General features: G+C 65.0%; 148 protein-coding genes, 3 pseudogenes and 1 riboswitch. Of the genes and pseudogenes, 76 read left to right on the forward strand and 75 right to left on the reverse strand.

Translation table 11 applies throughout. The annotated features are described in order from the left end of the window. Positions 1-276: pseudogene (locus tag M2320_RS08705) on the forward strand (transposase); the annotation flags it as partial. Between the two features lie 201 nt (positions 277-477). On the opposite strand, the gene M2320_RS08710 reads toward M2320_RS08705, so the two are convergent. The 12 genes and pseudogenes from M2320_RS08710 to M2320_RS23370 form a co-directional block, all read right to left on the reverse strand. Beyond that, positions 478-1,299 carry a hypothetical protein gene (locus M2320_RS08710; RefSeq protein ID WP_264596935.1) on the reverse strand — a complete coding sequence of 274 codons (822 nt, stop codon included), beginning with the start codon at positions 1,297-1,299 and terminating at the stop codon, positions 478-480. 107 nt (positions 1,300-1,406) lie between these two features. Continuing rightward, positions 1,407-1,694: a GcrA family cell cycle regulator gene (locus tag M2320_RS08715; protein WP_264596936.1), complete on the reverse strand. Its 288-nt coding sequence runs from the start codon at positions 1,692-1,694 to the stop codon at positions 1,407-1,409. A 604-nt stretch (positions 1,695-2,298) separates the two neighbouring features. After that, positions 2,299-2,523 carry a hypothetical protein gene (locus M2320_RS08720; RefSeq protein WP_264596937.1) on the reverse strand — a complete coding sequence of 75 codons (225 nt, stop codon included), beginning with the start codon at positions 2,521-2,523 and terminating at the stop codon, positions 2,299-2,301. Further along, positions 2,520-4,454: a hypothetical protein gene (locus M2320_RS08725; protein WP_264596938.1), complete on the reverse strand. Its 1,935-nt coding sequence runs from the start codon at positions 4,452-4,454 to the stop codon at positions 2,520-2,522. The genes M2320_RS08720 and M2320_RS08725 overlap by 4 nt, the downstream gene beginning before the upstream one ends. 83 nt (positions 4,455-4,537) lie before the next feature. Then, complete coding sequence (locus M2320_RS08730) at positions 4,538-4,864, reverse strand: hypothetical protein (protein ID WP_264596939.1); 327 nt, start codon at positions 4,862-4,864, stop codon at positions 4,538-4,540. A gap of 786 nt (positions 4,865-5,650) precedes the next feature. Continuing rightward, positions 5,651-7,459, reverse strand: coding sequence for a type IA DNA topoisomerase (locus M2320_RS08735; RefSeq protein WP_319801425.1), 1,809 nt, complete (start codon positions 7,457-7,459; stop codon positions 5,651-5,653). Further along, positions 7,437-7,865, reverse strand: a pseudogene (locus M2320_RS08740) (cbb3-type cytochrome c oxidase subunit I); the annotation flags it as partial. The pseudogene M2320_RS08740 and the gene M2320_RS08735, both read right to left, overlap by 23 nt. A gap of 7 nt (positions 7,866-7,872) precedes the next feature. Further along, positions 7,873-8,871 (reverse strand): cytochrome c oxidase subunit II, encoded by a 999-nt coding sequence (gene coxB / locus M2320_RS08745; RefSeq protein ID WP_264596940.1) that lies wholly within the window; start codon positions 8,869-8,871, stop codon positions 7,873-7,875. Continuing rightward, complete coding sequence (locus tag M2320_RS08750; RefSeq protein WP_264596941.1) at positions 8,861-9,454, reverse strand: c-type cytochrome; 594 nt, start codon at positions 9,452-9,454, stop codon at positions 8,861-8,863. The genes coxB and M2320_RS08750 overlap by 11 nt, the downstream gene beginning before the upstream one ends. Beyond that, entirely contained in the window at positions 9,454-11,271 is a 1,818-nt protein-coding gene (locus M2320_RS08755) for a PQQ-dependent dehydrogenase, methanol/ethanol family (RefSeq protein WP_264596942.1), read from the reverse strand. The genes M2320_RS08750 and M2320_RS08755 overlap by 1 nt, the downstream gene beginning before the upstream one ends. Then, positions 11,268-11,960 (reverse strand): cytochrome c oxidase assembly protein, encoded by a 693-nt coding sequence (locus tag M2320_RS08760; protein WP_264596943.1) that lies wholly within the window; start codon positions 11,958-11,960, stop codon positions 11,268-11,270. The genes M2320_RS08755 and M2320_RS08760 overlap by 4 nt, the downstream gene beginning before the upstream one ends. 372 nt (positions 11,961-12,332) lie before the next feature. Further along, the gene (locus tag M2320_RS23370) at positions 12,333-12,683 is read right to left on the reverse strand and encodes a glycogen debranching N-terminal domain-containing protein (RefSeq protein WP_425540663.1); all 351 of its coding nucleotides are present in this window, start codon (positions 12,681-12,683) and stop codon (positions 12,333-12,335) included. 244 nt (positions 12,684-12,927) lie between these two features. Between M2320_RS23370 and M2320_RS08770 the strand changes: the two genes are divergently transcribed. Then, positions 12,928-13,611, forward strand: a complete 684-nt coding sequence (locus tag M2320_RS08770; RefSeq protein ID WP_264596945.1) for a DsbA family oxidoreductase — start codon at positions 12,928-12,930, stop codon at positions 13,609-13,611. Positions 13,612-13,637: 26 nt separating this feature from the next. On the opposite strand, the gene M2320_RS08775 is transcribed toward M2320_RS08770, so the two are convergent. The 8 genes from M2320_RS08775 to M2320_RS08810 all read right to left on the reverse strand — a co-directional run bounded on the left by M2320_RS08775 (position 13,638) and on the right by M2320_RS08810 (position 18,203). After that, positions 13,638-14,210: an SCO family protein gene (locus M2320_RS08775; protein ID WP_264596946.1), complete on the reverse strand. Its 573-nt coding sequence runs from the start codon at positions 14,208-14,210 to the stop codon at positions 13,638-13,640. Positions 14,211-14,254: 44 nt separating this feature from the next. Continuing rightward, positions 14,255-14,698, reverse strand: a complete 444-nt coding sequence (locus tag M2320_RS08780; RefSeq protein WP_264596947.1) for a copper chaperone PCu(A)C — start codon at positions 14,696-14,698, stop codon at positions 14,255-14,257. An 80-nt stretch (positions 14,699-14,778) separates the two neighbouring features. Then, positions 14,779-15,213: a DUF2946 family protein gene (locus M2320_RS08785; RefSeq protein WP_264596948.1), complete on the reverse strand. Its 435-nt coding sequence runs from the start codon at positions 15,211-15,213 to the stop codon at positions 14,779-14,781. A 65-nt stretch (positions 15,214-15,278) separates the two neighbouring features. After that, positions 15,279-16,004 carry an MBL fold metallo-hydrolase gene (locus tag M2320_RS08790; protein WP_264596949.1) on the reverse strand — a complete coding sequence of 242 codons (726 nt, stop codon included), beginning with the start codon at positions 16,002-16,004 and terminating at the stop codon, positions 15,279-15,281. A gap of 83 nt (positions 16,005-16,087) precedes the next feature. Beyond that, positions 16,088-17,047: an MBL fold metallo-hydrolase gene (locus M2320_RS08795; RefSeq protein ID WP_264596950.1), complete on the reverse strand. Its 960-nt coding sequence runs from the start codon at positions 17,045-17,047 to the stop codon at positions 16,088-16,090. A gap of 13 nt (positions 17,048-17,060) precedes the next feature. After that, positions 17,061-17,267 (reverse strand): hypothetical protein, encoded by a 207-nt coding sequence (locus M2320_RS08800; RefSeq protein WP_264596951.1) that lies wholly within the window; start codon positions 17,265-17,267, stop codon positions 17,061-17,063. 92 nt (positions 17,268-17,359) lie between these two features. Further along, positions 17,360-17,533 (reverse strand): hypothetical protein, encoded by a 174-nt coding sequence (locus tag M2320_RS08805; RefSeq protein ID WP_264596952.1) that lies wholly within the window; start codon positions 17,531-17,533, stop codon positions 17,360-17,362. 31 nt (positions 17,534-17,564) lie between these two features. Then, a complete protein-coding gene (locus M2320_RS08810) occupies positions 17,565-18,203 on the reverse strand; it encodes a DsbA family protein (RefSeq protein WP_425540664.1) in 639 nt (212 codons plus the stop codon). Positions 18,204-18,389: 186 nt separating this feature from the next. On the opposite strand from M2320_RS08810, the gene trxA reads away from it, so the two are divergent. The 6 genes and pseudogenes from trxA to M2320_RS23300 all read left to right on the forward strand — a co-directional run. Next, a complete protein-coding gene (gene trxA / locus M2320_RS08815) occupies positions 18,390-18,836 on the forward strand; it encodes a thioredoxin (RefSeq protein ID WP_264596954.1) in 447 nt (148 codons plus the stop codon). Between the two features lie 102 nt (positions 18,837-18,938). Next, entirely contained in the window at positions 18,939-20,354 is a 1,416-nt protein-coding gene (gene pyk / locus M2320_RS08820) for a pyruvate kinase (protein WP_264596955.1), read from the forward strand. A gap of 154 nt (positions 20,355-20,508) precedes the next feature. Next, the gene (locus M2320_RS08825) at positions 20,509-20,742 is read left to right on the forward strand and encodes a hypothetical protein (protein ID WP_264596956.1); all 234 of its coding nucleotides are present in this window, start codon (positions 20,509-20,511) and stop codon (positions 20,740-20,742) included. After that, the gene (locus M2320_RS08830; protein WP_264596957.1) at positions 20,742-21,044 is read left to right on the forward strand and encodes a monooxygenase; all 303 of its coding nucleotides are present in this window, start codon (positions 20,742-20,744) and stop codon (positions 21,042-21,044) included. Before M2320_RS08825 ends, M2320_RS08830 begins: the two co-directional genes overlap by 1 nt. 44 nt (positions 21,045-21,088) lie before the next feature. Further along, positions 21,089-21,376 carry a hypothetical protein gene (locus M2320_RS08835; protein WP_264596958.1) on the forward strand — a complete coding sequence of 96 codons (288 nt, stop codon included), beginning with the start codon at positions 21,089-21,091 and terminating at the stop codon, positions 21,374-21,376. 9 nt (positions 21,377-21,385) lie between these two features. Next, positions 21,386-21,706: pseudogene (locus M2320_RS23300) on the forward strand (oxidoreductase); the annotation flags it as partial. Here the strand turns inward: M2320_RS23300 and M2320_RS23305 are convergent. Continuing rightward, on the reverse strand, positions 21,640-21,789 hold the full coding sequence (locus M2320_RS23305; RefSeq protein ID WP_342395049.1) for a hypothetical protein: 150 nt from the start codon (positions 21,787-21,789) through the stop codon (positions 21,640-21,642). The pseudogene M2320_RS23300 and the gene M2320_RS23305 sit on opposite strands and share 67 nt — an antisense overlap. A gap of 36 nt (positions 21,790-21,825) precedes the next feature. On the opposite strand from M2320_RS23305, the gene M2320_RS23310 reads away from it, so the two are divergent. Then, positions 21,826-22,632 (forward strand): hypothetical protein, encoded by an 807-nt coding sequence (locus tag M2320_RS23310; RefSeq protein ID WP_342395048.1) that lies wholly within the window; start codon positions 21,826-21,828, stop codon positions 22,630-22,632. Beyond that, entirely contained in the window at positions 22,632-22,988 is a 357-nt protein-coding gene (locus M2320_RS08855) for a cytochrome b5-like heme/steroid binding domain-containing protein (protein WP_319801423.1), read from the forward strand. Before M2320_RS23310 ends, M2320_RS08855 begins: the two co-directional genes overlap by 1 nt. Positions 22,989-23,416: 428 nt before the next feature. On the opposite strand, the gene M2320_RS08860 is transcribed toward M2320_RS08855, so the two are convergent. Both M2320_RS08860 and M2320_RS08865 read right to left on the reverse strand, forming a co-directional pair. Beyond that, positions 23,417-24,334, reverse strand: coding sequence for a flagellin (locus M2320_RS08860; protein WP_264596960.1), 918 nt, complete (start codon positions 24,332-24,334; stop codon positions 23,417-23,419). 176 nt (positions 24,335-24,510) lie between these two features. Beyond that, entirely contained in the window at positions 24,511-25,074 is a 564-nt protein-coding gene (locus M2320_RS08865; protein WP_264596961.1) for a hypothetical protein, read from the reverse strand. 338 nt (positions 25,075-25,412) lie between these two features. Between M2320_RS08865 and M2320_RS08870 the strand changes: the two genes are divergently transcribed. From M2320_RS08870 to M2320_RS08890, 5 genes are all read left to right on the forward strand, one after another. Beyond that, positions 25,413-25,886 carry a hypothetical protein gene (locus M2320_RS08870; protein WP_264596962.1) on the forward strand — a complete coding sequence of 158 codons (474 nt, stop codon included), beginning with the start codon at positions 25,413-25,415 and terminating at the stop codon, positions 25,884-25,886. A 665-nt stretch (positions 25,887-26,551) separates the two neighbouring features. Then, a complete protein-coding gene (locus M2320_RS08875) occupies positions 26,552-32,290 on the forward strand; it encodes a hypothetical protein (RefSeq protein ID WP_264596963.1) in 5,739 nt (1,912 codons plus the stop codon). Between the two features lie 213 nt (positions 32,291-32,503). Next, positions 32,504-33,544: an HlyD family secretion protein gene (locus tag M2320_RS08880; protein ID WP_264596964.1), complete on the forward strand. Its 1,041-nt coding sequence runs from the start codon at positions 32,504-32,506 to the stop codon at positions 33,542-33,544. Positions 33,545-33,549: 5 nt separating this feature from the next. Next, complete coding sequence (locus tag M2320_RS08885) at positions 33,550-34,641, forward strand: FUSC family protein (RefSeq protein WP_264596965.1); 1,092 nt, start codon at positions 33,550-33,552, stop codon at positions 34,639-34,641. 233 nt (positions 34,642-34,874) lie between these two features. After that, positions 34,875-35,123 (forward strand): hypothetical protein, encoded by a 249-nt coding sequence (locus M2320_RS08890; RefSeq protein WP_184427809.1) that lies wholly within the window; start codon positions 34,875-34,877, stop codon positions 35,121-35,123. A 68-nt stretch (positions 35,124-35,191) separates the two neighbouring features. Here M2320_RS08890 and M2320_RS08895 read toward each other — a convergent pair whose 3' ends face one another. The 7 genes from M2320_RS08895 to M2320_RS08925 form a co-directional block, all read right to left on the reverse strand. Then, positions 35,192-35,779 carry a gamma-glutamylcyclotransferase family protein gene (locus M2320_RS08895; protein WP_264596966.1) on the reverse strand — a complete coding sequence of 196 codons (588 nt, stop codon included), beginning with the start codon at positions 35,777-35,779 and terminating at the stop codon, positions 35,192-35,194. A 5-nt stretch (positions 35,780-35,784) separates the two neighbouring features. Then, entirely contained in the window at positions 35,785-36,501 is a 717-nt protein-coding gene (anfO, locus tag M2320_RS08900; protein ID WP_264596967.1) for a Fe-only nitrogenase accessory protein AnfO, read from the reverse strand. 116 nt (positions 36,502-36,617) lie between these two features. After that, the gene (gene anfK / locus M2320_RS08905) at positions 36,618-38,006 is read right to left on the reverse strand and encodes a Fe-only nitrogenase subunit beta (protein ID WP_264596968.1); all 1,389 of its coding nucleotides are present in this window, start codon (positions 38,004-38,006) and stop codon (positions 36,618-36,620) included. A 10-nt stretch (positions 38,007-38,016) separates the two neighbouring features. Beyond that, positions 38,017-38,445, reverse strand: a complete 429-nt coding sequence (anfG, locus tag M2320_RS08910) for a Fe-only nitrogenase subunit delta (RefSeq protein ID WP_184427805.1) — start codon at positions 38,443-38,445, stop codon at positions 38,017-38,019. A 9-nt stretch (positions 38,446-38,454) separates the two neighbouring features. Next, positions 38,455-40,029: a nitrogenase iron-iron protein, alpha chain gene (anfD, locus tag M2320_RS08915; RefSeq protein ID WP_264596969.1), complete on the reverse strand. Its 1,575-nt coding sequence runs from the start codon at positions 40,027-40,029 to the stop codon at positions 38,455-38,457. Positions 40,030-40,126: 97 nt separating this feature from the next. Continuing rightward, positions 40,127-40,954 (reverse strand): nitrogenase iron protein, encoded by an 828-nt coding sequence (gene nifH, locus M2320_RS08920; protein WP_264596970.1) that lies wholly within the window; start codon positions 40,952-40,954, stop codon positions 40,127-40,129. Positions 40,955-41,340: 386 nt separating this feature from the next. Next, positions 41,341-42,963 carry a sigma-54-dependent Fis family transcriptional regulator gene (locus tag M2320_RS08925; protein ID WP_184427802.1) on the reverse strand — a complete coding sequence of 541 codons (1,623 nt, stop codon included), beginning with the start codon at positions 42,961-42,963 and terminating at the stop codon, positions 41,341-41,343. A gap of 364 nt (positions 42,964-43,327) precedes the next feature. Between M2320_RS08925 and M2320_RS08930 the strand changes: the two genes are divergently transcribed. Continuing rightward, positions 43,328-43,612: a NifU family protein gene (locus tag M2320_RS08930; RefSeq protein WP_264596971.1), complete on the forward strand. Its 285-nt coding sequence runs from the start codon at positions 43,328-43,330 to the stop codon at positions 43,610-43,612. A 41-nt stretch (positions 43,613-43,653) separates the two neighbouring features. Here the strand turns inward: M2320_RS08930 and M2320_RS08935 are convergent, their stop codons facing one another. Beyond that, entirely contained in the window at positions 43,654-44,313 is a 660-nt protein-coding gene (locus tag M2320_RS08935; protein WP_264596972.1) for a pyridoxamine 5'-phosphate oxidase family protein, read from the reverse strand. A 214-nt stretch (positions 44,314-44,527) separates the two neighbouring features. Here M2320_RS08935 and M2320_RS08940 point away from each other — a divergent pair, with 214 nt between their 5' ends. The 13 genes from M2320_RS08940 (at position 44,528) to cobO (ending at position 59,242) form a co-directional block, all read left to right on the forward strand. Continuing rightward, positions 44,528-45,325: an NAD(+)--dinitrogen-reductase ADP-D-ribosyltransferase gene (locus M2320_RS08940; protein ID WP_264596973.1), complete on the forward strand. Its 798-nt coding sequence runs from the start codon at positions 44,528-44,530 to the stop codon at positions 45,323-45,325. A gap of 150 nt (positions 45,326-45,475) precedes the next feature. Next, positions 45,476-46,258 carry a Crp/Fnr family transcriptional regulator gene (locus tag M2320_RS08945; RefSeq protein WP_264596974.1) on the forward strand — a complete coding sequence of 261 codons (783 nt, stop codon included), beginning with the start codon at positions 45,476-45,478 and terminating at the stop codon, positions 46,256-46,258. 316 nt (positions 46,259-46,574) lie between these two features. Then, positions 46,575-47,024, forward strand: coding sequence for a DUF2231 domain-containing protein (locus M2320_RS08950; RefSeq protein WP_264596975.1), 450 nt, complete (start codon positions 46,575-46,577; stop codon positions 47,022-47,024). Continuing rightward, positions 47,021-48,349 (forward strand): PQQ-dependent sugar dehydrogenase, encoded by a 1,329-nt coding sequence (locus M2320_RS08955; RefSeq protein WP_264596976.1) that lies wholly within the window; start codon positions 47,021-47,023, stop codon positions 48,347-48,349. Before M2320_RS08950 ends, M2320_RS08955 begins: the two co-directional genes overlap by 4 nt. Positions 48,350-48,542: 193 nt before the next feature. Continuing rightward, a complete protein-coding gene (locus M2320_RS08960; protein WP_264596977.1) occupies positions 48,543-51,125 on the forward strand; it encodes a C2 family cysteine protease in 2,583 nt (860 codons plus the stop codon). Between the two features lie 45 nt (positions 51,126-51,170). Beyond that, positions 51,171-51,350, forward strand: a riboswitch (cobalamin riboswitch). A gap of 73 nt (positions 51,351-51,423) precedes the next feature. After that, positions 51,424-51,837, forward strand: a complete 414-nt coding sequence (locus M2320_RS08965; RefSeq protein WP_264596978.1) for a DUF1636 domain-containing protein — start codon at positions 51,424-51,426, stop codon at positions 51,835-51,837. Next, complete coding sequence (gene cobW, locus M2320_RS08970) at positions 51,824-52,855, forward strand: cobalamin biosynthesis protein CobW (RefSeq protein WP_264597061.1); 1,032 nt, start codon at positions 51,824-51,826, stop codon at positions 52,853-52,855. Before M2320_RS08965 ends, cobW begins: the two co-directional genes overlap by 14 nt. Before the next feature lie 3 nt (positions 52,856-52,858). Then, entirely contained in the window at positions 52,859-56,233 is a 3,375-nt protein-coding gene (gene cobN, locus M2320_RS08975; RefSeq protein WP_264596979.1) for a cobaltochelatase subunit CobN, read from the forward strand. Between the two features lie 175 nt (positions 56,234-56,408). Continuing rightward, positions 56,409-56,591 (forward strand): CbtB domain-containing protein, encoded by a 183-nt coding sequence (locus M2320_RS08980; protein WP_184427793.1) that lies wholly within the window; start codon positions 56,409-56,411, stop codon positions 56,589-56,591. An 88-nt stretch (positions 56,592-56,679) separates the two neighbouring features. After that, a complete protein-coding gene (locus M2320_RS08985) occupies positions 56,680-57,465 on the forward strand; it encodes a CbtA family protein (RefSeq protein WP_264596980.1) in 786 nt (261 codons plus the stop codon). A gap of 3 nt (positions 57,466-57,468) precedes the next feature. Next, a complete protein-coding gene (locus M2320_RS08990; RefSeq protein ID WP_264596981.1) occupies positions 57,469-58,032 on the forward strand; it encodes a histidine phosphatase family protein in 564 nt (187 codons plus the stop codon). Beyond that, entirely contained in the window at positions 58,029-58,649 is a 621-nt protein-coding gene (locus M2320_RS08995; RefSeq protein WP_264596982.1) for a hypothetical protein, read from the forward strand. The genes M2320_RS08990 and M2320_RS08995 overlap by 4 nt, the downstream gene beginning before the upstream one ends. Continuing rightward, positions 58,646-59,242: a cob(I)yrinic acid a,c-diamide adenosyltransferase gene (gene cobO, locus M2320_RS09000; protein WP_264596983.1), complete on the forward strand. Its 597-nt coding sequence runs from the start codon at positions 58,646-58,648 to the stop codon at positions 59,240-59,242. The genes M2320_RS08995 and cobO overlap by 4 nt, the downstream gene beginning before the upstream one ends. Positions 59,243-59,265: 23 nt before the next feature. Here cobO and M2320_RS09005 read toward each other — a convergent pair whose 3' ends face one another. Continuing rightward, on the reverse strand, positions 59,266-59,700 hold the full coding sequence (locus M2320_RS09005; RefSeq protein WP_264596984.1) for an antitoxin Xre/MbcA/ParS toxin-binding domain-containing protein: 435 nt from the start codon (positions 59,698-59,700) through the stop codon (positions 59,266-59,268). 164 nt (positions 59,701-59,864) lie between these two features. Here M2320_RS09005 and M2320_RS09010 point away from each other — a divergent pair, with 164 nt between their 5' ends. Next, entirely contained in the window at positions 59,865-61,472 is a 1,608-nt protein-coding gene (locus M2320_RS09010) for an inorganic phosphate transporter (protein WP_184427787.1), read from the forward strand. A gap of 66 nt (positions 61,473-61,538) precedes the next feature. Here M2320_RS09010 and M2320_RS09015 read toward each other — a convergent pair whose 3' ends face one another. After that, positions 61,539-61,718, reverse strand: coding sequence for a hypothetical protein (locus M2320_RS09015; RefSeq protein WP_264596985.1), 180 nt, complete (start codon positions 61,716-61,718; stop codon positions 61,539-61,541). 138 nt (positions 61,719-61,856) lie between these two features. On the opposite strand from M2320_RS09015, the gene M2320_RS09020 reads away from it, so the two are divergent. Continuing rightward, positions 61,857-62,279 (forward strand): DUF4399 domain-containing protein, encoded by a 423-nt coding sequence (locus tag M2320_RS09020; RefSeq protein ID WP_264596986.1) that lies wholly within the window; start codon positions 61,857-61,859, stop codon positions 62,277-62,279. Positions 62,280-62,438: 159 nt separating this feature from the next. Here the strand turns inward: M2320_RS09020 and M2320_RS09025 are convergent, their stop codons facing one another. Then, a complete protein-coding gene (locus M2320_RS09025; RefSeq protein ID WP_264596987.1) occupies positions 62,439-63,614 on the reverse strand; it encodes a trans-sulfuration enzyme family protein in 1,176 nt (391 codons plus the stop codon). A gap of 2 nt (positions 63,615-63,616) precedes the next feature. Beyond that, positions 63,617-64,990: a cystathionine beta-synthase gene (locus M2320_RS09030; RefSeq protein WP_264596988.1), complete on the reverse strand. Its 1,374-nt coding sequence runs from the start codon at positions 64,988-64,990 to the stop codon at positions 63,617-63,619. Positions 64,991-65,466: 476 nt separating this feature from the next. Between M2320_RS09030 and M2320_RS09035 the strand changes: the two genes are divergently transcribed. From M2320_RS09035 to M2320_RS09050, 4 genes are read left to right on the forward strand one after another with little or no spacing between them, the layout of a single operon-like run. Next, the gene (locus tag M2320_RS09035) at positions 65,467-66,441 is read left to right on the forward strand and encodes a hypothetical protein (protein ID WP_264596989.1); all 975 of its coding nucleotides are present in this window, start codon (positions 65,467-65,469) and stop codon (positions 66,439-66,441) included. Beyond that, positions 66,438-67,031, forward strand: a complete 594-nt coding sequence (locus M2320_RS09040; protein WP_264596990.1) for a dimethylsulfonioproprionate lyase family protein — start codon at positions 66,438-66,440, stop codon at positions 67,029-67,031. Before M2320_RS09035 ends, M2320_RS09040 begins: the two co-directional genes overlap by 4 nt. Beyond that, positions 67,028-68,191, forward strand: a complete 1,164-nt coding sequence (locus M2320_RS09045) for a PLP-dependent transferase (protein WP_264596991.1) — start codon at positions 67,028-67,030, stop codon at positions 68,189-68,191. The genes M2320_RS09040 and M2320_RS09045 overlap by 4 nt, the downstream gene beginning before the upstream one ends. Positions 68,192-68,201: 10 nt before the next feature. Continuing rightward, a complete protein-coding gene (locus M2320_RS09050) occupies positions 68,202-69,485 on the forward strand; it encodes an O-acetylhomoserine aminocarboxypropyltransferase/cysteine synthase family protein (protein ID WP_264596992.1) in 1,284 nt (427 codons plus the stop codon). A gap of 80 nt (positions 69,486-69,565) precedes the next feature. On the opposite strand, the gene M2320_RS09055 is transcribed toward M2320_RS09050, so the two are convergent. The 13 genes from M2320_RS09055 to M2320_RS09115 all read right to left on the reverse strand — a co-directional run bounded on the left by M2320_RS09055 (position 69,566) and on the right by M2320_RS09115 (position 79,886). Next, the gene (locus tag M2320_RS09055; RefSeq protein WP_264596993.1) at positions 69,566-70,156 is read right to left on the reverse strand and encodes a beta-class carbonic anhydrase; all 591 of its coding nucleotides are present in this window, start codon (positions 70,154-70,156) and stop codon (positions 69,566-69,568) included. 22 nt (positions 70,157-70,178) lie between these two features. Then, the gene (locus tag M2320_RS09060; RefSeq protein ID WP_184427776.1) at positions 70,179-70,526 is read right to left on the reverse strand and encodes a hypothetical protein; all 348 of its coding nucleotides are present in this window, start codon (positions 70,524-70,526) and stop codon (positions 70,179-70,181) included. A gap of 20 nt (positions 70,527-70,546) precedes the next feature. Further along, positions 70,547-71,425 carry a serine O-acetyltransferase gene (cysE, locus tag M2320_RS09065; protein ID WP_264596994.1) on the reverse strand — a complete coding sequence of 293 codons (879 nt, stop codon included), beginning with the start codon at positions 71,423-71,425 and terminating at the stop codon, positions 70,547-70,549. A gap of 133 nt (positions 71,426-71,558) precedes the next feature. Then, on the reverse strand, positions 71,559-71,768 hold the full coding sequence (locus M2320_RS09070; protein ID WP_184427774.1) for a hypothetical protein: 210 nt from the start codon (positions 71,766-71,768) through the stop codon (positions 71,559-71,561). Between the two features lie 80 nt (positions 71,769-71,848). Continuing rightward, positions 71,849-72,412, reverse strand: coding sequence for a hypothetical protein (locus M2320_RS09075; protein WP_264596995.1), 564 nt, complete (start codon positions 72,410-72,412; stop codon positions 71,849-71,851). Between the two features lie 126 nt (positions 72,413-72,538). Then, a complete protein-coding gene (locus tag M2320_RS09080) occupies positions 72,539-74,785 on the reverse strand; it encodes a TonB-dependent receptor (RefSeq protein WP_264596996.1) in 2,247 nt (748 codons plus the stop codon). Positions 74,786-74,863: 78 nt separating this feature from the next. Further along, positions 74,864-75,229, reverse strand: coding sequence for a DUF2946 family protein (locus M2320_RS09085; RefSeq protein WP_264596997.1), 366 nt, complete (start codon positions 75,227-75,229; stop codon positions 74,864-74,866). 126 nt (positions 75,230-75,355) lie between these two features. Next, positions 75,356-76,096 (reverse strand): M15 family metallopeptidase, encoded by a 741-nt coding sequence (locus tag M2320_RS09090; RefSeq protein WP_264596998.1) that lies wholly within the window; start codon positions 76,094-76,096, stop codon positions 75,356-75,358. Between the two features lie 55 nt (positions 76,097-76,151). Beyond that, entirely contained in the window at positions 76,152-76,685 is a 534-nt protein-coding gene (locus M2320_RS09095; protein WP_264596999.1) for a cytochrome b, read from the reverse strand. A gap of 28 nt (positions 76,686-76,713) precedes the next feature. After that, entirely contained in the window at positions 76,714-77,166 is a 453-nt protein-coding gene (locus tag M2320_RS09100; protein ID WP_264597000.1) for a hypothetical protein, read from the reverse strand. After that, positions 77,163-77,627, reverse strand: coding sequence for a MarR family winged helix-turn-helix transcriptional regulator (locus M2320_RS09105; protein WP_264597001.1), 465 nt, complete (start codon positions 77,625-77,627; stop codon positions 77,163-77,165). The genes M2320_RS09100 and M2320_RS09105 overlap by 4 nt, the downstream gene beginning before the upstream one ends. Before the next feature lie 31 nt (positions 77,628-77,658). Next, positions 77,659-79,398 carry a gamma-glutamyltransferase gene (ggt, locus tag M2320_RS09110; RefSeq protein ID WP_264597062.1) on the reverse strand — a complete coding sequence of 580 codons (1,740 nt, stop codon included), beginning with the start codon at positions 79,396-79,398 and terminating at the stop codon, positions 77,659-77,661. A 47-nt stretch (positions 79,399-79,445) separates the two neighbouring features. Beyond that, positions 79,446-79,886, reverse strand: coding sequence for a hypothetical protein (locus M2320_RS09115; protein ID WP_264597002.1), 441 nt, complete (start codon positions 79,884-79,886; stop codon positions 79,446-79,448). Positions 79,887-80,037: 151 nt separating this feature from the next. Between M2320_RS09115 and greA the strand changes: the two genes are divergently transcribed. Then, positions 80,038-80,520, forward strand: a complete 483-nt coding sequence (gene greA / locus M2320_RS09120; RefSeq protein WP_184427764.1) for a transcription elongation factor GreA — start codon at positions 80,038-80,040, stop codon at positions 80,518-80,520. A gap of 291 nt (positions 80,521-80,811) precedes the next feature. Continuing rightward, a complete protein-coding gene (locus tag M2320_RS09125; protein WP_264597003.1) occupies positions 80,812-85,623 on the forward strand; it encodes a PAS domain-containing protein in 4,812 nt (1,603 codons plus the stop codon). 16 nt (positions 85,624-85,639) lie between these two features. On the opposite strand, the gene M2320_RS09130 is transcribed toward M2320_RS09125, so the two are convergent. From M2320_RS09130 to M2320_RS09145, 4 genes are all read right to left on the reverse strand, one after another. Then, positions 85,640-86,119, reverse strand: coding sequence for a pyridoxamine 5'-phosphate oxidase family protein (locus M2320_RS09130; protein ID WP_264597004.1), 480 nt, complete (start codon positions 86,117-86,119; stop codon positions 85,640-85,642). A gap of 73 nt (positions 86,120-86,192) precedes the next feature. Then, positions 86,193-86,723: an inorganic diphosphatase gene (locus M2320_RS09135; RefSeq protein WP_184427761.1), complete on the reverse strand. Its 531-nt coding sequence runs from the start codon at positions 86,721-86,723 to the stop codon at positions 86,193-86,195. A 49-nt stretch (positions 86,724-86,772) separates the two neighbouring features. Further along, entirely contained in the window at positions 86,773-87,522 is a 750-nt protein-coding gene (locus M2320_RS09140) for an SDR family NAD(P)-dependent oxidoreductase (RefSeq protein WP_264597005.1), read from the reverse strand. Positions 87,523-87,596: 74 nt separating this feature from the next. Beyond that, a complete protein-coding gene (locus tag M2320_RS09145) occupies positions 87,597-88,814 on the reverse strand; it encodes an esterase/lipase family protein (protein ID WP_264597006.1) in 1,218 nt (405 codons plus the stop codon). Positions 88,815-89,056: 242 nt separating this feature from the next. Here M2320_RS09145 and panE point away from each other — a divergent pair, with 242 nt between their 5' ends. Then, entirely contained in the window at positions 89,057-89,977 is a 921-nt protein-coding gene (gene panE, locus M2320_RS09150) for a 2-dehydropantoate 2-reductase (RefSeq protein ID WP_264597007.1), read from the forward strand. A 4-nt stretch (positions 89,978-89,981) separates the two neighbouring features. Here panE and M2320_RS09155 read toward each other — a convergent pair whose 3' ends face one another. The 4 genes from M2320_RS09155 to M2320_RS09170 form a co-directional block, all read right to left on the reverse strand. Next, entirely contained in the window at positions 89,982-90,251 is a 270-nt protein-coding gene (locus M2320_RS09155) for an usg protein (RefSeq protein ID WP_184427757.1), read from the reverse strand. Positions 90,252-90,467: 216 nt separating this feature from the next. Next, a complete protein-coding gene (locus M2320_RS09160) occupies positions 90,468-90,758 on the reverse strand; it encodes a hypothetical protein (protein WP_264597008.1) in 291 nt (96 codons plus the stop codon). 139 nt (positions 90,759-90,897) lie between these two features. Continuing rightward, positions 90,898-91,215: a hypothetical protein gene (locus M2320_RS09165; RefSeq protein ID WP_264597009.1), complete on the reverse strand. Its 318-nt coding sequence runs from the start codon at positions 91,213-91,215 to the stop codon at positions 90,898-90,900. A gap of 68 nt (positions 91,216-91,283) precedes the next feature. Further along, positions 91,284-92,309: a YeiH family protein gene (locus M2320_RS09170; protein WP_264597010.1), complete on the reverse strand. Its 1,026-nt coding sequence runs from the start codon at positions 92,307-92,309 to the stop codon at positions 91,284-91,286. A gap of 153 nt (positions 92,310-92,462) precedes the next feature. Here M2320_RS09170 and M2320_RS09175 point away from each other — a divergent pair, with 153 nt between their 5' ends. Continuing rightward, a complete protein-coding gene (locus tag M2320_RS09175) occupies positions 92,463-92,960 on the forward strand; it encodes a GNAT family N-acetyltransferase (protein ID WP_264597011.1) in 498 nt (165 codons plus the stop codon). Here the strand turns inward: M2320_RS09175 and M2320_RS09180 are convergent. Then, positions 92,947-94,230 (reverse strand): NAD(P)/FAD-dependent oxidoreductase, encoded by a 1,284-nt coding sequence (locus M2320_RS09180; protein ID WP_264597012.1) that lies wholly within the window; start codon positions 94,228-94,230, stop codon positions 92,947-92,949. The genes M2320_RS09175 and M2320_RS09180 overlap by 14 nt on opposite strands. Positions 94,231-94,552: 322 nt before the next feature. On the opposite strand from M2320_RS09180, the gene M2320_RS09185 reads away from it, so the two are divergent. After that, positions 94,553-94,750, forward strand: coding sequence for a hypothetical protein (locus M2320_RS09185; RefSeq protein WP_184427748.1), 198 nt, complete (start codon positions 94,553-94,555; stop codon positions 94,748-94,750). Between the two features lie 60 nt (positions 94,751-94,810). Next, positions 94,811-95,719: a LysR substrate-binding domain-containing protein gene (locus M2320_RS09190; RefSeq protein WP_264597013.1), complete on the forward strand. Its 909-nt coding sequence runs from the start codon at positions 94,811-94,813 to the stop codon at positions 95,717-95,719. An 85-nt stretch (positions 95,720-95,804) separates the two neighbouring features. On the opposite strand, the gene M2320_RS09195 is transcribed toward M2320_RS09190, so the two are convergent. The 3 genes from M2320_RS09195 to M2320_RS09205 form a co-directional block, all read right to left on the reverse strand. Next, entirely contained in the window at positions 95,805-96,818 is a 1,014-nt protein-coding gene (locus M2320_RS09195; protein ID WP_264597014.1) for a DUF2497 domain-containing protein, read from the reverse strand. 179 nt (positions 96,819-96,997) lie between these two features. Next, a complete protein-coding gene (locus tag M2320_RS09200; protein ID WP_264597015.1) occupies positions 96,998-98,389 on the reverse strand; it encodes a TolC family outer membrane protein in 1,392 nt (463 codons plus the stop codon). A 192-nt stretch (positions 98,390-98,581) separates the two neighbouring features. Continuing rightward, entirely contained in the window at positions 98,582-99,265 is a 684-nt protein-coding gene (locus tag M2320_RS09205; protein ID WP_264597016.1) for a protein-L-isoaspartate O-methyltransferase family protein, read from the reverse strand. A 224-nt stretch (positions 99,266-99,489) separates the two neighbouring features. On the opposite strand from M2320_RS09205, the gene M2320_RS09210 reads away from it, so the two are divergent. Both M2320_RS09210 and M2320_RS09215 read left to right on the forward strand, forming a co-directional pair. Then, positions 99,490-100,047, forward strand: a complete 558-nt coding sequence (locus M2320_RS09210) for a DUF4337 family protein (protein ID WP_184427744.1) — start codon at positions 99,490-99,492, stop codon at positions 100,045-100,047. Between the two features lie 133 nt (positions 100,048-100,180). Next, a complete protein-coding gene (locus M2320_RS09215; RefSeq protein WP_264597017.1) occupies positions 100,181-101,935 on the forward strand; it encodes a B12-binding domain-containing radical SAM protein in 1,755 nt (584 codons plus the stop codon). 89 nt (positions 101,936-102,024) lie between these two features. Here the strand turns inward: M2320_RS09215 and M2320_RS09220 are convergent, their stop codons facing one another. Both M2320_RS09220 and M2320_RS09225 read right to left on the reverse strand, forming a co-directional pair. Further along, positions 102,025-103,053: a methyl-accepting chemotaxis protein gene (locus M2320_RS09220; protein WP_319801424.1), complete on the reverse strand. Its 1,029-nt coding sequence runs from the start codon at positions 103,051-103,053 to the stop codon at positions 102,025-102,027. 394 nt (positions 103,054-103,447) lie between these two features. Further along, on the reverse strand, positions 103,448-104,404 hold the full coding sequence (locus tag M2320_RS09225; RefSeq protein WP_264597018.1) for a Tim44 domain-containing protein: 957 nt from the start codon (positions 104,402-104,404) through the stop codon (positions 103,448-103,450). A 646-nt stretch (positions 104,405-105,050) separates the two neighbouring features. Here M2320_RS09225 and M2320_RS09230 point away from each other — a divergent pair. Beyond that, positions 105,051-105,887, forward strand: a complete 837-nt coding sequence (locus tag M2320_RS09230; RefSeq protein WP_264597019.1) for a hypothetical protein — start codon at positions 105,051-105,053, stop codon at positions 105,885-105,887. Between the two features lie 375 nt (positions 105,888-106,262). On the opposite strand, the gene M2320_RS09235 is transcribed toward M2320_RS09230, so the two are convergent. The 5 genes from M2320_RS09235 to coaD form a co-directional block, all read right to left on the reverse strand. After that, complete coding sequence (locus tag M2320_RS09235; protein WP_264597020.1) at positions 106,263-108,626, reverse strand: HWE histidine kinase domain-containing protein; 2,364 nt, start codon at positions 108,624-108,626, stop codon at positions 106,263-106,265. A 169-nt stretch (positions 108,627-108,795) separates the two neighbouring features. Next, positions 108,796-109,359, reverse strand: coding sequence for a hypothetical protein (locus M2320_RS09240; RefSeq protein ID WP_264597021.1), 564 nt, complete (start codon positions 109,357-109,359; stop codon positions 108,796-108,798). Positions 109,360-109,550: 191 nt separating this feature from the next. Beyond that, on the reverse strand, positions 109,551-110,006 hold the full coding sequence (locus tag M2320_RS09245) for a peptidylprolyl isomerase (protein ID WP_264597022.1): 456 nt from the start codon (positions 110,004-110,006) through the stop codon (positions 109,551-109,553). 27 nt (positions 110,007-110,033) lie between these two features. Further along, positions 110,034-110,528 carry a peptidylprolyl isomerase gene (locus tag M2320_RS09250; protein WP_264597063.1) on the reverse strand — a complete coding sequence of 165 codons (495 nt, stop codon included), beginning with the start codon at positions 110,526-110,528 and terminating at the stop codon, positions 110,034-110,036. 65 nt (positions 110,529-110,593) lie between these two features. Further along, positions 110,594-111,112, reverse strand: coding sequence for a pantetheine-phosphate adenylyltransferase (gene coaD / locus M2320_RS09255; RefSeq protein WP_264597023.1), 519 nt, complete (start codon positions 111,110-111,112; stop codon positions 110,594-110,596). A gap of 387 nt (positions 111,113-111,499) precedes the next feature. Between coaD and M2320_RS09260 the strand changes: the two genes are divergently transcribed. From M2320_RS09260 to M2320_RS09320, 13 genes are all read left to right on the forward strand, one after another. Further along, positions 111,500-113,389 (forward strand): methyl-accepting chemotaxis protein, encoded by a 1,890-nt coding sequence (locus M2320_RS09260; protein WP_264597024.1) that lies wholly within the window; start codon positions 111,500-111,502, stop codon positions 113,387-113,389. A 27-nt stretch (positions 113,390-113,416) separates the two neighbouring features. Further along, positions 113,417-114,997 carry a chemotaxis protein CheW gene (locus tag M2320_RS09265; RefSeq protein ID WP_264597025.1) on the forward strand — a complete coding sequence of 527 codons (1,581 nt, stop codon included), beginning with the start codon at positions 113,417-113,419 and terminating at the stop codon, positions 114,995-114,997. A 116-nt stretch (positions 114,998-115,113) separates the two neighbouring features. Next, on the forward strand, positions 115,114-116,211 hold the full coding sequence (gene cheB, locus M2320_RS09270; RefSeq protein WP_264597026.1) for a chemotaxis-specific protein-glutamate methyltransferase CheB: 1,098 nt from the start codon (positions 115,114-115,116) through the stop codon (positions 116,209-116,211). Next, entirely contained in the window at positions 116,201-116,803 is a 603-nt protein-coding gene (locus M2320_RS09275) for a HEAT repeat domain-containing protein (protein ID WP_264597027.1), read from the forward strand. Before cheB ends, M2320_RS09275 begins: the two co-directional genes overlap by 11 nt. A 4-nt stretch (positions 116,804-116,807) precedes the next feature. Then, on the forward strand, positions 116,808-117,677 hold the full coding sequence (locus M2320_RS09280; RefSeq protein ID WP_264597028.1) for a CheR family methyltransferase: 870 nt from the start codon (positions 116,808-116,810) through the stop codon (positions 117,675-117,677). Then, a complete protein-coding gene (locus tag M2320_RS09285; protein WP_264597029.1) occupies positions 117,674-118,045 on the forward strand; it encodes a response regulator in 372 nt (123 codons plus the stop codon). Before M2320_RS09280 ends, M2320_RS09285 begins: the two co-directional genes overlap by 4 nt. Then, positions 118,042-120,606 (forward strand): chemotaxis protein CheA, encoded by a 2,565-nt coding sequence (locus tag M2320_RS09290; RefSeq protein ID WP_264597030.1) that lies wholly within the window; start codon positions 118,042-118,044, stop codon positions 120,604-120,606. The genes M2320_RS09285 and M2320_RS09290 overlap by 4 nt, the downstream gene beginning before the upstream one ends. 288 nt (positions 120,607-120,894) lie before the next feature. Then, the gene (locus tag M2320_RS09295; protein WP_264597031.1) at positions 120,895-121,668 is read left to right on the forward strand and encodes a ParA family protein; all 774 of its coding nucleotides are present in this window, start codon (positions 120,895-120,897) and stop codon (positions 121,666-121,668) included. Between the two features lie 28 nt (positions 121,669-121,696). Continuing rightward, entirely contained in the window at positions 121,697-122,071 is a 375-nt protein-coding gene (locus M2320_RS09300) for a response regulator (protein ID WP_184427729.1), read from the forward strand. A 3-nt stretch (positions 122,072-122,074) separates the two neighbouring features. Beyond that, positions 122,075-123,274 carry a methyl-accepting chemotaxis protein gene (locus tag M2320_RS09305; RefSeq protein WP_264597032.1) on the forward strand — a complete coding sequence of 400 codons (1,200 nt, stop codon included), beginning with the start codon at positions 122,075-122,077 and terminating at the stop codon, positions 123,272-123,274. Positions 123,275-123,549: 275 nt separating this feature from the next. Continuing rightward, the gene (locus M2320_RS09310; protein ID WP_264597064.1) at positions 123,550-123,930 is read left to right on the forward strand and encodes a response regulator; all 381 of its coding nucleotides are present in this window, start codon (positions 123,550-123,552) and stop codon (positions 123,928-123,930) included. Between the two features lie 10 nt (positions 123,931-123,940). Further along, on the forward strand, positions 123,941-124,363 hold the full coding sequence (locus tag M2320_RS09315) for an ATP-binding protein (protein ID WP_264597033.1): 423 nt from the start codon (positions 123,941-123,943) through the stop codon (positions 124,361-124,363). Further along, positions 124,360-125,403 (forward strand): sensor histidine kinase, encoded by a 1,044-nt coding sequence (locus M2320_RS09320; protein WP_264597034.1) that lies wholly within the window; start codon positions 124,360-124,362, stop codon positions 125,401-125,403. Before M2320_RS09315 ends, M2320_RS09320 begins: the two co-directional genes overlap by 4 nt. An 18-nt stretch (positions 125,404-125,421) precedes the next feature. Here M2320_RS09320 and M2320_RS09325 read toward each other — a convergent pair whose 3' ends face one another. Then, the gene (locus tag M2320_RS09325; protein ID WP_264597035.1) at positions 125,422-128,550 is read right to left on the reverse strand and encodes a multidrug efflux RND transporter permease subunit; all 3,129 of its coding nucleotides are present in this window, start codon (positions 128,548-128,550) and stop codon (positions 125,422-125,424) included. Between the two features lie 50 nt (positions 128,551-128,600). Further along, a complete protein-coding gene (locus M2320_RS09330; protein ID WP_184427723.1) occupies positions 128,601-129,749 on the reverse strand; it encodes an efflux RND transporter periplasmic adaptor subunit in 1,149 nt (382 codons plus the stop codon). Between the two features lie 296 nt (positions 129,750-130,045). On the opposite strand from M2320_RS09330, the gene M2320_RS09335 reads away from it, so the two are divergent. The 13 genes from M2320_RS09335 to M2320_RS09395 all read left to right on the forward strand — a co-directional run bounded on the left by M2320_RS09335 (position 130,046) and on the right by M2320_RS09395 (position 144,759). Then, complete coding sequence (locus tag M2320_RS09335; RefSeq protein WP_264597036.1) at positions 130,046-131,362, forward strand: sensor histidine kinase; 1,317 nt, start codon at positions 130,046-130,048, stop codon at positions 131,360-131,362. Between the two features lie 133 nt (positions 131,363-131,495). After that, positions 131,496-132,959 (forward strand): aminotransferase class I/II-fold pyridoxal phosphate-dependent enzyme, encoded by a 1,464-nt coding sequence (locus M2320_RS09340; protein ID WP_264597037.1) that lies wholly within the window; start codon positions 131,496-131,498, stop codon positions 132,957-132,959. Continuing rightward, positions 132,956-133,930, forward strand: coding sequence for a LysR family transcriptional regulator (locus M2320_RS09345; protein WP_264597038.1), 975 nt, complete (start codon positions 132,956-132,958; stop codon positions 133,928-133,930). The genes M2320_RS09340 and M2320_RS09345 overlap by 4 nt, the downstream gene beginning before the upstream one ends. A 139-nt stretch (positions 133,931-134,069) precedes the next feature. After that, positions 134,070-135,077 carry a peptidase U32 family protein gene (locus M2320_RS09350; protein WP_264597039.1) on the forward strand — a complete coding sequence of 336 codons (1,008 nt, stop codon included), beginning with the start codon at positions 134,070-134,072 and terminating at the stop codon, positions 135,075-135,077. A 10-nt stretch (positions 135,078-135,087) separates the two neighbouring features. Further along, positions 135,088-136,002, forward strand: coding sequence for a peptidase U32 family protein (locus M2320_RS09355; RefSeq protein ID WP_264597040.1), 915 nt, complete (start codon positions 135,088-135,090; stop codon positions 136,000-136,002). Beyond that, the gene (locus M2320_RS09360; protein WP_264597041.1) at positions 135,999-136,985 is read left to right on the forward strand and encodes a peptidase U32 family protein; all 987 of its coding nucleotides are present in this window, start codon (positions 135,999-136,001) and stop codon (positions 136,983-136,985) included. Before M2320_RS09355 ends, M2320_RS09360 begins: the two co-directional genes overlap by 4 nt. 53 nt (positions 136,986-137,038) lie before the next feature. Further along, on the forward strand, positions 137,039-137,857 hold the full coding sequence (locus M2320_RS09365) for an ABC transporter substrate-binding protein (RefSeq protein WP_264597042.1): 819 nt from the start codon (positions 137,039-137,041) through the stop codon (positions 137,855-137,857). A gap of 24 nt (positions 137,858-137,881) precedes the next feature. Then, positions 137,882-138,832, forward strand: a complete 951-nt coding sequence (locus tag M2320_RS09370; RefSeq protein WP_264597043.1) for a peptidase U32 family protein — start codon at positions 137,882-137,884, stop codon at positions 138,830-138,832. A 22-nt stretch (positions 138,833-138,854) separates the two neighbouring features. Further along, positions 138,855-141,464, forward strand: a complete 2,610-nt coding sequence (locus tag M2320_RS09375; protein WP_264597044.1) for a PEP/pyruvate-binding domain-containing protein — start codon at positions 138,855-138,857, stop codon at positions 141,462-141,464. After that, entirely contained in the window at positions 141,461-142,255 is a 795-nt protein-coding gene (locus M2320_RS09380; RefSeq protein ID WP_264597045.1) for an SDR family NAD(P)-dependent oxidoreductase, read from the forward strand. The genes M2320_RS09375 and M2320_RS09380 overlap by 4 nt, the downstream gene beginning before the upstream one ends. After that, complete coding sequence (locus M2320_RS09385) at positions 142,252-143,091, forward strand: fumarylacetoacetate hydrolase family protein (protein ID WP_264597046.1); 840 nt, start codon at positions 142,252-142,254, stop codon at positions 143,089-143,091. Before M2320_RS09380 ends, M2320_RS09385 begins: the two co-directional genes overlap by 4 nt. 183 nt (positions 143,092-143,274) lie before the next feature. Continuing rightward, on the forward strand, positions 143,275-143,808 hold the full coding sequence (locus tag M2320_RS09390; protein ID WP_264597047.1) for a DUF2087 domain-containing protein: 534 nt from the start codon (positions 143,275-143,277) through the stop codon (positions 143,806-143,808). Between the two features lie 33 nt (positions 143,809-143,841). Beyond that, positions 143,842-144,759 carry an alpha/beta fold hydrolase gene (locus M2320_RS09395; RefSeq protein ID WP_264597048.1) on the forward strand — a complete coding sequence of 306 codons (918 nt, stop codon included), beginning with the start codon at positions 143,842-143,844 and terminating at the stop codon, positions 144,757-144,759. 3 nt (positions 144,760-144,762) lie between these two features. Here M2320_RS09395 and M2320_RS09400 read toward each other — a convergent pair whose 3' ends face one another. Together M2320_RS09400 and M2320_RS09405 are read right to left on the reverse strand one after the other, a co-directional pair. Next, entirely contained in the window at positions 144,763-146,346 is a 1,584-nt protein-coding gene (locus M2320_RS09400; RefSeq protein WP_264597049.1) for a hybrid sensor histidine kinase/response regulator, read from the reverse strand. A gap of 86 nt (positions 146,347-146,432) precedes the next feature. Beyond that, positions 146,433-148,124, reverse strand: a complete 1,692-nt coding sequence (locus M2320_RS09405) for a methyl-accepting chemotaxis protein (RefSeq protein WP_264597050.1) — start codon at positions 148,122-148,124, stop codon at positions 146,433-146,435. 212 nt (positions 148,125-148,336) lie between these two features. On the opposite strand from M2320_RS09405, the gene M2320_RS09410 reads away from it, so the two are divergent. Next, positions 148,337-149,794 carry a S10 family peptidase gene (locus M2320_RS09410; RefSeq protein WP_264597051.1) on the forward strand — a complete coding sequence of 486 codons (1,458 nt, stop codon included), beginning with the start codon at positions 148,337-148,339 and terminating at the stop codon, positions 149,792-149,794. Positions 149,795-150,278: 484 nt separating this feature from the next. Here the strand turns inward: M2320_RS09410 and M2320_RS09415 are convergent, their stop codons facing one another. Next, positions 150,279-151,202, reverse strand: a complete 924-nt coding sequence (locus M2320_RS09415) for an NADP-dependent oxidoreductase (RefSeq protein ID WP_264597052.1) — start codon at positions 151,200-151,202, stop codon at positions 150,279-150,281. A 103-nt stretch (positions 151,203-151,305) separates the two neighbouring features. Between M2320_RS09415 and M2320_RS09420 the strand changes: the two genes are divergently transcribed. Continuing rightward, positions 151,306-151,656: a DUF1428 domain-containing protein gene (locus M2320_RS09420; protein WP_264597053.1), complete on the forward strand. Its 351-nt coding sequence runs from the start codon at positions 151,306-151,308 to the stop codon at positions 151,654-151,656. Here the strand turns inward: M2320_RS09420 and M2320_RS09425 are convergent. The 3 genes from M2320_RS09425 to M2320_RS09435 form a co-directional block, all read right to left on the reverse strand. Beyond that, positions 151,634-154,996: a sensor domain-containing protein gene (locus M2320_RS09425; RefSeq protein WP_264597054.1), complete on the reverse strand. Its 3,363-nt coding sequence runs from the start codon at positions 154,994-154,996 to the stop codon at positions 151,634-151,636. The two genes, M2320_RS09420 and M2320_RS09425, sit on opposite strands and share 23 nt — an antisense overlap. A gap of 130 nt (positions 154,997-155,126) precedes the next feature. After that, positions 155,127-155,615 (reverse strand): glutathione peroxidase, encoded by a 489-nt coding sequence (locus M2320_RS09430; protein WP_184430614.1) that lies wholly within the window; start codon positions 155,613-155,615, stop codon positions 155,127-155,129. A gap of 31 nt (positions 155,616-155,646) precedes the next feature. Next, the gene (locus M2320_RS09435) at positions 155,647-158,262 is read right to left on the reverse strand and encodes an exopolysaccharide transport family protein (RefSeq protein WP_264597055.1); all 2,616 of its coding nucleotides are present in this window, start codon (positions 158,260-158,262) and stop codon (positions 155,647-155,649) included. A 135-nt stretch (positions 158,263-158,397) separates the two neighbouring features. On the opposite strand from M2320_RS09435, the gene M2320_RS09440 reads away from it, so the two are divergent. From M2320_RS09440 to M2320_RS09455, 4 genes are all read left to right on the forward strand, one after another. After that, the gene (locus M2320_RS09440; RefSeq protein ID WP_184430616.1) at positions 158,398-158,955 is read left to right on the forward strand and encodes a polysaccharide biosynthesis/export family protein; all 558 of its coding nucleotides are present in this window, start codon (positions 158,398-158,400) and stop codon (positions 158,953-158,955) included. 110 nt (positions 158,956-159,065) lie between these two features. Continuing rightward, positions 159,066-160,517, forward strand: a complete 1,452-nt coding sequence (locus M2320_RS09445) for an undecaprenyl-phosphate glucose phosphotransferase (RefSeq protein WP_264597056.1) — start codon at positions 159,066-159,068, stop codon at positions 160,515-160,517. A gap of 66 nt (positions 160,518-160,583) precedes the next feature. Further along, on the forward strand, positions 160,584-161,768 hold the full coding sequence (locus M2320_RS09450; RefSeq protein ID WP_264597057.1) for a glycosyltransferase family 4 protein: 1,185 nt from the start codon (positions 160,584-160,586) through the stop codon (positions 161,766-161,768). A gap of 183 nt (positions 161,769-161,951) precedes the next feature. Then, positions 161,952-162,042: GTP-binding protein (locus M2320_RS09455; protein ID WP_264596103.1), on the forward strand; the 91-nt coding region annotated here is incomplete at its 3' end.

The following is a 162,042-nucleotide window of genomic DNA, read 5'->3' on the forward strand; positions in this document are numbered from 1 at the left end:
CGGCGACATCGTCATCATGGACAATCTCGGCAGCCACAAGCGACCGGGCGTCCGCGCCGCCATCGAAGCGGCGGGCGCACATCTGCTCTATCTCCGCCCTACAGTCCCGACTTCAACCCGATCGAGAACGCATTCTCAAAGCTCAAGGCGCTCCTGCGAAAAGCGGCGGAGAGAACGATCGAAGGACTTTGGGACGCGATAGGCGCCCTCCTGTCAGCGTTCACTCCGCAAGAGTGCGCCAACTTCTTCGCCGCCGCAGGATATGACCCGGATTAAGCCGAATCCGCTCTAGACAGCGTCGCTCGCTGGATTGATCGGCGCTTTATCCCTGCGCAAGCCGCCTGAATGACCGCGCCGCGCCGCGCCAGCCTTGCTAATGGCGCGAGTCATCCCCATTTCTGGACCCAGCGGAGGCACTGAGCCGATGCTGACAAAAAATGCCCGCCACGGATGCGCTGGCGGGCGTTTGATTTAGCATCAGTCTGCTTTTTGGCTGGCCTCGCCAGTTTGATCTGGTGATATGACGTTGGCGTTCAACCGAGTGATGATCATAGTTTGAAGCGGCGTTAAGCGCGCTCTGCTACTGTCGGTGAATGAACGAACGAGCTCATAGTGACGTTTTATGGGCTCCGCACCGACCTCCCGCTTATCTTCCATCTCAACATAAACCATTATTTCATTGATTTCCGCTGTCAATTCATCGACTGCATCGCGTATTTCTTTTTGCCAGAATATTCCATTCTTCGCATTGTACCTCCGTAATTTCCAAACCGCTGCATTTGCCGAATTATTTCGCCGGAATCGGCTAATTTGACTTATGGCCTTTATCTTGTCTTGCGCATCAATCAAGAACTCAGTTTCAGCTTCGCTGTAGTTGCATCTTTCTGCATATTTTTTGAGCTTAGCTTCATCATTGTCTAGAATTGGAATTTTCTCAAAACTGACAATGGCATGAGCAGTCTTGATGAACGCTTTATCAATCAGTTGCCACAGGCGTGGCAGCGTTTCAAATTCGTATTGGTGTAAACGAAGCCGTCGATCAGCTTGCGCGTTTATGCGTCCTTTTAGGTGCTCAACCTCTTGGTTGATCTGCCCTTTCAGTCGTTCTGTTTCTTTTGATTGCTCGAATTGGAGGCTTTGCAACCGTTCCTTGAACTTGGTCGAGAGCCAGTTCTCGACGAATTGTTTTCCCACCCACACAAGGAAACCGGCAACAGTCGTTCCTACCAGGGCGTACCGGATTACGAGCAAAATGGGATCGGTCCAGGGGCCGAGCCAATTGAAAACAGCATCAATCATTTGTCCGTTTCTTCCGTTGGCGCACCAGTTGACACCTTCATAGCAGTTGTCGTGCGGTCGGCGCTGCCGTGCGGCCCGAAAATCAAAAGCTTATTTCAAGCAAATAATCAGCCCGCGCGGGCAAGCTCAAGCTTGGGGACCTTCTTCGCCCCCTCCTCAAGATAGGCGTTCCAGCGTCGTGCGCGTTCGGCTGATGGAGCATTTGGACGCGCCGCCGCCCACTCAATCGCCCGCCGGCGTCGCGTCGCCTCACTCTCGTAGGCCAACGCGCAGTGGCAGAGGCAATAGGGCTTCGTCCGAAAGGTTGGCTCGCCGCAGAACAGGAAGACGCGCGGCTCCGCTTCGTCGAGCGGCCATTTGCAGCGGCGATATTCCAGTTCTTCGATGGTCAGCATGGCGCGGGCTCCAAATCACCTATGCGGTATCATAATACCGCATAGGGAGTGGAAAGCCACGGCAACCGCAGGCTCGCCGCGCATCTTCGGATACGCCTCTCAGGCTGCGCACGGCTCGCGCTATGCGAGCGATCAACTGCGATTTGGACCCGAACTCTTAGGATTGTTCTCAGCTAGCATCGTTTTGAACCACGGGTAGATCAACATCGCCAAGCCCATCGAGATTCCTGGAAGCGCCCAGAACGCCACAACTCCGGCTATGAAGGATGGGATAAAGCTAAACGAGGTTCCAAACCAAGCAACATATATTATCGTCACGCCACCATACCGCAAAACCCACTCAGATGTAATATATAGCCATCGATTGAATGATCTATTGAAAACTCGTGGCCTATTATCGAAATCTAAACACGCACTGTATTCTGCTGGGTAGAAGAAAGCGTGGAGAAATATATCTAACACTATGAATGAAAGTCCTAACAAGACCATGACAAATCTCCTATTATTGATACGAATTCTTTAGCTAAAAGTCTCCTCCGTGTAGCTGCGCCGAGGCTGACAACCAGAAAGGCAGGAGACGTTTGCTGTTTAACTGGATTTCGCCTCATCGCTCAGGCGGCAGGAGAATCAGATCGGGCAGAACCATTTCTTCCGCCTCGTGCTTTTGAAAGCCCCTCGCCATCAGGTCCGCGACCTGTTCCGCCGCTCCCCGGCTCGCCTTCTGCGCCCTCTCGTTCAGCGTCCCGGCTTCCCTCAGTTCCTTGGTCATCTTGGGAAGCCACTTCTTCCAGTGGGCAAGCGCCGTCGCGACATATTGATGACCGATCATCTTCTTGCCCTTGCCTTGAATCGCGACCGCAGCTTTTCGAGGCATTCAAAAAGGGTTGCGTCATCACGAACGTAATCAATTGGCCTCGCGTTGCCAGGAAGGCCCCAGCCGCCAGTCTTAAGCGCAAGGCTAGCCTGAAAGTCATCTGGAAACAAAATCTTCGACTCTGCATTCAGGCGGTCTATGCGTGCTTGCTGCGCCTGTGCCTCGCTAATTTTCTCTCCTGCCAGTGCCTCGGCACGACGCAGGTGCTCGGGCGCTCTCTCTGCGGCCTGAAGAGGTGAAAGCCCGTCGAGCGCAACGTTGGGTTCTTCTGTCCAGGCAGAAAAATCATTCAAATAAAGACCCAGGAAGCGTCGCAGTTCGGCGACGCGCAGTTCCGCGGCGATCCGCTCAGCCTCTTCTCTGGCTTGTCGCTGCTCATCAAGCTTGGCGACGTGTGCCTGATGGATCGCGGCAAGTTGCTCCTCGACCGGAAGGCCAAGGCAATCGCACGGCGGATCGCGCCTGCCTTCCAAGACGGCCAGCGTCTTTTTCAGTTCGGCCCGAAGAACGTCCCAATCCATGCCGCCAGCGTCTGCCAATGTGGCTGGCGCGCCCAAGTTCGCGACGGACGTGTCGCGCCAGGATGCGTGGCTGAAGGCAATGCGATCTGACGCGGACGCGGACCGCAAAATCGCCTGAACCAGATCGGCCAGTTCGGTGTGGCGCTGCTGACAGGCCTCCTGCTCCTGCTTGGCTCTTTCGCGCTCCAGCTTACGTTCTCGGATGATGATGATCTGCTTTTCCGTGAACCGCCATTGGCCGTCGCGATCTTCCGCAATATTCAGGGCGGCCAAGTGTCGAAGAAAATCGGTGATTGCGGCTGCGGCTCCAGATTTGGGCAATCCTGCCTCTGCGAGCAAGGCACCACCATCGGTCCTCGCGGGCGTGAAGGCTACGTTGATCCATCGCCGATTGTGAAAATCCGCTGTCACGCCGGCCACGGTTGTTCCATTTCGGAGTAGCAAGACAACCTGGGTCTTCCAGACTTGGGGATGCACGGCGAAGAAACCCTCGCCGCCTGTCGATTGGTCAATGACCGGGTCCGGCTGCGAAAGCTCGCCTTTGTTGTCGGCTCCTGCCGTCTTGGCTCCAACCGCGCGTATCGCCGCTCGCTCATATTCCCGTCGCAGCTCGTCGGCGGCTTGCTGGCGGCGTTCCAGTGCGGCCTTTGCTTCTGCTTCGATTTCGGCCTGAAGCTCGTCGAGCGCATCCCGCTCATGCCGATTGTGCAGCCATTCACGCGGCTCTTCGCGCAAGATCGCATTGCTCAAGGCCTCCACGTCGAGCGCGCGCGAGTCTTGCCGTTGCCGCAGACCAGATAGATTGATCTCGATGGCGGAAATGTTTATCTTCTTGAGCTTTGCAATTTTCACATCATCGCACTTGTGGGTGACTAATATTTCTACGTGAAGGCGTTGATCGCCGCTGTAAAGAATCACGTCAGGTATCGTTTCGCCGTCCATTTTTTCGAGAACGGCCCGGTCAAATACGTAGTCGATTTTGGGAGTGCGTTGCTTTTCTCTGTCGCCGATCCGAACGCCGAAGGGCGGAATGACCAAACGCTTTTCGCGGTCGAGAAGCTCCTGCGCGAAAATATGGAGGCCCGTCTTCCCGCCATTCGTGCAGACGGGGATCACGCCACGCCGTTTTTCGTCAGCAGACAAAGGCGCGTGCGCGAAATGATGGATAAGTTCGTCGCCCTTCTTCGCCCACAGTGGACGCGCGCACGCCGGGTCAGGGCAGTAGCAACCGCATGTTGCTCCGGATTCGACCTCGGCAATTGATACGAGATGGCCATCCCATCGTTTGCCGAACGCGAGTTTCGCACCGTCGCCAGCAAAAAGCGGGTGTTGGTCGGCAATGCGCTTTGATCGAAACTTCGTCATGAAAATGGCCTGCGCTGGTGGCGAGCCGCCGATTCAGCGCCGCAGTATGGCGATAATTCCGCGCCTGATCCATCCGCTTCAGCTTAATAGTGCTCATCAGGGAAGGGGCGAAGCACGCCGTCTATTACTCGGCGTCCGTTCGCGACGTCGCTCCCCATCTCGGTCAGCGTGGCGAGCAGAAGTCCTTCGACTTTTTCAAGGCGTATGACTCCGAATCGCGCCAGATCGTCCAACTGTTGGCGGATTTCATCCGCGAGGCCACCCAGCGCTAAATGTTCGAGCCACGCTCCAATGATTCGTTCGTTTGACCGATAGGAGGGCTCCCTATTAAGCATCCGCAGGATCGCAAGGGCACGATGTTCCGCTTTGAGGCTTTGCAAGAAGGGCGTCGTGTTAGCGGAATGATCCATTCGGAATAGCTCGCATGGGGTCCTGGGCGATGCTACCGCAGCGCGAGAATGTTCGCCAACATTCGCCGACGTGCAGCGCCAGCCGAAAAAATCGTTGGTAACTTTGTTGGCACAAAAATATTTTTTTTAGAAAAAACACATATATTACATTAGCTTAATGCTAATTTGCGAGTCCCTCCTCCGCTACCACTTCCCTTCGGGGAGAGTTTTTCGTTTAGATCCAAAGACTTGCCTGTCCGCTGGTAGTCGTGCTGGCGTGGGACATCCGAGACGATGTGCCACGTTCATGTGCGACGCCGAATGCGAGGCGAAAAGCTGTGGGCGCGGGCGAGCTATTTGATGCGGCGGGATGGCCGCTGCTGGTTCCAAATCCGAATTGACCCTTTCAGGCACCCGACCGATCCTATTCGACATCTTCGATTCGCGCTGCGGACCGCCAACTACCAGGTGGCCGTCAGAAGGATGTTGAACGCTATGACGCTGGTTACCGAATTCAAGCTGATCCCGGAGCATCGCGCAGCTGTGGTCTCGCTTGGCGAGCGCGTGGTTCGCGCACTTTCAGTCACCGGTCCGTATACCGAGGATCAGCGCGTCGAGTGGGAAGCTCTGGAGCGTCTAGGCGATCGCATCATCACGGCGGCAAGATGTGACCGTCATCTGATCGCCGCACATGCCCCCGATTTCTGGCCTACCTGGAAGCGCTTCATCGACCGCAACATCGCCATGGACAAGGCGCGCGGACGCCGTGGCGCCCGCGATTTTATTCCTGCTGCGGCTGCGGCGCCGTCAACAAAGCAAACTGTGTTGCTGGATATGCCAGCAGACATTAGGGCGCAGCTTGGACTTTCTGACGTGCCGCTCGCGGCGCTTCCTTCCCTTACCGGACTTCGACGGCAGCCTTCGATCGATAACGGCAGCACCCTTCGCCTTGTCCGCACCGAGTGGGGCGCCAAACGCGTCCATGTAGAATATGAAGACGACGATGAAACGCTTCCTTCTGCCGCGCCGCCCTCCAGCGTGCCCCCGCAAGCCGTGCCCTCGCAAGTCGCGCCTCAGGGTGCGATTGCCGGCGCGGGACTTCATCGAGGATGCCTGCGGACGCGTTCCAGAACCCCCGCGCCCGCTGAGCAAGGGTAGGCCGCCGCGGGGACTTTCCGTGAGCTTGCCGATGATCCGCTGGGCGACTTCGCACACGGCGTCGATCGCGCCGACCATCTCCTGCTTTCCGAGGACCACGTCGTCGAGCAGGTATTCCATGCGCGCCGTCACGCCGGGATCGACGAGGTCCGGATCGGCCCGCCGCAGCACGTCGAACAAGGAAAGACCGGCTTCGGTGGGGACGATGTTCTTGCCCTGCGCAGTGAGAAAACCCTGGCGCTTGAGGCCGCCGATGATTTCCGCGCGGGTCGCCGGCGTGCCGATGCCCTTGGCCTCCTTCAGGCGCTCGCGCAATGCCTCGTCGTCGACGAAGCGCCACGCATTCTGCATCGCTTCAATGAGGCCACCTTCATTGTAGCGCGGCGGCGGGCGGGTCTCCTTGGCCTCGATCTTTGGCTCCGACAGCTTGGCGGACTCGCCGTCGCGCAGCGCCGGCAGCAGCTGCGCCTCGTCGCCCTTCTCCTCCGCCGGGGTCCATTCCGGAAACGCCGCGCGCCAGCCCATATCGATCGGCTGGCACCCTGCGGCGCGGAAGGGAAAGCCGCGAACGTCGAGCGTCACGCTGGTCTGGCGATACCGGAAGTCGGGCATGAGCGAAGCGAGATAGGCCCGCGCGATCACGTCGAACAGCTTCTTTTCGTCCAGCGACAGCCGCGGCCAGACATCGCGCAGGGCGCCGATCGTGTTGACGTTCGGGATGACGGCGTGATGGCTCGCGCCCTCAAGCCCCTTGTCGTGAAAACTGCCCGCCGCACCGTTCCGGATGTGCAGCGGCTCGGGCATCGGGATCGCCCGGAAGGTTTGCCCCTCGCGCAGTCCGGCGACAATCTTCGGCGCGTCGTCGATCGCGTTCTCCGGCAGGTAGCGCACCTCCGCGCGGGGATAGGTGATGATCTTCTTGCCTTGGCCGTCGTAGAGTTCCTGCGCCAACTCAAGCGTCTTGGCCGCCGACCAGCCGAACCGCGATCCGCACAGTTTTTGCAGCGACGGCAGGTCGTGGAGCTTGGGCGGCTTCTGCCGTTTCTCCTCGACCCGCACCGCGAGCGGGCCCGCAAACCCGTCGGCGGAGTCGACGACCTCCTGCGCCTTCGCCCGCTGAAGGATTCGCTCCTGCGGCGCATGGCGCATCAGGAATTCACCGCTCGGGACCTTCGCCTTCGCCACGACCTCGAAATAGGCGACGGGGACGAAGTTTCGGATTTCCAGTTCGCGGCGGCACACGATCGCGAGGGTCGGCGTCTTCACCCGACCGATTCCGATCACCCCGGGAGCGCCCTTGCCCAGACTGACCGTCGCGGTGCGGGTCAGAGACAGATTGTAGATCTGATCCGCCTGCCGGCGCGCGACCGCCGCCGCGTAGATCCGGGAATATTCGGAATTTATTGGGCGCGGCGCCGAGCAGCAGACTGGCGTAAATGAACAGGCCCGAGGCGAGATAAATCCAGTAGGACAGCGCGTTCATGCGCGGAAACGCCATGTCGCGCGCGCCGAGCGTCAGCGGGAACAGATAATTGGAAAAGCCCGAGAGCACCGGCGACGCGTAGAGCAGCATCATTGTCAGCTCGTGAAGCGAGAATAGCTGATTGTACTGTTCCGGCGTCAGCAGGCGCTGTCCCGGCGCGGCGAGTTGCACGCGCATAATGAGCGCCTCGATCCCGCCGACGGCCAGAAAGGCGAAGGCGGTCACGAGATAGCGCAGGCCGATTTCCTTGTGATCGACGCTCGACAGCCAGCCGATCAGTCCCTGAGGCCGCTCCCAGGTTTCGTGGAGCTTGTCGGCCAGTTCCGGGTCCTGCTGGATCGGCTCAAGACCCGGCGCGCGTTCATAGGGGGTGCTCGTCATGCGCGCCTCATTCGAGCGTGGTGAGATAGGAACGGATTTCCGACAGTTCCTGCCCGGACAATCCAAGATCGGGCATGTAGGCGCCGGGCTTGAAATGCTGCGGGCTGGCGATCCAGGCGGAGAGATGTGCGGGATCGTTGGGCAGCGTCGCGGCGGCGATGGTTTGGCGGGACGTCACATGGGTCAGGTCGGGTCCGAGGCGTCCCTGGGCGAGCCCGCCACGCACGCGGTGGCAAATCCCGCAACGCATGCCGAAGACCTGCGCGCCTTGAGCCGCTTCACCGGAGGTGGCGGGAGCCGGCCTCAACTGCCGTGCGCGCCACCGCTCGAACAACTCCGGCGGATCGGCGACGATGGCGAAAGCCATATGGGCGTGCTGTTTCCCGCAGTATTCGGAACATTGCCCGCGATATGTTCCAGGACGCTCGGCCTGGAGCCAGGCGACATTGTTCTGGCCGGGAATGACGTCGGTCTTGCCGCTCAGGGTCGGAACCCAGCAGGAGTGGATCACGTCGTCGCTTTTCAGCAGGAAGCGCACGGGCCTTCCGACCGGCAGGTGCATCTCGTTGGCGGTGGTGAAGACTTTTTGCGGGTTGTCGTTCAGATAGGTGAATTCCCACCACCATTGATGGGCGCGCACCTCCACGGTGAAGGCGGAGGGCGTCGGGGGCGTCGCAATCCGCGCGGTGATCGCGGTGGACCAGCCCACGAGGCCGAACAGGACGACGGTCGAGACGCCCACGCCGATGCCAATCCACCGCGAGGCGTGCGTTTCGATCAAGCCGGCGCCCGCGGCTTCGCCCCGGCGGCGCAGCGCGCCCACGAGCACCAGAGCGGAGATGAGGACGACGACCACAATCCCGACGCCGAGAAGTCCCCAAAGCAGCGGCCAGATCTCGCGCGCGATCAGCCCCCCGCCGGGCTTGAGATAGTCGAGCGGACGGTTTGCGGCCTGAGCCGAACCGCTGAGGGCGAGGAGAGCCGGAATGGCCGCTCTACTTCGCATCGGGTTTCTTCCCGTTTCCAAAGGGCTCGGTAAAGGCCCATGGGTTCGCGGTCTGCACGAATTCGGCGGGCGTCTGCTGCTTTTGCGGGCTCGCCGGCGTGCGCGAGATGGTTTGGCCGAAATTGCCGTCCGGCTTCTGGCCGATGCTGCGCACGTAGGCGACCAAGTCCCAGATCACCGACTCCGGCAGCGACCCGCCCCAGGCCGGCATGCCATTCGGGCGGCCCTGGTAGATGCTGAGGAACAGATTTGCGGGTTCCGCGCCGTAGATCGACTTGACGTCGCTGAGCGACGGCCCCATGCCGCCGCCGCCGTTCGGCGCATGGCAGCCGACGCAGTTGAACGAGATGAAATAGCGCATGCCGCGCTGCGCCGCCTGTGGATCGTCCCCGGCGGGATTGGTTACCTGTGGCGGGGGCGGCGGCTGTCCTGGCCGAAGGTGCGACACCGGAACCGACAGGATAGGATAAGCGCCGGCGCGGGTCGGGGTCAGGGCGTTCTCCGCCGCATTGCGCCGCGCCTGCTGCGCCAGCGCGCCGCCCGCGCCAAGCAGGACGAGGAGAAGCAGCAAGCCGCGTTTCATCAGCGCTTCTCCGGTTGCGGCTGGGTTGGGGCCGCCTGGGCGGAGGAGCTTTTTGGCAGGGCGAACACCACGAGTTCGCCGCCGCCTTGCGTATAGGTGGGGAGGTCCTGCATGGCGCCGGTGAACCCCAGCGCGCCATTGCGCACGCGCGGATCGACGGCCGCGTTGGCCACCACGCCCGGCCAGCCGCCGACGCCTGTGGCGATGGCGATATATTGCCGCCCATCCGAACCGCGATAGGTTACGGGCTGGCCGATCGATCCCGAGCCGAGGTGGAACGACCAAAGGACTTTGCCGGACTTCGCGTCCACCGCCTTCATCCAGCGGTCCATGGTGGCGTAGACGGCCACGTCGCCACCGGTGACCAACGCGCCGGACCAGACCGGAAAATTCTCGTGAATTTCCCAGACCTTTTTCCGCTGGACGGGGTCCCAGGCCATGAACTCGCCGCGATAGCCTCCGGGGCCGGCGAACATGTCGACGGTTGCGCCGACGTAGGGCGTGCCGGCGATATAGCTTGCCTCGGATGCCTTGAAATTCATGCACAGGTGCTGGTGCGGCACGTAGAGGAGTTTGGTCCGCGGCGACCATGCGGTCGGCTGCCAATCCTTGGCGCCGGGCGGCGCGGGGCAGACGTCCTGCACCGTGCGATTCAGGCTCGGGTTCAAATCCATGTTGGGCTCGATCCGGCCCGTTTCCAGATTGACCCCCTTGTAGGCGTTGACCGTGTCATAGGTGTCGGCGGACAGAACTTTTCCGGTCTCGCGGTCAATCACATACATGTAACCGTTCCGTCCGGGATGCAGCAGGACCTTGCGGTTCGCACCCCCGATCTGAAGATCGACCAGCACGTTCCTCTGGATTTCGTCGTGGTCCCAGACGTCGTGAGGGTTGAACTGATAGGCCCATTTCGCTTGGCCGTTTTCGGGATTGCGCGCGAACAGGGTGGATGACCACAGATTGTCGCCGGGACGCTGCTCGGCGTTCCACGGGCCGGGGTTGCCGGTGCCGTAATAGAGCGTGTTCAGGTCGGGATCGTAGGAGAACCAGCCCCACATCGTGGCGCCGCCGATCTTCCAGGCGCCCTGCGGCCACGAATTCACGCCGAGGTCCTTGCCCTTCATCCAGTCGTAAGGCGGCTTGAAGTCCGAGCCGATCAGCACGTCCTGATCAGGACCGGCCCCATAGGCCACATAGGCGATCTTGCCGGTGTTTTCGTCCAGCGCCGTGATGCGGCCGCGCACGCCCATTTCGCCGCCGCTGATGCCGACGAACACCTTGCCTTTCACCGCCAGCGGCGCGGCGGTGGTGGTCTCGCCGAGATTGATGTCGCCGGTCTTGGTCGCCCAAAGCTCCTTGCCGGTGGCGGCGTCGAGCGCGATGACATGATTGTCGAGCGTGACCTGGAAAATCTTGCCGTCGTCATAGGCGAGGCCGCGCGTTACGACATCGCAGCAGGCCACGCCCTGCGCCGCGCGGTCGGTGTGGGGGATGTAGGTCCATTTCAGTTCGCCGGTGACGGGATCGAGCGCGAACACCTTGTTGGGCCAGGAGCTGACGATGTACATCGTGTCACCGATGACCAGCGGCGCCGCCTCCTGTCCGCGTGTTTCTCCCAGAGAGAAGGTCCAGGCCATTTGCAGACCCGCGACATTGCCGGCGTTGATCTGGTCGAGCGGGCTGAAGCGGGTCGAGGAATAATCGCGCGCGGGCATCACCCATTGTGCAGGGTCCTGGCTCAGCTTGTTCAGGTCTTCCGCGCGCGCCGAACAGGATAGGAGCACGAGCGGCAGGAGCGACCATCTTGTGAGCTTCATGGACGCGCCTCCAGCGGATTGGTGACCCGTTCTCGCACGCGCAAGAACATTGTGAGCGCAAAGGCCGACCAGGTCGTGATCAGCAGTCCGGCGGGAACCCACATCAGCAGCGCGCCGAGTTGCTGATCCTGCAACGGAGTCAGGCCCCAGGGCGCGGTGGTGTCGCGGTAAACGGAATAGAGCGGCGAACGGGCGAAGACGAGCAGAGCCCCGAGCGCGCTCATGTGCAGGCCGGCGAAGGTGACCGCGAGAAAAGCCGGAAAGCCGCCTTCGCCGAGAATCGCGCTCCACAGCCAGAGCGCCGATCCGAGAATCGAAAGGTGCATCGCCCAATAAACGATGTTGTTCGCGAGCGTCGCGTCCAAGGGCGCCGGGGCGTGCCAGAACCACAGCACCAGCGTAAAGGCCGCGGAAGGCGGGGCGACCCTCCAGGCACCCATTCGCTGGAGCGTAAAAGCCGCCGCGAGCAGCGGCGCCGCGAATAGAGCCACGATCACATGCTGAGTGGCGCGGGCGGAAAAAAGGGCGACGCCGAGATTGCGTAGCGGCGACGCGAAAGCGGCGGCGAGGAGGACCCAGCCGCCGAGAAAGAGAAGTTGGCGGCGCGGGTCAGTCCGGAACGCGCGCCAGGAAGCCAAGACCGAGACGGTGAGAACGGCAAGCAAAACCGGGTCGGCGTTCCATCGCACGGCTCCGGGAACAGGCGCCAGACCGCAATAGCGAATGAAGGACAAAGATTGCGCCTCCAAGCGTTACACGCGGCACGAAACGTAGAGACGCGCCTTCGGGCGCCACTTCTCCACCTCCGTAATGCGTGCAGCGGCGCCGGAGCGGGGTTCGCCGCACCTCTGGTTTTGCGGGGATGTCCGCTCGGACGCAACCACCCTCAAATCGGCGTGAGCGCCGCGAAAGCGCGCTTCAGCCCAGCCACAAAAAAGCGCGGCGCAGGAACTCCTGGCCGTTGCGGTCCGCGCAAGCGCCGTGGGCGATAATGACCTTCTCGCAATCCCAGTTCAGGATTTTTTCGCGCGCGCAGCGGGCGGCTGTGCGGTCAAGGAAGCTCAGACGCAAGTCGATCGCAGGCCGCGTCTGAAATCGGCGTTCGTGTAAATCACGCTCAGCTCTTGGCGCGCCGCGTCCCAGTCCGAGCTGATCTCGCCACGTTGGACGAGCTTTCCACTCTTGACGTTGAATATGTCGGCGAAGTCGCAGCACAGCGCCAGTTCAAGATCGAAGCAGGCCCGGCCGGCGCCATGATTGGCGACGCGCAAGTCTTCATGCAGGCCGCCGTCGAGATGGCGCCCAAGAGCGATCGTGATTGTGCGTTCGCGCAGTCCGCCTAAAATCGTCGGCAGCGCTTGATTGGTCCAGTAGAACTTGCTGACAAATGGCGAAAGCGCGCCGCCGCTCAGGAACTCTACGCTTCGGTGAGGCCGAGATGGCGCGTCATTTCGGGCATGGTCAGCAGCCTGTCCGGGCGACAGAACATGAGGATGCGCAGGGCGCCATTGGTCGCGGCGTTCAATCGCATGACGCTCTCCGAAGCTACATGGGCGACACAACTTTTGGACTTGTCTGGTGTAGGAAGTCCGCGCGAAAGTCCATGCGCAAATTGTTCCGCGACGGGGCGGACCGCAGCATGAAAGGGTGGCAGACGTGAGCGCAGCGCAACGCATTCCGATCCTCTATTTTTCCGACGTGCTCTGCGTCTGGGCCTTTTTCGCGGAGCTTCGCCTCGCGGAGGTCGAGCGCAATTTCGGCGATCAGGTCGAACTCGACTTCCGCTTCTGCTCGGTGTTCGGCGACACGCCGCGCAAGATCGAAACGGCCTGGAGCACAAAAGGCGGCTATGACGGTTTCGCCGACCACGTTCAGCATGCAGCGCGACAATTCCCGGAGATACGACTGCATCCCGATCTCTGGCGCAAGGTTCGACCGGCCTCGTCGCTGTCCCCGCATCTCTTTCTCAAGGCGGTCCAACTCACCGAGCGGGAGGGCGCGGTCGCGCCCAAAACCTCCGAAACTGCGCTGCGAAACATGCGCGAGGCCTTTTTCGTCCACGGCCTCGACATCGCGCGGCGGGAGGTCCAGGATGAGGTCGGCCGGCAGGCGAACGTCGACGTCGAACGGGCGGCGTGGCACATCGCCGAGGGCCGCGCCCACGCCCTGCTGGACTCCGACGCCAAGGACGCCGAAAGCCTGGGCGTGAAGGGCAGCCCGACCATGATCCTGAACCATGGCCGTCAAAAGCTTTACGGCAATGTCGGCTATCGGATCATCGAAGCCAACATTTTGGAATTGCTGCGTGAACCCAACGCCGACCAGGCGAGCTGGTGCTGACGCGGAACGCCGCCACGCCCCAGCCGTTACGAAGGACCAGGCGTCGCGGCGAGCAGCGCGCGCAATTTTTCCAGAGCGACGCTTCGGCTGAGGTTGTAATCGAGCACGCCTCGCCAGCGGCCTTGCGCGTCGATCAAAAAGATCAGCGCGGTATGATCCAGCGTGTAGCCCCCGGAAGTCGGAACCTTTTTGTAATAGACCGAGAAATTCTTGGCGGCAGCGGCGATCTCCTCCGGCGTTCCCGTCAGGCCGACCAGCCGTGGCGAGAAATTTTCGAGATAATCCTTGAGTTTTTGCGGCGTGTCGCGCTCGGGATCGAGCGTGACGAAGTAGAATTTCAGTTCCTTGCCGGCCTCGCCGAGCTCGGCGAGCCAGCCCGAAAGCTCGGTCATGGTCGTCGGGCAGACCACGGGGCAATTTGTGAAGCCGAAGAACACCCCGAACGGCTTTCCCGTGAGACGCGCGGACTCGACGGTCGATCCGTCGAGCCCTTTCAGCACGAAGGTCGGTGCGCGGGGCGCGGTCGCCGGCGGCGCGGCCGACAGCCACAGCATGGCGACAAGCCGCAAGGCGATGACCAGGGTGAAAACCCCGGCCACCGTGGCCCACCTTTGGCGCGAGGGAGACACTTTAGCGGGACTGCTCACTTGGCGGCCGCCGCAGGCGTGACGAAATCGACCGCGACTTTGCCCGCGCGCTCAAAAGTCAGCGTTCCCTTGATGGTCGCGCCGGCGGCGATCGGCTGTTTCAGCCCCATCAGCATCAGATGATAGGAGCCGGGCTTCAACTCGACTTTGCCGCTCGCGGGAATGTTGAGGCCGGCGGGCATTTCGCGCATCTTCATCACGCCGTCTGTCATCGACATTTCGTGGATTTCGACATGATCGGCGTTCTCCGCCGTCGCCGCGACCAGGCGGTCGGCGGCCCCCTTGTTTTCGATGACCATGAAGGCCGCGCCGACATCGGCGCCTTTCGGCGATTGCTTGGCGCTGGGGTCATGGATTGTGAGACCGCCGATCTGGACATCGGCCGCCGACGCGCCTCCTGCGAGGGCAAAAGCGAAGAAGAGGGGGATCATGCGTTTCATGTAAAAATTCCCTAATAATCGCCGCGCGCGGTTTCGCGCCTGAAGCGGCGTTCGAGTCTGAGGAAAGCGAGTGTCTTGGGTCAGGCGAAGGGTGGCGCGCGCGCAGGCGCGGCCCGTACGGCGCGCGCAGGCGCCGGCGGAACCCGTTCCCAGGGCGACTTGGCAACAACAGCGACGGCCACCGGCGCGGCGGGAGCCGCCACGGCGACGGGGACGTCGAGCTGACCCTGCATGATCGGCAGGCAGAAGGGGCAAATTGCGCGAGGCGCGCCCGGATCGGTGGGCTTGCCGTCGCGGTCGAGCGTCACCATGCCGAGCCCGGTGCACACGACGATTTCTTCGCCGTCGGAGCCGCCAGCTACGGAGGTTTCGGCTTTAGCGACCGCGCCGAACAGCGTTGCGGCCAGGATGTTGAACAGCACGATCCACAGGCCGAAAACACCGGCAAACCCGCGACGCCGGCGTCCACGCGCCGGGTTAAGCGAGAGGTCGTATCTGCGGTTCGTCTGGGTCATCGGCTCCCGATCGCGGCGACGAATATGCGGACATGCTAACGAGCGCATCGCGCGGCTGTAAAGGTCTACACCACCTTGTCGAGTTCGGGCGCGAGTTTTAGGGGGATGCGCAGGAAGCGCGCGCCGTTCAGTTCAGCGCGAGGAAACCGGCCCGCTCGAATGTTGACCTGGATCGACGGCAGCAGCAGTTCGGGCGCCGCGAGCTGGGCGTCGCGCTTTTCCCGAGCCGCGACGAACGCGTCTTCGCTCACGCCGTCGTGGACCTGCACGTTTCCGGCACGCTGCTCGGCCACGGTGGTCTCCCAGGCGAAATAGTCGCGGCCCGGCGCTTTGTAGTCGTGGCACAGAAACATGCGTGTATCCCGCGGCAGCGCAAGCAAACGGCGGATCGAGCGATACAGTGCGCGGGCGCTCCCTCCGGGGAAATCGGCGCGGGCGCAGCCGTAATCCGGCATGAACATGGTGTCGCCGACGAACACGGCGTCTCCGATCCGATAGGAAACGCAGGCGGGCGTGTGTCCCGGCGTGTGCAGAACCTCGACATCGAGATTGCCGATGGCGAAATGCCCGCCGTCGGCGAACAGCCGGTCGAACTCTGCGCCTTTCAGCGAGACTTCGCAGAGATCGAAGACCGGCCGAAAGATCGACTGAACTTGGGTGACATGCTCGCCGATGCCCACCTTGGCGCCTGTCTTCGCCTTGAGCCAGGGCGCGGCGGTCAAATGGTCGGCGTGGACATGCGTTTCAAGCACCCACTCGATCCTGGCGCCGAGCTTGTCCGCTTCGCCCATCGTTTGTGTCTTTCCTGAAGCCGGCCCGCGGGGACGCGCTTATCTCCGTCCAGCGCGCTCCGACGGGCGGTTGGAGACGCGCCTCAGTCGAAGGTCACGGTGTCGCCGTTGCCGACATAGAGATCGCTGATCGAGCCGTCGCGTCCGCTGCCGCGCACGACAGGATAACCCAGTTCGATCATCCGTTCGACCGCCGGCAGCCCGGTGCAGTGGTTGCATGCGATGCGCTGAAGCCGGTATTTGCCCATTTCGCGAACGGTCGCCTCCTTCTCGGGCGACAGCGGCCCGAAGGGCGCAAGATGGAGCCCGCCGTAGAGGCCGTAAACCTGTGTTCCCTCGGCCAGGTGTTCGCGGGCGAAGTCCATGATCCGTTCGACGCCCTGGTGGCCACAGCCGGTGACCGCGACAAGCCCCTTGTGTTCAATCCTGGCGTAAAGCGATTGCTCGCCGGCAACGCCGAGAATGATCGGCAGGTCGAAGCCGACGGCGGCCAGTCCTGGCGCCAGCGCATGGACGCGGCCGGGTTCGAGTCGGATCAACGCGCCCCGGTGGGGCGCGGCGTTGCCGGCATGGGCGTCGGGAACGTCGGCGCCGGCGATGAAGCGACAGGCGTCGTCGGTGAAAGTCGACGGAACATAGATCGTGATGTCCGGCTTCAGCTCCAGCACGGCCTGCAGGCCGAACAGATGATCCATGTGCTCATGGGTGAGGAACACGGCCTCGATCTCGCCGGCGCGGAGCATCTGGTCCACGCCGGTGGCGGCGAAACGCGCGCGCATGTAATCGCGGCTCCAGCCTGAATCGATCAGAAAACGCCGGCGCGCGCCGTCGAGACCGTCGATTTCGAGCAGACTGCAACTGCCGCGCGCGTTCTCCTCGCGCCAGGGCATATGCCATTGACTCGCCGCCATGCCGCCGCCCGCGGCGATGTCCCGCATCAATCCGTCGTTGCTGGCCCAGCCGATTTCGGAGACGCAGGTCACCGTTATCGCGCGGCAGGCGCCGAAGTCGATCTTTTCGGAAGGCGTGGCGCCAGTGGACATGTTATCGGCCTCCTCATGCGGGTTCCCCCGGTGTGCTCCCGGCGTTAGCCTCCCCGACTTTTTCGCCTTCCGCAAGTTGGCGTTCGCCGCGTTTGCGAGCGACGACATAGGGGGCGTGCGGGTTGCTCCCGAACACGCGCTCGTCCGCGATCTCGAAACCGGCCTCGCAGATGGCGCGACGCAACGTCGTCTTGCTCAGCGCCTTGGCGTCCGCGAACAATTTTAGCGCGCGCAAAATGAGGAACAGGCCACGCAGATGCAGGCCCATGTCGGCAAAGCACCACGTTTTGGCGATGAACAGTCTCCCGGGATTCAAATGTGCGTGGATGGCGGAGAGCAGGCCGGGAAGATCGTCCCGCAGATCGAGGCCGCCCTCGAACGGCCGGCGGCGTCCGCGAGCATGGCGTCGTAGGCCGCCACATCCTTGATGGGCCGCGCGGCGTAGCGCTCGGCGAGCTTGTCCCAGAATCTGGAGGGGCTGGCCATGGCGACACCTTCATCTGACGGTTGCAGCGGCTCACTTTTCCCGTCCAGGCGCGCGCGCTTGGGCCACCGCCGACTTGAGTTCGTCATAGTCGAGATAGCCGCTCGCTTTGTACCGGCCGATCAGGAAATCGGGAACGCCTTGAAAGCCGAGCGCGCGCGCCTGGGCGACATTCCTGCGGATCAACGCGTCGATCTCCGATCCGTGCGCTTCGAGATCGGCGTTCAACCGTGCGACGTCGACGCTGGACGAAGCTACGGCCTCTTCCATATAGGACTGGGGATTTCGTCGGCCAGGAACGCTCATCAGCTTGGCGTGAACCCGCTCGTAGGCGCCCTGATACCTTGCCGCCAACGCCATGCGCGCGCCGTAGAACGACGCCTCGGTCAGGATCGGGCAGTCCTTGTAGACAAGTTTGATCGCGCCGTCGGTCTTGACGAGCCTGTCGAGATCGGGCGCCGATTTCTTGCAGAACGGGCAGTTGTAATCGAAGAAGGCGGCGATCACGACGTCGCCCTTGAGGTTTCCCGTGACGGGAGCTTCAGGGTCGTTGACGATCGCTTCGAACGTGATCTCCTCCGCCAACGCCGTCCGAGCCCCTGCCAGGCCGAAAAGCAGGACCGATCCAACAGAAAATGCGGACTTCAGGATGGATCGGCGGTTCGTAAGCATGAATGTCGCTCGCTGACGCTGAACTTTACGCCCCGGGAATGCGCCCTTTGAGCTTGGAAGCCGAGCGAAGGTGCATTTCTCATCCATGTTGAATCATAAATCAAGGAATTCGAATATATTTTTTGCAAACCTCTTGCGCGTGCCGGCCGACGCGCTCAAGTTTGCCGAGAGATGCGGAGGCAAGCGATGCAGGCGGGTATCCACGTAGTCTGCCCCGGTTGTGGCGGGGTCAATCGCGCCGACGAGGAGAAGTTGCAACGGGGCGGCAGACCCGATTGCGGCGCCTGTGGCGCCCCGCTGTTCGCAGGTCCGATCGAAATGCGCGACGATGCTGACTTCGATCGGCATATATCCCGCACCACGCTTCCGGCGTTGGTCGATTTCTGGGCCGACTGGTGCGGTCCATGCAAGATGATGGCGCCGCAATTCGCCGCGGCTGCGGGAACGCTGCAAACCCGTGTGCGCTTCCTCAAAGCAGACACCGAAAAATTGCGCGAAACCGCCACGCGTTTCGCCATCAGGTCGATTCCCACGCTGGTCCTTTTTCGCGACGGTCGCGAGATCGCCCGGCAGGCTGGAGCCATGGACGCCAAATCCATTCTTCGCTGGGCGGCGGACCACGGCGCCGCATGACGCGTTGACGCGGCGCTAAGGTTCTCAAGGTCACACCACCACCACGGTCCGACGCGCATATATTCGCGCCATTCTGGTAAACTGAGCCAAGGAGTTGAACTCATGCGCCGACAACGCAGAGCCAAGATCGTCGCGACGGTTGGGCCCGCGAGCGCGTCTCCGGAGATGCTCGAAGCTCTGTTCATCGCCGGTGTGGACACGTTCCGCCTGAACTTCAGCCACGGCGCGCATGAAGATCACGCCCGTGTCCACGCGGCAATCCGTGATCTTGAGGCGCGCATGCGCCGGCCGATCGGGATCCTGCAAGACCTGCAAGGGCCAAAAATTCGCGTCGGCGCCATCGCCGGCGGCAAGATCATGGTCACGACGGGCGACAAGCTCCGTTTCGTCCTTTCGAAGGAGCAGGGCGGCGCCGACGCGCTTCCGCTGCCGCATCCCGAGATTTTCGATGCGGTCATGCCGGGACAGGACTTGCTGATCGACGACGGGCGCGTCCGCGTGCGCGTCCTTACGCCTGCGAGAGAGGAAATCCTGGCGGAGGTTTTGGTCGGAGGGGCGATATCCGACCGCAAGGGCGTCAACATGCCAGGCACATTGCTCGATCTCTCGCCGCTGACGGCGAAGGATCGCGCCGACCTGGCCTTCGGCCTCGAACTCGGCGTGGACTGGGTGGCGCTATCCTTCGTGCAGAAGCCCGGCGATCTGATCGAGGCGCGCGGGCTGATCGACGACCGCGCCGGCCTCGTCGCCAAGATCGAAAAGCCCTCGGCGGTCGAGAGGTTTGACGAGATCGTCCGACTCGCGGATGCGGTGATGGTGGCGCGCGGCGACCTTGGCGTCGAAATTCCGCATGAGGATGTTCCCGGACGTCAGAAGGAAATCGTGCGCGCCTGCCGCCTTGCCGCCAAGCCCGTGATCGTCGCCACGCAGATGCTGGAGTCGATGACCAGCGCGCCGACCCCGACCCGCGCCGAGGCCTCGGACGTCGCCACTGCGATCTATGACGGCGCCGACGCCGTCATGCTTTCGGCGGAATCCGCCAGCGGCGCCTATCCGCGCGAGGCGGTCGCCATGATGGATCGCATCATTTCGAGCACGGAGCGGCACAAGCTCTACCGTTCCATCGTCAACGCGGCGGATCCCGGCGAAGAGCACTCCCCGCCCCACGCGGTCGCCGCCGCGGCCGCCGACCTCGCCGAAGCGATCGGCGCCCCGGCCATCATCGCCTTCACCTCGGGCGGCACGACGGCGGCCCGCATCGCGCGCAAGCGTCCGGCGCTGCCCATCCTGGCGATCACGCCCGAACAGGCCATCGCGCGCCGCCTCAGCCTCGCCTGGGGCGTCCATGCCTGCCGCTCGGAGGACGTCAACAGCTACGAGGAGATGGTGGAGCGCGCGACCGCCATGGCCTTGAGCGAGGATTTCGCTGGGAAGGGCGACACGATCGTCGTCGTGGCGGGCGTGCCGTTCGGACAGTCCGGCACGACCAACAATCTGCGCGTCGTGCAGATCAACTAGGGTGGCGCAAGGGGGTGATCGATGTCCACGGCGCACTCGGGAAGATGAATGAAAGCCATTCAAGACTCCTACGCGGCGGAATTCGCGCATTGTTTCGGCTGCGGGTCGGCCAATGCGCAGGGACTGCGTCTGAAGAGCGATATGGACGGCGAAGGTGGACTACAAGCAGCCGAGGCCCATGGGCGTCGAACTGATCATAAGGGGACGGCTGGTTGCGATTTCCGGGCGCAAGGCGACCATCGCCCTGTCCTTGCACGCGGACGACGAGGTTTGCGCCGTAGGTGAGATGGTGGCCGTGGAGTATCGGCCAAAGATCAAGTGTGTCGGCGACGAAGAAACTGGAATTGCTGCTGAGGCATTCATCCGATCGCGTGAGGAGCCTGAATAATGCCATATCTGCTACAGGTCGATTTTCCATATCAGGGCCCCTGGGGCGACGAAATGACGTCTGCTTTGCGAGGCTTGGCCGAGTCAATCGCCAATGAACCCGGTTTGATTTGGAAATTCTGGACTGAGAATCCGGCGGCGGGAGAGGCTGGCGGCGTCTACCTGTTTCAGGATTTGCCGAGCGCAGAAGCCTATCTGAGGATGCACACCAAACGCTTGACGGAATTCGGCGCGCCGGTGGTGAATGGAAAGGTTTTTCTGGTCAATGAGGCGCTGTCGCTGATTGACCGTGCGCCGCTGTAAGAGGGCTGCGGAGGCCGACGCAAATGCGAGCTAGAGCGCATGTATTGGCGATCATTCTCATGGTTTCCGGCTGCGGCGGTCTGGCGCAGGCCGGCGGCCCGTGGCGGGCCAATGAGGGCAATACGCGCGGCTGGATGCTGATGACGCCAAAGGAGCGAATCGAGCATCAGGCGAAAATGCGGTCCTTTGACAATTACGAGGACTGTCACGCTTACCAACAGGCTCATCACAGACTGATGCAGGAAAGAGCTGAGCAGGCGGGGTTGGCGCTGCCCGAGAATGGCCGGGACATTTGCGCGCATTTGCGACCGCCCGCCGCCACCCGGGAGTGATTTGCGACCATGTTAGCCAAAATCTCGGTTCCAGTTCTGGCGTTCGCTTTCGTCCTGGGGCTCGTGATCTGGGCCTATCCCGCAGGGGGACAGCCGGCCCGGCAAATTGGCATCGTGCTGGGGTGGGTCGGTTGCGGCGCGCTCCTCGCCAGCCTTTTCCTGGTCCTGCGCGAGCCGCGTTTGGCGGCCATGCTCGGCGGCCTGGAGAACATGTATCAATGGCATCACCGGCTCGGCATGGCGGCCTATGCGGCGCTGCTGGCTCACCCGCTGTTGCTCGCCGCCGCCTCGTTGCCGAAGGCTCCACGCGAGGCTTGGGAGCTTCTGTCTCCGATGAGCGAGGGCTGGCCGGTCTGGATGGGATGGCTGGCGTTGATCGCGCTCATGGTGGGGCTCGGCGCGACTTTCGCCAAGCGGCCCCCTATAGAATCCGCCGCCCCGTGCACGCCATGCTCGGAGTGGCCGTTCTGCTCGGGCTGGCCCACCTCATCTTGCTGGGCATCGACGAACCGGTTGCGCCGCTCCTTCTCGCCAGCCTGGCGCTGCTGGCGTGGCGCTTCGTTCGCGAGGACTGGGGCGTTGGCGCTCTTCCCTATGTCGTCCAATCGGTGGAGCGCGTCTCCGCCAACGCCGTCGAAGTCGCGCTCGCGCCGCTTGGCGACCCGATTCCGGCGCAGCCTGGGCAGTTCGCTTGCGTCGCCTTCCAATCGGCGCGGGAGTTCAAAGGTTGTGGCGAGTTTCACCCATACAGCGTCAGTTCGGTTGACGGCGTTTCGGGCTTCCGCATTGCAGTGAAGGCGTTGGGCGATTGTACGCGCAACATCCAGTCGATCGTGCCGGGCGTTCCCGCCCGCGTTCAGGGCGGCTTCGGCGACTTTCTCGGCAAGCCCGCCCAGGCGCCGCAGTACTGGATCGCTGGTGGCGTCGGCATTACGCCGTTCATGGCTTTGCTGCGCTCCGGACCACTGAAGCGCCCAACCACTCTGATCTACCTTTACCGCTCGCATGCCGATGCTCTGTTTGTCGACGAACTGAACGGAATGGCGGCGAGCCAGCCGCTGTTGACGTCGCGGCTCGTTACGACCGGCGACGACCCCATCGATCCTCGATGCGTCATCCCCGCCGGCGAGGATGTCAGCAAGGCGGAATTCTGGCTCTGTGGGCCGCCGCCGATGATCGACGCGTTCGCGCCCTTCCTTCACCGGCGCGGAATCGCCAACCGACGTATGCACTTCGAAGATTTTGGACCGTTGTGATGCGCAAGTTCTATATCGCCTCGACGGCGGCGTTCTGGATTCTCGTGGGCGGCCTGTGGCTGATCGGCTTTTCGCAGCCGAGGACCATGGCCGAGGACATCAAGGTCAAGAAAAGTTACACGCTGGCCGATGTCGCGGCGCATGCCTCGCCTCGCGACTGTTGGATGGCCATCGGCGGCAAAGTCTACGACGTCACCACCTATCTGCCTGACCATCCATCCCGACCCGAGGTGATCGAAGTCTGGTGCGGCAAGGAGGCGACGACCGCTTACGAAACAAAGATGAAGGGCCGTCGCCACTCCGGGACCGCCGATCAGATGTTGCAAGGCTATTTCATCGGCGAAGTGGAAAATTAGAGCGTGTTCGGCGGGTTCCGATTCGAGAGGGGATTTCCAATTGGCTTGGGCGCGGCGTCCGTCATCTTGTGAGGCGATCCAGAGCGGGCCCGCTTGTTTGGACAGCGCCCCGCGGAGTTGAGTCCTGCAGGGTTATGCTGAACGCGTGGCTTGAGCGATGTTGCTGCTGTGTCGGGAGGGCGTAGCCCGACCAGAGCTGCGGCAAAATCGTGGGCGGCGATCATGCGCCCGCCGCCAAAGCTGGCCGGTCGAAATAGCCACTTTCGCCTTGAAGGCCGGTGGATGGATTTGGCGGATGGCCTATATCTTCGCCGCCGTCAGGCAGAAAATCCCCTAAGCGACTGTCGATTTTTCGGCGCCGGCTCTCGACCGGAAAGCAAAGGAGCCGCGCTGGGGCGCGGCTCCAGGTTTTGCGAGGCTGTCGAAAATTACTGGAACAGTTTCAGGATCATCTGGGTCGACTGGTTGGCGATCGACAGCGACTGCACGCCGAGCTGCTGCTGGGTCTGCAGGGCCTGCAGGCGGGTGGAGACCTTGTTCATGTCGGCGTCGACCAGAGACGCGATGCCGTTGTCCAAATTCGTCTGCATGGTGGAGATGTAGCTTTGCTGCGTCTCGATCATGTTGGTTGCCGAACCAAAGGTTGAACCGGCTTTTTCCAACGCAGTGTAAGCCGTGTCGAGGTCCTGCAGAAGGTTCGCGATGGTCTTGCCGGTTGGCAGGTTTGTCACGTCGTAATCTTTGATGGCGGCGCCGGACGCCGTCCCTTGCTTGTCCAAAATGCCCGTTTTCGAAGCTGCAGTCGTGTTGGCGTCATAAAGTATTGTGTTCTTGGTGTCGACGCTGATGGTGATGACGCCAGTGGAACCGTTGACGTAGCCGCCGACCAATTTTTGAACGGCGTACCCGCCCGGCGTGGTCGAACTGGCGGTCGAGTCTCCCTTCAGCCAATTCTGGCCATTGAAGACCGTCGAATCCGCGATGGCTTGCAAGGCCGACTGCTGCGCCGCAATATCGGTCTGAATTTGCTTGAGGTCGGCGCCCGGGTTCTGGGCGGAGGTCAGGTCGGCCTTGATCTTGGTGAGAACGCCCATCGCTTGTTTGAGCGCCGAGTTGAAAGTCGAAACCATCTGCTCCGAGACCTTGAGCGAATCGGAAACGGCGCCGAGCGCTTTGTTGTCGGACGTCATGGTCTGCGCAATCGACCAATAAGAGGCGTTGTCGGAGGCGTTTTCAACCGCGAGACCGGTCGACAGCTGTTGCTGCGTCATCGACAGGTTTTTTTGGGTCATGGTCAGGTTGAGCAGGGCCGTATTGGCGGCGGCATTGTTGAGAAGATAGGTCATGGTTTAGATCTCTCGGTTACGGCGCCCTTTCTCGGGTTGCCCAAGGAGAGACATTCTGGTCTTTCGCCAGAGACAAACAGATCGGCATCATGCCTGCGCGTTTAGCGCTCTATTTGAATTCATCAGCGCGGTGTGCGCGTTGTTCGATCGCCTTTGGTAGAAAATCTTGAGTGGACCTATCCACTCAGGCAAAAATCCTTTCTGAACGCCAAAACATTGGCCATGGCCGCGCGCGCCGGCATGCCGCGCAACGGCTTCCCCAAAAGGGTTTCGTCGACGTCATCGAGCGTCGGCAGCCCACAAATCCGCGCCAGACCCTGCAGAAGGTCCGACTTCGCCATATAGGCGCGGCCGGGCCGCAGCAGATTGAAAGTTCCGTCGGGGAAGTAACGCGATTTCGCCACCGGCGACCGTCCGGGCGTCAGCATCTGCACGCTCACGCCAAATTTTTGGGCGATTCGCGCGCTGTCGTCCGCGTAAATCATGGCGGTGGTCGGGGTCGTCCCGCCGTTGCGGCGACAGACAAAACCCGCGTGGCGCACCGGCACGTCGTCGTCGGTGACGGGACGCACGACCAGCGCGCCGAGCCCGCCATCCCGGGCGCGGCGATGATGGGTGATCATGGCTTCGACGCTCTCACCCACGGCGGGTTGCGGCGCGTCGCGATCAAACAAAAACAGAACGTCATCGCGGCTGGCGATCAGCGATCCGTTTTTTCCTGGTCTTGCGACGAGTTGCATTCCACTGCCTCCCCTGTACCGAGGGTTGTACAGTCTAATTTGCTAAAAATTAGCTAATAACATGAAGAACTACTTGCATTTACTTAATGTTGCCGATGCGCTTCACGCCGCTCATGAAGTACGTGTTCTGCGTGCAGAAGTTGGATTTGATCATCGTGTTGACTTCGCAACCAAAACGGGATTAGCGAATACATCGACGCCTCTGGCGGAACGTTCATTGCGCTCATGTTCTTCATGTTGTTCATGAGGGAAGTTTGATGTTGAAGATTGTCACCTCGGCCGAGCAGGCCTATGAAAACATCCTCAAATTTGAGAGCGAGCTGAAAAGCAGCGCCAAAATGCAATCGCGGCTGTCCTATGCGCGCGCTTGGTATGGCTGCCGCAACCAAAAGGGCGCCTGGTGTTTCGCGCCGGCAAAATTCGCCGGCTACCAGGACATCGACGCCCAATGCTTTCTCGACGAGGCCGAGGCGGCGGACGGACGGCGGACGGAAGCCCAACTGAACATGTTCTTCAGCGCGATCAATCCGGCGACCCCGCTGCACGCAGAAGCCAATGCCGCGCTGTTTGCGTTTCTCGCGAGGTACGGCAAGATTCCGAGCATGAAGGCTCGGATCAACGTCATGAGAAATGACCCAAATCTTCCGGCGGGCGCGTCATCGCCGGTCGAGGCTCAGGATGCGGTTGTCGCCCTTATGCTCGCGGTTTCAAAGACACTGCCGCCAGCGCAACTTCAGAGTCTTGTTGCGGAGCTTACGAAAAACCCTTGTTCGCCGACACCTGGCGTCGGCCCCATTGAATTGACCGCTTGAACCGAGAGGATTTGCTCGCCGTTTGAGCTTTGCCGCATTGGGCGGCGGAGTTTGCAGCCGCTTTCGCCGCGTTTCGACGAAGCGGACGGGCGATAGCGCGGGCCGAGATCGCGTTCGCCTTGTTTGAACCCGCAAGGGCGTCAGCGCCATCGAGCGAGACCCTCAGGGTGGCGCATCGGCGAATGATGGGGCTTGCGTTAGCCGTTGAACGCCGGGTTCGCTTTGTCGCCGATCTTCCGCCGCTCCTTCCGCCCGTCGGAGCGAGCTTTGAGCCTATGTCCGCCAACGCGCGAGATCCGGTCGCGCCTGCAAACCGCGCGAGTCGGCTAGAAGTTCGACGAAAAGGTGGATGGAGCCGCCACAGGTCAGCGGGGTCGCGAGTTCGCTGTCGGCGACTGAGCGTTCGCATCTATAGCAGGTGTCATCCCTACGTAATTTTCTCGAGAGAGTTCAGTCTTGACTTGGGTACTACTGTATTGTGTATTAAGGCAACTCAGAGTAAACCAGGTTGGTTGTTTCTATTTTATATCAGAATGTTTTATGGGTATCGTCGTTAATAAAATTTTGCATGCAAAATATTTAATTTGTTTTTTTAAAACCGAGTAAAACTCAGAATGAGAAGGAAAAAATTTTCGGACATGCGGACCTGTATTCAGCGGCTTTAAATGTTTGAAGGCCGCCGGAGCGCGGCAGGAGAAGCGACTATGGCCACCAACTCTTGGACAAGCCCCGCCATCGCGAATTGGAACACGGCCGCGTATTGGAGCGCTGGCGTTCCGATCACGACCTCGGATTGCGTGATTTTGCAAGGCGAGGCCGTGGTGACCTCGGCGATCGCGGTGGCGTCGCTCCGCAATGCCGCTCAGCTCGATTTCATCAATGCGGGATCGGGCGCCGTGACAACCGGGGTGATCAACAATGGCGTGCTGAGGCTCGACGCAGGCGCCGGCAACGGCGGCTCGAACCTGACCATTGGCGGCCTGCTGACCAATACGGGCGTCGCGTTGTTGGGCGCCTACAATAATTCATTGTCGAAATCGGACACCGTGACCGTCGCAGGGCTGGTCAATATCAACGGCGACCTGGAGGTCTCGGGTGGAACGGCCGCGACCTCCACCATGCTTGTCAATGTGACCGGAGCTGCGGGCTTCGGTGCGGCGGGCCTGGTGGAAGGCATGGTGCGCCTCTCCGGCTACTCGACCGTCGCATTCGCCAGCGGCGGGATCACCGGCCTCGATGCGAATTCGATGCTCGCCTTGAATGGTGCGAACGCCCACATCGCCCTCGCCGGATCCTTGACGTCGAATAGCGCTCTGACGGGCCTGAACCTGAACGCCGGCACGCTCATGCTGGATAATGGCGCGAATCTGACGACCAGCGCCGGACTCACCAATCTTGGAGTCTTGGAGGTCAGCTCCGCAAATATCAACGCGCCAGGCTCCGCAGTGGTCATTGGCGGCAATCTCGTCAACACGGGTCATATCAACGTGGAGAACGGTTCCGGCGGCGGATCCACTCTCCGGATCAATGGTGTTTTGACCAATACGGGCGGCTTGAGCTTTGGCTCCGGTTCGCTCAGCCGGACGACGGTGGTCACGGTGAATGGACTTTCCAACGCCAGTTCGGGATATATTTCGCTGACGTCGGGCCCGACCAGCGCATATCTGATGAACCTGAGCGTCCTGGGCGCGGCCGGCTTCGGCGCGGCGGGGGTGGAAACCGGCTCCGTGTCAATTTCGGGCTACGCCGGCGTCACGTTCGCGAGCGGCCAGATTTCGACAATCCAGGGATGGCTCTCGCTGAGCGGCGCCTACGCGTTTGTCAATACCGCCAACGCCTCGCCGGGCGCCAATAGCGCGTTGGCGGGTTTGCGCACGGTCACCGGATCGTTTTCGCTGAGCAAGGGGACGACAGTCACGACGACAGGCTCCCTCGCCATCCTGGGGTCTGTCTATCTCGACACTGGCGACGCGAATGGCTACGGCGGCCAATATGGCGGCAAATCGCAACTGACCATCGGCGGCGTCCTCACCAATTCGGGCTATCTCTCAATCGGGAGTTCGGCGCTGACCGGGACCGACACCGTGACCGCGACCGGCCTCGTCAACAACGCCACAATCTCCCTCACAGGCAGCGCGTCCCCGACGGCGCAGGCCGTGCTTAACATCACGGGCGTCGCCGGCTTCGGGACGGCTGGCGTGCTGAGCGGACAGGTGAACCTGACCGCAAATGCATTGGTTGAGTTCGCCAGCGGGCAGATCGCCAGCATCGCGAGCGGGGCCTCGCTGACACTCAACGGGCCGAGCGCCTTCGTCGCCGACGTGGGCGCGCTGACGTCGAACAGCGCGCTCAAGGGATTGGCCACGAACAACGGATATCTCTCTCTCAACAACGGCGCCGTCGTTGCGACAGCCGCCGGTCTGACCAACACGAGCAGGGGCTCGATCTCCCTCGACGCCAATGCTCCCGCGTACGGGGGGCTTCTCCTCAACGGGGGGACGCGCCTGACGCTTGGCGGAGCCCTGACCAATGCCGGCAGTTTGTCCGTCGGCTCCGCAAGCCTGGCGCAATCGGATATCGTGACCGCGACCGGCCTCGCCAACACCGGGAGCATCATCCTTACAGGCGGCGCGTCCTCGTCGGCGCAGGCCTTGCTCAATGTCACCGGCGCCGCCGGCTTCGGAACCGCTGGGGTGTTGAGCGGTTCGGTGACCCTTTCCGGAAATTCCTTGCTGGAATTCGCCAGCGGTCAGATCGCCGCCATCGCGAGCGGGGCGTCGCTGACGCTCAATGGGCCGAGCGCCTTCGTCGCCGATGCGGGCGCGCTGACCTCGAACAGCGCGCTCAAGGGATTGGCTGCGAACAGCGGATATCTCACGCTCAACACAGGCGCAATTGTCACGACCGCCGCGGGCCTGACCAACAACGCCTCCGGTTCCATCAACCTTGATCGCAGTCAATATTCGTCCGGGCAGATTGGCGGGACGCGCCTGACGATTACGGGCGTCCTGACCAACAGAGGCAGTTTGTCTGTCGGCACTGCGAGCCTGACGAACTCCGACATCGTGACCGCGACCGGAGTCGCCAATACGGGTTATATCACCCTCGCAGGCGGCGCGTCCTCGTCGGCGCAGGCCTTGCTCAACATCACCGGCGCCGCGGGCCTTGGGACCGTTGGCGCGGTGAGCGGCCAGGTGAACCTTTCCGGAAATGCGTTGGTGGAGTTCGCCAGCGGGCAGATCACCACCATCGCAGGCGGGGCGACGCTGTCGCTTGATGGCGCGAACGCCTTCATCGCCGACGCCGGCGCGCTGACGTCGAACAGCGCGCTCAAGGGATTGGCGACCAATAGCGGCTATTTCCTCCTCCAAAACGGCGCTACCGTCACGACAGCCGCGGGTCTGACCAACAATAACTCAAGTTATATCTATGTCGATTGCACACCACAAAATTCTTATGGATATCCATATTACACGTACTACTTCGGCAACGGCGGTTCGAAATTGGCGGTTGGTGGAGTTCTTACGAATAGAGGTGTTTTGAATATCGGCAACAGCAACATCACGAATTCGGATACAGTGACCGCGACCGGCCTCGCCAACACCGGGAGCCTCCTCCTCCAAGGCGGCGCTTCATCGTCGGCGACGGCCTTGCTGAACGTCGCCGGCGCCGCCGGCTTCGGGACCACCGGCGTGTTGAGCGGCCAGGTGACCCTCATCGGAAATGCGGTGCTGGAGTTCGCCAGCGGGCAGATCGCCACCATCGCGAGCGGAGCGTCGCTGACTCTCAACGGGTCCAGCGCCTTCATCGCGGACGCGAGCGCTCTGACGTCGAACAGCGCGCTCCAGGGATTGACCAATAATGGCGGGAATCTTTACCTCTACAATGGCGTCGCCGTCACCACGACCGCGGGCCTGACCAATGCCGGCCGTATCCAACTCGACAATTATTCCGGCGGCTCCGGCGGGACGAGGCTGGGGCTTGGCGGAGTCCTGACCAACAACGGCAGCCTGTCTATCGACACCAGGACTCTGACGAACGCGGATTCCGTCACCGCGACCGGCCTCGCCAACACCGGGACCATCACCCTCACAGGCGACGCTTCCCCGTCGGCGCAGGCCTTGCTCAATATCACCGGCGCCGCCGGCTTCGGGACGGCTGGCGTTTTGAGCGGCCAGGTGAGCCTGACCGGAAACGCCATGGTCGAGTTCGCCAGCGGGCAGATCACCACAATTGCGAGCGGGGCCTCGCTGACGCTCGACGGGCCGAGCGCGCGTATCGCCGACGCCGCCGCGCTGACGTCAAACAGCGCGCTCGCGGGCTTGGCCACGAACAACGGAAGTCTCTACTTAAACAACGGTGTCGCCGTCACGACGACCGGGGGCCTGTCCAACGCGAGCAACGGTTATCTCTCTCTTGATGGCGGCTCATATTCCTACGGGACGCCCGTCGTTGGGGGAACGCGCCTGACGCTCGGCGGCGTCCTGACCAATATCGGCAATCTGTCCGTCGGCTCTGCAGGCTTGGCGCAATCGGACGTGCTGACCGCAACCGGCCTCTCGAACACCGGCTATATCACCCTCACAGGTGGCTCTTCGGCGTCGGCGCAGGCCGTGCTCAACGTCACCGGCGCCGCCGGCTTTGGAACCGCCGGCGTGTTGAAGGGTCAGGTGAACCTTTCTGGAAATGCGTTGGTGGAGTTCGGCAGCGGGCAGATCACCACTCTCGCGAACGGAGCGTCGCTGACGCTCAACGGCCCAAGCGCCTTCGTCGCCGACCTGGGCGCGCTGACGTCGAACAGCGCGCTCAAGGGATTGGCGTCAAATAGCGGAAATCTCAATCTCAATACCGGCGCGGTCGTCACGACAACCGCCGGTCTGACCAATACCAGCGCCGGTTACGTCAACCTCGATAATGGATACTCCTCCGGCCTGATCGGCGGGACGCGCCTCACGGTCGGCGGAGTTCTGACCAACAACGGCGGTTTGCGCGTCGGCGCTGGAAGCCTCATGAGCTCGGACATCGTGACCGCGACCGGCCTCGCCAACACCGGAACGATCACCCTCCAGGGCGGCGCTTCCTCTTCGGCGCAGGCCTTGCTGAATGTCACCGGCGCCGCCGGATTCGGGACCGCCGGCGTGTTGAGCGGCCAGGTGAGCCTTTCCGGAAATTCCTTGGTGGAGTTCGCCAGCGGGCAGATCACCACCCTCGCAAGCGGCGCGACGCTGACGCTGAACGGCCCGAGCGCGTTGATCGCCGACGCGGGCGCGCTGACGTCGAACAGCGCCCTCAAGGGGCTGGCGACGAACAGCGGAAGTCTCTATCTCAACAACGGCTCCATCGCGACAAGCGCAGGCCTGGTCAACAACAGCAATATCTATCTTGACTACAACCAATACGGGACCAGCGTCGGGGGAACGAGCTTGACGATTGGCGGAGTCCTGACCAATAAAAACAATTTGTCGATTGGTTACTATTCAAGCCTCACGAAATCGGACACGGTGACGGCGACCGGCCTCGCCAATACCGGAACGATCACCCTCACAGGCGGCTCTTCGTCGGCGGCGAGGGCCCTGCTCAACATCACCGGCGCCGCCGGATTTGGCAGCGCCGGCGTCCTGAGCGGCCAGGTGAACCTTTCCGGCAATGCGCTGGTGGAGTTCGCCAGCGGTCAGGTCACCACCATCGCGGCCGGGGCGTCGCTGTCGCTCGACGGATCCAACGCCTTCGTCGCCGACGCGGGCGCGCTGACATCGAACAGCGCGCTCAAGGGACTGGCCACGAACAGCGGAAGTCTCTATTTCAACAATGGGGTCGCTGTGGCCACGGCCGGCGCCTTCACCAACTCCGGCTACATCTCTTTGGATAGCAGCAGCGGTCCGACGACGGCGGGTTCGAGCCTCAGCGTCGGCGGGACCCTCACCAATGGCTCTGGCGACACCATCAGCATCGGGTCATCCTATTCTCCTTCGCCGACGACAATTTCCGCCTCGAGCGGCATCGTCAACAACGGATATTTCCAAAATTACGGCGACGCGATCATCAGCAGCGCCGTTACTGGAAATGGTTATTTCAGCCTGTACGGATACGGCGCAGCCGGCGCGATCACCGAGTTCGATTCAAGCGTCGGTTCCGGGCAGACGCTTTATCTGAGTGGAACGAACGAACTTGTCTTCGGCGCGGCTGCGGCGACGACCTTTGCCGGCACGATCAGTGGCTGGGCGATCAACGATCTCATCGACGTCAAGGGCTTCGGGACAGGAACCACTTCGAGCTTCTCGAGCAATGTCTTGACGCTGACCAATGGTTCGAACGTCGCCCACTTCTCGTTCTTCGGAGTTTCGGACGCGAGCCACTTCTCGCTGACCTCCAGCGCAACGGAAACGCTGATTGGTTACGTCTGAGCAACGGGCGAGGCCTCGTTGAAACAAGGGAGGAGGCCTTCGTTATGTGCGCCTCCTCCGCTCTCACATCCCTTTGCTGACTTCCCCTTAAGGTTGCAAAGCGATCGCTCTGCGTGCGAAATTTGCGGGCGACCGGTGACAGGTCTGGCGCCGCCGGGATAGACTCTTCTTTTGAGCGCATCCTCCGGCGGCAGGCCCGTCTTCCGCGCGCAAATGTTCGATCTTTTGAGCCGCAGCCCTGTGACCTCCGACGCCGCACCCGACGCGCAAGATCAACCGAAGCCGCCCGGCGTTCGACGCCGGCGCTGGGTCGCCGCTGGCGTCGCGGCCGTGATCGCCTTTCTGTATTTCGCCCCCGGCCAGTTCGTCGCCTATACCGAAGACGCCTATGTGCGTTCGGATTTCGTCGAAGTGGCGCCGGAAGTGGCCGGGGTCGTCGTTCGCGTCGATGTCGCCAACGATCAGAAAGTCGCGGCTGGCGCGCCGCTCGCCGCGATCGACCCGCAACCCTTTGAATTGGCCGCCGAGCTCACCCAGAAACGCATCGATGAGGCCGCCAGCGTGGCCAAGGCCAAGCAGGAGAAGGCGCGGGTGCTTGCGGCCGACCTCGACGCCGCCCGCGCCGGCATCACGCTGGCGAAAAAAGATTATGAGCGATCCTCGGCTTTGGTGAATGATCGCGTCGTCGCCCAGGTGTCGCTCGACCGCGCCGTGACCGCGCGGCAAAAGTCGCTCGACGCCGTCGCGGAGATCGAGGCGAGGCTGCAGGTCAACGCCGGCGAAGTCGCCGCGGCGCTGGCGGCGGTGGAGATCGCGCGGGCCGAACTGGCGCTCGACCGCTATCGCTTGTCCCGGACCCGTCTCACCGCGCCGGTCCCCGGCTACGTCACCAATCTGTCTTTGCGGCCGGGCGACTTCGCCAAGGTCGGCGTTCCCCTGATCGGCATTGTCGATGACACGCGCTGGCGGGTGGTGGCGAATTTCAAGGAATATGTGGCCTCCCGCCTTCAGCCCGGCATGCGCGCCTGGATCTGGCTCGACAGCCACCCCTGGCGGCTGTTTCCGGCGCGCGTCGCCAGCGTCGGGCGCGGCGTCTCGCGCAATCCGGAGGCCGGACGCCTGCTGCCCTATGTCGCGCCCACCACCGACTGGATTCGGCTGTCGCGCCGCATTCCGGTGACGCTGTCCTTCGATCCCGCGTCCGAGGTCCCGCTGTTCATGGGCGCGGACGCGCGCATCCTGATTTTTCCGTAAGCGCGATGGCTGGAGCTGACGCCGCCTCACGCCTGGCCAAAGCGATCGGTGACGAGTTGGCCGCGCTCTCGGTGTCCGGTCCGACGGCGAATCTCGCCTTCCGCACCGCGCTGGCGACCGTCGCGGCCGTGCTCGCCGCCATGATGCTCCATCTGGAAAGCCCGTATTGGGCGGGGATCACGGCGGTCGCCATCGTCCAGGCCGATCTGTCCGCGACTTTTGCGCGCAGCGTCGATCGTTCCCTCGGCACCATGGTCGGCGCCGCCGTCGGCTATTTCGGCGCCGGTTTTGTCGGCGATCACCTGATCTTCCTGTCGATCGTCGCCGGCGCCGTCGCCTTCGGCATTTATGGGGCGGAGCGCAGCCGGCGCGCCTATGCGGCGCTGCTCGGCGCGATCACGGTCATTCTGGTGATGTTCGGCGCGCTCGAGACGCCGCACGCCGCATTCGACATCGCGGTCAACCGCGCCCTCGAAGTGATCACCGGGGTGAGCGTCACCTATCTGGTCGAACTGATCGCCGCGCCGGACGACGCGCCCGCTCCCGTTCAGGACAAGCCGGGGATCTTCGCCGCGCCCGTCGATGCGGAACTGCTGGCGACGGCGGTGACGGGCGGGCTCGCCGCCGCCAGCATTCCCATCATCTGGGAGACGCTGCAGCTCCCCGGCCTGAGCCAGACGCCGATCACCGCTTTCATCATTCTCGCAGCGATGCGGCGCCAACCCTTGATGAAGGCGCTCAACCGGCTCGCCGGCTGCTTTTTAGGTGGGCTCTACGGCCTCTGGTGCATGCATTTCGTCGACGACGAACTGGCGTTGTGGCTCGTCCTGCTGTTCGTCGGCCTCTATCTGGCCTGCCATGTGAAGCACGCCATGGGGGAGGCGTCCGAAAGCGGACAGCAGGCCGGAATCGCCATCCTCCTGGCGATGGTCCAGGGCCAGGCGCCGTCCGAGACCCTGCTGCCCGCCATCGACCGGCTGGTCGGCATTATCGGTGGAATCATCGTCGCGGCGGCGGCGCAGGCGGTGCTTGCGCCCTTGGTCGCCCCGGCGGTGATCGCCCTTCTGGGGCGCCCAAAAATGAGGCCGCGGGATTGAAATGTCCCTCCCAGGTAAATTTACGTGTGACAAGGTTCGCAAAAGAACGCGCCGCCGTCGCCGCCATCGACCGGTGGGGCTTTTTCCTCGATTTTTTCAGCTTGCGTTTCTGGCCCGGCTCTTGCTCTATTCAAAGCGGCGCCTCTTTTTCGCCTGACGCTGCGGCGTCCGACACGGCATGAGCCGTTTCCCCCGAAAAGATCAATCTCGATCCCTTCACACAGGAGACTGTCATGCGTGCAGAAACCCTTCTCAACACCTGCGTCGCCGCCATGCGCCTTGAAGGCTGCGGCTCCGAGGCCATCGCCTTCATGCTGGTGGAAAGCGCCGTCGATGCGCTGACCGCGACAGGCCTGCGTCCGGATTCGCTGGAGCGCGGCGTCGACCATCTGGTCAGCGCCATGCAGGACCGCGTCGCCGATCTGCGCGCGGTGCGCAACACGCCGAACCTGATGCTGGTGGCCGTTCAGGAAAGCGCCTGAGACGCGCTGACGAAAACGCCGCGCGAAAGGCGCGGCGTTTTTTTCCTGTGGGCGTCGGCGTTTGCGCTTCAGCAGGCGCAGGAGTAACCGAGGTCCGACGCATTGGTGAGAAAACGGTCGGCGCGGGCGGCGCGCGGCACCGGACCGCTGGCCGCGACGCTCGGCCGCGCCTCCAATTGGGCGAGATAAGGCGCGGGCAGGCCATGCCGGCGCGCCGCCGTGGCGATACGGGCGAGATTGGGCGCGCTCGGCGGGGTCTCGGCGCCGAGATCGGTCTTGCGATAGGCGAGCGCCAAAATCTCGTCGCCGTCGGGCGTCGTCACCGTGACCGGCGAATGGAAATAGGCGCCGGTTCCGTCGAGCCGCACCCCCTGCCAGGCGTCGAGCCGGTCGAACGCCTTGGCGGGAATTTTCCACACCACGCCCCAGACCTCCGCGCCGGGATGGCGCAGCAGCGTCTCCTCGCCGCCGTCCCAGCGTTCGTCGCGCCCGTTGAAGGCCAGCGCGTAATCGGCGAGGCGCGCCACCGCGATCCATTCCGGCAGGGCGCCGCAGCGCCCGGAGATTTGCGCTTCGTCCATGGCGCCGCCATAGGCGAAGAAAATGACGTCTTCGCGGCTCGAAAGGTCGACGCCGATGTCCTTGATGTCAGCCATGAGATCTATCCCTTTGCGACGGGTGTGACGAGGGCGCGCACGCCGGCGCCGCGCGGCGCGATCTCCGCCGCCAGCCCCAGCGCCGCGATTTTGGCCGCAAACCAGCGCGGCAGGTGATCGCAGAAAATTTCCAGCGTTTTAAAACGGCGGGCCTCCAGGATCGGCTCCAGCACGTCCACCGAATTGGCGTCGCGATAGCGAGCGAATACGGCTTCGAGGTCGATGCGCAGACGTCCCTCGGGCAGGCTTTCGGCCAGCGTATGCACGGCGTCGACGGCTTCCGGCGTGCGGCGCTTGCGGGTCGGGCTGCCCTCATTGGCGCTGCAGCCGCCGGGCGTGGAGAATAGTGCGACAAAGGCGCGGTCGCGCGCTTCGATTTCGCGCACGCGCGCCAGCTCCGCGTCGCGTTCTGCAAAGGCGTCGAGATCGAGCGCGGCGAGCGGGCCGCGCGCCTTCCAGACGCGAAAGCCCGCTTCTTGCAGAAGCGAGTAAACCAGGCCGCGATTGGCGCCGGAGACGAAGGCGTGGCCGGCGCCAAACCGCGCGACAATGCCGCGCAAAAGGCTCTGGATTGCGGCGAGGTCGGCGCTTTCGGAAAGGGCGAAGGCGGTCTCGTCGCTCACGCGCCAGCCGTCCGCGGTTTTTTCGTGGAGGCGCAGGGTTCCCGGCGTCTGGACGTCGGCGATCTCGTCGCGCGCATCGACATGGACGATGATTTTCATGACGGCTCTCCCGGAATAGGCTCCCGTGGACCGCCCTCGTGGTTCGAGACGCCCGCTCAAGCGGGCTCCTCACCATGAGGGCGACCGAAAAAGCGGGCGCAGCGCGCCCGCCATTGTCACCACACGTTGAGCAGCCATTCCTTGCGCTTCTTGTGCTCCATGTCGGTGAACAGCGCATTGGCCATCTGCTCGGCGAGCCAGGTGGCGCCGCCGTAGCCGACCACGGGATAGCGATAGAGCCCGGCGCGGTCGTAAGTGGGGAAGCCGACGCGCACCATGGGGATGTCGTAGTCGATCGAGACGAAGCGGCCCTTGGAATGGCCGAGGATCAGATCGAGCTCGAGGCCCTTGTTCTTGATGCGATCCTCGAGGTCCCAGAAATCGGCGTTGGTGACGATCTCCATGGGATAGTCGACATGCTCCTGCAAGGCCTTGACGCGCGGGTCGTCGACGTAACCGGAATTGTCGTCGCCGAGCAGCAGCAATTGCGGCTTCATCTCCAGGTCGAGGCAGAATTCGGCGAGGCCGATCACCAGATCGGCATTGCCGTAGATCGCCACTTTCTTGTCGGCGAGGAACATGTGGGCGAGATCGGTGATGGCGTCGAGCGCGACGCCGCGCTTGCGCACCAAAGATTCCGGGATCGGCTTGCCCGTCGCCTCCGAGAGTTTTTTCAGCAGCGTGTCGGTGTTGCGGATGCCGATCGGCGTCGGGCCGACAATTGCCGGGATTTTGAATTTCTTCTCCAGGAATTGCCCGGCCTTGCCGCCCTCGTAGCGGTTGAGCACGAATGTGTGGGTCGCCGAACCCGTGGAGACAAGGTCCTCGATGGTGGTGTTGCCGTGCGAGGCCTCATCGCCATTGGGCATGATCGGGCTGTCAAAGCTCTCGATCTCGAACAGCACGGTGGCGTCGATGTCCATCTCCTTGAGCAGCGACTTCAGCTCGGTGACGTCGCCGGGATTGACCCAGCCGGTGATGAAATTGATCTTGCCGTTTGACGGCCCTTTCCGCGCAAATTTTTTGACGAAATCGCGCACGGCGACATCATAGCCCGTGACCATCGAGCCGACGAAGGACGGCGTGTGGATCGGCAGCAGATGCACTTCGCGGTCGGGATATTTTTCCGCGAGCAAACCTTCTTCGAGCTTGGTGATGACGCCGTCGATGTCGTCGCCGATCACTTCCGTCGAACAGGTGGAGATGATCGGGATCACCTTGAGATGCGGATAGCGCGACAGCAGCACGTCCACGCCTTCCTCGACGCGGCCGCAGGCGCCGAACACCGCGCCGTCCTCGTGCAGCGAGGACGAGGCGATCTCGAAATTCTCCTTGAGATGCTGGGAGATCAGCAGGCGGACGAACATCACGCAGCCCTGGCCGCCGTGGACCAGGCCAATGCAGTCCTTGACGCCGATCGAGACATATTGCGCGCCGGCGGGTTGGCAGGTGAAGATGGGATTGATCGTGCCAATCCGGTCCTTGACTTTGACTTCGCAGTTCATGGCGTGATCCTCAATAATTCTGGACGGTCAGCTCTTCGTTCAAAGAGCCGTCGATGGTGAGCCAGTCGATGCGCGCGTGCAGGATTTTCATGAGCGCCTGGACCTCGTCCTTGCCCATGCCGGCGAGCCAGGCGCAGCGCGCGCGGAAGGCGCGCGACAGCAGGACCGCGTCGACCCAGTAGCATTTCTCCAGCGGCGTCTCGTTCTCGACCTCCTCGCCGACCAGCAGTTTTGTTGTCTTGCCCAGAATGCCTTCGTTCTGCTTGCGGCGGTCCCAGCCGCGCGAGTTGAATTGCCACAGGCAGTTCTTCATGATGTAGTCCTCCATGGCGGAGACTTTTTCGCGCGTCGCCTCGTCGAAACCGGCGAGCGGATCGGAGGCGTAGAGCTTGGGATAATTGGCGCGCGAAGCGGGCTTTTCCTTCTTGAAACCGGCCATATCAAATCCTCACTCGGCGGCTTGGGTGGAGGTCTTGCGCTCGAACTGCGGATAGTCCGCATCCGTCTTGGCGCGCAGGGCGGCGATGGGGTCGAATGGGCCGGTGTAGCCGGTCAGCGGCGAGGCGCGGTCGGCTTCGGGCAGGTTGGCGTCGGACAGCATGCGGCGCGTCACAAAACCCTTGTCGGTCGCGTAATCGTCCTTGGAAATGTCGATCCCCGACAGCTGGTGCATCGGCGAATAGACGGCGTTGTAGATGTCGCGGGCGAAGCGCACCCAGCCTTCAAAACCCTTGTAGGGGCCGTTGTGGTAGGCGTGGGCGTTCAGGTAGGGCACGCGCTTTTTCTTGGCGACTTCGCCGGGACGTTTTCCGGTGAAGATCACGTCGGGCTTCAGAGTCTCCAGCGCTTCATGGCCTTCGAGCTCATTGGGATCGTCGATCGCCAGAGTGCCGACGCCGGCGCGGGCAATGCCCTTTTCCATGTCGCCCTGGTGGCCGAATTTGGTGTAGACCGACACGACCTTGACGCCCATTTCCTCCTGGATGGCGTTGGCCCAGTGCCACAGTTTGGAGCCGCCCGGCCACAGGCAGACTTTCTTGCCTTTCAGGCGCGCGGCGTACCAGTCGAGTTCGGGTTTCCAGCGCGCGGTTTCCTCGGCGATAATGGCTTCGGCGCGCTCCTCGATGCCGAAGAACAGGCCGATTTTGCGCAAGCTGTCGCCGAGCGCCTGAAAACCGAAACCGTCAATGTCGAGGCGCGGAATGCCGTAGCGGGCGCGCAGCTCGTCGCAGATATATTCGGCGGAACGGGCGCATTCCAGCACGTTGAGATGGGCGCGGTGCATGGCGCGCAGGTCGTCGTAGGAGCCGTTGCCCGTAAACGTCGACAGCACCTGGATGCCCATGCGCTTGAAATAGTCCTGCATCACCTCCTGGTCGCCCTGGATGTTGTATTCGCCGACATAGTTGATGACGTAGTCGGAGGTGATCTCCGGCTCAAGCGTGCCGACCTTCTGGTTGATCCAGGCGATATTGATCTTGTGGTGGCCGCCCGATTGCGAGGGGCCGGCAAAACCCGGCGAGTTGCAGACGAAAATGTCGACGTCGGGGCGCTCGGCCATGACTTCATCGGCGATGGCGTTGATGTCGTCGCCGATCAGCGCCGTGGCGCAGGTCTGGTAGATGGTCATGCGCTTGATTTCGGGGAAGGCGTCGAAGGCCTCGAGGATGTTTTGCTTGAGCAGGCTCTCCGCGCCGAACACGATGTGCTTTTCCTTCACATCGGTGGCGAATGTGTATTTGAGCTGGAAATTGTTGTTGTCGGAGATGTAGCGCTTGGTCTGCCAGGTGTCGTAGGTGCAGCCGACGGGGCCGTGGCTGATGTGGATCACGTCCTTCATCGGCGTGCCGATCACGTGCTTGGCGCCGCAATAGGCGCAGCCGCGTTCGGAGATCGAGCCGGGGATGGTGTTGAGATAGCCTTTCGGCAGGCAGGAGGTGAGATCTTCGCCCTCGCCCTTGACGACGGCGTGCTGCTTGCGTTCCGGGATCACCTTGGAACAGTCGAATTCATGATAAGGCATGACGCCTCCTTTTTTCCTTTTCGCGCGCGACGTTCGTCGCTAGGTCACGGGTCGGTGGGAGAGGGGGAAAGGGAAGCCGAAGCTTCCCTGTGCGAGGTCAGTCGCAGATGCCGTATTTGACGACCATGGCTTCGAGTTCGTGCATGGCGAGCGGAGTCGGGATGACGAAATCCTCGTTCTCGAGAATCTTGCGGCCGAGCTCCTTGTACTCCTGCGCCTGGTTGACGTTCGGATCGAATTCCGTGACCGTCTTCTTGTTGAATTCGGCCTTTTGCACGATGTTGTCGCGTGGCACGAAGTGGATCATCTTGGTGCCGATCGCCGAGGTGAACTCCTCCAAAAATTCCTTTTCGCCATCGACATTGCGGCTGTTGCAGATGATCCCGCCCAGGCGCACGCCGGACTGTTTGGCGTATTTGACCAGGCCCTTGCAGATGTTGTTGGCGGCGTAGATCGCCATCATCTCGCCGGAGGCGACGATATAGACTTCCTGCGCCTTGCCGTCGCGGATCGGCATGGCGAAGCCGCCGCAGACCACGTCGCCGAGCACGTCGAAGAAAATGAAGTCGAGGTCTTCGGAATAGGCCTCATTCTCCTCCATCAGGTCGATGGCGGTGATGACGCCGCGGCCGGCGCAGCCGACGCCCGGCTCGGGGCCGCCGGATTCGACGCAGCGGATGTCCTTGAAGCCGGTCTTGACCACCTTGTCGACCGTGACCTTTTCCGCGCCGTGAATGCGCAAAGTGTCCATCACGGTTTCCTGCATCTGGCCGCCGAGAATGAGGCGGGTGGAATCGGCCTTGGGGTCGCAGCCGTGAATGAAAATATGCTGGTTGTGGAAATGGGCGAGCGCCGCCGCCGTGTTCTGGGTGGTGGTGGATTTGCCGATGCCACCCTTGCCGTAAATCGCAACCTTGCGGGTCATGAGGGAACTCCTTTCGCGCCTGGCGATCGTCGCCATCGCATGACCCTGTATCGCAACCGGTGTGCCAGTATTGGCGAAATAATCGTTCCGGGATGTGAGATTTTTTTGTGGGACGGTCATGTGTGAATAAAACATTGTTTTCTAAAGACAAGTGTCAGATATTTGGCGTCTTTTGAGCCGCCGCGATGGACCGCGAATGTGAATTGGACTGCAGATTTACATAGGGGTAAAAACCGGCGGAAACTGCGGAGCGGGAGGCGGATTTGCCTTCGGGTAAATTCGGCAAGAATTTACCTCGCGGTCTATTTTGCGCGCGAGGTCGAGGCAAAGAAAAACCGCCGGCGCGAGGCCGGCGGTTGAGGCAGGGCGAAACTGGATTTTTTTGCTCAGCCCGGGGCGTCGTCGCCGCTCGCGCTCGCCGCGCGAAACGTCTTGTAGTTGAGGTTGTAGCGCTCCAGCCGCTTGCCGAGCATGCGCCGCGTCAGACCGAGTTCGCGCGCGGCGTCGCCGATATGGCCGGACGAATTTTTCAAGGCCTCGACGATCATCTCATATTCGACCGAATGCAGTTTGGATTCGAGGCTGACGCCGAACGTCGTGCCGCTCTCCTTCGATGTCTGCAGCGACGGCGGCAATTCGTAGGCGTGGATCACCTCGTCCTGGCACAGGATCACCGCGCGCTCCATGATGTTTTCGAGTTCGCGCACATTGCCGGGCCAATGGTAGCTCATCAGCATGTTGAGCGCCGGCGTCGAAATGCGCTTCACCGGCTTGTTGTTCTCGGCGGCGTAAGTGGTGACGAAATGATCGGCGAGCGTGATCACGTCGCTGCCGCGTTCGCGCAGCGGCGGCACGGTGATCGGGAACACGTTGAGCCGGTAATAGAGGTCTTCGCGAAACAGGCCTTTCTCGACCATTTCGGCGAGGTTTCGGTTGGTGGCGGCGATGATGCGCACATCGATCTTGATCGACTTGGAGCCGCCCACGCGCTCGAACGTGCGCTCCTGCAGGATGCGCAACAGTTTCGCCTGGATCGGCAGGCTCAATTCCCCGACCTCGTCGAGAAAAATCGTGCCGCCGTCGGCAAGCTCGAAACTTCCTTTTCGCAGGCTTAGCGCGCCAGTAAAAGCGCCGCGCTCGTGGCCGAACAATTCGCTTTCGGCGAGGCTCTCGGGCAAAGCCGCGCAATTCGATTTGATGAACGGGCCCTCGGCCGCCGCGCTGTTGAAATGGATGGCGTTGGCGACCAGCTCCTTGCCGACGCCGCTCTCGCCCAGGATCAGAACGGTCGCCTTGGTGGCCGCGACTTTCTCGACGAGGTCGTAAACGTCCTGCATCGATTTTGAGGCGCCGATCATATTGTCCGGCCGGAAGCGTTCGCCGAGCGTGTTGCGCAGCCGGCGGTTCTCCTGCTCCAGCCGCGCCTTCTCCAGGGTTTCCAGCAGATAGAGTTCGGCCGCCGGCGCGATCATCGCGGCGATCATGGTGAGGATCTCCACGTCCTGGTCGCGCAGGCGCGGGTTGAAATAACTGCGTTCCGCCGCGAGCGCGCCCAAGACTTTTTGCGCGTGGATGATCGGAATGCAGATGAAGGCGGTTTCCGCGCGACTTTTCTTTTCCGTGTCGAAGCGCGTGCGCGCGCCGCGCCGGCTGCGCGCGATCAGGGTTTTGCCCGAGGCGATCGCCTTGTCGATGACGCCCTCGCCGGGCAGCACGCCGCCGCGCGCCTTTTCCTCCTCGGACAGGCCAAAGCTGTCGTGGACGAAAATGCTCTCGCTGGCGCGGTCGCGCAGTGTGAGCAGGCCGCGCTTCATTTTCAGCTGCTGGCGCATCACCGCGAGGATCAGCGGCAGCGAGGCCGCGAGATCGGCGCTGGCGGTGATGATCCGGCTGATCTGCGAGAGCGTTTGCAGCACGCCGACGCGGCATTCGCCGGTGAAACAATGGCTGAATTCGTCGACGAAGGTTTTGATATCGATGTCCGCGGTTTCGCGGTCTTCAAGGCGCATGGGACTGTCTCGCCTCGGCCGGGTGAGTCCGGCCGCAGCTTCAGTTGAGCAAGTGTGAGGCCACGCGCGCGTGCGTTTGGCGCGGCGCGGTTTTTCGTGGGTTTTGCCAGGGTTTTGTGAGCCGCAATGGGGTGCGCGAATTTACCCGGAAGGCGCAATGTACCTTTTTGTAAATTTCGCCGGTGCGGGTGCACGGAGCGCGTACGAATGGACCGCGCGCGCACATTTGGTGTGAAATTGACCGTCTGGGTCCATCGGGCGCGCGCGCCGCGCCCGGCTTTCCGGACCCCGCCGCCATGGCGCGGCTCTTGCGATGATCGGGGCAAGGCGCGTCGGCGGTCGGCGCGGATCGATGGAGTTTTTCATGTCCCAGGACCACGCCAGAACCGAGCCCGTCAGCGACGGCGAACGCGCGCGCATCATCACCGAAACGCTCGAAGGTTTGCGGAAAAAGTTTCGCGCCGATGGCGGCGATATCACGCTGGTCGCGATCGACGGACCGCGCGTAAAAGTGCGGCTGTCCGGGGCTTGCGTCGGCTGCGGCGCGGCGAACGAGACTTTGGGCTGGGTGCGCAAGCAACTGGCGAATGCGCTCGGCGGCGGGCCGGTTTCGGTGATTCCTGCTCTGGATCAAGCCGGACCCGTTTGAATGTGATGTGAGGCGGCGAACCAGAGTTCGCCGCCAAGAGTTCAGCCGATCTTGTAGCCGGAGAGATCGGGCGCGGCGACGCCGGGAAGATTGCGCGGATCGGGTTCGGGCGCGCCGAGCGTCAGATTGATCGGCAGCACGCCGGCCCAGACCGGATGGGCGTAATCGTCTTCATTGTCCTCGGGCGGGCCGCTGCGGACCTTGGCCGAAGCCTCGTCGATCCGAAGCGACAGGATCGCGGTCACGTTGAGTTCGGCGTCGGTCGCCGGGCGCAGCTTGTCCCATTGGTCCGGCGCGAAACTGTTGATCAGGCGGGTCAGCAGCCGCACTTTTTCTTGCGGGTCGGTCACCGCCTCGGCCTTGCCGAACAGCATCACCGAGCGGTGGTTGACGTTGAAATTGAAGGCGGAGCGGGCGAGCACCAGGCCGTCGAGAATGGAGACGGTGAGGCAGACATCGGCGCCTTCGGTCGCCTGCATCATCCGGCCGTGCCGGGCGCCGTGCCAATAGACGCGATCGCCTTCGCGCCATTGCAGCGTCGGGGTGACGATCGGCTGGCCCTCGTGCAGATAGGCGATATGGGCGACCGGCATGGCGTCAAGAATCGCATCAATGGTCGGGCGGTCGTAATGGGCGAGATGGCGATAGCGATTGACACGGGTGCGCGCGCTCGGAGCGCCGGCGTCATGGGGCGAAGTCATGGAAAGCATCCTAAAGTCTTTTGCGGGAAGCGAGGACTTCGATCTCAAAGCACAATCCGAGCCAGAGCGCGCGGGCGCCCAGCTGTGTCTCCGTGTCGCGGTGGACGCCGTCTGCCGCACGCGCAAAAATGGGCGGCGCGGAATGGGGATGGAGCATGGTTGGACTGCGGGGGCAACGAGAGAATTTTGGCGCGCGCCAGCGGGGGGGGAGAAGATGACGCCGCCGTTCGGTCCCAATCTCGTCGGCGTGCCGACCGCGTTTCTGGCCTCCGCGGCTTATGCGCTCGCGCCGAGCGAATTGCGCATCACCGGCGTGCGCGAGATGAATCCCGCGCTGTTCGAAATGCTCGGGCTCGCCGCCGACCTCGATGAGGCGAGCGAGGCCTTCTCCAAATATATGACCGCGATCTTCGGCCTGGAGCCGCAACAATGGCGCGAGGCGCCGAAGAAGAAGGGGGCGTCGTTCCGCTGTTCCTTCGTGCGCCTGCTCCTGGGCTGGGAGCGCGACAGTTCGTCTCGCGAGGCGGCCGTGCTGAAGGGCTGGGCCCATAGCCGCTTCGGTCTGCCGCCCGTCCATCACGAGGAAAAGATCGTCGACGTCTCGGACCCCTCCTGGCTGGCCTATGTCGAAGACAATATGGGCAGCGGCTATCACGACAATTCCATCTACGCCCAGCTCGACCTGCTCTACGAATATGTGCAATGGGCGCTGCGCCAATTCGTCTGCCCGGGGCAGAGCCATTTGCGGCTCTATCGCGGCGTCGACCGGTCCTGCGAGCAGATCATCCGCCGCGAGGGCATGCGGCTGTTGCGGGTGAACAGCCTGTGCTCCTTCACCACGGATCGCGCCACGGCGGATTGTTTCGGCTCGCTGGTCGTTTCGGTTGAGGCGCCGCTGAGCAAGATCCTGTTCGCCACTGCGCTGCTCGCCTTCTTTCCGTTCCGGGCGGAGCGCGAGGTTTTGTTGATCGGCGGCGATTATCCCGTGACCCTGGAGCCGCCGGCCCCCTGACCGGCCGGCGCGGCGCGAACAGCTTGGTCCTCACGGAGAGTTGGACAAAAACTCCTTGATCTAAATCAAAGTCCAGGTAAGGTCTTCAGGAAAACAGACACTTGAAAAACATTGAGGCGCCGGTTTCGGCCAAGCGTCGGGGAGACTCGCGTGGAAGCAATTGGGGAAAAGAGCGCCCTTGGATCTTTGTCGCGTCCGGAGGCGAGGGCTGAAGCGCATCGGTGCGGCTGCAAGCCGCCGAACGGACTGGCGGCGCCGGACTGCCTGGAATGCGCGATCAAGGAGCTCAGCGTCTGCGGCGCGCTGGACCCCGATGAATTCGAGGCGCTGGAGCGAATCGGCCGCAGCCTGTGCGCCCCGGCCAAAACCACCTTGTTCGAGCAGGGGCGCGAGGCGAGCTTCGTCTACAACCTCACCTCCGGCGCGCTGCGGCTGGCGAAGCTGCTTCCGGACGGGCGTCGCCAGGTGGTGGGCTTCGCCTTGCCCGGCGATTTTCTCGGGCTGGCGCTGGCGCCGACCCACATGTTCACCGCCGACGCCGTGAGCCCGGTCAAATTCTGCCAGTTTCCGCGCGCCTCGTTCTCGCATTTGCTGATGTCCAAGCCTCATCTGCTGCGGCGGCTGATGGAGATCGCCAGCCAGGAATTGACGTTGGCGCAGGAGCAGATGGTGGTGCTCGGTCAACGTTCGGCCGAGGAAAAAGTCGCCGCCTTCCTGATCGGGATGCGCGAACGCTATGCGCGGCTCAACGGTCAATGCGTCTATGTCCCGCTGCCGATGACCCGCCTGGATATCGCCGATTATCTCGGCCTCACGGTCGAGACGGTCAGTCGCACCATCGCCCGGTTGGCGCGGGAAAAAGTCTTCGTCGTCGTGCCCGAGGGGGTTCGTCTGCTCGATGTGGCTAAGCTGAAGCGCATCGCCGAGGCTTAGCAGGCTGCTGAAAAAGTCTCGTTCCGATCGCCATGGTTCGAGACGGCTGCTTCGCAGCCTCCTCACCATGAGGGATTTCTCGATATAGAATAATTCATTAGCCCTCACCCTGAGGAGCCCGCCTTGGCGGGCGTCTCGAAGGGCGGGGGCGGCCCACTTATTTCTTCACCAAGTGATCCGCGTCGACGGCCGATCCACTCGGCCGCCGAATTTTTTCGGGCTGCGGAACTGCCCGCGCAAATCGGCAGTTCAATTTTCGCGCCCTGGTCGTGTGCTGCGACCTGAACCGGACGCCTCCCACGAAAGCGAGACCGACATGACCCAGGTTGATCCGCCGCGGCGGCCGCGCGCGCTGCTGCACCCCGGACTTGTCTCGGCCAGCGCGACCTTGCTGATCGCCGGATTCGTCACCGACGTGTTCTATTGGCGCACGCTGCTGTTCCAGTGGAACAACATGTCGCAATGGTTGCTGGCGGCCGGCCTCATTCTGGCGTTGCTCGCCGCGCTCGCCTTCGCCCTCGATCTGGCGCTCGACCGGGTCGGCCGCGTCTCCTGGCCCCGCTTCGCCGGGCTGGCGCTCGCGGCGTTGCTCGGCCTGCTCAACGCCTTCGTCCACAGCCGCGACGCCTATACCGCCGTCGTCCCCGAGGGGATCGCGCTGTCCGCTTTGGTGACGCTGCTGCTCGTCGCCGTCGGCCTGACCGGGGGCTGGTCGCTGGCGTCGCGGGGCGCGGCCTCGCGGCAAACTCTGGAGCGGCGCCCATGATCCGCTCCCTGTTCGGTCTCGCCGCGCTCCTCGCCCTGGCCTCCTGCAACGAGCAGGCGGGCGACCCTCGCGACCAATATGGCGAAAACCCCAAACTGCCGGAGCCGCATCAATATCTGCTGCCGCCGATGAAGGTGATGCCGGCGCGCGGCTGGGCTTCGGGCGAGAAGCCGGTGGTGCCCGAGGGCCTGCGCGTCGAGGCCTATGCGACCGGATTCAAACATCCGCGCATCGTCTATCCGCTGCCTAACGGCGACGTGCTGGTGGTGGAATCGAACGGGCCGCATGCGCCGGTCTATCGGGTCAAGGATTATATCGAAGGCAAGATCAAGGGGCTCGCCGGGACCGGGGCGCCGGCCGGCCAGCGCATCATTCTTTTGCGGGCCGCAAAGGGCGACGGGAGGCCGGGCGAGCGCAGCGTGCTGATCGACCACCTCAATTCACCCTATGGCGTCGTTCTTGTCGGCTCCAATCTCTTTGTCGCCGACACCGACGCGCTGCTGCGCTTTCCCTATGACCCCGCCCAAAAAACCATTGACGCGCCCGGGGAGAAAGTGACCGATCTGCCGGCGCAGACGCCCAATCATCACTGGACCAAGGCTCTGGCCGCGAGCGCGGATGGCGCAAAACTCTATGTCGGCGTCGGCTCGAACAGCAACATCACCGAGAACGGCATTGGGGCGGAGGAGGGCCGCGCCGCCATCTGGGAAGTGGACCGCGCCACCGGCCTGAAGCGGATTTACGCGAGCGGCCTGCGCAATCCGACCAATCTGGCCTTCGAGCCGACGACCAAACGGCTGTGGGCGATCGCCAATGAACGCGACGAGATCGGCCCCGATCTCGTCCCCGATTATCTCACCGCCGTGCAGGAAAACGCGTTTTACGGCTGGCCCTACAGCTATTGGGGGCAACACGTCGATGTGCGCGTTCAGCCGCAACGTCCCGACCTCGTGGCGCGGGCGATCCGCCCGGACTATGGGCTGGGATCGCATGTCGCGCCGCTCGGGCTGGCGTTTTCCGGGACCAACAGCCTGCCGGCCCAATATCAGAACGGCGTGTTCATCGGCGAGCACGGCAGTTGGGACCGCGATCCGCCCGTCGGCTACAAGGTCGTGTTCATCCCGTTCCAGAACGGGCGGCCGAGCGGCTTGCCGCAGGATGTGGTGACCGGCTTTGTTTCCGAGGATTCCAAGACGCGGGGGCGGCCGGTGGGCGTCGCTCTGGACAAAAGCGGCGCGCTGCTGGTGGCCGACGATGTCGGCAATGTGGTCTGGCGCGTCACCGCCGTCACCGCCAGCGCCGCCGTCATGCCGCCGGCGCGGTGAAGGTTGGCGGAAGGTAAAGTCGAGGGGAGGGCTGTGATTGTCTTTGTGGGGTTAACGGCGTCTTAGCCGGAAGGGTCGAAAAGAATTGGGTGGCTTAACGCGACGGGAAATCCTCGTCTGCATGAATTGATACACACCCTTCACTCTGGCGGCCTTGGCAATGACGACGATTACGCCAAATCAATTTTCGCAGATGACGATTTCGCAGTTGAACGCGCTTTCGGCTTCGACCTTCGCCGCGATGAGCACGGCCGCCGCTCAGGCGCTTTCGGCCGATCAGCTGAACGGCCTGTCGACCCGGAATTTCCAGGCCATGAGCCTCGTCGGCCTGACCGCCGCGCAGCTTTCGGCTTTGACGACCTCCACGGTCGCCGAGGCGACCGCGGGGCAGATCGGCAAGTTGAGCGCCGCGCAATTGGGCGAGCTCTCGGACGAGGCGCTGGGCTCGCTCTCCAGCGCGCAGGATCAGGCGATCACCGCCAAGCAGATCGCGGGCCTGTCGGGTTCGACGCTGGCGGCGCTGGACCTGTCGAAACTCTCGGCGCAGGCGACCAAGGCCCTGACGGCCGCACAGCTCAACGGCATGTCGGCGGAAACCTTGGCCGAGCTGCGGCCGGCCAATCTCTCGGCCGCGCAGATCAACGGGCTGTCCGCGGCGACGCTCGGCAATTTGAATGTGTCGACGCTGACGGCGGCGCAGGTCACGGGCCTGACCGCGCGGACCATTTCCGCTTTGTCCGCCGACCAGTTGAACGGCTTGTCCGCCACGGCCTTTGCGGCGGTGAATGTCGCGGGCCTGTCGACCTCGCAATTGTCGTCGCTCTCGACCGCCACGGTTTCGCATGCGACGGCGGCGCAGATCGGCCGGCTGACTGCGGCGCAACTCGGCGCGCTGTCGACCGATGCGCTGGCGGCGCTTTCGTCCATCCAGGATCGGGCGATCACGGCGACGCAGATCGCCGGGCTTTCGGGCGACGACATCGAAGCTTTGAACCTCGCCTCGATCTCGGCGGCGGCGACCAAGGCTTTGACATCGACCCAGATCGCCGGCCTGTCCGCCTCTGGCATGGCCGAACTCCAGCAGGCCAATCTGACGGCGACGCAGATCAATGGGATGTCGACGTCGCAGCGCGCCGCCCTGAATGCGTCGGCGCTGTCGGCGGCGCAGGTTTCCGGCCTGAATGCGGCGGGCGTCTCCGGCCTGTCCGCTTCGCAGCTCGGCTCCATCCTGTCGCGGCTTTCCGCCAAGCAGGTGGCCTTCGTCTCCGCGGACCAGTTGAACGGCCTGTCGACCGGCCAGATCGCCTCGCTGTCGGTGACGCAGGTCAAGGGCTTGTCCACGGCGCAATTGTCCGGCCTGGCTGCGGCGCAGGTCAGCGCCTTGACCTCCTCCCAGGTCGCGGCGCTGACGACCGCCAATTTCGACGCCCTCGACATTTCCGCTTTGTCGTCTTCGGCCATGGCCGGACTGACCAAGACCGACGTGGCCTCGCTGTCGATCGACAATTTTTCCAATTATGTGGCGCCCAATCTGTCCAAACTCTCCGTCGCCGCCCTGTCCGGGGTGAGCGCGGCGCAGAAGGCGACCATCACTTCGGCGCAGCGCGCCAATCTGTCGGCGGCGCAGCTCTCGGCTTTGGGCCTGAGCGGGGCCGCGCAATATGACACCGACTACAGGTCCGTGATGTCGGCGCTGTCGGCGGCGGGCGGGTCGTCCAATCTCTCCTTTGAGGCGGCCGACGCCGTGCTGACCGCCTCGGCGAGTGGCGGCATGTCGGCGGGGAAATTCGCCGCTTTGCAAGCGATCGCGCATGCGCTGAACACGGCGTCGGGGCCCTCCGCTTCCGCCATGGTCACCCAGCTTTTCGACAATGTCGTGCTCGGCAACAAAGCGAACGCCAAATGGACCGGCGGGGCCTCGACCGCGACGACCCTCGGCAATCTCTCGGCGACCTCGTCCGCGACCCAGGTGAGTGAGCTGATCGGCAAATGGTTTCGCGGAACCGATAACCCGCTGTTGATCAGCGGCAATCATTACGCGGCCAACACCGGGCCGCTGTGGAGCGGGACGCCGACCAACACCCAGGTCAATCAGGGACTTGTCGGCGATTGCTACTTGCTGGCGGCGCTGGGCGAAATGGCGCAGCAGGATTCCGCCGGCCTGCAGAACATGATCACCGCCAATTCCAACGGCTCCTATACCGTCGATTTCAAGCAGAGCGGCGCGGATGTGTTCGTCACCGTGGACAATGCCCTGCAAGTGCTTCCGGCCTATCAGCGGAAGGCCGACGGATCGACCCTCTATGCCGCCGACGGCGGCGGCTCCTCCTCGATCTGGGCGGCGATCGTCGAAAAGGCCTATGTCGAATTGCAGGAGCAGAGCGGCGCCACCAACGCCTATGCCACCATCAATGGCGGTTTTGACGGGGGGCTGAAGGCCATCACCGGGCAATCCGACACTTACATCAGCGTGGCCGCAACCACCAATGCGGCGCAGGCGCAAGCCATTCTGACGACGATCGGCGCCGCTTTGGCGGCCGGCCAGAGCGTCATCATGTCCGACACCAGGGCTGATGCGGCGCGGAACATGGTCGGCTCTCACATGTATGCCGTCGAATCCGTCGACGTTTCGGCGGGGACGGTGACGCTCGACAACCCCTGGAACGCCAATGGCGCCAATTCCAACATGCTGATGGAGTTCACGACGCGGCTGACCGATCTCGCCGCGGATTCCGTGGGCTTCATTTACACCACGGGAACGCCGCGCGTCGCCTGACGGGTTTTACGGCCCCGGGTCCGCATTGACAGCGCTGGCGTCTGCGCCTACCAAAATCGGGACGGTCCTTGCGCGAGCGGGGCTAAGAGGGAATACGGCCAATCCGTAGCTGCCCCCGCAACTGTGATCGGGAAGTCCGCGTCATCCGCCACTGGAGTCCTCCGGGAAGGCGATGCGGGCGCCAGACCCGAGAGCCAGGAGACCTGCCGTCCCGAAAAATTGACCTGAACGGGCGGGGCGTCTCGTTTGGGCGCGCTGTTCCGCGCGATCCTCTCGCCCCACATGCGTCGAGGCGTTGGTGGCGGAGCAGAACGAAAAGTCCACAATCGTAGAAAATTCCACGGTCATTCATGTCTGCGCGACCTGCCGCGCGCAGGGCGAGCCGCTGGAGCCGCGCGAGGCCCGCTCCGGCGCGCGCCTGTTCGCCGCCCTGGACGCCCAGCGGGGCGAGGGCGATCCCGCCGTGATCGCTGTGGAATGTTTCAGCGCCTGCCGCCGCTCCTGCGCGCTGAGCTTTTCGGCGCCCGGCGCCTGGACCTATCTGTGCGGCGACCTTTCCGCCGAGACCGATCCGCAACTGATCCTGGACGCCGCCAGGCTTTACGGCGCTTCGCCGCAGGGGGTGATTCCCTGGGAGATGCGCCCGGATTTCTTGAAGTCGGGGGTGATCGGCCGCCTCCCGCCCGCCACTGGGAGACCTGAGCGTGTTTGACAAAATTCCCGCCACCATCGTCACCGGCTTTCTCGGCGCCGGCAAGACCACGCTCATTCGCGGGCTGATCGAGAACGCCGGCGCGCGGCGGCTGGCTTTGGTGATCAATGAATTCGGCGATGTCGGCGTCGACGGCGAGATTTTGAAGTCTTGCGGCATCGAGTCCTGCCGCGAGGAGGATATTGTCGAACTCGCCAATGGCTGCCTGTGCTGCACGGTGGCGGACGACTTTTTGCCGGCGATCGAAGCGCTGTTGAAGCGCGCGCCGGAACTCGATCACATCATCATCGAGACCTCGGGTCTGGCGCTGCCCAAGCCGCTGCTCAAGGCGTTCGATTGGCCGCAGGTGCGCTCGCGGCTCACCGTGGACGGGGTGATCGCGGTGGTGGATGCGGCCGCCGTCGCCGACGGGCGTTTTGTCGACGACGCCGAGGCGCTGGCCGCCGAGCGCGCCGCCGATCCCTCCGTGGAGCACGACAATCCGCTTGAAGAGGTTTACGAGGACCAGTTGCTCTGCGCCGATCTGATCGTGCTCAACAAGATCGATTTGCTCCCGGCGAGCGACGTCGCGCGGGTGACGGCGGCGGTGGAGGAGGCGAGCGGCGGGCGCGCAAAAGTGATCGCGACGCAGGAAGGCCGCGTCGATCCGGACGTCGCCCTGGGGCTGGAGGCCGGCGCCGAGGATGATTTGGAATCGCGGCCCTCGCATCACGACAGCGAGACCGACCACGACCACGATGATTTCGACTCCTTCGTCGTCGACATTCCCGCGCTCGCCGATCCCGCGGATTATGTCCGGCGCCTCGGCGAGGTCGCCGGCCGCCACGATGTGCTGCGCATCAAAGGTTTTCTCGATGTGGCGGGCAAGCCGATGCGTTTGCTGGTGCAGGGCGTGGGGTCGCGGTTCCGCCAGCATTACGACCGCGCCTGGGGCGCGCAGGAGGCGCGGCGCGGACGTTTGGTCGTCATCGGCCAGAAGGGGCTGGATCGCGCGGCGATCGAAACGGCGCTCGGCTGACCCATGCACATTCTGCGCGCGGAACTTCGGTCGTTGGATGAGACGGCGCAGGCCGTCGATCTCGACCAGTCGCGCGCGGATATTGTCGCTTTGTCCTTCACCGACAGCGACCTCAATGTGCTGGCGAAAGCCTGGGACGCTCTGGGCGCCGAGCCTGGGATGGCGGGTCTGTCGCTGCGGCTTGCGAGCCTCGCCGACCTGCGCCATCCCTATTCGGTCGATCTCTACGCGGAAAAAGTGCTGGCGCACGCGCGCGTCGTCATCGTGCGGCTGCTCGGCGGGCTGGATTATTGGCGCTATGGCGTCGAGGAATGTTGTCGCATCGCTCGGGCCAATGGCGCGCGTCTGGTGGTCGTGCCCGGCGATCCCCGCGAGGACCTTCGGCTCGACGAAGTTTCGACCGTGGGGCAGGGGGAGTTGCGCCGGGTCTGGCGCTGGTTCCAGGCCGGCGGCGTCGACAACGCCACGCAGATCCTGCGCTATGCGCTGAGCGAACTCGGCCATCCCCAGACCTTGTTGGAGCCGCGCGAGGAAGCGCGCCTTGGCGTGTTTCCCCGCGCCTGCCGGCTCGCGCCCGCCGAGGCGCCGTCGGCGAAAATTCTATTTTATCGCTCGGCCTGGCTCGCCGGCGACACCGAGCCCTATGAGGCCTTGGCGGATACGCTGGGAAAACAAGGGTTTCGCGTCGAGGCTTTGTTCGCCACCAGCCTCAAGGACCCCGAGGTGGTCGAGGATTTGCGCCGCCTGTTGCGCGCCGACCCGCCGGACGTGATCCTCAACGCCACCGCTTTTTCCGCCCGCCTCGACGATGGCGGCAGCGTGTTCGACGCCTGCGACGCGCCGGTGCTGCAGGTCGCGGTCAGTCTCGCCAATGAGGCGCAATGGCGGGACTCCTCGCGCGGGCTCGCGCCCTCCGATTTGGCGATGAATGTCGCCTTGCCCGAAGTGGACGGGCGGCTGTTCGCCGCCGCCATCTCGTTCAAGGCGGCGGAGCCGCCAATCCGCAGCCTGGAATATGCGCCGCTGCTCAGCCGGCCCAACGCCGAAAACATTTTGTTTGCCGCGCAGCTTGCCGCCGCCTGGGCGCGGCTGCGGCGCACGCCGGCGCGGGCGAAAAAGCTGGCCTTCGTGCTGTCGGATTATCCCGGCAAGGGCGGGCGCGCCGGCTATGCCGTAGGGCTCGACACGTTTGCGTCGGTGGAGAAGATTGCCGAACGCCTTGCCGACGAAGGGTTTGTGATTGGCGAGATTTTGCCCGGCGCCGAAATCGCCAAAAAGCTGACCGGTCCCGCTACCGAATTTTTCGACCTCGCCTCCTATCGCGCGCTGCTGGCCGAGGCGCCCCATGAGTTCATCGCCGCGATCAATGCGCGCTGGGGCGCGCCGGAGGACGATCCGGCCTGCGAAAATGGGCGCTTCGGTTTCGCCGCTTTGCGGCTTGGCGACAGCGTCGTGGCGCTGCAGCCGGACCGGGGCGTGCGCGACGCGCGCAAGGACGAATATCACGATGTCGCTTTGCCGCCGCGCCACGCCTATGTCGCCTTCTACATGTGGTTGCGCGAAAAAATCGGGGTGAGCGCGCTGGTGCATGTCGGCGCCCATGGCACGCTGGAATGGCTGCCGGGCAAGGCGGTGGCGCTGTCGCAAACTTGCGCGCCGCGCGCCACGCTTGGCGCGCTTCCCGTCATCTATCCGTTCATCGTCAACAATCCCGGCGAGGCCGCGCAGGCCAAGCGCCGGACGTCTGCGCTGGCGCTCAGCCATCTGACGCCGCCTCTGGTCGCCGCCGGCGCCCATGGCGCCGTGCAGGATGTCGAAGGGTTGATGGACGAATATGCCGAGGCGCAATCGCTCGACGGCAGGCGGGCGCGCCGGCTCGCCGAACTGATTTTGGAGCGCGCCCGCGACACCGGGCTCGCCGAAGAGGCGGGGCTCAATGAGGGCTTGAGCGAGGAAGAGGCGCTGACCCGGCTCGACGCCTGGCTCTGCGATCTCAAGGAAATGCGCGTCGGCGACGGCTTGCATGTTTTTGGCGTCGCCGCCGAGCCCGAAAGTCTCGCCGAACTCGCCGCGCTGTCCGGCGATAGCGCGCAGGCGCTGGAGCTTTTGCAAAAATGTCCTGGGGCCGAGATGGAGGCGCTGGTCGCCGCGCTCGCCGGTCGGCGGGTGGCGCCGGGACCTGGCGGCGCGCCGGCGCGCGGGCGCATCGACGTGCTGCCCACCGGCCGCAACCTTTACGCCGTCGATCCGCGCTCCGTGCCGACGCGCACCGCCTGGGAGCTGGGACAGCGCGCCGCCGACGCCTTTTTGGCGCGCTATGTCCAGGATCACGGCGAATGGCCGGAAAACGTCGTGTTCGACCTCTGGGGGAGCGCTGCGGTGCGCACCGGCGGCGAGGATTTGGCGCAGGCCATGGCGCTGTTGGGCGCGCGCCCGACCTGGGATTTTGCGTCCAATCGCGTCTCCGGCTTTGAGGTGCTGGAGATCGCCACGCTCGGGCGGCCGCGCGTCGATGTCACCTTGCGCATCTCCGGCCTGTTCCGCGACATTTTCCCGGAACAGATCGCGCTGTTCGATGCCGCCGTGCAGGCGATTTCCGCGCGCGACGAGGAGGGCGATGACAATCCGCTAGCGCGCGCCGTGCGCCGCGAGGGATCGCGCGCCCGGGTGTTCGGCGCGGCGCCCGGCGTCTATGGCGCCGGGGTCGCGCGGCGGGCGCTGAGCCTTGAGGAGACCCGCGAAAATCTCGGCGCGGCCTATCTGGAGGCGACCGGCTACGCCTATGACGGCGCGCAGGCGCGCCAGACCACGGAATTCGGCGCCCGGGTCGCCGCCTCCGACGCTTTCGTTCATGTGCAGGACTTGCCCGGTCAGGACGTGCTCGACTCCGACGTCTTCGCCGATCACGAGGGCGGGTTCGCCGCCGCCGCCGAAAGCGTCGGCGCGACGCCCAGCCTTTATCATCTCGACGCCACCAATCCGCAAAGCCCCAAGGCGCGCACGCTGGCGGAGGAAATTTCCAAAACGCTGCGCGCCCGCGCCGCCAATCCGCGCTGGATCGAAGGTCAGATGCGCCATGGCTTTCGCGGCGCGGCGGAAATCGCCGAGAGCGTCGACAATCTGTTCGCCTTCGCCGCGACCACCGGACTGGTGGCGGACCGGCATTTCGACCTGTTGTTCGACGCCGTCTGCGACGAACCGGCGGTGCGTGATTTTCTCGTCGACGCCAATCCGCAGGCCGCCCGGTCCATCGCCGAGCGATTCGAAAGCGCGCTGGCGCGCGGTTTTTGGCGCACGCGGCGCAACAGCGTCGGATCATCCCTGAGCGAAATGCAGCATTTGGTCGCGGCGCGGCTGTCCGAGCCAAATCAGCGTTGACAAGTTTTTGTCGACCTTTATGGTCGGAAATTGCATAGACGTGTTGAGCGGAAGCCGGTGAAAACCCGGCGCGGTCGCGCCACTGTGATCGCTTGGGAGCCAAGCGAGAGTCAGACCCGCCCCCACGGCCAGGCAAGCCTCTAACTGGACGCGAAATCCGAGGAGTTTTTTCATCATGACCGCCACGACGCTGCCCGTCGCCCGTCCCGTCGCCATTCCCGTTCGCCAGATCCTCCCCTGGGCGGTTTTCGCCAGCGTGCTGCTGGTGCTCGGCGTCTATTTCGTCGGCGTGGAACAGGGCCTGGCGCATGAATTCGTGCACGACGCCCGCCATCTGCTCGGCTTCCCCTGCCACTGAGCTTTTTCGCTCGACGCATCCGTTGACGCTGACGCTGGGATCCTCGCGATCCTGGCGTCGTCGTCGTTTGCCTTGACGGGGACTTTTGATGACTGGGAAATTATTGATCGCCGGAATGCTCGCGGGACTGGTCGCCGCTCTGCTTTCCTTCAGCTTCCTCAAAGGGGTGGGCGGGCCCTATGTCGAACGCGCCATCGCCTTCGAGAGCGCCATGGACGAGGCCAAGGCCAAGGCGCGCGCCGATGAGGCCGCCGCCAAGGGCCAGCCGGCGCCCGTCGAACAGGCGGAGCCCGAACTCGTCAGCCGTCCCGTCCAGTCCGGCATCGGGCTGTTCACCGGCGTCGGCGTGTTCAGCGTCGCCTTCGGCGGCTTCTTCGCTTTGGCCTTCGCGCTGGCCTATGGCCGCCTCGGCGCGCTCGACGCCCGCGCCACCTCGGCCGTGCTCGCGGCTCTCGGTTTTGTCAGCGTCTATGTGACGCCGATGCTGAAATATCCGCCCAATCCGCCGGCCGTGGGTCTCTCCGAAACCATCGACCTGCGCACCAGCCTCTATTTCGCTTTGATGCTGATCTCGCTGGCGGCGATGATCGCCGCCGGTCTGCTGCGTCAGGCGCTCAGCGGGCGGCTTGGCGGATGGAACGCGACACTTGTCGCCGGCTTCGCCTATATTGCCGTGATGACCGGCGTGTGTCTGGCCCTGCCGGGGGTCAACGAGGTCCCTGAAGGGTTTCCGGCAGACCTGCTGTGGGCCTTCCGCCTGTCGTCGCTGGGAGGGCAGGCGATCCTGTGGGCGACGCTCGGGCTGGCGTTCGGCGTCTATGCCGAGCGCGTCGTCGGACGTGAACAGCCTGCTTTGCGCCCCTTCAGAGCCTGAGGTTTGAACCTGCGGCTTCACCTGCTGTGCGCCGCGTCGACGCCGTCGACGCGGTCCCTCGGATTTCCGGCGGACGAGGGGTTGGACGCTTTTGGGCTCGAAAGCCTGTCGCTGTTTTCCGGTTTGCCGGCGGCGGATCGCGTGCTCCGCAGCCCCGCTTTGTCCGCCTTGCAGACGGCGGAGGGGCTTGGCTTGCGCGCGGAGGTCGAGCCTTTTTTGCGCGATTGCGATTTCGGCCTTTGGGCTGGGCGGTCGCTCGAGGAGGTCGCGGCGCGGGAGCCGGATGGTGTCGCGCAATGGCTGCGCGATGCCGATGCGGCGCCGCATGGCGGCGAATCCTTTGCCGACGTGCTCAAGCGCGTCGGGGCGTGGATGGACGGTTTGGCGCAATCGGCGCTGGCGATCACCCATCCCACAATTTTGCGCGCCGCCATCGTTCGAGCGCTGGGCGCGGGCGCGTCGGCCATGGCGCATGTCGATGTTGCGCCCTTGACGCTCGCGCGGTTGTCTCGCGCCGGCGGGCGCTGGACTTTTAAGGCGCTGATTCCCGTTCGGGACGCGCGATGATCCGGCTTCTCTCCGGCCTCTTGCTGGTTTGCGCCGCGCTTGCGCCGGTGCGGGCGCATCATGTGCGCCCGCAGTCCGGTGGGCCCGTCGGGGTCGAAATCCCTGCGGTTTCGCATGGCGCGACGCCGATCCTCGCCCGCTATCTCCCGGATATTCAAAAACTGGCGGAGCGGCGCGCGACAACCGATCCGACGCTGCGCCGGCTGCAAAATTTTGTCAGCCTGCAATATTTCGCCTGCGGGCGCGGCCTCGCGCCGGGCAGCCTGACCGACGAGGACAGCCCGTTCAACGAATGCGCCCACGCCTATGTCGCCGGCGCGCGGGCGCTGCTCGATCATCTGGCGGCCCTGCCGAGCGGGCAGGACGCCCAGGCGCTGCAGGCGCGGATCGCCGAGGACATCGCGCGCGATCCCGGCGCCGGCGCCGTCTGCTCGAACAGCGCTGAGACTTTTGACAGCGGCGTCGTGGTCTGGCCAGACTGGTCGCTGGCGCTGACCCATCGCCCGACTTTGCTGACCTTTTCCGGCTTCTTGCTGTTTTTGCTCGGGGCAGGCGGGCTGCTGGCGGGCCTTCGCCCTCGAATTTTCAAGACAAGAACGCCTGTGGAGGGACCATGAACGACGCCGCGCGCCATCAGGCGAAAATGGCCAAGCGCAAGCAAGTGCAGGACGCCGAGATCGCCAGCAAGACCATCGAAAAAGGCCTGCTCGTGGTCACCACCGGTCCCGGCAAGGGCAAGAGCACCGCCGCCTTCGGCCTGGTGTTGCGCGCTCTCGGCCATAATTGGCGGATCGGCGTGGTGCAATTCGTCAAGGGCCGCGACACCGGAGAGCGCCGCGCCCTGGAGCGGTTCTCCGATCTCGTGACCTGGCACACGATGGGCGAGGGGTTTACTTGGGTGACGCAGGACCGCGACCGCGACATCGCCGCCGCCGCCCGCGCCTGGGACAAGGCGCGCGAGCTCATGGCCGATCCCGAGATCAAGATGGTGGTGCTGGACGAACTCAACATCGCCCTGCGCTATGACTATTTGCCGCTCGAGCAGATTGTCGCGGAGCTTTCGGCGCGGCGGCCCGATCTGCATGTGGTCGTGACCGGGCGCAATGCGAAAAAGGAGCTGATCGAGGCCGCCGATCTGGTGACGGAAATGGGGCTCGTCAAACACCATTTCGCCGCCGGGGTGAAGGGTCAGGCCGGGATCGAATTTTAAGGCTGGAATTCTGAGCCCGCCGGTCAGCACATGGCTTTGCGCAGCCGGGCGCGCAGAAAAATCAGCGCGATTTCGGCGCCGAGCTGGCCCTGGCTGGCGATCAGGGTGAGCGGCGTCTTTTCGTTGAACGGCGCCTGCGGGTTTGTGGCGCGCAGCCAGGCGAGCGCCGCGGAGTCGCCGCCGCAGAGGTCGCGGGCGGCGCCCAGGAGTTCCAGCGCCAGGATCAGCCGCGAGGGATCGCGCGCGCCGCCGAGCAGCACGGCGCGCTCGGCTGCGGTCACGCCGACGGCCTCGGCGAGGTCGTCGAAGGCGCCGACGAGGGCGGCGTTCTCGCGGCGGATCGTCTCGGGCGAAACGTTGGCGGCTGGCCTGCGGGCCGCGCGCGCGTCGCGCCCGAAGGCGCGGCGGCCGATGGGCCTGTCCTGTGGACCAAATTCCAAGCCAAACGCCAGCGCCATCTGCTCTCTCCGTCCGCTCTTGATGGACTAGAACAAAACAAGAACATTTTGACCGCGCTGTCAAGCCCCTCCTTGAGGCCACTCGGAAAAAAAGGCGACGCTGCGTCATCCTACTGTGATCTTGGCGACATATGCGCTGACGCTTAGTCCCCAGGAGGAGCATCATGACAGTTGCGTCATCGATCCCGGCCGAACCCAATGTCGCCAGGCCAAATCTCGACAATCCCGCGCAGCCCAAGACGATCTGGGCGCTGATCGCCATCGGCGTCGGCGGCCTGCTGTTCGCCGCCTGGTCGATCTATGACGACCTCGGCCCCAACGCCGCCGTGGTGAAGATCTGGCCGTTCCTGATGCTCGGCGTCGCCCTGGTGATCGCGCTGGGCTTCGAATTCGTCAACGGTTTCCACGACACCGCCAATGCGGTGGCGACGGTCATCTACACCCACTCGCTGAAGGCGCCGGTCGCCGTCGCCTGGTCCGGCCTGTGGAACTTTTTGGGGGTGCTGACCTCCTCCGGCGCCGTCGCCTTCGGCATCATTTCGCTGCTGCCGGTGGAGCTGATCCTGCAGGTCGGCTCCGACGCGGGCTTTTCCATGGTGTTCGCGCTGCTGATCGCGGCGATCATCTGGAATCTGGGGACCTGGTGGTTCGGCCTGCCCGCCTCCTCCTCGCACACGCTGATCGGCTCGATCATCGGCGTCGGCGTCGCCAATGCGCTGCTGCGCGGTCGTGACGGCACGTCGGGCGTCGACTGGGGCAAGGCCACCGAAATCGGCTATGCGCTGCTGCTGTCGCCGCTGGTCGGCTTTTTGTGCGCCTTCGGCCTGCTGATGCTGATGAAATTCCTGGTGCGCAAGAAGGAGCTTTACGAGGCGCCCAAGGGCGACGCCAAGCCGCCGCTGTGGATCCGCGGTCTGCTGATCTTCACCTGCACCGGCGTGTCCTTCGCGCACGGATCGAACGACGGCCAGAAGGGCATGGGCCTGATCATGCTGATCCTGATCGGCACCGTGCCCACCTCCTACGCGCTGAACAAGTCGCTGCCGGCGAGCCATATCGCTCAATTCGCCCAGGCCTCCGCCGAGGCGTCGCGGGTGGTGGACGCCAAGGCCTCCGGCTACGCGATCATCGGCGATCCCCGCCCGGCGGTGACCGCCTATATTTCGCAGCACCAGATCACCGAGGGCACCTATCCCTCGCTGTCGGTGCTGATCAGGGATATTTCCAAACAGGTCGAGGGCTATGGTTCGATCGCCAAGGCGCCGTTCGAGCAGGTCGGCAACATTCGAAACGACATGTATCTGACCTCCGAGGCGATCCGCTTCCTGATGAAGGACAAGGCCGCGGAGCTTTCCCCCGCCGAGAGCGCCACGCTGAAGGCCTATAAGGGCTCGATCGACCAGGCGACCAAATTCATCCCGACCTGGGTGAAGATCGTCGTCGCCATCGCGCTCGGCCTCGGCACGATGGTGGGGTGGAAGCGCATCGTCGTCACCGTCGGCGAGAAGATTGGCAAGAGCCATCTCACTTATGCGCAGGGCGCCTCGGCCGAAATGGTCGCCATGGGCACGATCGGCGCCGCCGACGCCTTCGGCCTGCCGGTCTCGACCACGCATGTGTTGTCCTCGGGCGTGGCCGGAACCATGGCCGCCAATGGCTCCGGCCTGCAAATGGCGACCATCCGCAATCTCGCCATGGCCTGGGTCCTGACCCTGCCGGTGGCGATGCTGCTGTCGGGCTCGCTCTACTGGCTGTTCCGCTCGATCTTTTGACGGCGATGCGCCGTTGAAGGAAGGCCGCCGCGACCGGGTCGCGGCGGCTTTTTGTGCTGCTGTGCGCTAATCGTCGCGCGGCGTTTTTGAGCGCGGCGCGGGCTGCTGGGGCGTGGCGGCGCGGAGCGACGCATCGTGCTGAACGGGCTCGGACTCCTCCTCGCCCAGCCAGACGGCGTCGTGGATTTCGGCCGCCAACACATCATCCTCGACCTTGAGGGCGACGGGGTCTCGGTCAATTCTCATGGGTGAACCTCCACAGTCCCATGGAACCAAAACCGCTCAGCTTTCGTCTTGTTCCCTGTCCGGAAAAAAACGTTGCAGGTGACGCGGCCGTCGATCGGATGTTGGGGCGCGTCATTCGCCCATCAATTGGAGAACGCCATGAACAGACTTGCGTGGTTAGCCCTGGTTTTCGCCTTGCCGGCCTCGGCTTTGCGCGCCGAGCCCTATTGGCCCGAGAAGGCGAGGGTCTATTTCATCACGCCGGCCAATGGGGCGGTGGTCAATGGCAAGGTGGAGGTGAAATTCGGTCTGTCCGGCGTCGGCGTCGCGCCTGCGGGGACCGACAAGGCCGGCGTCGGCCACCATCATGTGCTGATCGATGCGGAGACGCCGAAGGGGGACGAACTCAACCAGCCGCTGCCGGCCAACGCCCACGTCAAACATTTTGGCGGCGGCCAGACCGAGACTGTGCTCGACCTGCCGCCCGGCCGGCACAAGCTGCAACTGATCCTCGCCGACGGCAATCACATTCCCCATGATCCGCCGCTTGTGTCCGAGATCATCGAGATCGAGGTGAAGTGAGCGCGCGGCGGCGGCGGCGGGCCAGGCGCCGCTCCCGCGATAAATTTAGGGCCATTGAAACAACCGACGGAACCCCTCATCCGGCGCGCTTGCGCGCGCCACCTTCTCCCGCAAGGGGAGAAGGGGTCGCCCCAGGCGCGCGACAATTCCAGGCGCGCCTTAGTCGATCTGCGCCAGGGCTTGGGCGAGATCGGCGATCAGATCGACGGCCTCCTCGATGCCGACGGACAGCCGCACCAGCGAGTCGCTGATTCCCGATTCCGCGCGCCGCTCCGGCGGAATGGTGGCGTGGGTCATCAGCGCCGGATGTTCGATCAGGCTTTCGACGCCGCCCAGGCTCTCGGCCAGGGTGAACACCCGGCAGGATTCGAGGAAGCGGCGGGCGCCCGCAAGATCGGTGACGAGATCGACCGAGATCATGCCGCCGCCGCCGCGCATCTGCCGCTCCGCCAGCTTGTGCTGGGGGTGCGAGGGCAGGCCGGGATAGATCACGCGCCGCACTTTTGGGTGGCTTTCCAGCCAGGAGGCGACGGCGAAGGCGTTTTCGCAATGCCGGCGCATGCGCACGTCGAGTGTCTTCACGCCGCGCAGCGTCAAAAAGGCGTCGAACGGCCCGGCGATGGCGCCGACCGCGTTTTGCACAAAACCGATGCGTTCGGCGAGATCGGCGTTGTGGCCGACAATGGCCGCGCCGCCGATCACGTCGGAATGGCCGTTGAGATATTTGGTCGTGGAATGGACCACGACGTCAAACCCGAGCTCCAGCGGCCTTTGCGCCCAGGGGGTGGCGAACGTGTTGTCGGCGACGGCGATGATCCCGTTTTCGCGGGCGATGTCCGCGAGCGCGGCGAGGTCGACCAGGCGCAGCAGCGGGTTGGTCGGGGTTTCCGCCAGCACCATGCGGGTTTCAGGCCGCAGCGCCGTGCGTAAATTTTCGGGATGGGTCAGATCGACATAGCTGATGGTCAGGCCGGCGCTGCGCGCGCGCACGCGCTCCAGCAGGCGATAGGTGCCGCCATAGAGGTCGTCGCCGGCGATCAGATGGTCGCCGGGCTGCAACAGCTCCAGCACCGCGGCGATGGCGGCCAGTCCCGAGGCGAAGGCGAAGCCTTTGGAGCCGCCTTCGAGATCGGCGAGGCAGCGCTCCAGCGCCCAGCGGGTGGGATTGTGCGAGCGGCCGTAATCCAGCCCCTTGTGCACGCCCGGGCTTTCCTGGGCGAAGGTGGAATTGGCGTAGATCGGCGGCATGATCGCGCCGGTGGACGGGTCGGGCGCCTGTCCCGCATGGATCACGCGCGTGCCGAAGCCGGCCTTGATTTTCGAGGATGCGTTCATGGTCAGGCCGCCTTCCGGCGCAGATGGTTGAGCAGGTCGAAGCGGGTGATCAGGCCGAAGAACACGTCGCCCTCCGCGATAATGGCGACATAGCCGCGGTCGAGAACGTTCTGCAAAACGTCGATGTCGGCGTCGGGCGGCAGGATTTCCAGATCGGTTGTCATGGCCTCGGCGGCGGCTTTGGAAAAGTTTGCGGGATTGGCGCGCACGCGGGCGAGAATGTCGGATTCGTCGAGCAGGCCGACGATGCGGCCGCCGTCGATCACCGGCAATTGCGACACCTCGGCATAGCGCATGCGCACGAAGGCGGTTTGCAGCGGATCGGAGGGGGTGACGCTGATCACGCCGCCCTCGTCGAACCGCCGCGCCACGAGGTCGCGCAGGTCGCCGAAGTTTTTGCGCGGCAGCAGGCCCTGCTCGACCATCCAATTGTCGTTGTAGACTTTTGAGAGATAGCGGGTGCCGGTGTCGCAGACCAGCGTCACCACGCGCTTGGGCGTGGTCTGTTCGCGGCAATAGCGCAGCGCCGCGGCGAGCAGGGTTCCGGTGGACGAGCCGCCATGAATGCCTTCGGCGCGCAACAATTCGCGGGCGGCCGCGAAACTTTCGGCGTCCGGAATTTCGTAAGCCTTTTTGACGCCGCTGAGGTCGGCGATCGGCGGGATGAAATCCTCGCCGATGCCTTCGACCAGCCAGGAGCCGGCGACGCCGATCCGGCCGGTGCGGATGTAGTCTGCGAGAATCGAGCCCTTGGGATCGGCGAGGACGAATTCGGTTTTCGGGCTGGCGCGCTGGAAGAAGCGGGAGAGGCCGGTGAGCGTGCCGCCGGAGCCGACGCCGCACACCACGGCGTCCACCGCATGGTCCATCTGGCCGAAGATTTCCGGTCCCGTCGATTGCTCGTGCGCGGCGGGATTGGCGGGATTGTTGAACTGGTCGACGAAGAACGAGCCGGGAATTTCGGAGGCGATTCGCGCGGCGAAATCCTGGTAATAATCGGGATGGCCCTTGCCGACGTCGGAGCGCACCACATGCACGACCGCGCCCAGCGCCTTGAGCTGCAGGACCTTTTCGGCGGCCATCTTGTCGGGGACGACGAGCGCGAGGCCATAGCCCTTGGCGCGGGCGATCAGCGCCAGGCCTAAGCCGGTGTTGCCGGCCGTCGCCTCGACGATGGTGGCGCCGGGCTTCAGCTTGCCCTCGCGCTCCGCGGCTTCGACCATCCACAGACCGATGCGATCCTTGATCGACCCGCCCGGATTCTGCGACTCCAGCTTCAGGAACAGCCTGCACTTGCCGGTGTCGAGGCGGGTGGCTTCGATCAGGGGCGTATTGCCGATAAGTCCGAGCACGGCCGGACGGGAGTCTTTGCTCATTGTCGATCCCGTTGGGAATGAAAGTCAGGGCGCCTTGCCGGGGCCGCCCGGCGCCTCCGGACATGACCGGACGCGCTGCGACGGACACGCTTCGACGCTGGTTCATATATGCATATAGTCCACCAAATGGATAGACTATTTTGCCGCACTCATCCTCTGCGCCGGGGCTGGCATAGCAGCGCTCATGTCGCGCGCGCGAGGATGGGGCGGAGGATTATTAGAATATAAAAACGATAGACAAAAAAATTAGTCCGGCATAAAAATTTGTCGTCTCGAAATTTTTGACCGGGAATTGCCGTGATGTCGCGCTTTGCGCTCCTCAAGATCAAGCGTGGCCTCGCGCCGGCCGCGCCGCCGGGATTGTGTCGCGCAGCACTGCGCTGGGTCGATCGCTGACCCATTCCTCTCCTCGGAATTTCCGCCATCCGCCGCCCCGGCCGCGGCGGCGCGCGCCCGCCACCAAAGGTTAAACGTTTATGAACGCCATTGTTTCCTCCGCGTCGCTGTCGCTCGACATCGCGCCCTATCTCGATGTCGCCGAGGTCCGCCGGGTGCGGGCGCGCGTCGACATCGCCGTCGCCGACCGCGCCTGGCGGCCGCAGGTCGAAGACCGCTCGCGCGACTGGGTGGCGAGCGTCGCCGCCCCCTGTTTCAAGATTTTGCGCGCCCGGCGCGGCGACGCCGCCTGCAAGGCGTTTTGCGCGCTTGGCACCGGCGCCGGCCTCGATGCGCTCGCCGCCATCGAACTGCTGGGCGCCGATGTGGTCGGCGTGACCGATCTGTTTCCCGACGTGGTCGAGACCGCCGCCGGCAATGTGCGCCGCAATCTCGTGGGGGAGGTGGCGCTGCACGCCGGCGCCGGCGACCTGCTGGCGCCCCTGCGGGCGAGCGGGGTCAGGTTCGATCTGATCTATGAGAACCTGCCCAATCTCCCGGTGGCGGATGCGGCGCAAGTCGAAGTGGACAAGACCAGCGCCGCCTTTCTGGCGCCGCGCAGCGAAGCCACGCCGAAAGCCGTGGCCGATGGGCTGCTGACGCTCCACTATCTCGCTTTGCTTCAGGCCCATGATTTTCTCAAACCCGGCGGCGCCGTGCTGTCGACCATCGGCGCGCGGCTGCCGCTCAGCGTGCTGACCGAAATGGCCGAGGCCGCCGGCCATAGACCGAGCTTCCTCACTTATTGGTGGAAGGCGCAGGCCGACGCCGACGAGGTCATCGCCTCCTATGCGCAATGGCAAAAGCAGGGGCTGTTCTTCCACTTCTATCCCGTCGAAGTCCTGGAGGCGGCTTTCGCCGGGCTCGAACTCGAACAGGCGGGACGCGACGCGCTCGCCATCGAACGCGACCTGCGCTCCTACCAGCTCGACGCCGCGCAGGCCTGGCGCCTGCACCGGCAGGGGCGGCGCATTGGCCATACCGTGGCTGCGCTGCTGTCGGAGCCGAAGAGATGAGCGCCGAACTCGCCCAACTCGTGGCGCGGCTGCGCGCGCGGTTGAACCGGGCCGATGGGCGGGCGGGGCTTGAGGCCTTGAACGTGCAGCGTCTGCTCGACCGCGTCGCCCATGATCCCGCGCCTTATGCGGCCAGCGCGCATCCGCTGGTGCGCCACCTGCCCGCGGCGCTGGCCGGGCTGGAGCGCGACGCGCCCGAACTCGCGGCGCTGCTCGGCCCGCTCGCCGAACACCTGCCCTGGCGCTATGGCTATGAGGCGACCGCCGCCTTTCCCGACTTGCATCTCAACATGGGCTGGGCGGAATTCGTCGGACCCGCCGCGCCCTGGCGCAGCGACGAGGTGTGTCTCGGCCTGACGCTGATTGGTCCGCACAGCTATTACGCCCCGCATCGGCATCCGGCGGTCGAGCTCTATCACGTGCTGACCGGCGTCGCGGAATGGAGCAGCCATTGGCGCCGCCCCGGCGCCTTCATCCTGCATGACAGCAACCAGATCCACGCCATGCGAACCGGGGACGAGCCGCTGCTCGCCCTCTACACCTGGAGCGGCGACGTGGTTTCGCCCTCCGTCTGGAGCCCACAGCCATGAGCCCGCATCCGCAAACCCAGGCCCTGCACGCCGGTCATCGCGCCGATCCGCAGACCGGCGCGGTGGCGCCGCCGATCTATTTCACCACCTCCTACCATTATCCCAGCACCGAGTTCGCGACGCGGCTCTTCAATCTGGAGGTGATCGGCTACACCTATACCCGCACCAGCAATCCCTCGCGCGAAGTGCTGGAGCGCCGGGTCGCCGCCATCGAGGGAGGCAAGGCCTCGCTCGCTTTGGCCTGCGGCGCGGCGGCCGTTTGCGATGCGCTGCTGTCGCTGGTCCAGACCGGCGACAATGTGGTGTTCGCCCGCGCGACAGTGGAGGGCGGCGGACGCGATCTGGTCGTCCAGCTGCGGCGCTTCGGCATCGAGGTGCGCGACGCCGTTTCGCCCGAGGATTTTGTCGCCGCCACCGATGCGCGCACCCGGCTGTGGTTCGCCGAGAGCCTTTTTGTGCCGAGCCTGGAGCGCTTTCCCATCGCCGCCGTCGCCGCCGCCGGTCGGGCGCTGGGCGTGCCGTTGGCGATCGACAATTCTCATCTGCCGTTTCTCGTTCGTCCCGTGGCGGAGGGGGCGGCGATCGTCGTCTATGCCGCGGAGACCTGGCTGACCGCGGGGCGGGCCGATGGCGGCGTGCTGGTCGACGCAGGGACGTTTTCCTGGGAGTCCGAGCGCTTCCCCACGCTGTTCACGCCCGACCCGTCCTATCACGGCGCCGTCTGGACCGAAGTGGTGAAACAATGGAACGCCTCGCCGCTGACCGCGCGGGCGCGCGGCGGCGTGCTGCGCGATCTCGGCGCCGCCATCAGCCCGATGGCGGTGTTCCAGATTTTGCAAAGTCTCGAAAGCCTGCCGCTGCGCATGCGCGCCCATGCCGAAAACGCTTTGCGAATTGCCGAGGTCTTGGCGTCCCGGCCGGAGGTTTCGGGCGTTGCCGCCGCCGGTGGATTGGTGGCGTTCCGTTTGCCGCATCCCGAAAAATTTTTGGACGCGCTGTCGCTGATTTCGCGGGACGGCGGTCTCGGCGGACTGCGCAGTTCGGTCGTCGGTTCGGCCGAGGGCCGCGTCCTGCTTTCCGTCGGCGTCGAGCATGTCGATGACATTCTGCAAGACCTCAATGCGGCGCTCCAGACCGCCCTCAATTCCAACCAGAAGTGAGACTTTTTCAATGGCGTTGAAACCTGAAACCCTGGTGCTGCACGCGGGCTATCGCAGCGATCCCACCACGACCTCGGTGGCGGTGCCGATCTACCAGACCACCAGCTATCAGTTCCGCGACACCGAACATGCGGCGAATCTGTTCGGGCTCGCCGAACTCGGCAATATTTATACGCGGCTGATGAACCCGACCAATGATGTGCTGGAGCAGCGCCTGACCGCTCTCGAAGGCGGCGTCGCCGCGCTGGCGGTCGCTTCGGGGCAGGCGGCGAGCACCTTTTCCATCCTGAACGTCGCCCAGGCCGGCGACAATTTCGTCACCTCCACCGACCTCTATGGCGGCACCTGGAACCTGTTCGCCAACACGTTTAAACAGCTCGGAATCGAAGCGCGCTTCGTCGATCCCTCCGACCCCGAAAATTTCCGCCGCGCCACCGATGCGCGCACCCGCGCCTATTACGCGGAAACCCTACCCAATCCCAAGCTTCAGGTGTTTCCGATTCCGGAAGTGGCGAAGATCGCCGACGAGTTGGGCGTGCCGCTGATCATCGACAACACCTCCGCGCCGATCATCGCGCGCCCGTTCGATCACGGCGCCCATATCATCGTCTATTCCACCACCAAATATATCGGCGGGCATGGGACTTCCATCGGCGGCGCGATCATCGATTCCGGCAAGTTCGATTGGGAGAAGCACGCCGAACGCTTTCCGCTGCTGAACCAGCCCGACCCCAGCTATCACGGCGCCGTCTGGACGCAGGCCGTCAAACCGCTGGGGCCCATCGCTTACATTCTGCGCGCCCGCGTCACCTTGCAACGCGACATTGGCGCGGCCGTCAGTCCGTTCAATGCGTTCCAGACGCTGCAGGGGCTGGAGACGCTGCCGCTGCGCATTCGCGAGCACAACAAGAATGCGCTCGCCGTCGCCGATTATCTCGCCAAGCACACGAAAGTGGTCAAGGTGATTCATCCCAGCGTCCAGAGCGGCGAACCCCGGCGGCGCGCCGATGTCGTGCTCAAGGGCGGCTATGGCGCCTTGGTCGGCTTTGAACTCGCTGGCGGCAAGCAGGCCGGCAAGACCTTTATCGACGCGCTGAAACTGCTCTATCACGTCGCCAATATCGGCGACGCCCGCAGCCTCGCCATCCATCCCGCGACGACAACCCATTCGCAGCTCTCGCCGGAAGACCAGCTCGCCACCGGCGTGTCGGACGGCTATGTGCGGCTTTCCGTGGGCATCGAGCATATCGACGACATTCTCGCCGATATCGCCCAGGCGCTCGAAGCGGCCTGAAAAGAACAGGCGGCGCCTCGCGGCGCCGCCTGTTTGTCTGGCGCCGTCGAGGAGACCCGGCGCCAGCGCAACTCAAAAACTCAGATCGCTTTGCCGATCTCCGTCGCCTTGGGCACGTGGACCAGCTTGCCCGTCCGCACGTCATAGACATAGCCGTAGATCGGAATGTTTTTCGGCACGAGCGGATGCGCGCGAATGCGCGCCACATCCTGCGCCACGCTCTCTTCTTGCGACTTGATCGTGTGCCATTTGATGAAATGGCCCGCCGCGCAGCCGCCGCCGTGCTGCGGATTGCTCCATTTCAACGTGGCCGGGTCGAGCGCGGCGGTCGCCAGGCTGTCATCCAGGAGGTCGCTGATCACCTCGTCGCAGAACAGCTCCATGCCGCAATTGGTGTGATGAATCACGAACCATTCCAGCGTGCCTAGCAGCTTGTGGGAAATCACCAGCGAGCGGATGGCGTCGTCGGTGGCGCGCCCGCCGGCGTTGCGGATCACATGCGCGTCGCCCTCCGACAGGCCGGCATATTTGGCCGGGTCGAGGCGGGCGTCCATGCAGGTGAGAATGGCGAAGCGACGCGCCGGCGGCAGCGCCAGTTCGCTCTTCTCGCCAAAATTTTCGGCATATTTGGCGTTGGCGTCGAGCACGTCCGAGAGGATTTTGCTGGTCATGATTTTGCTTGGGTCTCCATGGTCAGTTCTGCGCGAGCAGCCGGCCGTCGCGCCAGTCGAAATCGACGCGGTCGAGCACCGAGGCCTGCGCCGGCAGTTTGAGGAGGAAGGCCATGCCGTCCAGCGAGGCCAGCCGGGGCCGGACCAGGACGCAGGCGCGGTGATGATGGTCGAGGTCGGTCGCGCCGAGCACGAAGCCCGTCTTCGCGCGCGCGGGCTCATGGGCGTGAAAGCCCGAGGGCTCCAGGGACACGATCGGCACCAGGCCGTCGCCCCAGTCGCCGCGATAGACGCTCGCCACGAAGGCGTTCAATTCGCGCCGCGCGACGGGGGTGAAGCTGACCGTGATCGGGCGGAAGGCGTGGGCCATGGCGCCGTCTCCCGGTCGGCTCAGATCGCGTAGGAAAAGGCGCGGTAGCTGAGCTCCCGCAGCACCTGGTCCATGTCGCGATAGGGTTCGTCCTGGTGCTTGGCGACCACTTTGGCGGGCACGCCGGCGACCGTGGTGTGGGCGGGGACGGCATGCAGCACCACCGAGCCCGCCGCCACCCGCGCATATTCGCCGACCTCGATATTGCCGAGGATTTTGGCGCCGGCGCCGAGCAGGACGCCGCGCCGCACTTTGGGATGGCGGTCGCCCGCCTCCTTGCCGGTGCCGCCGAGGGTGACGTTTTGCAGGATCGAGACGTCGTCGTCGATCACCGCGGTCGAGCCGACGACGAAGCCGGTGGCGTGGTCGAGGAACACGCCGCGGCCGATCCGCGCCGCCGGATGAATGTCGGTCTGGAACAGGTCGGAGGAGCGGCTTTGCAGATAAAGCGCGAAATCCTGCTTGCCCTGCGTCCACAGATGGTGGGCGAGGCGGTGGATCTGGATGGCGTGGTAGCCCTTGAAATAGAGGAAGGGCTCGATGAAGCGGTCGCAGGCGGGGTCGCGGTCGATCACCGCGTTAATGTCCGTGCGGAAGGCGAGGCCGATGTCGGGGTCTTCGGCGAGCGCCGCCGTGAAGGTCGCGACAATGTGGCCGACGGGAACGAAATCGCTGGCGAAGCGGCTGGCGACGCGATGAATCACCGCCTCTTCGAAGGAATCCCGGTCGAGAATGGTTTGCCGCAGCAGGGCGCGCAGATTGGGCTCGGAGTCGAAGGCGGATTCCGCCTCTTCGAGCAGTTTCCGCCACAGCGAGTCTTGGGCCGCGGCGGGATGGTCGAGCGGCGCGGGAAAGGTGGACGAAGCGGCCAGGGTCAGGTGGCGGGGAGTCGGAGCCATGGAGCACCCTCGTTATCAATGAAGACATAATTTATTGATCTAGTAGATTTGTCAACTAATGGATCAGGGCAATATCCTGCGTGCGGGCGGGGCTGGTTGGGCTGGGGTCAAGGATTGGCGGCGGCCGCAAGCCTCAGTCGTCGTACTCCGGGCTGCTGTCGAGCCAGGCGTCGAGCTGTCGGTCCGGCATGACCTTGCCGTCCGGGCCTTCGATTCGCAGGATGTCGGCGCCGTCGCGGTAGAGAGCGCGCGCATGCGTCAGGGCGCTGCGCTCCGTCGGACAGGGCGGCGAGCGCATTTCCCGGCTCATCGTCTCGTTGCGATAGACCACGATCCAGGGCATGGGGCCTCCCGCGCGCGGAAGGACGTCCGCGGCGCATGATCCTCGCACATAAGCGCGGGAAGAGGAAAGGCGGCGGCGCCTCAGGCGCGCCGGGCTTCGTCGGCCTTGCGATGCATCAGGGCCGCGTACCAGCGGGTGAACAAAGCCGCGGCGATCAGGCCGGTGTAGTTCAGCATTTCGAAAGCGAAGTCGGGCAGTAGCGCATGTTGGCTCTTGGCCCAGGCGAGCGCGGCGTTGAGCGTGAAAATCGCGCCCCAGACGCCCGTCAGGATCTGGTTGGTGCGCAGGAACAAAGGGTCGCGCCATCGGCTTTCATCGACGTTCTGCTTGGCGTATTCGAGCGTGAACGGCTTGCCCGCCAACATCCCGCCGAGGACGCCGGCGGCCAGCGCGCCATTGGCGAGCACGCCGAGGTGGCGCAGCACCCAAAGATTTTCGAACCAGCCGACCGCCGCCAGCGCGAACAGGAAGAAGACGTTGCCGGCCCACATCAGCGCGCCGCGATGCAGTTTGGTCAATGCCATGCCGACATTGACGACGAAGGCGACGAACAGGGCGATCTTGATCTGCAGCAGATCGCCGTGGGCGAGGATCAAAAAGGCGATCCAGGGCGCGAAGGCGACGAGCATTTTGATGAGGGACATCGGCGCCTCCGGGCGTTCAGGAGGAGCTTAGCCTTTTCGCAACCGCCGAAAAAGACGCGAAATGGCGCCGCCTGAAATGGCCTCGCCTGAATGGCCCCGCCGCTTGGGCGGGGCCGATCGCAAAAGTCAGAACTTGACGGTCATGCCGCCATAGACCGTGCGTCCCACCGCGGCGAGCGGCGTGTGCAGCAGCGGATTGGCGCCGGCCCTCCAATCCGAGATGTCGATGCCGCCCAGCGGCGAATAATAGAGCTGGTCGGCGATGTTTTCGACGCCGAGGTCGAAGCGCAGGTTTTGATACGCGTAGGCGGTGCGCATGTTGACGATGGCGTAGGCGGGCGTTTCCGGCTCCAGGCGCAGGCTCTGGACCTCGGTCTTGGCGATGGCCGCGCGCAACTCGACCGCGCTGGCGAGCCGGCCGCCGAACACAGCGATGCTGTTTTCGACCGCAACCTGTCCGTTCAGCGGCGCCATATGATAGAGGTTCTGGCCGTCGATCCGGCGGCCGCGCACCGCGCTGATCTGGCCGGTGAGGGCGAAATCGCCGTAATCCACGGTTTGCGCCAGCCGCGCGCGCCCGGAAAGATCGAAGCCGTAGAGTTCGGCGTCGAAATTGGCGAAGCGCAGCTGGTTGACGGCGTTGACGCCGGTCCCGAGCGTGCGCAGCTTGTAGACGTCGATGAAGTCCTGGACGTAGGAATAGTAGGGCGCGGCCTTGACGCTCCACAGGCCGGAGGGATCGCGCCATCCGCCGGTGATCGCCACGGTGTTGGCGATTTCCGGCTTGAGGTCGATATTGCCGACATAGCCGTTGCCGTCGCCGAACCAGCCGATCATTTTCGACGCCATCGCCCCCGTCGACCAGGAATAGCGTTCGTAAATGCTGGGCGAGCGGGTCTTGCGGGTGAGGCCGAACTCATATTGGCTGGTCGGGTCGGGCGTGTAGCGCACCAGGGCGGTCGCGTCGAAATTGACGTCGGTCTTGTTGGGGTTGAGCCGGTTGAAGATCGCGGCGTCCAGGCCATAGCCGCCGTACATGGCTATGGGGCTGTTGTTGTAGCCCTGCACCGGGCCGGTCGTCATCCACACCGTGTCGTTGCGCATGCCGAACAGGGTGGAGATGTCGCTGGTCCAGCGCCGCTCCCATTCGACGAAGGTGCTGAGCACGTTGCGTTGGCCGTTGTTGATGTTGATGTAGGTCGAGCAGCACATGGCGTTGATGCCGCCCATGCCGCCCATTCCCCCCATGCCGCCCATGTTCATCTGCACCGGCGGCCACCATTCGTTGAGCCTTTGCAGGTGCAGCTCATTGCCCAGGCGCACGAGATCATTGTCGGCGAAATTGACCTCCGCCTTGATCCGATAGCCGAAATCCTGGCCGTTGACATACATGGGCATGCCCATGGTCGTGTTCCGGTCGGAGAGGAAATTCATATAGTGCTGGGTGAGGTGGTAATAGGCGTTGGCCTCCAGCCGGCCCCAGCCATAGGCGCCCTTGTAGGAGAGGTCGAAGGTGTTGCCGTTATTGCCGAGCATGTCCATGTATTGGTTGGGAAAGCCCTGGTAGGGAATGCCCTGGTGGTCGTAGCGGAACGCCAAAATATGGCCGTCGTTCTGATAGGCCAGCGTCGCCGAATGGTTTTGCGCCTCGTATTGGCTGGCGCGCACCACGGCGCCGCCGCCGGCGTGATAGGCGCCCGCCTTGCTCCAGGCGCCGTCATATTGCAGGCTGAAATGCTCGGTCGCCACATTGGCGTGGCCGGACACGCCGATGCCGCCATAATTCGAGCGGCCGCTCGCCGAGATCGAGCCGGAGGCGATGACGCCGGGCGCGAGGGTGAGCGGGCCCGGGCCCTTTGTCGTCGGCGTCGCCTGCGCGAAAATCGGCGCGCGCGGCTTGACGATGATCGCGCCGCCGATGGAATCGCCGCCCTTGCTCACCGGCACGTTGACCGTGACCACCTCGACCTCGCCCGCGGCGAGCGGGTCGATATAGGACAAAGGCGGGTTCATGTGGTTGGCGCAGGCCGAGGAAATCGGCACGCCGCCGAGCACGACCGCGTTGCGGTCGTCGTTGAGGCCGTGGATGACCGGCAGGCTCGACACGCCGCCGCCGGTCGCGAGGCTGAGGCCGGGCGTTCCGCCGAGCGCCTGGGCCATGTCATTGCCGCGCGGGCTGTAATTGGCGATGGTTTCGCGGGAGACGAGGGTGACCGCGCCTTGCGGCGCTGACGTGGGTGCAGGTTGGGGCGTTGCGGCGGGTTGCGCGACGCGGTCGACGTTGATTTCGACGTCGGGCAGATTTTGTTGGGCGTGGGCGAGCACAGGCAGCAGCGATGCGCCCGCGAGCAGCAGGGCGGTCAAACGGGTCATGATGAGGTCTTTCACAAGCTGAGGGACAGGCGAGCGCGTTCGGCCGCGAGGCCGCAACGAATCTCGGATGTGCGGGGATCAGCTTGCGGAAGGCGGCGCCCGGGCTTGCGCGGTTGTTCGCCGCGCGCTGGCGACGCGGAGAGCAGTCGGCAGGGTCCAGGTCAGGCGATGCGGCGCGGCGCGGGTAAAATCGGTCGGCGGCGGGTCGAAGGCGAGCGGCGCCGCGCCGGAAAAGACGAAGTCGCAGAGATCGCAGGCGGCGTCATGCGAATGCGGCGCGGTTCTTTCCGCCTCCGCGTGATTCGCATGCATGGCGCAGGGTTGGGCGACGGTCTGCTGATGCGCGCGCGCAATGGCGAGCGCCGAGCCCGCCGGCGCATAGATCTGCACCAGCAGAGCGGCCAGAAAGGCCGGCAGAATGGCGAGGATTCGCCGACGCGTCACGTATTGCCCCCGGGAGTCCGTCACAGACGTAGCGAGAGGGATCGCACAATCCGGACAGAATTTCGCCAAGATTAGCTTAGGACTTTGTTGAAGCGCAACAATCGGATCGAGCTTGGACGCAAATTGCTATCGCGGCAGGATTTCGAAATCGAATTCCGACGCGAAAGGCGCGTCGCGCAGTTCAAAATGCCACCATTCCATCGCATAGGGCTTGAAGCCGACCGATTGCATCAGCGCGCTCAGGCGCTGTCGGTTGTCCGCGGCTGGTTCGCCCACCTCGGCGTTGTCGAGATTGGCGATCGGATCGAAACAATCGTAGCCCGAGCCGAAATCGAGGGTTCCGTCGTCGAAGCGCTCTCCCTTTGGCCGATCGCAGGAGACAGGTTTCGCGGTCGAACCGGTTGGCGCGCCGATCGGAATGAGGCCGACATCGACCGTTGCGCCGCGCGAATGTTTTGAGCGCGCGGCGATGTAGCCGAGCGGAACCAACTGCGTCTTGTCGATGTGAGGAAAAAACTCGGTCTTCGTCTGCTGGTCCGGGTTTTCGGTCCAGCGCACGAAATCGCGGACGGCGCGCGCGGGGCGATAGCAATCCCAGACGATCAGCAAGAGGTTTTGCGCGGCGAGCTTGTCTTGCGCCTGTTTCAGCGCGGCGGCGGCGGGTTGGGCGAGCACACATTCGGCGGCGCCATAGCCGTCGGCGGGGCGGCCGAGAAAATTATGCGCGCCGGCGTAGCGGATGTCCTGGGCGATGCTCGGGTCGACATCGCGCAGATAAACAAAACCTTTGGGCAGGGGCGCGGCGCCGCCGGCGGCGCCGGAGAGCAGGAGGACCGCCAGGGTCAGGGCCAATGAGCTGTTTCGCATGCCGGCAGGCTAGCCAGGATTGGGTCGCGCGCCAAGGCGGCGCGCGACCGCTTGGTCAGCGGGCGAACCAGATGCGCCGGAAGACCGCGTCGCCGCGGACAAATTGGTGGTAGAGCGCGGCGGCGACGTGGAGGCCGAGCAAAGCGAGCAGCAGACGCGCGCCCAATCCATGGGGAATGCGCGGTCGGACGCGCCAGAAATCGGGCAGGGCGGAGGTGTCGGGCGAAAAGATGTGTCCGGCCGCGCCGGTTGAAATCGTCATGCCGAGGCCGCTCGCGACCATGCCCAGCATGACCACATAGAGCAGGATATGGACGAAGCTGGCGGCTCGCTGCTGCAAGGGGCTGGCGGCCAGCGCCGCCGGCTTGGCGTCGAAGCCCAGCCACCAGAGGATGCGCGCCGCCGTCAAGGCAAGGACCAGAAGGCCGGCGGGCAGATGCAGGCGCAGCAGCGCGGCCTTGGCGGCGGGGTCGTGGAGGCCAGCGGCGCGGAACCCGGACCACAGCAGCGCCAGGATCAGCAGAGCGGAGAGCCAGTGGAGTGAAATCGCGACAGCGCCATAGGTTTGGGGCGAAGATTTTATCGTCATGACAAATCCTTTGGTTTCCAGGGAAAATTCATTTTGCTTGTGAGGGCGCGGCAAAACGTCGGGTGATCGCAAAACCGTCGCGGATGCTCAGGCCGATCAGTGTGAGGTTGAGCGCGCCGGCGACGAGTTCGACGCCCTGGACGAGGACAAATGTCTGGTCGAAGGCGCCAGCGCTGGCGCGCTGTTGCAGGAAGATGGCGCAAGGGACGAGCACGAGCAGGCCGTTCAGGGCGATGACGGGCATCCGCCGCCTTTTGCTCACGATGGTCGGATTTGCCGACTTAGCCCCGAGCTTGAACCCGCTGGCGCCCGCCAGGGCCATGGCGGGGATCAACACGATCAAGCCCCAGAGGATGGCCAGTTTGACCGCGGCGATTTCGGCGTGGTCGCCGGCGAGTTCGACCGCCACTGTGGAGGTCCAGAAGGCGAATATGGTGAGGAAGGCGGTGATGCCGGCTATGGGGTGCAGGGTCCTGATCATTCCGAACTCCTTTGCGCGTCGAGCCGCGCCCGCAGGGCGGCGAGGTTTTGCGTGGTTTGCTCAAGGCGATCCGCGTCGAGCCAGGTCAGCATGGCGTCGGCGACGGGCAGCCAGAGCGCGCTGGCTTGTTGGAACACGTCCTCGCCGAGGGGCGTCATCGCCACCAGCTTGGCGCGTTTGTGAGCAGGATTTTGTGCGAAGCCGACCAGGCCGGCTTGCGCGAGTTCGTCGACGATGCGCTGCACGGACTGGCGCGCCAGTCCCATATTGTCGGCGAGGCGGGCGACGGAAAAGGTTCCGCCGCCATGGGCGATGGAGCCCAGGACCTGCCAGCGGGCGCTGGTCAGGCCGAGCTCTTTGACCAGCGCGTCGCCGAATTTGATCAGGGCGCCGTTGAGCCGAAAAATTTCCAGCGTGAGGGCGTTGGCGGGATGGTCGAAGGGGGGTGTGGCGTCTGACATGACAGCATACTGCCAAAATGGCAGCTTGCTGTCAATATCCGACGGCGGCCGCGCCGCGATGACGGGGGTCGGAGGCGCCGGTGAGTTCGCCGTTCCGGCGGGCGATCGAATAGGCGGAGCCCATGGGCTCGCGCAGCACGATTTTATGGCCCTTGGCTTCCAGCAGTCTGATCGTGTCGTTGGAAAGGCCGCGCTCCACGCGCAATTCGTCGGGCAGCCATTGGTGATGGACGCGCGGCGCCAGTTCGGCTTCCGCCACGTTGAGGCCGTGGTCGATCGTGTCCAGGATGATCTGCAGCACGATCGAGATGATGCGCGAGCCGCCGGCGGCGCCGGTAACCAGTTCGAGTTCGCCGTCCTTGAACACCAGGGTCGGACTCATCGAGGACAGCGGGCGCTTGCGCGGGCCCGGCAGGTTGGCTTCGCCGCCGACCAGGCCGTAGAGATTGGCTTCCCCGGATTTCGCGGTGAAATCGTCGAGTTCGTCATTGAGCAGAAAGCCGGCGCCGTCGACGACCAGGCCGCAGCCATAGGGAATGTTGAGCGTATAGGTGTTGGAGACCGCATTGCCGGCTTCGTCGACCACGGAAAAATGCGTGGTCTGGTCGCTTTCATAGGGTTGCGGCCTTTCCGCGGCGATTTCGCTGGCGGGTCGCGCCCGGTCGGGCGAGATTTTGGCGCGCAGGCGCGCGGCATAATCTTTCGACAGCAGGCCGCTCAGCGGAATTTTGACGAAATCGGGGTCGCCCATATAGCGGGCGCGATCGGCGAAGGCGTGTTTTTCCGCCTCGGCGATTTGGTGGATGGTCGCCGCCGAATTCAGGCCCTGTTCGGCGAGCGGATAGGCCTCCAAAATATTGGCGATTTCGATGATATGCGCGCCGCCTGAGGAGGGCGGCGGCATGGAGACGATTTTGTGGCCGCGATAGTCGCCCTGCACCGGCGCGCGTTCGATCGCCTTGTAGGCGGCGAGGTCGTCGAGCGTCATCTGGCCGCCGGCGTTTTGCACCGCGCGCACCAGTTTTTCCGCGATGGGGCCGGCGTAAAAGCCCTGGCCGCCACGGCCTGCGATTTTTTCCAGCGTGTCCGCGAGATCGTCGAGGGCGATGTGGTCGCCGGGGCGCAGCGGCGTCCCGTCGGGCCTCAGAAAAATGCGCGCGGAGGAGGGGTGGCGGGCGAAATTCTTGGTGGCGAAGGGCAGGGAATCCGCAAGGTCGTCGTCGACCGTGAGGCCCTGGCGCGCCAGCCGGATCGCCGGCGCGACGAGCTCGGCGAAACTCAGGCGGCCCGAGCCATAGCTGCGCCACGCCAGCTCCAGGCCGGCGACCGTGCCGGGGACGCCGATGGAGAGACCGCTAAAAACCGATTTTTGCCGGTCCGGCTTGCCGTTCTCGTCGAGAAACACATTTGGTGTCGTCAGCGCCGGGGCTGTCTCGCGATAGTCGATCGCCACGGTTTTTTTCTCGGCCGCCAGATGGACGAGCATGAAACCGCCGCCGCCGATGTTTCCCGCCCGCGGCAGGGTGACGGCGAGCGCGAAGCCAGTCGCGACCGCCGCGTCGACGGCGTTGCCGCCGCGCTTGAGAATGTCGACGCCGACTTGCGAGGCCTTGGCCTCCTGGCTGACCACCATGCCGTGCCGGGCCGTCACCGGATGGACGAGGGCGAGGCGCGCGACCGGCGATTCGCTCTGGGGCGAGGCGGGAGCTATTCCGGCCAAGACGAGGCCGGCCAGCGCGACGAAGCGGAGGGTGAAGCGGGCAAAAACCATGGGCAAGCCTATCGCGCTCGGGTTGGCGCGCAAGACTCCGTCGCCTTTCACGAGGTCTCTTCGCCCCGGTCCAGAATCCAGGTGCGGTCGGCGAAGGCGACATAGATGCGCTCCTGTCCGAGCGCTTCGCCAAGCTCCATCGCCAGTTCGTTCAGCATGGCTTCGACGGCCTCGTCGGCGAGAGCGCCGAGATAGGCGTGGACCGCCTCTCCGGTGAACAGGGCCACAGGTTCGCGGTCCGAGCCCACCGTGCCGTCTTCGCGCGGCCAGGCGTAGGTGACTTCCGCGCGCGTGAACATGCCGGAGAGCGCAGGTTGTCCCGCTTCGACGCGGCGCTTCATCCAGGCGCGCGCCGTGCGCACGGCTTCCGACACGTCGAACACGCGTCCCTCCGCGTCCCAGCCCTCGCGCAGGCCGACGCTGATGCGAAAATCGCGTCGGGGGCCGCGTGATCCGGGAACGACGGCATAGGGTTTGGGTTTGGTCATCGCAGCCGCTCTTGCAAACACATGCCGCAACGCCTTTTGGGGGCGGGAGTTGCGCGAGTCCAGGATCGCAATTCGCGGCGGCCCTGCATAGAGTGCCGGAATGAAGCAATCGAATTTCTGTTCGATTCGGTCGGCGGGAGAGGAGCCTGAATTGAGCGTCGCCTTCACCAAGGAAGACAGTGCGGAAACAGCCTCGGAGACCCAGTTGCCCGATCGCCCGATCTCGCCGCATCCCAATCTCGTCACCGCGGCGGGGCTGAAGGCGCTCGAGGCGCAGCTCGAACAGGCTCGCTTGGCTTACGAGGCCGCGCAGACTCTCGAGGATGTGAACGAGCGGCGCCGGCAGGCGGCCATTCCTTTGCGCGACATGCGCTATTTCGCGGCGCGGGTCCGCACCGCCCAGCTCATGGCCGAGCCTTCGTCCTGCGAGACCGTGGCTTTCGGCGCCAAAGTGACGTTTCGGCGCGGGGACGGCCGCGTGCAGACCTATCGCATCGTCGGCGAGGATGAGGCGGACCCCAAATCGGGCTCGATTTCCTTCGTCTCTCCGGTGGCGCGGCTGCTGATGGGCAAATCCGTCGGCGATGAGGTCGGCGCCTCCGGCCAGGAGATCGAGATCATCGAGATTTTGTAGTGGGTTGCTGAAAGACCGGGGGCCGCCCCCGCCCTTCGACGCTTCGGCAAGCTCAGCGCTGCTTCGCAGGCTCCGCGGGTGACGGCTTCTTTATTATTAGATATCGAGAAATTCTTTCCGCCTGAAATCCGCCTTGGCGAAAGGTCGCATGGGATCAGCGGAGAGGCTCATTCCTTCGGTCCTGGAATTGTGCCAAGTTTGGGGCGGCGCGCACGCGGGATCAGGTCCAAGACATCGCAGCCCGGACCAGGGAGACGCCCGTGCGGCCGCCGGCGCCGGAGGCCCGATTGCATGACGCCGCAGGACAGCGGTTTCGACTCCTTCTTCGACGGCGCGCCCATGGGCGCCGCCATCTTGCTGAAGACCTCGGGCGTCAGCGCCGCCAACGGCGCCTTGCTGCGGATGCTCGGCTATCAACGCGACGAATTTTTGGGCAAGACGCTCGCGGACATCATCCACCCCGACGATGTTTTCGAGGACTGGTCCGGGCTTTTTGTTGCGGGCGCGCCTCCCCTCCGACGGGAGCTGCGCTGCCTCACGAAGAACCGCGAGACGCTATGGGTCAATCTGACGGCCTGGGCGCTGAGCGGCGGTCAAGGGCGCGCGATGCTCGTCCTCGAAGACGTTCGCGACCGCAAGCAAGGCGAGGTTGACCTCGGAACCACGATCGCGCGCCTGAACGAAGCGCAACGCGCCGCCGGAGTCGGCTGTTGGGCCGCGGATCTGCGCGCCGGCGTGGCCTGCTGGTCGGACGAGGTTTTTCGCATTTTTGGGCGCGATCCCGCGCTGGGCGCGCCCGCCGATTACCGGGAGTGCCGCGATTCTTTCGCGCCCGACGACTGGGCGACGATCGAAGCCGCCATCGAGCGCCTCGTTCAGACCGGCGTTCCCTATGAGATCGACGCCGAACTGCGGCGCCCTGGCGGGGGCGCGTGCTGGGTGACCTTGCGGGGCGAGCGTGACGTCGATGCGGCGGGCGTCTGCGTCATGATCCGCGGCACGGTGCAGGACATCACCCGTCGCAAGCAGGCCGAGCGGGCGCTCCGCGAAAGCCGGGAGCTGCTCAGGCTGTTCATCGAACATGCGCCGGTCGCCCTGGCCATGCTCGACAAGGACATGCGCTTTGTCGCCGCCAACCGCCCCTGGCTCGACGCTCATGGCCTGCGGGGACAGGAGCTCGTCGGCCGCGGGCTGTACGAGGTCATGCCCGACATTCCCGAGCGCTGGCGGGTGGTGAACGCCCGCTGCCTGGCCGGCGAAGCGATCAAGGCGGACCAGGATCGGTTCGACCGCGCCGACGGCTCCGTCCTGTTGCTGCGCTGGGAGGTGCGGCCCTGGCGCGACGCCAGCGACGAAATCGGCGGTCTCATCATTTTCATGGAGGACCTCACCGAACGCACGCGCGCGGAGGAGCGGTTCCGGCAGAGCGAAGAGCGCCTGCGCACTATATTGGATGGGGTCGACGCCTGCATCTATCTGAAGGATCGGGAGGGGCGCTATCTCTTCGCCAATGCCGCCTTGCGCCGGCTTTGGACGGCCAAGCTGGGGCAGATCGTCGGCTCCACCGACGAAAAATTCTTGGACGCGGAGACGGTCGCGCGTGTGCGCGCCGTCGACCGCCGCGTGCTGGAAGACGGGGAATCCCTGCGACAGCTTGAGCCCGTCCGTATGCGCGGGAGCGACGAAACCGTGACCTATCTGTCGTTCAAGCTGCCCTTGCGCGGCCGGGACGGCGCTATTTACGGGCTGTGCGGCATTTCCACCGATCTGACCGAGCGCGTGCGCGCCGAGGAGCGGCTGGCGGAATCGGAGCGGAAATATCGGTCATTGTTCGAGAACATGAACAGCGCCCTGGTGGTGCTCGAGGTCGTCGAGGGGGAAGAGGGCCGGACCGCCGATCTGGTGTTCGTCGCTTGCAACAAGCATGTCGAGCGGATGATCGACCGTCCGGCGTCGGAGCTTGTCGGCCGGCGCGTGACCGAAATCCTGCCGGGGGTCGAGAATGACGCTGTCGACTGGATCGGAATCCTGGGCGCGGTCGCCCTGGACGGCGCGCCGGTCCAGTTCGAGGGCTATTCGGATGTTTTGGGCGCGCATTTCCTCGTCGCCGCCCACCAGTCGGCGCCGCGGCAATGCGCGGTGAATGTTCAGGACATTTCCAAGCGCGTCCAAAACGAAGCGGAAATCCGGCGCCTCAACGCCGACCTCGAGCGCCGGGTCGCCGAGCGCACCGCCGAAGTGCAGGCCAAGGAACGTTTTCTCAGGATGATCACCGATGCGGCGCCCGGCCTGCTCGGCTATTGGGACGCCGATCTGCGCAACCGCTTCGCCAACCGCCGCTATCTCGAATGGTTTGGAGTCACGCCGGACTGGGTCGAGGGGCGGAAAATCTCCGAAGTGCTCGGCCCGGAGCTGAATGAGGCGGTCGCGCCTTATGTGCGCGCGGTGCTGAAGGGCGAGCCGCAAGTGTTCGAGCGGTCCATTCCCCGGCTCGACGGCGGGGAGGTCTGCGTGCTCACCCATTATGTCCCGGACATCGTCGAGGGCGAAGTCCGCGGCTTTATCGTCGAGATTTCCGACATTTCCGGCTTCAAGCAGGCGCAGGCCGAATTGGCCGAACAGGCCAGGGAATTTGAAGACCTCTACAATAACGCGCCCTGCGGCTACCACTCCCTCGACCGCGACGGCGTGATCGTCCGGATCAACGACACCGAACTCTCCTGGCTTGGCCTGACCCGCGAGGAGGTCGTCGGCAAACGCCGCCTGTCCGAATTCCTTTCGGAGAAATCGCAGGCGATTTTCAAGCGGACATTTCCGTCCGTGTTGGCCACCGGCCGCCTCGACGAATTGGAAATCGAGTTGCAGACGGCGAATGGCGAGCTGTTGCCGGTGCTGGTCTCGGCGACTGCGCTTCGGGGCGCAGATGGCGCATTTGAAAAGACCCGCTCCGTCATGCTGGATTTTTCCCGCCTGCGCCAGGAGCAGGAGACGTTTCGCCAGGTGATGCAGGCCGCGCCGGTCGCGGTGCGCGTGGCGTCGCTGGCGGACAGCAGATTGTTGTTCGTCAATCGCGCCTTCGCCGAGCTTCTCTCCCGCTCGGAGGAGGACGCGTTGACCTGGGACATCCGCAGCGGCTATCGCGACCCCGCGGTGTTCGACGAAATTCGCGGACGTCTCGCCCGCGGCGAGGTCGTGCTCAACCGGCTGGTCGAGTTCTATCGCCCCGACGAGCCGGAGCGTCCCTCCGTCTGGGCCTTGGCCTCCTTCATGACCATTCCCTATGAGGGGCAGATGGCGTCGCTGGCCTGGCTCTATGACGTGACTGCGCTGCACGACGCCAGGCTGGCGGCCGAACGCGCCATGGCGGCGCGCTCGCAGTTTTTGGCCAATATGAGCCACGAAATCCGCACGCCGATGAACGCCATTCTCGGCTTCACCCGCCTGCTCGAAAACGACAATCCGACGCCGGCGCAGGCCAGCCGCCTCGCCAAGATCGATGTCGCCGCACAACATTTGCTGGTGCTGATCGACGACATCCTCGATCTCGCCCGGATCGAGGCGGGCGGCCTGAAATTGGAGGAGCGCGATTTCGACCTGGGCCGGCTGTTTGCGGATGTCGCCGCGCTGATCGATTCCGGCGCGCGCGAAAAGGGGCTGCGTCTCAACATCGACATGGACAGTTTGCCGCCGCGTCTGTCCGGCGATGTCACGCGCTTGCGCCAGGCGCTGCTCAATTACGCCAATAATGCGCTGAAATTCACCGAGCGCGGCTTCATCACCCTGCGCGCCGCGCGGATCGAGGACGGCGACGGCGCGATCCTGGTCCGCTTCGAGGTCGAGGATTCCGGCATCGGCGTTCAGCCCGAGGTCTTGCCGCGCTTGTTCCGCATGTTCGAGCAGGCGGACGCCTCCATCAAACGCCGTTACGGCGGCACCGGGCTCGGGCTCGCGATCACGCGGCGGCTGGCCGAAGCCATGGGCGGCCAGGCCGGCGCGAACAGCACGCCCGGCGTCGGCAGCGCGTTCTGGTTCACGGCGCGGCTGAAAAAGAGCGCCGGGGCGCCGGAGCGCCGCGCGGGGCAACGGGATTATGCCGCGCAGTTCCGCGACCGGACGACGCGCATCCTGATGGTCGAGGACAATGAGATCAACCGCGAGGTGGCCGTCGAACTGCTGGGCGCCGTGGGCCTGACCGCCGCGACCGCGCGCAACGGTCTCGAAGCCCTGGAGATGGCGAAGGCCGAACCCTTCGACCTCATTCTGATGGATGTGCAGATGCCGGTCATGGACGGCATCGAGGCCGCACGGGAAATCCGCAAGCTGCCCGGTTGGGAGACCAAGCCGATCGTGGCGCTGACCGCCAATGTGCTCAGCGAGGACCGGAGCGCCTGCCTGGAGGCGGGGATGAACGATTTCGTCGCCAAGCCGGTCGATCCCGGCCAGCTCTACGCGACGCTGGCGCGGCTGCTGCCCGCCGCCGGGCTGGACGGGGCGGCGCCGGTCGCGAGTGCCAGTCCGGACGTGGCGCCGGCGCCGCCGGGGCTCGATGTCGCCGCCGGCGTCAGGCGGTTGGCCGGCGATGTCGAGGCCTATAAACGGCTGGCCCGGCGTTTCGCCGAACTGCACGACGGCGATGTCGGGCGGATTCGCGTCTGTCTGGACACAGGCGATTTCGATGGCGCGCGGCTGATCGCCCACACCTTGCGGGGCGCCGCCGGCAATATCGGCGCCGGCGATCTCGCGGAGGCCGCCTTTCGGCTCGAGAGCGCCTTGCAGCGCCGCGCCGAGGCCGAGATCGAAGGGTTTGCGCGCGCCGTGGAGGCGCTGTTCGTTGGGGCGGCGGCGTTCCTGCTCAGCTTCGCCGCGCCGGGGGCTGCTTCTGGGGCCGATGGCGCATCGGATGCGCGCGCCGTGAAGCGGGCTCTGGACGATCTCGAGGCGGCGCTCGCCATGAGCGATTTTCGCGCGCGAGCGATCGTGACCGCTTCCGACGCCGCCTTGCGCGCCGCCTTGGCTGAGTCCTACGATCCCTTGATGCGGCAGATCGCCGAATATCGTTTCCCGCAAGCGCTCGAAACGCTGCGGCGGGCGCGAAAATCCTGAAGGCGCCGGCTTCCCGTCAAATCGCCAGTTTGGCGTTGTCGCCCATATCGGGCGTCTGGCCGGTCGCCGCCGCAAAGGCGATCTTGACCATGCCGATCGGTCCGGCCGGACCGTCCCAATATTCGGCCGTGGCGGGTTCGACGCCGATGACGACCACATCGGGCGATTCGGGTCCGTCGGGAAAATAGGCCTGGGCGCCGGCGTTCCAGAGTTTTTGCACGAGCCCCTTGTCTTCGTGGAGGGCGGCTCGGCCGCAGACGGAGACATATTTGGAGCTGGCGTCGGAAAAGCCGAGGAAGACCGACGGGTTTTCCGCGATCTCCTGATCCGAGGCCGAGCGCCGGTGCGCCAGGAAATAGATGCGCCGCTCCCCGGCGCGCACCAGGGCCGACATCGGCCGGCCATGCATGTCCTCGCCCCGGCGCGTCACCAGCATGGCCACGCCAATGCTGTCCATCAGGTCCCAGGCCCGTTTGATCTGCTCGCTGTCCGTCATCGCTCGCCCCTGTTTCGCCGCGCCTTTCCGTCTCAATGCCTTTTGCGCGCCTCGGTTCCCGGGCGGCTGGGGGCTAATCTTTCTTGAAGGCTTTCGCCGCTTCCTCCACCGCTTGCAGCGCCGCTTGCGGTCCCTCCCATCCCAGAATGTTGAGCTTCTTGTCCTCGAGTTCGTCGGTGGCGATGAAGAATTTCTCCAGTTCGAGCAGCATGGGCCGGGAGAGGTCGCGCACGTCCGAAAGGGCCTGGGCCGCATGGGAGCGCAGCGGCACGGCGAACAGCCGGTCGTTGCGTTCGGATTTGCCCTTGCTGCGCTGTTCGATCTGCAGCACGCCGATCGGGCGGCAGACGATCACCACGCCGGGAAAAGTCGTGGCGTCGTGGACCACCATAATGTCGATGGGGTCGCCGTCGTCGGCCGCGGTCGAGGGGGCGAAGCCCCAATCATGCGGATAGGTGAGGCCGGCGAGCAGCGATTTCCTCAGGACAAACGCCTTGAGTTTCGGATCATAGGCGAATTTGGCGCGGCTGCCGCGCGGCGTTTCGACGACGACCTGGAGGTCGCCGTCGCCGGTGAAGGTGGGCAGGTTGACGAAATTCGGCATGGCGCGGGCTCCCTGACCGGGATTAACGCGCGTCCCGGCGAATCGCCGCCTATCCGCAGGTGTAGCCGCCGTCGACGAACAATTCCTGGCCGAACATGTTCGTCGACGCATCGGAACAGAGGAAGGCGACGGCCTCGGCGATCTGCGCGGGCTGGCCGAAGGCGCCCGGAAACAGCCGGCTGGCGACCTGCTTGGCCACGGCGTCGAGGGTTTGGGGGTCGAGGCCGACCGTGCCCCAGATCGGCGTGGCGATGGGGCCCGGGGCGACCGCATTGACGCGGATTTTCGGCGCGAGTTCGGCGGCGAGGCTGCGGGTCAGGCAGGACAGCGCCGCCTTGGAGGCGCTGTAGACGCTCAAGCCGGGAAGCGCGGCGCGGGTGAGAAAAGTGGTGAGGAAGACCACGGCGCCGCCATCGCGGATTTGTGGCTTCAGATAGCGCGCCGTTTCGAACGCGCCGACGAAATTGACGCCGAACTGCTCGGCGATGTCGTCCGGCCCGGAGGCGTCGAAGGGGCGCACCCGCGCGATCCCGGCATTGGGGACGACCGCATCCACCCCGCCGAACCTGGTCTCGACAAAGGCGGCCAGACGTCGCAAATCCTCAGATGAGGTGACGTCGCCGGTGACTGCAAAAATCTGTTCGGGATGTTCGCTGGCGAGCTCCGCCAGGGCGTCGCCGTTGCGGGCGAAGGCGATCACTGTGCCGCCGCCGGCGACGACCCGGGTGGCGATGGCCCGGCCGATGCCGCTGCTCGCCCCGGTGACCACAACATGCTTGTCTTTTAGGTCCGCGTTCATCCCATGCTCCCAGAAGCCTTCGCAGGAGCACGACCGTAATGCGTTGAAGAAAAGCGTTTTTGCGCCCGCGCAAGTCAGGGCGAAATGAGGCTGTCCTGTTCGAGCCAGGCGGCGATCCTTTTGTAGACGGCGGGGCTGCTCAGGAGGTCGAGATGTCCTGTCGCGCAGGCGATCCATTGCCGGTCCGGCGCAAATTTCAGGGCTTGGGTCCGGTGGCGGCCCAGCGCGCTCGCCACCGGGACCAGGCCGTCGCCGATGAGCAGGTCTTTGGGCGTCCCGGGCGAGGCCGACAGGGTCGCGGCTATTGCGTAGCAGGCGACCTTTTCCGGCAGGGGCGCGGGACGCCGCGCGTCCGGCGCGTGGGCGAAGCGGTCGCGGCCGCTCCAGTCCTCGTCGGCGATGGCGCCGTAACGCAGATCGGTGACGCCGGCGCTGCGGATTTTCGCCAGGGGCGCGAGCGCGGCCGCATAGGGCGCGTCCGCGAGGACGTTGCCGACCCAATTGCCGATCCGTTCGAGCGGCGCGCCATGGTGGGGCGTGCCGAGAAAGACGAGTTTTGACAGCTTTTTCCGCCAGGCATGGGCGGAGGCCTCACTGGCGAGGCAGGCGCTGCGCGTGACCAGACCGCCCATGCTGTAGCCCAGCAGCAAAAGATCCTCGATCTCCACCGGCCAGGCGGCGACAAGCCTTTCCAGAGCCTCCGCGAAGGCGCGCCCGTTGGTCGAGATGTGGAGGCCGGTGTTGTAGGAGAGATAAACCGGCGTATAGCCGAAGTCGCGCGCCAGCGCCGCGCCATGGTCGTGGTTGGCGCGCGTCCAGTGCAGGTCGCTCATCGCGAGCCCGTGGACCAGCACGACGACTTTTCCGGTGACGCTCGGGAGCGCTTGCGCAAGGGCCTCTCTTTCCAGCGCAAGGGTGTGGCCGTTGGCGCGAAAACGCATCGGCAGCGCCAGCGGATTGTTGGTCGTCGCGAGATGGTCGCCGACAACGCCGTTCAGGGCCGCGACCGCCGTTTCCCGGCCCCAGGAGAGCGGCAGGACCTCATTGTCGTCGATCAAGGCCGAGGCGACGCCGGCGCCTTGGGCGGTCAGGCGGAAGGCGGCGCCGAGGGTTTGATAGACCATTTTGGGAATTTTCCGCGAAACGGCGGGCGCGAGCTGGGCGAGGCCGGGCGTGTCGAGCACCGCATGGTGCATGCGCGCGACCATCCCCGTCACGCCCTCCGCGCCCTCGGCCGCGAGGCGGGCGAAACCGAGGAGGTCGGAGACCGAGAGGATTTTGGGTTTGCCCATGGGCGTTTCCTGCGGGGGTGAACAGGCTAGGCCGGAACGACTGGGCTTCACAACCTAAGCCGCGCCTTTGGCGCCCCTCATCCGTCTCGGCGCTTCGCGCCGAGCCACCTTCTCCCGCAAGGGGAGAAGGGAAGTCGCGAATTTCGCCAGGGCGCGCAGCATCCTATGCGATCCCTGCTGCATTGGTTCCCGCAAGCGTGTATGGCTGTGCGGGCGCCGTCGCGGTCGAAAGGGTTGGGGTCATGCGGATTCTCGTTGTCGGCGCCGGGGCGCTGGGCGGTTATTTCGGTGGACGGCTGGCGCAGGCCGGTCGTGACGTCACGTTTCTGGTGCGTCCGCGCCGCGCCGAACTGTTGTCCAGGAACGGCCTGTCCATCCTCAGCCCCCACGGCGATTTTCATCTGGCCCAGCCGCGGATCGTCACTGCGGATGGGCTGAACGACGCGTTCGATCTCGTTCTGTTGAGCTGCAAGGCCTATGACCTCGACGACGCCATGGATGCGTTCGCCGCCGGCGTCGGGCCGCACACCGCCATTCTGCCCATGCTCAACGGCATGAGCCATATCGACGCTTTGGCCGCGCGGTTCGGCGCCAACACATGTTTGGGGGGACTGTGCCAAATCTCCGCCGGGCTCGACGGCGAGGGCCGCATCCATCATTTCAACGACCTTCATGCCCTGGTGTTCGGGGAATTGGACGGCGCCGCGACCGCGCGCATGGCGGCGATCTCGGCGGCGCTGGGCGAGGCGGGATTTGACGCGCAGCCTTGTGAAAAAATCCGCCAGGAGATGTGGGAGAAGTGGATTTTCATCGCCGCGCTGGCGGGGATCACCTGTGTGATGCGCGCTGCGGTCGGCGATATTGTCGCGGCGGGCGGCGGCGATCTCGCCCTCGCTTTGTTTGATGAAAACGCCGCCATCGCCGCCGCGAACGGTTTTTCGCCGCGGCCGCAAATGGTCGAGCGCTTCAAGGCGATCCTCACCGCGCAGGGATCGCCGATCAAGGCGTCGATGCTGCGCGACATCGAGGCCAACCATCTGATCGAGGGCGAGCATATTTTCGGCGATCTGCTGCGCCGCGCTCCCGGGGAGGCGCCCTTGCTGCGCATCGCCCACCTGCACAGCAAGGCTTATGAGGCGCAGCGGGCGCGCGTTTCGGCGTAAATCGTCAGTGCAGGCGGAATTCGGCGCCGACCAGCTTGAGCTCCGCCGGCTTGATCAGGCCGGAATGGGCGACGATGACCTGATGGATCGCGCCCTCGATCTTCTCGGTCCAGAAATTCAGGAATTTGCGCAGCTCGGGGAATTCGGGCTGCAGGTCGTAATTCTGCCAGACGAATTCCTGGATGATCGCCGGATGGTCCGGCATGCGGTAAAGGATATTGGCCGTGGTCATGCCATAGCCCTGCAATTGCCTCACGAAGTCCCTCGACACCATCGAAACACCTCCAGTCCAGCTGTGACATTACGCCGCTGTTTCGAAAAACTGTCAAGAATCTCAATTTGTTAGCACTCATTTTCGGTGAGTGCTGATTGGCTGGAATATCCGTGGGCCGCCCCCGCCCTTCGAGACGCCCGCTGACGCGGGCTCCTCAGGGTGAGGGGCTAATCTATTGTTCTGGATCGATAATATTCTTGATGGGGCGGATGCGGCTCAGAACGGAATTTCGAGCCCGACCAGGCCGCCCACCGGCTTTTTCTTCACCGGAGAGAGATCGTTCTGGAAGGGAAGGGTGTTCTGGGGCGGCTCCTGGAAAATCCACTGCGTCTTGGGGGCGTCCGCTTTCGCCGTCTTTTCGTTCAATGGCGCGGGCTGGGGCAGTTTGGGGACGCAGGTCTGCTGCTCCAGCGCGCAATTCGGGTCGGCGGCCTTCGCCTTGGCCGCGCGATGCGCCTCGTCCTGCTCCGCCGTCGCAGGGACGGCGGTCAGAACAGCGGCGGTCATGACAAGAAAAACAAATGCGCGCCTCGAACCCATATCCCTCAAGGTCATCCGCCTCCCGAGCCGTCGATTGAGTCGACGCCCGTTTATAGTCCGCGCGCGGCGGCGGCAAAAGCCGTGGCGAACCGCGGGGCGGTCGCCTTCACTTGAACTTGTAGTGATCGGCGTTCAAAGCGGCGACAATGGCGGCGATCTCGCCGGGGTCGAGCCGGGCGCCGGCCGCGCCGACGCAGCGCGCCACTTGCCGCTTCAGCCCGTCCAGGGAGGTCACCTTGAGATTGGGGCGGGAGAAGAATTTCGCGGGATCGCCGTCCGGCGCCCGGGACGCGTGGCATTCGCCGTTGCAGCCGTTCTCCGCCATCAGCTTGCGGCCGAGCGCGAGGTTTTGGTCGTCGTCGCCGGCGAAAGCGGGCGTGGTTGCGGCCAGCAGGGTCAAAAGCGCCAGATGACGAAATCCCATGTCCTCACTCCTTCGTGTTTGCTTAGCGAGATCGTGGCGAAAGCCTGCCTCGCCAAGGGTGAAAAAACTCACAGCGCATATTTGATCAGGGTCAGCGCCGTGACGCTGATGAAGGTCGAGGCGAACAGGCCGAGCGCCAGCGGACGCAGGCCCGCCTTGAACACATGGCGCAGATTGGTGTGCAGGCCCATCGCCGCCATGGCCATCGACAGCAGGAACACCGTGGCGCCGCGGATCGGGCCGCTGATTTCGGCGGGAATGGCGATCACGCTGTTGAGCGCCGCCAAAGCGAGAAAGCCGACCAGGAACCAGGGGAAGGGCGGTTTGCCGCGTTCGCCGTCGCCGACGAGGTTGAGGCGGGCATAGATTTCGCCGAGCAGGATGATCACCGGCGCCATCATGGCGACGCGGGTCAGTTTGGCGATCGTTCCGATCTGCAGGGCTTCCGGGCCGCCCTGGCCCGCGGCGAACACGGCTTGCGCCACCTCGTGCACCGAGGCGCCCGCCCACAGGCCGAATTGGGCCTGCGACAGATGCAGCACGCCGGCGAGCGCGGGATAGAGGAACATGGCGATCGTGCCGAACAGGGTGACGCCCGCCACCGCATAGGCCGCGTCGTCGTCCTCGCCGCCGGTCGCCGCCTTGGCCGCGACGATCGCCGAGGCGCCGCAGATCGACGTGCCCACGCCGATGAGAAGGGCGACGCCGCGCGGGACGCCGATGAGACGCCCGACCAGCAGGGTGGCGAGCAGGGTGGCGACGAGCGCAAAGGCGATGATCGAGACCCCGCCGACGCCGACCTCCATCGCCTGCTGCGCGGTGATCTGCAGGCCGATCAGGACGATGGACAGCCGCAGGATGCGGCGCAGCGAGAAATTCACGCCCTCGCTGGTTCCGGCGATGTTTCCTATGGTGTTGTGGAGCAGCGCGCCGATCAGCACGGCGAGGATCATCGGGCTGAGCGCGGCGACGCCGGGGAGGAGCCGCAGCGCATAGGCGCTGGCGGCGATGCCGGCCGTCAGCGCGAGGCCGGGGGCCAGGGTGAGCAGCGGGTGTTTTCGGTCGACGGCAGGAAGTGTGGTTGTCGCGGTCATTGCATGTCCATTCGAATAAATTTTATCTCGCCGCCCTTATCGGTCAGGTGACTTATTCGATCCAACGCATATTGTCTGTGGGAACATTCGATTTTGTTGATGAGGGGTGACGCGTTTGCGAAATGCGTGGCGGCGTGCGATCAGTGACCCTCCTTGGACCGGAGGCTCGATGTGATCGGCCGCGCGCATTTCTTCCGCCTGACGCCGGGCGACGCCGACCGTTACGCCGACCATTTGTTGCGGCTGGATGAGGACGACCGCCGGTTGCGGTTTTTCAGGGACGCGCCGGAATTCATGATCGTCATGCATGCCGGGGCGGCGGCGTGTGATGGGCGCGTTGCGTTTGGCTGGGAGGAGGGCGGCGAAATTCGCGCCGCCGGCGAGCTGGTTGCAGATTCCGCGCGCGCCGGCGTCGGCGAACTCGCCTTCAGCGTCGAGAAGGACTGGCGTCGGCGGGGGCTCGGCGCCGCGCTGATGCAGGCTTTGATCGAGGCGGGGGCGCGCGCGGGTTTCGCCCGCGTGGAGCTGGAGTTTTTGCCGGAAAATCACGCCATGGCGGCGCTGGCGCGGGGATTTTCGGATGAGGTCGTCGCGCGCGACGGCCGGCTGGCGGCGACCGTCGCGCTCAAACCTGTGGTCAGTCCTGGATGATGTTCTTCAGCTTGCCGATGCCGAGCATGTTGAGCGCGGCGGATTCATAGAAGGGCTCGCTTTCGCCTTTTCGCATCTTGCGCAAGAAGTATTTTTCGAAGCCGATCTTCGCCGCATGCACCCAGCGGCCCGAGGCCGACCAGTTGACGTTGCGCGGCGGGATTTGCGGCTGGGCGACGAAGGCGACGCCGCTGTCGCCGAAATCGGCGAGACAGACGGCGTTCCAGGTCCCCTGAAAGCGCGGCGCGCGTCCGCGCAAGATTTCGCCGATGTTGCGGGCCGTGGCGGTGACCATCGACTCGATCATGAAGCCGGTTTTCGGCACGCCGCAGGGCACGGGGGTCGGGCCCATCGGCGGAATGGCGACGCAGACGCCGACCGCGAACACTTCCGGGTAGGTCGGGTTCTGCTGGTGCTTGTCGACGATCACAAAACCGCGCGGATTGACCAGCCCGTCAATGCCGCGCAGCGGCTTGATGCCGCGAAACGCCGGGATCATCATCGAATAGCCGAAGGGCAGTTCGTGGGTCTTCTTGATCGCGCCGTCCTCGGCGATTTCCTCGACAATCATCTTGCCGCTCTCGACACTTTTCACGCGAGAACTGGTCATCCATTTGATGTGCTTTTCGCGCAATTCGCTTTCCAACAAACCCTTGGTGTCGCCGACGCCGTCGAGGCCGATATGGCCGATATAGGGCTCGGAGGTGACGAAGGTCATGGGGACGCGGTCGCGGATTTTCCGGCGGCGCAGTTCGGTCTCGAGGATGAAGGTGAATTCATAGGCCGGGCCGTAGCAGGAGGCGCCCTGGACCGCGCCTGTGATCACCGGCGCCGGATTCTTGCAAAATTCCTCGAAATCCACCTGCGCTTTTTCCGCGTGCTCGATGTGGCAGACGGATTGGGTAAAGCCGTGCGGGCCAAATCCCTCGATTTCGTCAAAGGCGAGTTCGGGGCCGGTGGCGATGATGAGATAGTCGTAATTGAGCGACGAGCCGTCCTCGAGATCGACTCTCTTGGCTTGCGGGTCGACGCCGGAGACCGGGACCGGCTTGAAGTTGATGCCGCGCCGCGAAAAGGTCGGGGCGAGGTCGATCTCGACGGATTCGCGGGTGCGCCAGCCCACCGCCACCCACGGGTTGGACGGCACGAAATGGTAGATCGGGTCCCTGGTGACCACGGTCAGCCGGTCTTCCGGCCGCATCTGGTCTTTCATTTCATAGGCCATGATGACGCCGCCGAGGCCTGCGCCCATGATCACGATTTCCGCCATGTTGTCCTCCCTGGCCGCGGCGCTTTCGCCGTCTTGCCGTAGAATTAGTATATTCGAATTTATGCTAATGTCGAGGGCGGGAGGCCTCCGCATTTTCGAGCGAAGTGGATGCCGGTTCGCGTGAAGACAATGCGTCAAACCAAAGAACGAGAGCGCATTGGCGTTCGCGCCTGGCTCGCGGCGGTTTGCCGCGGTTCTGGGCTCCGTCGTGATCTTTGCAGACGCGCATAGTCCGAAAAATAATCAGATATTCTGTTATATTGTTTTATTTGGCGGACGCGCTATGACGGTCCTGTGCGATGAACGGATCATGGAGGGCGGAATGAAAGTCGTTGCAGCTTTGCTCTGGATCATCCTGGGCGCCACGCTGGCGGGCGTCGGCCTCGCCATCGTTCTCGCCACGCCGCAGCTCGCCGCGCAATCGATGAAATACATCCCCTGGGCGGCGCTCGCGGGCTTCGTGCTCGCCATCCCCTTCTCGGTCCTGCTGGCGTCCAGGCTCAAACTGCCCAAGGCCTGAGCGTGTGGCGCCGGCGCGGCTTCTCGGCTATGGTCGGCGCTCGCTTCTCAGGACCTTTCGATGACGCTGGAGCAGTTGCGCATTTTCGTCGCTGTCGCCGAGCGTGAGCACGTCACCCAGGCCGCGCAGGCGCTGCATCTGACGCAATCCGCGGTGTCCTCCGCCATCTCCGCGCTGGAATCGCGCCATGACGTCATCCTGTTCAAGCGGATCGGCCGCCGCGTCGCTTTGACGGAAGCAGGAAAGCTGTTTCTCTGCGAGGCGCAGGCTCTGTTGCGCGCCGGCCTGCGCGCCGAACGGTTTTTGGACGATTTGGGCGGCGTCGCTCTGGGCGCGGTCGCCGTCGCCGCCAGCCAGACCATCGGCAATTATTGGCTGCCGCCGCGGCTCGCGCGATTCAAGGCGTCCCATCCCGGCGTTTGCGTGCGCCTGTCGATCGGCAACACCGAGGAGGTGGCGAAGCTGACGGCTTCAGGCGACATCGATTTCGGCCTGGTCGAAGGTGAGGTCGTCCATGATCTGCTCGAGGTCGAGATGATCGACCACGACGACCCCGTGACGGTGGCCGCGCCTGAAATGGCCGCGCGCGTCGAATCCGGCGCGCTGTCGCTCGCCGGGGCGGACTGGGTGGCGCGCGAAAAAGGGTCGGGCACCCGCGCCGCCTTCGAACAGGCTTTGCGCCAATTGGCGCCGGAGGCCGCGCTGGCCGCGCCGGCGCTGGAATTGCCGTCGAACGAGGCGGTGCTGTCGGCGGTCGCCGCCGGGGCCGGTCTGACCGTGGTGTCGCGTCTGGTCGCCGCGCCCTATCTGCAATCGGGCGCGCTGCGGCAATTGCCCGGCGCGCTGCCGCGGCGGCCGTTCTTCGCGCTGACGCATAAGCAGATATATCAGTCGCGGCCGGCGCTGGCCTTGCTTGCGGCGTGTCGGCCGGGGGATGCTGTGGCTTCGGCGCGGGCGGGAAATAACTGAGTTAGGGACGAACCCCTCATCCGGCGCGCTGCCGCGCGCCACCTTCTCCCGCAAGGGGAGAAGGGAGGCGCTTCCGGCGCTTTTCTTAAATCTTCGGGCCGCGCGCGACGCGTTCGATTTCTGCGCGCACCAGACGCTCCACCACATTGGGCAGGTTGTCGTCGAGCCAGGTCTTGATCAGCGGGCGCAAGATTTCGCGGGTCATGCGCTCGACCAGCTCGGGATCGCGCAGCAACGCCGATTCGGCCAGGGCTTCGAAGGCCGCGCCGACCTTCAGGCCGCTGCGCTCCGAGAGCATGGCGGGTTCGACGCGGTCGAGGTGCGCCGGCGGAAGGATGGCGCGCGGCGCGGCTGCGACGGGCCTGACGGGTTCGACCGGGGGAATGTCCGCGCCGGAGTCCGGTTCGACCACAGGCGCGACGACGGGCTCTGGGGCCGGGGAGTCCACGGGCTCGGCCGACGCCGGCGTGGCGACCACGGGGGCGGGCGCAAAACCGGCCGGCGGCGCGACCGAGGCCTTGAAGCTCAGCGGCGGGACTTTGAAGTCTCCCGATTCGAAACTGATCGAGGCGCTTGGGGCCGGCGTGGGCTCCGGGACGACCGGGGGCGCGGGCTGCGGCGCTGGCGCTTCGGTTTGGACCTCGTGATCCTGGGGCGGATCGGCGAGCGACGGCCGCAAGTCCAAAGGCGCGGGGGCGGGCGCGGGCTCGATCCGCGCGCGCGGCGGCGTCAGGCTCGAGGGCAATTCGTCGAGCCTTTGGGCGAGTTCGCGCAGGCTGGGGATCGGCGGCGGCTTCAGCGGCGCGCGCGTCGCCAAAACCGGCGCGGTGGGGACTGGCGCGCTCGGGACGGGCGGAGTGACGGCGACCGGCGGCGCCACAGCGGCGAGCGGCGGCGGTTCATGACGCGCGGGCGGCTCGTTGTGGACCGGCGGAGGGGCCGGCTCCGGCTCTTTCGCGGGGGCGGCGCGCCGGCTCAACGGCAGCGCGTCGTCGTCGGCGATGATTTTCCGGATGGAGGCGAGAATATCCTCCATCGAGGGCTCATGGGCCTTCTGTTCCGCTTGCAGGCTGGTCTGATTGGCGTTGTTTGCGTTCATGGGGTTCAGACGCTCGCAAGGCTCCGATGACCGCGCCGGACCGGCGCAGAGAAATGTCTGCGCCCTGACCGACCCGGGCGCGCGACTCCTGTGAGAGCCGCGCTGCTAAAATGCGCCGCCGTTTTTTTCGGCGCAAGCCTAATCCCGCAGCGGTCCTCAGTTTTCCGAGCGAAACGCGGTCAGCTGCCGTCGGAGGCGGTGAGGCCGATGAAGCGATTCTTGGTGCGCTCGTAATGGTCGCCCGGATCATAGGCGGGCGCGTTCAAGCCGAGCGTGTTGGCGGACAGCCGGCCGATCTGCGCCAGCACCGCATAGGAGGCGACGACGCGGTCGCGCTGGGCGGACACCAGCTGCACCCGGGTGTTGAGCAGGGTCTGCTGGGCGTTGAGCACGTCGAGCGTGGTGCGCTGGCCGACCTTGGCCTCTTCGCGCACGCCGTTGAGCGCCACTTCCGCCGCCTTGACCGCGGCCTGGAAGGCGATGATCGCCGCCTTGGCCGACTGGAGCTGGCCCCAGGTGGTCGAAATGCCGGCGCGCACGTTGACGCGCTGCGAATCCGCCAGAAGCCGGGCCTGGCCGAGCTTTTCCTTGTATTGGCGGATCGTGGCGTATTCCTGGCCGCCCTGGTAGAGCGGGACGTTGAGCACGCCGACCACGGAAGCCGTGTTGATGTTGTAATTGGGCACGCCGGTGCTGTCGACCGAGCGCGACACCGTTCCTTGCACGCCGACCGTCGGCAGCAGCGCGCCCTCGGCGGTCTTGACCGCGGATTCCGCGGCGTCGACCTGATGCAGCGCCGAGGTGATCTGCGGATTCTCTTCGAGCCCGATGGCGATCGCCGCCGCCGGGGTCTTGGGCAGCAGGCGCTCGACGGGCTGCGCCGGCGCGAGATTCTTGGGGTCGACGCCGATCTGCTGGCGGAATGTGGCGACGCTTCTTTCGAGATTCGCCTGGGCGACGGCGTAATCGGCGCGGCCGGTGGCCAGCGAGGATTCCGCCTGGGCGACGTCGGTGCGCGTCACCTCGCCGACCTGGAAGCGGTCGCGCGTCTGTTGCAACTGGACCTGCAACACGCTGATGTTGTTGCGCCGAAGGCCGAGCACCGCCGTGTCGCGCAGCACGTCCATATAGGCGGTCGCCGCCGATTGCAGCGTGCTGATCTCCTGGCTGCGCAAGGCTTCGCGCTGCGCCAGCACGCCGGATTCGGCGCCGCTGACCCGGTTCGCGGTCTGGTTGCCGTCGAACAGCGTCTGGCTCACCGTGGCGCCGATCTGGCCGGGATTGGTCGTCGCTTTTTGCGTCTGGGTCAGGGCGCCGGGATAGCCGGTGCTCTCCGTATATTGGTGGCCCGCCTGGCCCGAGACCGACGCCTTGGGCAGCCAGCCCGACTTGGCGATCGGCACGTTTTCGTCGGCCGCGCGCGTCGCCGCGCGTTGCTGGTTGATGTCGGGGTTGTTGCGGTAGGCCCGCGCCAATGCGCTGGACATGGTCTCCGCCGCCGCCGGACCGGCTTGCATCAACGCCAGAAGCGCGACGCCCGCCAGCAAGCGCGAATAAGAAACGCCAATCACCAGCACACTCCTAGATTTCCTCGCATAGAGGGCCAAAGCCCTGAAGATGCGAAATATTCGAATTCACGAATAACCTCACGCCGGACATAGAGTATGGTTGTCCAGATGTCGCAAAGAGGCAAGCCTCGACGGGCGCCGACTCAGGGTCCGCATTGCGAATTCCCGATCCTGCGTCCGAAATGCCACAGCGTTTCAGAACACGAAAGCCGGCGGCGCCGCCAGCGCCGGCAGCGGCGCCGCCGAGGCCGAAAACAGCGCGCGCGGCGCCTGCGCGCGGACGAACAAAGTGGCGAGGCCCGTGCGCGCGCCTGGCGCGTCGCCGATGATCGCCACCATGCGGCCGCCCGAGGCGAGTTGGTCGGCGAGCGCGTCGAGCGCGCCGGTGACCACGCCGTCGACCACGATCAGATCGAAGGGTTTTTGCGCCGGGGCGCCCGCGCCGAGCGGGCCGGTGACCGCCTTGGCGTTGGCGAGGCCGAGACGGGCGAAATTCGCCTGCGCCTTGGCGGTGAGCGCGGCGTCCTCGTCGAGGCTGACGACCTCCGCCGCCAGGCCGGCGATGAGGGCCGCCGCATAGCCGGAGGCCCCGCCGACCACCAGCGCGCGGTCGGCGCCGTGGACGCCGGCCTCCTTGAGCAGGCGTCCCAGGATCAGCGGCGCGGTCAGTTCGCGCGGGGCCGCGCCGGTGACGAGCACCCGGGCGTCCGAATAGGCCAGCGACGCATAGGTTTCGTCGACGAAAATTTCGCGGGGGACGGCCTTCATCCGCGCCTGCACGGCGAGATCGCTGACGTCGAAGGTGCGAATCTGGCGCTCGACCATGGTTTCGCGCAGGGCGGCGAACGAATCTTCCGGAGTCGCAAGCGTTTCGGACATGGGCGCCCTCAGAACGGCCGGGGGTCCCGGCGCAGGATGGATCACGCGGCTCTTATAGTTGGCCCGTCCCCGGCTGTCCAGAATCGTGGCCGCGGCGCGGGCGATTGCCGCCGCGCCGCGGCCTCGCTAAGCTTGCGCCCGAACACGCGATGCTGTCGCGCGTGTCGCGAAACCATCGCAATCATCCTGAAACATCGCCGAGAGACCCTCTGGAGCCCGCTGGAATGAACGATTCGCCCACCGAACATCTTGAACACGCCGAACACGCCCAGCACGTGGCGCATCTGGGCGACGATTTCTTGACCACCGTCTCGGTGTCCATCGCCATCCTCGCCGTGATCGCCGCCACCGTCGGCAGCCTGGAGACCATGGAGACGGCCAAGGCCTTCGCCGAAAAGAATGGCGCGGTGCTGGAGCAGAGCAAGGCGTCGGACGCCTGGGCCTTCTATCAGGCCAAGAGCGTCAAGCAGAACATTTACGCCCTTGCCGCGGAACAGTCGGGCAAGAGCGAATATGCCGACAAGGCGCGCCGCTATGATGGCGAGCAGAAGGAGATCGAGAAGACCGCGCGCGAGCATGAGCACAAGGCGCAAGAATCTTTGGAGTCCAGCGAGCACCACGAGCATCGCCATCACGTGCTGACCGTGGCCGTGACCCTGCTGCATGTCTCGATCGCCATCGCCACCATCGCCATTATCGTGCGCGGGCGCCGCTGGCCCTGGTATTGCGCGCTGGCGCTCGGCGCGGCGGGGTCGGTTGCGGCTTTTTACGCTTACATTTGAGCGGCTTGGGGGCGTCGGCGCGAAATGACGTGTGGTTCGGCGCTTTTTCCCTTAAAGGTGGGGCTCCGGGCTGCGCCTCCGCGACGGCGCGTCCGGGCCCCGGGCGCCCTGGCGCCGCCAATTGAGAGGCCGAATGTCCGTCTTCCAACTGCATCTGGTGAAACCCTCGCATTACGACGACGATGGCTATGTGGTGCAATGGCTGCGCTCCGCCATTCCCTCCAATTCCCTGGCGGCGCTGCACGCCATCGCCCAGGATTGCGCGGCTCGGCGGGCGTTGGGACCTGAGGTCGACATTCAGGTTTTTGTCTATGACGAGACCAATACGCGGATCGTGCCGGAAGAGATCGCCGCGCGGATCGCGGCGGCCGGGGCCGGGCTGGTCTGTCTGACCGGGGTGCAGTCCAATCAGTTTCCGCGCGCGCTCGATCTCGCCCGGCGGTTTCGCGCCGCCCAGGCCGGGGTGGCGATCGGCGGGTTCCATGTGTCCGGCAGCATCGCCATGCTGCCCGAGTTGACCCCGGAACTGGGCGAGGCGCAGGAGATGGGCTGCGCGCTTTACGCGGGCGAGGTCGAGGGGCGGTTCGACGAATTGCTTCAGGACGCGCATGGCGGGCGGATGAAGCCGCTCTACGATTTCCTCAAGGATCTGCCGGCGCTGGAGGGCGCGCCCTTTCCGCTGCTGCCCGCGGAAATCATCGCCGGCACCACCGGCGCCGTCACCTCGTTCGACGCCGGGCGCGGCTGTCCGTTCCAATGTTCGTTCTGCACCATCATCAATGTGCAGGGCCGCAAATCGCGCCATCGCTCGGCCGACGATGTCGAGGCGATCATCCGCGCCAATCTGGCGCAAGGCGTCGACAGCTTCTTCATCACCGACGACAATTTCGCCCGCAATCGCAACTGGGAATCGATTTTCGACCGGTTGATCGCCCTGCGCGAGGGCGAGGGGCTGCATTTCACCTTCATCATCCAGATCGACACGCTCAGCCATCGCATTGAGAATTTCATCGAAAAGGCCGGGCGCGCCGGGGTCAAGCGCGTGTTCATCGGGTTGGAGAACATCAATCCCGACAATCTCGCCGAGGTGAAGAAAAAGCAGAACCGCATCGCCGAATATCGCGACATGCTGCTCGCCTGGAAGCGCGCGGGATGTTTCACTTATGCCGGCTATATCTTGGGTTTTCCCAACGACACGCCGGAAAGCATCCGGCGCGACATCGCCATCATCCAGCGCGAGTTGCCGCTCGACATTCTGGAGTTCTTCTGTCTGACGCCGCTGCCCGGGTCGGAAGACCATCAGCGTCTCGTCGCCAAGGGCGTGTGGATCGATCCCGACCTCAACAAATACGACCTCGAACATGTGGTGACCGGGCATCCCCGCATGTCCCAGGCGCAATGGGAGGGGATTTATCAGGAGGCCTGGGACCTCTATTACACGCCGCGCCACATGCGCACGATCATGCGCCGCGCCGCCGCCAATGGGGTTTCCGCCGGCCACGCCATGTTTCTGGCCTTGTGGTTCTGGGGCTGCGTCAAGCTCGAAAAAGTTCATCCGCTGCAGGGCGGCTATTTCCGGCGCAAGCGGCGGAGGGATCGCCGGCCGGGGATGCCGCTGGAAAACCCGCTGCTGTTCTATCCGCGCTATGCCGCCGAACTCGTCCTCAATCATCTGCGCCTCGGCGCGATGGCGGCGCGACTGGGCGTGTTCCGGCTCTGGCTGAAGCGCAACAAGGCGCAGGCCGCCGCCTATATGGATCAGGCGCTGACGCCGCAGACCCAGGCCGATCTCGACGATCTCGACCTGTTCCAGCACAATGAATCCTCGCGCGCGGCCGGGGAAAAAGCCAAGGAGAAGGCCGCGCGCAAGGCCGCGGCGAGCGTGTGAGGGTTTTTCAGCCGCCTAAAAACCCGTGGGCCGCCCCCGCCCTTCGAGACGGCGCTTTCGCGCCTCCTCAGGGTGAGGGCTACCCATGCTCACTCATCCGCGACCTTGGATTGAACCAGCACGCCGCTCCAGCCTAGGCCGCGGTAGGTTTCATAGCCGGGCGTCGCCGCATAGCCGACCGTATTGCCTTGGCTGTCGACATAAGCGCCGCTCGCCTCGTTTTTTGGCAGCGGAAAACTTTCGGTGAGGATGCCCCGCCGGTCGGAGGCGGCGAGAATGCGATGGCGGCTGTCGACCAGCAGGCAGCGCGTCCGGCTCTTTTCCTCGGGTTCGAGCCGCACCGACTCCACCACGGTCTGCGACTGCGCCTCCCAGTCGAAGAAAATGCCGAGCGCCCCGAGCGGTTCTCCATGGGCGTCGCCGCCCTTGCGAATGCTGGCGGCGTAGGTCGCAACCATTTTGTTGTCGAGCGTCGGGTTGCGCTCGATATCGGCGACGACGAATTCGTCGCCCGACGATGTCCGCATCGCATCGCGAAACCATTGCTCCTGCGCCACGGAACCGCCGCGCGCCCTGGGATAGCGATCCGGGCGGCCGTTGGCGACGATCATGCCGTTCCGGTCGACGATCCAGAGATCGAGATAGACGGTATAGGCCTTCAGAATGACGCCGAGCCGGGAGGAGGCGAAGCGCGTCTGTGTTTCCGAAGGGGTGCCGAGGCAATCCACGACGGCCGAGTCCGTCGCCCACCAGCGCACGTCACAGGACCTTTCGTAGAGATTGCGGTCGATGATCTCGATCATGTTCAAGGCGAGGTCTGTCAGGCGCCTGCCGCGAATATTGGCGACAAGTCCATTGCCGAGACGGTCGAGATCGGCCACCTTCTCATTGAGCTCCTTGGTCAGGTCCTGAGTAATTCCCGCGATTTGTTGCGATACAGATTTGACCTCCTGGGCGACGACAGCGAAGCCTTTGCCATATTGACCCGCGCGCGCCGCTTCGATCTCTGCGTTAAGCGCGAGTATTTTTGTTGCTCCAGTTACGTGCTGGATCTGCTTCACCTTCGATGTCGCCAAAGTAGAAATCGAATGGGAGAGATTGAGTATGCGCTCCGGCATGGCATTCCTGACAGTAAACCTGATGACGTAGACAGATGAGCGCATTCCGTTAATCTTTTATGTACCCCGCGCGCGGCGGCGCGCGGCGCGGTTGATCTGGCCGGCGCCGCCCAAAGGTTCGTTCGGACGGATTTGGCGGGATTTTCCGGCTCGAGCGCTGATTTGCGTCGATTTTCAACGGGTTTTGCGGCCGCGTGCGGCAAAAAATGCTGTCGCTGAGGTCGCCGCATCCGAGGGTGCTGGCGCGCGCGGCTTTTGGTCGCGGTCACTTCTTCCGCCGAGCCATGAAAAAAGTGAAATCTTTTTACACGACGCTCAAGGCGGCGATGCTTCGGGGGCGCAAGTCAATCCTGGTCGAAAAAAAGGGGCCGCGAATGTCGCGGCCCCGAAAAAATCAGGCTTGCTGGATCGCCGACAATTGCCAATCCGCGGGCGAGCCGCCGGGGCGGCGAACAAAGGTCCAGACTTCGGTCGCGACCTCCGGTTTCGCCGGATCGCCCGAGACGATCCTGCCGGTGGCGCGCTCGACCATCGTGTCGACCAGCGAGAACCGCATGGCCACGCTGGCATATTCAGCGTTGGGCTCGCGCCAGGCTTCCGAAAGGTCGCCCTGCAAAAGCTTGACGTCCGAGATTTTGTTGACCTGGCCTCTTCTGGCGGTCTCGCCGAGCTCCTCGGCGAAATAGGAGGCCATTTCCGGCGTCGCCACAGCGCGCAGGGCCGCCATGTCCTCGGCGCTATAGGCGCTCTGGATCAGGCCCAGGCGCTGTTCGAAGGCGTTTAAATCCGCCGGGCCGATGTCGAGTTTCGCCGGTTTTGGCGCGCCGCCGGAGCTTGGGATGCCGCCGGCGCCTGGGAAACCTCCAAAACCGTTGTTCTGCGCAGCGACGCTTTCAAATGCGGCGCCTTGAGCCGCGGGCTGGCGCCGGCGCAGAAAACCCATGACCACTTTGAACAGCAGGAACAGCAGGCCGATCTGGAGCACGAGGCCGAGAATGGAGGAGAGGCCGCCGAGCCCGCCGCCAAAGCCATTGCCGAGCAGCAAGCCGATCAGCCCCGCGCCGACCAGGCCGCCGAGCAGGCCGCGGCCGAACCCGCCGGACATGAAGCCGCCGGGTTTCATGCCCGGCGCGCCCGTCTGCGCCATGCCGGGCGACGGGGCGGTGGCCGAACGTTCGATCGGCGCGGCCGGGCGCGGCGCCGTCGTGGTCGGCGCCGGGGCGCTGTAGGTGCGCGCGCCGCGGCTGCCCATGGAGCCGCCAGCGCCCGGCTTGGCGAAACTGTCGGCGGAAAAGCCAAGGGCGACCAGCGCGGCCAGAGTGTAAATCAATGTTTTTTGGCGCATGGCCATGGATGAATCCTGAGGTTGCGCGAGCGCGTCGCCGCCCGCATGGCCTTATATTGGTTATCTCGGGGGAAAGTGCAAAGGCGCCGGCCCCGATCAGAGCCGGCGAATTTGATCGTTGCAGGCGACAGGCTGATGAAGATTGGTCGCTCTCAATCGAAGGAGTTTGCCTCTGGCGCTGCGCCGGGCCGGGAGGCCGAAAAGCTGGCGTGGTGCGCTGCTTCCCGGCGTGGATGGCCGGGACGACGCCCGGCCATGACGACATCGGGGTGCGGCGTCTGTAAGAAACGCGCGTATTTGTGGAGGCCATCGGGATGAGCGTGAGCAAGCTTCAGCTTGCGTGCGCGTTGTCATCACGTCATATTCAAGCCTTGCATTTGAATTCGCTTGTGAAATGGAATGACTGCACGCAAAAGCGTCCTCGCAAGGGAGCAGCAAGATGTTTTTTGCATCTCATGAGCCGAGACATCCTGAGGGCGAAACAAGCCGATGGCGCGGCAGAGTTTTTTATTATCTGTGTCTCATTCTGTTCTTTGCGAGCGTTGTTTTCATGCCTCATGTCCAGTTCTACCTGTTCGGTCCGCTTCCCGCGCCGGGTGTCTTGGCCGGCGCGCCCCACGCCCAGCGACACTGAAACAGGAGACATGAGCCTGTGAACGATCCCGCCAAGCCCGTGATCTCCATGAATGCAGAGCAGGTCGCGGATCTGTTCGCCACCGTCGCGGGCGCGATCGTCGGCGGAATCTGTTTGTCGGTGCTGGGCTTGCAGCCTGTCAGCGCGACCGGCGCCTTGCTGCAGCAGGGCATGATCTATGCCGACAACACCAGGGCGACCGCTTTTCCCGACTTGTCCGGCATTGGCGTCAATGCGGCGCAAGCCGTCGTCATGGGGCGGTTTTTTGTGCTTCTGTGCTCCCTGATCTGCGGGACGATGATCGGGCGCTTTCTCGTCAAAAACGCGCGACTCCAAAAATTTTCCGGGTCCGTCATCGTTGTTTTCTACATTATCGGCATTGCGACGCTCTCTTATGAATATTTCCTGGTGCAGAATTTTTCCCAGTTCGGGCGCGCGGCCATCGGCAGCCTGTTCGGACTTGCCACCGGAATTCTCTGGGGCTGCATGCCGGGCGACAAGACGACGGCGAAATCGGGCCTGCTGAAACGAACCGCGCTGGGCGATGGCAAGGCGTTTTTCCAAATCCTGCTGTTCGGCGCTTTGACGGCGATCACCGTGGGGACGCTCGCCCAATTGGAGCATGGACAGACCGTGTCGATCGCGGCCTTTGTCGCCCTGGTGGTCGGGCTGGCCTATTCCTCTTATCGCGCCGCGGGCCTGTTCACCCAGGCGTGGGGCGTCGGCTCTGGCGCGACGGGCGATCCCTTGCGTCCCCAAGGCAATGTTGGCGACCTGCGCTTGCTGGATTTCTCGGTCTGGTCGGGCGTGCTGATCCTGTTGTTGACGGGGTTTTATTTTTTCGCGCAGGCTTGAGTGGTTTTGTTTTGGCGCCGCCTGTCGGGCGTTTGCCGGCGCGTTTTCTGGAAAATTCTATCTCAGGTTGAAGTCGAGTCGCGCAAAACCGCGCAAAACCGCTGCATTTGTGCAAAAAACACGCGTTTTTTGATAAAAACCGTGCGATTTTTGCGTGTACAGCCCGCGGGTTGTGGCGGCGGCGCCTTTTTGTGGCCAGGGCGTGCGGCGTTGGCCTGTCGCCGGCTTGGGCGGATCATCGCGTTTAATCAAGGGTTTGCTTGAAATGCTGGGTCTCCGCGATGTTTCACGTGAAAACAAAACGTGAACATTGTTTTGCCGCATTGACGGAATCGGCGCGTTTCGCCGTTTTCACTTTTTGAAAAAAACCGAAAATCATTCCGTCTCGATCGTCGCCTCGGCCGGCGCGCGAAGAGTCCAGCGCACGCCGGTCTCGGAATAGTCGATCGCCACCTCGCCGCGCACCGCGCGCTCGACCATCTCGATCATCACCTTTTGCCCAAAACCTTTTCGCGTCGGCGGCTCCACCCTGGGGCCGCCGCTTTCCCGCCATTGCATGTGGAAGAACGTCCCGTCTTCGGCGGTTTTGGCGCTCCAGTCGATGCGCACCCGTCCGTCCTCGTTGCTGAGCGCGCCATATTTGGCGGCGTTGGTGGCGAGTTCGTGCAGCGCCATGCCGATCGCCTGCGCCGCGGCGGCGCCCAGCCGCAGTCTTGGGCCCGACAGCAGGATGCGCGCGTCGAGCAGATCGCGAAAAGGGTTGAGCTGGGCGCGGATCAGGCCCGCGGTGTCCACGCCCTTCCATTCGCTGGTGATCAGCAGGTCCTGGCTGGCCGCGAGCCCGGCGATGCGGTGCGACAGGTTCGCGGCGAAATTTTTCGGGTCGGCGCCCCGGGCCGACATGACCGCGATGGACTGGACCACGCTGAGCAGGTTTTTCGAGCGGTGGTTGACCTCGCCCATCAAAAAACGGATGTGCTCCTCCGCCAGTTTGCGCGCGGAAATGTCGTTGCGGATGGCGATGTACTGGCGGGGTTTGCCGCGATCGTCGAGGAAGGGGACGATGGTGGTGTCCACCCAATAGATTTCGCCGTCCTTGGCGCGGTTCCTGATCTCCCCGCGAAACGTCTTGCCGCTGGCGATGGTCGCCCAAAGCTCGTGGAAAAATTCCGGCGGATGAAACTCCGAATTGATCAGCGCGTGGGTGCGGCCGACAAGTTCCTCGCGCGTATATTTGGAGACCGCGCAGAACCTGTCGTTGACATAGGTGATGATTCCGCGCGGATCGGTGGTGGCGACGATGGCGTGCTCGTCGAGCGCGGCCTTGAGATCGGAAATCTCCTTCAGCGCGGCGCGCTCGGCGTCGAGCGCATTGGAGAGATGCGCGGTCTTGGCGGCGACCTCGCGGTCGAGGCTGGCGTTGGCCACGGCCAGACGATGCTGGACGCGACGCAATTCGGCGAAGCGGCGGCGCGCGTCCAAAAACAGGAAGGCGGCGAGCGCCGTCACCACCGCGATGGTGAGCAGGGTGGTGAACTGCAGTTGCGCGCCGCGCCGGTCGACCGCCGCGCGGCTGGCGTCGATCCGGGCCTCCTCCAGGTCCTGCAAGGCGGCGACGGCGCGGCGCAGCTTTTCCGGCGTGGTCTTCATCGTGTTGGCGCGCATGACGGCGAGCGGGTCCTGGCCGGCCTGCTGCAGGTCCATTTCCGCGCGCAATTCGTCGAGCTTTTCGTCGGTGATCGCCTGGATGCGGCGCGCCTGTTCGCCGACCTCCGCATCGCCGGCCGTCCAGGCGTCGAGGCTGCGCGAGGTTTCGCGCAGATCACGCGCCGCCGCCTCGTAGGGCTCGAGATAGGCGCGCTCTCCGGTGAGCAGATAGCGGCGCGATTGCGCGGCGACGTCCTGCAGCGAACTCAGCAGCCGGGCGAGGCCGCCCACCATGTTGCTGGCCCGGCGGCTTGCGTCGAGGTCGCGCTTTTGGGCTTCGACCGCGACCAGCGAGGCCGCGACCAGCGCCGCGAGCGCGACGACGCTGACGACCGGCGCGGCGATCGGCAGCGCCCTGTCCAGTCCGGGGCGCTGCGCGCCGCCCAGGAGAATTCCGGTCGACAGCAGCAGCAGCGACGCCGCCGTGTGAACCGCCAGTCCGAACAGGGCGATGCGCGCCGTCGTGTCGACCGGCGTGAGCACGAAGAAGCCGAGCGTCGCGGTGAGCGCCAGCGCGATGCCGCCCACCGCCAGGGTCACGCGCAGCGCCACGGTCCAGCGTCCGCGCGCGCTCATCAGCGCCAGAGCGGTTCCGACGGCGACGAAGCTCAGCGAAGTCGCGACCGATGGCCGTCCGGGCAGGAAAGCGGCGGGATCGCGCAGCAGCAGATTGTCGACGCCGAGGTCGCGTCCGCTGGCGTATTCGAACAGGAACAGCGCGCCGATGAGGCCGGTGGCGACGCCGGGCGCCGCCTGCGCCAGGCGCGGAACCGTCTTGAAGGTCGCAAGAAAAAGGGAGAGCGCGCCGAGCGAAAGCCCAAAAGCGGTGTTGGGCTTCATCTGGGCGCCGGTCGGCAGCACCGTTTTCAAGAGGTCCAGGCCCTGCGCCCAGCCGATCAGCGCGGCGGCGGCGATGGCGAAGACGAGCAGCGCGCAGCCGCGCGCGGCCAGACATTGCGCGCGCGCCAGATCGGCGCGGGCCGCCGAAGGGCGGGGCAGACCGTATTCATCAGGTCCTGCTTCCCTTGCCATCCCGCCCGCTCTCTTCACAAGGAGTTTTGCTCGCGCCGGAGCGAGCCTGGCAAGCCTGGCGAGGATTAGCCACGCTTTTCCAGAGAGTTAGTGCCCAGCGGAGATAAGCGTCCGACTTGGGCGGCGTCAAGGCCGCCGCCCCGTCGACCAAGCTGACCCGGGGCCAGGCTTACGCGCCTTTCAGCTTCTTGTTGCACTCGCTGTAATAGCCGCCGCCCTTTTGAATCCATTTCAGGCCGCCATTGGCGCCGGTCGCCTTGTTGGCGTTGTACTGGTCGAGGCAGGTTTTCTGGATCGCCTTGCCGGGCTTTTCATTGGCATAGGCCGGGTTGACCGCGGTGGGGAAGACAGTTCCGCCGGCCGCCGGCGCCGGCGCCGGCGCGGGGGCCGCGGGTTTGGCGGCGGGTGCAGGGGCGGCGGCGGCGGGTGCGGCCGGCGGAGGCGGCGGCGCGGCGACCGGGGGCGCGGCCGGGGCCGGCGCGGCGGCGGGCGCGGGCGCAGCCGCGGGGGCGCCGCGCTCCGCCTTCAGTTGCGCCGCGCATTTCGAATAGAACTGCAGATAGGTGTCGCCGCCGAGCTGGTTGGCGGCCTTGGCCGCCTGATAGCGGGCGGCGCATTCCTTGGTCACGTTCTCGGCGCGCGCGGGGCCGGCGAGGGCGAGCAGCGCGACGGCGCCGAGGGCAAGGGAATGACAGGCAAAAACTTTGCGGATGGGCGTTTTGCGGATTGACATGGAAGCGTCTCCGAAAGCCGGGCCGCCCACGCGACGCCGGCATATGCGCAGCTTTGCGATTTTTTCGGCTGCGTCAATTGCGTTCGGTCACGGGCGAGCCGCCGGACCGGGCCGAATTTTGGACGGGGACGCTGAACCCGGACTGAACGCCGGCTCAAAGGAAACCGGGGCGAAAACGCCCCGGAAAATTTTTAGGAAATCTTGGCCGAAATGATCTTGTCGGGATCGCGCACGGGCTCGCCGCGCTTGATCTTGTCGACATTCTCCATGCCCTCGATCACCTCGCCCCACACCGTATACTGACGGTCGAGGAAGCGGGCGTTGTCGAAGCAGATGAAGAACTGCGAATTCGCCGAATCCGGATTTTGCGCGCGGGCCATCGAGCAGGTGCCGCGCACATGCGGGGCCGCGTTGAACTCCTGCTTGAGATCGGGATATTTCGAGCCGCCGGTGCCGGTGCCCTTCGGGCAGCCGGTCTGCGCCATAAAGCCGTCGATCACGCGGTGGAAGACGATGCCGTCATAAAACCCTTCGTTCACCAGCTTCTTGATGTGGGCGACGTGATTGGGGGCCAGTTCCGGCTTCATGCGGATCACCACCGTTCCCTTGGTGGTCTCCAGCGTCAACGTATTGCCTTCGTCGGACATATGCTTTCCTTTTCTACCCTACGGATTTCACTTTGCGTCAGCCGCCACCTTCAGGCTGACGATCTTGTCGGGATTTTGCGGGGGCTCGCCGCGCTTGATCTTGTCGACGAACTCCATGCCGGAGATCACTTCGCCCCAGACCGTGTACTGGCCGTTGAGGAACGGCGCCGGCGCGAAGCAGATGAAGAACTGGGAATTCGCCGAATTCGGCGAGCTCGAACGCGCCATGCCCAGCGTGCCGCGCTTAAAAGGCTCCTGGCTGAATTCGGCGGGGATGTTCGGCAGGTCGGAGCCGCCCATGCCCGTGCCGGTGGGGTCGCCGGTCTGCGCCATGAACCCGTCGATCACGCGATGGAAGACGATGCCGTCGTAAAACCCTTTTCGCGTCAGCGCCTTGATCTGCGCGACATGTTTCGGCGCGAGATCCGGGCGCAGGCGGATGACCACGACGCCGTCCTTGAGCTGCAGGTAGAGCAGGTTTTCGGGATCGTCGGCGGCGCGCGCCGCGCCGGCGCCGGCCATGAGGCCCGCAAGCCCCAGCGCCAGGCCGGAGAAACGGCGGCGGTCGAGTTTCTTGCCGAAATTCATCATTTTTGGTCCTTTCGAGCGAAAAGAGCGGCTTTGCGACTGAGGGCCTCCACCACCGCCGGCGGCGCGAAGGCGGTGACGTCGCCGCCCATCAGCGCGATCTGGCGCACCAGGGTGGCGGTGATGTGGCGCACATTCAGCCCGGCGGGCAGGAACATTGTCTGAACCTCCGGGGCCATCACCCCGTTCATGCCGGCCATCGACATTTCATAGTCGAAATCCGTGCCGTCGCGCAGGCCGCGCACGATGACGCCCGCTCCATTTTGCCGGGCGGCGTCCACGGCGAGGCCGTTAAAGCTGGTGACCACGAGTTCGCAGCTCTTTGCCCTTGCGTCCTCGGCGCAGACGATTTTCAGCAGGGCGGCGCGCTCCTCGACGGAAAACAGCGGCGTCTTGCCGGGATGGGCGCCGATGGCGACCACAAGCCGGTCGCACAGGCCCATGGCCGCGCGGATGACGTCGATATGACCGTTGGTGACGGGGTCGAACGACCCCGTGTAGAGGGCGACGCGGATCATGGCGCATCGTTAGCGGAGGCGGCGCGTCCGCGCAATGGCGGGATGCGCGGCGCAGGCTTCAAGTCCCGAGGCATGTGCGGACTCTCGGACGTGGTCGCGCCGTCGCGCCGGCAAGGCGGGAGCGACCTGAAAATCGTCCGATGACAAGCGACAAAAATAAAAACACGGGCGCGCCCGCGCGAGCTTACGTTACGTGGATCAACTTTTGATGACAAAGACTTGCCGGGCCAGGGGTCGCGCATGTTTCGCACAAGATTAGGCGTCCACCAACTTTAGCCAAACCGAACTTTTCACAGTTCGCCGACGCGTGGAGAGGTCGGCGTTGGAGCTCAATTCTCCACGGAAGGCATTGGAGACCTCACCATGGCGTTGGCCAAGAAACAGAGCATGTCGGCGTCCCCCCGAATGGAGGCCGCCGAATCGGGCGGACACACGCTCGCCGCCGAAGCCCAGAAACGCCGCGCGCGCACCTTCGCCCGCCACCAGAAGGCGGCGGAGCGGATCGCTTCGGCGACAGGCGAACTCTCCGCCGGCATCGCCGAGGCGACGTCCGCGGTCGAGGAGCTGCGCAAGGCGGCCGAGCAGATCGCGCAAGGCGCGGAGGAAGCCGCCAGCGGCGCGCAACAATCGCTGAAGGCGGTCAACCACGGCCGCAACCTGATCCAGGGCGCCAAGGAGGCCGCCGACACCTCGCTCAAGAAGACCGAGGCCCTGCAAACCCTGTGCGGCGATGTCACCGTGCAGATCAAGGCGTCGATCGAGGCGATCGGCAAGGCCGCCGATCGCCAGGTCGCCTCGGTCAAGCTGATCGAGGAGCTGGACCGTCAGGCCACGACCGTCGGCGAGGTGGTCAAGGCCGTCGCGCGCATCGCCGACCAGACCAATCTGCTGGCGCTCAACGCCGCCATCGAGGCGGCGCGGGCCGGCCAGCACGGCAAGGGCTTTGCGGTGGTCGCCGACGAAGTGCGCACGCTCGCGGAAACCAGCGAGAAATCGGCGCGCGACATCCAGGACCTGATCGCGCAAATCCAGAACGACGTGAAGGTGATCGCCGAAGGCATCAACACTGCTGCGGGCGCCGCGCGCAGCGAGGCCGAAAAGGGCAAGCTGGTCGTCGACAATCTCGAGCAGGTGCGCCAGGACATGCAATTGGTGGTCAACGGCTGCAAGGAGATTTCCGCCGTCAACGACCAGGCCTTCCTCGCCGCCAATGAAGCGCAGAAGGGCTCCGAGATCATCGCCGCCGCCGCGGAGGAGCAAGGCGCCGCGAGCGAGGAGGCCAACAAGACCATCGCCCAGCAGGCCGGCGCGCTGAACCAGAGCGAGCAGGCCGCGCAGGAGCTGGCGGAATTGTCCGAGGAGCTGAAGAACAGCTCGAACATCGCCAAGAGCGCCGAGGAGGTCGCCGCCGCGGCCGAGGAATTGTCGAGCGCCATCGAGGAGATCAATCGCGCCTCCTCGCAGATCATGACCGCGCTGGAGCAGATCAGCAAGGGCGCGCAGCAGCAGGGCGCGGCGACCCAGCAATCGGCGGCCGCCATCGGCCAGATCGAAAAAAGCGCCGCCGAGTCGCAGGCGCGCGCGCAGGAGAGCCTGGGCCGGGCCGAGGCCACGGCGAAGCTGATCGGACAAACCATCGGCGGCGTCAACGAACTGATCAGCGGCGTTCTGGCCTCGGTCGAAGCCGGGCGCGCCAATCGCGATCAGGTTTCGGCGCTGGAGCAGGTGAGCCGCCGCATCGACAAGATCGTTGACGCCATCAACAATGTTTCGATCCAGACCAATATGCTCGCGGTGAACGGTTCGGTCGAGGCCGCGCGCGCCGGCGAGTTTGGCAAGGGATTCGCCGTGGTCTCCACCGACATCCGCAATCTCGCCCGCGATTCCGCCGAGAACGCCGAGCGGATCAAGGATACGGTGAAGTCGATCCAGGACATGATCGTCACCGTGCGCGGCGACCTCGGCGAGATCAGCGATTCCGCGTCGAGCGAGGTCGAGAAGAATCGCGTCATCGCCGCCAATCTCGAGACGATCTCGCGCGACGTCCAGGAGGTGCTGGCGGGCAACAAGGACGTGCTCGACGGCGCCGCGGAGATCGCGCGCGTGGTGCGCGAGGTGCAATCGGGCGTGGAGCGCATCGCCTCCGCCGCCGGACAGGCGACAAGGGCTTCGGGCGAGGCGTCGAACGCCGCGCGCGAACAGTCCAAGGGGGCCGAGCAACTCGCGGCGGCCGTCGAGGAAATCGCTTCGCTCGCCGACGAATTGCAGGCGGCGTGACCTCCGTCCAACCCATAGGAGGTCATCATGTCCGCTGTTGCAGAAGCGCTCGAAACGCTCAAGGCGGAATTCGCGCCCGAGCAGGCCGCGCGCGAACGGGAAGAGGCAAGCGCCGCCGACGCCAGGCAGTTCGTGATCTTCCACGTCGAGGGGGAGCGCTTCGGCGTTTCCCTTTCCGAGGTGCAGGAGATCATCCGCGTCCCCGAGGTCGTGCGCATGCCGCTCAGCCCGGTCTCGCTGGAGGGGCTGGCCAATTTGCGCGGAAACGTGCTGCCGGTGCTCAATCTCCGCCAGGTCTTCGGCTTTCCCGCCGTGCTCAACGACGACAGCACCCGCGTCGTCGTCCTCAACCATGAACGTCCGGTCGGCCTGATCGTCGACCGCATGGCCAATGTCGTCACCGTCGAGCCCGACAGGATCGAACAGGCCTCGACCATCCGTTCTTCGATCGATGTGGATTTTGTCTCCGGCATGATCAAGGAGACCGACGGACGGTCGATGGTGATCATCCTCAACTCTCGCCAGATCGTCGGGAACGAATTTGTCGGGCGGCTCGACCGCGCGGCCAGCGCCAGCCATGACAGCGCACAGGCCGCGGAAACCCGGGAGGCCGGGAGCGAAGCCGCCGACGCCGAGGAGGACCAGCTCGTCAGTTTCGAAGTGGCGGGCCAGGAATATGCCTTCCCCATCGAGATGGTGAAGGAGATCGTGCAATTGCCCGATCACATCACCGAAGTTCCCAACACGGCGGGCCATATTCTCGGCGTGATCACGCTGCGCAACCGGCTGCTGCCGCTGGTGTCGCTGCGCGCCTTTTTCGGCATGCGCCAGGAGCCGCTGACGGAGGCCAACAAGGTCGTCGTCATCGCGCTCGACGACAGCGGCGACGCGTCCGTCGGCGTGGTGATGGACTCGATCCGCGCCGTGTTGCGCGTCAAGCGCGACGAGGTCGAGGAGGTTCCGGAACTGTTGCGGGGCAGGGGCGACAATATCGCCTCGATCTGCCGTCTCGACGAGGGGCGGCGGCTGGTCTCCGTCCTCTCGGCGGACTCCATGTTCGATCGCGCGGAAATCGACAAGTTGCGCCAGAGCGGAGACGAAGACATGAGCGCCAGCCATCTCGCGGCGGTGACATCGACCGACGCCGTGGACGAAGAGCAATTCGTCGTGTTCCGGCTCAAGGGCGAGGAATATGGCGTGCGCATTGATGCGGTGCAGGAGATCGTGCGCGTGCCGCCGGAGCTGACGCGCATCCCCAACACGCCCGATTTCATCGAAGGCGTGATCAACCTGCGCGGCGCGGTGCTGCCGGTCGTCGACCAGCGCCGTCGCTTCCGCATGGAAGGCGTCGAGCGCAACGACCGCCAGCGCATCATGGTGTTCACGCTTGACGGGGTGAAGACCGGATTCATCGTCGACTTCGTCTCCGAGGTGCGCCGGATTCCGCTCAGCGCCATCGCGCCCGCGCCCGAATTGTCCGAGGAACAGCGGCGCATCATCCGCAAGGTCGCCAATCTCGAAAAGGAGAAGCGGATGATCCTGCTGCTCGACGTGGTGCAATTGCTCAACGCCGACGAACTCCGGGTCATGCAGTCCAGCATGCACTGATCGAGCGCATGATCCCCAAAGGCGGCGCCGGCTCTTGGACGAGATCATGCGCAAAACCCGATGCCGGCCGCGCCTGTTCCGCGCGGCCGGCGCCACCCTCACATCGCGGTCTTTCCATGATCAAAGTTCTCGTCGTCGATGACTCCGCCCTGATGCGCAAACACCTGACGCAATTGCTGGAGTCCGCCGGCGGTTTTTCGCCCCGCGCCGTTCGCAACGGCGCCGAGGCGCTCGCCGCGCTCGAGGAAGCGGAATTCGATGTCGTCACGCTCGACATCAACATGCCGGTGATGGACGGATTGACCTGTTTATCGCGCATCATGACCGCCAATCCCAAGCCGGTGGTGATGGTGTCGTCGCTGACGCAGGAGGGCGCCGAAGCCACGCTTCAGGCGCTGAGCCTCGGCGCGGTCGATTATGTGCAAAAGCCCGACGGCACCATTTCGCTGTCCATCGAGGTGATCGAGCGCGAACTGATTTCGAAGATCAGAGCCGCCGCGCGCGCAAAACCCCGTCGCGCCCTGGGGTTGCGCAGCCGCATCGTCCAGGCGCAGGACCGGACCCGCGCCGCCGCTCCCGCTTCATCCGCGAGCCTCGCGGTCGGCGCGCCCGGCCTGGTGCTGGTCGGCGTCTCCACCGGCGGCCCCGGCGCGCTTGAAGATATTCTGCCGCGCCTGCCGAAGACTTTTCCCTGGCCGATCATCGTCGCCCAGCACATGCCGGCGTCCTTCACCGGCGTGTTCGCGCGCCGCATGAACGACATTTGCGATCTCGAGGTCATGGAGGTCGCGCGGCAAACCCCGGTGGAGCCGGGGCGGGTCTATCTCGCCAGAGGCGACGCCGACCTGCTCGTCACCCGGCGCGGCTCCGGCTATTCGGCGACGCCGGTGCCCGCCAGCCGCGACCACATCTGGCACCCGAGCGTGGAGCGTCTGGTCGAGAGCGCGCTCGAGGTCGCGCCCGCCAACCGGCTGATCGGCGTGCAGCTCACCGGCATGGGCCACGACGGCGCCGCCGCCATGGCGAATGTGAAAAAGCGCGGCGGCCTGACCATCGCCCAGGACGAGGCCTCCAGCGTCGTGTTCGGCATGCCCGCCGAACTGATCGCGCGCGGCGGCGCCTCGCTCATTCTGCCATGCGACGCCATCGCCGGCCAGCTCAACGCCTGGCTCGGGGTCGCGCGGGAGCGGGGAGGACGCGTCAATGCTCGTTAGAGCCCGCAAGACAGTCGAATGCGCGCAGGAGCCCTCGGGGTCGGACCCCGCGCGCGACCTCGTCTCAGGCGCTGACGCAGCGACCCGCCGCCGCGCGGCGCAACACCTGCGCGACAAGCCAGAGCACATTGGTCTTTTGTGCGAAAGGCTCGGCGAGGAGTCGGACGCCAGCGTGCGCGCCGCCATTCTCACCTCGCTGGTGCGGATGAAATCGCCGGCGGTCGCCGCCGGACTCGTGGGGCATCTGCGCAGCGAAAACGCGGCGCTGCGCAGCGAAGTGAAGGAGGCGCTCCAGGACATGCCGGACGACGTGCAGCCGGTGCTGGAGCGGCTGCTCGGCGACCCCGACAATGACGTGCGCATCTTCGTCGCCAATATCCTGAGCACCCTCGCTCACCCTCGGGCGCCAAAACTGTTGGCGCGGCTGATCGCCCGCGATCCCCATGTCAATGTCTGCATGGCCGCGCTCGACGGCCTGATGGAGATCGGCGATGCCTCGATGACCGCGGCGATCGCCGAGCTGCCGCGCCGCTTTCCCGAACCCTTCGTCGCCTTTGCCGCGACGGCGGCGCTCAACCGCCTGAAGGGGTGAGATCATGAACATGCCTCAGCGCAAGCTTCCCGAGATCGCCCCGATCACGCCGCAGGATTACGAGAAATTCTTCGAATTTTTCTACCGCAAGACCGGCATCGTCTTCACCGACAAGAAGGCCTATTTCGTCGAGCGCCGCCTGGTCGAGCGCATTCAGGCGACCGGCTGCGAGACGTTTCGCGAATATTTCGCCATCGTGCGCTTCCAGAGTTCGGGCGACGAATGGCAGCAGCTCGTCAACAGCATGACGGTCAACGAGACCTATTTCTTTCGTGAGGACTATCAGTTCGACGCGATGGTGCAGGGCATGTTGCCGGAGATCACCCGCGATCGCAGGAAGGGAAGCGCGGTCAGGATTTGGTCGACGCCCTGCTCGACCGGCGAGGAGCCTTATTCCATCGCCATTCACCTGCTGGAAAACTGGAAGCGGGCGGACGATTTCGACATCGAGATTCACGCCTCCGATATTGACACGCGCGTGGTCGCCCAGGCGCGGCGCGGCATTTACGGCCATCGCTCGCTGCAGCGGCTGTCGGCGACGCTGCGCTCCAAATATTTCACGGCGCTCGGCGACGATCAGTTCCGCATCCGCGAGGAATTGCGCGATTCCATCGACTTCGATGTCGCCAACATCGTCGACCCCGCCAATATGACGCGGTTCCGGGGCATGGACGTCATCTTCTGCCGCAACCTGCTCATCTATTTCGACGATGTCTCGCGGCGCGAATCCGTGGAGCTGCTCTACGAATGCCTGAACCCGGGCGGCTTCATCTGCCTCGGCCATTCCGAGAGCATGGCCCGGATCTCCTCCTTGTTCAGGCCGCGCAAGTTCGCGGACACGATCGTCTACCAGAAGGTTGGGAGCGGAGCATGAAGAAGGTTCTGGTGGTCGAGGACAGCGCCACCGCGCGCGCCTTTTACCGCAGCACGCTGGAGAGCGCCGGCTTTTGCGTCGACGAGGCCGCCAACGGTCTGGAGGGTCTGGAGCGCGCGCTGCTCGACCGCTACGACCTCGCCATTGTCGACATCAACATGCCGAAGATGGACGGCTATGCGATGACGCGCGAGTTGCGCGGCAATCCCGATCTGCTCGGCCTGCCCGTGGTCATGGTGACGACGGAAGCGGGCGCGCAGGACGAGGCCAAGGCCTTCGATTGCGGCGCCAATTATTACATCGTCAAACCCGCCGATCCCCGCGACCTCACGCTGACGGCGCGCCTGCTCACGGGATCGCGTCCATGAAAACCCTGCTCGAACGCTTCATCCCGGAAGCCCGGGATCTGATCGAGTCCTCATCGACCGGCCTGCTCAAGCTGGAGCGCACCCCCGGCGATCATGACGTGGTCAACGAGGTTTTTCGCGCGGTTCACACGCTGAAGGGCTCGTCGGGCCTGTTCGCCGTTCCCGCGCTCACCCGCCTGGTCCATGTCGCCGAAGATTTGCTGGGCGCGGTCCGCTCCGACGAACTCGCTATCGACGCCGAGTTGATCGACGCGCTGCTCTCCGCCCTCGACCAGGTCGACAAATGGGTCGATTGCCTCGAAGCGCAAGCGGGCCTTCCCGACAATGCCGACGGCGTGTCCAATGCGATGGTCGACAGCCTGCGCCGCTTCGGCGGCCGTGAGGACAAGGCCGCGCCGGCCGGGGTCGCCGCGCCGGCGGCGCGCGTCGACGCCGCGGCGCTCGCCGTCTTTTCCGAAGCCGAGCGGATCCAGGCGTTTCGCGCAGCGGCGGAGGGCGCGGCGGTCCGTCTGATCGATTACATCCCGGCGGACAATTGCTTCTTCTGCGGCACCGATCCGCTGGCGCTGGCGCTGGAGACGCCCGAGGTTTTGGCGACGGCGATCGCGCCAGCGGCGCCGTTTCCGGCCGCCGACTATGATCCTTACGTCTGCAACCTGCGCTTCCAGATTGTGACCGTCGCGGCCGAGGCGGAGCTCGAGCATCATTTTCGCTATGAGCGGGCGCAGGTCGCGCTGGCCGAGGTCGATCCCCGCGACCTCGTGGCGATCACGGGCGAAGCCGCGGCGCCGCCGGTTTGCGCCGATTTCGCCGAGGACGCGCGGCGGCTGCTCGACGAGGGCAATCTGCCGCTGTTGGCGGCGCGCGCGAAAACCCTGCGGGCCATTGTCGGCGCCGGGCTCGCCTCGGCTTGCGCGCTGCGGTGGCTCGAAGTCGTCGCTGGCGGCGCAGCTCCAGATCTCGCGCTGGCGCGCGCGCTGATCGCGGCGGTCGGCAGGGGGATTTATCTGCCGCCCTCGCAAGCGGAAGCGGCGGCGGGCGATTCAACTGTCGCTTGCGCGCGCCAAATCATCGCGGCGCAGAAACGCAATCTCGCCCATCGCGCCTTTTCCGCCTCCGTCCTGGCCGGTCTCCGCAGCGTCGTCGACAATGTGCTGGCGGCGCTGGCGCGCGACGATCTGGGCCAGGAATTTTCGGCCGCCTGCGAGCGTTGCGCGGCCGAGCAAAGTTTTGTTCCGGCGCTCGCCTTTCTCGACCACGCGTTCGAGCCGGGGCCGGGCGGACCGAAGGGCGCCGACGCGCCTGCGTTCGCGTCCGCGCCCATGCCCTCGGCCGTCGCGCCGCCGCCGCCCGAGCGCGCCGCCGATCCGCACGCCGAGACCAAAAAGGCGGCGTCGCGGATGCTGCGCGTCGATCAGGCCAAGGTCGACACGCTGATGAATCTCATCGGCGAACTGATCGTGTCGAAGAACAGTCTGCCCTTCCTCGCCAAGCGCGCCGAAGAGGTGTTTGGCTCGCGCGAAATGTCGCGCGAGATCAAGGAGCAATATGCGGTGATCGACCGGCTGTCGCAGGAGATGCAGGCGGCGATCATGCAGGTGCGCATGCTGCCGATCTCCGACGTGTTCGACCGCTTTCCCCGCCTGGTGCGCGATCTCTCTCGCAAGCTCGCCAAGGACATCGACCTCGTCATCGAGGGCGGCGACACTTCCGCCGACAAGAACATCATCGAGGCGCTCAACGACCCGCTGCTGCATATCGTGCGCAATTCGCTCGATCATGGCGTCGAGGCGCCGGAGGATCGCGCCGCCGCGGGCAAGCACGCCCGGGCGACCATCACGCTCAAGGCGTGGCAGGATGCGGAAAGCGTGGTGATCGAGGTGTGCGACGACGGGCGAGGCATCGATCCCGCGAAGATCGCCGCTTCGGCCGTGAAGAAGGGGGTGATCTCGCAAGCCGAGGCCGACCGCCTGAGCGAGCAGGAGGCGATCAATCTCATCTTTCGTCCGGGCTTCTCCACCGCCGCGCAGGTCTCCGATCTTTCCGGACGCGGCGTCGGCATGGATGTGGTGCGCACGGCGGTCGAGAAACTCGGCGGGCGCGTCACCGTGTCGTCGCGGGTCGGCGAGGGATCGAGCACCCGCCTCGTGCTGCCGCTCAGCATGGTGGTGACGCGAATCATGATCATCGAGGCGGCGTCCGGTCTCTATGGCGTGCCCATGGAGCTGATCGTCGAAACGGTGCGGGTCGAGCGCGCGCATATCCACAGGATTCAGAACGCCGAGGCTTTTATTCTGCGCGACCGGCTGATCCCGCTGGTGCGGCTCGCCGACCGCCTGCGCGAGCCCGCGCGTCCGCTCAAGCACGACGCCGAGGCCGTGCTGGTCTGCCGCGTCAACGGCCAGACGGTTGGCGTCGTCATCGACGATTTCCGCGTCGGCATGGATGTGATCGTCAAACCGTTCGAGGGCATTGTCGCCGGGGCGCGCGGTTTTTCCGGCACCACTTTGCTCGGCGACGGGCGCGTGCTGCTCATCCTCGACCTGAAGGAGTTGATCTGATGGGCCTGAGGTTCGATAACAAGGTGGTGCGCTTCGAAGGGCATTGCACGGTGGAGGAGGCTTTGCCGCTTGGCCAGTTCCTCGGCGAGACCGAAGGCGCGACCGTGTCGCTCGAGTCCTGCGAGTCGATGCACGCCGCTCTGTTCCAGACCCTGATGGCGCTCCAGCCCAGGATCGTCGCGCTGCCGAAGGCGGGGCCGCTGGCCGCCGCGCTGAGACGCAGCTTCGGAGCGCCTTTGGCGGACGGCCCGCCGCCCGTCCTCGGGCGGGCGAGCGCAGGAGACACCGATGACGTGGGTTCTGGCGATCTGCAATCGCAAGGGCGGCTGCGGCAAGACGACGACGGCGGTCAATCTGGCGGCGGAGCTGGGCCGGCGCAAGATTCCGACGCTGCTGATCGATCTCGACAGCCAGGGCCACGCGGGCCTCGGTCTGGGGGTCGTCGCGCATGATCGCGCCAAGACGGTCCACGCCCTGTTCTCCGGCGAGACCCTGGACCTCGACGCCGCGCTCATCGCTTCGGTGGCCGAGCATGTCCATGTGCTGCCGGCCGACCGCGCCTTCGAGGGGGCGAATCCGCATTGCGATGTCCGCGCGCTCGACCGGCTCATCCGCGCGCCGGCGATTGCCGATCGGTTTCGCGCGGTCGTGCTCGACACGCCGCCCGCCTACGATCCGCTGCTCGTGAACGCGCTGGCGGCCGCGGATGCGGCGCTGGCGCCGATCGTGCCCCATGCGCTCTCCGCGGAAGGGGTCAGGCAATTGCTGCGGATCTTTTATCGCATCGCCACGACGGTGAAGCCCGATCTCGACATGATCGGCGTCCTGCCGGTGATGATCAACGAGCGCATCCGCCATCATCGCGCCGTGATCGAAGAAATCGCCCGGGAACTCGGCCCGGAAAAACTTCTGCCGGCGATCCGGATGGATATACAGCTTGCGGAAAGCTTTTCCGCGCGGGTTCCGGCTTGTTATTACGCTCCGTCAAGTAGGGGTGTGCAGGATTATAAGGTATTGATGGATCACTTAATTGAAAATTTAGCGCTGCGGGGTGATGTATGACCGTTCCTTGTCGGCGGCGGAGAGTGCAATGGCCGAGACCATATTGATCGTGGACGATTCGCCGACGATGTTGATGAGCATCGAATCGGTCCTGAAGAAAATCGGCGTCAATGTCGAAAAGGCCGACAGCGGCGAGCAGGCGTTGAGCCGGCTGTCCCAGGGCCTCAAGGCGCGCATGATGATCACCGATCTCAACATGGGCAAGATGAACGGCATCGAGCTGATCCGCGAAGCCCGCAAGCTCGCCCATATGAGATTCGCCCCCATTCTGATGCTGACCACGGAATCGCAGCAGGACAAGCGCAACGAGGCCAAGGCCGCAGGCGCCACCGGATGGATCGTCAAGCCGGTCGATCCCGAAAATCTGGTGAAGGTCGTGCGCCAGCTCGTTCCGGGTCTCTGAGCCATGGCCGCCGCCGTCCTCGACGCCGCCCATCTCTGGAAGCCCCTCCCGCCCTTGGCGGCGGGGCTGCCGGTGGCGGCCGTGGGCGCGCTCGCCGGACTGCCCATGGGGCTTTCGCTGACGCTCGGGCTGACCGCGGCCATCGCCTCGGCGCTGGCCGCCATTCCCTTCCGTCGCGCCGCCCCCGCAGCGGAGCGCGCCGAACCGATCCGGCAAGAGGCCGCGCCGCAGGCGGCTCCGCCAGTGTCCGCCCCGGCCGCCGTGGAGGCGGAGCGGTCCGCGCAGGTTCTCGAACATCTGGACGCCTATGACCAGACGTTTCAGCGCGCCGCTTTCTACACCTCTTCCGTGGTCGACGACGCCAGCGATGCGGCGGGGCGGATCATCACGGATCTCAAGACCATGGAGGCGTCGATCGGCGACGTCCTCAGCTTTCTGGAGACGTCGTCGACCAATGAAAAGGTGATGGCGATCGTCGAAAACACCGACCGGCAGCTCATGCAAAATCGTCGCCTGATCGGCGATTTCATCGCGCGCCGCGATCGGGACATCGACTCCTGGCGGATGCGGATCGCCGCCATCGACAAGATGACCGACGACCTGAGCCACGAGATCGACGGCATCCGGGGAATCGCCAGCCAGACAAGGCTTCTCGCCCTCAACGCCGCCATCGAGGCGTCGCATGCCGGCGAGCACGGCGCCGGATTCGCCGTGGTCGCCAGCGAGGTCAAGCACCTCTCGGACGCCTCCAACCGCACGGCGCACCAGGTCGGCCAGGGCCTCGAGAAATTGCGTGAGTCCATTCGCGACCAGTTCTCCGTTCTGGTCAGCGAGCGCCTCGGCGACGAACAGCGCGAACTCGCGCTTATCGCCGATTCGATCTCCGATCTGACCGCGCAGATGGAGCGTCTTGTGGCCCATCAGCGCGACACGCTGGGCAAAGTGCAGGTCGAAAGCAACCGCATGGTTTCGCCGGTGCTGCAATTGCTCGGTTCGATCCAGTTCCAGGACGTCGCCCAGCAGCGGATCAGGCATGTCGAAATGTTCTTTTCCAAGGCGCGGGAGGACGTCGCCGCGTTGAGCGAGGCTCTGGCGTCGCGGCGCGACATGCCGGGCGCCGAAGCCTTGCGCGCGGCCATTGCGCAGGACGGGCCCGCCGCGCCCCGCGCCTCCGGCAGTTTTGCCGAGATTGAACTGTTTTAGAGCATTTTCGAGCGAAGTGGATGCCGGTTCGCGTGAAGAAAATGCGTCAAAACAAAGAACTAGAGCGTGCTCGGTGAACGGGAGTTCACCGAACGCGCTCTAGCGGGGCAAGACGATAAATTGCGCAAGGGTTTGCTTACGGTTTCTTTTTGAACAGCTTTCATTCTGCAAGCATTCGGCGTCAAACAAATGCGCGCGCGTGGGATGAACGGGAGTTCAGCTCACGGGCGCGAGAGACGAAGTCATTCGGAATGAAGGAGGGGACCTTGTCCGCCGTGCTGGTCGTCGATGACATCGACGTTGTTCGCTTGACCCTGCGAAAATTTCTGGAGCGCGGCGGCCACACCGTGACCGAATGCGCCTCCGCCGACGAAGCTGAAGAGGTGATGCGGCGCTGCACGCCCGATGTGCTCGTCACCGATCTCTGGATGCCAGGTCGCGACGGATTGAGCTTGATCCGCGCCGTGCGGCAGCGCCACCCGCGCCTGCCGGTCGTGGCCATCACCGGGGGCGCGCCGGGCATGACGCAGGCCTCGTCGCTCGACGAAGCCAAGGCGGCTGGCGCCGATCGCGTCGTCATGAAGCCGGTGGGCGTCCAGGAGCTTTTGACCAGCGTGCAGGATACGGTCGATCAGGCGACGACCGCCGCCCCCTGAGGAGAGTTCCGTGACCGCCCATGCGCCGCCGCCCATCGAAGCCGCTGTGCCGCTGGCGCGGCGCGAGGACATTCTTACCGCGCGAAAAACCGTGCGCGCGGCGGCCCGCGCCCTCCGCCTGGGCGCGGTGGACGAAGCGCGTGTCGTCACCATCGTCTCGGAACTGGCGAAAAACGCCTGCGTGCACGCCGGCGCGGGGGAGGTCCGGGTCGGGACGCGCCACCTTGTCGACCGCGACCAGATCCTGATCGAAGTCGAGGACGCCGGACCGGGCTTTTCCGATGTTTCCGCCGCGCTCGCCGTGGGGTTTTCCACCAATGGCGGGCAGGGGCTGGGCCTGCCCGCCGTCAACCGGCTGGCGAAGTCCTTGACCATCGACACGCGGCCGGGAAAAACTTTGGTCGCGGCGCTGTTTGAAACCGACCGCGCATGAGATCGCTGCTCACCCAATATGTCAGCTGCGTCGGCGCCTATGTCGCCACTGGCGAGGAGCTGTTCCTCGCCGAAATCGAGGATATCGCCCGCGATGCGATCGAGGAGGGCCGGCGTCTCGAGGAAATGGCCGGCCTGCACGAGGCGGCCTTGCTCGGTCTGGTCGAGCGCGGCGTCGTCTGCGACGCCGAGACGATCCGCCGCACCTCGGCGTGTCTGTCCGCCTTCATGGTGTCCTCCACCGTCTTCCACCAGGCGCGCGTCGACGTCGTTCATTACGACCGCGCGCGCGCCTATAGCGAACGCGCGCGGCAGCGTCTGGAGACGCTCGGGCAGCTGATCGGCGGCATGGCCCACGAGATCAGCAATCTGCTGCAGCCGGTCGTCGGCCTCTGCGAATTGTCGCTGATGGACATGGCCGAAGATGCGCCGGAGCGCGAAAATCTCGAAATCATTTCGGGCTGCTCGGCGCGCGCCTCCGGCGTGCTGCGCAATCTGCTCGCCTACGGCCGTTATGCCGAGCCGGAGTTGAAACTGACGGCTTTCGGCGCCGCGGTCCGAAAGAGTCTCGATTTCGTCACCTCCGTCTCGCTGCTCTGGCCGGCGCTGACGGTCGCCATCGAGGACGATCGCTCCCGCGTGGTGATCGTCGAGGAAGAGCTGACGCAAATCCTGCTCAACCTCATGCAGAACGCGCAGCAGGCGCATGCCAGACGCATCGATATTTCGGTGACGCGCACGGCCTGGCGCTTCCCGGTGACGGAGGAGGGCGCGGCCGCGCCCCCCCTGCAGCCGGCGCTCCGGCTCGCCGTCGCCGACGACGGCGACGGCATGGACCGGGACACGCTGGCCCGCGCCGCCATCCCGTTCTTTTCCGGGAAGCCGCCCGGCGAAGGGTCGGGCATGGGGCTCGCGGTGGTCGGCGGCATCGTCAAGAGTTTTTGCGGTCAGCTCACCATCGCCTCGAAACCCCGCGAGGGGACCACGGTTTCGATCTACCTGCCGATCGACAAATCCGACTGCGCCGTCGAAACCGTGTGAGCCGCCGCTCCTCCATCATCACGGCGCCGTCGCCGTCGCCTTTTCGGCGCCGCGCTCCTTGCGCCGCACGAAGAAGGACATCACCGCGACGAAGAAGACGGGCACGAAAAACACCGTCAGGATCGTCGCCGAGACCATGCCGCCGAACACGCCGGTTCCCAGCGCCTGCTGGCTCTTGGCGCTGGCGCCCGTCGCGATCATCAGCGGCACCACGCCGAGGATGAAGGCGAGCGAGGTCATGATGATCGGCCGGAAGCGCAGCCGCGCCGCCTCGATCGTCGCCGCCACCAGCGTCAGGCCTTGCGCCCGCAAATCCCGGGCGAATTCGATGATCAGGATGGCGTTTTTCGCGGAGAGCCCGATGATGGTGATCAGGCCCACGGTGAAATAGACGTCGTTGGGCAGACCGGCGAGGTAGCCGGCGACCACGCATCCGAGAATGCCGAGCGGCGCCGCCAGCATGACCGAGAACGGGATCGCCCAGCTTTCGTAGAGCGCGGCCAGGCACAGGAACACGAACAGCACCGACAGCCCGAGCAAGAAGGCGGCCTGCGAGCCCGCGAGCTTTTCCTGCAGCGACTGTCCGGTCCAGTCGTAACCGAAACCGCTGGGCAGCGTCGCCATCAGCCGCTCCATTTCGGCGATGGCGTCGCCGCTGGTGAAGCCGGGCTTGGGCTCGCCGGTCAGGCGCACGGAGGGATAGCCGTTGAAGCCGACGATCTGCGTCGGCCCGACCCGCCATTCCACCCGGGCGAAGGCCGACAGCGGCACCATCTCGCCGGCCTTGTTGCGCACGCTATAGGTCAGGATGTCCTCGGCGTGGATGCGTTTCTCTTCGTCGGCCTGCACCACCACGCGCTGCGTGCGTCCGCGATTGATGAAATCGTTGACATAGATCGAGCCGAGATGGGTGGAGATGACGTCGTTCACGTCGGTGAAGGACACGCCGAGCGCGCCGGCTTTTTCGCGGTCGATGTCGACGCGCACCAGCGGCGCGCCCGGCAGGCCTTCCTCGACGATCTTTTCGATCACCTGGGATTGCTCGGACTCCGCGATCAGCTTGTCCTTGGCCGCCATCAGCGCCTCATAGCCGCGCTGCCCGCGATCCTGCAGGCGGAACGAGAAGCCGGAGGTGTTGCCGAGATTGGGGATCGGCGGCGGGGCGAGCAGCGAGGTCTGCGCGTCGGCAATGCGCGCGAGATAGGGATTTGCGCGCGCGATAATGGCGTCCGCCGAATCGTTGGGGCCGCGCTGCGACCAGTCTTTCAGCGTGATGAACGCCTGCGCCGTCATCGAGCCCTGGCCGAAGAAACTATAGCCGGTGATGAAGGTCACGGACTCCACGGCGGGCTCTTTCAGCAGGCGCGCCTCCACCTGCTTGACCACGTCGAGCGTGCGGGTCGCGCTGGCGTCCGAGGGCAGCAGCACGTCGGCCATAACATAGCCCTGGTCGTCGACCGGCACGAAGCCGGACGGCGCCTTCCACAGGCCGTAGCCCATGGCCGCGACGATGACGAGATAGAAGGCGATGAAGGAGCGGCGCCGGCCCACCGCCCAGCGGGTCACGCCGGCATAGCGGTCGGTCAGCCAATCGAAGCCCCGGTTGAAGACGCCAAAAAATCCCTTCTTCTCGTGATGGTCGGCGTCGAGCGGTTTGAGCAGCGTGGCGCAGAGCGCCGGCGTCAGCGTCAGCGCCAAAAATGCCGAAAAACCGATCGACACCACCATGGCGGCCGAAAACTGCTGGTACATGATGCCGACGGAGCCGGGAAAAAAGGCCATGGGGACGAACACCGCCATCAACACCATGGTGACGCCGATCACCGCGCCGGTGATCTGCTCCATCGCCTTGACCGTGGCTTCGCGCGGCGAAAGCCCTTCCTTGGCCATGATGCGCTCGACGTTTTCCACCACGACGATGGCGTCGTCGACGAGAATGCCGATCGCCAGCACCATGCCGAACATGGTCAGCACGTTGATCGACAGGCCCAGCGCATAGAGCGCGCCGCAGGTGCCGAGCAGCGCGATAGGCACGACAATGGTCGGGATCAGCGTGTAGCGGAAATTCTGCAGGAACAGGAACATCACCAGGAAGACGAGCACGACCGCTTCGGCCAGCGTCATCAGCACTTTCTTCACCGAGGCCTTCACCACGGGCGTCACGTCATAAGAGACTTCCGCCTTCACGCCCGGGGGGAAATATTGCTCGAGCTCGGCCATTTTGGCGCGTACGGCGGCGCTGGTGGCCAATGCATTGCCGGTCGGGGCCAATTGCACGGCGATGGCCGCGGCGGGCTTGCCGTTGAGGCGCGTCGAAAAGGCATAGGTCAGGCCGCCGACTTCGATGCGCGCGACATCGCGCAGCCGCACGGCGGCGCCGTTGAGATTGGCGCGCAGCACGATGGCGCCGAATTCTTCCGGCGATTCGAGCTGGCCTTTGACCAGGACCATATTTTGCGTGCGCTCGGCCGAGGGGCTCGGCGGCTGCGCCAGCATGCCCGAGGAGACCAGGGCGTTTTGCGCGCGAATCGCGGAGGTGATGTCCTCGGCGGTCAGCGCATAGCCGCGCATCTTGTCGGGATCGAGCCAGACGCGCATGGCGCGCTCGGTCGAGAACAGCCGCACGCGGCCGACGCCGTCGACGCGGCGCAGCTCCGGCAGCACGTAGCGGGTGGCGACGTCGCCGAGGCCGATCTCGTCCAGTGAGCCGTCCGGCGAGGTCAGCGTGACGAATTGCAGGATGGCCGTGGAGGCTTCGAGAATGGCGATGCCCTGCTGCTGCACGGCCGGGGGCAGGCGCTGTTCGATGCGCTTGATGCGGTTCTGCACGTCGACGGCGGCGAGCGCCAGATCGGTTCCCGGCTTGAAGTCGACGTTGATCTCGACCTCGCCGGTGGTGTCGCCGGTCGATTCAAAATTCAGCAGGTTCGCCGCGCCCGAAAGCTCCTCCTCGATCAGGCGGGTGACGGAATAATAGAGGTCCTGCGTCGAGGCGCCGGGATAGGAGGTCGAAATCGAGATCGAGGGCGGCGCCACGATGGGGTATTGCGACACCGGCAGGAAGGGCAGGGCGAGAATGCCGCCGAGACAGATGAAGATCGCGATGACCCAGGCGAAGACGGGTCGCGCGATGAAAAACGCGGGCATGCGGTCAGGCTCCGAAAAGGTTTATGTCGAAACTGGGCGGTTTTCCGCGCTCAGCCTTCCGTGCGGCCGAGCGCGGCCGGACGCGGATCGACGCGCCCCCCGGACATGAATTTCTGGAACCCTTCGACGACCACCCGATTGCCGGGATGCAAGCCTTCGTCGACGACGACCTGGTCGCCGAGCGTGCGCCCGAGCCGGACCGGTTGCAGCACGGCGCGGCCCTGGTCGTTGACGACGAACACCTCGGCGCCGCCGGCATTGTTGCGCTGGATCGCCTGGCGCGGCACGGTGATCGTGTTGGCGCGAAGCCCCTCTTCGATCTGCACGCGCACATAGGCGCCCGGCAGCAGCAGCGCCTCCGGATTGGGGAATTGGGCGCGCAAAGTCACCTGGTTGGTGCCGGGATCGACGGTGATGTCGGAAAACAGCAATTTGCCTTCCAGCGGATAGGTCTTGCCATTTTCCAGGATCAGGCGGGTGCGGACGTGATCGCCCTTCGGCTTGAACCCGCCGCGCTCCATCTCTTCCTTGAGCGCGTCCATTTCAGCGACCGATTGGGTGAAGTCCGCATAGATCGGATCGAGCTGCTGGATGGTGGCGAAGGGGGCCGGCTGGTTTTCCGAGGCGAGCGCGCCTTCGGTGACCAGGGCGCGGCCGATGCGCCCGGTGATCGGCGCGCGGATGGTGGCGTATTCGAGATTGACTTCGGCGCGACGGACCGCGGCTTTCTGCGACATCACATCGGCCTCGGCCTGGCGCTCGGCGGCCAAAGCGAGGTCATATTGGGCTTGCGTGGTGGTCTGGCCGTTGAGCAGCGCCTTGAGGCGATCTTCCTGGCGCGAGGCCTGGAACAAAGTGGCCTCCGCCTTGGCCAGCGCCGCGCGGGCGCTGTCGAGGTCGATCTGGAACGGCGTGGGGTCGATCCGGTAGAGCACCGCGCCCTTTTCGACGACGCCGCCCTGCTCGAACGTGCGCTCCAGCACGATGCCGGACACGCGCGGGCGCACCTCGGCGATGCGCATCGGCGTGATGCGGCCGGGGGCGTCCTTGGTCATCAGGATTTCCTTGCGCTCGACCGTGACCACGCCCACCAGGGGCGGGGCGTCTGCGGCCTCATTGGCGCGCGCGCCAAGGGGGGACAGGGCGGCGGCCATCGCCAGCGCCGCCCAAAGACTTCGACCCTTCGCTTCCTTATTCATATGATTCAACATCGCTCCTCTATATTCAGCCGGCGCGGCGTCGCCGAAATGGGCGGAGACTCCGACTTTTGGATGAGGGTGCGGTGGAAAACCTGTCGTTTCCCTGTCAGTAATCCAGAATGATGCAAGGTTCGACCTTGGTCAAGCCGAACGGCCCCGCGCGGTCTTGGCTGCGCCAGGGCCCGGTTCATGCGATGATTGCGCGCGAAAGAGGTCGCGCTGGCGACGAGGAGGGGACGAAATTTGGGGCGGATGATCGGTCCTCACGGTTTTCGCGCGCGTGGCGGGATTTCGCCTTGAGCCGTCCGTCCCTGGTCGGCCTCGTGGTGCGGCGCATCGCCTTTTTCGCGGCTTTGGCCATGCTTGCGCAATTGGCGGGCGTTTTTTGGGAATATTGGTCCGACGACCAGACGCTGGAACGCTACGCCATTGAAATGGAGACCGAGGCTCTGGCGCAGGGCGTGTCCGTCGACAACGGCCGCGCCGCCTTTCATCTGCCCCCGGACCTGCGCGACCGCTATGGCGGCGCCAACAGCGGCTATGTCGTCCGGGTGCGCACGGCCGCCGGCGCTCAGCTTTATTCGAATTGCCCCGGCGCCTGCGAGACGCTGTTTCCGCCGATCGACGTCACGCCGCTGATGTTCTGGATGCGTCAGGTCAAGCCCGGCGAAAAGCTGGAGGTTGGCGGCGGGCGGGTCGTGGTCGAGCAGCCGGAGCCGGTGATGATCGAAATCGCCATCGTCGACGACCGCGACGGCGTGATGGCCCGCGTGTTCCGCCATGAGGTCTACGACCACATGCTGCTGCCGATGAGTCTGATGCTGGTGTTCGTGCTGGGCGCGACGATCTTTTCGGTGGCGCAGAGCCTGCGTCCGGTCCAGGAGGCCGCGCGGAAAGTCGCGCGGCTCGATCCGCGCGCCGAGACGGCGCAGCTGCCGACCGCCGACATGCCGCGGGAAATCGCTGAATTCACCCAAGCCGTCAACGCGGCCTTTTCGCGCGCCGCCGAGCTTATGCGCTCGCAAAAACTTTTGACCTCCGCGATCTCCCATGAAGTGCGCACGCCGCTCGCCGTCGCCCGGCTCGAATTGGAGAAAATCGCCGATCCTCGCGCGCGAAAGGTCGAGGAGGATTTGAACGCGCTCAACCATCTGGTCGAACAATTGACCGATCTGGCGCGGGTCGAAGCCGCGCCGCTCGCGGTGCTGGAAAAGATCGAACCGGCGGCGCTGGCGGGACAGGTGGTCAGCGATCTCGCCGATCTGGTCTATCGCGCCGGGAAAAGCATCTCTTTCGCCGACAGGGGCGCCACGCCCTTCCTCGGCCATCCCGCTTTGGTCGAAAACGCGCTGCGCAATCTGGTCGAGAATGCCGTGCGCCATGCGCCGGCCGGCGCCGAGATCCGCGTCGAGGTCGGGCCGGGCGCGGCGCTCGCCGTGATCGACGACGGCGGGGGCAAGTCTCCGACCGGCCAACCCGCCTCCGGGCGGGGCCTGGGCTTGCAGATCGTCGGCCGGATCGCCGAAATCCACCACGCCGCCTTCGACTGGACGCGCAAGGAGACCGGCGTGACCGCCCGACTCGATTTCGCGCCAAAGCGGAAGCCCACTTGACCTTGAGAGGGGGATCGCAGGCCGCCTCCGCAAGCCCCCGCCTTTGACGCATGACAAAGCGCGCCCACGCCTCGAACTGTCAGACTGCCCCCCACAAAAAAATCGGCCGAACTCAGGCCAGGGGTGGAAGCGCATGGATTTCGTGACGGAGAGGGTGGCGATCGGCGATGCGTCCGAGGCCGAAGGCGAGGCGTTGCGGCGCAACGGGATCGGCGCGGTGCTCAGCCTGACGCGACTGGAGGCGCCGCTTCCCTTGCCTCATGCGGCGATCGAGCTGGTCGATCGGCAGGCGCTTTCGGGGGACGACATTCGCGCCGCCACCCATTTTATCAAGACACAGGTCGATGCCGGACGGCGCGTGCTCGTCCACTGTTTTGCCGGCGTTTCGCGGTCGCCTGCGATGACGCTTTGCTATTTGCACGAGCACATGGGGTTTTCATTGGACGACGCGCTGGCGCGGGTGAAAACCGCGCGGGCCCTGGCCGATCCGCATCCGGCGCTGTTGGCGTCGATCCGCGCGCATTACGGGCAAGACGTTGCGCTGACCGTTGACGTCTCCGCGAATGAAAATCCCTATGGTCCCTCGCCGCTTGTGGTCGAGGCGGTGGTCGCGGCGGCGGCGGGCGCGCATCTCTATCCCGACGGCCCCGGCGACGCTCTGCGCAACGCTTTGGCGCGCCGCTTTGGGGTTGGACCGCAAACCATTGTTCTCGGCAACGGCTCCACCGAAATCTTGGAGATGACCGCGCGCGCGATTCTGGCGCCCGGAAAGGAAGCGATCATCGGCTGGCCGTCCTTTCCGACTTACCGCGCCATGGTCCGCCGCGTCGGCGCCCGCGAAATCCTGGTTCCTCTGGTCGAGCATGATTACGATCTCGACGCCATCGCCGAGCGGATTTCGCCCGACACGGGTCTTGTTGTGCTTGGAAATCCCAACAATCCCACGGGGCGCGTGTTTGGCAAGCTCGCCTTCGCCCGTTTGCTCGAACGTTTGCCGCCCCACGCCGTGCTGTGCCTCGACGAAGCCTATTGCGATTACGCGTCTGCAGATGATTTTCCTGATTCGCTGGCGACCGTGCGCGCGGGGCGCTCCGTGGTGGTGGTGCGCACGTTCTCCAAGGCTTTTGGCATGGCCGGTTTGCGCATTGGCTATGCGCTGGCGCCGCCTGATTTGGCGAAGCGGATCGACGGGTTCCGGCAGAGGTTTAATACCAGCAGCATCGCGCAGGGCGCGGCGCTCGCCGCGCTCGAGGATTACGACCATGTCGCGCGTTCCGCCGCGCTCAACGTGTCCGCGCGCGAAAAACTTTGCGCTGACTTGGCGGAGCTTGGGCTGGCTTTTGTGAAAAATTCGGACGCCAATTTCGTCATGATCGATGTCGGCGACGGCGTGGCCATCGCCGCCGAGCTGAAAAAATCGGGCGTGCGCGTCAAATCGCTGGAGGCCATTGGGCTGCCGGCCTGCATTCGGGTCAGCGTGGGGACGCCGGAGCAGAATGAGCGGGTCGTCGAGACGCTGGCCTGGTTGCAGCGCCACACCGACGCCGCCGGGGGCGTCGGGCTGCACTTGCGCGCGCCGGAGCCGGCGCTCGCATGAACCTGCATCAGTTGCGCATTTTTTGCGCCATCGCCCAATCCAAGACGCTGACGCAGGCGGCCAAGCAGATCGGACTGACGCAGCCGACGCTGTCGCAGCAATTGTCGAGCCTGGAGGAAAAGGTCGGCACAAAACTGTTCGAGCGCACCCTGAACCAGATGGAGTTGACGGTCGCCGGCGAATTTTTGTTGCGCCGCGCGCTGCACATTCTCAGCGAGGTCGAGGGCGCTGAGGAACAGTTGCGCGAATTCGCCTCGGGCAAGCGCGGCGTGATCCGGCTCGCCGGCATCAATTCCATCGTGCGCGCCGTGGCGCCTTCGGCGATTTTGCGATTGCGCGAGAGTCTGCCGGAGGTCGAGTTCGACATTCACGAACTCGCGCCGACGGAGGTGCTGGACCTGCTCTATGCGCGCCAGATCAACATCGGTCTGGTCGCCGTGGGCTCGCTGCCCAAGAGCAATGTGTCCTTCAAGGAAGTCCCGGTGATCACCGATCCCTATGTGCTGGTGACGCCCGCCGGGCTTGGACTCTCCGAGCTCGCCGATCTCGCCGATCTCGCGCCGGACAAGCGCGAGCTTTTGAAGAGCTGCATCAATTTCGCCTTTGCCTCGCAATGGTCGCGGCGGCTCGAAAACTGGCGTCACCAGATGCTGCCGGGCCATCGGCAGGTCGCGCAATGCCGCAGTTATGATGTCGCCTTGAGTTTTGTCCGCGCGGGGCTCGGCGTGTGCGTCGCGCCCGCGCTGGCCGTGCATGAGGATGGGCGCAGTTTGGAGGGTGTGGACCTCTATGCGACCAATCTTCCGGCCCGCCAGACTGTTGCGCTGGTCCCCGCGCAGAGTTTGCGCATCGATCCCTACAAGACTTTTCTCGACGCGCTTCGCGAGGCGGGGGCGGCGACGCCCTTGCCGCACATCCTGCCCATGCCGCGCTTCATGACGCGCGCGGCGGAATTGGCGGAGTTGGGCTGAGCTATTGGGAAGTCCAATGGCGCCCATAGATTTACACCGGCGCGAGCCGCCGCCTATCATCCGTTCATAAGAAACCGAAACGCAGACGCCCGCGCAAAGAGGCAAAACAACAGCGTTCGGACCAGGGAGTGGACTACAAATGGTCATGATGATGGCCCCGGGTGGCACCCGGGACATGTGCCGTCTCGTGCTCGATGAGGGCGCGGACGCGGTTTATGTTGGCGTGGTCGGCTGGAGCCGCAGGGGCGCCGAACACGAATTGTCCGATGACGAAATCCGTCATGTGATCGACGACGCCGCCGCTCGCGGACGCGAGGTGCGCATCGTCGTCAACACGCTGCCGAGCTCCACCGAAATCCCCATGTTCATCGAGCGCATCGTTCAATATGCGGGCTGGGGCGCCAAGGGGTTCATGATCAGCGATGTCGGTTGCATGCGGCTGGTCAAAAAACTTCTTCCCAAGGTTGCGGTCCACACCAGCGTCGGCTGCGGCGTCACCAATTTCGAGGATGTGCGTTTTCTGCGCGACAATGGCGCGACCCATGTCGTGCTGCCCTATCGCATGACCGTCGAGGAAATCGCCGAGATCAAACAAAAGACCGGCGTCGGCATCGAGGTCTTCCTGTTCAAGACCCCGTCGGGCGGCAAAATCTGTCCCGGCAAATGCATGATGTCCAGCTATTTTAGTTACCGCCGTTGGCTGGACGAGACGGGAAAAGATCATTTTTATGGCAGCGCCAGCCGGGGCGGCGATTGTCTGCGCGTGTGCCAGACCGAATGGGATTTTGGCCCGGACGATTCCTTCATTCGCCACGGCATGACCATCAAGACCAATCCCGCTTTGTGGCTCGACGAATTGCCGGCCTATCTGGCGGCGGGCGTCGATTGCCTCAAAGTGCCGGGACGCGACCGCTCCGATCTCTTGGTGCGCGACATCGTGCGGTTTTATCGACGTGTGCTCGACGTGATTCAGGGGAGCGACCGGCCCGATCTCTCGGGCTTCCGCGACGAGTTGCTCGTCTTCCACCAGCGCTGGAAGGTCGAGCGCGGCATCCGCGACAACCGCCTGATCGGAGAAGCCGAACGCGAGGCGCGGCGAGTCGAGCGCGCGCAAGTGTCGGCGAAGAATTTCGAAGTCGTGATCTGAGGATTCCTAAATGTTCGAGCTTTCCACCAATGTGGCGTCGCCGCAGCAGCTTCGCCGTGGGGATTTTTCCGCCTATGACGCGCTCTATCTCGGCGAGTTCTCCTGCCTGAGCTATCCCAACAATTTCTGCGCCCATCCCGAGTTTTTGGCGGAGGCCGTGGCGCAGGTCTATGAGCTCGGCAAGAAAGCCTATCTGCGGCTGTTCGCTGTGCCGAGCAATCACGATTTGCCCACCGTGCGCAAGGTGATCGAAACGGCGCTCGCCCTGCCGTTCGACGGCTTTGAGGTCCACAATCTCGGCCTGCTGCAAATGCTCAAGGAGATGGGGAACACCAAGCCGATTCATCTTGGCGTGTTCGGCAATTTGTATACCGACGCCACCGCGCGGGTCGTCAAGGATTATGGGGTCACTCGGGTCTATCCCAATCCCGAACTGAGCCTCGACGAGGCCATTTATATCCGTGACAACACGCCGATTGATGTGCTCATTCCCGTGCATGGCAAAATTCCGCTGGTGGTGGCGGAGACCTGTTTCATTCACGAAAATTCCGGCGGTCTGCCTGGCGAGGATTGCAAGTTCAAATGCTCGCAGGAGCATTGGCTGACGCGCTCCTCCGGCGACTGGTCGCTGAAGGACACGGGTTGCATGACGCTGAGCGGCGCCGATCTGTGCATGCTCGAACATGTCGACCGATTGGCCGCGGCGAAGCTCAACGCCTTTTATGTGCAGAGCCATGGTGAGAGTCCCGAATATATCGCCAAGGTCGGGCGCATCTATCGCGACGCTTTCACGCGCGCCTTTGCCGGCGAGGCCGAAGGCGATGTCGCGCCGCTGCTGGAGGAGTTGTCGGGGCTGGCGAAGATGGGCCTTTGCAACGGCTATTACTTTGGCGATGCGGGCCGCCGCTATGTGGGGCGGACATGAAAACGCCCGCCCTTCTCGCGCCGGGCGGCACGCTCGAAATGGCGAGGGTCGCCGTCGATGAGGGGGCGGACATCGTCTATGTGGGGCCGCTCGGATGGAGCCGGCGGCCCTATGAATCCGAGATGACGGACGAGGACATTCGCGCCGCCATTTTTTACGCACGCGAAAACGGGCGGCAGGTTCGCATCGTGCTCAACACCTTTCCCAGCCCGTTCGAAATGGACGATTTCGCGCGAAAGGTGCAGCTCTATGCGGGATGGGGCGCCTCGGGTTTCATTGTCACCGATCCCGGCGCCATCAGGCTGATCCGGGGCCTTGTTCCCGACACGCTGATCCATGTCAGTATCGGCAGCGGCGTCACCAATTCCTGGGACGCGGAATTTTATCGCGAGATCGGCGCCGACGTGATCATCCTGCCCTATCGCTGGGGCGAAACGGAAATTGCCGAGACCCGCTGCGTCTCCGGCATCGGCCTCGAAGTCTTTTTGTTCGAGACGGTGCAGACCGGCAAAATCTGCCCGGGCAAATGCATCATGTCGAGCTATCTGAAATTCCGCGAATGGCTTGATATCGAGGGCAAGGCGACCTCCGGCAGCGCCAATCGGGGTGCGAAGGAATGTTATCGCGTCTGTCAGACCAATTGGGATTTTGCGGCTGAGGACGGTGATCCCGTCAAACTGAAATTGCGGCGTGACGCGCGGCTGATGCTGGAGCAATTGCCGGCATTTGTCGAACTCGGCGTGGAGTGTTTCAAAATTTCCGGGCGCGAACGGCCGGTTCCGATGATCCGAGACCTCGTCCGGTTTTATCGCAAGGCGCTCGACGGCATTGCGGCGGGCCAGACGGATATGTCTGTTTACGTCGATGAACTCGCCACGTTGCGGGGGCGCTGGACCGTCGAAAAGCGCAAGCGTGTGGATGTCCTGATGGATCGCGCAGAGCATTATTCCGACGCTGCGCCGAGTCTGGCGGTTGCCCAATGAACTTTTTGCGCGCCGCGTTTGAAACAAGTGGCAGTCCGTCTTGGGTAATGCGGGTGATCCGGTTGCAGAGCCTGGACCGCCGCCACGGTTTTGATCTGGAATTGGTGCTCGGCGGCGATCTCGGCGACCGCCGCGCGCAGGCCACGCAACACGTTCTCGCGCAGGGGCGCGCCGATCTGATCGACACCGACTGGCTGTCGATCGCCCGGAGCCAGGACACGGATGCGCCGCTGCACGCCATTTTTCCTTACGGGAAGATCGTGGGCGCGCTGGTGGTCGCCACCGGATCGGGGATTGAGGGGCTCGACGAGTTGCGCGGCCGGCGCGTGGGCGTCATTCGCGCCTCCGACAAGAACTGGTTTGTCGCGCGGGCTGCATGTCGTCAGCGGCATGGGTTTGATCCGCAGGGCATTGTGCAACTCGCCGAGGCGCTCTCCAAGACCACGCTGCTGTCCTGGCTTGAGAGTGGCGAAGTCGAGGTCGCCGCGCTGCCCTGGCATCTGGCCCCGCGGGTGACGGCGAGCGGAAAATTCCGTCAGCTTTGCGATGTGCTCGACCTCTTGCCCGAACTCGGCGCGCCCTCGGTTCCCACCACCTTTTTCGCGACGCGGCCGGAATTCGCCGCGACGCATCCGAAACTGGTCGCGGCCTTCATCGCCGCCTATCGCGACGCGGTCGCAATGATGCGCGCGGATGAAACCCTTTGGCGCGAGGCGGCGGCGCAGCCGGGCGACGACGCGGTCGTGCTCGCAGGTTTGCGCGCCGCGTGGCTGCGCCGGATTTGCGACGCATGGCCCGAAAACGCCACGAGTCAATTGAACGATTTCTTTGAACGGCTGTCGCGGGACTCCTTGGTCCCAGCAGACGCATAAAAGCCGGGGAATGGGGAGCACACAATGGTTGCTTTGATGGGGCCGGGCGGCACGTTCGACATGGCGGTGGCCGCCTTGCAGCGCGGTTGCGATTCCGTCTTTGTCGGACCCAAGGGATGGAGCCGCCGTCCCGCTTCCGACGAGTTGGAAGAGGAGGAAATTCGCGACCTCATCCATTTCGCAAAACCGCTCGGCAAGGATGTTCGCGTCGCCATCAATGTCATGCCCAATCCCGAGGAAATCCCCGCCTTTTTGTTGAAGGTCGAGCGCTACGCGCTGTGGGGCGCCGGCGGCGTGATGATTTGTGATCCCGGCTGCATCAAACTGGTGCGTGAGCGCTGCCCCGATCTCGATATCCATGTCAGCGTGACGGCGGGCGTGTTCAATTCGCGCGACATTTCCTTTTATCGCGAGCTCGGCGCGAATATTGTCGTCATTCCCTATCGCTGGGGGACGAAGGAGCTGGAGGAGGTTCGGGACCAGACCGGCGTCGGCCTCGAAGCCTTCATGTTCCAGACGGTGAAGCGCGGCCGCATTTGTCCGGGGCGCTGCTATTCCTCGAGCTATTTTCTCATCGCGCACGAACACGATGCCGCGGGAAAGGATCACCATGTCGGCAGCGCCAGCCGCGGCGGTTCCTGCCACCGCATCTGCCGGGCGAAATGGGACCTCGCCATTGACGAGCAGGGCGTGTCGGGCAATCCGGATCTAAAAGCGTCGCCGGAATTGCTGCTGTGGGAAATGCCGGATTATGTCCGGCTCGGCGTCGACCGCTTCAAGATTCCGGGACGCGAGCGTTCGGTGAATCTCGTCGCCGACATTTGCGGCTTTTATCGCCGCGCGCTCGACCATGTGCTTGCCGGAAACGATGACGTCTCCGGTTTCGCCGACGAGTGGAACGAGATTCGCGTGCGCTGGACGCGCGAGCGTTGCCGCCGCGACGATGGGCGCATCGCTCATGCGCAGGCCTCCTGACCCCTTTCACGGATGCACAGGCATGGACGGCGTTTCGGTTTGCGTTTCCGACATGACTTTTTTGCCGCTTGAGGCGCCGGCGCGGCGCGATTTCGTTCGCGGACTCGACGAGATTGGTCCTGATGACGCCGGGCTCGTCGGCGGCAAGGCGTTTCCGCTCGCGGCGCTGCTGCGCAATGGTTTTTGCGTGCCAAGAGGGTTTTGCGTCACCACCGACGCTTTTCGCGCGCGCCTTGGCGGCGATCTGCCCGAGGACTTGCGCGACGACCTCGCCGAGGCCTGGCGCCGCAGCGGCTTTCGCATGGCTGCCGTGCGCAGCTCCGCGACCGAGGAGGACGGCCGCGAAACCTCGTGGGCGGGGGTGTTTCCCACCGTGCTGCCGGTGCGCGATGCCGACGAAATGATCGCCGCGGTCCAAAATTGTTTTCGCGCGCTTCATGCGCCGGAAGCGGAATTTTTGCGCGCGCACGGGCGGAGGAGCGCGCGTCCGGCCATGGCGGTTCTGGTTCAGGAATTGATTGAGGCGGAGGCGGCGGGGATCGTGTTCACCGCTCATCCCGTCACCGGCGCGCGCGGCGAGATCGTCATCAACGCCATTCGCGGACTGGGGGAGCCGCTGGCTTCGGGCCGCGTCAATGGCGACACTTTTGTTGTCGCCGCGCGCGATGGCGCGATCCGCTCGCACGTCGTCTCGGATCAGGCCTTCATGCTGACGTCTCGCGGCCCCGTGGCGCTGGAGGAGGCGAAGCCGGCGCTGACGCACGCGCAAGCGCAAAAACTCGCGCGGCTCGCCGTCGAAGTCGAAGACGTTTTCAATTGTCCGCAGGACATTGAATTCGCGATTGCCGAGGGACGCATTCATCTGCTTCAGGCTCGGCCGATCACCGCCGTCGATCGGGAGACGGTGGGCGAAGGTGAGATCGCGGCATATCTCGAACACGAGCGCACGCGCCTGAAAAAGACGGTGGCGGCGCTGCGCCGGCAGGGGTTTTTGACCGGCGAACGCGCCATTTTCAGCAGCGGCAATATCGGCGAACTCTTGCCCACGCCGACGCCGATGAGTTTTGGGCTGTTTCGCACAATATTCGCCGGACCGGGCGGCGCCATCGCGGCGGGACGCCAAAAGCTCGGCTATGCGCTCGCGGCCGACGCCGCCGAACCGCTCTACGAAAAAATTGGCGGGCAGCCTTTTTTCAATGTCGAGATCGACGCCAAAACTTTTTGTATCGGCGCGCCAGTCGAGGTGGACGACATTCTCGACAGCATCGCGCGTGAGCCCGGCCGCGCCTCCTATCCCGAGTTTGGCCTTTACACCCAGGGCCTGAGCCTCGACGAGGCGCGGGCGCGCCATGGCGAAGCCGAGGGGTTTGCCCGACACGCCGCCTTCTGGCGGTTTCACGACGGCATGCGCCGGGCGGCGCGCGATCTGCTGCGTCGCCGCGCGCAGGACGAAGCCGACTGGGCGTTGGCGCTGGAGCCGCCCCGTTCCGACGAAATCGACGGCTCGGCCGAAAAGCTGCTTGCGGCGTTGCAGCGCCGGCTCGACCGGCTTCGCAAACTCTGCGTCGATTTCGTCATGGCGGCGCGCGTCGCCTTTTTCTTTGCCGATCTCGTGCGCTGGCGGCTGCGGCGCCATTTGGGCGACGACCGGCTGATCGGCGAATTGCTCATGGGCCTCGACGGCTCCATGGTGACGCAACAGGCTTTCGATCTGGAAAAGCTGGCGAAGGGAGAGATCGCGCGCGAAACCTTCCTCGCGGCTTACGGTCATTGCGCGGCGAACGAACTCGAGATTTCGCTGCCGCGCTTCGCCGAGGAGCCACTGGTCCTCGACAGGCTGTTGCGCGATCTCTCCGCATCCGGCCGACGCCCGGCCGCCGAATTTCGGCGGCAGCAGCGCCAGCGCCGCGCCGCGCAGCGCGAGGTGCGCCGGCGATTGGCGGAAGTGGGTGTGGCCAACGTTGAGATTCGCGACTTCTTCGCCGACCTTCGCCTCGCGCAAAAATTCCTGCCGCGCCGCGAGACCGCAAAGCATTTTTATACCGGCGACTATCGCGGGCTGCGCGCGGTCCTGTTGGAGCTCAATGCGCGGCTGGGCTGGGCCGAGGGTGACGTTTTCTACCTGGAGCCGGAGGAGATCGGGGGCGCGTTGGCGCGACCCGACGCCTTCGCGCCATTGGTATGCGCGCGCCGGCGTGAAAGAAAGATCGCCGCCCGGCTCGCCGCCCAGCGCCGCATCCCCGCCGTCATTTTCGCCGATGCGCTGGATAAAATCGGCGCGCGGGCCGAAGCCGCGACATCGACCGCTTTCGTCGGCGCGCCGGTCGCGCCGGGCGCCGTGGTCGGCCGCGTGATGCTGCTGGACGAGGGGGTGACCGGCGCGCCGCCCGGCTGTTGCCGCGAGCGCATCCTCGTCGCCCATTCCGCCAATCTCGGTTTGGCGCCTTGGCTGCGCGTCGCCGCCGGTCTTGTCGTCGAAGTCGGCGGCGTGCTCGCCCATGCCGCCTGTCAGGCGCGCGAGGCCGGCGTTCCCGCTCTGGTGCTGGAGGGCGCGACTTCGCTGTTGCGCGACGGCATGCTCGTCAGCCTCGACGGCGAGACCGGACGCCTCGAAATTCTGGAATCGACATGAGTCTTTTTGATCTTGCGGGTCGCCGGGTCGTGGTGACCGGCGCCGGCGCCAATGGCGGCATCGGCCACGCCCTGGCGCTGGGTTTCGCCAAGGCCGGCGCGCGGCTTGCTCTGTGTGATATCGATGCGGACGGGCTTTCGCGGACGGTGGAGGAAACCCAGGCCGCGTTCGCCGCGGGCTGTGACATTTCCGTCGAGGCGGAGGTGGAGGCGTTTTTCGCCCGGGCGTGCGAAAATCTCGGCGGCATTGACGTGCTCGTCAACGTGCCCTTCGTCTTTCCGCGCCGCTGCCCGCCGCATGAATTGCCGCTCGCCGACTGGGAGCGCATGTTCGCCGTCAATGTCACCGGCTATTTCCTTTGCATCCGCGCGGCGCTGCCGCTCATGCTGGGGCAGGGCGGGGGGGCGATTATCAACATTGGCTCGAATGCCGGCGAGACCGCGCTGGGGCGCGGCGCCTTCGCCTATAGCGCGACCAAAAGCGCGGTGCATCAGATGACCCGCGAGCTCGCCGTCGAATATTGCGCGCGCGGTGTTCGCGTGAACGCGCTGGCGCCGGCCCAGGTGCTGACGCCGGGGCTCGCGGCCCATATGGACAATCCGCATTTCCGCGACAATGTGTTGCCGCGCATTCTGATGGGCCTGCCGATGGGGCGGCTGCTGACGCCTGAGGATATGGTGGGCCCCGCGCTGTTCCTGGCGTCGGATGCGGCGGCTTGCGTCAATGGCGTGATCCTGCCGGTGGATGGCGGCAATCTCGCCATGAACGCCGGCGGCGGCGCGCCGCGATGAAATTGTTGCGCTATGGGCCGGCCGGTTGCGAACAGCCGGGCCTTCTCGATTGCCACGGCAACATCCGCAGTCTCGCTGGTCATGTGTCCGACATTGCCGGTGCGGCGCTGGCGCCGGAGCAACTTGACGCCTTGCGCCAGCTCGACCCGCAAAAACTGCCGCTGGTGGAGGGCGCGCCGCGCCTTGGGCCGCCGGTCGCGGGGGTGGGAAATGTCATCGCCATCGGGCTCAATTATCCCGGCCATGGCGCGCAATATGAAATCCCCTCCGAGCCCATCATTTTTTCAAAGCACACCGGGGCCATTTGCGGCCCCAACGACCCCATCATCATTCCGCCCGGCGCAAGCAAGGTTGATTGGGAGGTCGAACTGGCTTTGGTGATTGGCCAGTGCGCGAAAAGGGTTTCGGCCGAGGCTTCCCAAAAATGCGTCGCCGGCTACATGCTCGCCAACGATCTGTCCGAGCGCGATTTCCAGTCCGAGCGCGGCGGGCAGTTCATCAAGGGCAAGTCGTGCGAAAATTTCTGTCCGCTCGGTCCCTGGCTGGTCACCGCTGACGAAATTCCCGATCCGCAGGCGATAAAACTGTGGCTCGACGTCAACGGTCGCCGGGTCCAGGACGACAGCACGGCGAACATGATTTTTCCGGTTCGGGAGCTGGTGAGCTATGTCAGCCAGTTCATGGTGTTGCTGCCGGGCGATGTGATCATCACCGGGACGCCGCCCGGCGTCGGCATGACCCGCGGCTGGTATTTGCGCGCAGGCGATGAAATCGAACTGGGCGGCGCGGGCCTCGGCGCGCAACGCCAGCGTGTGATCGACGCGGCGGAAAGCTGACGAGACTTGCCTTCGGCGTCACCGAGGATTATGGACAAGCTTGGTCGGCAGTTCACCGAGGCGTCGCTGTCCCTTTCGGGCAAGCTAAACCTGCTTAAAATTGATTTCGACGGACACTTATCCCGTGCCGCGTCGTAAGGCAGCGACCAACGACAGTCAGACAGGCACGCTTGAGGATAAGTCATGTCCAGAGAAGCGTTTCCTTATTCCGCCCCCGATGCGTCGGCCCTGGCCAAGGCGCTCCGCCGCGAACTTGATCTGATCGAAGGCAAACCCGGTCACGTTCAGCTGCTGAACATTTTGGCGCGCGCGGTTGGTTTCCGCAATTTTCAGCATTTTCGCGCTGCGGCGACGGCGCAGGCGCGCCCCGTTCCGGCGCCGCCCCCGGTCGATTTCGCCCTGGTCCAGCGTGTCGCCGGCCATTTCGACGAACAGGGTCGCCTGCTGCGCTGGCCTTCGCGCCACAGCCATCGCCTGCTCGCGCTCTGGGCGCTGTGGTCGCGCTTGCCGGCGGGCGTGGTCCAAAGCGAAGCCGAGATCAACCAGATCATCCGCGACAACCATTGTTTTGGCGACCACGCCGTGATCCGCCGCGCGCTGGTCGATGAGGGATTGTTGGCGCGCACGTCGGACTGCCGCGAATATCGCCGCATCGAGCAGAAACCGCCGGGCGAGGCGCTGGCTCTGATCCGGTTGGCGCCAGCGCGCGCCGCCTGAAACGTCTCTCCTGCCCGCATTGGACATCTCACCATGACAAATATTGTCACGGCGGACGCCGCTCGCGCGGACGCGACCGCTTCTGTTTTCCGCACCCAAACTCGTCTCGGCCCCGTCGAGCATACCGACGACGGCGATGGTCCGGCCTTCCTGGCGCTGCATGGCGGCATGGGCGGCTATGACCAGAGCCTGCTGCTCGCCAAAACCCTCCTCGCCGCCCCGGCTTCGCAGCGGGTGATCGCCTTATCCCGGCCCGGCTATCTCGGCGCGCCGCTGCTTTCGGGCGCGACGCTGGACGAGCATGCGGACCTCTACGCCGCGCTGCTCGACCGCCTCGCCATCGACCGCGCGGTGGTCGCGGCCGTGTCCGCCGGCGGTCCCTCGGCGATCGCCTTCGCCGCGCGCCACCCTGACCGCTGTGCGGGGCTGATCCTGGTTTCGACGCCAAGCGGCCGTTTCGACTCGCCGGATGAGGTGGTGAAGCGGCTGCGTCACTTCGAAATCCTCTGCCGGATTCCGGGCGTCGCGCGGTTTTTCGCCTGGGCGAATCGACGCAATCCAAGAAAAGCCGCCGCGCGCGCCATCCGCGACCCGGACACGCTGCAGCGGACGCTCGCCCACCCCGAGGCCGCGCGCCTGCTCTTCGCCCTGCAAGGGAGCGTCTTCGAGCGGCTGGCCGAACGTTTGCCCGGGACCATTGCGGACGTCTCCGCCCTGGCGGCCCTGCCGCCTCTGCCGTTCCACCGCATTTCATCGCCCACGCTGGTCATCCATGGCGAGGCCGACTCGGTCGTCCCGTTTGCCCACGGGCGGCGTTCGGCGCATGAAATCGCCGGGGCGGAATTTTGTAAAATCCCGGCGGGGGAACACGTCTGCCTCTTCACCCATCTCGACGAGGTGAGACAGCGGGTTGGCGCCTTTCTGCGACGCGCGCGCGAGGAGGCGCGCTAGAACTCATTCCGCCGCGAGCGACGCCACGCATTCGGCGAGGCTTGCGCCGGTGATCGGCTTGCGCAGCAGTTTTAGGCGGTCCGTCGACGCCCGGTCGAGCGCGGCATAGACATCGCCGTCATAGCCGGTCAGCAACAGCGCCGGCAGCCGGGGCAGGGCGCGTTGCGCGCGCCGGATCAGCGCCAGCCCGTCCATCTCCGGCATGGCGTAATCCGAGACCAGCACATCAGGGCCTTCGGCGAGCAAATCCAGCGCTTCGGCGCCGCTCGCCGCCTGCGACACTTTAAATCCGAGATCTGCAAGGCCGCCCGCCAGCGCGTCGCGCACCAGTTCGTCGTCGTCGACCAGCAGGACGTGGAGCGCGCGAAAACCGTTCGGGGCGGCGGTTTCCGTGGCCGCCGCCGCCTCGCGGCTGGCGGGCAGCCAGAGCGACACCGTCGTTCCCAGGCCGAGCCGGCTGTCGATGGCGAGCGCGCCGCCCGATTGTTCGGCAAAACCGCTCGCCATGGACAGGCCGAGGCCGGTTCCCTTGCCCTGCGCCTTAGTGGTGAAGAACGGCTCGCGCGCCCGCCGGATCGTCGCCTCGTCCATGCCGGCGCCGTCGTCGCGCACGGAAAAGCGGATGTAGTCGCCGGGGGACAGGCCAAAGGGGTGGATGTCGTCGGCGATCACTTCCGGGGTCGCGGACAGGGTGACGCTGCCGTGGTCGCGAATGGCGTCGCGCGCATTGGTCGCGAGGTTGATCAGGACGGTTTCGAGCTGTCGGCGGTCGACGAAGGCGCAGGGCAAGCCCGACGGCAGGGCGAGGCGCACCGAGATGTGCGTGCCCAGCGTGCGCGACAGCATTTCGTGTAGGCCCGTGAGCAGCGCGCCGGCGTCCACCGCTTCCGGCCGCAGCTCGTCGCGCCGGCTGAAGGCCAGCAGCCGGCCGGTGATGGCGGCGCCGCGCGCCGACGCCTCCTGGATCATCCCGGCATAGCGCCGCACCCGGTCGATCTGCTCGGGACAATGGGCGATGCGGCCGGCGGCGCCGGTCACCGCCTGGATGACATTGTTGAAGTCATGGGCGATGCCGCCCGCCAATTGCCCGAGCGCCGTCAGTTTTTCCGCCTGCGCCAGCCGCAGCTGGATGTTTTCGCGCGCGGCCACCTCGGCTTCCACGCGCGCCTCCAGATCGGCGTTGAGGCGCATCAGCTCGTCTTCCGCCTGGCGCTGGGCCGTGATGTCCGCCAGGCTTTCCATCACCGATCCCGGTTGTCCGCGCGCGTCGCGCCGCAAAACTTTTCGGGCGGCGACGACGATTTCCGAGCCGTCCTTCTTGGTGTGGCGCAGGTCGCCCGTCCATTCGCCTGATGTCAGAAGCGCCGCCTCGATCTCGGCGAGCGGAACCGGAAAGACCGTCTTGAGCAGGGTGTGGCTGACCCGACCGATGGCCTCGGCGGCCGACCAGCCGTAAAGGCGGACGCAGCCCGCGGACCAGAAGCGGATGACGCCGTCGAAATCGCGCGCCATCACCGTCCCGAGTTCGAGCGTCGCCAAGAGGTCGCGCAGCCCCTCCTCGCTTGAAGGGGTTTCGTAGTCGGTCATGTCAGCCTCAGCTCAGGGGCAGAGGTTCAGATGAGGCGCGTCCGAGCCAAGCGCAAGTCAGATCACGGCAAAAGAACGATTTTTTGTCATGCCGCGCGCAGGTGCGACAGCACGGAGCGCATTTCGTCGCGCAATTGCTCGGCTTGCGCCGACAGCGCGCCCGCCGCCGTCAGCAATTGCCCGCAGGCGTCGCGCGAGGTGGCGGTGGCCTGTTCGACGCTGGCGATGCGCGCGGCGATGGCGTTCACGTCCGTCGAGGTTTCTGTCGCGTTGACGGCGATTTCCCGCGTCGCTTCATTTTGCTGCTCCACCACCTGGGCGATGCTTGCGGCGAGGCTTTGGGCGGTTTCGGTGGTCTCGGCGATGGCGCCGATCGAGCGCGCCGCGGTCTGGCTCGCCTGCTGCACCGCCGCCATGCGGGCTCCGATCGATTCCGTCGCCTGTCCCGTCTGGGCGGCCAGCGCCTTGACCTCTTGCGCGACGACGGCAAAACCGCGTCCAGCCTCGCCGGCGCGCGCCGCCTCGATGGTGGCGTTCAGCGCCAGCATGTTGGTCTGTTCGGCGATGGCGCTGATCAGGCGGGTGATGCCGCCGATTTCGTCGGCCACGGCGCTCATCGTTTCGATTTGCGTCTTGCTCTGCTCGGCTTCATGGGCGGCGGCGGCGGAGGCGGCCTGGCTCTGGCCGAACTGGTGGGAGATGTCGGCGATGGACGCGCTCAATTGCTCCGCCGCCGCCGCCATCGCATGGACCTTGGCCGCCGCGGCCTGCGAGGCGGAGTTGACCGAGCTCGCCTGAGCGGCGCTTTCCTCCGTGCTCTGCGACAGCGCCTCGACCGAGGCGCGCAATTGCTGCGCCGCCGCGCCAATGCCGGCGATCACGCCGCCCACCGTGCGTTCGAAATGGTCGCTGAGCGAAATCGCCTGGGCGCGCTGGGCTTCGCGCGCCTGCGCCTCGCGGGCGAGATTTTCCTCGCGCAGACTGGCGTTCTCCTCGAGATTGCGCTCGAACACCGCGACGGCGCGCGCCATTTGCCCGACCTCGTCGGTGCGCTCCGCATAGGGAATGGGCGAAACCGTCTTGCCCGAGCTGAGCAGGTTCATCACCGAGGTCATGGCGATGATCGGCTTCGAGATGGTGCGCCCCACGGCAAAGGCGATGGCGAGGCCGGCGGCGATGCCGAGCCCCAGCGCCAGCAGGATGTTGCGCAAGGCGGCGCGGATCAGCGCGGCGGCGCTTTCGGTGATCGCGGCCTGGTCGGCGCGCAGGCTCCCGGCGAAGGCGGAGGCGTCGGCGTCCAGCTCGGCGCTCTGCTGCGCGATTTTTCCGCTCAGCGCCTCCAGCGTCTGACGCGCGCCGGCATTGTCCGCCGCCTCGGCGCGGACCTCGAACACATGCGAAATCTCCTGCGCCAGCTCCTGGTTCTTCTGGTCGGCGCGGTCGAGCAGCGGCAGGCGCTCGGAGGCGCCCAAAGCCTTGCGGAGCCCGGCGATCTCGTCGTTGATGGCGCCGCCGATCTCCGCCGCCTTGTCCATGAAAACCTCGTCGCCGGTGCGCGCATAGTTTTGGGCGACGAAGCCATAGGCGTTCATCTCCAGCAGCAGTTTTTCGGCGAGCGTCATCATCGCCGCCTTGGCGCGATAGTCGGAGAACAAAACGTCGAGCCGCGAGGTCGAAACATAGCTCCAGCCCGACGCGGCGGCGAGCAGCACGAGCACGCAGGCGACGCCCAGAGAGATTTTCGTGAAGATGCGGAAATTGGCGATGGCTGCAAACATGGCGGTCCCGGGGCTCTTCTTATTGAGACCGGTCGCGGCCGTCATGGCTGCTTCGGGGTCGCGGCAACCGGGACGACTGCATGTCGCCCGTTCTGGTGAACAAATGCTCACGGGCTGCCGTTCATCTGAATAAGTTGTAATCTCCTAACAAATTGAAAATGAGGGGGTTGGCGGCGTAAGGTGAGATGACGCAGGGCTCGGGGAGGGCGGAGATGACGCGGATTTTCGGGCGGCCGCGGGGCGGAAAAATCCTTTTGGCTTGCGCCCTTATGCCCCTGCTGCTCGGCCCGCGCGGCGCTGTCGCTGAAGCCGCCGGCCCGCCCGCGCCTTCGGTTACGGAACACAGCATCACCCTAGGCGAGCGAAAAATCGCCTTCAAGGCGACGGCCTCCACCGTGCCGGTCAAGGACGCGCAATCCGGCGAAACCCTCGCCGAGATCGCCACGCTCGCCTTCACCCGGGACAGGGATGCGGCGACCTGTCGCGTCACCTTCGCCTTCAACGGCGGCCCGGGCGCGGGATCGGCCTGGCTCAATCTGGGCGCCGTCGGGCCCTGGCGGCTGCCGCTCGCCGGCGCCGTTCCCTCCACCCCGCCGCGCCTGGTCGACAACCAGGAGAACTGGCTCGAGTTTACCGATCTGGTCTTCATCGATCCGCCGGGAACCGGTTTTTCGCGTCTGCCGGCCAATGAAGCCGCGCGAAAACATTTTTTATCCGTGGACGGCGACATCGACATGCTCGCCGCCGTGATCCGGCGCTGGAGCGAGCGCGAGCATCGCGAAACCTGCGCCAAATATCTGCTCGGCGAAAGCTATGGCGGTTTTCGCGCGCCCAAAATCGCGCGCGCCCTGCAGGAGTCGAAGAATGTCGGCGTCGACGGCCTGATCTTGATCTCGCCCGTGCTGGATTTCTCCTGGATCGAGGGGCGCAACAACCCGCTGGTCGACGCCGCCCGCCTGCCGTCGATCGTCGCCAGCCGGATCGCGCCGAAAAACCGCGCCGCCCTCGCCGAGGCCGAGAGTTACGCCCGCGGCGATTACCTCGCCGACCTTTTCAGCGCGCCCAACGACGAGGCCGCGCTCGGACGCGTGGTCGGCCGCCTCGCCACCTTGACCGGACTGCCGCCCGACACCTTGCGCCGGCTTGGCGGCCGCGTCGGGACGCAGGATTTTATGCGCGACTCCGACGCCAGCGGCCGCACCATCGCCAGCGCCTATGACGGCGCCGTCCGTGGCCTCAACCCGTTCGTCTCCCACGATGCGGCCGACCCCGTGCTCGACGGCCTGCGCGCGCCGCTCGCCCAGGCGATGAGCCGGCTGACGTTTGAGAAGCTGAAATGGCCTGTCGGCGATGTGAGCTACGAAATCCTCAACGACCGGGTGTCGCACGGCTGGGACTGGGGGCAGGGGCGCCGCGCCCAGGAATCCCTTTCGGACTTGCGCCGCGTCATGGCCCTGGACCCCCGCGTGAAAATTTTGGTGGCGCACGGCATGAGCGACCTCGTCACCCCTTATTTCGCCACGCGCCTGCTGCTTGACCAGAGTTTTGCCGTGGGCGCGCCGGATCGGATCGGCTTTGTCGCCCTTCCCGGAGGCCATATGTTTTACGCCGAGGATTTTTCCAGGGCCGCGCTGCGCGACGCCGCGCGAAAAATGATCGAGGGGAATTGAGCGCGATGCGTCCAGCGCTGAAGGGCTGGTTTTGGTATCGTTAAAAGGCGGGGAAAGGCTGGTGATTTCGCGAATTTCTACTTTGAGTTGAATTTGATTCGCGAAAAGTGATCGAAATCGCGCGTTTTTCTGTAATTTTTTGCAAAAAAGCGATTAAAACACGTCGGTTTTCGCGTACACAACCTTTTGGTTGCGGGCGGCTGGGCGCAGGGGCGGTGCCGGTTTTCCCGGGATTAAATCGTTCTTTATCCGTATCTTGGCGCGAAAAAGTTTCACGTGGAACGTAAGAGGAGCAAATTTTTCGCTTTTGTCAAGCCCACGCATTTCGTTTTCACTTTCTTGTTTTGGCATGAGCGTCCTCTCCGCCGCGAGCGGAGCGAAAGCCTCCATGACAGACCGGGGCTGCCCTTCTCCCGCAACAAGGGGAGAAGGGGCTATCCGACTTGTCGCCGCTTGTGGCGGCTTGAGGTCCTCGCCCGTTTTGTCAAACCACCAGCACCACCTTCCCCGCGGGATGCTCGGTCTGCAAAAACTGCTGCGCCTGCGCCGCCTCGGCGAGCCCAAAAGTTTTCGCCACCACGGGCCGGACTTTGCCTGCGTCGATCAACCCGGCGATCTCGACCAGATCGGGACCGCTCTCCTCGACGGTGTAGCGCAGCGCTCGGGCGACCAGACCGGCGGCCTTTTCCAGCGATGGCTGGGCGAGGGTGGAAATCAGCGCCCCGCCGACTTTGAGCACCTTCCAGGACCGCTCCTGCGTGTCGCCATCGACAAGATCGAACACCAGATCGACGTCGCCGACCTCATCTTCAAAATGCTGCGTCTGGTAATCGACGACCACATCCGCCCCGAGCTTTTGGGCGAACTCGACATGCCGGGCGGATACGGTGGTCGCGACCTCCGCGCCAAAAGCCTTCGCAAATTGCACGGCGAAATGGCCGACCCCGCCCGCGCCGCCGTGGATCAGGACCCGCTGCCCCGCTTTCAATCCGCCGTGACGAAACAGGCCCTGCCAGGCGGTGAGCGCGGCGAGCGGGGTCGCCCCGGCGGCCACGGCGTCAACCGCGGTTGGCCGCGCCGCCGCCTCCTCCTCGCGCACCAGCACATGATCGGCATAGCCGCCGCGCTCGATCCCCGGCATGGCGAAAATGGCGTCGCCCGGCTTGAAGCGGGTGACGTCGGGCCCGCAGGCGACGACCACGCCGGAGACGTCACGGCCGGGCGTATAGGGCAGGCGGTCTTGCTTCACCGCCGGATAGGCGCCGCTGCGGATTTTGTAATCCACGGGATTGACGCCGGCCGCCTCGTTGCGCACCAGCATTTCGGTGTTTTGCGGCGCCGGGGGCTCCACCTCAGCTTCGTGCAAAACCTCGGGGCCGCCGAACCGCTCGAACCTGATCACCTTCATGCGCGCCCCCTTTTGTCAGGGGCTCAAACCCGTTCGTCCCGCGCGCGTTCCCGGCGGAGCCACAAGACCCTCTCGCGGGTTATTCCGCGCGAGGAGCAAAGCCATGGCCCATTATTCCGACATTTTCGTCGTGCCCGTGCCGGTCGCAAACATCGACCTCTACCGCCAGCAGGCCGAGATTTTCGTCACGGTCTGGAAGGAGAACGGCGCGCTGTCCGTCTTCGAGCTGGAGGCGGACGACGCGCCTCCGGGAAAACTCACGTCCTTCCCGCAAAGCGTCGATCTGCGCCCGGACGAAAAGCTTTTTGTCGGTCTCGCCACCTACGACTCCCGCGAGAAGCGCGATGAGGTCAACGCCAAGGCGATGAAGGACCCGCGCATGACCGACATGCAAATGTGTTTCGACGGCAAGCGCATGATTTTTGGCGGCTTCAAATCCTTTGTCGGCGACTGAACGCCGGCGCCGGCGCGCCGCCCAACGCCCCGGCATAGGCCGCGATCGGCTCGGGCGCGCCGATCAAAAAACCTTGCGCTTCGCCGCAGCCGGCGGCGCGCAGGAAGTCGAGCTGCGCCGAGGTCTCCACGCCCTCGGCGATCAAGGGCACGCCGAGCCCGCGCCCGAGGCCGACGATGGCGCGCACGATCGCCTGCGAATTGCCATTGTCCGGCAGGCCGGCGACGAAGGAGCGGTCGATCTTGATCTTGTCGAACGGGAAGGATTGCAGATAGGCGAGCGACGAATAACCGGCGCCGAAATCGTCGATGGCGACGCGCACGCCCATGGCCTTCAGCTGGCGCAAGGTCGCCGTCACCCGGGCGAAATCGTCGACCAGCACGCCCTCGGTGATCTCCAGTTCGAGGCGCCGCGCCGACAGGCCGGTCTCCATCAGGATGGCGTGGACGGCGCCGGCGAGGCCATCCTTCTGGAACTGCACCGGCGAGAGATTGACGGCGACCGACAGCGGATTGGGCCAGGAGGCCGCCTCGCGACAGGCCTCGCGCAAAACCCATTCGCCGACGGCGACGATCAGCCCGCGCTCCTCGGCGATCGGGATGAACACGTCGGGCGAGATGAAGCCGCGCTGCGGATGAAGCCAGCGCAGCAGCGCCTCGAAGCCGAAGATTTCGCCCGCCGCATTCACCTGCGGCTGGTAGTGGAGCGAGAGCTGGTCGCGCTCCAGCGCTTCGCCGAGGTCCTGGAACAAGGCGTTGCGCTCGCGCAGGCGGCTGTCGAGACCGCTGTCGAACAGGCAGACGTGACTGCCCCGCTCCGATTTGGCGCGATAGAGCGCGGCGTCGGCGTTGGCGAGCGCCGTCTCCCGGTCGCCGTGGTCGGGATAGAGGGCGACGCCGACGCTGAGGCCGATGCGGATCTGCCGCCCCTCGATCTCCATGGGGCGGGACGCCGCGTCGCACAGGCGCCGGGCGAGCTCGGTCGCGCGCGCCGCCGGCGCCTTGCCGGTCACCAGCATCATGAACTCGTCGCCGCCGACGCGGGCGAGGGGGGAGCCTCTTGACGCGCCGAGCAGCGCATTGGCCACGCGGCGTAAAAGTTCGTCGCCGACCGCATGGCCGAAGACGTCGTTGACCTCCTTGAACCGGTCGAGATCCATGCACAGGATGGCGACGGAGGTTTGTTGCTCGTCGGCGCCGGCGATGGCGTCGGCGAGGCGCTGGTTGAAGGCGGCGCGGTTGGGCAGGCCGGTCAGCGTGTCGTGATGGGCGAGATAGCCGATCTTCTGCTCGGATTTCTTTCGGCCGGTGATGTCGAGGACCACGCCGGTGTAGCGCCGCACCGCGCCATCGGGATCGCGCAGCGGGCCGGCGCGCGACAGCAGCCAGCGCTCGGCGCCCGGCGGGGCGTTGGTGCGCCATTCCACCTCGAAATCGCGTCCGGCGGCCATCGCGTCGGCGATGAAGGTCAGGGTCGCCTCGCGATCCCCGGGGTGCACCGACGCCAGCCACGCGTCATAGGAGGCTGTGGCGGCGCGCGGATCGAGGCCGTACAGGCTCCACAATTCCTCCGACCAGACGCCGTCGCGGGTCGCGATGTTCCACGACCACACCCCGGCGTTGGCGGCGCGCAGGGCGAGGCGCAGCCGCTCCTCGCCGTCGCGCAACGCCTGGGCGGCGCGCGCGCGCTCCACCGCCGCCCAGGTGCGTTCGGCGGCCTCTTCGATCAATCGGATGTCGAGCGCGGTCCAATAGCGCGTTTCGCGGTTGAGGACGCACAGGACGGCGACGAGCCGTCCGTCCTTGATCAGCGGCGCGCTGATGAAGGCGCCGATCTCGGAGGCCGCATAGGCGGCGGCGGCGGCGCGCGGGTCGGCGGCGGTGTTGTGGATCACGCTGATCTCGCCGGCCTTGAGCTGGCCGATCAACTCGGCGCCGTAATGCGCCAGCCGCTGCGCGCCAAGGCTGAGCGGCATGGCGCCGTCCGTCCATTCGCGGCGGGTGATCGCGAGTTGCTGGGTCTCGTCGACCTCGGCGTAGACGACCTTGTTGCAGGCCAGCGCCCGCCCCAGGATTTCGCTCGCGGTCGTCATGATCTCCAGGGGATCGCCGAGCGGCTTCAGCGCGTCCGCCAGCTCCAGGACGAAGGCCTGACGGCGCGTTTCCTCGCGCTGAACCGCCTCCGCCCAGATTTCCTCGGAGACGTCGGTATAGACGCCGTTCCAGATGACCGCCCCGTCGGGCCGCGGGTCCGGACGCGCGCGCAGCCGCATCCAGCGCACGGCGCCGTCGGGGCGCCGCATGGGCACGTCAAGGCAGAGGTCGGCGCCGGCGCGCGCGCAAGAGTCTTTGGCGGCTTGCAGGGCCGGCGCGTGATCCGACAGGACTTGCGACACCAGCTTGCGGCCGTCGGCGAGAATCTCCTCGGCCGAAACCCCGTTCAGCTGGGCGACCCCCGCGCTGATGTAGAGGAAGCGCGGGGCGCCGTCGCGATCGGCGGTCAGGCGATAGACCACGCTGTCCGGGAGGTTGTCGCCCAGCGCGCGCAGCGCCGCCTCGCTCTGGCGCGTGGCTTCCTGCTTGCTGACGCTTTCGGTGAGGTCATCGACGAAGATGACGAGGCCGCCGATCTCGCCATCCGGACGCCGCCAGGGCTGCACTTCCGACCGAATCCATTGTTGCGTCCCGTCGGCCAGAATCACAGGCTCGCATGCGAGGCGAACCGTCTCGCCGGCGAGGCCGCGGAGATGAACGTCCTTCCAGTCCACGGGCGTTTCCGGAAGCGCCTCGTCATAGGCGCGTCCCAGAACGCCGTCGTCGACGCCGAGCCCCGCGCGCCAGCGGCGGCTGCAGGCGAGATAACGCATGTTCCGGTCGAACATGGCGACGATCGCGGGCGCCTCCGCGACGAAATGACTCAGTTGCGCCTCGTTCTGGAGCGCGAGACGGGCGGCGTGCAGGCGCGCCTGCGTGGCGCGGGCGAAATCGGCGCCCGCGATGAAGGCCAGGCTGCAGAAGATGAAGCCAACGGTGCGATACCAGCCGAGCTCATCCGCCAGCGGCGCGCCCGGATGGGCGACGCCGAGCGACAGCGCGAAGGTCGCGACGCCGCCGGCGCGTCCAAAAAGGGCCGCGGAGAGAGCCACGCCCGGCAGGTAGGTCAGGAAGGGAAAGCTCAGGTCGCCGACGCCGAACATCGCGATCCGGACCGCGAGGGCGATCAGGAACACGCCGGCGCCGCCCATCATGCGCGCCGAGCGGGGCCATCCCTGGAGCGCGCCGAGTTTCGCGAGGGGGAGAGCCTCCCGGGCGCGTGTCCAGGCCGTTGAAAACAAAACCATATAACGCTCGCCGACGGAACCCGGCAGGCGGCGGGAAAGGTTGCGCCCCTGCAATCAAGGGTTGATGTTCGGCGCAATGCCTTAAAAAGCCTCTAACCCAAGGTGGTCCACGCGCCGCCGGGGCGTGGCGTCATGTCGCGTCGAGCGCCTTTTCAATGTCGCCGGCGAGGTCCTCCGGCTTTTCCGTCGGAGAATAGCGGCGCAGCACCTTGCCGTCGCGTCCGATCAGGAATTTGGTGAAATTCCACTTGATCGCCTCGGTGCCGAGCAGGCCGGGGGCGCCGCGCTTCAGCTCCCGGAACAGCGGATGGGCGGTGTCGCCGTTGACATCGACCTTGGCGAACATCGGGAAGGACACGCCGTAGTTCACCGTGCAGAATTTCTGGATTTCGGCGTTGTCGCCGGGCTCCTGGTGGCCGAACTGGTCGCAGGGGAAGCCGAGCACCGCGAATCCCCGGGGCGCGAAACGGCGGTACAGCGCCTCCAGTCCCGCATATTGCGGCGTGAAGCCGCATCGGCTGGCGACGTTGACCGCCAGCAGAACCTTGCCCGCATGGTCGCGCAACGTGCGGGTTTGGCCGTCGATGGCGCGCAAAGGGATGTCAAAAATCTCGGTCATGCCGCCACTATGACAGAACCGGCGCGGAAAATCACGCCGCCCCTTCCGTCAATTGACCGTCCAGGGCGGGCGAGGCCAGGATCAGGCCGCGCGCCCCCGCGGCGGTGAAATCGTCCACCAGATAGTCGCGCCGGATCGAGTCGGGGCCGAGCGCCACCACAGCATCGGCGTCGCGGGCGAGGCTCAGCCCGAGCGCGTCCGCCCCGACCGCCAGCAGGACGAAGTCGTAGGTGGCGCGCAGCACCTCGATCACCATGCGCAGATCCTCGACGTCGGCGTCGAGCGCTCCGCCGCCGCGTCCGAGCAGATGCAGCCGGGTCTCCCCGTCGCGATAGATGGCTTCCGCATAAGAGGCTTCGCCCGCGAGCAATTGGGCGAGGCCGGGCTGCTCGGGGTCGCATCCCTGCGCCATGGCGGCGTCGAGGCGCCCGTCGGAGCCGAGCTGCGCCAAAATGGCGCGGCCCTCGCGCGACAGCGCCCGGGCCGTGAGCAGGGCGTAGAGCGGCCCGGCGCCGGAACTGGACTCGGCGAGCAGGGCGGTCACCCCATGGACGCCGTCGCCGGCCGCGACGATTCGCCCGATCAGTTCGCGCGCGATTTTGGGTTCGGCGGGTTCCTTGGCCTCCTTGGCGGCAGGCGGCGCGTCGTCGGTCTCGACCGCGACGGGCGCCAAGGCGGCCGCGCTTTTGGGCGCGGGTTCGATGTCGCTTCGGGGCGCAAAGGGGTCGCGGGTCCAGACATCCCTTTCCGCGATTTCTGTAGCCGCGACGTCCTTCGCCACGACATCCGTTTCCGCTCGAGCGGCTGCGCGCAAAATCGGCGCCGGCGCGACGTCCTTGGTCTTGGCCTCGGCGTCGTCGAGCTTGACGGCGGGCGCGCCGAACTCCGCCACAACGCTCTTGAACTTGGCCAATCCGCCGAGCCAGGCCGCGCGCAGCGGGTTGGCCGGCTTGTCGGCGCCGGACGGGCTTTCGGCCTTTTCCCGGAGTTGCGCGTCCAAAACCGGAGCAGGCGGGATCGGATCGACCCGGATCGTCTCCGCCTGAGTCTTTGCTTGGACCGGCGCATCCGCGATCGGCGCGGCGTTGTCTGAATCGTCCTTGCCCCGGGCGCGGGCCGCGGTCAGGCGGGAGGCGGCGCCGGCCAGGGCCTCGCCCCAGCGCCCGCCGAGCGGGCGACGGGCGCGCCCGGCTCCGCCGACCTCCGGCTCCGGGAGAGGCGAGGGGGCGGGAGAAGGCGCGGGCGAAGGCGCGGGCGTCGGCGCGCCGCCCAGCACATCCCGGGCGATCACATAAAAACTGGAGAAGAACAGCCCGGCCAGCGCGCCGAACAGGGTGATCGGCGTCTTTTTCGGGAAGGCGGGGGTGCTGGGCGCCAGCGCGCGCGACACCACCCGGGCGTCGGCGGGGGTGTTTTCGGATTTTTCCCGCGCCACGGCGGCCTGATACTTGGCCGATTCCGACTCGAGCTGGTCTTTCAGCGTTTTCGCCTCGCGCTGCAACTCGCGCAGCCGGGTCTCGACGCCATTGGCGACGCCCACCGACCGCTTCTGCTCGTCGAGCTGTTTCGAGAGTTCGGCGACCCGCGTCTCCTGGACGCCGGCCTCATGTTCGAGCCCGCGCGCGGCCTTTTCCACGGCGACCCGCAACTGCATGTCGAGATCATAGAGTTGCGCCTGCAATTCCTTGATCTTGGGATGGCCGGACAGCAGGATGCGCGATTGCGCGGCGAGCTGCGCCTCGAGCGCCGAGCGCCGGGCGGAGATCGAGCGCACGAGATCGTTGTTGGAGATCTCGCTGGCGTCGGCGAGGCTTTTGCGCGCCAGCAGCACGCGCAGCGCCTTGGCCTTGGCCAGAGCCTCGGACTGGGCCGCGCGGGCGTCGGCGAGCTTTGTCGCGAGATCGGCGAGCTGCTGGGTGGGCAGGCTGCGGTTTTCCGTGGACTCGAAAATATCGTTGGCCAGGCGGAAATCCGCGACCTTGGCCTCGGCGTCGATCAGGCGCCGTTGCAGCTCGGCGATCAGCGGCTTCAGGCTCTGCGCCGCCTCGCGCGCGTTCTCGCGCTTGGCCTGCTGCTTCAGGTCGATATAGAGATCGGCGATGGTGTTGGCGGCCTTGGCCGCGAGGTCGGGGTCGCGCGACGAGAATTCGATCTGCAGGATGCGCGATTTCGTCGGCGACAACACCTGGAGATGGTCGAAATAATTGGTGAGCACGCGGTCTTCGGACGCCTTGGCGCCGCCCGTCAGGAAGGACAGCACGGCGAGCGGGCCGCCGGCGGCGGGATCGAACTCGGGCAGTTTCTGCAATTGCAGCGCCGACACCGCCTTGCGCGCGAGGTCGCGGGAGTTGACCAGCTGGATCTGGCTGTTGATCGCCTCGGCGTCGAGCAGCTGGGCGGCCGCTTCGCCGCCGCGCGCGGTCGGATCGGGCCGGGTGTAATAGCTCTCTTGATCCTCGACGATCACGCGGGATTCCGCGATATAGCGCGGGGGAACGACGAGGCAGAAGATCAGCGCCGCCCCGGCGCAGCCGGCGGTGGCGCCCAGGATCAATCCTTTGCGTCGCGCCAGCGCCGAAAGAGCGCCGGAGACGTCGACCTCATCGCGGCCCTTGCCCGCATCGAAATCAGGATCACTCGCACGCATCGCCCACTCCATTTTGGCGCGACGATGAAGGATTATGGTTGAGGCCGAGTTAAAATCGGGCCGGCGCCGCCGGAAAGCCTTCATTAACCATAAAGCCCTAGCTTGCCTGCAGTAGATTTGTTTGAGGCGGGAATGATGCGCGGGATTTCAACCTTGTTGTGCCTTGCCGTGGCCGGGATGCTCCAGGGCTGCAACGGCGCGCGCGCGCCGTTGGAATATCAGGCGGTGGCCAGCGAACCCTATACGCTGGCGGCCGGCGATCGCGTCCGGGTCATCGTCTTCGGCCAGGACACGCTGTCGAACTCCTTCGCCGTCGATTCCTCCGGTCAGATCGCCATGCCGCTGATCGGCCTGGTGCCGGCGCGCGGCCGCACCACCGCCGACCTCGCCCGCGAGATCGAAGCGCGGCTGCGCGCGGGCTATGTCCGCGAGCCCCGCGTCTCCGTCGACATCGAGGCCTATCGCCCGTTCTTCGTGCTCGGCGAGGTCACGACCTCGGGCCAATATCCCTATGTGAACGGCATGACCGTCGAGACGGCGGTGGCGATCGCCGGCGGTTACACGCCGCGCGCCGCCCGCGATTACGCGGAGCTCACCCGCACCCAGGGCGACCGCACTTTTACCGTCAACGCGCCGATGAATCAGCCGGTTCGGCCGGGCGACACCATTCTGGTGCGCGAGCGCTTCTTCTGACGCCGCCCCTGCCTTAAGGTTAATGAAAGCTTAACCGCGAGGCCGGGTAAAAATAGGTTAAGCTCGTGGCGTGGCGAGGAAAATCCTCTCCCGGAAACGAGCGTTTCACGATGAAGCATGTCACGCCCGCAGAGATACGGGTTCCGGCGGCGCGCCGGCCGCGTCTGTCCGCCGCCGTGCTCGGCGCGGGCCTGGGCGCGGTCGAGGCGGGGGGCCTGACGGCGCTGGCGTTGGCCCTGGCGCCGAATGCGGGCTTGGCGCGGGATGCGGGCTTGGCGCCGGCGCAAATTTGCGGCGTCGCCGCGCTCGTCCTCATCTTCCTCGCCAGCCTGCGGGCCTCCGGGGCCTATCGGCTGGAGGCGCTGCGCGCCCCGCCCGCGGCCTTGCTCGGCGTCGCCGCGCTCTGGTGCGCCGTCGTGCTCGCCGCAATGGCTCTGGCCATGTCTTTGCAGGCGGAAAACCATCTCCCCTTTCTCTGGCGCTGGCTGGGCTTCGGCCTGATCCTGCTGACGGCGACGCGCGCGCTGGCCGGCGCCTGGACGCGGCGCATGGCGGAGCGCGGGCTTTTTGACCGCTATGCGGCGATCGTCGGCGGCGGTCCCATGGCGGAGCTGCTGCTCGAAACCCTGTCGCGGCAACCGGAGCCCAATCTGCGCATTCTCGGCGTGTTCGACGATCGCGGCGACGAGCGCTCGCCCGACGTGATCGCCGGCTATCCCAAGCTCGGAACGGTCGACGAACTCGTCGCATTCGCGCGCCATGTCCGGCTCGACCAGCTGATCGTCGCGCTGCCGGTCAGCGCCGAAGGCCGCATTCTGGGCATGCTGCGCAAATTGTGGGTGCTGCCCGTCGACATCCGGCTCGCCGCCCACGCCAACCGCCTGCGCTTCCGGCCGCGCGCCTACACGTTCATCGGCGCCGTGCCGACCCTGGCTCTGCTCGACAAGCCGCTGAGCGACGGCGCCCTGTTCGCCAAGGCCGTGTTCGACAAGCTGGTCGGCGGCCTGCTGCTGCTCGCCAGCGCGCCGCTGATGGCGTTGATCGCGCTCGCCGTGCGGCTGACTTCGCCCGGTCCGGCGATTTTCAAGCAGGAGCGTCTCGGCTTCAACAACGAGCGCATCGTCGTCTACAAGTTCCGCACGCTCTATCACGACCAGTGCGACCCCCGCGCCCGCCAGCGGGTGCGGCGCGACGACCCGAGGGTCACGCCGCTCGGCCGGGTCCTGCGCCGGTCGTCGCTCGACGAATTGCCGCAGTTCTTCAACGTCATCAAGGGCGACCTGTCGCTGGTGGGACCGCGCCCGCACGCGCCCGACGCGCGCGCCGCCGACCGGGACTATCACGCCGCCGTGGACGGCTATTTCGCCCGGCACCGGGTCAAGCCCGGCGTCACCGGCTGGGCGCAGGTCAACGGCTGGCGCGGCGAGACCGACACGCTCGAAAAGCTGCGCAAGCGCGTCGACCACGATCTCGACTATATCGAGAACTGGTCGATGCTGCTCGATCTCTATATTGTGGCGCGGACGCCCTTCGCGCTTCTGTTCGGCCCCAACGCCTATTGAGGCGCTCCGGGCGGGCCACATTTGTTAACCCCTCGCGGCTAACCTGCCCGGCGTTTGGACTCAGGTGTGGATTTGAGCGAGCAGAGGCTCAGAATTGTTCATGTGTTGCGGGCGCCGGTCGGCGGCCTGTTCCGCCATGTGATCGATCTGGCGGCCGCGCAGGCGGCGCTCGGCCATGAGGTCGGCGTGATCGCCGATTCCTCCACCGGCGGCGAGTGCGCCGCCCGCGCCTTCGCCGCGATCGCGCCGCGCCTGGCCCTGGGCGTCGCGCGCTTTCCCATGCGCCGCGAACCCCACCCCGCCGATATCGCCGGACTCTGGCGGGTCTATCGCCATGTGCGCCGGCTCAAGCCCGACGTGTTGCACGGCCACGGCTCCAAGGGCGGATTTTTCACCCGCGCCAACGCCGTCCTGCCGGGCCTCGCCGGCGTCGCGCGCGCCTATACGCCGCATGGCGGCAGTTTTCATCGCCAGCCCGGCTATGCGCTGCATCTCTGCGTGGAGCGGCTGGTGGCGGCGCAAACCGACGTGATGTTCTTCGAGAGCGACTATATCGCCGGCCAGGTCGCGGAGGGCGTGGGCCCGACCCGCGCCTTGACCCGCGTGGCCAAGAACGGCCTGCGGCCCGAAGAATTCGCGCCGGTCGCTTTGCGCCCGGACGCCGCCGATTTCGTCTATATCGGCGAATTGTCGCGCTACAAGGGCGTGGACACGCTGATCGACGCCCTGGCGCTCATCCACGCAGGGGACTGGATCGCGCCGCGAGCGGCGCGTTCCTGTCCCCGACCCGCGCAAAAACCGAATTTGGTCATCGTCGGATCGGGCAAGGAGCTGGACGCTCTGGCCGCGCAGGTCGACCGCTGCGGCCTCAACCGCCACGTGGCCTTTTACGGCGAGTTGCCGGCGCGCGAAGCTTTTGCGCTCGGCCGCATCGTCGTCGCGCCGAGCCGGGCGGAAAGCCTGCCCTATATTGTGCTGGAAACCCTGGCCGCCGAAAAACCGCTGATCGCCACCGATGTCGGCGGCGTCGGCGAAATTTTCGGGCCGCATCGCGACCGGCTGATCCCGCGCGACCGCGCCGACCTCCTGGCGGGGGCCATGCTCGCCGCGCTCGACCGCAGCCCGGACGCGCTTGCAGCCGAGAGTCTGGCGCTGAAAACCTATGTGGCCCAACATTTTTCCGTCGACGCCATGGTGCGCGACGTGCTCGCAGGCTATCGCGAGGCGCTGGCGCGCAAGAGAGCGCCCTGAGACGATCCGTCTCTCCCCAGGGGTCTGCGTGGAAAAACGCGCTTGAGTTTGCCCCAAAAGCCTTCTATTGAGCGCCCTCGTTGGATTCTCATGCCGGTTCTCGCGCTGGGCGCCGGTCACGAGCGACGCGACAAGGTTTATCTTGTCGCAAGATTGGTGAAGCCTGCATTCGGAACGAGGGCCATGGCCAAGGAAAAATTTACGCGTACGAAGCCGCACTGCAACATCGGCACCATCGGTCACGTCGACCACGGCAAGACCTCGCTGACCGCCG

Source organism: Rhodoblastus acidophilus, assembly GCF_025961575.1.
GTDB lineage: Bacteria > Pseudomonadota > Alphaproteobacteria > Rhizobiales > Beijerinckiaceae > Rhodoblastus > Rhodoblastus acidophilus_C.

Bases quoted from the DNA above. Each gene is read 5' to 3' on its own strand.
- M2320_RS08710 (WP_264596935.1), bottom strand. From the start codon at position 1,299: ATGATTGATGCTGTTTTCAATTGGCTCGGCCCCTGGACCGATCCCATT.
- M2320_RS08715 (WP_264596936.1), bottom strand. From the start codon at position 1,694: ATGCTGACCATCGAAGAACTGGAATATCGCCGCTGCAAATGGCCGCTC.
- M2320_RS08720 (WP_264596937.1), bottom strand. From the start codon at position 2,523: ATGATCGGTCATCAATATGTCGCGACGGCGCTTGCCCACTGGAAGAAG.
- M2320_RS08725 (WP_264596938.1), bottom strand. From the start codon at position 4,454: ATGACGAAGTTTCGATCAAAGCGCATTGCCGACCAACACCCGCTTTTT.
- M2320_RS08730 (WP_264596939.1), bottom strand. From the start codon at position 4,864: ATGGATCATTCCGCTAACACGACGCCCTTCTTGCAAAGCCTCAAAGCG.
- coxB (WP_264596940.1), bottom strand. From the start codon at position 8,871: ATGCGAAGTAGAGCGGCCATTCCGGCTCTCCTCGCCCTCAGCGGTTCG.
- M2320_RS08750 (WP_264596941.1), bottom strand. From the start codon at position 9,454: ATGAAACGCGGCTTGCTGCTTCTCCTCGTCCTGCTTGGCGCGGGCGGC.
- M2320_RS08755 (WP_264596942.1), bottom strand. From the start codon at position 11,271: ATGAAGCTCACAAGATGGTCGCTCCTGCCGCTCGTGCTCCTATCCTGT.
- M2320_RS08780 (WP_264596947.1), bottom strand. From the start codon at position 14,698: ATGAAACGCATGATCCCCCTCTTCTTCGCTTTTGCCCTCGCAGGAGGC.
- M2320_RS08785 (WP_264596948.1), bottom strand. From the start codon at position 15,213: ATGACCCAGACGAACCGCAGATACGACCTCTCGCTTAACCCGGCGCGT.
- M2320_RS08790 (WP_264596949.1), bottom strand. From the start codon at position 16,004: ATGGGCGAAGCGGACAAGCTCGGCGCCAGGATCGAGTGGGTGCTTGAA.
- M2320_RS08795 (WP_264596950.1), bottom strand. From the start codon at position 17,047: ATGTCCACTGGCGCCACGCCTTCCGAAAAGATCGACTTCGGCGCCTGC.
- M2320_RS08805 (WP_264596952.1), bottom strand. From the start codon at position 17,533: ATGGCCAGCCCCTCCAGATTCTGGGACAAGCTCGCCGAGCGCTACGCC.
- M2320_RS08810 (WP_425540664.1), bottom strand. From the start codon at position 18,203: ATGCTTACGAACCGCCGATCCATCCTGAAGTCCGCATTTTCTGTTGGA.
- trxA (WP_264596954.1), top strand. From the start codon at position 18,390: ATGCAGGCGGGTATCCACGTAGTCTGCCCCGGTTGTGGCGGGGTCAAT.
- pyk (WP_264596955.1), top strand. From the start codon at position 18,939: ATGCGCCGACAACGCAGAGCCAAGATCGTCGCGACGGTTGGGCCCGCG.
- M2320_RS08830 (WP_264596957.1), top strand. From the start codon at position 20,742: ATGCCATATCTGCTACAGGTCGATTTTCCATATCAGGGCCCCTGGGGC.
- M2320_RS23310 (WP_342395048.1), top strand. From the start codon at position 21,826: ATGCTCGGAGTGGCCGTTCTGCTCGGGCTGGCCCACCTCATCTTGCTG.
- M2320_RS08855 (WP_319801423.1), top strand. From the start codon at position 22,632: ATGCGCAAGTTCTATATCGCCTCGACGGCGGCGTTCTGGATTCTCGTG.
- M2320_RS08860 (WP_264596960.1), bottom strand. From the start codon at position 24,334: ATGACCTATCTTCTCAACAATGCCGCCGCCAATACGGCCCTGCTCAAC.
- M2320_RS08865 (WP_264596961.1), bottom strand. From the start codon at position 25,074: ATGCAACTCGTCGCAAGACCAGGAAAAAACGGATCGCTGATCGCCAGC.
- M2320_RS08870 (WP_264596962.1), top strand. From the start codon at position 25,413: ATGCAATCGCGGCTGTCCTATGCGCGCGCTTGGTATGGCTGCCGCAAC.
- M2320_RS08875 (WP_264596963.1), top strand. From the start codon at position 26,552: ATGTTTGAAGGCCGCCGGAGCGCGGCAGGAGAAGCGACTATGGCCACC.
- M2320_RS08880 (WP_264596964.1), top strand. From the start codon at position 32,504: ATGTTCGATCTTTTGAGCCGCAGCCCTGTGACCTCCGACGCCGCACCC.
- M2320_RS08885 (WP_264596965.1), top strand. From the start codon at position 33,550: ATGGCTGGAGCTGACGCCGCCTCACGCCTGGCCAAAGCGATCGGTGAC.
- M2320_RS08890 (WP_184427809.1), top strand. From the start codon at position 34,875: ATGCGTGCAGAAACCCTTCTCAACACCTGCGTCGCCGCCATGCGCCTT.
- M2320_RS08895 (WP_264596966.1), bottom strand. From the start codon at position 35,779: ATGGCTGACATCAAGGACATCGGCGTCGACCTTTCGAGCCGCGAAGAC.
- anfO (WP_264596967.1), bottom strand. From the start codon at position 36,501: ATGAAAATCATCGTCCATGTCGATGCGCGCGACGAGATCGCCGACGTC.
- anfK (WP_264596968.1), bottom strand. From the start codon at position 38,006: ATGAACTGCGAAGTCAAAGTCAAGGACCGGATTGGCACGATCAATCCC.
- anfG (WP_184427805.1), bottom strand. From the start codon at position 38,445: ATGGCCGGTTTCAAGAAGGAAAAGCCCGCTTCGCGCGCCAATTATCCC.
- anfD (WP_264596969.1), bottom strand. From the start codon at position 40,029: ATGCCTTATCATGAATTCGACTGTTCCAAGGTGATCCCGGAACGCAAG.
- nifH (WP_264596970.1), bottom strand. From the start codon at position 40,954: ATGACCCGCAAGGTTGCGATTTACGGCAAGGGTGGCATCGGCAAATCC.
- M2320_RS08925 (WP_184427802.1), bottom strand. From the start codon at position 42,963: ATGCGCCTTGAAGACCGCGAAACCGCGGACATCGATATCAAAACCTTC.
- M2320_RS08930 (WP_264596971.1), top strand. From the start codon at position 43,328: ATGTCCCAGGACCACGCCAGAACCGAGCCCGTCAGCGACGGCGAACGC.
- M2320_RS08935 (WP_264596972.1), bottom strand. From the start codon at position 44,313: ATGACTTCGCCCCATGACGCCGGCGCTCCGAGCGCGCGCACCCGTGTC.
- M2320_RS08940 (WP_264596973.1), top strand. From the start codon at position 44,528: ATGACGCCGCCGTTCGGTCCCAATCTCGTCGGCGTGCCGACCGCGTTT.
- M2320_RS08950 (WP_264596975.1), top strand. From the start codon at position 46,575: ATGACCCAGGTTGATCCGCCGCGGCGGCCGCGCGCGCTGCTGCACCCC.
- M2320_RS08955 (WP_264596976.1), top strand. From the start codon at position 47,021: ATGATCCGCTCCCTGTTCGGTCTCGCCGCGCTCCTCGCCCTGGCCTCC.
- M2320_RS08960 (WP_264596977.1), top strand. From the start codon at position 48,543: ATGACGATTTCGCAGTTGAACGCGCTTTCGGCTTCGACCTTCGCCGCG.
- cobN (WP_264596979.1), top strand. From the start codon at position 52,859: ATGCACATTCTGCGCGCGGAACTTCGGTCGTTGGATGAGACGGCGCAG.
- M2320_RS08980 (WP_184427793.1), top strand. From the start codon at position 56,409: ATGACCGCCACGACGCTGCCCGTCGCCCGTCCCGTCGCCATTCCCGTT.
- M2320_RS08985 (WP_264596980.1), top strand. From the start codon at position 56,680: ATGACTGGGAAATTATTGATCGCCGGAATGCTCGCGGGACTGGTCGCC.
- M2320_RS08995 (WP_264596982.1), top strand. From the start codon at position 58,029: ATGATCCGGCTTCTCTCCGGCCTCTTGCTGGTTTGCGCCGCGCTTGCG.
- cobO (WP_264596983.1), top strand. From the start codon at position 58,646: ATGAACGACGCCGCGCGCCATCAGGCGAAAATGGCCAAGCGCAAGCAA.
- M2320_RS09005 (WP_264596984.1), bottom strand. From the start codon at position 59,700: ATGGCGCTGGCGTTTGGCTTGGAATTTGGTCCACAGGACAGGCCCATC.
- M2320_RS09010 (WP_184427787.1), top strand. From the start codon at position 59,865: ATGACAGTTGCGTCATCGATCCCGGCCGAACCCAATGTCGCCAGGCCA.
- M2320_RS09015 (WP_264596985.1), bottom strand. From the start codon at position 61,718: ATGAGAATTGACCGAGACCCCGTCGCCCTCAAGGTCGAGGATGATGTG.
- M2320_RS09020 (WP_264596986.1), top strand. From the start codon at position 61,857: ATGAACAGACTTGCGTGGTTAGCCCTGGTTTTCGCCTTGCCGGCCTCG.
- M2320_RS09025 (WP_264596987.1), bottom strand. From the start codon at position 63,614: ATGAACGCATCCTCGAAAATCAAGGCCGGCTTCGGCACGCGCGTGATC.
- M2320_RS09030 (WP_264596988.1), bottom strand. From the start codon at position 64,990: ATGAGCAAAGACTCCCGTCCGGCCGTGCTCGGACTTATCGGCAATACG.
- M2320_RS09035 (WP_264596989.1), top strand. From the start codon at position 65,467: ATGAACGCCATTGTTTCCTCCGCGTCGCTGTCGCTCGACATCGCGCCC.
- M2320_RS09040 (WP_264596990.1), top strand. From the start codon at position 66,438: ATGAGCGCCGAACTCGCCCAACTCGTGGCGCGGCTGCGCGCGCGGTTG.
- M2320_RS09045 (WP_264596991.1), top strand. From the start codon at position 67,028: ATGAGCCCGCATCCGCAAACCCAGGCCCTGCACGCCGGTCATCGCGCC.
- M2320_RS09050 (WP_264596992.1), top strand. From the start codon at position 68,202: ATGGCGTTGAAACCTGAAACCCTGGTGCTGCACGCGGGCTATCGCAGC.
- M2320_RS09055 (WP_264596993.1), bottom strand. From the start codon at position 70,156: ATGACCAGCAAAATCCTCTCGGACGTGCTCGACGCCAACGCCAAATAT.
- M2320_RS09060 (WP_184427776.1), bottom strand. From the start codon at position 70,526: ATGGCCCACGCCTTCCGCCCGATCACGGTCAGCTTCACCCCCGTCGCG.
- cysE (WP_264596994.1), bottom strand. From the start codon at position 71,425: ATGGCTCCGACTCCCCGCCACCTGACCCTGGCCGCTTCGTCCACCTTT.
- M2320_RS09070 (WP_184427774.1), bottom strand. From the start codon at position 71,768: ATGCCCTGGATCGTGGTCTATCGCAACGAGACGATGAGCCGGGAAATG.
- M2320_RS09075 (WP_264596995.1), bottom strand. From the start codon at position 72,412: ATGTCCCTCATCAAAATGCTCGTCGCCTTCGCGCCCTGGATCGCCTTT.
- M2320_RS09080 (WP_264596996.1), bottom strand. From the start codon at position 74,785: ATGACCCGTTTGACCGCCCTGCTGCTCGCGGGCGCATCGCTGCTGCCT.
- M2320_RS09090 (WP_264596998.1), bottom strand. From the start codon at position 76,096: ATGCGAAACAGCTCATTGGCCCTGACCCTGGCGGTCCTCCTGCTCTCC.
- M2320_RS09095 (WP_264596999.1), bottom strand. From the start codon at position 76,685: ATGACGATAAAATCTTCGCCCCAAACCTATGGCGCTGTCGCGATTTCA.
- M2320_RS09100 (WP_264597000.1), bottom strand. From the start codon at position 77,166: ATGATCAGGACCCTGCACCCCATAGCCGGCATCACCGCCTTCCTCACC.
- M2320_RS09105 (WP_264597001.1), bottom strand. From the start codon at position 77,627: ATGTCAGACGCCACACCCCCCTTCGACCATCCCGCCAACGCCCTCACG.
- ggt (WP_264597062.1), bottom strand. From the start codon at position 79,398: ATGGTTTTTGCCCGCTTCACCCTCCGCTTCGTCGCGCTGGCCGGCCTC.
- M2320_RS09115 (WP_264597002.1), bottom strand. From the start codon at position 79,886: ATGACCAAACCCAAACCCTATGCCGTCGTTCCCGGATCACGCGGCCCC.
- M2320_RS09125 (WP_264597003.1), top strand. From the start codon at position 80,812: ATGACGCCGCAGGACAGCGGTTTCGACTCCTTCTTCGACGGCGCGCCC.
- M2320_RS09130 (WP_264597004.1), bottom strand. From the start codon at position 86,119: ATGACGGACAGCGAGCAGATCAAACGGGCCTGGGACCTGATGGACAGC.
- M2320_RS09135 (WP_184427761.1), bottom strand. From the start codon at position 86,723: ATGCCGAATTTCGTCAACCTGCCCACCTTCACCGGCGACGGCGACCTC.
- M2320_RS09140 (WP_264597005.1), bottom strand. From the start codon at position 87,522: ATGAACGCGGACCTAAAAGACAAGCATGTTGTGGTCACCGGGGCGAGC.
- M2320_RS09145 (WP_264597006.1), bottom strand. From the start codon at position 88,814: ATGGGCAAACCCAAAATCCTCTCGGTCTCCGACCTCCTCGGTTTCGCC.
- panE (WP_264597007.1), top strand. From the start codon at position 89,057: ATGCGGATTCTCGTTGTCGGCGCCGGGGCGCTGGGCGGTTATTTCGGT.
- M2320_RS09155 (WP_184427757.1), bottom strand. From the start codon at position 90,251: ATGGTGTCGAGGGACTTCGTGAGGCAATTGCAGGGCTATGGCATGACC.
- M2320_RS09160 (WP_264597008.1), bottom strand. From the start codon at position 90,758: ATGACCGCCGCTGTTCTGACCGCCGTCCCTGCGACGGCGGAGCAGGAC.
- M2320_RS09165 (WP_264597009.1), bottom strand. From the start codon at position 91,215: ATGGGATTTCGTCATCTGGCGCTTTTGACCCTGCTGGCCGCAACCACG.
- M2320_RS09170 (WP_264597010.1), bottom strand. From the start codon at position 92,309: ATGACCGCGACAACCACACTTCCTGCCGTCGACCGAAAACACCCGCTG.
- M2320_RS09180 (WP_264597012.1), bottom strand. From the start codon at position 94,230: ATGGCGGAAATCGTGATCATGGGCGCAGGCCTCGGCGGCGTCATCATG.
- M2320_RS09185 (WP_184427748.1), top strand. From the start codon at position 94,553: ATGAAAGTCGTTGCAGCTTTGCTCTGGATCATCCTGGGCGCCACGCTG.
- M2320_RS09190 (WP_264597013.1), top strand. From the start codon at position 94,811: ATGACGCTGGAGCAGTTGCGCATTTTCGTCGCTGTCGCCGAGCGTGAG.
- M2320_RS09195 (WP_264597014.1), bottom strand. From the start codon at position 96,818: ATGAACGCAAACAACGCCAATCAGACCAGCCTGCAAGCGGAACAGAAG.
- M2320_RS09205 (WP_264597016.1), bottom strand. From the start codon at position 99,265: ATGTCCGAAACGCTTGCGACTCCGGAAGATTCGTTCGCCGCCCTGCGC.
- M2320_RS09210 (WP_184427744.1), top strand. From the start codon at position 99,490: ATGAACGATTCGCCCACCGAACATCTTGAACACGCCGAACACGCCCAG.
- M2320_RS09215 (WP_264597017.1), top strand. From the start codon at position 100,181: ATGTCCGTCTTCCAACTGCATCTGGTGAAACCCTCGCATTACGACGAC.
- M2320_RS09220 (WP_319801424.1), bottom strand. From the start codon at position 103,053: ATGCCGGAGCGCATACTCAATCTCTCCCATTCGATTTCTACTTTGGCG.
- M2320_RS09225 (WP_264597018.1), bottom strand. From the start codon at position 104,404: ATGGCCATGCGCCAAAAAACATTGATTTACACTCTGGCCGCGCTGGTC.
- M2320_RS09235 (WP_264597020.1), bottom strand. From the start codon at position 108,626: ATGGCAAGGGAAGCAGGACCTGATGAATACGGTCTGCCCCGCCCTTCG.
- M2320_RS09240 (WP_264597021.1), bottom strand. From the start codon at position 109,359: ATGTCAATCCGCAAAACGCCCATCCGCAAAGTTTTTGCCTGTCATTCC.
- M2320_RS09245 (WP_264597022.1), bottom strand. From the start codon at position 110,006: ATGTCCGACGAAGGCAATACGTTGACGCTGGAGACCACCAAGGGAACG.
- M2320_RS09250 (WP_264597063.1), bottom strand. From the start codon at position 110,528: ATGGCCGGCGCCGGCGCGGCGCGCGCCGCCGACGATCCCGAAAACCTG.
- coaD (WP_264597023.1), bottom strand. From the start codon at position 111,112: ATGATCCGCGTCGCCCTCTACACGGGGTCGTTCGACCCCGTCACCAAC.
- M2320_RS09260 (WP_264597024.1), top strand. From the start codon at position 111,500: ATGTCGGCGTCCCCCCGAATGGAGGCCGCCGAATCGGGCGGACACACG.
- M2320_RS09265 (WP_264597025.1), top strand. From the start codon at position 113,417: ATGTCCGCTGTTGCAGAAGCGCTCGAAACGCTCAAGGCGGAATTCGCG.
- cheB (WP_264597026.1), top strand. From the start codon at position 115,114: ATGATCAAAGTTCTCGTCGTCGATGACTCCGCCCTGATGCGCAAACAC.
- M2320_RS09275 (WP_264597027.1), top strand. From the start codon at position 116,201: ATGCTCGTTAGAGCCCGCAAGACAGTCGAATGCGCGCAGGAGCCCTCG.
- M2320_RS09280 (WP_264597028.1), top strand. From the start codon at position 116,808: ATGAACATGCCTCAGCGCAAGCTTCCCGAGATCGCCCCGATCACGCCG.
- M2320_RS09285 (WP_264597029.1), top strand. From the start codon at position 117,674: ATGAAGAAGGTTCTGGTGGTCGAGGACAGCGCCACCGCGCGCGCCTTT.
- M2320_RS09290 (WP_264597030.1), top strand. From the start codon at position 118,042: ATGAAAACCCTGCTCGAACGCTTCATCCCGGAAGCCCGGGATCTGATC.
- M2320_RS09295 (WP_264597031.1), top strand. From the start codon at position 120,895: ATGACGTGGGTTCTGGCGATCTGCAATCGCAAGGGCGGCTGCGGCAAG.
- M2320_RS09300 (WP_184427729.1), top strand. From the start codon at position 121,697: ATGGCCGAGACCATATTGATCGTGGACGATTCGCCGACGATGTTGATG.
- M2320_RS09305 (WP_264597032.1), top strand. From the start codon at position 122,075: ATGGCCGCCGCCGTCCTCGACGCCGCCCATCTCTGGAAGCCCCTCCCG.
- M2320_RS09320 (WP_264597034.1), top strand. From the start codon at position 124,360: ATGAGATCGCTGCTCACCCAATATGTCAGCTGCGTCGGCGCCTATGTC.
- M2320_RS09325 (WP_264597035.1), bottom strand. From the start codon at position 128,550: ATGCCCGCGTTTTTCATCGCGCGACCCGTCTTCGCCTGGGTCATCGCG.
- M2320_RS09330 (WP_184427723.1), bottom strand. From the start codon at position 129,749: ATGAATAAGGAAGCGAAGGGTCGAAGTCTTTGGGCGGCGCTGGCGATG.
- M2320_RS09340 (WP_264597037.1), top strand. From the start codon at position 131,496: ATGGATTTCGTGACGGAGAGGGTGGCGATCGGCGATGCGTCCGAGGCC.
- M2320_RS09345 (WP_264597038.1), top strand. From the start codon at position 132,956: ATGAACCTGCATCAGTTGCGCATTTTTTGCGCCATCGCCCAATCCAAG.
- M2320_RS09350 (WP_264597039.1), top strand. From the start codon at position 134,070: ATGGTCATGATGATGGCCCCGGGTGGCACCCGGGACATGTGCCGTCTC.
- M2320_RS09355 (WP_264597040.1), top strand. From the start codon at position 135,088: ATGTTCGAGCTTTCCACCAATGTGGCGTCGCCGCAGCAGCTTCGCCGT.
- M2320_RS09360 (WP_264597041.1), top strand. From the start codon at position 135,999: ATGAAAACGCCCGCCCTTCTCGCGCCGGGCGGCACGCTCGAAATGGCG.
- M2320_RS09370 (WP_264597043.1), top strand. From the start codon at position 137,882: ATGGTTGCTTTGATGGGGCCGGGCGGCACGTTCGACATGGCGGTGGCC.
- M2320_RS09375 (WP_264597044.1), top strand. From the start codon at position 138,855: ATGGACGGCGTTTCGGTTTGCGTTTCCGACATGACTTTTTTGCCGCTT.
- M2320_RS09380 (WP_264597045.1), top strand. From the start codon at position 141,461: ATGAGTCTTTTTGATCTTGCGGGTCGCCGGGTCGTGGTGACCGGCGCC.
- M2320_RS09385 (WP_264597046.1), top strand. From the start codon at position 142,252: ATGAAATTGTTGCGCTATGGGCCGGCCGGTTGCGAACAGCCGGGCCTT.
- M2320_RS09390 (WP_264597047.1), top strand. From the start codon at position 143,275: ATGTCCAGAGAAGCGTTTCCTTATTCCGCCCCCGATGCGTCGGCCCTG.
- M2320_RS09395 (WP_264597048.1), top strand. From the start codon at position 143,842: ATGACAAATATTGTCACGGCGGACGCCGCTCGCGCGGACGCGACCGCT.
- M2320_RS09400 (WP_264597049.1), bottom strand. From the start codon at position 146,346: ATGACCGACTACGAAACCCCTTCAAGCGAGGAGGGGCTGCGCGACCTC.
- M2320_RS09405 (WP_264597050.1), bottom strand. From the start codon at position 148,124: ATGTTTGCAGCCATCGCCAATTTCCGCATCTTCACGAAAATCTCTCTG.
- M2320_RS09410 (WP_264597051.1), top strand. From the start codon at position 148,337: ATGACGCGGATTTTCGGGCGGCCGCGGGGCGGAAAAATCCTTTTGGCT.
- M2320_RS09415 (WP_264597052.1), bottom strand. From the start codon at position 151,202: ATGAAGGTGATCAGGTTCGAGCGGTTCGGCGGCCCCGAGGTTTTGCAC.
- M2320_RS09420 (WP_264597053.1), top strand. From the start codon at position 151,306: ATGGCCCATTATTCCGACATTTTCGTCGTGCCCGTGCCGGTCGCAAAC.
- M2320_RS09425 (WP_264597054.1), bottom strand. From the start codon at position 154,996: ATGGTTTTGTTTTCAACGGCCTGGACACGCGCCCGGGAGGCTCTCCCC.
- M2320_RS09430 (WP_184430614.1), bottom strand. From the start codon at position 155,615: ATGACCGAGATTTTTGACATCCCTTTGCGCGCCATCGACGGCCAAACC.
- M2320_RS09435 (WP_264597055.1), bottom strand. From the start codon at position 158,262: ATGCGTGCGAGTGATCCTGATTTCGATGCGGGCAAGGGCCGCGATGAG.
- M2320_RS09440 (WP_184430616.1), top strand. From the start codon at position 158,398: ATGCGCGGGATTTCAACCTTGTTGTGCCTTGCCGTGGCCGGGATGCTC.
- M2320_RS09445 (WP_264597056.1), top strand. From the start codon at position 159,066: ATGAAGCATGTCACGCCCGCAGAGATACGGGTTCCGGCGGCGCGCCGG.